Origin of the sequence: Pseudonocardia sp. Ae150A_Ps1, assembly GCF_001932315.1 — a bacterium.
Classification (GTDB): Bacteria; Actinomycetota; Actinomycetes; order Mycobacteriales; family Pseudonocardiaceae; genus Pseudonocardia.
This window is the reverse complement of record NZ_MCIJ01000001.1, coordinates 182,114-412,799: the sequence shown is the minus strand read 5'-3', so window position 1 is coordinate 412,799 and position 230,686 is coordinate 182,114. Positions and strand designations below refer to the sequence as shown.

Sequence of the window (230,686 nt, the reverse complement as noted above, 5' to 3'; positions counted from 1 at the left end):
GGCCGACGCCGTCGTGCTCGCGGTCCAGCTCCTCGTGGTGCGCCCGGCACTGACGCGGCGTTCGAACGCGCTGCTGCGCGCCGGGAGCGCGGCGCCCGGGCCCCGTTCGCCGGCCCACCTCGGCTACGTCGCGCTCGAGCTGGTCAAGGTCGGCGTGCTCGTCGCGCTCGGCGTCGCCGCCCTGTCCTGAGGCGCTGTCCCGTCGCGCTGCCCGGGGAGACGGGTCGCCCCGGGCAGCGCGCCGCGTGTCAGCGGCTCGGCGACGGGATGCCGGGCGGCGGGGCCGGCAGCGGCCCCGGGCTGTAGAGCCCGGACCGGAGGACGTCGGAGCGTTCCAGCGTCGGCCGCACCGCGTTCGGGCGGTAGGGCTGGATCGCCTGGACCTTGCCCCAGTCCCGGCCGGGGTCGCCCTCCAGGTAGGTCGGCAGCTCGTTCTGCTTTCCGATCACCGTGATCCAGCCGAGCGGGCCGCCGGCCTGCGGCGTCGACCAGCCCTCGCCGTCGACCCGCATCCGGCTGCCGTCGGCCTGCAGCCGGTAGGCGGGGACCTCCGCGATCCCGCCGGCGGTGGAGAACGGGCGCAGGCAGGGGCTCGCCAGCGACACCGGGTACTCGAGGAACATCGCCTGGTTCCCGACGACCGCCGACAGCGGCGCCAGCTGCGGGGCGCGCAGCGGGGCCACCGCGAGCCACCCGTCGGCCCCCAGCGAGTTGTCCTGCGCCACCAGCCGGACCTCGGTCGCGGCGCGGGCGGCCTCCGGCAGGTCGAACCGCAGCTCACGCCACGGCATCTCCTCGCCGCGGCCGTCGTCGAGGGTGGTCTGCTCGACCACTCGCACCCGGCCGTCGGACAGTCTCGTCGCGTACTGCACGGTCAGCTTGTTGCCGCCGCCCAGCCGGCCCGCCGCCGTCACCACCAGCGGGGTGGCGCCGGCGCGCTGCTCGGCGGTCAGCTGCGTCCACGGGGTGCGCAGCGTGCCGGTGCCGCGACCGGACGAGTCGTAGCTGCCGAAGGCCGGGGCGGCGTCGCTGCCCAGCCCGCCCGAGAGCACGTACTCGAACCCGGAGACCCCGGACCCGCCGCCCGTCGGCGGGACACCGTCGCGGCGGAAACCGGAGCCTCCGCTGGTCGGTTCGAGCAGCTGGGCCTCCGGGCTGTTCGCCGGGACGACGCCGGGCGGCAGCGGCGCGGGGGGCGCCGTCGACTCCCCCGGCGGGGGCGGCGACGCGACCGTCGGCAGCAGGTCGGGGTTGGCCGGGGTCGCCATGCCCGTCGGTTCCGGGGCGGGTGCGAGCACGCCGTCGGCCGGGCGCCGCTCGGCGAACACCTGGCTCGCCAGGCCACAGGACCCGCCGAGCGGGTTCGACAACGCGTCGGCACCCATCGACCAGGTGCCCGAGCGGGCCTGCATGGCCGCGCCCATCGACCACAGGTTGAACGTGACGAGCAGAGCGCACAGCACGGCCAGCGGGGCCGACGTCAGCCGAAGCCGCCGCGTGGCGTCCAGCGCGGCCGACGCGTCGCGGCGCCAGTCGCGGGCCCGCCACCAGCGCCCGATCAGCGGCAGCCGTCCGATCGCACGCTCGAGCCCGGCGAGCTGGTCGGGGTGCCGGTCCTCGCGGATCCCCCGCAGGTGCTCGACCCCGGCACCCGCGGCCAGCAGCAGCGCCACGACCAGCAGCACGCTCGACGCCTCGTAGCCGCCGATGAGGACCTGCTGGTCGGCCCAGGGCACACCCCAGTTGTTCGTGTACCACCACGTGTTGGGCCCGGCCGCGGACAGCGCCGCCACGAGGAACGCGGCCGCCAGGAACGCGAGCCGGTTGCGCAGCGACCGCAACGCGTCGGACCCGGTCGCGATGGCCGCCAGCGCGACCATCCCGGCGCCGAGGCCGACGAGGTCGCCGAAGTGGTGGGTCCACTTGGTCGGGGTCATCGCGAAGATCAGCAGGGCGATGACGGTGCTGCCGACGAGCCGCTGGGCCGGCCCGAGCGCCGCGCCGGGGATCCGGTTCCGCCGGATCAGGACCACGACGCACGCGAGCGTGCAGAGGATGACGAGCAGGATCGGGAACCGGCGGGCGATCGACCCGTCGGCCAGGCTGCCGAACAGCGGCGCGTACCGCTGCGCGATCTCGGAGTACCAGGGCCAGTCCGGCCCGACGTCGGACCGGATCCGGGTCGAGTCGATGACCGCGGCCCAGCTCTGGTCCGCCCAGGCGATCATCAGGATCGCGGTGCCCGAGGCGAGCAGCGGTGCCAGCACCGACACCGCGCCGAACGTCCGGACCCGGGTCGCGAGCAGCTGCCACAGCGGCCGGATCCCGGCCAGGAACGGGGCGATCGCGATCAGCCCGGCCGGGTTCGCGCCCACCGCCATCGAAGCCGCGAACAGGCCGAGCGCGACCGGCAGCGTCCGCTGCAGCGCGATCGCGCGTTCCACGCACACCAGCGCGAGCAGCGAGCAGACCACGACGACCGGCTCCGGCCGCAGGCCCGAGTTGTAGGCCATCCAGAACGCGAGGAACGTCATCGCCGCGGCCCAGGTCGCCGCCCGGGACCGGCGGGCCTGGCGCCCGAGGCGGGGCAGCAGGCCCCGGGAGACCAGCCACCACGCCGTCACACCCATCAGGACGCCGGGCAGTCGCAGCCACAGCAGCGAGTCGGAGACCTGCACCCACAGCGCGTAGAGGTCGTAGAACCAGCCGAACGGCGCCTCCGCGGCGTTGTACCAGCGGTAGTAGTTGCCGACGTAGCCGGAGGTGGGCACGTCGCGCACGATGCCGAGGGTGAAGCCGTCGTCGGAGGTCTGGCCGCCGATCGCGGCCCAGAGCCCCAGCACGCCGACGACGGTGACGTCCACCGGGCGCGGTCGCGCGCGGGTCCACCAGCGACGCAGCCGGGGCGGCCAGCGCTCGGCCATGCCGCCGGCCTCCCGGCCGGCGCGGTGCGGGCGCCGCCCGAGGTGCCGGTCCACCCCGGCGAGCGCGAGCAGCGACCCGACCAGGGCCAGGCTCGCGACGGCGGTGGCGAGCGACTTCCAGACCGACGGGCTGCTGTCGAACCGGGTGTCCGGGCTGATCCGGACGGATGTGCCGGCCAGCGGGTCGGCGGCACCGTCGAGGTCGGAGTAGACGCCGACCGACTGGGGCCGCAGGTCCCCGGGGAACGTCTGCGCGCCGGAACCGAGGTCGACCGTCGTCTCCTCGGCGTCCGAGGAGATCCTGACCTCCGACGGCCCGTCGCGCAGCGGTGCCGCGGACAGCTGCTCACCCCGGTTGACCAGGGTCAGCTGGCCGTCGCCGACCGTGAGCACCATCCCGGACCGCGCGCCCTCGGGGGACTCCGGCGGCACGGTCGACAGCACGGTCGCCGGTGTGGCGCTGCGCTCGTCGAGACTGCGGATCGCCTCCGCGGGCACGGCGACCGACATGGACTCGGGACGCAGCGCGACCAGCGGGGCGTTGACGTCCTGCGCACCGGTGGCCTGCGACGGCCAGACGATCGTGTTCTCGTGCTGCACCACGGGGAGGAACGGCACCGCGACGGCCAGGACGACGGCGAGCAGGCCGAGCCCGCCCGCCCACCGCAGGCGACGTGTGTCACGTGACGTGTCGACCTGCTCCCGTTCCGCGACCCTCGGTTCCTCGGTGAGCACCGAACGACGGTAGCGACCCGGCTCCGTCCGGCCCCCGGAGCCCCCGTCCCGTGACCGGGGCCGGTCAGCCCACCGGGCCCCGGTGCCGGTCGCGGAACCGCGCGCCGTGCAGCCACCAGCCGAGCACGCGGGTGATCCAGGGCAGCACGAGGTAGACCATGATCGGCGTCAGGACGATCGTCGTGACCGCGATCCGAGGCACCACGTGCCAGTCCGCGAGCAGCGCGCCGAGGGTGACGGTCGCGAGCAGGTTCATCGGGAAGAAGACGAGCCAGATCGTCGTCGCCTGCTTCCAGCGGGGCGGGGTCGGCTGCGGAGGCCCGGCCGTCTCGACCTTCTCGGCCTCGTCGAACCAGCCCTCGATGCCGGTGCGGCGCTCGCTGCGCGTCATCTCGGCCAGGCCCTGCGCCGACCCGAGCCACCAGCGGCGTTCCGGGGCGGCCTCCCAGCGGGCGAGCGACTCGTGCGAGTCGAAGCGGGCGAGCATGTGCCACTCGTCGGACCCGCCGCGGGTGCGGACCCAGCCGCCGCCGAGGAACCCGGGGAAGCCCTCCGCGAGGAGCAGGCCGGAGCGGATCCAGGCGGTCATCTCGGTGGCGTGCCCGGGGTCGGCGCGGCGGGTGAAGGAGACGGTGACCGGTGCGGTGGACGCGGCGGCGGGGGTGGTGCCGCCGGTCCGGGTGTCGATGTCGGTGGACATGGACGCATGGTGACGGCTGCGGGCCCCGCCGCGCACCGTGGCCGCACGACATCACTGCGGCGGACCGGGGAAGCCCGGGCCCGGGCCACGGGCCGGTCAGCGGCCGGTGACCCGGACGAGGCGTTCCTCGGCGTCGACACCGGGGCCCACCTCGGGGAACCGGGTGAGGAACCACAGGCCCACGACCCACCAGCCGCCGACGATGATCCACTCGGGCGCACCGAGCGCGGCGGGCATCCCGGGCAGGTACAGCGAGAACAGGACGAGCCCGGCGACGGCCGCGACCGTCCCGACCACCGGCCCCCCGCTCACCCGGAACGGCCGCTCCAGCGCCGGCTCGCGCCGACGCAGCACCAGGAACGTCACCGCGACCATCGTGAAGCCCATGGTGATCGTGATCCCGCCGGCGTTCACCAGCCAGGTCAGCATGCTGTCGCCGAACAGCGGCGCCAGCACCGACAGGCCGCCGATGAACAGCACGGCGTGCGACGGCGTCCGGTAGCGCGGGTGCACCACCGCGAACCAGCGCGGCAGCATCCCCGAGGCCGCCATGGCGTACACCAGGCGGCTCGCGCCGATGAGGAAGGCGTTCCAGCTGGTCAGGATGCCCGCGATGCCGCCGAGCACGAGCAGCGTGCCGAACGCCGGGTGCCCCCACAGCGTCGCCATCGCGTCGGCCGCGGCGAGCTGCGAGCCCGCGAGCTCGGCGTCGCCGAGCGCGGCACCGGTGCCGAGGACGATGACCACGTAGAACGCGATCGCCATCAGGACGGAGACGACCAGCAGCCGTCCGATGTGGCGTTCGGGGAGCCGGATCTCCTCGGCCGACTGCGGGATGACGTCGAACCCGACGAACAGGAACGGCACGGCGACGAGGACGCCGAGCATCCCGGCGACCCCGCCGGTGAACCACGGTTCGGCCGTGGCGGCGCTGCCACCCGCGGCGATGCCGGTGAGCATCACGAACGCCACGCCGACCAGGAAGGCCACCGCGACCGTCTGAGCGACGGCGGCGGGCCGGATCCCGATGTAGTTGAGCCAGGTGACGACGACGGCGCCGGCGATCCCGACCAGCGCCCAGGTGGCGTGGACGTCGTCGCCGGCGACCGTCCACAGGAGCCCGGCCTGCAGGTCGGGGAACAGATAGAGCGCGGTCTCCGGGAGCGCGACCGCCTCGAACGCCACCACCGACAGGTAGCCGAGCACCATCGCCCACGACGCGACGAACGCCCACCTCGACCCGAGCGCGCGCAGCACGTAGTGGTGCTCGCCGCCGGCCTTCGGCATCGCCGAGACGAGCTCGGCGTAGGTGAGGCCGACGACGGCCATCACCCCGCCACCCAGGACGAAGGCGAGCGCGGCGCCGGCCGTCCCCGCACCGGAGACCCAGTCCCCCGCGAGCACCACCCAGCCGAAGCCGATCATCGCTCCGAAGCCGACGGCGAGCACGTCCGCCCGGCCGAGCACCTTCACGAACCCCTGGTCGTCCTGTCGGGTCACGTGCCCTCCCCCGGTACCGGTGATCCGGGCATTCCACCCGACGGGCACCCGTCGCGTCGAGGGTCACGGCGAGCCTCCGTGGACCGGCGGCCCGGCTCCCCCGTCGTGGCGGGGTGCGGTGGTCGTCGTTTCGTTGACGACAGGCTGGCGTCAATGAAACATTGACATCATGAACATCGAGGAGGCCCAGCGGTGGCTGGAGCGTGCCGACCCGTCCATCGCCCGGAAGCGGCAGTCCCTGCCCGAACAGCTGGAGGACATGAAGACCCGGGCCGCCGAGGGCGTGCTGACCCGTGACGCCGCCGCGGCCTGGTACGCGCTCGTCCAGGAGATGCACCGCCTGGCCGACGCCTACGAACGCGATCTCATCCGGACCCTGCGGTCGGACGGCCTGACCTGGCAGCAGGTGGCCGACGCCGTGCAGGCGCAGATGTCGAGCAGGCAGGCCGCCCAGGCCAAGTGGAAGCGCCTCATCGACCCCACCCGGCGCACCACCAACGGCAACATGCGCCGCGGCGGGCGCCCGCCACAGGACTCCCCTCCCGCCTGAGCGCGGTGCGCGTCGGCGGCCACTCCCCTCACCCGGACGGCCGCATGTGGTCACGGCCCGCAACCTTCCGGGTCCGTCCTCGTTGTACCGCTCGGTAACCGGTGCGAGGAGGCGGCGAGCATGGACCGACGGCGATGGGGCGCGATCGCGGCGATCGCACTGGCGACGGTGGTCGTCGGTTCGGCGCTCGTGACGCCCGTGGCCCGGGCGGCCACACCCGGCACGGCACCCGCCGCCGGCTCCGCCCCGGCGCTGCCCGGCCAGGACCTGCTGGACCCGTCCCCGGCCGGGTCGAACGACTGGGGCTGCGAACCGGGCGCGGACCACCCGAACCCGGTCGTCCTCGTGCACGGGCTGTCGGCGAACCAGGCGAACAACTGGGCCTACATCGCGCCGCAGCTGAAGCAGCGCGGCTACTGCGTCTTCTCCCTCACCTACGGCCGCAACCCGCTCGCCCCGCCGCCGCTCACCCAGGTCGGCGGTCTCGCGCCGATGGAGGCGAGCGCCGCGGAGCTCTCCGACTTCGTGGACCGGGTCCTCGACGAGACCGGCGCGGAGAAGGTCGACATCGTCGGCCACTCCGAGGGCTCGCTGATGCCGAACCACTACGTGAAGTTCCTCGGCGGCGCCGAGCACGTCGACCGGTACGTCGGCATGATCCCGTTGTGGGACGGCACGAGCACCGCGGGGCTGGCGCTGCTGAACCGTACCGGTGAGCAGCTCGGGCTCGGCCCGGCGATCGGGCTCGCGCTCGACCTGCTGTGCGCGTCGTGCCGGCAGTTCCTGCGCGGCTCGGACTTCCTCGCCGAGATGAACTCCGGCGGCGGGCCCAGGGTCGACGGCGTCGACTACACGATGATCCTCACCCGCTACGACGAGCTGGTCGTGCCCTACACCTCGGGGCTCATGGACGGCGCCGACAACATCGTCCTGCAGGAGGGGTGCCCGACCGACCTGGCCGAGCACGTCGCCGTCGCGTTCGACCCGGTCACGTTGCAGCACATCACCAACGCGCTCGACCCGGACCACGCACAGCCGGTCCGGTGCCTCCCCGTGGGACCGGACGCACCGCCCGCCACCGCCTCGTCGTAGCGGGCACCACCGCACCGCACGGGACCGTCGGTGCCCCGTGCGAGGCTGGCACGGTGAGCGCCGACGTCAGCACGCCCGAGGACCTGATCGCCGCGGCACGGAGCGGGCAGCCGGTCCACGGGCCTGTCCTGGACGAGTGCGACCTGCGCGAGACCGACCTCGCCGGGCTCGAGCTGCACGGTGGTTCGCTCGCCGGGGCCGGCCTGCGCGGGGCGCGGCTGGACCGGGCCCGCATCACCGGCACCTCGCTCGCCGCCGTCGACCTGCGCGAGGCGGACCTGACCGACGCCGTGCTGTCCGGTGTGGACCTTTCGGGCGCACGCTTCGCCGGGGCGGTCCTCGGCGACACCCGCTTCGACGGCTGCCGGATGATCGGGGTCTCCCTGCGCGGCATGCGCGGCCTGACGGCGTCGTTCACGCTGTCGGGCTGCAACCTGCAGATCGCCGACCTCCAGGACCTGAGCCTGCGTGGACTGCGGATCTCCGAGTGCGACCTGTCCGAGGCCGACCTGTCGGGTGCCGACCTGCGCACCGTCGGCTTCGAGCGGTGCCGGCTGCGGGGGACGGTGCTGCGCGCCGCCCGGCTGGAGGAGGCGGACCTGCGCACGTGCGACCTGGGTGAGGTCACGCCCGACACCCCGGGCGCGCTGCGGGGCGCGATCATCTCGTCCGCGCAGGCGGGCGCGATCTGTGCGGCGCTCGGCCTCACCGTGCTCGAACCGGCCGGGTAGCGGTCAGCCCGGCTCGCTGTCCTGCACCTGCCCGGCCACCCACGGGTCGACCTCGCAGTCGGGATCGTCCGGGCCGGCGAGGCTGAGCGGGCCGAGCTCCAGGAGGTCGGCCGACCGGCACTGCTCACCCGGATCCGCCACGGGCTCCGTGTCCGCCGGGACCACCGCCCGCGACGACGCCGCCGCCTGCTCCTGGCGTTCGGCCTCCGCGCGGTGGTAGTCCGCCAGCTCGGAGTCGCCGGCGGCCCGGGCGCGCTCGGCGCGCTCGTCGGCCTGTGCGCGGAGCTCGTCGGCGACGGTGCTGACCCGGTCCGCCGACGCGGTATCGGCGGCCTCCCGCGCCAGCGCGGCGTCACGGGCGCCGGCGACGGCGTCGATCGCGGTCTCCCCACGCCCGGGCAGCGCGCCGGACGCCGTGGCGCCCGGGAGTTCGGGCTCCGCCGGTGGTGGCAGCGTGGTGGCCACCGCGGCCGGGCCGATCGGCTGGGGGGCCGCCCCGGCCAGCAGCCCGGTCACGAGACCGGCCCCGCCGACCAGCGGGACCGTGCCCAGCAGGGCACGGCGGGCGGGAGTACTGCCTGGACGTCGGTGCCTACCGCTCATGTGATCGCCTCCAGTCCCGCCTTCCGTATCCCGTTCGGGACGGGTCGAAACACCGGATTCCGGTCAGCCGTCCTGCATCTGCCGCAGCTGGTCGTCGATCCAGGGGTCGCGGGACCGCTCCCGCCCCTGGTCGTCAACGTAGCCGCAGTCCCTGTTGGTGATCATCTCCGGGTTCTGCGGGTCGTCGAACCTCGGCGGGCCGTCGAGGTCGCAGACGCCGGTCCCGGTGCCGCCGCCGGCCGTACCGGGGTCCGCGTCGCCCTCCGCCGTGCCGTCGTCCGTGCCGTCGTCCTCCGCCGTGTCACCCGACGCCCGGTCGGTCGCGGCCCGGGCCGCCGCGGCAGCGGCGTCGGCCGCACCACCGGCCGCCGGCAGGGTGATCGGCGGAGCCGTCCGGGGCCGGAGCGGGGCGGACAGGGCGGCCGTCCCCGGGCCGGACCGGGGTGCATCGGCACCCCGCTCGGCGAGCAGCCCTCCTGCGGTCACGACGGCGACGACGGTCGCCACCACCCCGACGGCCGCGACCAGCGGGAGCACGACGTGTGCGGTCCACGGGGACCCACGCCGCTCGGCCCGCGGCACGCGATGACGTCCGCCCATCAGGACCCTCCCCGGCACGACCGAACGGCGTAGTGGTCAGCGATGATGGCGCGAACCGGGGTGCGGCGCGAGCGGCCCGGCCGCCGCTCACCCACACGGGTCCCGGCAGCGGACGCCGGGGCAGCGCTACACGGCGCCCTCGGCCGCGGGCGACGGGCGGGGCGGTGCGCCCGGTCCGGTGCCGTCCGGGGTCCCGCCCGCTGGGGGCGGCGGAGGTCCGGCCGGGGCTGCCGGGGTGCCGGCCGGTGGCGGCGCCGACGGGGCCGGCGCCTGCCGGGCCCGCTGCTCCGCCCGTTCCCGGTCGCGCCGCTCCTGCGCGGCCCGCTCCTCGGCGGCGCGCTGCTGATCCGCACGCTGCTGGTCCGCGCGCTGCTGATCGGCCCGCTGCGCGGCCGCGCGCTGCTCCGCCCGCCGGGCCTCCTGCGCACGCTCCTGCGCCACCGCGCGTTCGTCGGCCACCCGGACAGCAGCGGCGCGTGCCGCGTCCCCGGCGGCCCCCGCAGCCGCCGTCTCGCGTGACTCCGCCATGGCGGGCGGCTGCGTCCGCAGGTCGGGCGAGACCTCCATGGCGCCCCCGTCCGTGGCGCCCTCCGACGACGCAGCGGGCGGGCCGCCCGCGAACGTCGGGACCGGCACCGACAGACCGGTGCGCTGCCCGGCCGGAGCGTTCCCGCCCAGCGGCCCCGTCCCGACCGCCGCGGCCAGGGACGCCGCCAGCAGGACCGGTACGACGCCGGCGAGCACCGTCCGCAGGCGCCGCGCGGGCCGCCCGCCCCCGGTCACGGATCGCGTGGCGTGACCGGCGGCGGGAGCCCGGTCCCCGGGCCGCGCGACGGGCTCCGGCGGAGCCTCCCGCAGCGGCTCCGCCCCGTACGGACCGCCCGGCGGTGCACCCTCCGGCGCGCCCGGGACGGAGTGCCGGCCCGGCATCAGCCACCCGTTCGGCGCAGTCATGCCCATGATCGTGACGGCTGTCCGGCGCCCCGGTCATGCGCCGATCGGGTGGGTCCGGCCGGTCCGCGCCGGTTCAGCGGGTGACGTCGACGAGCGGGGCCGGGCCGTCCGGTGACGCACGGCACGCGGTGACCGGAGGTGCAGGGCGGCGCCGGCGCCGGCAGCGGGGCTCCGACGGGCCGGGTGGCGGCGCCCGCTCAGTCGCCGATCAGCGACAGTGCGGGCCCCGGGACGCGTACCTCGACGTCCTGGGACTCCAGCACCTTCAGCCGCAGCCGGACCAGGGCGTCGTCGGAACCCCGGTCGTCGTCGCGGGCCGATCCACCGGAGCCGGAGCCGTCGGACGGGTCCTGGTCGGCCGGCTCGGAGCGGGTGCCCGGAGCGGACGACGGGGACGGCTCCGCCGAGCGCTGCTGCGGGACCGTGGTCTGCTGCGGGGCGCTGGGCTGCTGTGCGGCCGGGGTAGCGGTGGCACCGGCGGAACGCTGCCGGGGAACGGCGACGGGGTCGGCCGGCCCGGTGGCGGTGTCCCCTCCGGTGACCGTGCCCGATCCCGACGCGCGGTCGTGCCCACCGCCGGAGGAGCTGCCCCCGGACGCGGACCCGCTGCCCGACGACGAACCGCTGGAGGAAGCGCTGGAGGACGAGCCGCTGCCCGGGGCGGCACCACGGTCCGGCCGCGCGCTCCGCGCACCGGACGAGCCGTCGTGCGCCGTTCCGGCGGAGCGGTCGGATCCGGCGGCGCGCGGTACCGCTCCGGCGGCCGACCCCGCGGCCCCGGCCGGACCGGGCGCCGGTGCCGCGAGCGGCGACGACTCGCCGGTCGTGCCCGGCCGTGGTGTCCCCACCGGGTCGGGCCCACCCGCCTCCGGCTCGGCCGGACGGGCGCCGGCGCGGTCGCCGACCATGCCGCTGCCGATGACGACGGCCGCCGCCAGCGCGAGCGCGCCGATCGACGGCACGGCGACCGCCAGGATCTTCCTGACGAGCCCCGCACGAACGGTCCTCCGGTGCCTGCCGCTCATCTGCGTCCGCCGCCTCCCCGTGATCGGTGTGTGACCGAGCGTCGAGTGTGGACCAGATGATCGCGTTCGGCCACCCCGATCGGGGGAATCGAACGGGTCAATCGCCCAACGCGGCGTACATGCGGGCGATCCGGTCCTTCCGTTCGGCGCGCAACCCCAGCGCGGTCTCCAGATCGACCTCGACGAACCGGGTCCGGGTCCGGGGGGCCGACTGGGCGACGACGTCCAGGTCACCGGAGATCACCGTCGCGACCATCATGTACCCGCCGCCGGAGACGGCGTCGCGGTGCAGGACGATCGGCTCCACGCCGCCCGGCACCTGGATCGAGCCGATCGGGTAGGGCGAGTCGACGATGTTCGACGGGGCCTGCCCCGCCCCGAACGGCGGCTCGCGGTCGACGGTCTCCAGCTGCCCGCCGGCGTAGCGGAACCCCATCCGGTCGGCGACCGGCGTCAGCGTCCAGGTCGTGTCGAGGAACGTGGCCCGGCCGGTGTCGGTCAGCCGGTGGTCGTAGAGGCCCATCACGACCCGTACCTCGACGTCCTTCGCCATGACCGGGCGCAGCGCGGCCGGCAGTACGCGCCCGGGGCGGCCCGTCCCGCCGTCGCCGACGGGGAGCACGTCGCCCTCGGCGACCGGGCGGCCGTCCACGCCGCCGAGCGAGCCGATCACGTAGGTGGCGCGGCTGCCGAGGTCGACCCGGGTGTCGAGCCCGCCGGACACCGCCAGGTAGGCCCGCGCCCCGGCCTTGAGGTAGTCGAAGTCGAGCACGTCGCCCTCGGCGACGGCGAACGACTCCCAGTGCGGGCGCGCCTCGCCGTTCACCCGTGGTGCGATCTCCGCGCCGGTCACCGCGACGACGGCGGGCCCGGTGAACCGCAGCTCCGGGCCCATGTAGACGATCTCGAGCACCGCGGCGTCCGGCGTGTTGCCGACCAGCGCGTTCGCCACCTCGGGCGAGTACATGTCCAGTGCACCGGACGGCGGGATGCCCAGGTGGTAGTACCCCGATCGTCCGCGGTCCTGGACCGTCGTGGACAGACCGGGCTTGCGGACCTCGATCGCCGTCATGCGAGGACCTCCAGGAGGCGCTTGTTGTAGCCGTCCGGGTCGTCCAGGAACGGCTGCAGGTCGAACTCGACGGGCCGGACGGTGATCCGGTACTCCCCCGCCTCGGCCCGCGCCTGCGCGTCGTCGTACTCGTCGCGGTCGATGGGCCGGAACTTGACCATGTCGCCGGGCCGCATGAACACCGTGTGCTCGGTGAAGTCCGGCTTGGTCTGCCGCGGGTCGTAGATCGGCGCCGGGGTGATGCCGAACATCTGGTAGCCGCCGGCGCCGCGCACCGAGTAGATGCAGGAGAAGCAGCCGCCGTAGCCGACGGTCTGCTTCGGGGTGTCGGTGCGCGGGCGCAGGTACTTGGGCACCACGATCTGCCGTTCCCGCGGCACCATCTGGTACTTGAAGGGCAGTCCGGCGACGAACCCGACCATCGAGGTGAACCAGGGCGACCCGGAGTGCGCGCCGATGAACTCGTCGACACCGGCGAAGCCGTTGATCCGGGCCGCGTACTCGATGTCGGTGGCGTCCGGGTCCTGGTGACGGTCGCGGAACCGCATCAGCGTCTCGGTGGTCCACGGGTCCTGGTAGAGCACCGGGATCTCGACGACCCGGCAGTCCAGGGTCACGCCGAGCGCGTCGCCGACGCGGTCCTCCAGCTCCTTCAGGTGGGCCAGGAAGGCGTGCGGTTCCAGCACGTCGGGGTCGTAGCGGACCTGGTACGACGCGTTGGCCGGGCAGATCTCGAGGATCCCGTCCGGTCGCTCGTCGCGGAGCAGGTTGGTGATGGCGACGGCCTTGAAGTTCGCCTGCAGGCTCATCTCCTCGGCCAGCTCGACGAACACGAACTCGTCGCCGCCCCAGCTGTAGCGGGCGCTCATGCCTTGTCCCCTCTCAACCAGTGCTCGAGCGTTGCGGTGTGGAAGTCGGCGGACGCCATCCACGGCTCGTCGACCAGCGACCGCAGGAGCCCCGCGGTCGTGGGGATGCCGTCGACGGAGAACTCCTCCAGCGCCCGGCGCGACCGCGCGAGCGCCTCGGCCCGGTCACCGCCCCAGACCACGACCTTCGCCAGCAGCGAGTCGTAGTACGGCGGGACGGTCGCGTCGGGTTCGAGCCAGGTGTCGCAGCGGACCCACGGCCCCGACGGCAGGGTGATCCGGCCGACCGGTCCGGGCTGGGGCAGGAAGTCCCGCTCCGGGTCCTCGGCGCAGATCCGGAACTCGACGGCGTGCCCGCGCCGCTCGATGCCGTCCTGTCCGGGGCGCAGCGGCTCCCCCGCCGCGATCCGCAGCTGCTCGGCGACCAGGTCGATGCCGGTGACGAGCTCGGTCGTCGGGTGCTCGACCTGGATGCGGGTGTTCATCTCGATGAAGAAGAACTCCTGCGTGGCGTCGTCGACGAGGAACTCGACGGTGCCGGCGGAGGTGTAGCCGACCTCCCGGCAGAGCGCCACCGCCGCGGCGGTCATGCGGTCCCGGACGGCGTCGGTGATCCCCGGGGACACCGCCTCCTCGACGACCTTCTGCCTGCGCCGCTGCAGCGAGCACTCCCGCTCGAACAGGTGCACCGCGGACGAGCCGTCACCGAGGACCTGCACCTCCACGTGCCGGGCCTTCTCGACGTACCGCTCCAGGTACATGGTCCCGTCGCCGAACGCCTTCAGCGCCTCGGTGGACGCCTGCCCGAAGGCCGCCCGGAGCCCGTCCTCGTCGTCCACGACCCGGATGCCGCGCCCACCGCCGCCGGCCGCGGCCTTGAGCATCACCGGGTAGCCGACGTCGCGGGCGGCCGCCGCGGCGGCGTCCACGCCGTCGACGCCGCCGGGGGTGCCCGGCACGGTCGGCACACCGGCGGCGCGGGCGACCTCCCGGGCGGCGACCTTGTCGCCCATCCGCTCGATCGTCGCCGCCGACGGCCCCACGAACGTCAGCCCGGCGCCGGCGACGGCCGCGGCGAACGACGCCCGCTCGGACAGGAAGCCGTAGCCCGGGTGCACGGCGTCGGCACCGGTCTCCGCCGCGGCCGCCAGGACCGCGTCGGCGACCAGGTACGACTTCGACGCCGGCGACGGCCCGATCTCGACGGCGGCGTCCGCGAGCCGGGTGTGCAGCGCGCCGGCGTCGGCCTTCGAGTGCACGGCGACGGTCCGGATCCCCAGGTCGCGGGCGGCTCGGACGATCCGGACGGCGATCTCGCCGCGGTTGGCGACGAGCAGCTTCTCCACGGTGCCGTCCCTCAGCCGATCTCGATGACCGCCACCGGCTGCCCGGCGTCCACCTCGTCCTCGTCGCCGACGAGGAACTCGACGAGCGTGCCGGACGCCCCGGCTGCGATCTGGTGGAACGACTTCATGACCTCGACCAGCCCGACCGGCGAGTCGCCGGACACGGCGCTGCCGTCCTCGGCGAACGGCGGGCTGTCCGGGTCCGGCCGCCGGTAGAAGACGCCGGGGATCGGCGAGACGACCTCGTGACGGGACATGTGCGGCTCCTCAGCTCAGGTGGGGCGTCAGCGCGGTGTGGACGGCACGGGCCAGCTCGACCGCGTTCGGGGTGTCGGAGTGCACGCAGACGCAGTCGGCGCGCACCGGGATCTCGCGACCGTTCTCGGAGGTCGCGACGCCGTCGGTGACCGCGCGCATCGCGCCCGCCGCGGACGTCTCCGGGTCGAAGGCCTGGTGCTCGCGGGTGATGATCAGCGAGCCGTCGTCGCGGTAGTCCAGGTCGGCGTAGTACTCCGAGATGAACCCGGCGGGGCGGTCGCCCCAGACCTTCTCGTGCACCGAGCCCGCCATGCCCATCAGCGGCGCGCCGAACACGTCGGCCGCGTCGGCGACGGCGGCCGCGACCTCCTCGTCGCGCGACGCCATGCCGTAGAGCGAGCCGTGCGCCTTGACGTGGTGGAGCTCCATGCCCTCGGCGCGCAGGAACCCCGTCAGCGCCCCGATCTGGTAGACGACGGCCGCGGTCAGCTCGTCGCGGTCGAGCTTCATCTCGCGCCGGCCGAAGCCCTCCCGGTCCGGGAGCGACGGGTGCGCGCCCACCCGGACGCCGTGCCGCTTGGCGAGCTTCACCGTCCGGGTCATGACGCGGGGGTCCGACGCGTGGAACCCGCAGGCCACGTTGGCGACGGTCACGTAGGGCATGAGCCCCTCGTCGTCGCCGCAGTGGTAGATCGAGTACGACTCGCCCATGTCGCAGTTGATGGCCACCATGAGGTGCCTCCTCTCCCCTGGGGTCAGGCAGTCTTCCGCGCCGCGGCCGTGATCGCCCGCCAGACGGCCTGCGGGGTCGCCGGCATGTCGACGTGGGTGACGCCGAGGTGTGCGACCGCGTCGATCACCGCGTTGACCACCGCCGGGGACGAGCCGATCGCACCGGACTCGCCGATCCCCTTGACCCCCATCGGGTTCGTCGGCGACGGGGTGACGGTCTGGGTGAGCTCGAAGTTCGGCAGGTCCGACGCCGACGGCACCGTGTAGGACGCGAGGTTGCCCGCGGTCGGGTTCCCGGCCTCGTCGAACGTGGCGTGCCCGTAGAGGGCCTGGCCGATGCCCTGCGCGATGCCGCCGTGCAGCTGGCCCTCGACGATCGTCGGGTTCACGACGACACCGCAGTCGTCGACGGCGACGTAGCGGCGGATCCGGGTGAACCCGGTCTCGGTGTCGACCTCGGTGACGCAGACGTGCGTGCCGAACGGCCAGGTGAAGTTCGGCGGGTCGAACGCCGAGTCGGCGGTCAGGTTGGGCTCCATGCCCTCGGGCAGGTCCGCCGCGAGCGACGCCGCCCCGGCGACCTCCTGGATGGTCACCGACGGCCCGCCGGTACCCGCCACCCGGAACTGCCCGCCGCTGAACTCCAGGTCGGACTCGGCGGCCTCGAGCAGGTGCGCGGCGATCAGCATCGCCTTGTCCAGCACCTTTCCGGCGGCGAGGTGGACGGCGGTGCCGCCGACGGCGAGGCTGCGCGAGCCGTAGGTGTCCCGGCCGAACGGGGCGACGAGCGTGTCGCCGTGCAGGACCTTGACGTCGTCGGGGTGCACGCCGAGCCGGTCGGCGACGATCTGCGACCAGGCCGTCTCGTGCCCCTGGCCGTGCGGCGACGTGCCGGTGACGACCTCGACCTTGCCGCTCGTCGTCATCCGGACGGTGGCCTGCTCCCAGCCGCCGGACTGCAGCCGGACCCCGGCCGCGACCTTCGACGGGGAGAGCCCGCCGGACTCGGTGAAGTTGCCGAGCCCGATGCCGAGCTGCACCGGGTCGCCGGACGCGCGGCGCTCCTGCTGCTCGGCCCGCAGCGCGTCGTACCCGACCAGGTCCATGGCGGTGCGCATGCAGGTCTCGTAGTCGCCGGAGTCGTACTGGACGCCGGAGGGGACCGTGCGTGGCTCGTCGAACTTCGGGTGCAGGTTGCGCAGCCGCACCTCGGCGGGGTCCATCCCCAGCTCGCGGGCCAGGTCGTCCATGATCCGCTCGTGGCCGTACGCGGCCTCGGAGCGGCCGGCGCCGCGATAGGCGTCGGTCGGGGTGAGGTTGGTGAACACGCCCTTCGCGGTGAAGGAGTAGCTGCCGAAGTCGTAGAGCCCGCATAAGGTGAAGGCGCCGAACACGGCGATGCCCGGGGTGAGCAGCTGCAGGTAGGCGCCCATGTCGGCGAGCAGCTCCACCCGCATCGCGAGGATCTTCCCGTCCCGGGTGGCGGCGACCGAGACGTCCTGGATCTGGCCGCGGCCGTGCGTGGTGGCCTGGTGGTGCTCGGAGCGCGTCTCGGTCCACTTGACCGGGGTGCCCAGCTTCCGGGCCAGGACCAGGGCGAGGAACTCCTCGGCGTAGACGTTGAGCTTCGCCCCGAACCCGCCGCCGACGTCCGGTGCGACGACCCGGATCTTCGTGTCGGCGATGCCGGTGCACGCGGCCAGGATGTCCCGGACGAAGTGCGGCACCTGGGTGGCGGTGTAGACGGTGAGCCCGCCACCGACCGCGTCCGGGACGCAGACGACGGCGCGCGGCTCCATCGGCGAGGGCACCACCCGCTGCTGCAGGTACCGCCCCGACACGACGACGTCGGCGCCGGCGAACGCGGCGTCCACGTCCCCGGTGGCCAGCGGCCAGGTGTAGCAGTGGTTGGTGCCCAGCTCGGCGTGCACGAGCGGGGCGTCGTCGGCCAGCGCGTCGGCCATGTCGACGACCGCGGGCAGCTCGGTGTACTCGACGTCGACCAGGTCGGCCCCGTCCCGCGCGGCGGCGGCGCTGGTGGCGAGCACGACCGCGACGCCGACGCCGACGTGGTGGACCACCCCGGCGGCCAGCGGACGGTGGTCGGGGACCTTGATGTCCTCGGTGACCGGCCAGCCGCACGGGATGCCGGCGAGGAACTCGCCGTCGACGTCGTCGGCGGTCAGGACGGCCCGGACACCCGGGTGCTGCCGCGCGGCGCCGGTGTCGATGCTCGTGATCCGGGCGTGCGGCAGCGGGCTGCGGACGAACGCCATGTGCAGGGTCCCCGGCGGGACGATGTCGTCGGTCCAGGTCGCCCGGCCGGTCAGCAGGGCCGGGTCCTCCTTGCGCGGGAGGCTCGTCCTGACGTACCGGGGCGCGGTGGTGGTCACGCTGGGCTTCCCTTCGCCGACGTCCTGCGTGTGGCACAGCGTGATCCACGACACCCGGACGCGGTAGTGTCCCGATCGTCCAGTTCGAGGGTCACCACACTCCGATCTGTCAGGGGGAGCCGTGCCGGTCTCGTTGCGTGAGCTCTGCGCGGACCGCAGCCTCGGACTGCGCTCCGCGTGTCCCTCCGCGGATCTGGAACGACGCATCACCTGGGTGCATTCGAGCGAACTGTCCGATCCGACGCCGTACCTCGACGGCGGCGAGCTGCTGCTCACCACCGGGCTCGGCCCGGCGGCCGACCCCGACGGCTACGTCGCCCGGCTCGCCGCGCACGGGCTCGCCGGCCTCGGGTTCGGCACCGGTCTCGGCCACGACGACCTGCTGCCCGCCGTCACCACGGCGTGCGCCCGGGCCGGGCTCCCGCTGGTGGAGGTCCCCGAGCGCACCCCGTTCCTGGCGCTGAGCCGGGCCGTGTCCGAGGCCCGGGCCGCCGAGTGCTACGCCGAGGTCGTCCGCACCGACGAGGCCCAGCGCGCGCTCACCGCCGCCGCGCTCGGCGACGACCGCGAGTCGGGCCCCGGGCGGGTGCTCGACCGGCTCGCCGAGCGCCTCGACGCGTGGTCGCTGATCTCCGACGCCGACGAGCGCGTCCGGTACGCGGCACCGCGCCCGTCCTCGCGGCGGGCCGCCGCGCTGGCGGGCGAGATCGCCCGGGTCCGCGAGCACGCGGGCCCCTCCAGCGTCACGGTCGCCGCCGGGGGCGGGCAGGTCGTGCTCCAGCCGGTGCGGATGGTCGGGCCCTCGGTCCTCGTCGTGGGCCGGGACCGCCAGTTCTCCCCGGTCGACCGGCAGGTCATCGGCTCCGCGGTGTCGGTGCTGACCCTCGCGCACGCCCGCAGCGCCGCGGCGGGACGGGCCGAGCACCGGGTGCGCACCGCGGTGCTCCGGGCACTGGCCGTGCTGCCCGGCTCCGGCGCCGAGCAGGTCCTCGCCGACACCTGGGGGCCGCTCCCCGACGGCGACCTGGTGGCCGTCGCGCTGGGCGGACGGCCGGCGAACGGCCGGTTCGACGTGCTGCTCGACACCCTGGAGCGGGCGTCGGCCGGTTTCCACGCGGAGCTCGACGGCCGGGTGGCGGTGATCGTCGGCGCGGACGCCGTACCGCCGCTGCTCGCGGTGGCCGCCCGGGTCCGCGACGTCCGGGCAGGCATCTCCGACCCCGCCCCGGTGACCGGCCTGGCCCGGGCCCTGCGCGAGGCGGGGCGCGCGCTCGACGCCGCCGAGCGCCTGGACCGCCGCACCGTCCGCTTCGCCGATCTCGCCGCCCGCGGGCTGTCGGCACTGGTGCTGCCGGAGGACGCGGAGGCGTTCGCCGAGTCGGTGCTGGCCCCGCTGGTACGCCACGACGCCGAGCGCCGCGGCGACCTCGTCGGCTCGCTGCGCGAGTGGCTCGCCCACCACGGGCAGTGGGACCCGGCCGCGACCCGGCTCGGGGTGCACCGGCACACGCTGCGCGCCCGGATCGAGAAGGCGGGTGCGCTGCTGGACCGGGACCTCGACTCCCCCGGCGTGCGGGCCGAGCTGTGGTTCGCGCTGCACGCCGGCCGGTGATGTTCTTGACCTGAAGTCAGCTCCAGCTTCTAGCGTCGCGGCCGAGCGGGTGGGGAGGCCACCCGACGACGTGAGGAGCACCGCCATGACCGGCACGGACACACCCAGCCACACACCGGTCCGCACACCGGTCCGCGTCGCCGTGATCGTCGGCAGCGTCCGCACCGGGCGGTTCGGACCGACCGCGGCCCGCTGGTTCGCCGGCGAGATCGACGACCGCGACGACGTCACGGTCGACGTCGTCGACCTGCTCGGCGCGGACCTCTCCCCCGCACTCGACCGGGCCCCGGCCGGCCCGCTGCGCGCGCGGCTGGCCGCGGCCGACGCGTTCGTCGTCGTCACCCCGGAGTACAACCACTCCTACCCGGCCGGGCTGAAGACGGCGATCGACTCGTTCCACGCCGAGTGGGCCACGAAACCGGTCGGGTTCGTCAGCTACGGCGGGCTCTCCGGCGGCATCCGCGCGGTCGAGCACCTGCGCCCGGTGTTCGTCGAACTGCACGGCGCCCCGGTACGGGACGCGGTCAGCCTGCACTCCTTCCCGGAGCTCTTCGGCGCCGACGGCCGTCCCTCCGACGGCGGTGCCGCCGCGGCCGCCGCCGGGGTGCTCACCGACCAGCTCGTGTGGTGGGGACGGGCCCTGCGCGACGCCCGTGCCACCTACGGGACCGTCGCATGAGCGCCCCGGCCCGCCGGGGCGCCGTCACCGCACTCGGGCTGGCGATGCTCGCGGTGACCTCGGAGATCACGATCGCCGCGGTCGCGCTGCCGGGCGTCGGCGCCGACACGGGCGTCGGACCGGGCGCGACGGCCTGGGTGATGCTGGCCTACACGGTGCCGATGGCGGCACTGGGCATCCCGGCCGGGCGGTGGGGCGACCGCGCCGACCCGCGGCCGGTGTTCCTGCTGGCCCAGCTCGGGATCCTGCTCGGCACGGCGCTGACCGTGCTGGCGCCGACGTTCGCGGTGCTCGTCGCCGCCCGGGTGGTGCAGGGGGTCGCCGCGGCCCTGGTGGTCGCGGTCTACATGCCGATCGTGACGGCGTCGGTCCCGCCGGAACGCCGGGGCCGGGCGATCGGCTTCATCATCATGATCATGACGGTGGGCACGATGGCCGGTGCCCCGGCCGGCGGCCTCGTCGCCGACGCACTGGGCTGGCGCGCGGTGTTCCTGGTGAAGGTGCCCGCGGTGCTGGCCGCGGTCGTCGCCGGGATCCTGTTCCTGGACCGGCGGCGGGTGCGCGGCGTGCCCGCGCCGGAACGGTCGCTGCTCGCCGAGGCGGTGCTGCTCGGCGGTGCGGTGACCGCCGTGCTGCTCGCGCTCGACGGGAGCGGCCCCGGCTGGCGGTCGCCGGTGGCCGCCGTGGCCGCGGTCCTCCTGTTCGCCGGATGGCTGCGCCTGCCCGCGGCGGGCGCGGTGCGGGACCTGGTCCGCCGCCCGTCGTTCGGGCCGACCCTCGCCGCCCTGTTCGCGGTGTCGACGACGGCGGGGCTGGTGTCGTTCCTGGTGCCGTGGTTCGTGGCCGACGTGCTGGGCGGGACGGCCGCGTCCGGCGGCTCCGCGCTGCTGGTGTTCGTCGCCGCCGTGGCGGTGACCTCGCCGGTGGCGGGCCGGCTCACCGACCGGTTCGGGCCCCTGCGGGTCACCGTCGCCGGGGGTGCGCTGAGCGTGCTCGCGCTCGCGGCGCTGCTGCCGCTCGGCGCCGGGACGGGCTGGGCCGCGCTGGCCGGGGGGATGGCGCTCCTCGGCGTCGCCGGCGGGGTGTTCAACCCGGCGGTCAACGCCGCGGTGCTGGCCGCGGCGCCACCCGGCACCGAGGGCGCGACCGGCGGGATCGCGATGACCGCGCGGACCGTCGGCAGCGCCGTCGGGCCCGCGGTGGCGGCGCTCGGGTGGACCCTGACCGGCGGTGGGTCGGCGGGCTGGCGGCTCGGCGTCGCGGTCCTGCTGGTCGCGGCGGCGGCCGGGACCCTCGCCGTGCTGCGGCCCGCGCTGCGCACCCCGGTCCCGGCGACGTGAGCACGGCCGTCAGCGGGCGACGACCGACTCCACGGTGACCTGGGGCCGGTGGGGCTCGCCGGAGCAGACGCGGCCGGCCCGGGGCACGAACGTCCCCCCGCTGCCGCCGGGCGGGTGCACCCGGAGCCCGCGGGCCTCGGCGGGCACGCACACCGCGGCCGGGTAGCGGTCGGTGTCGCGGACCCGCAGCGCGGAGGTGGCGGCTCGGCCGGGCTCGAGCCGGACCTCGGCACGCGGCCCCTCGACGGAGGCCCGCGGGCCGACGGGGGTGCCCTCGTTCCCGGCCACGAACGACACGCCCGGGTAGCCGCGCAGCACGCAGGGAGCGGAGCCGGTGTTGCGGAACACGATCTCGGAGAGGGTGCCGCCGTCGTCGGTGCGGGGCGGGGTGGCCGAGACGTCGAGACCGTCGCCGGTGCAGGGCCGCACCGACCCGGTCGCCGGTGGCTCCGTCGGAACCGTCGTGGGGGGCTCCTCCGTGGCCGGCGCGGCGGCGGGCACGGACCGGGCCGGGGACACCGGGGGTGCGGCAGCAGGCGCACCGCACGCACTCAGGAGCACGAGCAGGCCGGCGAGCACCCCGCTCACCTGCCATCGCGCCGTGCGCCGCCCGCCCACGGCGTGATTGTGACCTGCGTGTCACCCGGTCGGACGTCCGGGGTCCGGACGGTGCGCCCTGGGTAGGGTCGTGTGCATCGCCATCGATCTCCCGCTCCCCCTCCCCGGCCGGTGACCGCACCGGAGCTCGCCCTGCTGTTCGTGGCCGGGTTCGCCGCCGGCCTGAGCGGTGCCGTGGCCGGTCTGGCCTCGCTGTTCTCCTACCCGGCGCTGCTCGCGGTCGGCCTGCCCGCGACGACCGCCAACGTCACCAACACGGTGTGCCTGCTCTTCCAGGGTGCGGGGGCGGTGGCCGGCTCGCGGCCCGAGCTGCGCGGCGCGGGCCCGCAGGTCCGCCGGTGGGTGCTCCCGGCCCTGCTCGGTGGCGCCACCGGTGCTGCCCTGCTGCTGGCGACCCCGGAGGGCGGGTTCGAACGGATCGTGCCGTTCCTCGTCGCCGGCGCCGCGGTCCTGCTCCTCGTACCCCCGCGGCCGGACTCCACCCGGACCCCCGGGCGAGGCGTCACGGTCGGCGTGTTCGCCGTCGCGGTGTACGGCGGCTACTTCGGCGCCGCCGCCGGCGTGCTCATGCTGGCGCTGCTGGCATCGCTGCCGGGAGCGACGCTGCTGCGCGCCAACGCCCTGAAGAACGTGCTGACCTGGGCGGCGAACGCGGTGGCGGCCGTCGGGTTCGCGGTGTTCGGCGACGTCGCGTGGGTCGCGGTGCCGGCGCTCGCGCTCGGCCTCGTCGTCGGTGGCCGGCTCGGCCCCGCCGTCGCCCGGCGGCTCCCGGCACGGCTGATGCGGATCGGGATCGCCGTCGCGGGGCTCGGTCTCGCCGGGACGCTCTTCGCCGACGCCTGGCTCTGACGGGTCCCCGGTCAGGCGCGGACGCCCCGCTGCCCGACGGCCCCGCGGAGACCGACACAGCCGACGCACCCGACACAGTCCACGCAGTCCACACAGGCGACGCAGGCCACGCACCGCGTGCAGTTTACGCAGGCCAGGGTCGCCACGCACCGCCGGAGCCCGACCCCGAGCAGGGTGAGGACGCTCGCCACGATCCCGGCGCTCCCGCCGGTCCCGGCGCTGCCTGCCACGCCCGTCGTCCCCCGTCATGACGGGAATGGTGCCCGAGCGCGCCCGGCCGGTCGAGACACCACCGGGCCCGGCCCGCCGGGTCACTGCCGGTCGAACACCGCCGTGACGGGCCCGTCGGCGCGGTAGCCCTGGCGCTGCAGCCAGCCGTCCAGCTTCGCCTGCACCGCCCGCAGCTCGGGACGCCGCTGCGGCTCGGTGCGCAACGCCTGCTTGAGCAGCGACAGGTGTGCCGTCCGCGACGGCAGGTGGGTCAGCTTCCCCCCGGCCGCGGCGGCACGGAGCCCGGCGACGGCGTCGCTCGACTCGCCCCGCGGGGGGTGCCCCGCTCAGCGCGAAGGAGACCGCGGCGGCCAGCTGCCAGCCGTCCGACGCCGGGGACGCGGGCTTGCCCGCCGCCGTCTCCGGGGCGAGGTAGTCGGGGGTGCCGAGCACGTAGCCGGTCTGGGTCAGCGTCGAGTCGCCCTGTTTGCGGGCGATCCCGAAGTCGATCAGGTGCGGGTGACCGTGCGGGTCGACGACGATGTTGCCGGGCTTGAGGTCGCGGTGCAGCACCCCGGACCGGTGCGCGGTGTCCAGCGCCCCCGCCACCCCGGTCCAGATCCGGGCCGCGGAGACGTCGTCGACCGTGCCCCGCTCGGCGACGAGCTGCCCGAGCGACATGCCGTCGACGTACTGCATCACGATCACGAGGCCGTCCATGCCCTGGAGGCCGGGGTCCGACGACGCGTGCAGCAGGTCGTAGATCTCCACGCAGCACGGGTGCCGCATCGACCCGAGCGCGGCGGCCTCCCGGCGGATCCGCTCCTCGGTCTCGGGGTCGGCGGCGTGCGCGGACTTCACGGCGACCGTGTGGCCGAGCTTCGCGTCGTGGGCCAGCCAGACGCCACCGAACCCCCCGGCACCGAGGCGCTTCATCAGCCGGAACCGCGGGGCGCGGCCGGGGCCTCCCGGCACCGGCGCCACGAGCGTCGGGCGCCGCGGCGGCCCCGGCGGCGGGAACGGCCCGCCCGACGGCGCCTGCGGCCGCATCGGCCCCGCGGCCGGGTGCGCGGCGGGCCCGGTCGGCGGGCGCCCCGGCCCGCCGGGGGCGTACGCACCGGGCGGCGGCGCACCCGGGGGCCCCGCGTACCCGGACGGCGGCCGGGAACCGGCCGGGGCGGGCAGCGACCCGAACCCGGCGTAGGGCGCCGCCTGCGGCAACGACGACGGCGCTCCGGGCGCGGCCGCGGCGGACCGGCCGGAGAAGTCGACGGGGTGCTCCGGCTCGCGCTGGGCGAACCGGCCGGCGAGCCGTTCGGCGACGCTCGGGGTGGCGGTCACCCCGCTGCCCTGCGCCCCCCCGGGGCCGCGCCCCGCCCGGGACGATCCGGCGGCCGCGGCCCCGCCCCGCGACGAGCCCGTCGGGGCGGCGGGGGCCGCCCGTGCGGCGGGCGCCGCGTCGCGGCCGGCCCGGACCCGCTCGATCCGGGCCCGCGACGGCGCCGGGACCATCGGCACGACCAGCACCCCGGCGAGGCTCCCGCCGAGGATGCCCACCCACAGGTGCTCGGCCGTCCCGGCGGGGACGGTCGCGGTCAGCACGACCAGCGCGAACAGCGGGAGCCAGAAGAACTTGGCGGGCCAGCGCGGCCCACGGCGCAGCGCCGTGCGGGCCTGCACCGCGACGAGCACGACGGCGAGCAGCGGCACCAGGCCGAGCAGCACGATCGCGGTCACCGAGGTGACGACGTCGCCGCCGCCGATCGACCCCGCGACGCTGCCCCGGCCGAGGTAGCTGCTCTGGGTGCCGACGAGGTCGCAGGTGGTGACCCGGATGGAGTCGGTGACCTGGGCGGACAGCCCGGGCACCGCGGGGACCCCCTGGGTCGCCTGTGCGAACACCCCGCCCGCGCCGACGAAGACGGCCAGCGGCAGCAGGCCGGCGGCGAGGACTCCGATCCCGCCGATCAGCACGGACTCGGCGCCGCTGTACCCCGACGACGACCCGGACCCGATCCGGCGGCGCAGCACGGCGACGGTCGCGGCGCCGGCGGTCGGGAGCAGCCCGGTCAGGACACCGAGTGCGGTGACCGACCACGCCCAGTCACCGGGGCAGGTGTCCGGGATCCCGAGGCCCCGGATGCCGCTCAGCAGCCCGGCGACGAGTGCCACCAGCGCGTCCACGCCCGCACCCCCCTCGTCCGCCGATCCGCCGGCCCGGCCGGGCCGGGCCGGCCGGGCTCCCCCACTATGGCATCACCCGGGTGGCGGGCCGTGGCGCGCATCGGGTCCCGCCGCCGTCGTCGCCGGGCGGGTGGACCGGGGCGGGATCAGCGCAGGAACAGGTCCAGGTCGGTGTTGAACCGGTCCAGCAGCCCGGCCAGCCCGTCCCGGTCGGCCTGCGGCCAGTGCGCGATGACCTCCCGCAGCGGCGCCAGCCGGGCCGCGCGGACCTCCTCGCGGGCGGCCTCCCCGGCCGGGGTCAGCGCGACGCTCACCGAACGCGGGTCGCGCTCGTGCGGGGACACGTCGACCAGCCCGGCCCGGGACAGCCGGGACACCTGGCGGCTCGCGGTGGGCTTGCTGACACCGAGCTTGCCGGTGAGGGCGGTCAGCGAGAGGGCACCCTCGTCGTCGAGCAGCATGAGGACGGGGTACGTGTAGCGGTCGACGGCGTCGTTCGCGCCGTAGCCGTGCGCCCACACGGACTCCATGGTGCGACGCACCAGCAGGGTGATCTGCTTCTCCAGGGACTCCAGCGACGCCTCGGCGGCACCCGTGCTCGCCGGGCGCAGCGCGCCCTCCAGGTCGTCGCGTTCGGCCGTGGCGACCCCGCCGCCGGCCACGTCACCGTCAATCGGGCCAATCGGACTTTCGGTCATGTTTCGCATGGTACACACGTTGCGGACCGCAACATTCGGCATCGCAATCACGTAAGCCGATCGAAAGGTTGGCGGCTCCGGGCACCGGCACACTGGGCCGTTCGGGTGTGACGGGGACCGCTCCACGACGTCGTCGCAGGTCATTGCACCGGGGAACGAACACCACGGGATCTTCCGTGTTACGCTGGTGTGGCGCGACGCAATGATTAGCGTTGCAATCGATGTGTTGGATCTTGTTCCGGTTTCATCAGAAGTGAGGAGCACGCCCGTGTGCGGAATCTGCGGCTGGATCGACTACCGGCACGACCTGGGTGCGGACGAGCACGTCCGCACCCTCGCCGCCATGAACGACACGATGGCCTGCCGCGGACCGGACCAGCAGGGCGTCTGGGCGCAGGGGCCGGCCGCGCTCTGTCACCGGCGCCTCGCCGTCATCGACATCGAGGGCGGCCGCCAGCCGATGAGCCTCGACGAGGGTGACACCCCCGGGCTGCACATCGTCTACTCCGGCGAGACCTACAACTTCCGGGAGCTGCGCGAGGAGCTCGCCGCCGCCGGGCACCGGTTCCGCACGTCCAGCGACACCGAGGTCGTGCTCCGCGCCCACCGCGAGTGGGGACGGCGGGACCCGTCCGCCGTCGCACGCCGGCTGAACGGGATGTTCGCCTACGCGCTCTGGGACTCCGGCACCCAGGAGCTCGTGCTGGTCCGCGACCGGCTCGGCATCAAGCCGCTCTACTACTACCCCACCCCGCACGGGGTGCTGTTCGGCTCCGAGCCGAAGGCGATCCTGGCCAACGCCGAGGCCGACCGGACCGTCGACGCCGACGGCCTGCGCCGCGCGCTGGCGTTCGTCTCCGACCCGTCGAACGCCGTGTTCCGCGGCATGCGGGAGGTGCCGCCCGGCTGCGTCGTCCGGATCGGCCGTGACGGGTACCGGGAGGAGCGCTACTGGCAGCTCACCGACACCGGTCACGCCGACGACGTCGACACCACCGTCGGGAACGTCCGGGAGCTGCTCGAGGACACCGCGCTGCGCCAGCTCTACGCCGACGTCCCGCTGTGCACGCTGCTCTCCGGCGGGCTCGACTCGTCGGCGCTGACCGCGCTGGCCGCGAAGCACGTCGACGGCACCGTCCGCTCGTTCGCCGTCGACTTCGCCGGCTACGCCGAGAACTTCGTCGCCGACGACGCACGCGGCACGCCCGACACGCCCTTCGTGCACGAGGTCGCCGAGTTCGTCGGCACCGACCACCGCGACATCGTCCTGCAGACCGAGGACATGATGGACCCGGCGGTGCGCCGGGCCGCACTGCACGCGCGCGACCTCCCGGCCGGCATCGGCGACATGGACTCCTCGCTGTACCTGCTGTTCTCCGCGATCCGGAAGGAGTCGACGGTCGCGCTCTCCGGGGAGTCCGCCGACGAGGTGTTCGGCGGGTACCGCGACTTCCACGACCCGGAGACCGTCGCCGCCGACACCTTCCCCTGGCTGGCCGGCCGGATGATGAACCAGGACCACCACGATCCCGGCCTGTTCGACCGCAGCCTGTGGAACAAGCTCGACGTGCCCGGCTACGTCGACGACCAGTACCGGACGGCGCTCTCGGAGGTCCCGGAGCTCACCGGGAAGGCGGCGGACGATCCGCACGAGCGCCGGATGCGCGAGATCTGCTACCTCTACCTCACCCGGTGGCTGCCGGTGCTGCTCGACCGCAAGGACCGGATGAGCATGGCGGTCGGGCTCGAGGTGCGGGTGCCGTTCTGCGACCACCGGCTCGTCGAGTACGTGTTCGGCACGCCGTGGTCGCAGAAGACCTTCGACGGGCGGGAGAAGTCGCTGCTGCGGCACGCGACGAAGGACCTGCTGCCCGAGTCCGTCGTGCAGCGGGTGAAGAGCCCCTACCCCTCCACCCAGGACGCCGGGTACGAGAAGTCGCTGCGCGACCAGGTCTCGTCGATCCTGGCCGAGGGTGACGACGCCCCCGTCGCGCCGCTGGTGGACCGTGCGGCGGTGCAGCGGCGGCTGGACTCCGCGGCGACCCACGAGCAGAACTCGATGGGCAGCCGGATGCAGCTGGAGCGCATCATCGACCTGAACACCTGGATCCGCGACTACGACATCGACCTGGCGGTGTAGCCCCGCGCACCTCCGCTGGCCCGGCCCGGGGAGCTCTGGTTCGGTGGAACCGGACCACCGCTCCCTGAGTCGAGCTCCGGAGGAGGGCACCCGTGGGACTCACCCGCACCGACGGCCCGCTGTCGTCGTACGCACCGGCGACGGTGAACTACGCGATCGACGGCCCGCCGCACAAACTGCTGATGCACCCGTTCCCGCGCCGGGTCCGGGCCGAGGTCGCCGGCCGGACCGTGCTCGACACCCGGCGCGGGTACCTGGTGCACGAGTCGAACCTGCTCCCGGTGCTCTACGTGCCCGAGGACGACGTCGACACCTCCGTGCTGGTCCCGAGCGACCACACCACGCACTGCCCGTTCAAGGGCGACGCGACCTACCGCTCGCTGCGGGTCGGCGACACGGTCCGGGAGAACGCGGTCTGGACCTACCCGGAACCGGTCGCCGCGGCCCCGTGGCTGCACGGGCTGGTCGCCCTGTACTGGAACGCGGCCGACGCCTGGTACGACGAGGACGAGCAGGTCTTCGCCCACCTCACCGACCCCTACACCCGGGTCGACGTGCGTCCCACGCACCGCCACGTCGTCGTCACGCACGTCGCGCCGGACGGCCTGAGGACGGTGCTCGCCGAGTCCCACGCGCCGTTCGTGCTGTCCGAGACGGGGCTGCGCAACCGCTGGTACCTGCCGGCCGGGGACGTGACGGTCGAGCTGGCGCCCTCGGAGACCCGCACGCGGTGCCCGTACAAGGGCGAGGCGGCCTACCGCGACGCCCTGCTGCCACCCGCGACGACGCTGGCCGACGCGTTCTGGGTCTATCCCGACCCGCTGCCCGAGTCGGCCCGGATCGCCGGGCTGCTCAGCGTCACCGACGGCCCCCGTGACGACGGGTCCGAGATCAGGGTGACGGTCGACGGCGAGCCGGCCTGACCCCTACTCCTCGTCGTCGCAGACGATGAGCGCCTCGAGCGCCGGCAGGGCCGCCTCCAGGGCGGCCCGCTGGTCGGCGTCGAGGCGGTCGAGCCGCCGCGCGATGAGGGCGGTGCGCTCGTTGCGGACCTCCCGCAGCTTCGCGCGGCCCTCGTCGCTCACCGAGACGAGCACGCCGCGCGCGTCGCCGGGGTCGGGTGCCCGCCGGACCATGCCCTGGTCGTCGAGGGCGGACAGGACCCGCGACATCGTCGGTGCCGTCACGCCCTCCCGGCGGGCGAGCTCGGAGAGCCGCAACGGGCCGTCCTTCTCCACCGTGACCAGTGCGGAGAGCTGCAACGGCGGCAGCGACTCGGTGCCGTCGATACGGATCCGCCGGTTCAGCCGGCCGACGGCCAGCCGCAGCCGGGACGCGACCTCGTCGTCCGGGGTCTCGAACCTGCTGCTCACCGCCGCAGCGCCGGAGTTGCCGGCGCCGGAGTTCCCACCCATCCGGACATGGTGCCAAACAATCCATGAGCAATGGCATCCGCCCCGTCACGTGTCACAGTCGGTATTCCCGCGAACGGAGGTTCCCCGTGCCCGATCCCGTCGATCTCGCCGGCCGCCTGGTGGCCCTGGACACCCGCGGCGGCGGCGAGCGCGCCGCCGCCGACCTGCTGGCCGACCTCCTCGACGACGGCGGTTTCGACGTCCGTCTGCACGAGCCGGAGCCGGGCCGCGCGAACCTCGTCGCCCGCCGCGGCGCGGGCCGACCGCCGACGACGCTCACCGGGCACCTCGACACCGTCCCCGCCGACCCGGCGGGCTGGTCGTTCGACCCGCACGCCGGCGACGTCGTCGACGGCAGGCTGCGCGGCCGCGGCAGCACCGACATGAAGACCGGCGTCGCCGCGATCACCGTCGCGGCGCTGCGCAGCGCCCCGGACGTCCCGTTGCAGCTGGTGTTCACCTTCGGCGAGGAGACCGGCTGCGACGGTGCCCGCACCCTCGACGGCCTGGAACCGTCGCCGCTGCTGGTGGTCGCGGAGCCGACGTCGAACCGGGTCCTGCACGGCCACAAGGGCGTGCTGTGGCTGCGCCTGCGGCAGGCCGGGGTGAGCGCCCACGGCTCCCGGCCGGAGCTGGGCGAGAACGCGCTGGTGGCGCTCGGCCGGGTGGCGGCGGCGGTGCACGACCACGGCGCCGGCGCGGGCTGGCCGGTCAGCGACACCCACGGGGCGGTCACCTGCAATCCCGGCGTGCTGCGCGCGGGCAGCCAGCCCAACCTCGTCCCCGACCGGGCGGAGCTGGAGCTCGACCTGCGGCTGGTCCCCGGGTTCGACGCCGGCACCGCCCACGACGCCGTCGCCGCGCTGGCCCGGGACGCGCTCGCCGCGGCCCCCGTCCGGCCGGGCACCGCGCCGGAGATCGACGTCCTGATCGACCTCCCCGCGGTCGCCACCGACCCGGCCGATCCCCGGGCGGCCGCGGTCGCGGAGCGGCTCGGGCACAGCGGCGCGCCGGAGTTCGCGTCCTACTTCACCGACGCCTCGGTGCTCGCCGGGACGCTGGGCGGGCCCGGCGGCGACTGCGCCGTGCTCGTGTACGGCCCCGGCGACCCGGCACTCGCCCACGTCACCGACGAGACCTGCTCCGCGGCGAACGTCGTCGCCTGCACCGACGCCCTGGTCAGAGCTTGCGCAGCCGGATCCGCTTGACGTCGTGCCCGGCGCCCTTGGTCAGCACGAGGCTGGCCCGCGACCGGGTCGGCAGGATGTTCTGCTCCAGGTTCGGCGCGTTGATCGAGGCCCAGATCGTCTCGGCCCGCGCCACCGCGGCGTCGTGGTCGAGCTCGGCGTAGCGCCGGAAGAACGACTGCGGGTCCCGGAAGGCGGTCTCCCGCAGCCGCAGGAACCGTTCCACGTACCAGCGCCGCACGTCGGCGGTGGCGGCGTCGACGTAGACCGAGAAGTCGATGAAGTCCGACACGGTCAGCGCACCCGCCACCGCGGGCTGCAGCACGTTCAGGCCCTCGATGATCAGGATGTCCGGGCTGCGGACGACCAGCTCCTCGTCCGGGACGATGTCGTAGGTCAGGTGCGAGTACACCGGGGCCGTGACCTCGGGCCGGCCCCCCTTGATCTCCGAGACGAACCGGAGCAGCTTGCGCCGGTCATAGGACTCCGGGAAGCCCTTGCGCTCCATCAGCCCGCGCCGGTCCAGCTCGGCGGTCGGGTACAGGAACCCGTCGGTGGTGACCAGCTGCACGTTGGGGTGCTCGGGCGAGCGGGCGAGCAGCAGGCGCAGCAGGCGGGCCGTCGTCGACTTCCCGACGGCCACCGACCCCGCGACCCCGATGACGAACGGGGTGCGGGCGCCGCCCGCCCCCAGGAACCGGCGGTAGGCCCGGTAGAGCCGGCCACCCTCCTCGACGTGCAGGTTGAGCAGCCGCGACAGCGGCAGGTAGACCTCGCGGACCTCGTCGAGGTCGACGAAGTCGCCGAAGCTGCGCAGCTGGTCCAGCTCCTCCGCCGACAGCGGCACCCGGGTCGACGACGCCAGCTGGGCCCACGACGCCCGGTCGAAGTCGACGAACGGCGACGCGCTGCCCTTGGCCAGCCCCGACGGCCTGCGGCCCCCGTAGTGTGCGGCGGCCGTCACTGCGTCACCGAGGTCAGCGCGTACTCGACGACCTGGGCGGGACTCGCGAGCACGTGCACGATCCCGTCGGCGACGACGGCCGGGTCCAGCCCGACCGTGGCCAGCCGCTCGGTGTAGCGGTCCCGCAGCGCACCGTCGGGCCACCCGTCGACGATCCCGGTGCGGGCGAACCCGGGCGAGACCGTGGTCACCCGCACCCCGCGCGGCGCCAGCTCCGCCCGCAGGCCCTCGGCGACGGCGTGCACCGCGTGCTTGGACGCCGCGTACACCGCCCCGGCGGGGTTCGGCACCCGCCGTCCCGACATCGACGAGACGCAGACGACGGCCGGCTCGGTGCCCCGCTCCAGGTGCTCCGCCGCGGCCCGGGTCACGACGAGCAGCGCGACCACGTTGAGCCCGAACATCCGCCGCCACTGGTCCGGTGTGCTCGGCTCGTCGCCGAGCACCGGGCCGCCGTGGAAGACGCCCGCGGCGTTCACCACGGCGTCGAGACCGCCCAGCGCGTCCGCGGCGGTGTGCACGGCCGCGGCCGCCGCGGCGTCGTCGGTGAGGTCGGCGGGCACGGCGACCGCGCCGGGCAGCTCCGCGGCCAGCTCGGCGAGCCGCTCCCCCCGGCGGGCCACCAGCGCGACCCGCGCCCCGCGGGCCGTCAGCGCCCGGGCGGTCGACTCACCGATCCCGGCCGAGGCACCGGTCACGAGGACCCGGCGTGCGGACAGGGGTTCGCGGGCCGGAGGCGGCATCGCCGTGGTCATGGCAGACCAACCTAGACCCCGCACGGGCCCGGCAGGCCGTGAGATCACTCGCAGTGCCCGCCGCGCGGGTACCTCCGCCCCGTCGTATCGTCGTGCACCGTTTCCCCGTGTCCGCTGCCCGTCGTCGCGATCCAGGAGCACACACCGGTGACCGTCCTGCTCTCCCTGCTGGGCCTCGTCGCGGTGGCCGCCCTGACCCTGGGCACCGCGGTCTCGGTCGCCTCGGAGTTCTCCCTCACGGCGCTCGAGCGCAGCCGGATCGACACCGCCGTCGCCGCGAGCGGTGACCGGCGGACGCGGTCCGTGCAGCGCGCCCACGGGACGCTGTCGTTCCAGCTCTCGGGCTGCCAGCTCGGCATCACCGTCACCACGCTCGCCACCGGCTACATCGCCGAGCCCGCGATCGCCGAGCTCCTCCGCCCGCCGCTGGAGCTGACCGGGCTGCCCACGTCCTGGGCGTCGGGCGTCGCGACGGTCCTCTCGCTGGTCGTCGCGACCGCGCTGTCGATGGTGTTCGGCGAGCTGGTGCCGAAGAACCTCGCGATCGCGAACCCGCTGGGCGTCGCCCGGGCCGTCGTGTGGCTGCAGGCGGGGTTCGCGTGGACCTTCCGCTGGCTGATCACCGGCCTCAACGGGGCCGCGAACGCGATCGTGCGACGGCTGGGCGTCGAGCCGGCCGAGGAGCTCCGCTCGGCCCGCTCTCCCGGCGAGCTGAGCTCCCTGGTGCGGGCCAGCGCCGAGAGCGGCAGCATCGACGCCGGCACCGCGGCGCTGCTGGACCGGTCGCTGCGGTTCACCGACCGGGTCGCCGAGGACCTGATGACGCCGCGGGTGCGGGTGGAGACGATCGACGCGACCGACACGGTGGCCGACCTCGTCACGCTGGCCCGACGCTCCGGGTTCTCCCGGTTCCCGGTGATCGACGGCGACCCGGACACACCGCTCGGGCTGGTGCACGTCAAGCAGGCGTTCGGCGTCCCGGCCGGGGAGCGCGCGGGCACCCCGGTCCGCGAGCTGGCGCGGCCGGTGGTGACGGTGCCGTCGTCGCTGGACGGCGACGAGCTGATGACCCGGCTCCGGGCGGCCGGGCTGCAGACCGCCGTCGTCGTCGACGAGTACGGCGGCACGGCGGGTCTGGTGACCATGGAGGACCTGCTCGAGGAGATCGTCGGCGACGTCCGCGACGAGCACGACCGGGACGAGCAGAACCGGGTACGGCGGCTCGGTGACGGCGTGTGGGCGCTGTCCGGGCTGATGCGGTCCGACGAGGTGGACGAGGCGACCGGGTTCCGGATGCCGCGCGGCGAGTACGAGACCCTGGCCGGACTGGTGATGGCCGAGCTGGGCCGGATCCCCGACGTGGGCGACGCCCTCGTCGTCGACGGCTGGGGGCTGACGGTGCTGCGCCGGGACCGCAACCGGGTGGCGGAGGTCCGGCTGTCCCGGACGGTGGAGCAGGGGGTGCCCGCATGAGCTCGGGAGACGTGCTGGCCCTGGTCGCGGCGGTCGCGCTGCTCGGCGCGAACGCGTTCTTCGACGCCGCCGAGTTCGCGCTGATCTCGGCCCGCAAGGACCGCCTGGAGGCGATGGCCGAGAACGGCTCCACCGGGGCCCGCACGGTGCTCGACGCCTCGCACGACCTGTCGCGGATGCTCGCCGCCTCCCAGCTGGGCATCACGATCGCCTCGCTGCTGCTGGGGCGCCTCGGCGAGCCCGCCGTGGCGCACCTGATCGACGGCCCGCTGGGCGCCGTCGGCGTCCCGCAGGCGCTGGCGTACCCGATCGCCTTCGTGGTGTCGCTGATGGTGGTCGTCGTCGCGCACATGCTGCTCGGCGAGATGGTGCCGAAGAACATCTCGATCGCCGGGCCGGAACGCGCGGCGATCATGCTGGTCCCGCCGTTCCTGGTGTGGACCTCGATCGCGCGGCCCTTCATCGACCTGTTCAACCACATGGCGAACGGGACCCTGCGGCTGCTCGGCGTGACCCCGAAGGACGAGCTGGAGACGGCCTTCACCCCCGGCGAGCTGTCCGAGATGATCGACGACTCGCGCCGCGAGGGCCTGCTCGACGACGAGGAGTCGTCCCGGATCGCCCGCACGCTGTCCTCGGCGGAGGCGACCGTCGCCGACGTCGTCGTCGCGGTGGACGACCTGGTGTGCCTGGACAGCTCCCCGACCGTCGACGCGCTCACCGCGGCGGTCGAGCGCACCGGGTTCTCCCGGTTCCCGATCCGCGGTGCCCGCGGCGGGCTGACCGGATACCTGCACGTCAAGGACGTGCTGGACCTCGCCGACGCGGGCTCGGCCGCGGTGCCGCCGCAGCGCGTCCGCAGCCTGCCGTCGGTGCCGGTCACGGCCCGCCTCGACGAGGCGCTCGCGTCCCTGCGGACGGCGCGGGCGCACCTGGCGCGGGCCGTGGACGCGCGCGGCGACACCGTCGGCGTCGTGACCATGGAGGACGTGACGGAGGCGTTCGTCGGGACCGTGCGGGACGCGACGCACACCCCCGGCGCACCGGCCTGAGCCGGGCGCGCCCCGGGCCCGTGCCGCTCGCCGCGCGGGACGTACCGTCGCAGGCGTGACCACCGACGCCGCCCGCCACGGTACGGGCGCCCCCGCCGGACGCGGGACCGGCGCGCAGCTCGACGCCGGCTCCTGGCGGGCCCGCGCGCAGGCGCACCGCGACCGGGTGTCGGCCTGGACGACGCCGCACCACGAGCGCCGTCGGCGTCGCGAGCCGCACCCGGTGTGGGACTTCCTGTTCACCTACTACTCGCACCGGCCCGCGCTGCTGGAGCGCTGGGACCCGGGTGCCGGCGTCGTCCTGGCCGACGGCGGGGAGTTCCTGGACCGGCCCGGCTACGTCCGGGTCCCGGGCGGCGGCACCGGCGTGGCGTTCGATCCCGCGGCCGCACCGGACCGGCTGCGGACCACGGCCGGGTTCGTGCACCGACTGCTCACCGCGACCCGCTCCCGGCCGCCACGCCTGGGCTGCTTCGGCCTGCACGAGTGGGCGATGGTCTACCGGACCGACCGGCCCCGGCACGGCGCCACGGTGCCGCTGCGGCTGGGCCCGCAGGGCACCGACGACGTCGTCGAGTCGATGCGGATCGGCTGCACCCACTACGACGCGTACCGGTTCTTCACCGGTCTCGCGGCGCCCCGCAACACCCTCACCCCGACCCGGGATACCCAGGTCGAGCTGGAGCAGCCGGGCTGCCTGCACGCCACGATGGATCTCTACAAGTGGGCGTACAAGCTGGCCCCCGCGGTGCCGTCGGAGCTGGTGGCGGACTGTTTCGAGCTGGCCGCGGACGTCCGTGAGCTCGACATGCGGGCGAGCCCGTACGACCTGGCGGACCACGGGTTCTCCCCCGTGCGGATCGAGACACCCGAGGGCCGCGCCGACTACGCACGCGCCCAGTCTGCCTTCGCCGGCCGCGCCGCCCCGCTCCGCGACCGCCTGATCGACGTGGCAGGGACCCTGCTCGACCCCTGATCACGGATCGGGAAGGGATCCGGCCACATCCGGCCGGATCCCTTCCGATGCCGTGATCACCCGGTCGCGCTCCCGACGAGCTCGTCCAGGACGCCGTCACGGGCCGAGGCGACCAGGTCGGAGAACTGGTCGACGCTCATCTGCACCCGCTGCCCGAAGTCGTCGGTGATCACGATCCGCTTGTCCGGCGCGGCCGCCTCGTCGACGTAGAGCTCGGGGCAGCCGCAGTTGCAGCTGCCGCAGAAGGTGGCGATGTGACGCACGCGGCGCTCCTCTTCCTCGCATCGGCGGTCGCGGGCGGATGCCCGCGCCGTCGTGGCGGTCGCCCGCCCGGCCCGGGCGGTTCCCGTGATCACCCGGACGGGTCAACCGGTCACGGCCCGTGCGATCAGGCCCGCTCGACGAAGAAGTCGAGGTCCGGCTCGTCGCCTCCGCCGTAGTGGGACAGGTCGGAGACGCCGTGCGCGGCGAGCACCTCGTCGTCGACGAAGGTCCGGCCGGTCGGCCGCGCGTCGTCGGTGAGCACGGCGACGGCCGCGGCGGCCATGATCTCGGGGCTGCGGGCCCGGTTCCCGGCCTCGTCGCCGCCCAGCAGGTTGACGACCGCCGCGGTGGCGATCGTGGTGCGCGGCCACAGGCAGTTCGCGCGGATGCCGTCGGCGGCGAACTCGTGCGCCCAGCCCAGCGTCAGCAGCGACATCCCGTACTTCGACAGCATGTAGGGCGGGAACTCGCCCAGCCACCTCGGGTCCAGGTTGATCGGCGGGGACAGGGTGAGCACCTGCGCGTCACCGGACTTCCGCAGCTGCGGCAGCGCGGCCCGGGTCAGCAGGTACGCCCCGCGCGAGTTGATCGACTGCATGAGGTCGCAGCGCTTGGGGGTGACGTCCTCGGTGCCCTGGGTGTTGAGCGCGCTCGCGTTGTTCACGACGACGTCGACGCCGCCGAAGGTGTCGACCGCGGCCTGCACGGCGCGCTCCACGTCCTCCTCCACCCGGACGTCGCCGACCACCGCGACCGCCCGGCCGCCGGCCTGCTCGATCTCGGCGACGGCCGTGTGCACGGTGCCGGGCAGCCGCGGGTCCGGCCGGTCGGTCTTGGCGAGGATCACCGCGTTCGCCCCGCGCCGCGCGGCGGCGGTGAGGATGGCGAGCCCGATGCCGCGGCTGCCTCCCGACATCACGATGGTGCGGCCCTGCAGATCGGTCATGGGGTCCTCCGGGTTGCGGTGCGGCGGTGCACGGTCCCGAGGGACATTAACAGTCAGTGCTGACCGTTTGTGCGGTGACCCGTGACACGTGCCGCCCGCAGCCGGTTCACCGCGGCCGCGACCTCGTGCCGGCGGGGCACCGCGAAGTCGGACAGCGAGCCGTGCGCGATCACCGCCGCCCCACCGCGTCCCAGGTCGGCCTCCAGCCGGTCCAGCGCCTCGGCCAGGGTGACGCCGTCGAGGTCCAGGTGGGCCAGCGCCAGCCCGACGCCGGTGGTCTGCGACGGGTCGGCCAGCTGGGAGACGGCCGAGAGGTCGATGTCGTCGCCGCCGAAGGTCAGCCGCCCGCGCCCGCGGGCGGTGATCTTGCGGCGCCCGCGCACCTCGGGATCGACACTGCGCGGGTCGAACACCCGCGCGCCGAAGCCGGGGAACTCCGGGTCGCTGCCCTCGGGGGCCAGACCCGCCACGTCGCGGGCCCGGGCGGTGATGTCGGAGACCCGGTAGTCCTGCAGCAGGACCACCGTGTCGGCGCGGTCCAGGTAGTCGCCGGACCCGCCCATGACCAGCACCGTCGACACGCCGTCGCCGCGGTGCAGCGGCCGGACCCGGTCCACGAACGGCACCAGCGGCTCGGCCTCGATCAGCTCCCGCATCCGGGCGTCGCGGATCATGACGTTCGTCGCGGAGGTGTCCTCGTCGATGAGCAGGACGTCCGCACCGGACTCCAGCGCCTCCATCGTCGACGCGGCCTGCGACGTCGAGCCGGACGCCGACTCGGTGGAGAAGTCCGCGGTCGGCTTCCCCGACGGCAGACCCGACACGAACGCACGCACGTCGACCCGCTGCACGGAGCGCTCGTCCTCGGCCCGGACCGACACCGCGTCCCGCCGGGCGACGACGAGCTCCCGGCCGTCGCCGGGGACGTGGTCGTACACCCCGGTCTCCAGCGCCCGCAGCAGGGTCGACTTCCCGTGGTAGCCGCCCCCGACGATCAGCGTGACGCCGGTGGGGACCCCCATGCCCGGCACCGCACCGCAGTTCGGCACGTCGAGGGTGACACGCAGACTCTCCGGGGAGGCGAAGGGCACGCCGTCGCGCAGCGGCCGGTCGTCCACCCCGGACGCCCGCGGCAGCACGGCGGCGTCGGCGACGAACGCGACGAGACCGGCGCCGGGCAGCGCGGCGCGCAGGGCGCAGGAGTCCTCGACTGTCTCGACGAACTCCACGGCCGCGTCACGGTCGGCGTTCGCCCAGGTCAGCGCCTGGTGAACCGCGTCGGGCAGGTCCCCGGTCAGGGTGCGGGCCGCCGCGTGCCCGGCGATCCGGCGGCCGTGCCCGGGGAACGGTGCGCCGAGCTCGACGGTCACCGATCCGTCCCCGTCCCCGTCGCCGGTCCCGCCGCGGCCGATCCGGATCGCGCTGCGGTCGAGGACCTCCTGCCCGCCGGCGTCGACGGTCACCGGGGTGCCGCGCAGCGCGCTGCGCAGCGCCCGCAGCAGGAAGCCGCCGAGCGCGCGGGCACGCTCCGGGGTGCGGTGGAGATCGCCGGGCAGGTTGGCCGTCGTGGCCGGCACGGTCACCCGCAGCCGCGACGGCGGCGCGAACGGGTCGGACTGGACCTTGCGGATCTCCAGCTCGAACCCGTCCATGCTCCAGCGGCCGGCCAGGCCCTTGTAGGCGCCGTAGCTCGCACCGTCGAGACCGTGCAGCCGCGAGGCGAGCTCGTGGCCGTCGCCCTGGATCCCCCGTGGCGCGGGGCCGGTACGGCGCGGGCCCCCGGATCGGGAGCCGGGTCGGGAACGGTGCGGGCGGGTCATGCAGATCCTCTCCGGACGGTCGCGGCGGGCGTTCCAGGGTAGGTACCCGCCGCGCCGCGACCGAACCGGATCACTGCGGCCCGAACGCCTCCACGGCCAGCTGGTCGCCGGGGGGCCGCCCGGAGCAGCCGGTCCCGTCCTGGGCGACGAACAGCGAGTCCGTCTCCCCCGGCGGGTAGACCCGGAAGCCACGGGTCAGGACCGGGGCGCAGTCGGCCGGGTCGAAATTGTGCGCGTTCACCATCCGCACCCGTGCACCCGCCGACGCTCCGGGCGCGAGCTGCACCGGATCGCCGTGCCCGCCCTGCATCGCGGCGGCCGGACCCACCTGGGCCCCGTCGTCACCGCCCACGTAGGACAGGCCGGGGAACCCGCGCACGACGCACGTCCGGCCGCCGTCGTTGCGCAGCACGAGGGTCGCGTAGGTCGACCCGGCCGCGCCGCCTGCGGGATCGGCGACCAGCGAGCCTCCCAGCTCCGAGGTGTGGCAGCGCTCGGCGCCCTCGGCGACCGGCCCCCCTGCGGGATCGGCCCCGCCGGGCACGTCGGAGCCGTTCGCGACCGGTTCCTCCGGCAGCTCCGCGGCGGCCGGTGCGGCCACCGCGGCCTCGTCCTGCCCCCGGTCCGGCCCCGCCGCGCCCGGCCGGCCCGAGCCCGCCCCGCACCCGGCGAGGAGCGCACCGCAGGCGACCACCGCTGCCGTCCAGCCCGCACGCCGGCCCACGGCACCGCTCCGGCCCCGTCCGTCACGCCTGTCGTCCATGTCAGTCCCCCCGATCGTCATGGTCCGTACACCCCTCTTGACGTTCCACCGTGCAACGGGTTGCCCCGCACGACGCACCGGACGGGTCGATCCGTACGATTCGTCTCCGTGTTGTCGCGTATGTCCGGAATGAATCTCGCTCGCGGAGCGGCGATCGGCGGCGTCGAGACCATCCCGGGCGTCAGCGGCGGGACCATGGCGCTGGTCGTCGGGATCTACGAGCGGCTGATCACGCAGGCCGGGCACCTCGTCGGTGCGGCGCGCGCCGTCGTCCGCCCCGGCACCGGCGGGCAGGGGCGCGCGGCTCGGGCCGGCACCGAGCTCCGGCGGCTCGACTGGGGTCTGCTCCTCCCGGTCGCGGCCGGCATGGTGCTCGCCGTGGTGCTGGCGTCGCAGGTGCCGCCCGGCCTGATCGAGGCGCACCCGGTCGGGTCCCGCGCGGTGTTCCTCGGGATGGTCGCGGCCTCGGTCGCCGTCCCGCTGCGGATCACCGGCATGCTGCGCGGCGTCCGGGAGTGGGCACTCGTCGTCACCGGGTTCGTCGTGACGTTCCTGGTCAGCGGGCTGCCCCCGGCGGCCGGCGACGGACGGCCGCCGTACCCGTTGATCGCGCTCGCCGCCGCGGTGGCGATCTGCGCGCTGGTGCTGCCGGGCTTCTCCGGGTCGTTCCTGCTGCTGGTGTTCGGCCTCTACGAGCCGACGCTGCGCGCGGTGCGCGACCTCGACATCGCCTACATCGCCGTGTTCGGGCTCGGCGCGGTGCTCGGCCTCGCCTCGTTCGTGTCACTGCTGCAGTGGCTACTGGAACACCACCGCCGGACCATCATGGTGGTCATGACCGGGGTGCTGCTGGGCGCGCTCCGGGCGCTGTGGCCCTGGCAGGACGACGCCCGGGGCCTGCTCGCACCCGACCCCGGCTGGTACGCGATGCTGGTCCCGGCGCTGCTCGGCGCCGCGCTCGTCGTCGGGATCATGTTCCTGGAGCGGCGGCTCGAGCCCGCGGCCGCACGCGTCGGCGAGCCGGACCCGGCGCCCGGTGCGGGGGCGGAGAGCGAGACCCGGCGCCTCGCCCCGGTCCCGCCCGCCGACTCCGACGCCGGCTCCGACGCCGATGTCACGCGCCCGCTCCCGCGGATCACCCCCGACGGGCCCGGGCGGCCCCCGGCGGGACCGCCGGACGGCCCCGGACGCGGCTGAGCACACCCGGGGCGCCCGGTCAGCGCGGCAGCCACTCCGGGCGGCCCGACCCGCGGGGCACCAGCACCGTCCGGTACTCCCCGGGAGTCGCCGACATCCGCACCTGGTCGGTGACGCCCCGGTAGAGGCCGAGCGGGGTGTCGGCGGTGAAGGTCTCCGGGTCGAGGTAGGCGTGGTCGGCGCCGGTACCGGCGACCTCGCGGGCGTAGCCCAGGTCGACCACGCCCAGTTCCAGCATCCACAGCGCGGCCCGCACCAGCGAGACCTCGACGGCCCAGGAGCCGCCCTCGACGGCGCGCCGGCGCAGGGCCGCGGTGATCCCGGCGGCGGTCAGCCAGGACACGACGTAGTCGTTGACCACCAGGATCGGGAACAGCCGGGGCGGCACGAAGCCGTCGTCGGTGGAGCCGCCCTCCAGCGTCATCATCCCGACGAGCGTCCCGGCGGTCTGGTCGAACCCGACCCGGTCGGCCCACGGCCCCACCGGGCCGTGCAGCGTGTTCGTGGCGTGCACGATGCCCGGCCGGACTGCGGCGGCCTCCTCGGCCGACAGCCCGACCGAGCCGAGGAACCCGGGCCGGCGGTTGGCGTAGAAGACGTCGGCCCCACCGAGGAGCCCGCGCAGCAGCGCGTTCCCGTCCTCCGCACGGGGGTCCACGGTCGCCGACCGGACGCCGACGTTCGCGCTCACGTACGTCGTGTCGGGTTCGTACTCCCCCGGCCGCCACACGTTCAGCACGTCCGCGCCGTGCAGGGCCAGCGCCCGCCCGGTGCCGGCTCCGGCGATCACGTGGCCCATGCCGAGCGCACGCAGCCCGTCGAGCGGGAGGTCCGGCCGCCTCCGCTCCGGGAAGGGTTCCGGCGGCGCGTCGCCGATCCGGCGCAGCGTGATCGGGGGCGTGCCCTCCAGCGCGGCGTGCTGCGCGGTGGCCAGCCACTCGCCGGGCGTCCGGGCCACCGGCATGACGATGCCCGCCTCGCCCGCCGCGTCCTCCAGGTCGGTGGCGTCCCACCGGGCGATCGCGGCGGCGACCGCCTCGGGCGTCTCGGGGACGCCGAGGAACCGCTCCCCCGCGTAGCGCAGCGCGGGGTACGGGTTCAGCGGCATCACCCAGCGGCCGTCCCGGGTGCGGTGGAAGGAGAACCCGAGCGCCTGCGACGTGGACGCCGCGTTGGCCGCCGGGAAGCCGTTCACCAGCTCCCAGCGACGGTCGTAGAACGGGCACAGCCGGTGCGGGGCGCTGCGCAGGTCGGCGGTCACGTCCTGGCCCTCGCCGCCGCGGTCGCGGTGCACCGCCGCCATCCCGACCGACTTCGCGGCGAGCGCGACCGCGGCGCCGCCGCCGAGCCGCAGCGCGCTGGGCACGACCGGGTCGGCGCCGAGGAAGCGGACCCGGCCACCGGCGTCGGCGGCGGAGAGCCCGACACAGCCGAGCAGCTCCTCCAGCGCGACCCCCGGGTCGAACGCGTCCCCGGTGGCCGGTGTGGCGACGTTCTTCCCGATCCGCTCCGCGATGCTCACCGGGGCCCTCCCACGTGCCTGGACCGCAGGTACTCACCCACGGACTTCCCGATCTGGTCCACCCGCATGTTCGCCGATCCGCCGGACCCCAGCAGCCCGGTGAACACCAGGTGCACCGCACGCAGGTGCGGGAACTCGTGCCGGACGATCGCACCCCGCGCCTCGGGCAGCAGCTCCGCCGCCTTCGCGGTGGTCAGCGTGGCGCGCAGCCACTCCCAGTGCGCGGGGTCCGGCGCCCAGACGCCGACGTTGGCGTTGCCGCCCTTGTCCCCGGCCCGGGCGTGGGTGAAGGCGCCGAGCTCCACCGGGTCACCGGCGGGCACCGGGAGGTCCGGTTCCGGGTGCACCGGCTGGGCCAGCTCGTCCGGGGTGGCGGTGCGCGACGAGCGCGGCACCTCGATCCGCGCCCCGTCCTCCCCGACGGCGTGGTGGTCGAGCAGCGCCGACTCCAGCAGCGCGGGCCAGTACTCGATCCGCGGCCACGGCTCCGACGCGCGCGGGGCGTGGCCGTCGTGGTGGAAGCCGGGGAAACCCTGCAGGTACAGCGACCCGACGGCCGGGGCGAAGCGCCGCAGCGGCTCCTTGTGCCGGGCCGTGGCCATCACCCGGATCGGGACGGTCGCCGCCCACTGGTCCGCCGGGTCCACCGCGGCGACGCCGAGCGGGGTGACGTCGAGCCGGTCGACGTGCCCCTCGAGCTGGGCGCGGAGCTGGGCCCGCAGCAGCTCGACCTTCCCCTCGACGTCGGGGGCGGTGCAGAACAGCATCGTGGAGATCTCGTAGCCGATCGGGGCGAACACCGCGACCTTCGCCGTGGGCGGCGGCGGTGACCCCGTCACGGGGCCGATCGCGACCCGGTCGGGCGCCTCCTGGGTGAGGCGGACCGTGTCCAGGTGCACGGTGACGTCCGGGTTCAGGTAACGCGGACCCTGGATCTCGTAGAGCAGCTGCGCGGTGACGGTGTCGACGGTGACGGTGCCGCCGTCGGCGGCGTGCTTGGTGATCACCGAGGAGCCGTCGGCGGCGATCTCGGCGATCGGGAAGCCCGGCTTCACCATGCCCGGCACGGCGCGGAAGCCGGAGAAGTTGCCGCCGGTGGCGTGCGCGCCGCACTCGATCACGTGCCCGGCGGTGACGGCGCCGGCCAGCGCGTCGTGGTCGTCGGGGGTCCAGCCGTGCCACCAGGCGGCCGGGCCCGCGGTCAGCGAGGCGTCGGTGACCCGCCCGGTGACGACGACGTCGGCGCCCGCGGCCAGCGCGCCGGCGATGCCGAACCCGCCGAGGTAGGCGTTGGCGGTGATCGGCTCGAACCCCCAGTCCTTGAGCGGGGCGCCGGTGTCGAGGTGCTCCATGCCGTGGCCGTCGGCGTGGAAGTCGGCCAGCCGGTCGAACACCCCGTCACCGGCGACGTGCGCGACCCGCAGGTCCAGGCCGGCGTCGGCGATCCGGCGCCGCAGCTCGGCGGCCATCCCCGCCGGGTCGAACCCGCCCGCGTTGGTGACGACCCGGATGCCGCGCCGGTCGATCTCACCGAGGTGCGGGGTGAGCTGGTCGAGGGCTTAGGCGACGTAGCCCGGCTTCCCCCGCCCGGCCGCCGCGGCGAGAGCGGCGAGGGTGATCTCGGCGAGGTAGTCGCCCATGAGGACGTCGACGGGGTCACCCGCCATCGCCTCGTCGACGGCGGTGAACCGGTCGCCCAGGTAGCCCGAGACGTTGCCGATCCGCAGTGATCGTGTGGCCATACCGGTCACGCTAGGGGTGCGGCGTGCCCGTGACCACGACCGATGCGCACACGACGGCGTGACCCCTAGGGTCATGCGGGTGGAGCTGTTCCACCTGCACTACTTCCTCGCCGTCGCCGACGAGCTGAACCTGACGCGGGCCGCGGCGCGGCTGCACCTGGCCGCGTCACCGCTGTCGCGGCGGATCCGGGACCTGGAGCGGGATCTCGGCACGCCGCTGTTCGTCCGGTCCTCGCGCGGCATGGCGCTGACCGCTGCGGGGAGGGCCCTGCTGCCCCGCGCGCGGGAGATCGTGCGACGGGTGGAGTCGCTCCCCGGCGAGCTCGCGGCCGCCGACGGCCATCCGGTCGCCGCGGTCGGGATCGCACCGGACGTGTCCGCGGCGGTCCGCGACGGCTTCATGGAGCGGGTCCGGGCCGCCCATCCCGAGCTGGCCGTGCGGATCCGGCCCGGCGCGAGCGCGGAGCTGGCGCGGTCGGTGGGCCGCGGCGACCTCGACCTGGCGTTCGTGCACGGCCGCTACGACGACGACCCGCAGCTCGCGCAGCGGCGGGTGGACAGCCGGCCCGCGGGCGTCGCCGTCGGGCACGGGCTGGGGTTCGACGACCGCACCGGGATCCGGCTCGACGAGCTGACCGATCTGCCCTACGTCTCGATCCGCTACGACGCGGCGCCGTCGGTCTACCGGGCGACCGGCGAGCTGCTGGCCCGGCACGGGGTGCACGGCCGCATCGAGCTGGACACGCACAACCCCGGGGACCTGACCCACGTCGTCGCAGCGGGGCAGGCGTTCACGCTGGTCGGGCTCGGGTCGGGGGCCACGCACAAGGCGTTCGTCGGGGAGCCGGTGCACGTGCTGCCGGTCCTCGGGGCCGACGTCCGGATCGGCACCGAGGCGGTGTGGCGGACCGACCGCGCCGCCGACGACGACGTCGTCCGGCTGCTCGTGGCCGCCGCCCCCGGTCCCGGGGACGGCGGCCCGGCCTGACACAACGGCCACCGGGCCGGCACCGTCAGAGGCGGGCGGGCTCCCGCTCGCCGCCGCCCTGGGCCGCCTCGATCTCGGTCAGGCTCAGCTGCGCGGTCTCCCGGGCCGACCAGGCCGCACCCGCGGCCAGCAGGCAGATCACCCCGCCGAAGACGGCGACGGGCACCCAGCCCGAACCCGAGTCACCGGCCAGTGCGGTGGCGATGGTCGGGGCGAACCCGCCGAGCGCGAAGCCGATCTGGGTGCCCACCGCGGTGCCGGTGAGCCGCACCTTCGCCGGGAACATCTCGCCGTAGAAGGCGGGCCAGACACCGTTCGCGGCGCTGTAGACCACACCGGAGAGCAGGATGCCGGTGACGAAGACGAGCCCCAGGTCGCCGGTCGAGACGGCCCACAGGTACGCGGCCAGCATCACCGCGCTGCCCAGCGCACCACCGATGAACACCGGGCGGCGGCCGATCCGGTCGGCGAGCGTGGCGAACAGCGGGATCGCGGCCAGCGCGACGATGTTGGCGGAGACGACCACCCACAGCATCGTGGAGCGCTCCAGGCCGACGGTGTTCACGGCGAACGACAGCGCGAACACCGTCATGAGCGTGCTGACCGACGCGACGGTCGCGGCCAGCGACACCCGCAGCAGGTTCGGCCAGTGCCCGCGCAGCAGCGCGGCGATCGGCAGCTGGTCCTTCGCCGACGGTGCCGGGGCCCCGTCCGCGGTGGTGCCCGCGCCCTCCCGGATCTCCCGCTCGAACACCGGTGTCTCGTGCAGCGTGCGCCGGATCAGGACACCGGCGACCAGCACGAGCACGCTCGCCCAGAACGGCACCCGCCAGCCCCAGCTCAGCAGGGCCTCCTCGGGCAGGAGCGCGACCGGCAGGAACACCGCGGTGGCCAGGATCTGGCCGCCCTGGGTGCCGGACAGGGTGAAGCTGGTGAAGAACGCCCGCCGGTCCTGCGGCGAGTGCTCCAGCGTCATCGAGTTCGCGCCGGCCTGCTCACCGCCCGCGGACAGGCCCTGCAGCAGCCGGCAGACGACGAGCAGGACCGGCGCGAGCGCCCCGATCTGCCCGTACGAGGGCAGCAGGCCGATCGCCAGCGTGGCGATGCCCATCATCAGCAGCGTCGCGACCAGCACCTTCTTGCGGCCGAGCCGGTCACCGATGTGGCCGAACAGCACCGCGCCGAGCGGGCGGGCGACGTAGGCGACGCCGAAGGTGGCCAGTGACAGCAGGGTGCCGGCGACCGCGCTGGTCTCCGGGAAGAACACCTTGTTGAACACCAGCGCCGCGGCCGTGCCGTAGATGAAGAAGTCGTAGTACTCGAGGGCGCTGCCGGTCCAGGCGGCGAGCGCGGCCCGCCTCGGCTGGGCGGTCGGCGCCAGGGTGGGGTCGGACGGACTGGGGCTCACGGGTCTCTCCCGGCGTGTGCGTCGTTGCAGGCACGTAGCAGGCACGGTGGCGCAGGCGGCAGGCCGCGCTTATGTACCGTCTGGTTACGTACCGGATAGTGAGTTGTCCGGCGGTGGCGTGTCAAGCCCCGGGGTCCGGCCCGTTCAGTCCCGGCCGACGTTCGCGGTCAGGTACGCGACGACGACGTCGCCCACCATCCGGCGGTAGTGCTCGCGCCGCCCGGGTTCCAGCAGGTCCCGGCCGAAGATCGCGGAGAAGGTGTGCCGGTTCGCCACCCGGAACACGCAGAACGAGCTGACCAGGACGTGCACGTCGAGGGCGTCGACGTCGTCGCGGAACAGCCCGACCGCCCGGCCCCGCTCGAGGATGCCGCCGAGCACGTCGACGGCGGGGTCGGCCAGCCCGGAGAGCACCGGGGAGGTCCGCAGGTGCTCGGCGTGGTGGATGTTCTCGATCGCGACGAGGCGGATGAAGTCCGGGTGCGCCTCGTGGTGGTCGAAGGTCAGCTCGGCGACCGCGCGCACGGCCTTCGCCGGCGGCAGGTCGTCCACCTCGAGACCCCGTTCCAGCGCCCGGATCCCGACGTAGGCCCGCTCGAGGACCGCCAGGTAGAGGCCCTGCTTCGAGCCGAAGTAGTAGTAGAGCATCCGCTTGGTGGTGCGGGTCCGGGCGGCGATCACGTCGACCCGGGCACCGGCCAGGCCGGCCCGCGCGAACTCCGCGGTCGCCTCGTCGAGGATCTCGGTGCGGGTCCGCTCGGCGTCGCGCTGCCGCACGCCCTCCTCCGGTGCCGCGGCCACCGCCCACCTCCACTCGTCCCGGCTCCGTCGTCGGGCCGGACTCTACGGACCGCGCCGGGCCGGGACTGGCCGACGCGCGCACCGTCCGGTACAACTAACCGTACGGTACATAAGTCGAGGAGGACGTGTGCAGAGCAGCCAGACCGCCACCGGGACCGTCCGGACCGGGTTGATCGGCGCCGGGATCGGACCGTCGCTGTCCCCGGCGCTGCACGAGCGGGAGGCTGCCGCACTCGGCGTGCCCCTGCGCTACCGGCGCTGGGACCTCGGCGCGCTCGGTGCCGCGCCGTCCGACGTCGGCGAGCTGCTCCACCGGGCCCGCGCCGAGGGCTACGCCGGTGTCAACATCACCCACCCCTGCAAGCAGGAGGTGATCCGGCACCTCGACACCCTGTCCCCCGACGCGGCGGCGATCGGCGCGGTGAACACCGTCGTCGTCGGCACCGACGGCTCCCTGAGCGGGCACAACACCGACTGGACCGGATTCCGCGACGGCCTGCGCGACGGGCTCCCCGGCGCCGGGGCCGGACGCGTCGTGCTGCTCGGTGCGGGCGGCGCCGGGGCGGCCGCCGGGTACGCGCTCGCCCGGGAGGGCGTCCGCGAGCTGCACGTCGTCGACGTCGACGCCGACCGGGCGGCCGGCCTCGCCCGGCTGCTCGCCCCGCACCTCCGCGACGGCGCCACCGCGACCGGGCACCCGCGGGCCGAGCTGGACGGGCTCCTCCCCGGCGCCGACGGCCTGGTGCACGCGACACCGGTCGGGATGGCCGACCACCCCGGCCTGCCGTGCGACGCCGCGCTGCTCGCCGGGCGCCCGTGGGTCGCCGAGATCGTCTACCGGCCGCTGGACACCGAGCTGCTGCGCACCGCCCGTGCGGCGGGCTGCCGCACCGTCGACGGCGGCCGGATGGCCGTGCACCAGGCGGCCGAGGCGTTCCGGCTGTTCACCGGGCACGCGCCGGACCCGGCGCGGATGCTGGAGCACCTGGCCGAGCTCGTCACCGCCGAGCAGGAGGCCGAGCGTGTCGCCTGAGGTCCCCCGGCTCGCGCTGGCCACCGTGTGCCTGTCCGGCACCCTGGAGGACAAGCTCGCCGCCGCCGCGACCGCCGGGTTCGACGGCGTGGAGATCTTCGCCCCGGACCTGGTCGCCGACCCGCTGCCGCCCGCCGCGATCGGCGAGCGCTGCCGCGACCTGGGCCTCTCGGTCGACCTCTACCAGCCGCTGCGCGACATCGACTCCACCGCCCCGGACCGGTTCGCCGCCAACCTGCGCCGGGCCGAGGCCACCTTCGACGTGATGGCCGGCCTCGGCGCCGACACGGTGCTCGTCTGCTCCTCGGTCGCTCCGGACGCCGTCGCCGGCACCGACCGGCTCGCCGGACAGCTGCACACCCTCGCCGGCCGCGCCCAGGACCGCGGCATCCGGATCGCCTACGAGGCCCTGGCGTGGGGCCGCCACGTCGACACCTGGGACGCCTCCTGGGCCGCCGTGGCCGCCGCCGACCACCCCGCACTCGGACTGTGCCTGGACTCCTTCCACGTCCTGGCCCGCGGCTCCGATCCCGCCCCGATCGCCGGCGTCCCCGGCGACAAGCTGTTCTTCCTCCAGCTCGCCGACGCCCGCGAGCTCTCGATGGACGTGCTGTCCTGGAGCCGCCACCACCGTCTGTTCCCCGGCCAGGGCGGCTTCGACCTGCCCGCCTTCCTCGCACCCGTCCTGGCCGCGGGCTACAGCGGCCCGCTGTCGCTGGAGGTGTTCAACGACGTCTTCCGCCAGGCCGACCCCGTCCGCACCGCCGTCGACGCCCGCCGCTCCCTGATCGCGCTGGCCGAGGCCACCGCCCACCACGGCACCGGCGGCACCGGCGGCACCGGCACCGACCCGGTCGCCACACCCGCACCACGGCTCGGCGGGCCGGCGTTCGTCGAGCTCGCCGCCGGACCCGAGCTGGGCCGCGTGCTGCGCGCCCTCGGGTTCAGCCGCACCGGGGTCCACCGCACCAAACAGGTCGAGCGCTACCGGCAGGGCGACGCCACACTGCTGGTCAACGCCGCCGGCCCGCACCCCGGCACCGGCAGCGCCGTCGCCGCGATCGCCCTCGACTCGGCCGACCCCACCGCCTCGGCCCGCCGCGCCGCCCGGCTCTGCGCCCCCCGCTGCCCCGGGCCACCGGCCCCGGCGAGGCCGATCTCGCCGAGATCTCCGCGCCCGACGGCACCTCGGTGTTCCTCTGCCGCACCGACTCGCCCACCAGCTGGGCCCACGACTTCGTCACCGTCGACGAGCCCCCGGTGCCCGGCACCGGCATCCACGCGATCGACCACATCGGACGGACCCAGCCCTACGACGCGTTCGACGAGGCCGTGCTGTTCCACCGCATCGTCCTCGGACTCGGCGCCGTCGCCGACGGCGAGTACGCCGCCCCGTTCGGCCTGGTCCGCAGCCGCGCCCTGGCCGACGACGCCCGCCGCGTCCGGATCGCGCTCACCGTGTCCCTGCTGCGCCGCGGCGAGTGGGGTCCCGGCGTCGCCGACCCCCAGTACGTCGCCCTCGCCTGCGACGACGTCCTCGCCACCGCGGCCGCCGCCCGCGCCGCCGGGGTCCCGCTGCTGCCCGTACCGGGCAACTACCACGACGATCTCGCTGCCCGCCTCGACCTGCCCGGACCCACGATCGCCGCCTACCGCGACCTCGGTGTCCTCCACGAACGCGACTCCGGCGGCGACTACCTGCAGGTCTGCACCGAGCTGCTCGGCGGACGCCTGTTCATCGCCCTCGTCCAGCGCACCGGCACCCACGACGGCCACGGCTGGACCGACGCCCCCGTCCGTCCGGATGGCCGCCCACCGCCGCTCCCGGCTCGCCCGGACGGCCGCCCCGTCCTGAGCCGGGGCCGGTGCGGTCACCGGCCGTCGTCGTCGAGGTGCGGGAGCACCTGCTCGGTGAACAGGCGCAGCGTCTCCCACCCGCGGTCGACCGGGATCCCGCCGCACAGCGGGTGCAGGACGACGGCCGCCCCGTCACCCTGCTCCCGGCAGTGCCGTACGAGCTGCTCCGGGGCCAGTACCTGGTAGATCCCCTCGGCGCGCAGCTCGGCGACCGTCCCCGCACCGGACGCGACCCCGGACCGGACGCCCGCCGTCTGCCAGGACCGGTAGCGCGTGGCCTCGTGCAGCAGGTGGGGACCGAGCTCGTCCCATCCCCGCTCGGGGTCCTCGGCGAGCACCACCATCGCGGTGTCCGCGGGTGGCATCACGACCGCACCGCGGGTACCGGCCTCGGCGCAGCGTGCCTCGTAGTACTCCGCCAGCCCGGGGAGCCGGTCGGGCAGCACCATCGGCAGGCCGAGTCGGGCCGCGCGGCGTGCGGCGGGCCTGCTGCTCCCCCCGACCGACACCATCTGCGCCGCGGGCGTGCGCGGGACCGGGCTGGCGACGACCCGGCGGCCGTCGTGCTCGACCGGCTCGCCCGACCACACGGCCAGCAGGGTCTCGAGGGCGCAGTCCATGGCCGCCCCGCGGGTGTCCCACCGGACACCGGCGGCGGCGTACTCCTCGGGGCGGTAGCCCAGCCCCACCGTCACCGCGAGCCGCCCGCCGCCGAGCAGGTCGAGCACGGCCAGCTGCTCGGCGATCCGCACGGGGTCGTGCAGCGGCAGCAGCAGCGCCTGCACCGACACCCGCAGCTGGCGGGTCGCACCGAGCACGGCACCGGCGACGGTCAGTGGAGCCGGCAGCCAGCCGTCGTCGCTGAGGTGGTGCTCCTCCAGCGACACCGCATCGACGCCGTGCCGGTCGGCGTACGCCGCCATCTCGACACCGGCCCGGTAACGCTCGGACAGCGCATCCGGGTCGGCACCGGGGAGGACGAAGTTGAACCGCAGGACCGATCGGGGACGCACCCGATCACCCTCCCGCGTCCGGGCCCCGGCCGCGCGGCGGCCGGGGCCCGGAGCGGATCAGGCGAACGCCTCCGGCGGCGGGCAGGAGCAGACCAGGTTGCGGTCGCCGTGCGCGCCGTCGATCCGGCGGACCGGCGGCCACACCTTCCGGTCGTGCACGCCCGGTGTCTGGCCGGCCGGGTACGCGGCGAGCTCCCGCGGGTAGGGGTGGTCCCACTTGTCGTCGGCGAGGCAGGCCGCGGTGTGCGGGGCGTTGCGCAGCGGGTTGTCGTCGGCGGGCCACTCCCCGGCCGCGACCCGGTCGATCTCGCCCTTGATCGAGATCATCGCCTGCACGAACCGCTCGATCTCCGGCAGGTCCTCGGACTCGGTGGGCTCGACCATCAGCGTCCCGGCGACCGGGAAGGACATGGTCGGGGCGTGGATGCCGTGGTCGATCAGGCGCTTGGCGACGTCGTCGACCGTCACGCCGGTGTCCTTGGTGATCGTCCGCAGGTCGAGGATGCACTCGTGGGCGACCGCGCCGTCGGTCCCCGAGTACAGCACCGGGTAGTGCTCCGCCAGCCGCTTCGCGACGTAGTTCGCGGCCGCGACGGCGGTCAGCGTGGCCCGGCGCAGCCCGTCGAGACCCATCATCCGCAGGTAGGCCCAGGAGATCGGCAGGACGCCCGGGCTGCCGTAGCGCGCCGCGGAGACCGGCCCGACCTCGCCGCGACCCGGCAGGAACGGGACCAGGTGCTCGGCCACCGCGACCGGCCCGACACCCGGACCGCCGCCGCCGTGCGGGATGCAGAACGTCTTGTGCAGGTTCAGGTGGCTGACGTCGCCGCCGAAGGCGCCCGGCCGGGCCACCCCGACCAGCGCGTTGAGGTTCGCGCCGTCGACGTAGACCTGGCCGCCTGCGTCGTGCACGGCGCCGCAGACGTCGCGCACCTGCGCCTCGTAGACCCCGTGCGTCGACGGGTAAGTGATCATCAGTGCGGCCAGCCGGTCGCCGTGCTCGGCGATCTTCGACCGCAGGTCGGCGAGGTCGACGTCGCCCTGCGCGTCGGTCCCGACGACGACCACCCGCATGCCGGCCATGATCGCCGAGGCGGCGTTGGTGCCGTGCGCGGACGCCGGGATCAGGCAGACGTCACGCTCGCCGTCCCCCCGCGACCGGTGGTAGGCGGCGATCGCGAGGAGCCCGGCGAGCTCACCCTGGCTGCCCGCGTTCGGCTGCAGGGAGACGGCGGCGTACCCGGTCAGGTCGGCCAGCCACCCCTCGAGCTGCGTGATCATCTCCCGGGACCCGGCGGTGTCGGCCTCCGGTGCGAACGGGTGCAGGTCCGAGAACTGCGGCCAGGTCACCGCCTCCATCTCGGCGGCGGCGTTGAGCTTCATCGTGCACGAGCCGAGCGGGATCATCGCGCGGTCGAGCGCCAGGTCGGCGTCGGCGAGGCGGCGCAGCCACCGCATCAGCGCGGTCTCCGACCGGAACTCGTGGAACGTCCGGTGCGTCAGGTACTCGCTGGTCCGCACCAGCTCGCCGGGCACGGCGTCGGCCGTGGCCGCGTCCAGGGCCGCGACGTCGCCGACGGTCACCCCGAACGCCTCCCACACCGCCTGCAGGTGGGCGACGGTGGTGATCTCCGAGGTGGACACACCCACCTCGTCGTCGGAGACCTGCCGGAGCGCGATGCCGGCGTCGTGCGCGGCGCCGACGACGGCCGTCGCCCGCCCGGGCACCCGGGCCAGCAGCGTGTCGAAGAAGGCGTCGTGCACGATCTCCACGCCACCCTCGCGCAGCCCGCCGGCCAGCACCGCGGCCATCCGGTGCGTGCGGGTCGCGATCGACCGGAGCCCCTCGGGGCCGTGGTACACGCCGTAGCAGGCCGCCATCACCGCCAGCAGGACCTGCGCGGTGCAGATGTTCGACGTCGCCTTCTCACGGCGGATGTGCTGCTCACGGGTCTGCAGGGCGAGGCGCAGCGCGTAGTTGCCGTCGGCGTCCCGGGACACGCCCACCAGGCGCCCCGGCAGCTGGCGCGCGTGCTTCTGCCCGACCGACAGGTACGCGGCGTGCGGCCCGCCGAACCCGAGCGGGACACCGAAGCGCTGGGTGGACCCGACCGCGGCGTCCGCCCCGAACTCGCCGGGCGGGGTGAGCAGCGTCAGCGAGAGCAGGTCCGACGCGACGGCGACCAGCGCGCCCCGCTCGTGCGCCTCGGCGACCAGCGCGGACGGGTCCGCGACCCGCCCGGACGCCCCGGGGTACGACAGCAGCGCACCGAAGAACTCACCGTCGGGCAGGCCGCCGGTCAGGTCGGTGACGACGAGCTCGATGCCCAGCGGCTCGGCACGGGTGCGGAGCACGTCGAGGGTCTGCGGGAGGGTGTCGGCGTCGACGACGAACCGCGGGCTCTTCGAGCGCCCGGCGCGCCGCAGCAGGGTCATCGCCTCGGCCGCCGCGGTCGCCTCGTCGAGCAACGACGCCCCGGCGACCGGCAGGCCGGTCAGGTCGGACACCATCGTCTGGAACGCCAGCAGCGCCTCCAGCCGGCCCTGGCTGATCTCCGGCTGGTACGGCGTGTAGGCGGTGTACCAGGCGGGATTCTCCAGCACGTTCCGGCGGATCACCGACGGCGTGCGGGTCCCGTGGTAGCCGAGCCCGATCATCGGGACGGTGACCGTGTTCCGGTCGGCCAGCTCCCGCAGCTCGGCGAGCATCCCGGCCTCGTTCTCCGGGGCCGGCAGCGAGGCGCCGACCGGCTCGGGGTCACGGATCGCGTCGGGCAGGGCCCGGCCGGCGAGAGCGTCGAGGGAGTCGACGCCGAGTGCCTCGAGCATCCGCGCCAGCTCGTCGGGGCGCGGGCCGATGTGGCGCTCGGCGAACGGCAACCCGTGCTCGAGCTCGGCGAGGGTCGGGCGGTCCTGCTGCGGGGTCGGGCTCACGGCGCCTCCGGGGTACTACTCGGTCAGGCCGGGGACAGGGCGGTCACGCCCCTCCCCCTCTGTCCGTACCCGCGGTGGCGGGCGCCTGAGAGATTCACCCGAGGCTTCGGGCTTTCCCCGTCGGCGGACGGGCCTCCCCGTGGTGGCCCGTCGCTTTCCAGAGGCGTCTCGACCGTACGGTCCGTGTGCCTGAGAGATTCCGGGAAGGGATTTGCTCCTTCGGCGCCCGGCCTCCTGCACCGGGTCTCTCCCGCACGGCGTCAACGACTACCGGCAACAGGGTACCCGTCTTCTCCGTACTTTCACGGCGCCGGCGCCCGCCGGTGCTCGTCACGCTTCCGTGCATGTCGAACACCAGCAGCGCGACCACCACGCCCGCGACCACCGCGGCCTTCCACATGCAGTCGGTCCTGTCCTTCGGCGTGTCGCTGGCCGCCGTCGTGATCGGGACCGTCTACCTGCCCGTCGACGGGTGGGTGAAGGCGTTCCTCGCGATCGCCGTCCTCTACGCGATCACGTCCGCGTTCACCCTCGCCAAGTGCGTGCGGGACCGCCAGGAGAGCCTGACCGTGGTCAACCGGGTCGACCAGGCACGGATGGAGAAGCTCCTGTCCGAGCACGACCCGTTCCGCTCGGTGGCGTGACCCGGGACCGTGCAGGACTCAGGAGATCGCGCGGCGGGACCGCCTGCGGGCGAGCTCGTCCTCCGGGGACTCGTCGACGGTGCCGCCGTCGGCGCGCTCCGCCGGGAAGTCCTTGATCACACCGGTGATCTCGCGCATCGCACCGGAGACGGCGATGCCGAAGACGCCCTGGCCACCCTGGAGGAGATCGACGACCTCCTCCGGTGAGGTGCACTCGTAGACGGTCGTGCCGTCCGAGAACAGCGTGATGCCGGCCAGGTCCCGGATGCCCCGCCGGCGCAGGTGCTCCACGGCGATCCGGATGTTCTGGAGTGACACACCCGCGTCGAGCAGGCGCTTGACGATCTTCAGGACGAGGACGTCCTTGAAGGAGTACAGCCGCTGGCTGCCCGATCCGGCCGCACCTCTTATCGACGGCACGACCAGACCCGTGCGGGCCCAGTAGTCGAGCTGCCGGTAGGTGATCCCCACGACCTGGCACGCGGTCGGGCCGCGGAAGCCGACGAGGCTGTCGGGCACCCCGTCGAGCCCGTCACCGACGAGCGGGTCCGGGAACAGCTCTCCCTGTCCCGGCCCCTCGGGTGGTGGCGTCTGCACCGCGTGGTCTCCCTCGGTCGGCCGCACCGCGCTCCCCTCCGGTACCACATCACTCTGGGTGCCCGAGGAGTTCCACGGATGTCATCAGTAGTGATGACGGTAGGCCCGGCGGACGGGGTGGTCAACGCGGCTCGCCGACACGGGCGTACCGGACGGCGCGGGACCCACGTCCCTCGGCCGGACGGAGCACGGCCGGCGGTCGCCGACCGCGCCGAACGGTCGCTCTCAGCCCGGCTGGGCGCCGCGGAAGTCCTCCGGCGAGACGGAGTCGAGGAACTCGCGGAACTTCTCGACCTCGTCCTCCTGCTCGTCCGGGATGACGAGCCCGGCCTCGGCGAGGACGCTCTCGTCGGCGTGCACCGGGACCCCGGTACGCAGCGCCAGCGCGATCGAGTCACTCGGTCGTGCGGAGACGGTCACGCCGCCGTCGAAGATCAGCTCGGCGTAGAAGGTGCCCTCCTGGAGGTCCGTCACCCGGACCTGCTCCAGCCGGCGGCCGAGCGCACCGATCACGTCCTTGAGGAGATCGTGGGTGAGCGGCCGCGCCGGCTTCACGCCCTGCTGCTCCAGGGCTATCGCCGTCGCCTCCACGGACCCGATCCAGATCGGGAGGTAACGGTCCCCGTTGGTCTCCCGCAGCAGCAGGATCGGCTGGTTCGCCGGGAGTTCGACCCGGACGCCCACGACGCGCATCTCGCTCATCAGCCCGCCTCCCCGGCCCTTGCGGGCCTGTCGGCCGGCCCGGGTGTACCCGCCACCCCGGCCGCCCGGATCGCCTTGCTCGCCCTGGTCCGTGTGGTCACTTCCGCTCCCACCACCGACACGCTCCGACGCTACACGGGCGGGGCCGTCCACGCCCGCCTCCGGACGGGGTGTGACGACGTCCTTTCGACGATCGTCACACGGCCGTCGCGCGCGGCGTGTCGGCTCGACATCCGCCCGCCCGCACGTCGTGCGGGATCAGCCCTGGCCGGGCTCGCGCGGACCGGTCAGGAAGACCAGCCGGAACTTGCCGATCTGCACCTCGTCGCCGTTCGCGAGCACGGCCGTGTCGACCGGCTCGCGGTTGACGTAGGTGCCGTTGAGGCTGCCGACGTCGACGACGACGAACTCGCCGGCGTCACGGCGGAACTCCGCGTGCCGCCGGGAGACGGTCACGTCGTCGAGGAAGATGTCGCTGTCCGGGTGCCGGCCCGCGCTCGTGGTCGGCACGTCGAGCAGGAAGCGCGAACCGGCGTTCGGGCCGCGCCGGACGACGAGCAACGCCGACCCGGCGGGCAGACCGTCGACACCGGAGACGGCCGGCTCCGCGCTCGGCTGCTCCACGTCGGCGAGGAAGTCAGCCCGGAACACCGACGTGGTCTCCGGTGCGCGCTCCGGTGGCACGTCGCGCGGGTCGTTCGTGGTCACGTCGGGGTCTCCTCCTGTAGGAAACGGGTCCCGGACGCGGTCCGGGCGATGATCAGCGGCGTTGTCAGGGGATTCGAAACTACCGGTCCGGCAGGCACGGCGGAACGGGTCAGGAACCGTCTGCCAGCTGCCGGTAGGCCTCCGCGTCGAGCAGCCCCTCGGGCAGCCCGCCGTCGGCCAGGCGCACGTCCACCAGCCACCCGTCGCCGTAGGGGCCCGAGTTGACCAGCTCCGGGGCGCCCTCGAGCGACTCGTTGACGGCCACCACCTCGCCGGCCACCGGCGCGTAGATGTCCGACACCGACTTGGTCGACTCGACCTCGCCCATGGTGTCGCCCGCGGTCACGGTCTCGCCCACCGTGGGCAGCTGGACGAACACGACGTCGCCGAGCTGGGACTGGGCATGGTCGGTGATACCGATCCGGACCACCCCGTCCCCGGTCTCACGTACCCACTCGTGGGCTTCGGTGTAGGTCAGGTCCGACGGAATCTCCGAGCTCACGCGGCGAGCCTAGCCCCCCGCGCCGTCGTGATCGAACCGGGTGCGCGCAGCGGGACCGGCCGGCGACGGGCGGCGCATCGCCAGCACGAACTGCGCGAGGTAGAGGACCCCGGTCCAGAGGTAGAGCGCGACGCCCCAGATCGCGAAAGCGTGCGCGATCACGGCCACGACGGACTCCGCGGGGGGCGGCCCGTCGCCGAGCAGCAGCAGCGGGAAGGCGTAGAGGAGCACGAACGTCGCCGCCTTGCCGAGGTAGACGACCTCGAACGGCGCCCACCCGCGGCGGCGCATCACGAGCACGCAGGCGGCGAGCACGACGTCGCGGGCCACCAGCGCGGCCACCACCCACCACGGGACGAGCCCGCGGATCGCCAGCCCCACCAGCGCGGCCAGGATGTAGAGGCGGTCGACGGCCGGGTCGAGCATCGCGCCGAGCCGGCTGTACTGGTCCAGTACGCGCGCGAGCTTGCCGTCGAGCCAGTCGGTGAAGCCGCCGATCGCCAGCACGGTGACGGCCCAGACGTCGGCCTCCGGGCCGAGCATCAGCCAGAGGAACAGCGGGACGCCGAGCAGGCGCAGCACGCTGAGCGCGTTCGGGACGGTCCACAGCCGGTCGTCGGCGGTGGGCGGGCCCGCGACCTCGTGGACCGAGTCCCGGACGGTGACGCGCACCGTGTCGCGCGCCTCCCGCACCGTCTCGCGGGCGTTCCGCCGCACGGCTGCGGCCCTGCCCGTGTCCGACTCCCCGCCCACGTGGTCAGCCTAGACGCCCCTCCGCGCTGTACCGGAGCGGACGGTGGGGTGAGGATGGAGGGCGTGACGGACTCGAACACCACATCGCTGAAGGACATCCAGGCCCCGCTGAAGCAGCAGTACCGCGACGACCCCGAGGCCGCCGTCGTCACGCTGAAGGCGGACGGCGAGCTGGGCGCCGGCGTCTCCTGCAAGGTGACGACCGGGCAGGCGCTCGCCGAGGCCGGCCTGCACCCGGCCACCGGTGGCGACGGCACGCAGCTGTGCTCCGGCGACATGCTCCTCGAGGCGCTCGTCGCCTGCTCCGGCGTCACCCTCCAGGCGATCGCGACCGCGCTGGAGCTGGACGTGACGGGCTCGGTGCGGGCCGAGGGCGACCTCGACTTCCGCGGCACGCTCGGCGTCGTCAAGGACGCGCCGGTCGGGTTCCGCGACATCCGGCTGACCTTCGACATCGACGCGCCGGGGGCCGACGACGAGAAGATCGCCACCCTGATCAAGCTCACCGAGCGGTACTGCGTGGTGCTGCAGACGATCAAGGGCAGCGCCACGACCTCGGTGGACGTCACCAGCAGGTCCTGAGCACCCGTACCCGGGACACCGCCGCTCGTCCGTCCGGAGCACCGGCGCGCGGCGAACGGACACGGGCGGCCCGCCACGATCACGGCTCACCGCCGGTGGCGGGCCGCTCGGCGCGCTTCACCGTCGGTTCGGCGCCCGGCACTCTCCGGGGTCTCCGGGCTCCTGTTCGGACGTCCGTACGGTGGACGCGTCCAGGGACGACGTGACTGGGCGTGCCCGCGTCACCCGGGCGCGCACGTCACGGCAGGTGAATCGTGATCAAGCTTGCGGACGATCTCTCGTCCGGCGATCACGTGTGTGCGGTCCCGGACAGCCTCGAGCACCTCGGCGAGATCCGGGCCGGGTTCGTGGCGCACGGCCTCGACCTCGGTGAGCGGGTCCTCTACTTCGACGACGACGGCGCCGCGGACACCCTGCTGCGCAGGCTGTCCGAGGACGGCGTCGACGTCGAGGAGCCGTTGCGCCGCGGTCAGCTCCTGATCCTGCCGGAGGAGAACACCCGGCAGACCTTCCGCACGCCGCTGCCCGACATCCACGCCGGCGTGTCCGGCCAGGTCGAGGAGTCGCTGCGCGACGGCTGGCACGGCACCCGCCTCACCGGCCAGATGCACGCGTCCATCGCGGCGGGGGCGTCGGCGACGCTGCCCGAGTACGACGGGCTGCTGGCGCGGCTGGTCCGGGAGAGCTCGGGTTCCCTCACCGCGCTGTGCACCTACGACCACGAGCACTTCCCGGACGAGCAGATCGACATCATGCGCGCCCTGCACCGGGACCACCTGGCGGTGACCGGTGCCTACGACGACGGGCTGCTGCGGATCGTGCGCCTCGGCGTCGGGCACGCCCGGCTGGCCGGCGAGATCGACCACAGCAACCGTCCGAAGATCACCGCGCTGCTGCACCAGTCGCTGGACGCCGTGCTGCGCTCCCCCGACGCCCCCACCGACATCGGGCTGGACATGGCCTCGGTCCGCTTCGTCGGCGGTGGCGTTCGTGCACGCCGCCGAGAGCTTCCCCGCCACCCACCGGCTCGTCCTGCACCGGGTCCGCCCGCGGGTCGAGCGGGTCCTGGAGCGCTGCGGGGCGGCCTTCTCCCCGCAGCTGGCGCTCGACGACGAGCCGCCGAAGGTCGTCCCCGTCCTGCCCGACCGGTGACCGGAGGCCGCCCGTGCAGATCAACGCCGCTCCCCGCTCGCCCGGTTTCGTCCACGTCCTGGTGCACGCCGACGACCCGGCGGAGCTCGTGGCCAAGGTCGCCCCGCAGGCCGCGGCCGCCGTCCACGACGTCGGGGCGCAGATCGCACTGGCCGTCTCCGAGCCGGTCGAACAGGCACTGCGCGACGAGCTGGCCGGCACCGGCGCCGCGCTCGGCCGCCTCACCACGCTCACGCGGTCGGCCCGCGACTCGGGCCAGACCGTCGCGGCGTGGCGGGCCCGGGAGCTGCGGGCACTGTCGTCGTCCGGGCGGCCGGTGGTCGTCGTCGCGGAACACGACCCCGAGCTGGACGGGGTGGACGGCGGCTTCTGGGTCGAGTTCGAGGCCGCGCTGAACATCTCGCTCGACGGCCTGCCCGTCACCCAGCTGTGCGTGTACCCGCGGATGCCGCTGCACGGCGCGGTCGGCGACGGTGCGCTCGCGAACCACCCGCTGCACCTGCGGGGCGGCGAGCGGGTGCCGAACCCGCGGCACGCCGCCCCCGCCGACGTCCTCGCGGCGCTCCCCTTCGCGCCGCCGCACCTGCTGGGGCCGCCGGACGTCCGCCTGCACTACAACACCTTCGAGCTCTCCCGCGTCCGCGACGCGGTCGAGGAGGCGGCCCGCGCCTGCCGGTTCGACCCGGTCCGCGGCGAGGACATGGTGCAGGCGGTCAACGAGGTCGCCACGAACGCGGTGGAGCACGGCTCCCCCGAGGCGGGGCTGTCGGTGTGGGCGCGGCCGGGCGAGCTCGTCTGCGAGATCCACGACACCGGCGCGCTCACGCTGCCGCTGATCGGGCTCGCGCCGCCGCACCCGTCGCAGGCGCGCGGGCGGGGCACCTGGATCGCCCGGCAGCTGTGCGACAGCCTGCACGTGTGGCGGGCCCGCGACGGCACGCACGTCCGCCTCCTCGCCAGGGCCTGACCAGCGCCTCCACCGGCGACCGGCAGCCGTGCGTGGCGATTCGCTCACCCGGATCTCACGCGCCCGCCCGACCTCGGCTATCCTGGCCCTCGAGCACACCGCACGGAGACGCCGCCCGCCGTCCGTGCTGGTGCGGTTTCGTCGTTTCCACACAGCGCCCCGCGGCCCTCCCGCCCGGGCGGCGCGCCCGGCACCGGCGCAGAACCGCGTGCGGGCCGCACGTCACGACCGACCCGGGGAAGACGGCATGTCCGACGACGATCACTGTCGATCCAGTGAGTCCACGCTGAGCGAGCCCACCGACGGTTCCGCGCTGCACGTCCGCGTCCTGGGGGCGTTCGGGCTGCGGGTCGGCGACCACTCCGTACCGCTGCCCGTCGACTCCCGGCGCCTGGTGGCCTACCTGGCCGTGCACCCGCGCCCGCAGCCGACCGCGGCGATGGCCGCCGACCTGTGGCCCGGCGTCGGGCCCGCCCCGGCGGCCCGGCTGCTGGACGAGGCCGTCGCGGGCGTCGACGTCCCCGGCCTGCTCACCGCCGACGACCGCGGCCGCCTGCACCTCGCCGACGACGTGACCGTCGATCTCGCCGAGGGTCTGCTGATGGTCCGCGGGTTCTCGTCACCGGAGATGGCGCGGACCGTCCGCGAGATCGGCTGCCCGGCGACCGACCTGCTCGAGGCCGACATCCTCCCGTCCTGGACGGCGCCGTGGATCGTGGTCGAGCGGGAGCGGTTCCGGCAGCTGCGGCTCTCCGCGCTGGAGAACCTGTCCACCACGCTGAGCGCCGCCGACCGGCACGACGACTCGGTCGCCGTCGCCCGGCGCGCCGTCCGGACGGCGCCGAGCCGCGAGCGCTCGCGGCGGGCGCTGGTCGAGGCCCTGCTCGCCGGCGGCCGCGTCGCCGACGCCCTCGCCGAGTACGAGGAGTTCCAGCGGCTGCTCCGCAACAGCGTGGGCGCCACCCCGGACTCCGAGCTGGACCGGCTCCTCGCGCCCTACGACTCGGCGTGGCCCCTGGGCCCCGGGGTGCACCGCCCGGTGCAGCGGTGGGGCGTCGGGATGCCGGGCGCACACCGGCCCGCGCAACGCGGGCGCCGGCTCGCGGCGGGCAGCCCCGCCAGCGGCCGCTGAACCCGGCACCCCGACACACCACACCCCGGCGCCGCTAGTGGAACTGCGGGCGCCGCTTCTCGCCGAACGCCGCCAGCCCCTCCGCGCCCTCCGGCCCGGCCGCGCAGGCGGCGATGGAGGCGGCCTCGGCGTCGAGCTGCTCGCCGAGGGTGGCCTCCCAGGTCCCGCCGAGCAGTCCCCGGATGCGGCCCAGCGCCGCCGTCGGCCCCTGCGCCAGCCGGTGCGCGAGGGTCGCGGCCTCGTCGTCGACCGCGTCGTCGTCGACGACCGAAGCGAGCAGTCCGAGCCCGTCGAGCGCGTCGGCGTCGAGCACCTCGTCGGTCAGCAGGATCCGGCGGGCCCGGGCCGCGCCGACCAGCCGGGGCAGCGTCCAGGTCATCCCGCCGTCCGGGGAGAAGCCGATCCCCGGGTAGGCGGGACGCATCCGGGTCGACCGCCCGCCGACGGCGAGGTCGCAGGCCAGCGCCACGCTCATCCCCGCCCCGGCGGCCCAGCCGCGCACGGCGGCGACGGTCGGGACCGGGCTCGCGACGAGCGGGCGCTGCAGCGCGTGGAAGATGTCGGCGACCTCGCGCACGTAGCCGCCCCGGTCCGGGGCCGCGGCGAAGTCACGGACGTTGCCCCCGGTGCAGAAGTTCTCCCCGTCGCCGTGGACCAGCACCGCACCGACGGCGCCCGGATCGGCCGGGTCCTGCCCGGCCAGCCCCGTCAGCGCGTCGGTGACCTCCTGCATCACCGCGCCGTCGAGCGCCCCGTGCCGGCCGGTGGAGATCCGGCAGCGCAGGACGCGCCCGTCCCTCCGGACCGCCTCCGCCGTCACCCGAGCTCCCGCAGCTTCGGCAGGACGTCCTCGGTGAACTGACCGAGGAAGCGACGCTGATCGTCCCCCGGGCCGTGCACGACGAGATGGTTCAGGCCGGCGTCGACGTAGGGCCTGATCTGCTCGACGGCCTCGTCCGGATCGGACGCCACGATCCAGCGCTTGGTCACCTGCTCGATGGGAAGCTCGTCGGCGAGCCGCTCCATCTCCCGCGACGAGTCGACCGAGTTCTTCTGGTCCGGGGTCAGCGACAGCGGGGCCCAGAACCGGCAGTTCTCCCGGGCCGCCTCCGGGTCGCGGTCGTAGGAGATCTTGATCTCGATCATCTTGTCGATCTGCGATGCGTCGCGGCGCTGCTTGTCGGCGCCCTCCTGGACACCTGGCAGCAGCTTGTCGGTGTAGAGCTCCATGCCCTTGCCGGAGGTGCAGATGAAGCCCTCGCCGTGCCGGCCCGCGTAGCGGGCGACCATCGGCCCACCGGCGGCGATGTACACCGGCACCGGCTGCTCCGGACGGTCGTAGATCATCGCGTCGACGAGGGTGTAGTAGTCGCCCTCGACGCTGACGCTGTCCTCGGTCCACAGTGCCTTCATCAGCCGGACCGCCTCGCGTAGCCGTGCGAAGCGCTCCTTGAACTCCGGCCACTCGCGGCCCGACACGGCGATCTCGTTGAGCGCCTCGCCGGTGCCGACGCCGAGCGCGACCCGGCCGCCGGTCAGCATCGCCATCGTCGCGAACTCCTGGGCGAGCACCGCGACGTTGTAGCGGAAGGTGGGGGTGAGCACCGAGGTGCCGATCTGCACCCGGTTCGTCCGCTCCCCCACGGCCGCGATCCACGGCAGCGCGGCGGGGGCGTGCCCGCCGATGTGCCGCCACGGCAGGAAGTGGTCCGAGGCCCAGACGCTGTCCAGGCCCAGCTCCTCGGCGAGTACCGCGTACTCGACGAGGTCGCGCGGGCCGAACTGCTCGGCCGACGCCTTGTACCCGATCTTGAGATTCACGGATCAGTCCTTATCGCGTGCCTGGCGCGCAGGCCGTCCGGCGCGCCGTGTCCCTCCCGTGTTGCTACACCCCGGCGCGGCCCGGCGCAGCCCCGGGTGGCTCACAGTCCCCCACCGCGGCGCCCGTTGCCGGATCCGCGGAGCCGGGCGGACGGCGCCGAGCACGGCTCGTACGATCGACCCCGTGTTCGACACCTCCGACCCGGACGAGATCCCGCTCCCGCCCGAGCCCGAGGACGTCGAGGCGGACCCGCCCCCGCCCGAGGAGGCGCCGGAACCGGCCGGTGCGGCGCCCGCCCCCGTCCGGTCGTCCGACCCGCACGAGGTGCTGCGGCGGGTGTTCGGCTACGACGCGTTCCGCGGTGACCAGGAGGCGATCGTCTCCCACGTCACCGGCGGCGGCGACGCGCTGGTGCTCATGCCCACCGGTGGCGGGAAGTCGCTCTGCTACCAGGTCCCGGCGCTCGCCCGGTCCAGCACCGGCGTCGTCGTCTCGCCGCTGATCGCGCTGATGCAGGACCAGGTGGACGCGCTGCGGGCGCTCGGCGTCCGCGCCGGGTTCCTCAACTCCACCCAGGACGCCGACGAGCGGCGCCTCACCGAGCAGGAGTTCCTCGACGGCGAGCTGGACCTGCTCTACCTCGCCCCGGAGCGGCTGCGGGTCGAGTCGACCGTGCGCCTGCTCGAGCGCGGCCGGATCGCGCTCTTCGCGATCGACGAGGCGCACTGCGTCGCGCAGTGGGGGCACGACTTCCGGCCCGACTACCTGCTGCTCTCGGAGCTGCCGAAGCGCTGGCCGGACGTGCCGCGGATCGCGCTCACCGCGACCGCCACCGACGCCACCCGCACCGAGATCGCGCAGCGGCTCCAGCTGACCGGGGCGCGGCACTTCGTCGCGAGCTTCGACCGGCCGAACATCCGGTACCGCATCGCGCCGAAGAACGAGCCGCGCAAGCAGCTGCTGGACCTGCTGCGCTCCGAGCACCCCGGTGACGCAGGCATCGTCTACTGCCTGTCCCGCAAGTCGGTCGAGCAGACCGCGGAGTTCCTCGGCTCGCAGGGGATCGCCGCGCTCCCCTACCACGCGGGTCTCGACGCCGAGGTCCGCCGCCGCAACCAGTCCCGCTTCCTGCGCGACGACGGCCTGGTGATGGTCGCGACGATCGCCTTCGGCATGGGGATCGACAAGCCCGACGTCCGGTTCGTCGCGCACCTGGACCTGCCGAAGTCGGTCGAGGGCTACTACCAGGAGACCGGTCGTGCGGGCCGGGACGGCGAGCCGTCGACGGCGTGGCTGGCCTACGGGCTGGCCGACGTCGTCCAGCAACGGAAGATGATCGACGACGGCGAGGGCGACGCCGCGCACAAGCGGCGCCTGGCCCAGCACCTCGACGCGATGCTCGCGCTGTGCGAGACCACCGAGTGCCGCCGCGCGCAGCTGCTGCGCTACTTCGGGGAGAGGCCCGCCACCGAGGCGTGCGGCAACTGCGACACCTGCCTGACGCCGGTGTCGTCGTGGGACGGCACGGTCGCCGCGCAGAAGGTCCTCTCGACGGTGTGGCGGCTCAAGAAGGAGCGCAACCAGGAGTTCGGCGCCGGGCAGGTCGTCGACATCCTGCTCGGCAAGCGCACCCCGAAGGTGGACCAGCACCGCCACCACGAGCTGTCGGTGTTCGGCGTCGGCACCGAGCTGACCGACGTCGCGTGGCGCAACGTGCTGCGACAGCTGGTCGCGCGCGGGCTGCTGACCGTCGGCGGGACCTACTCGACGCTGCGGTTCACCGACGACTCCCCCGCCGCGATGCGCGGCGAGCAGAAGGTCATGCTGCGCACCGAGCCGGAGCGGACGGCGCGGTCGTCGCGGTCGCGGGGCGGGTCGAAGCCGGCGGTCGAGATGCCGGCCGAGGTCGCGCCGGTGTTCGAGCGGCTGCGGGCCTGGCGCGCGTCGGCGGCGAAGGAGCAGGGCGTGCCCGCCTACGTGATCTTCCACGACGCGACGCTGCGCGAGATCGCGACGCGGGCACCCGCCGACCGTGCCGCGCTGGGCACGATCTCCGGGATCGGCGAGGGCAAGCTCGCCCGGTACGGCGACCAAGTCATCGACGTCCTGCGCGGGGGTGACGACGGGTGAGGCCACTGATCGGGCTGACCGCCTACACCGAGCGCGCCACCTACTGGATCGTCGACGAGGAGGAGACGGTCCTGCTCCCCCGCGGCTACCTCGACATGGTGTCCGCGGCGGGCGGGATCCCGGTGCTGCTGCCGCCGACCGCCGACGCCCCGGACGCCGCCGTGTCGTGCGACGGGCTGCTGGTCACCGGCGGGCCCGACATCGGCGCCGGCCGCTACGGCGCCGCGCCCGGCCCGCACGACGACGACCCGCGCACCGAGCGCGACGCCGCCGACCTGGCCGCCGTCCGCCGGGCGATGGAGCTGGGCATCCCCGTGCTCGGGGTGTGCCGCGGGCACCAGCTGCTCAACGTGGCGCTCGGCGGGACGCTGCACCAGCACCTGCCCGACGTCGTCGCACCGGAGGTGGCTGCCGCGCACTCGGCCGGGCCCGGGACCTACGCGCCGGTCGGGATCACCACGGAGCCGGGGTCCCGGATCGGGGAGCTGCTCGGCTCCGGCCCGGTGACCGTCCGCTGCCACCACCACCAGTCGATCGACCGGGTCGCCGACGGCCTGCGGGTCACCGCCCGCGCCGGGGACGTCGTCGAGGCGGTGGAGGCCCGGTCCGGGGCCTGGGCGATGGGGGTGCAGTCGCACCCCGAGCGCAGCCCGGACGACCTGCGTCTGGCCCGGGCGCTCGTCGACGCGGCACGGGAGCGGCGGGCGGCCGGTCCCCCGCCGGTACGCCGGGCCGGGTGAGGCGCCGGGTCGAGGACGGCGGGTGTCCGCGTCGGGCTCTACCGTGCCGGGCATGACGCCCACCACCACGGACATCGACTGGAACGCCGAGCTGAGCGCGCAGCTCACCTTCCACTGGGAGACCACGCTGCGGCCGCGGCTCGCGGGCCTCACCGACGAGGAGTACCTCTGGGAACCGGCGCCCGGTGCCTGGAGCGTCCGGCCGCGGGCGGAGTCCGTCGCGTCGCACAGCGCCGGGGCCGGTGACCTGGTCGTCGACTTCGCCTTCCCGGAGCCCGACCCGGCCCCGGTGACGACGATCGCCTGGCGGCTCGCCCACGTGATCGTCGGGGTGTTCGGCATACGGAACCACTCGCACTTTGGCGGGCCGCCGGTCGACTACGCCTCGCACACCTACGCCGGCACCGCCGACGGCGCGCTCGCCCAGCTCGACGAGGTGTACCGCCGCTGGACCGAGGGGGTGGCGGCGCTGGGGGCCGGCGGCCTGGCCCGGCCGTGCGGGCCCGCGGAGGGGCCGTACGCGGACGCGCCGCTGGCGACGCTCGTCCTGCACATCCACCGCGAGGTGATCCACCACGGCGCGGAGATCGCGCTGCTGCGCGACCTGTACCGGGCGGGGGTCACCCCCGGCTGATCCGCTTCAGCACCGGCGGCAGCTGGCCGGAGTACAGGACGCCGAGCCGCTGCGTCGCCCGGGTGATCGCGACGTAGAGGTCGTTCAGGCCGCGCGGGGACTCGTCGAGCATCTCCTGCGGCTCGACGACGAGCACCGCGTCGAACTCCAGGCCCTTCGCCGCCGTCACCGGCAGCACGACGACGGCCGTGTCCAGCTCCTCGGTGTCCGCCTCCGGATCGGTCACCCCGGCCGCGGCGAGCGCCGCCCGCACCGGCTCCAGACGCGCCGACGGCACCAGCACCGCGGTCCGGCCGTCGCCGACCGCGTCGCGCTCGGCCGTCACCCGGTCCACCAGCACCTCGTCGGCCCCGGTCTCCGGGAGCGGTGCCGCCCACGGCGGCTCCCCCGTCGAGCGGACCGACGACGGCGGTTCCAGCGAGGCGTCGATCTCGGCGAGCACGTCGTCGGCGACGTCGGCGATCTCCGACGGCGTCCGGTAGTTCACCGTCAGCTGCTCCAGCCGCCAGCGGCGGGCCACGAACGGCGACAGCACCTCGTCCCAGGACCCGGCTCCGCCCCGGTCACCGGTCTGCGCGATGTCCCCGACCAGCGTCATCGAGCGGGCGGGCGCGCGGCGCATCACCATCCGCCAGGCCATCGCGGACAGCTCCTGGGCCTCGTCGATGATCACGTGCCCGTAGGTCCACTCCCGGTCCGCCGCGGCCCGGTCGGCGGTGGAGTCGTAGCGCGACACCTGCATCCGCTCGGCGAGCCGGTCGGCGTCGATGATGTCGGTCGCGCGCAGCAGCTCCGGGTCGAGGTCCTCCTCGAGGTCGAGGACGTCGAGCACGCCCTGCGCGTACTCGACCTCCTCCCGGAGCGCGGCGGCCTCCGCCGCGGCCTGGGCGGCGCCGTCGTCGCCGAGCAGCTCGGCGGCCTCGTCGAGCAGCGCCACGTCCGCGGGCGTCCAGCGCCGGTCGTAGGGGACGTCGTCGCCCGGGGCGTCGCGCTCCAGGAGCCGCCGCTGCTCGGCCGGGATCCGCCGGGCGACCGAGTTGAGCCGCTTGCGGTCCGCGAACAGGTCGGTGAGCAGCTGCTCCGGCGACAGGGTCGGCCAGAGCTCCTCCATCTCGCGCCGGACGTCCGGCGACTCGGCGAGCTCGTCGCGGATGTCGTCGATGTCGCGCCGGTCCAGCAGCTCCGCCCCGACCCGGCGGGCGACCTGCTGGGCCAGCAGCCGCAGCAGCTCCTTGCAGAACGTGCGGCGGGCCTCGTTGTGCGGCTTGCGGGACCGCCGGGCCCGGGTGCGGGCCTGGGTGACGGTGTCGCGGTCGAGTACGACCCGCTGCTGCTCGACGACGAGCTCGATCGGCCGGCGCGGCACCTGCTGGCGGTCCCGGACGGCCGCGGCGACCACCGGTGCGAGGTCGGCCCGGCCCTTCAGCTCCGCGGTGGCGGGGTCCTCCTCGCGGCGGGCGTCCAGTCCCGGGTAGAGCTGCGCGACGGTGCCGAGGACGACCGAGGTCTCGCCCAGCGACGGCAGCACCTGCCCGATGTAGCGCAGGAACGTCGGGTTCGGCCCGACGACGAGCACGCCGCGCCGCGCCAGCCGGTCCCGGTGGGTGTAGAGTAGGTACGCCGCGCGGTGCAGCGCGACGGCCGTCTTGCCGGTACCCGGGCCGCCCTGCACGACGAGCACCCCGGACGGCTTGGAGCGGATCATCCGGTCCTGCTCGCCCTGGATCGTCGCGACGATGTCGCCCATCCGCCCGGTGCGGGCCTCCGACACGGCGGCCAGCAGCGCGGCCTCGCTCGTGAGGCCGGACCCGGCGCGGGCGCGCTCCTCGGCGTCCATGTCGGACAGGTTGAGCGGCTCGTCGTCGATCGCGACGACCTCGCGCAGCCGGGTCCGCAGGTGCCGGCGCCGCCGCATCTCCTCCGGGTTCGCCGCCGTCGCGGTGTAGAACGGCCGCGCCGCCGGCGCGCGCCAGTCCATCAGCAGCGGCTCGTACTCGTTCTGCTCGTCGAGCAGGCCGATCCGGCCGACGTAGCGGGTCTCGCCCGCGTCGGTGTCGAGCCGGCCGAACGCGAGGCCGTGCTCGGCCGCACGCAGCGCGGCCAGCTTGTCGGCGAGCAGCGCGGCCGCGGCGTCACGCTGGGTCAGCGCCTGCGGGGTGCCGACGGTCTCGTCGCGCAGGGTCGCGGCGAGCCGCGCCGCGGTGTCGCGACGCCGGTCCTCGAGCTGCTCGTAGAGCATGCCCACGTACGTCTTCTCGTGGGCCAGCTCCGGGTCGTCAGCGGGATCGCCGGCAGTGGCAGGAGTGGGTTCGGGCACGGCGCGGGGATCCTCCACCGAGAGGGCCTACACGACCGCGCTGCCCGGTGGCGGGAGATGTCCCGTCGCCCGGCGGCGCGACGAACCAAAGTACCAGTAGTGCGCGATCGGCCGCGGTGCGCGCACCGACGGCGGTCACCCCGCCTGCGGGGCGATCTCTGCGCGGATCCGGACCTGCGTGCCGTCGAGCCGCTCGATCGTCGCCTCCGGGACGGGGTCCGTCCCGGTGCAGGTCACCGCGCGACCGGCGGGAAGCTCGCCGGGGCACTCGAGGTGGACGAACTCGTCGCGGCCGCCGGCCTTCAGCGCGCTCCACACCGTCATGGTCACCGCGACCGTCGGCGAGCTCCCCGAGAAGCGCCGGAGGTCGGTCTCGGTGTCGACCCGGGTGCCGGAGGCGGCGGCGCCCGGCCCGGCAGGGCCGGTGGCGACCGGCACGGAGCCGGACACCGTGATCCGCCACTCCCCCGACGACGGCAGCCGCGCGAGCTCGTGCTGCTTCAGCGGCCGGCCGCGGTCGTCCCCACCCCATCGGCCGTCCAGGCGCACCGCGGCCCACCCGGCACGGTCGGCCGAGGTCAGCCGGCACCCGCTGCGGTAGGCGCCGTCGGGGGACTCCGCCGGTTCCTCGCAGGACGCCGTGACCTCGACCCCGTCACGGGCCAGCAGGTGGGACCGGACGGCGGCCTCGATCTCCGCGCGGTCCGGCCGGGTCCCGGGCGAGGCGACCCACACCCACAGCCCGAGGAACCCGGCCACGACCACGAAGAACAGGACCCATGCCCCAGGACGCCGCATACCGGACAGTCAACCCGGTGGGCCGCCCGTCCGGTACACGCAGGACCACGGAGGTTCAGGCGCGCTGGCGCGGAGCCCGCCCGTAGGGCTGCTCGACCGGCTCCACCCAGTCCGGGGTCGGCGTCGGCGCCGTCACCGGGGTCTCCCCGTCGAGCGCGATCGGCTCGTCGTGGTGCCGCAGACGCATCGGGGCGCCGTCGTGCAGCTGGTACTCGACCTCGTCCGGCGTGATCGTCACCCGCAGCCTGCGGCCCTGCCACTTCAGCCCGAACGAGATCCGGGACAGCGACGGCGGCAGCACCGGCGCGAACGACAGCCCGTCGGCCTCGCAGCGCATCCCGCCGAAGCCGAGCACGACCGCGGTCCAGGTGCCGGCCATCGAGGCGATGTGCATCCCGTGGTCGGTGTTGCCCGCCAGGTCCTGCATGTCCACCAGGGCGGCCTCGGCGAGGTACTGGTGGGCCAGCTCCAGGTGCCCGGTGCGGGCCGCCATCACCGACTGGGTGCACGCCGACAGCGACGAGTCCCGCACCGTGATGCCCTCGTAGTAGGCGAAGTTGCGGCGCTTCTGCTCGTCGGTGAAGGAGTCCGGGAAGATCTGCATGGCCAGGACGAGATCGGCCTGCTTGATCACCTGTTTGCGGTACAGGTCGAAGTACGGGTAGTTCAGCAGCAGCGGGTACCGCTCGGCCGGGGTGTCCTCGAAGTTCCACCGCTGGTGGTCGGTGAAGCCCTCGGACTGCGGGTGCACGCCGAGCCGCTCGTCGAACGGGATCAGCATCGCGCCCGCCGCGTCCCGCCAGGACGCGATCTCCTCGGAGTCGACGCCCAGCCGGGACGCCGAACGCGGGTGCTTGGCGGCGACCTCGGCCGCGTAGCGCAGGTTCTGCTGCGCCATGAGGTTGGTGTAGACGTTGTTGTCCGCGATCGAGGAGTACTCGTCCGGGCCGGTGACGCCGTCGATCCGGAAGTTGCCGGCCGAGTCGTGGTGGCCGAGCGAGCGCCACAGCCGGGCGGTCGCGACCAGCAGCTCCAGCCCGACCTCGAGCTCGAACGTGGTGTCGCCGGTCGCGTGCACGTGCCGCTTCACCGCGTCGGCGATGTCGGCGTTGATGTGGAACGCCGCCGTGCCCGCCGGCCAGTAGCCCGAGCACTCCTGGCCGCGGATCGTCCGCCACGGGAACGCCGCGCCCTTGAGGCCCAGGGTCTCGGCACGCTCGAACGCCAGCGGGAGGATGGACTTGCGCCAGCGCAGCGCGTCGGCCGCCGCGTCCGGCGCGACGAACGACAGCACCTGCAGGCAGAACGTCTCGGTGTCCCAGAAGGTGTGGCCGTCGTAGCCGTCGGCGGTGAGGCCCTTGGCCGGGATGCAGCGCCGCTCGGCACGGGCAGCGGCCTGCAGGATGTGGAACGTGGCGAGCCGGACCGCCTGCTGCAGCTCGGCGTCGCCGTCGATCTCGACGTCGGCGGTGGCCCAGAAGTCGTCGAGGTACTCGCGCTGCTCGCGGACGAGTCCGTCCCAGCCGGTGTAGCGGGCGGCGGCGATCGCCGCACGCACCTGGTCGTACACCGCGGGCAGGCTGCGCCGCGACGACCAGCCGTAGGACAGGTACTTGACCACCCGCAGCGTCTCGCCCGGCTTGACCCTCGCGATGATCGTCGTCCGGGCGAGGTCCTCGTTGGCGTCGGTGGTGACCTCGACGCCGTCCGGCCCGAAGACCTCGTGCTCCATCGCGGCGCCGCACCGCAGGCCGGACTGGCGGGTGCGGTGCACCACCGTCGCCCCGGCGTCACCGGCCCGGGACTGCTCGGGCTCCAGGACGTTGTCCAGGGCGCTGTCCAGCCGCGGGTCGTCGCCGTTGCGGCCGGGCAGCTGCTCGTTCGCGACCAGCTCGGACTGCAGGACCAGCAGCGCGCCCTCGCCGTTGTCGTCGTCCCCGGCGTGGACCACCTCGACCTCGTAGGAGATCGCCGCGATCGCGCGCTGGGTCAGCGACACCAGCCGGGTGGAGCGCACCCGCACCGCGCGCCCGGCCGGGGACTCCCACTCCACGTCCCGCTGCAGGGTCCCGGCCTGCATGTCGAGCACCCGCTCGTGCTTGCGGAGGGAGCCGTAGCGCAGGTCGAACGGCTCGTCGTCGACCAGCAGGCGGATCAGCTTGCCGTTGGTCGTGTTGATGATCGTCTGCCCGGACTCCGGGTAGCCGTAGCCGCCCTCGGCGTAGGGCAGCGGGCGGACCTCGTAGAACGAGTTCAGGTAGGTCCCGGGGAGGACGTGCGGCTCACCCTCGTCGAGGTTGCCGCGCAGGCCGATGTGCCCGTTGGACAGCGCGAAGACCGACTCGGTCTGGCCCATCGCGCCGAGGTCCAGGCGCGGCTCGCGGATCACCCACGGCTCGGTGGTGAACGTGGGCAGGTGGTCGGGCTTCACGAACGCTCCAGCAGGTCGGCGAGATCGGTGACGACGACGTCCGCGCCGTGCTCGCGCAGCGCGGCCGCCTGGTCGAGACGGTCGACGCCGATGACGGCGCCGAAGTCCCCGGCGCGGCCGGCCTCCACACCGGCCAGCGCGTCCTCGAACACGACCGCCGCGGAGCGCTCGACCCCGAGGTCGGCCGCGGCGGCGACGAAGGTGTCGGGTGCGGGCTTGCCGGGCAGCCCCCGCTCCCGTGCGGTGACGCCGTCGACGCGGTGGTCGATGAACGTCTCCAGGCCGGTGACCCGCAGGATCTGCTCGGCGTTCGCACTGGAGGAGACCACCGCGGCGGCGAGCCCGGCGTCCTTCACGGCCTCCAGGTACCGGCGCGAGCCGGCATAGACGTCGACCCCCTCGGTGATCTTCGTCTGGACCAGCGCGTTCTTCCGGGTCGACAGGCCCCACAGGGTCTCGGTGTCGGCGGAGTCGTCCGGGGTGCCCTCGGGGAGCTCGATGCCCCGGGACGCGAGGAAGCTGCGGGTGCCCTCCAGGCGCGGCTTCCCGTCGACGTAGGGGCCGTAGTCGGCCCCGGCGTCGAACGGGGTGAAACCGGCACCGTCGCGCGAGCACAGGTACTCGTCGAACATCTGCTTCCACGCCGCCGCGTGCACGCTCGCGGTGTCGGTCAGCACGCCGTCCAGGTCGAACAGGCACGCACGTGTGCCCTCGGGCAGCCCCAGCATGGCGCGCACGCTATCCGGATCGATGAAGTCCGTCGCGCCGGGGCGGCGACTCCGTTACCCGGTCACGCGGGCGTTACTCCGCGGGTGCGTCCAGCGGCAGGCTGAGGAGGACGAGCGGGGCGCGGGCGGCACCGCCGGGGACACCCGGCCGGTCCGCCGTCCGGACCTCCACCCGGCAGGTGCCCGTGACGAGACGCACGTGCACCGTCCCCCCGGCGGTGGCGGGCTCGATCTCCTCCTGCACACCGCGCCGGACGGCGGCGAGCACCGCCAGCGGCGGGACGGCCGCGGCCGGGTCCACGCCCGACGTCCGCGGGTCGTCGACGTCCGACTCCAGCCGGGCGCCGAACCGGGTCCGCTCGATCTGCAGGTACGCCCGGACCGCGGCGAGCTCCTCGTCGAGCCGGATCGCCGGCTCCTCGGCCCGGTCCGCCGCCCGGGACAGGTCGGCGAACCCGAGCAGCAGCTCCCGGGCGCGGGGCGGGTCAGTCCGGACGAGCGAGGCGATCGTGTTGAGGGTGTTGTAGACGAAGTGCTGTTCGAGCCGCCGCGACAGCGGTCCGTGCCAGGGACCCTCGGGCGCCGGAGCCTCCGGCGGGACGGCCTCGCGGACCCGGATCCGGACGGTCTCCTCGGTGGCCGGAGTGGTCGCCGGGGCGGGGGTCGCGGCGGGGGGCGGGGCCGCGGCCGTGCGGACCGGCACCGTCGCGCCACCGCCGCCGGGCGGCTCGCGGCGCGCCGGGGCCGGGTCGCGCAGGTCGTCGTCCTGGGCGTCCGGGGGGACCAGGCCGCGCCAGGACGGCAGCGCGAGCCGGCCCGCGGCCGTCCGGCCCCGGTGCTCGACGGCCGCGACGAGACCGGGCGCGAGCCAGCGGGCGTCCGCGGCGATCCCCTCCGGCACGTCGGCGGGCGGGCGGCCCGGACGGGCACCCAGCACCGTGCGGGCGTCGCCGTCGGCCGCGCCGATCCCGACCCGGCCGATGTAGACCGGGCCGTCCGCACCGGGCAGCGCCAGCAGCACGGCCGCGATCCGTTCCCGGCCCGCCGTGCTGCCGGCCGGGACCCAGCCCGCGACCTGCACCTGACGGCGCCGGCGCAGCGGTACCCGCAGCCAGTTCCGGGTGCGCCTGCCCGGCTGGTAGGGCACGTCGAGACGCTTGAGGTGCAGGCCGTCGAGCCCGTACTGCTCGGCGGTGCGGACGACGAGATCGGCCTCGTCCAGCCCGAACGACGGCGGCACCAGGATCGTGGGCCCGGCCAGTCCGAGCGCCTCCAGCTCGGCCCGGCGGCGCCGGTAGGGCAGCTCCAGCACCCGGCGGCCGTCCCTCCAGAGCAGGTCGGTCACGACGTAGCCGACCGGCACCTCTGCGCGCAGCCCGTCGTCCGGGGCGACGGTCGCGGTCCGGCGCAGCAGCGGCCCGCGCGAGGGGCGGCCCGCCTCGTCGAGCGCGACGACCGTGCCGTCGAGCACCATCCCACCCGGTGGCGACTGCTCGCCGAGCACGGCCAGCTCGGGGAACGACCGCGTGACGCTGCGCGCCGTCGACGAGAGCAGCCGCACCCGGCCCGGACGCACGTAGGCCACGCAGCGGTGGCCCTCCCAGCCGAACTCCACGGCCCACCGGCCCGGGTCGGTCGCGTCGCTGAGCTCGCCGGCCGCGGGCAGCATCGGCGGGACGAGATCGGGCAGGGTCGGGCCCTGCTCGCCCGTCGCAGCGCCCCCGCCCACGGACGACACGGTAGTCGGGCGGCTGCGCGGCCCTGCCGTCCGCTCCCGGGCGGCCAGGCACAATCGCCCCATCATGACACTGACCGAGCGACTCCGACGCACCGCGGGCCCCGACGGCTCCCCCGATCCCGCCGAGCTGGTGGACACCTTCGCCGACTGGGCGTTCGACGAGCGCGGCCTGTCGCTCTACCCGGCGCAGGAGGAGGCGCTGCTCGAGCTGGTCACCGGCGCGAACGTCATCCTCTCCACGCCGACCGGCTCCGGGAAGTCCCTCGTGGCGATGGGGGCGCACGCCGCGGCGCTGGCCCGCGGGGAGCGCACCTTCTACACCGCGCCGATCAAGGCGCTGGTCAGCGAGAAGTTCTTCGCGCTGTGCGAGGTGTTCGGTGCCGACCAGGTCGGCATGCTCACCGGCGACGCCGCGGTGAACGAGAAGGCCCCGATCGTCTGCTGCACCGCGGAGATCCTCGCGAACCTCGCGCTGCGCACCGGGTCCGGCGCCGACGTCGGCTCCGTCGTGATGGACGAGTTCCACTTCTACGCCGACCCGTCCCGCGGCTGGGCCTGGCAGGTCCCGATCGTGGAGCTGCCGCAGGCGCAGTTCCTGCTGATGAGCGCGACGCTGGGCGACACCTCGTTCTTCGCCGAGGACCTCCGGCGCCGCACCGGCCGGGAGACCGCGGAGATCACCTCGGTGGAGCGGCCGGTGCCGCTGCACTTCCGCTACGTCGTCGAGCCGCTGCACGAGACGATCACCGAGCTGCTGGCGACGAGGGAGGCGCCGGTCTACGTCGTCCACTTCACCCAGCAGGCCGCCGTCGAACGGGCGCAGGCGCTGATGAGCGTCAACGTCACGTCCAAGGAGGACAAGGCGGCGATCGCCGAGACGATCGGGAGCTTCCGGTTCAGCTCCGGGTTCGGCCGCACACTGTCCCGGCTCGTCCGGCACGGCATCGGCGTGCACCACGCCGGGATGCTGCCCCGCTACCGGCGGCTGGTGGAGACGCTCGCCCAGGCGGGGCTGCTCAAGGTCATCTGCGGCACCGACACCCTGGGGGTGGGGATCAACGTCCCGATCCGCACGGTGCTGTTCACCGCGCTGTCCAAGTACGACGGCCGCCGCGTCCGCCCGCTGAAGGCCCGCGAGTTCCACCAGATCGCCGGCCGCGCGGGCCGGGCCGGGTACGACACCGTCGGCACCGTCGTCGCGCAGGCGCCCGAGCACGACATCGAGAACGCGAAGGCCCTCGCCAAGGCCGGCGACGACCCGAAGAAGCGGCGCAAGGTGCAGCGCAAGCAGCCGCCGGAGGGCTTCGTCGGCTGGTCCGAGACGTCGTTCGAGAAGCTGCAGCAGGCCCGCCCCGAGCCGTTGACCAGCCACTTCGAGGTCACGCACGCGCTGCTGCTGAACGTGATCAGCCGGGGCGGCGACACCTACGCGGCGATGGAGCACCTGCTCACCGACAACCACGAGCCCCGCAAGCGGCAGCGGGCGCACATGCTCCGTGCGATCGCGATCTACCGTGCGTTGCGGACCTCGGGCGTCGTCGAGGAGTACGACGAGCCCGGCGCCACCCGGCGCCGGGTGCGCATCGTCGACGAGCTGCAGCTCGACTTCGCCCTCAACCAGCCGCTGTCGCCGTTCGCGCTCGCCGTGTTCGAGCTGCTGGACCAGGAGTCGCCGACCTACGCCCTCGACGTGCTGTCGGTCATCGAGTCCACGCTCGACGACCCGCGCCAGGTGCTCGCGGCCCAGCAGAACAAGGCCCGCGGTGAGGCCGTCGCCGCCATGAAGGCCGACGGCCTCGAGTACGAGGAGCGGATGGCCCGGCTCGACGAGGTCACCCACCCGAAGCCGCTCGACGAGATGCTCCGGGCCGCGCTGGAGACCTACCGGCGCGGTGCGCCGTGGGTCGCCGACGCCGAGCTGTCGCCGAAGTCGGTCGTCCGCGACATGAGCGAGCGGGCGATGACCTTCACCGAGTACGTCTCGCACTACCAGCTCGCCCGCTCCGAGGGCCTGGTCCTGCGCTACCTCGCCGACGCCTACCGGGCGCTGCGCCAGACCGTGCCCGAGCACGACCGCACCGAGGAGCTGACCGACCTCATCGAGTGGCTGGGCGAGCTCGTCCGCCAGACCGACTCGTCGCTGCTCGACGAGTGGGAGAAGCTCGCCGCGGGTGCCGACGCCGAGGGCGGCGAGGTCACCCCGCCCGGGGCCGAGATCGCCACCGGGCCGTCCGGGCTCACCGGCAACGCCCGCGCCTTCCGGGTCATGGTCCGCAACGCGATGTTCCGCCGGGTGGAGCTGGCCTCGCTCGGCCGGTACGCCGAGCTCGGCGACCTCGACGCCGACGCCGGCTGGACGGCCGACCGCTGGCGGGAGGCCCTGGACCCGTACTACGACCTGCACGACCGGATCGGCATCGGCCCGGACGCGCGCGGTCCCCAGCTGTTCGACCTCACCGAGGAGGCGGACCGCTGGCTCGTGCGTCAGGTCCTCGACGATCCGGCGGGCGACCGCGACTGGGCGGTCACCGCCGAGGTCGATCTCGCGGCCTCGGACGAGGCGGGGGTTCCCGTCGTGTGGGTGACGGCGGTGACGGACGGGGCCTGACGGCCCCGGACGGGCCCCGTGATGTAACCCGGTCGGCCCCACCGGACCGTGAGCATCGGTTACGGTGTCTCCCGATCACGGGGGGACACCCTCCGCCGGGGACGAACGGGGGCGGCGGATGCAGCAGGCCGACGTCGCCGCTGCACGCCCCGACCACGGGCGGGCCCTCGTCGCGGGTGGGCTGCCCGATGCCTCCGATCTGGCGGAACGCTGGTCCGACGAGCTGTCCCGGAGGGCCGTCCCGACCGCGGGCGAGCTCCGCCCGCTGCTCGACCGGCTCGCCGCGCAGATCCGGGAGTCCGCCGTCGCGGAGCCGTTCGACCCGGCCGTCCCCGCGGCCGCGGGCCGCGAGCTGATCGTCGCGCGGCTGACCGACCCGGCCTGCCTGGAGATCAGCCTGCGGCTCCTCGGCGCCCACCTCGAACCGGCCGCCGACACCGCGGCACGGGTGCGCCGGCTCGCCGCCGTCGCGGGCGCCTTCGCCCGCGGCTACACCGACGCCACCCGGCACCAGGTGCTCGGCGAGCACGAGACGATCACCCGGGCCGCGCTGGAGGCCCGGGAGACCGCGGAGCGGGCCCGCTGGGTGTCGGAGTCCCGGTTCACGGCGATGTTCGACTCGGCGGCGGTGGGCATCGTCATCTTCGATCCCGACGCCGCGTCGATCGAGGCGAACGACGCCGCCGCCACGATGCTCGGCTACACCCGCGCGCAGCTGGCGGGGATGGGCGTCGAGGAGTTCGTCTCGCGCGCCGACGCCCCCGGGATCTGGGCCGAGCGGCGACGGCTGCTCGAGGGCTCCCTGGACCGGTTGCGGCTGGTCCAGCCGGTGCGGCGCGCCGACGACGCCGAGATCTGGATCGACGCCGTCGTCACACCGCTGCGTGAGCCGGACGGCACCGCGCAGCTGCTCGTCGCCGTGCTCAGCGACGTGACCGACCAGCTCGAGCTGCAGCAGCGGCTCGAGCACCAGGCGCTGCACGACCCGCTGACCCAGCTCCCGAACCGGTCGCTGTTCTTCGAGCGGCTGTCCGCCGCGATCGACCGGGACGGCGCGGACGGCGCCCGGCCCGGGGTCTGCTACCTCGACCTCGACGGGTTCAAGGTCGTCAACGACACCCTCGGGCACCAGTCGGGCGACCAGCTCCTGCAGGTACTGGCCGACCGGCTGCGGTCGGCGCTGGAACCGGACGGGCACCTCGTGGCCCGGATGGGCGGCGACGAGTTCGTCGTGCTCGTCGAGCGCAGCACCGACCGGGCAGAGCTGGAGGAGGTCGCCGGACGGGCGCTGGGCACCGTCCGCCGCCCGGTCCGGATCGACGGCCGCGACATCGTCATCTCGGCGAGCGTCGGCGTCGTCCGGCACGACGGGGCGCTCGGCCCCGACGAGCTCATGCAGGCCGCCGACACGACGCTCTACTCCGCCAAGCACGCCGGCCGCGGCCGCTACGTGTACTACGACCGCGAGCGGCACCGCTCCGACGTGCGCCGCTTCGAGCTCTCCTCGCAGATGCCGGAGGCGTTGCGCCGCGACGACTTCGTGGTCGTCTACCAGCCGCTGGTCCGGCTCGCCGACGAGCAGACGGTCGGCGTCGAGGCGCTGGTGCGCTGGCAGCGACCGGACGGCGAGCTGCTCGGCCCCGACCGGTTCATCCCGCTCGCCGAGGAGACCGGGCTCGTCGTACCGCTCGGCAGGCGGGTGCTGGACGAGGCGTGCCGCCAGGGCCGGATCTGGGCCGACGAGCGGCCCGATCGTCCGCTGCTGGTGAGCGTGAACGTCGCGGCCCGCCAGATCGGGGAGTCCGACCTGGTCGCCGACGTCGCCGCGACCCTGGAGCGGCACGACTGGCCCGCCGGGCAGCTCCAGATCGAGCTCACCGAGTCCGACCTCATGGGCTCCCCCGGACGGCCGCTGGCCACGCTGCGCGGGCTGGACCGGATGGGTGTCCGGATCGCGATCGACGACTTCGGCACCGGCTACTCGAACCTCGCCTACCTGCGCCACCTGCCGGTGCACGTGCTGAAGCTGGCGGGGCACTTCGTCGCCGGGTCGGCCGAGCGCGACGACGTCATCCTGCGCACCCTGATCTCGCTGGCCTCCGCGCTCGACCTGGAGGTGACCGCGGAGGCCGTCGAGACCCGGGAGCAGGCGGCCCGGCTGCGGGAGTACGGGTGCGCGAATGCGCAGGGCTGGTACTACGCCCCCGCCGTCGTCCCGGGGCGGATCCCGGACCTGATCGGCGACCCGTTCCTCCGCGACCTCTGACGCCGCTCAGGCGTTGCGCTCGTCGCGCCAGGCGATCCAGTCGTTCAGCCGGGCGAGGTCGTAGCCGCCCTGCCCGTCCTGGCCGACGGTGAAGAGGCGGACGCCGGCGTCGTACAGGCCGGGGCCGCTCTCCTCGGGGGAGCCTTCCACGGCGCAGGACCGCTCGATCTCCGCGGGATCACGACCGAGGTCGCGGCAGTGCCCGTCGAGCACGGAGCACTTGTGCGCCACGGTCTCCGCGTCGCCGAATCCGCGCCAGATCGTGGCGTGCTCGGCGGTGTAGCGGAGCGTCTTCTTCTCCCCGCCGCCGCCGACCAGCACCGGGATGTCGCGGGTCGGGGCCGGGTTGAGCGCCGCCCAGCGGTCCCGGATGCGGGGCAGCGCCTGGGCCAGGTCCCGCAGGCGGCCACCGGCCGTGCCGAACTCGTAGCCGTACTCGTCGTAGTCGCGCTGGAACCAGCCGGCGCCGATGCCGAGGATCAGCCGGCCGCCGGAGATGTGGTCGACGGTGCGGGCCATGTCGGCGAGCAGCTCGGGGTTGCGGTAGCTGTTGCAGGTCACCAGGGCGCCGATCTCGATCCTCGAGGTCGCCTCGGCCCAGGCACCGAGCATGGTCCAGCACTCGAAGTGCTTGCCGTCGGGCTCGCCGCAGAGCGGGAAGAAGTGGTCCCAGTTGAACACGACGTCGGCGCCGGCCTCCTCGGCGGCGGCGACGGTGCGGCGGATCTCGGAGTAGTCGGCGTGCTGGGGCTGCAGCTGCAGCCCGATACGGACGGGACGCGGGTCGCTCATGCGCCCCATCCTGCCGCCGGGTCAGAGCTTCCGCAGTCCGGCCAGCACGCGGTCCATCAGCTTCATGCTCGGCCCGTCCTCGGCGGAGGAGACGCCGTGCACGGTCAGCCTGCCCTCGCCGGCCAGGTCGTCGATGAGCACCCGGGCCACGCCGAGCGGGACCTACGCGAGCGCCGCCACCTCCGAGACCGACCGGGTCTGCGCGCACAGGCCCAGCACGACCGCCTTCTCCCGGCTGTCGACCCGCACCGGGCCGCGGACCGGCGTCACCGACACCAGGGTCTCCAGCCGGAGCTCCATCCGGACCCGGGTGCGGCCGCCGGTGATCACGTAGGGCCGCACCGGCGCGAACGCGACCTGCTCGACCGGGCCGGGGTCGTCGACGACGGCGGGCAGCGGGGCCGTCTCCCAGCCCGTGCCGTCGTCCGGGGCGGTCGCCGCGGCGTCCTCCTGTGCGGCGGCGGTCTCGGCGGCGGCCGACTCGGCCGCACGTTCCTTGCGGGACTTCCGCTTCCGCTTCACCGAGTGGCCACCGAACCGGGCGCCGGTGACCCCGACGAGGTCCTCCTGCGGCGGCTCCGCGTCGTCCACGGGAACCGCGGCGGGCTCCGGTGCGGGTTCCGGGGCCTCCTCGACGGGGCGACCGTGCGGGTGCTCCGGATCGGGCGCGTGCCGGGACGTCGGGGCGCCGAAGCGGGCCCCCGTACGCCCGATGTCCGACCGTGCCATCCACCCTCCGATGTTCGCCGTCCGCTTCGTCCCCTGTCGCGTGGAAGCGATCACGGTGGGCGACCGGGGAGACGCACAGGGTGGACCGGGCGCACTACCGATCGGTGTCGCCCGTGTCACGCCTGTGTGACACGACGGAGGGTCGGCAGGTCGTGACAGGAAAAAATTCCTCCTGTCACCCCAGCGGGCTCCGCGGCAGCAGGCGGTCCGCGATGATCTTCTTCTGGATCTCGCTGGTGCCCTCGAAGATCGTCGTCAGCCGGGCGTCGCGCCAGTGCCGCTCCACCTGGTGCTCGGTGGTGTAACCGTTGCCCCCGTGCAGCTGGATGCCGTCCGCCGTCACCTCGGCGGCCATCTCGGTGGCCACGAGCTTCGCCATCGCCGCCTCCCGCTCGCACGACTCGCCCTGGTCGAGGCGGTGGGCGACGTGCTGGTAGAACGACCGCGCCTGCTCCACGCGGGCCGCCATCGTCGCGAGGGTGAAGCGCACCGCCTGGAAGTCGCCGATCGGGTGCTCGAACTGCCGGCGCCGCTGCAGGTAGCGGACGCAGTCCTCGACGGCCGCCCTGGCCAGGCCGACGGCGCGGGCCGCGGTGTGCACCCGGGCGATGTTGAGCCACGCCTGGGCGTCGGCGAACCCCTCGCCGCCCGCGCCGAGCTGGTTGGCGACCGGGACACGGAGCCCGTCGAACTCGAGGTCCCAGGTCACGAACCCGTGGTAGCCGATCTTGTCGATCGGGGTGCCGGTGAGCCCGTCGGGGAAGGTGTCCCGCTGCTTCTCGACGACGACGATCGCGAGCCCGGCCGAGCGCTTCTCCCCCGGCTCCGGGTCGGCGGTGCGGACGAGGACCTGGACGAAGTCGGCGGCCTTCGCGTTGCCGGTCCAGCGCTTCCGGCCGGTGACGACGTACTCGTCGCCGTCGCGGACCGCCCGGGTCTCGACGGCGGCGAGATCGGACCCGGCGTCCGGCTCGGACAGCGCGATCGCGCCGATCCACCCGCCGCGCGCGCTGCGCCGGAGCAGCTCCGCCCTGCGGGCCGGGTCCGCCACGTTCGTCCCGGCCCCCTGGGCCCTGGCGATGATCGACCCGACGCTCATCCAGGCCCGGGCCAGCTCCTCGGCGACCATGCAGTACTCGAAGGCACCGAGACCGAGCCCGCCGTGCTCGGTGCCGACCGTGATCCCGAAGTACCCCAGCTCCCCCATCTCGTCGAGCAGGTCGCGCGGGATCTCGCCCTTGCGCGGGTCGAGCTCGTCGGCCACCGGCAGCACCCGCGTCGTCGCGAACTCGCGTGCCTGCTTCTGCAGCGCCTCGCGCTCGGGGGTGTGGTGCGGCGCGGTCAGCACCGGCACCGGGGGCTCGAGGAGATCGTCGTCGGTCATCCGCGCAGTATCGCCCGGTGCCGCGGCCGGGGCCATGCACGCCACCTCTCCTCCGGTGCAGTGCCCATCGACCCATGTTCGGATCCGCATATCCGTGGCACGGTCGCATTCGGCGACGTGGCCGGCGCACGGGGGCGGGCACCCGGCGCGACGCCCGCGGGTCCGCGACCGCGGATCGCGCGCAACGCCTTCGAGGGGAGCGAGGCATCATGCCCGACAACCGTGTCGTGGTCTACAAGGGACCGGGACAGGTCGCCGTCGAGTCGATCGAGTACCCGAAGCTGGAGCTTCCGACCGACGTCGTCGACGGTCTCAAGATCAAGCGGAAGGCGCCGCACGCCGCCATCCTGAAGATCGTCACCACCAACATCTGCGGCTCCGACCAGCACATGGTCCGTGGCCGCACCACCGCACCGGTCGGGCAGTCGCTCGGCCACGAGATCACCGGCGAGATCGTCGAGGTCGGCGACGACGTGCTGTTCGTCGGGCCCGGGGACATCTGCTCGGTACCGTTCAACATCGCCTGCGGGCGGTGCCGGATGTGCAACGAGGGCAAGACCGGTGTCTGCCTGAACGTCAACCCGGCGCGGCCCGGCGCGGCCTACGGCTACGTCGACATGGGCGGCTGGGTCGGTGGCCAGGCCGAGTACGTCATGGTGCCCTACGCGGACTTCAACCTGCTGAAATTCCCGGACCGGGACCAGGCGCTGGAGAAGATCCTCGACCTCACGATGCTGTCCGACATCTTCCCGACCGGCTACCACGGCGCGCTCAGTGCCGGGGTGACGACCGGGTCGACCGTCTATGTCGCGGGCGCGGGCCCGGTCGGGCTGGCCGCCGCGCACGCCGCGCAGCTGCTCGGCGCGGCCGCGGTCGTCGTCGGGGACATGATCCCTGAGCGCCTGCAGCAGGCCCGCAGCTTCGGCTGCGAGACGATCGACCTCCGGCTGGACGGGACGCTGCCCGAGCACCTCGAACAGCTGCTCGGCGAGCCCGAGGTGGACGCCGCCGTCGACGCCGTCGGCTTCGAGGCGCGTGGCCACGGCAAGGACGCCGACGAGGCGCCGGCGACCGTGCTGAACTCGGTCATGGACATCACCCGGGTCGGCGGCGCGCTCGGCATCCCCGGGCTCTACGTCACCGGGGACCCGGGCGCGGTCGACGACAGTGCGAAGGAGGGCACCCTCGGCGTCCGGATCGGCCTGGGCTGGGCCAAGTCGCACCAGCTCACCACCGGCCAGTGCCCGGTGAAGCGCTACAACCGGCAGCTGATGAACGCGATCCTCTCCGGCCGGGCGGAGATCGCGAAGGCGGTCAACGCGACGACGATCTCCCTGGACGACGCCCCGCGCGGCTACCAGGAGTTCGACGGCGGCGTGGCCCGCAAGTTCGTCATCGACCCGCACGGCTCCGTCGCGGCCTGACCCGACGGGCACACAAGGCGCCCCGGTGCCGGTCCTCCCGGCGCCGGGGCGCTCGGCCGTCGTGCGCCACCGCACCCTCGGGTGGCGGCGGGACCCGCGTCCGTCAGCCGCCGTCCGACGCCCGCCGGTACAGCTCGGCCGCGGCGCGGGAGAACCCGTCGGGCACACCGATCGCGGCCAGCGCGTCGGCGGCCTCCTCCATCTCCCCCGCCCAGCGCCAGCCCTTCGCCGCCGCCGTCGCGCGGACGTCGGCCAGCGCGCCGGCGTAGGCGGACCCGGTCCGGTCCAGCTCGCCGTGCAGCGCCTCGGTGACCCCGAACCGGGCCGCGGCCTCCTCCAGCGCGAGCCACAGGGTCGGCAGCGCCTTGCTCTGCAACGCGAAGCAGGCCTTGAGCCCGCTCGCCGTGCCGACGTCGGCCGGCCCGGTGGCCAGCACCCGGGCGTCGAACGGGCTGCCCTCGAACAGCGCGGCCGCGGTGTCGGCGCCCGGGCCGGACAGCCACAGGACCGTCGTGCCACGGTCCCACGCGGGCGGGCCGATCACGGCGCCGTCGCACACCGTCGCCCGGTCGCCCAGCAGCGTCGCGATGCCGCGGACGCTGTCCGGGGCGATCGCGTTCGCCTCCACGTACAGCGGCCGGTCGGTCCGGTCGGCGAGCGCGGCCCCCACCAGCCCGGCGACCTCGCGGGCGGCGTGCGGCGGGCAGATCGAGACGATCACGTGCGAGCGGCGGGCGAGCTCGGCGACGTCCGGGACGGCGACCAGGTCGGCCAGCTCGGCGCGCTTCGCCGTCGCGTGGCTGCGTCCGGCGTCCGCCCAGACCACCGCCCCGGCACGGGGTTTGAGCGCCGAGCCGATCGCGGCGCCCATGGCTCCGGGGTGCAGGATCCCGATCACCGGGCGGGGCGGGAGGGACAGCGCGGGCGGGGCCATCCGGCGATGATGCCCCACGGCTGGCGCGCGGCCGCGCGGGCGGGCACGGTCGACGTCATGAGCGCAGTGATCGACGGGGATCCGATGTTCACCGGCGACGCGGTCGGCGGGTGGCTGCAGCTGCCCTCCCCCGCCGTCGCCGAGGTGATGGGCGCGGTCGGGTTCGACGTGATCTGCGTCGACACCCAGCACGGGCTGATCGGCGACGACACCGTGCTCGGCATGCTGCAGGCGCTGACCGCGTCGGGCACCCGCTCGCTGGTCCGGGTGCCCGGGCACGGCGCGGAGCCGATCGGCCGGGCGCTGGACCGCGGCGCGGACGGCGTGATCGTCCCGCTGGTGGACACCGCCGAGCAGGCCGCGGCCGCCGTCGCCGCCTGCCGCTACCCGCCGGACGGCGGGATCCGCAGCTTCGGGCCGGTCCGCCCGTCCTGGCTCGGACGGGACCCCCTGGCGCCGGGACGGTGCGTGGTGATGGTGGAGACGGTCGCCGCGGTGGCGAACCTGGAGGAGATCCTGTCCGTCGAGGGTGTCGACGCCGTCTTCGTCGGGCCGTCCGACCTGGCGCTGGCCCACGGCTTCCCGCTCGCCGCACAGGGTCCGGGCGGGCCGCGGGCGGAGGAGTACGGCGACCTCGTCCGCGGGATCACCGAGCGGTGCGCGGCGGCCGGTGTGCCGGTGGGGGCCTACTGCGACTCCCCCGCGCACGTCCGGCGGTTCCGGGAGCTGGGCGCCACGTTCGCCATGCTCGCCGCCGAGCACGTGATCCTGCGGGCGGCGGCGGCCGAGGCGCTCGGCGCGAGCCGCCCCTGAGCCGGGTCAGCGGCGCGGCAGCCCGAGCGAGCGTCCCCACAGCCGGGTCAGCACGGCGACCGACTCCTCCTCGTCGTGGTCCTGCCCGAGGACCAGCCAGTAGTAGATGTACTGGGTGACCATCGAGTTGAGGGCGTGCGACGCCAGCACGGGGTCCAGGTCGTCGTCGGCGAGGCCCCACTCCTGCAGGCGCCGGATCCCGGTCTCGGCCCGGGCCACCGAGCGTTCCCGCAGCTCCAGCCGGTAGCGGCGCATCTCGTCGTCGAAGGACGCGACCTGCTCGAACAGGGCCAGGAGCTTCCGGTCCCGCCGGAACAGGCCGAGGTAGCGGCGGTTCCCCCGCTCGATCCGGTCCCACGCCTCGGCGAGGGTCGGCGGGCGGCCGTCCCCGTGCGGGCCGGTCGGCTCCGGGGCGTAGAGCCCGGACTCCATCACCTCGTTGACGAGTGTGCGGAAGACGTCGGCCTTGGAATCGAAGTAGGTGTAGAAGCTGCCGTGGCCGGTCCCCGCCGCCGCGGCGATGTCGGCGACCCGCGCGTCGAGGAAGCCGTCCCGTTCGAAGACGGTGCGCGCCCCGTCGAGCAGCAGCGAGCGGGTGCGCCGTCCGCGCGCCGTGCTCGGCATCGTGCCGATGCTCGCCCGGCGGCGGCTGCCGATCCCGCTGCGGGCAGGGCTGGTCGCCTGCTCGGTCACCTGCAGCTCCCCTCACTTGCGTGCCGAGGATGGCACAGCACCGCGTCACCCGAAAGACTTGTAGTCGATATCGATGTCGACTTACCGTGTGGCCCAGGACACGATCTCGCGGGCCGCGGATCGGCGCCCTGACCAGCATCGACCTTCCTCACCCGTCCGAGCGACGGGTGACCGGTCGTGCCCTGCGGACGAGGAGGTCCCACCGTGACGGACACAGCCGGCGCAACCCGGCCGGGCCCGGCCGGCACCCCCGGCCCGACCGACTGGGAGCGGATGTTCCGGCCCCGGGGCGTCGCGGTACTGGGTGCCACCGGCCGGCCGGACAGCCCGATGGCACGCCCGCTGCGGTGGCTGGCCGAGCGGGGGTTCGCGGGAGCGGTCCGGCCGGTCAACCCGAAGTACGACGAGCTGGCGGGGCTGCCGTGCTTCCCGTCGCTGGCGGACGTCCCCGGCCCCGTGGACCTGGTGCTCGCCATGGTCCCGGCGCCGCACGCCGAGGCGGCCGTCCGCGAGGCGGGGGCGGCCGGAGCCGCCGCGGTCGTCGTGTTCGCGTCCGGCTTCGCCGAGACCGGCCCCGAGGGCGCGGACCTGCAGCACGCGCTGGTCCGGGCCGGCCGCGAGTCCGGCGTGCGGGTGCTGGGGCCGAACTGCCAGGGCGTGATCTACCCGCCCGCGCGGTTGTTCGCCACCTTCACCGCGGCGGCCGACCGCCCGCTGACCGGCACGTCGGGGATCGCCTACGCCGGGCAGAGCGGCGCCGTCGGCGGATCGGTCCTGGACCTCGCCGCGGAGCAGGGCCTCGACCTGACGGCGTGGGTGAGCACCGGCAACCAGGCCGACGTCGACGTCGCCGAGGTGGGCCGGTTCCTCGTCCGGCAGCCGGAGGTCTCGGTCCTCGCGGTGTACCTGGAGGCGGTGCAGGACGGCGCCGCCTACGCGCGGCTCGCCGCGGAGGCCGCCGCGAGCGGGACGGCCCTGGTCGTGCTGCGGTCGGGCCGGTCGGAGTCCGGGCGCCGGGCCGCGGTGTCGCACACCGGCGCGATGCTCGGTGACGACACCGCGTTCCGGCTGGTCTCGCACCGGCACGGGGTCGTCCTCGTGGACGACGTCGACGAGCTGCTCGCCGCCGCCACCGCGCTCCGCGGCGGGCCGAGGCCACGAGGCCGCAGGATCGCCGCCGTCACCACGTCCGGGGGTGCCGGGATCCTGGCGGCCGACCGGTGCGAGAGCACCGCCCTGGAGCTGCCCGGGCTGGCCCCGGAGACCCGGGCGAAGCTCGCCCGGGTCGTCCCGGAGTTCGGGGCACTGGCCAACCCGGTCGACGTGACCGCCCAGCTGTTCAACCGCGACGACCGGGCGTTCGGCGACGTCTGCTCGATCGTCTGCGCCGATCCCTCCGTCGACGCCCTGATGGTGCTGCTGACCATGGTCGTCGGCGACCAGGCCACCGACCTCGCCGAGGACCTGGCCGGGGCGATGGCCGGGACCGACGTGCCCTGCTCGGTGGTGTGGCTCGCCGCCGCCGACCGGACCACCGAGGCACGCGCCACGTTGCGCCGGGCCGGGATCCCGGTGTTCTCCTCGATCGCCGTCGCCGCGCGGGTCGCCGGCGCGCTCGCCCCGCCGGCGACCGCGGACACGCCCCTCCTCCCCGCCGGGGACGCGGTGCCCGGCCCGGCGCACCGTCCACCGCGGACGGACGGCTGGGCGCTGCTGCGCCGGACCGGTGTCCCGGCGCCCGCGTCGGCCGAGGTCCGCCGGCGCGACGAGGTCCTGCCCGCCGCCCGGGACCTCGCCGGCGCGGTCGGCACCGTGGTGATGAAGGCGGTCGCGCCGGGGCTGGAGCACAAGACCGACGCCGGCGGCGTCCGCCTCGGGGTCCCGGTGGCGAGCGCGGCGGACGTGTTCGACGAGCTGTCGGCCCGGGTCCCGGAGCTGGAGGCGGTCCTGGTCCAGGAGGCGGTGCCGCCGGGCCTGGAGCTGCTGGTCGGGGTCGCCGGTGCCCGCGACGGCTGGCCGCCGGTGGTGACCGTGGGCCTCGGCGGGACCGCCACCGAGGTGCACCGCGACGTCGCGACCGCCCTGGTCCCGACCACCCCGGACGAGGCCCGCGGCCTGCTGCGCGAGCTGCGGTCCTGGCCGCTGCTGGCCGGGCACCGCGGCGCGCCGCCACGCGACGTCGACGCCGTCGTCGACGTCCTGGTGCGGCTCGGCGCCGCGGTCGCCGACCGGCCCGACATCGAGGAGCTCGAGATCAACCCGCTGATCGTCGGCGCCGCCGGCGACGGCGTGGTCGCCGTCGACGTCCTCGTCACCACCCGTTCCTGACCACCCACCGACCCTGGAGGACCACACAGATGGGCTCGATCGTCCTGGACAAGACCGACGGGGTCGCGACCCTGACCGTCGACTCGCCGGAGGTGCGGAACGGGCTGACGCCGACGATGGGCCACGAGCTGGTCGCCGCCTGCGAGGAGATCGACGCCGACCCCGCGATCGGCGCCGCCGTCGTCCGCGGGGCCGGCGGCACGTTCTGCTCCGGCGCCGACCGGCGCACCTGGAACCCGGGCGCCGACCAGGCCGAGGACGCGACGTTCCGGGAGACCGGCGCCGTGTACCGGGCCTTCGTCCGGGTCGGCGCCCTCGCCGTCCCGACGGTCGCGGCGGTCCGCGGCGCGGCCGTCGGCGCGGGCATCAACCTGATGTTCGCCACCGACCTGCGGGTCGTCGCCACCGACGCCCGGCTGCTGGCCGGGTTCCTCCGGATCGGGCTGCACCCCGGCGGCGGGTTCTTCACCATCGCCGGGCGGACCGCCAGTCGCGAGGCCACGGCCGCGATGGGGCTGTTCAGCCAGGAGATCGACGGCCGGAGTGTCGCCGAGATCGGTCTGGCCTGGTCCGCCGTCCCGGACGCCGACGTCGAGGACACCGCGCACCGGCTCGCCGCCGAGCCCGCGAAGGACCCCGCCCTCGCCCGCGAGGCCGTCCGCTCGTTCCGCACCGAGCTGGGTCCGCCCGGGATCGGCTGGGACGCGGCGGTCGAGTTCGAGCGCGCCACCCAGATGTGGTCCCAGCGGCGGCGCAACTCCCGCTGACGGCGCCACGTCGCACGCCGGACAAGGAGGTCCCCCCGTGCGCCCGTCCCCCACCACCCTCGTCGCCGGCCTGCTCGGTTGCCTGCTGCTCGGACTCGCCGCGGGCTGCGGCGCGGGCAGCGGTGCGATCCCGCAGGCCGACACCGGCCCGGTCGACTGCCCGCCCGTCGCACCCGGATCGGACCGCGCCGCCGAGCTGACCTGGATCTACACGGTCGACAACACCAGCTTCGACCCGGACCGGATCACCACGAACAACAGCCAGATGTACCTCTACCCCGTCTACGACAGCCTCGTGCACGTCAACGCCGCCGGCGAGGCCGAGCCGATGCTGGCCGAGTCGTGGAGCCTGTCCCCCGACGGCCGGTCGGTGGACATGCGGCTGATCCCCGGGTGGCGCTACCACGACGGCGTCCCGTTCGACGCCGGTTCGGTGCGCGCCAACCTGCTCCGCCACCGCGACCTCGAGGGCTCGTTCAACGCGAACCGGCTCGAGTCGCTCACCGACGTCCAGGTGCTCGACGAGCGGACCGTCCGTCTCGTCACCGACTCCTCGGCGGGCCCGCTGATCACCATCCTGGGCGGCTCGGCCGGGATGATGATGAGCCCGGCGGCCTTCGACCGGCCCGGCGAGGACGTCCGGCCCACCGGTGGCTCGGGTGCCTACACGATGAGCCGCTACGTCCCCGGTGACCGGGTCGAGTACACCCGGGTGCCCGGCTACTGGGACCAGGACGGTGCGCGGGTCGAGCGGCTGACCTACCTGATCTCCGGCGACGACAACGCCCGTCTCAACGCCGTCACCACCGGCGCCGCGGACGTGACGTTCCTCCGGGCCAACATGGTGCGCCCGGCGCAGGAGTCGGGGCTGGTGATCTGCCAGCAGCCGTCGCTGTCGAGCTACACGCTCAACCTGAACACCGCCCGGTCGGAGTTCGGCGACGAGAATGTCCGGCAGGCGATGAACGTCGCCGTCGACCGGAGGTCGATCAGCCTGCTCGTCAGCGGCCTCTGCCAGCCCGCGGGCCAGATGTTCCCGGACTTCTACTACGCGTCGTCGACGAACGTGGCACCGCCGGAGCACGACCCGGAGCAGGCCCGGCGGCTGCTCGACGAGGCCGGTCTGCCGGACGGCTTCTCGTTCGACCTGGAGGTCGTCAACCTCGACGTCTACCAGCAGATCGCGCAGATCCTGCAGGCCAACTTCGCCGAGGTCGGCATCACGATGTCGATCACACCGGTCGATCTCAACAAGCTCGCGGAGGACTTCTCCGTGGCCAAGAGCGTCGACGCGATCCTGTTCGAGCAGAAGGCCGAGTCCGACCCGAGCGTGCTCACCGCCGAGTACTACCGGCCCGACGGCTTCAACAACCCGGGCGGGTACAGCGACCCGGTGGTCGTCGCCGCCGAGGACGCCGCGGCCCGCGGCGCGACGCCGGAGGACCGGGCACCGCAGTTCGAGAAGCTCTTCGACCGGGTCGCCGAGGTCCACGCGCCACACCTGCCGCTGTGCAACCTCACCACCCCGTACGTCATGAACCCGAAGGTCGGTGGTGTGGAGATCTACGCCGACGCGTCCCGCCAGTTCCGCGGCGCGGCGATCAACCCCTAGAGGCGGAGGTTCCCATGCTCGGCCTTCTCGTCCGCAGGCTGGCGTTCACCGTCCCGATGCTCGTCGTCAGCTTCTGCGTGTTCAGCCTGATCGTCCTGGTGCCCGGCGACCCCGCGGTCGCCCTCGCCGGGGAGAACCCCGATCCCGCACAGATCGCGGCCGTACGGGAACGGCTCGGTCTCGACGACCCGTTCCTCCTGCAGTTCTGGAACTGGTTCTCCGGGGTCGTGCAGGGCGACCTCGGGCAGTCGCTGTTCTCCAGCCAGCCGGTGTCCGAGGCGGTGTTCTCGCGGCTGCCCGCCACCCTGTCGCTGGCGCTGCTGAGCCTCGCCGTCGCGCTCGTGCTGGGTGTCACGGTCGGTGTCGTCGCCGCGATGCGGCCGGGCAGCCGGCTCGACCGGGTGGCGACGTTCGCGGCCAGCCTCGGCGTCGCCGTCCCGTACTTCTGGGTCGGCATGATCCTCGTGCTGCTGCTGGCGATCAACGCGACGATCTTCCCGGCCGTCGGCTACGTGCCGCTGACGGAGAACCCGCTGCAGTGGTTCCTGCACCTCGTCCTGCCCGCGACGGCGCTCGGTCTCGCCCCCGCGGCGGTGATCGCCCGCCAGACCAGGGCCGGGATGACGGGCGTGCTGCGCGAGGACTACGTCCGCACCGCGACCGCGAAGGGGCTCCCTCCGGCGCGCGTCGTCGGGAGGCACGCGCTCAAGAACGCCGCCGTCCCGGTGGTCACCGCGTTCGGCCTGGAAGCGAGCCGCCTCATCGGCGGGACCGTCGTGATCGAGCAGTTGTTCGCCCTGCCCGGGCTCGGCAGCCTGGCCTACACCTCGGTGTTCGCCCGGGACTTCCCGATGGTGCAGGGCGTGCTGCTGGTGGTCGCGGCGCTGGTGCTGCTGATCAACCTGCTCGTCGACCTGTCCTACGGCTACTTCGACCCGAGGATCCGGCAGTCATGACGACCACCGCGCCCACCGCCGCGGCCGGTACCGCCGCCGCGCCCGCCGTCCCCGTCCGTGCCGGGTTCTGGCGCCGCTTCCGGGAGAACCGGCCGGCGTCCGTCGCACTCGTCGTCCTGGGGCTGCTGGTCGTGGGGTCCCTGGCGGCCCCGCTGATCGCGCCCTACGCCCCGGAGGCGATCGACGTGCCGCGCCGCCTGTCGCTGTCCACGCCGCAGCACTGGCTGGGCACGGACGCGCTGGGCCGGGACACGTTCACCCGGCTGCTCTACGCCGGGCGGGTGTCCCTGTTCGCCGCCGCGCTCGCCGTCGCCGTCGCCACCGTGATCGGCGTGCCGCTGGGCCTGCTCGCGGGCTACGTCGGCGGCCGGGTCGACTGGCTGCTCGGCCGGGCCGGGGACGTGCTGATGACCTTCCCGGCGATCGTGCTGGCCATCGCGATCATCGCCGCCACCGGGCCGGGCCTGCAGAACGCGATGATCGCGCTCGGGATCGTGTACGCACCGCGGCTGTTCCGGGTCGCGCGGGCGTCGACGCTCCAGGTCCGCGCGCAGACCTACGTCGAGGCCTCGATCAGCATCGGTACCCCGGCCTGGCGGATCGTCGTCCGGCGGGTACTGCCGAACATCGCCTCACCGGTGCTGGTGCAGGTCTCGGTGATGCTGGCCGCGGCGCTGCTGGCCGAGGCCGCGCTGAGCCTGCTGGGGCTCGGTGTCGTCCCGCCCACGCCCAGCTGGGGCGTGATGCTCGGCAGCGGGTTCCGGGAGATCCGCTCCACTCCCCTGCTGGTGTTCTGGCCCGGCGTCGCGATCGCCGTCGCCACCCTGTCGTTCAACCTCATCGGTGACGGGCTGCGCGACGCGCTCGGCCGACGTACCAGGAAGGCCGGATCATGACCGCACCTGCCGCACCCGCCCGTGCCGGGACCCTGCTCGGCGTGGACGACCTGCACGTCGAGTTCGTCACCGATCACGGGTGGTCGACGGTCGTCGCCGGGGTCTCGTTCGACGTGCGCGAGCGCGAGATCGTCGGCCTCGTCGGGGAGTCGGGCTCGGGCAAGACCGTGACCGGCCTGTCCGTCCTCGGGCTGCTGCCGCGCGGCGTCGGCCGGATCGCCTCCGGGGCCGTCCGGTTCGGCGACCGCGACCTGTCCGCGCTCTCCGGGCGGGAGCTGCAGGCGGTGCGCGGCAACGAGGTGGCGATGGTCTTCCAGGAGCCGATGACCAGCCTCAACCCGGCGTTCCGGATCGGCGACCAGATCGCCGAGACCGTCCGGCTGCACCGCGGGGTGTCCCGCCGGGCCGCGCGCGAACGGGCCGTCGAGGTGCTCGACCTGGTCGGCATCCCGCACGCCCGGCGCCGCGTGGACGACTACCCGCACGAGTTCTCCGGCGGGATGCGGCAGCGGGCGATGATCGCGATGGCGGTCAGCTGCGAGCCGCGCCTGCTGATCGCCGACGAGCCCACCACCGCACTCGACGTCACCATCCAGGCCCAGGTGCTGGAGCTGCTGGCGACGATGCAGCGCGATCTCGGGATGAGCGTGCTGCTGGTGACCCACGATCTCGGCGTCGTCGCCGAGGTGTGCGAACGGGTCGTCGTGATGTACGCCGGGCAGGTCGTGGAGCGGGCCGGGGTCGGTGAGCTGTTCGACCATCCGCGCCACCCCTACACCGAGGGGCTGCTGGCGGCGATGCCGCAGCTGGGGTCGAGGGGGCAGCGGCTGCCGTCGATCCCGGGGCGCACCCCGGAACCGTGGGCGATGCCCCCGGGCTGCCGGTTCGCGCCGCGCTGCGGCCGTGCGACGACGGTCTGCGGGGAACCGCCACCGCTGGTCACCGCCCGTCCCGGCCACCTCTCGCGCTGCGTCCGGCACGACGAGCTGACCCTGCGCGGTGCCCGGTGACCGGCGGCGGAGCGGCCGGTCTGCTGGAGGTCGACGACCTGCGCGTCACGTTCGGGTCCCGGGGCCTGCGCGGCCGCGGGCGGACCCTGCGCGCCGTCGACGGCGTCAGCCTGCGCCTCGCGCGCGGGCAGACGCTCGGGCTGGTCGGCGAGTCCGGATCCGGCAAGTCCACGCTGGGGCGGGCCGTGCTGCGGCTCGTCCCGGTGGCCGGCGGGCGGGTCCGGCTGGACGGCACCGACCTGACCGCGCTCCGCGGGCGGGCGCTGCGCGACGCCCGCCGGACCATGCAGATGGTGTTCCAGGACCCGTACTCGTCGCTGGACCCGAGCGCGGTGATCGGGGACAGCATCGCCGAGCCGCTGCGCGAGCACGAGGGCCTGTCCCGGCGCGACGCCGCGAGCCGGGTCCGCGCGCTGCTCGACGTCGTCGGGCTGCCCGCGAGCCACGCGGACCGCTACCCGTACGAGTTCTCCGGCGGGCAGCGGCAGCGCGTCGCGATCGCCCGGGCGGTCGCGCTCCACCCGAGCCTGGTGGTGTGCGACGAGGCGGTGTCCGCACTCGACGTGTCGACCCAGAACCAGGTGATCAACCTGCTGGAGGACCTGCGGGAGCAGTTCGGGCTGTCCTACCTGTTCATCGCGCACGACCTGGCCGTGGTGCGGCACATCGCGCACACCGTCGCCGTGATGTACCTCGGTCACGTCGTCGAGACCGGCCCCACCGACCGGGTCTACGACGCGCCGGCCCACCCCTACACCCGCGCCCTGCTGTCGGCGACCCCCGCGACGCACCCGGGACGGGCGGGGACCGGGACCCGCATGCTGCTCTCCGGCGACCTGCCCGACCCGGCGGACCCGCCCGCGGGCTGCCCGTTCGTCACCCGGTGCCCGTTCGCGATGGACGTCTGCCGGGAGACCCCGCCCGCCATGACCCCCGTCGACGGCGGCGGCGAGGTCGCCTGCCACCTGGAGACCGGCGTCCCGGCCGGGACGGTCGCGCCGTGACCGGCGCGCTGGACGGGATCACGGTCGTCGAGTTCGGACAGTTCGTGTCCGTGCCGTTCTGCGGCCAGCTGATGGCCGACGCGGGAGCCCGGGTGATCAAGGTGGAACCACCCGGCGGGGACTCCTACCGGAGCTCGCACGAGCTCGCGCCCGGCGAGAGCCGCCAGTTCGCGATCAAGAACCGGGGCAAGGAGTCGGTCGCGCTGGACCTGGGCCACCCCGACGCCGGCGAGGTCGTCCGCCGGCTCGCCGCGCTCGCCGACGTCGTGCTCGTGAACATGAGCCCGGCCGCCGTCGCGCGCCGCGGTCTGGACGCCGTGACGCTGTCCGCAGTGAACCCGCGGCTCGTGCACGGGGCGGTCACCGGCTACGGCACGGTCGGCCCGGACGCGGGGCTGCCCGGGATGGACGTCGTGGTGCAGGCGCACTCCGGGCTGGTCGCGGCGCTCGGCGCCGAGGCCGACGGCGTCCCGCGGCACAGCGAGGTGCAGGTCGCCGACTACGCGTCGTCGCTGCTCCTGCTCGCCGGGGTGTCGATGGCGCTGGTCGCCCGCGACCGCACCGGTCGCGGCCAGCCGGTCGACGTCTCGCTGCTCGGTGCGGCACTGACCCTGCAGAACAACCAGTTCTCGCACATCGACGCCGTCGACGGGTGGCGCGCGGCGTTCGTCGCCGACGAGCTGCCCCGGCTGCGCCGCGCGGGCGCCGGCCGGGACCGCATCGCCGCCGCCCGGGAGGCGCACCAGCCCGACCGGCTCACCCTGACCGGGCACTACCGGGTGTTCGGCACCTCGGACGGCGCCATCGCGGTCGGGGCGGGCAGCCCGCCCACCCAGGAGCGGCTGGCCGCGATCGCCGGGATGCCGGTGGACCGGCTGCGGACCGGCACCGAGGCCGTCCGCGCCGACCTGGCGGCGCTCTTCGTCACCCGCGACAGCGCGGAGTGGGTGACGCGGCTGCGGGCGGTGGCGATCCCGTGCGCCGTGGTGCGGGCCCTCGACGAGGTGCTGACCGACCCGCACGTCGAGGCCGAGGGCCTGGTCGCCGACGTCGAGCACCCGGCGATCGGCCGTTACCGCGGCCTCGGCGCACCCATCCGGTTCGGCGGCACCCCGTCCGAGCCCACCCGTCCCTCGCCGCCGTTCGCGGCGCACACCACCGCCGTGCTCGACGAGCTCGGCTTCACCCCGGCCGAGGCCCGCCGCCTGCTGCGCTCCGGCGCGGCGGTGGCCCGCCCCCGCCGCACGGACGACCGGAGCAGGAGCAGCGCATGATCTTCACCCCGACCGTGCTGACCGAACGGGAGGAACAGCTGCGCCACGAGGTGCGCGGGTTCCTCGCCACCGAGCTGCCGCCGGACTTCCGGCCTGGGCTCGGCCTCGGCGGCGCGCACGACCCGGAGTTCTCCCGCCGTCTCGCCGCCCGCGGGTGGGTGGGCATGGCGATCCCGCGCGAGTACGGCGGTCAGGGGGCCACCCCGGTGGAGCGGTTCGTCGTCGTCGAGGAGCTGCTGGCCGCGGGCGCACCGATCGTCGCGCACTGGGTCGCCGAGCGGCAGACGGCGCCGACCCTGCTCGCGTTCGGCACCGAGGAGCAGCGCCGGTGGTTTCTGCCCCGGATCGCGGCCGGCGAGTGCTGGTTCTCCCTCGGCATGAGCGAGCCCGATGCGGGCTCCGACCTGGCGTCGGTGCGGACCGCCGCGACGAGGGTGGACGGCGGCTGGACGGTGAACGGCACCAAGATCTGGACGAGCGCGGCGCACCTCAACCACTTCTTCGTCGTGCTGTGCCGCACCTCGCCGTCCGACGACCGGCACGGCGGCCTGTCCCAGCTGATCGTCGACCTGCACGCGCCCGGGATCACGGTGTCCCCGATCCGGTTCCTCGACGGCGGGCACCACTTCAACGAGGTCGTCTTCACCGACGTGTTCGTGCCCGACGACATGGTGCTCGGCGAGATCGGCTCGGGCTGGCACCAGGTCACCTCGGAGCTGGCCTACGAGCGGTCCGGGCCGGACCGCTACCTGTCGGTGTTCGGGCTGCTCACCGCGTTCGTCTGGGAGTGCGGCGACCGGCTCGACGACGCCGGGCGGTCCGCCGTCGGCCGGGCCGCCGCGACGCTGTGGACGATCCGGCAGCTGTCGCTCGCCGTGGCCCGCTCGCTGGAGCACGGTGCCGCGCCGGCCGTGGAGGCGGCACTGGTCAAGGACATCGGGACGGTCCACGAGCAGGAGGTGATCGAGACGCTGCGCCACGTCGCGGAGCTGGAGATCGACCCGGGGTCGCCGGGGATGTTCGGCCGGCTGCTGGCCGAGGCCGTCCTCACCGGTCCGTCGTTCACCCTGCGCGGCGGGACCACGGAGGTGCTGCGCAGCATCGCCGCCCGGGGCCTGTCGGCGGAGTACGCGGGGGCACGGCGATGAGCGGGGCGCGCAGCGACGCGGACCTCGTCGGCGAGGCCGTCGCGGACGTGCTGCGGGACCGCTGCACCGCCGAGGTCGTCGACGCCGCCGAGGAGACCGGCTGGGCGGGCGGCCTGTGGGCGACGACGGCGGCCGGCGGCTTCCCGTGGGTGTCGGGTCCCCGACACGGCGGGCGGTCCGGCGGTCGGTGGCACCGTCGCCGAGGCGTGCGCGGTGCTGGAGCAGATCGGCCGGTTCGCCGCGCCGCTCCCGGTCGCGGAGACCGGGCTGCTCGGCGGGTGGCTGCTGGCCGCGTCCGGCACGGACGTCCCGCCCGGCCCGGTGACGACGGCGTCCACCGGGGTCGCGCTGCGCCGCGAGGGCGCACGCCGGGTGGTGGACGGGACCGTCGCCCGGGTGCCGTGGGCGCGGTCCGCGCAGCGGCTGGTGCTGCTCGCGCGCTCCGACGACGGCCCGCAGGTCGTCACGGTCGACCCCGCACGCGCCCGCGTCGAGCCCGGTCAGAACCTCGCCGGCGAGCCGCGCGACACCGTGCACCTGGACGGCGTCGCCGTCGACGAGGCCGCGCCGGCACCGGACGGCGTCACCCTCGCCGCGCTGCACCGCCGCGGGGCGCTGTCCCGGGTGGCGCTCGTCGCGGGTGCGGCCGGGCGGGTCCTGGAGCTGACCGTCGGCTACACGAACGACCGGCACCAGTTCGGACGGCCGGTGGCCCGGTTCCAGGCCGTCGCCGCACATCTGGTGCGCCTGGCCGAGCAGACCGAGGCGGTGCGCATGGCCGCCCGGGTCTGCGCCGCCAATGCCACGGCCGCACCGGGGGGAACCCCGGCGGAGTTCGACGTCGCCGCCGCCAAGACCGTCGCCTCCGCGGCGGCCGGGACGATCGCGGCGGCCGCCCACCAGGCCACCGGGGCGATGGGGATGACCCGCGAGTACGAGCTCGGCCGCCTCACCCGGCGCCTCTGGTCGTGGCGCGAGGAGTACGGCGCGGAACGGGAGTGGAGCACCCGGCTCGGGGCGTCCCTGGTCGCGGGCGGGCCGGACGCGCTGTGGCCGTCGATCGCGCGGGGAGCCGTGGCGTGAGCGCGCCGACCCGCACGGAGAACGGCCTCGACGTCCGCGTCGCCGGCCGCGTCGCCACCGTCACCCTGGACCGGCCGGAACGCCTCAACGCGCTGTCGGCCGGTCTGCAGGCCGACCTGGTGCAGGCCTTCGACCGCTTCGACGCCGACGACGACGTCTGGGTCGTGGTCCTCACCGGTGCCGGGTCGAGGGCGTTCAGCGCCGGTGTCGACCTCAAGGAGGTCCGCGAGCACGACGACGGGGCCGGGAACGGGCTGCGGCCGATGGGCGGGACCTCCCGCAACGTGTTCGAGACCGTCCTCGAGTGCGGCAAGCCGACCGTCGCCGCGCTCAACGGCTGGGCGCTCGGCGGGGGCTGCGAGCTGGCACTGGCCTGCGACATCCGGATCGCGGCCGACCACGCCCGCATCGGGCTGCCCGAGGCGAGACGCGGCATGGGCGCCAACTTCGGGGTGCACCTGCTGTCCCGCACCGTGCCGCGCGGCATCGCCTACGAGCTGCTCTACACCGGCGACGACATCGACGCGGCCGAGGCACACCGCTGGGGGCTGGTGAACCACGTCGTCCCGGGCGACGAGCTCGCCGCGCACTGCGCCGCGCTGGCCAGCCGGATCGCCGGGAACGCGCCGCTCACGGTGCGCCGGTACAAGGCGGCCGTCGGGCGGGGCGGCGAGCTCCCCCTCGCGTCGGCGCTGCGGCTGTCGGTGGGACCGGACCCGTACACCAGCGAGGACCGCGTCGAGGGGGTCGCGGCGTTCGTGGAGAAGCGCCGCCCGGTGTGGCGGGGCCGGTGATCACCGCGCGTCCGCCTGGCCGGCCGCCACCGCCGAGGAGCACCCGCAGCGGCCGCCGCCCGCGCAGGACGTCAGCGCAGGACGTCGAGGATGGTCTGCGCGGCGAGGGTCGGTGTGAGCCCGCCGGTGCGGACGTCGGCGGTCAGCTCCGGCAGCCGCTGCTTCAGCTCCGGGTCGTGCACCACCCGGTCCATCAGCCGGTCCCGCACCATCTGCCACATCCAGTCGACCTGCTGGTCCGCGCGCCGGGTCGCGAGCTCGCCGGCCTTGTCCAGCGCCTCGCGGTGCTCGCCGACCTTCTCCCAGACCGTGTCCAGGCCCATGCCGGTGTGCGCCGAGCAGGACAGCACCGGGGTGCGCCAGTGCGCGGACGCCGGGGTCATCATGTGCAGCGCCCCGGCCAGCTCGCGGGCCGCCGCGCGGGCGTCCTGCTCGTGCTTGCCGTCGGCCTTGTTCACCGCGACGACGTCGGCGAGCTCCAGGATGCCCTTCTTGATCCCCTGCAGGGCGTCGCCGGTCCGGGCGATCGTGAGGAACAGGAAGGTGTCGACCATGCCGGCGACCGTCGTCTCGGACTGGCCGACCCCGACCGTCTCCACCAGCACGACGTCGTAGCCGGCGGCCTCCATGACCACCATCGTCTCCCGGGTGCGCCGGGCGACGCCGCCCAGCGTGCCCGCCGACGGCGACGGCCGGACGAAGGCGTCCGGGTCGGTGGCCAGCCGCGGCATCCGGGTCTTGTCACCGAGGATCGAGCCACGGGTCCGGGTGGACGACGGGTCCACCGCCAGCACCGCGACCCGGTGCCCCTGGCCGGTCAGCCGGGTGCCCATCGCCTCGATGAACGTCGACTTCCCGACCCCCGGGACCCCGGAGATGCCGACCCGGACGGCGTCGCCGGACTTCGGCGTCAGCTCCAGCAGCAGCTCCTGGGCCGCCCGCTGGTGGTCGGGGCGGCTGGACTCCACCAGCGTGATCGCCCGGGCCAGCAGCGTGCGGTCTCCGTCGAGGACCCCGCGGGCGAGCGCGGCGGGGTCCGGGACGCGGCCGGCGGCGCGGCCGGGCCCGGTGGATCCGCCCATCAGTCCCTGCCCATCAGTCGGCGAACACGCTCCCCGCCGCGGCGGGGGCGTCACCGTCGCCTGCACCGTCACCGGCGCCGTCGCCGTCGCCGTGGCCCAGGGCCGCCGACAGCTTCCCGAGCAGGTCCACCGCCGCCTCGGCGATGACCGTGCCGGGCGGGAAGACCGAGGCGGCACCCATGTCGAGGAGCTCCGGGACGTCGGCGGGCGGGATCACGCCGCCGACCACGACCATGATGTCCTCGCGGCCCAGCGCGGCGAGCTCGCTGCGCAGCTCCGGGACCAGCGTGAGGTGCCCGGCGGCCAGCGAGCTGGCGCCGATCACGTGCACGTCGGACTCGGCGGCCTGCTTGGCGACCTCGGCCGGGGTCTGGAACAGCGGCCCGACGTCGACGTCGAAGCCGATGTCGGCGAACGCCGTCGCGATCACCTTCTGGCCGCGGTCGTGGCCGTCCTGGCCCATCTTCGCGACCAGGATCCGGGGCTGGCGGCCCTCGTGCTCGGCGAACTCGGAGACGAGCTCGCGGGCGCGGTCGATCGCCGGGTTCTGCCCGGCCTCCTCGGAGTACACACCGGAGATGATGCGGATCTGACCGGCGTGGCGCCCGAAGACCTTCTCCAGTGCGTCGGAGATCTCCCCGACGGTGGCCTTGTTGCGGGCCGCGTCGACGGCCAGGCCGAGCAGGTTGTCCTCGGCACCGCGCCGCGACCCCTCGGCGATCTTCTCGGCGACGCCCGTCAGCCTGCGGAGCGACTCGTCCAGGGCACGGTCGTCGCGCTCGGCCCGCAGCTTCTGCAGCTTCTCGAGCTGCTCGCGGCGCACGTTCGCGTTGTCGACCTTGAGGACGTCGATCTGCTCGTCGGCCTCCAGCACGTACTTGTTGACGCCGATCACCGGCTGGCGGGCGGAGTCGATCCGGGCCTGGGTGCGGGCCGCGGCCTCCTCGACGCGCATCTTCGGGATGCCGGCGTCGATCGCCTCGGCCATGCCGCCGGCCTTCTCGACCTCGTCGATGTGCGCCCACGCGCGCCGCGCGATGTCGTAGGTCAGCTTCTCGACGTAGTAGCTGCCGCCCCACGGGTCAACGACGTTCGTGGTGCCGGACTCCTGCTGCAGCAGCAGCTGGGTGTTCCGGGCGATCCGCGCCGAGAAGTCGGTGGGCAGCGCGAGCGCCTCGTCGAGGGCGTTGGTGTGCAGCGACTGCGTGTGGCCCTGGGTGGCGGCCATCGCCTCGACGCAGGTGCGGACGACGTTGTTGTAGACGTCCTGCGCGGTCAGCGACCAGCCCGAGGTCTGCGAGTGGGTCCGCAGCGACAGCGACTTCGCGTTCTTCGGGTCGAACCGGTGGACGAGCTTCGACCAGAGCAGGCGCGCGGCCCGCATCTTGGCGACCTCCATGAAGAAGTTCATGCCGATCGCCCAGAAGAAGCTCAGCCGCGGCGCGAACTTGTCGATGTCCAGCCCGGCGTCGACGCCGGCCCGCAGGTACTCCACGCCGTCGGCGAGGGTGTAGGCGAGCTCCAGGTCGTTCGTCGCCCCGGCCTCCTGGATGTGGTACCCGGAGATCGAGATCGAGTTGAACTTCGGCATCTTCGCGCTGGTGAAGCCGAAGATGTCGGAGATGATCTGCATCGACGGCTGCGGCGGGTAGATGTAGGTGTTGCGGACCATGAACTCCTTCAGAATGTCGTTCTGAATGGTTCCGGTCAGCTTGTCGGGGCTCACCCCCTGTTCCTCCGCCGCGACGATGTACAGCGCGAGCACCGGCAGCACGGCGCCGTTCATCGTCATCGAGACCGACATGCGGTCCAGCGGGATGCCGTCGAACAGCTGGCGCATGTCGAGGATCGAGTCGATCGCGACACCGGCCATGCCGACGTCGCCGGCGACCCGCGGGTGGTCGGAGTCGTAGCCGCGGTGGGTGGCCAGGTCGAACGCGATCGACAGGCCCTTCTGGCCCGCGGCGAGGTTGCGCCGGTAGAAGGCGTTCGACTCGGCCGCGGTGGAGAACCCGGCGTACTGCCGGACCGTCCACGGCTGGTTCGTGTACATCGTCGGGTACGGGCCGCGCAGGTACGGCGTGATCCCCGGGTAGGTGCCCAGGAAGTCGAGCCCGTCGAGGTCGCGGGAGGTGTACAGCGGCTTGACGCCGATGCCCTCCGGCGCCTCCCAGGTGGGGGCGGACCCCGCCCAGTCCGACGACGGCGTCGTCGCGGGGCCCAGGGGCACCGAGGTGAAGTCGGGAATCTGCGTCACTTCGATCCCTCCAGGGCGGTACCGGTGCGCGCTTCCAGCGCGGTGAACACGTCGTCGATCACGCCGAGGGCGTCACAGCCGGCGAACAGGTACCCGTCGACACCCGCCACGTCGTCCTTCGGCTTCCCCGCCAGCAGGATGCGGGTCGCGCCGGCCTCGTGCAGCGCGGCGGCCGTCGCGGCGGCGCGCTCGTCGTAGAGCGCGTCCGACGAGCAGAGCACGACGACCGTGGTCCCGGTCCCGCCGAACGCGTCGGCCACGTCCTGCACGGACTCGGTCGGGCCGGCCTCGGTGGCGTCGATCCCGCCCGCGGCGAGCAGGTTGCGGGTGAACCCGGCGCGGGCCGTGTAGGTGGCCAGCGGGCCCAGCGTCGCGAGGAACGCGGTGGGACGGCTGCCGGTCGCCTCCAGTACGGCGTCCGAGCGGTCGCGGTGGACCTCGTAGGCCTCGGCGGGCCGGTAGAGCGGGAGGCCCCCGCGCTGCACCGGCTCGGGCAGCGGTGTCCGTTCGACCGGGCGCTCGTGGAGGTCCGGGAACTCCGAGACGCCGGTCAGCGGGACCTTGCGGCGGGCGACGTCGGTCTCCCGGCGGGCCCGCACCTGCGCCACCTTCTCCTCGACGAGGCCGGAGTCCAGCGCGGCGACGGCCCCGCCGGCGGCCTCGATCTCCTGGAAGAAGGCCCAGGCGGCCGCGGCGAGGTCCTCGGTCAGGTGCTCCACGTACCAGGAGCCGCCTGCCGGGTCGATCACCCGGGCCAGGTGCGACTCCTCGATCAGCAGGCTCTGGGTGTTGCGCGCGATCCGGCGGGAGAACGGCTCGGCCGCACCGAGCGCGGCGTCGAACGGCGGCACGGTGACCGCGTCGGCGCCGCCGACACCCGCCGCGAACCCCGCGACGGTGCCGCGCAGCATGTTCACCCACGGGTCGCGGCGGGAGAACGACGCCTCCGACACCACGGCGTGCTGGCGCTGGGCGACCTCGGTGGTGCCGCTGGCCTCCAGCACCCGCGACCACAGCCGGCGCGCGGCGCGCAGCTTCGCGATCGTCGGGAACTGCTCGGGGGTGGCGGCGTAGCGGAACTCCAGCACCCGGGCCGCGGCGGCGACGTCGAGCCCGGCCGCGGTGAGGGTCCGCAGGTAGGCGACGCCGGCCGCGAGCGACCAGCCCAGCTCCTGTCCGTCGGACCCGCCCGCCTCGCGGACGACGGTCGCGTCGACGGTGACCGCGGCGACCTTCGGGAACGACTCCGCGACCTGCCGGGCCGGCTCGACGACCGTCTCCGGCTCGCCCGCCGCGCCGGCGGCGGACCCGGCGCGGGCGCGCAGCCCGATCGGGTCGACGCCGAGCGAGCCGAGCAGGTCGGCGTCCTCGACGCCGTTCCGGGCGGCCAGGTCGAGGTAGGCGTGCGCGGCGGGGACGGCGTCGGTGCCGGCGTCCAGCGCGACCGCGGCGAGGTCCAGGTAGACCCCGTCGAGGGTGCGCGCGAGGTCCGTGACCGGGACACCGCCCTCGCCGACCCGCAGCCAGATCGAGTTGACGCCGCACTCCAGGTCGGCGAGCAGGGCCTCCCGGACGGCGGCGGGGTCGGTGCCCGCGTGCCGCTGCCGGATGTCCCAGCCCTCGGGCACGTGACCGTCGGTCAGGGCGCCGCGGGTGAAGGGCCACGAGCCCGGGACCCCGGTCTCCGGCAGGCCCTCGACGTCCTCGGCGGCGTAGAGCGGCGCGACCCGGAAGCCGTCGGCCGAGGTCCGGGTGAGGGTGTCCACCCCGGCCCCGGGCTCGGCGTCGTCGGTGATGCGGCCGGACTTGCGCACCACGCCGTCCGCGGCCGCCGTCCACTGCTCGCGGGTGACCGGGTCGAAGCCCCCTGCCAGGACGAGCTCGTCCGGCTCCACCGGGGCGTCCGTGTCAGGTGCGCCGACCGCTCCGCGGTCGCTGTCCGTCATCCGCTCAGTATCTCCTCACCGGCCCGCGGGGCGGCCTCGTTGCCCGCCGGGGCGACGCCGTCGCGGCGTCACCGAAGTCGTCGGGAGTGTAGTGACGGGCCGGCACCGTGCGGTCATAGGTGTGGCGAGGCGCGCACGGGCTGTGACGCAACCGACCGCCGGCGGGAACAACCGGCCCGCCGGGTGCATTGTCGTCGTCATGCCCCGTGTGACCCGTGGCTTCGTCGGCCGCCGTCCCCGCGACTCCCGGCTGCCGCCAGGCCAGTACGACGCCGGTGACCAGTGGCCGGTGCTCACCGCCGAGCGGGCGCCGCACCTCGACACCGACCGGTGGACGTTCCGGATCGAAGGGCTCGTCGAGCGCGAGGTCGAGTGGACCTGGGACGAGATCGGCGCGCTGCCCCGGGAACGGTGGGACGGCGACATCCACTGCGTCACGACCTGGAGCAAGTTCGGCATGCGCTGGTCGGGCATCCCGGTCGACGACCTGCTCGAGGCGGCGGGCCCGCTGCCGCGGGCCCGGTTCGTCGTCGCGCACTCGCACTCCGGCTACACGACCAACCTGCCGTTGGCCGACGTCACCGGCGGGCGGGCGTGGCTGGCGTTCGACGCCCAGGGCAGGCCCCTGACCCGGGAGCACGGCGGCCCGGCCCGGCTGCTGGTCCCGCACCTGTACTTCTGGAAGAGCGTCAAGTGGGTGGCGGGGCTGCGGGTGCTCGCCGAGGACGAGCCGGGGTTCTGGGAGCGCAACGGCTACCACGACCGCGGCGACCCGTGGCGCGAGCAGCGGTTCCAGGGGGACTGAGCGGACCGATGAGCACGGACCCTGGCGCGCGCCCGACGACATCGCGCCGCACCCTGCGCTGGCAGACCGCCACCGTCCTGGGGATCCGGGACGAGGCACCGGCGGTCCGGACGTTCACCCTCGGCCTGGAGGAGCCCGCCCGCCACCTGCCGGGCCAGTACTACGTGCTGCGGCTCACCGCGGAGGACGGCTACACCGCCCAGCGGTCGTACTCGGTCGCCTCCGCCCCGGACGGGCGCCCGGAGATCGACCTGACCGTCGAGCGCCTCGACGACGGCGAGGTCTCGGAGTTCCTGCACGACGTCGTCGTCCCCGGGGACGTGCTGGAGGTGCGCGGCCCCGTCGGCGGCTGGTTCGCCTGGACCGGGGACTCCCCCGCGCTGCTGGTCGGCGGCGGGTCCGGGCAGGTCCCGCTCACCGCGATGCTCCGTCACGCCCGCGCCGCCGGACGTCCCGACCTGGTGCGGATGATCGTGTCCGTGCGGACCCCGCGCGACCTCTACTTCGGCGACGAGCTCCACGTGCCGCAGGTGACGCCGGTGTTCACCCGCACCGCGCCGGACGGCTCGGTCCGGCCGGCGGGCCGGCTCGTGCTCGACGACGTCGCACCGCACGTCCGCGGCGGGGAGACCGCCTACGTGTGCGGCTCCCCCGCGTTCGCCGACGCCGCCGCGGCGCTGTTGGCCGAGGCCGGCGTTCCCGACGACGCGATCCGGATCGAGCAGTTCGGCCCCACCGGCAGCTGATCCGCCCCGGACCGGCGCGCTCCCCCGGGTAGCCGACCAGCGGCACCCACACAGCGGGCAGACCGCTCCCCATGCTCACGCAACGTGATTGAGATAGGTCACCTCGAACGCCGTCGGCCTAACACGATCGGGTTTCCAGACCGACGTACCGGGAGCACCACGGCCTCGTGACCGGAGCGCTCCCCGGCAGCTCCCCCAAGGAGAATGACCTTGACGTTGTCCCCGCCCCGGGCGGGCACCGAGACACGCCCGGCTCCGGCCGGACCGCCCCACCCCGATCGGCTGCACCGCTTCTTCGAGGCGTCGGTGGCCCGCCACCCCGACGCCGTCGCCCTCCAGGACGGCGCCCTGGAGCTGACCTACGCCGAGCTCGACGCCCGTGCGGCGCAGCTCGCCCGGTACCTCCAGGCTCGGGGTGCCGGGCCGGGGCGCCGCGTCGGGATCCTGCTGCACCGCAGCTGGCGGACCTACGCGGTGCTCCTCGCCGTGCTGAAGACCGGTGCGGCGTTCGTGCCGATCGACCCGGCCGCGCCCGCCGACCGGGTCGTCTACATCCGTGACGACGCCGGGCTCGACCTGCTCGTCACCACCTCGGACCTCGCCGAGGAGCTGCCCCGCGACCGGGTCGTACCGCTGGACCTGTGCGCCGCCGAGGTCGCCGCGCTGCCGCGGCACCCGCTCGAGCCCGTCCGGCCCGGCGCCGACCCGCTCGCGTACATCATCTACACCTCGGGCTCCAGCGGCCGCCCCAAGGGCGTCGCCGTCGCGCACCCCAGCATCTACAACTTCGTGCACGTGATCACCCAGGTCTACGACGTCCGCCCGCACGACCGCGTCTACCAGGGCATGACGATCTCGTTCGACTTCTCCGTCGAGGAGATCTGGACGACCTTCGCCGCCGGCGCGACCCTCGTCGTGGGGCCCACCGACTCCCGCCGGATCGGCGCCGAGCTGGGCGACTTCCTCGCCGACACCGGCGTCACCGTGATGTGCTGCGTCCCCACGCTGCTCGCCACGATCCCGCGCGAGCTGCCCGCGCTGCGGACCCTGCTCGTCGGCGGCGAGGCGTGCCCGGCCGGGCTGGTCGAGCGCTGGGCGCGGCCGGGCCGCCGGATGCTCAACACCTACGGCCCGACCGAGGCGACCGTCACCGCGACCTGGGGCGAGCTGGTGCCCGGCCGCGCCGTCACCATCGGCCGACCGGTGCCCACCTACTCGGTGGTGATCCTCGACGACGCCCTGCGCGAGGTCCCCCGCGGCGAGGTCGGCGAGATCTGCATCGGCGGACCGGGCGTCGCCGTCGGGTACGTCAACCTGCCCGAGAAGACCGCCGACCGGTTCGTCCGGCACCCCGCGGCACCGCCGAACGGCGACGGCCGCCTCTACCGCACCGGCGACCTCGGCCGCATCGACGACCACGGCGAGATCGTCTACCTCGGCCGGGCCGACGACGAGGTCAAGATCCGCGGCCACCGGGTGGACCTCGGCGAGATCGAGAGCGTCGCCCTGGAGCGCCCCGACGTCGAGAGCGCCGTCGCGGCCCTGACGAAGCCCGGGGACGGCACCGGCGAGGAGCTCGTCGTCCACGTCGTGCCCGCGGCCGGGCCCGGCGGGCCGGTGGACCGAGCAGCCCTGCACGAGCTGCTCCGGACCCGGCTGCCCGACTACATGGTCCCCGGGTACCTGGAGGTGCTCGACCGGCTGCCGATGATGCCCAGCGGCAAGGTCGACCGGCCGCGGCTGCCCGCGCCGTCCGGGCCGCGGATCGTCGTGACGGACGGGCCGGTGGTCGAACCCGCGACGGAGCTGGAGACCCGCGTCCGGTCGGTGCTCGCCGAGGCGCTGTCGCTGGAACCGCACCTGGTCTCGGTCACCGCCGACTTCTTCGACGAGCTCGGCGGCCACTCGCTGCTCGCCGCCCGGGTCGTCACCCTGCTGCGGGAGCGCGGCGTCGGGCGCAGCCCGGCCGTGCGCGACCTCTACGAGAACCCGGACGCCCGCGCGCTGGCCGCCGCGCTCGACCCGGACGCCGGCCCCGGCACCGGGGGCACGCCCGGCTCGGTCCCGCCGCCGCCGCGCCCCGAGCCGCTGCGGCACTCGCGGCGCCGCTACTCCGCCGCCGGTGCCGCGCAGGCCGGGTCCCTGTTCGTGCTCATGCTGGTGATGACGCTGCCGGCCGCCGGGGTCTACGCCTGGCACGGCGGCCGCGTCGCCCCGGACGTGCTGGCCCAGCTCGCGCTCGGTGCCACCGCGGTCTTCCTGCTGCAGCGCTGGCTGCTGGCGCCGCTCGCGGTGCGGGCGCTGAGCGCGGGCGTCCGTCCCGGGCGCTACCCGATGTGGGGGCGGGTGCACCTGCGGTTGTGGGCGGCGGACCTGCTGCTGTCGATGTCCCCGCTGCCGGTGCTCTCCGGTGGCCCGCTCGCGCCCGGCTACCTGCGGATGCTCGGGGCCCGCGCGGGCCGCGACGTCCACCTGGGCAGCTCGGTGCTGTCCCTGCCGCGGATGCTGCACCTCGGCCACGGCGCCACCGTCGGACACAGCGCGGCGCTGCGCCCGTGGACGGCCGCGGACGGCTGGATCACCGTCGCCCCGATCATGATCGGCGAGGGCGCCCACGTCGGGGCCGGCTCGGTCGTCGAACCGGGCGCGGTCATCGGTGCCGACGCCGTCCTGGGCGAGCAGTCGGCGGTGGCGGCCGACCAGCTGGTCCCGCCCGGCGAGCACTGGGCCGGGTCGCCCTCGGCGCCGGACGCGGCCGACGCCGCCGTCGCCGAGCTGTCCGAGCGCGGGCCCGCACCGGCGTGGACCCGGGCGCAGCTGGCCGCCGCGGCCGCCGGTGTCGCCGCCCTCGAACTGGTCGCGCTGGCGTCGCTCGTCCCGGCGGTGCTGCTGGTGTGGACGTCGCTGCTGTTCTTCGGCGACGGCCCCGCCCTGGCCGTCGCGGTCGCCGTCGGCCCGGTGTTCGTGGTGACCGTCTGCGTGCTCGTCGCGCTCGGCCGCCGGATCGTCCGGCCCCGCACCGGGCCGGGCGTGTTCCCCGCGCGGTCCGCGCTGGGACTGCGCAAGTGGTTCGGCGACAAGCTGCTCGAGATGAGCCTGGCCTACACCAACTCGCTGTACTCCACGCTCTACACGGTCGGCTGGCTGCGGCAGCTCGGCGCCCGGATCGAGCGCAGCGCCGAGGTCTCCACGGCATCGCACATCGACCCCGAGATGCTCACGATCGCGCAGGGCTCGTTCGTCGCCGACATGGCCAGCGTCGGCAGCGCCACCTTCCACAACGGCTGGATGGTCCGCCGTCCGACGCTGGTGGGCCGGCGGGCGTTCGTCGGGAACGCCGCCGTCGTCCCGGCCGGGTCGGAGCTGGGCGACGAGTCGCTGGTCGGGGTCGCCACGGTGCCGCCGACGTCCGGTGTCCCGCGGGACACCACCTGGCTCGGGTCCCCCGCGATGCACCTGCCGGTCCGGCAGGACTCCGGCGACCACCCCGAGAGCATGACGTTCGCGCCGTCGCGGCGGCGGGTCGCGGAGCGGCTCGGGATCGAGTTCCTGCGTGCCACGCTGCCCGCGTCGGCGATCTCCGTGTCGCTCTACCTGTTCCTGCAGGGCCTGTCCGACGTCGCACGGACCGCCCCGGCATGGGCGGTGGTGCTCGCGGCGCCCGCTCTCGCGCTCGGCACCGCGCTGCTGCTGGTGCTGCTGGTCGCGGCCGTGAAGTGGCTGGTCGTCGGCACCTACCGGCCGCGCCGGGAACCGCTGTGGAGCCGGTTCGTGCGCCGCTCGGAGTTCGTCACCGGCCTCTACGAGGCGTCCGCGGTCCCCGGGCTGCTGACGATGCTGTCCGGGACCCCGCTGCTGCCCCCGATGCTGCGGCTGCTCGGCGCCCGGATCGGGCGTCGGACGTGCGTGTCGACCACCTACCTCACCGAGTTCGACCTCGTGGTGATCGGCGACGACGCCGTGGTCGGCCGGGACGTCTCCCTGCAGACCCACCTGTTCGAGGACCGGGTCATGAAGATGTCGACGGTCACCGTCGGCCCCGGAGCCTCGGTCGGCGACCGCGCGATCGTGCTCTACGACGCCGTCGTCGGCGCCGGGACCCGGCTGGACCCGCTGTCGCTGGTGATGAAGGGCGAGCACCTGCCCGACGGCACGCGCTGGCGCGGCATCACCGCGCAGGCCGTGCTCGACGCGCCGGCGGAGCCGCTCCCCTCCGCACCGGCGCCGGACCCGGAGCGGACCACCCGGATCGCCCCCGTCACCGACCACGCCGACCCGGAGCGGACGACCGCGCTCGCGCGGGTCGGCGGGGCACCCGACCCGGGCCGCACGGTGCGGCTCCGTTCGGTGCAGGCGGCCCGGTCGGCGCCGCGGCGGTCGGGTGGCGACACCGTGCGCCGGGCCCCGGCCGTCCCGGCCGCGCGCCGGCCCGAGGAGGCACCCGTGGAGGCACCCGTGGAGGCGACGGCCCGGCAGGCGCCCGTCGTCCCCGCAACGTCCGGTCCGGGGCCGCAGCGGGTCCCGGTCCCGGCTCCCCGGCACGCGAGCCGGTCCGCCCCGCCGGCCCCGGCCTCCCGGCCCGCCCCGCCGGCGGCGCCCGGTCCGCGGCGTCCCGGTGCCGGGCAGGGCCGGCACCGCCGGGGCCCCGCGCAGGAGGCCTCCCGGCCGTCGCCGGGACCGGCGGGCGACCGCCCCGGGCCGGGCCCACGGTGAGGCTGCGCGACCTGGTCGGCGGCCCACGGCGGCCCTCCGGTGACCGGCCCCTCGCGCTGGTCTACCGCGGCCGGGCGAGCATGCCCGGCTGCCCGGAGTCGGTGGCGGCCCTGCTGGCGTCGTCCCGGCACGGGTTCGACGTCCGGTTCGTCGGCCGCCGCGAGGACCTCCCCCTGACCGCGGAGACCCTGGCCGGCGCCGCCCTGTACGCCCAGCCCGGCGGCGGGACGCTCGACGCGGCCTGGCGCCGGATGCGCAGCGCCCGCGGCCCGGTCCGCGGGTTCGTCGCGGGCGGGGGCCGCTACCTGGGCTTCTGCCTCGGCGGGTACCTGGCCGGGGCGACACCGGGCTTCGGGCTGCTGCCCGGGGACACCGACCGGTGGATCGGCCGGCCCGGCGCCACCGGCGGCCACGACGGCGACGCCGTCGTCCGGGTCGACTGGCGCGGCCGCGACCGGGCGCTCTACTTCCAGGACGGGCCCCGCTTCCTGCTCGACGCGAACGCCGGCGGCACCGTGCTGGCCCGCTACCCCGACCACGAGGTCGCCGCCGCCGTGACGCCGTTCGGCGCCGGCCGGGTCGGCGTCGTCGGCCCGCACCCCGAGGCGGGGCCCGACTGGTTCGACGACGCCGGGCTCCCCCGCACCGACGCACGCGACCTCGGCCTGCAACTGATCGACGAGGTGATGGCGTGACCCGACCGACCCCCGACGCCGAACGGACCGTCCCGGCACTGCAGCCGGTCCGGCTGCCGGAGCAGCGCGCGGTCCCCGCCCCACGGCCGCGACCGGACGGGGACCGGTCCGGGAACCGGCTGATCGGCGTCGACGCCGCCCGTGGTGTCGCGCTGCTGGGGATCGTCGCGGTGCACGCCCTCGTCGAGACCACCGACGACGGCGTCCCCACCCCCAGCTACCTGATCTTCGGCGGCCGGTCCGCGGCGTTGTTCGCGCTGCTGGCGGGGGTGTCGTTCGCGTTCCTGACCGCGCGGGCCCGGGTCCGACCCGGACCGGACCTGGCGGCGGCCGCGGCGTCGCTCGCCACCCGCGCGGGGATGCTGATGCTGGTCGGGCTGGCGCTGAGCTGGACCGACCCGACGATCGCCGCGCTGATCCTGCCGTACTACGCGGTCGCGTTCCTGCTGGCGATCCCGCTGGTCGCCGTCCCGACGCGGGTGCTCGCGCCGCTCGCGGTGCTGCTCTGTACCGGGGTCCCGGTGCTGTCGCACCTGGTGCGGCCTGCGCTTCCCGATCCGTCGCTGGCGAACCCGTCGCTCGTCGAGATCGTCACCGACCCGGGCGGGGTGCTGTCCGAGCTGACGGTGACCGGCGCCTACCCCGCGGTGCTGTGGGTGTCGTACATGGCGGTGGGGATCGTCGTCGGGCGGCTGCGGCTGTCGTCGACCCGCACGGCGCTCGCGCTGCTCGGCGGGGGCACCGCCGTCGCCGTCGTCGCGACCGTGACGTCGATGTGGCTGCTCGGCCCGGGCGGCGGGTACGCCGCCATCGCCGCGGCGAGCCCGCCCGCGCTGCCGGCGTCCGCCCCGACGATCGCCGACGCCGTCGCCGGCTACCCCGACGGCGTCACCCCCACCACCACCTGGTGGTGGCTGGCGACGGTCGCCCCGCACTCCGGCACGCCGCTGGACATGCTGCAGACCGCGGGCTCCGCGCTCGCGGTACTGGGGGCGGCGCTGCTGCTCGCGGGTGCCACGCACCGGGTGGTCGCACCGGTCGCCGGCGTCCTCGTCCGCCCGCTCGCCGCGGCCGGGTCGATGACGCTGACCTTCTACGTCGCCTCGATCCTGTTCATGAACTCCCCGCTGGACGTGTTCGACCCGGTCGAGGGCTACCTGTGGCAGATCGGCGTCGCCCTGGCCGCCGGGACGGCGTGGCGCCGCGCGGTCGGCCGCGGGCCGCTGGAGACGCTGGTCTCCGCACCCGCGCACGCCGTGCGCGACCGGGTCCGGGCCCGTACCCGCGATCGGGTGGCACCCGCCGGTGCGCCGCGCGCGCCGATCGCTGCGGGCCGCGACCGCCGGTAGCCTCGCGTCCATGATCGACCTCACCCGGCGGTACCGCGGTCTCGCCGGGGTGGCGGTCGTCCTGGCGGTCGTCGGCGGCTGCGCGGCCGGTGTCCCGGACACCGACCGGGCGGCCCCGGCGCCCGACCGTCCGGTCGTCGACGCCACCCTGGACATGGCACCCGACCTGTCGTCGGCGACCGGCACCCAGACCGTCCGCTTCACCCCGGACACCCGGGTCTGCGAGCTGGTGTTCCGGCTCTGGGCGAACCGGCCGACCGCCTCCGAGGACGGCACGTCGTCGGAGGTCACCCGGGCGTCGGTCGGCGGGACGCCGGTCACCCCGCGGGTCGAGCAGGCGGGCGCCCCGGACGGTGCGCCCGGCACCCTGGTCGAGCTGCCGCTGCCGTCGTGCGCCGAGGCGGGCACCCCGGTGACGGCCGATCTCGGCTTCCGGCTCACGCTCGGCGCGGACTCCGCCGAGCGGATCGGGTACTCGCCGAGCGCCGGGACGGCCTGGCTCGGCAGCCCGTTGCCGGTGCTCGACCACGTCCGGGGCCGCGGCTGGGTGCGCGAGCCGGCACTGGACATCTCCGGCGAGACGGTCGTGTCGGAGGACGTCCGGCTGAACTCGCTGGCCGTCACCTCGGGCGACGACCAGCAGGTCGCGGGCGTCGGCACCCCCACCGGGAGCAGCCCGGCGGCTCCGGGCCGCACGACCCGCACCTTCACCGCCGACGCGATCCGCGACGTCGCGATCGCGGTGGGCGCCTACCGGATCACCGAGACGACGGTCGGCGGCACCCGGGTGCACGTCGCGCTCCCGGCGGCCGGCCGCGCCGGCGCCGGTGAGAGCGGCGGCAGCGAGCAGGGTGGCGATCTCCGCGGGTCCGCCTCGGACTGGTCGGAGAGCGTCGCCGACAACCTGACCCGGCTGGAGCAGCTCCTCGGCCCGCACCCGTATCCGGACCTGTGGGTGACGATCGTCCCCACCCAGAGCGACGGCGTCGAGTTCCCGACGCACGTCCAGTTCGGGGACGTCTCGAACGGCACCCGCCCGTCGCTGGTGGCCCACGAGCTGGCGCACATGTGGTTCTACGCACTCGTCGGCAACGACCAGGCCCGCGACCCGTGGCTCGACGAGTCGTTCGCGACCTGGGCCCAGGCGATCGTCTCCGACCAGTTCGACTACTACCGCCTCGACAAGTACTCGGCCGGGTCGGACGGGCGGATCGGCGACCCGATGCGGGTGTGGGACCGCCGCGGCGGGTTCGACGGCTACGTCACCGGCGTCTACGACCAGGGCGCCGCCGCCCTGCTGGAGGGCCGCCGCCGGGTCGGAGCGGAGCGGTTCGACGAGGCGGTGCGCGGCTACCTCGACGCGAACGCGCACCGGGTCGCCGGGCCCGCCGACGTCGAGCGCGCGTTCGCCGGTCTGCCACCGGTGCTCGACGTCCTCCGCGAGCACGGAGCCTTCACGCAGTCCTGAGTGGCGGGCCCCACCCCGGCCCCGGCCCCCGTCGATCTTCTACTTACGGTAGAACTACTACTGAACGTAGAACTTTGCGGAGAACGGGGCCTGAATGGACGCGCTCGACCTGGCACGCTGGCAGTTCGGGATCACGACGATCTACCACTTCCTGTTCGTCCCGCTGACGATCGGTCTGTCGGTGATCGTCGCCTCGCTGCAGACCGCGTGGTTCCGCACGGGCCGGACCGAGTACCTGCGCGCGACGAAGTTCTTCGGGAAGCTCTTCCTGATCAACTTCGCGATGGGTGTGGTCACCGGCATCGTGCAGGAGTTCCAGTTCGGGATGAACTGGAGCACCTACTCGACCTTCGTCGGCGACGTCTTCGGGGCGCCGCTCGCGATGGAGGCGCTGATCGCGTTCTTCCTGGAGTCGACCTTCATCGGGCTCTGGATCTTCGGCTGGGACCGGCTCCGGAAGGGCGTCCACCTGGCCTGCATCTGGGCCGCTGCGCTCGGGTCGAACCTGTCGGCGTACTTCATCCTCGCCGCGAACGCCTGGATGCGGAACCCGGTCGGCTACGAGGTCGACCCCGCCACCGGCCGCGCCCGGCTCACCGACATCGGCGCCGTCCTGGCCAACCCGCAGGCGTGGTCGACCTACTTCCACGTCGTCGCCGCGGCGTTCGTCATCGCCGGCCTGTTCGTGGCCGCCGTGAGCGCCTGGAAGCTGATGCGGGAGCGGTGGCCGCGGACCGGTGACGCGGTCCCCCACGGCTCCGAGCACGAGCTGTTCCGGAAGAGCCTGCGGGCCGGCCTGCTGGTCACCCTGATCGCCGGCGCGCTCGTCGTCGCCTCCGGGGACCACCAGGCCAAGCTCGCCGCGACCTACGAGCCGATGAAGCTCGCCTCCGCAGAGGCGCTGTGGCAGACCGAGGGCTCCGCCGGGTTCTCGCTGTTCGCGGTCGGCGACATCCAGGGCAGCCGCAACCACATCAACGTCCAGATCCCGGGTGTGCTGAGCTTCCTCGCCACCGGCGACCCCTGGGGGCCGGTGCAGGGCATCGAGAACGTCCAGGCCCAGTACGAGGCCCTCTACGGCCCCGGCGACTACCGCCCGAACATCGCGGTCCTCTACTGGTCGTTCCGCATGATGATGGGGCTCGGGCTGGCCGGCGTCGCCGTCGCGGCGGCGGGACTGTGGCTGACCCGCCGCGGGCGACTGCCCCGGCACCGCTGGATGTACCGGGTCGTCGTCGCGGCGCTGCCGGCCGCGCTGGCCGGGAACATCTTCGGCTGGATCCTCACCGAGATGGGCCGCCAGCCGTGGACCGTGCACGGCGAGCTGCTGACCGCGGCGAGCGTGTCGCCCGGGGTGAGCCTCGGGCAGGTGGCGTTCTCGCTGGCCGCGTTCACGCTGCTCTACGGCGTCCTCGCCGTCGTCGAGGTGGGGCTGCTGTTCCGCTACGTGAAGGCGGGCCCGGCCGCCGCGATGCCCTACCCCGACCCCCCGGAGCCCGACGGCCCCACCGCCGCACCCGGCGAGCGCCGCGACCCGGCGTTCGGCTACTGAGGAGAGCGTCATGGACCTGCCCACGATCTGGTTCCTGGCCGTCGCCGTCCTCTGGACCGGCTACCTCGTGCTCGAGGGGTTCGACTTCGGCGTCGGCATGCTGGTGCGCGCGTTCGGCCGCGACGAGGAGGACCGCGAGGTCGCGCTCGGCGCCATCGGCCCCGTCTGGGACGGCAACGAGGTCTGGCTGATCGCCGCCGTCGGCGCGATGTTCGCCGCGTTCCCCGCCTGGTACGCGGCCACCCTCTCCGGCCTGTACGTCCCCGTCCTGCTGGTGCTCCTGGCGCTGATCGTGCGCGGGGTCGGGCTGGAGTACCGCCACAAGCGCGACGACGCCGTCTGGAAGCTCCGCTGGGACGTCGGCATCGGCATCGGGTCGCTGGTCCCCGCCTTCGTGTGGGGGATGGTGCTCGCGAACCTGGTACGCGGACTGCCGACGACCACGACGGCGCCGGGGAACGGCGCGAACACCGTGGTCACGGCGTCGCTGCTCGGCCTCGCCAACGGCTACGCGCTGCTCGGCGGAGTCGTCACCACCGCCCTGTTCCTGCTGCACGGCGCGGTGTTCCTCGCCCTGAAGACCGACGGCCCGGTCCGCCGCCGGGCCCACCGCTTCGCGGTCCGCGCGGTGGTCCCGGTGCTGCTGGTGACCGTCGCGTTCCTGACCGCCACGCTGGCCCTGCGCGCCCCGTCCTGGACCACCCCGGTGGCCTGGGCGTCCGGGCTGGCGCTGGCGCTCGCCGGGCTCGCCCTGCTCCTGGGCCGCGAGGGCTGGGCGTTCACCGCCACCGCGACCGCGGTCGGGGCGCTGTCGGTGGTCCTCTTCGGGCAGCTCCACCCGGAGCTGCTGGTCTCGACCACCGACCCGGCGCACACCCTGACGGTGGCGAACGCGGCGTCCGCGCCGTACACGCTGACGGTGATGAGCTGGGTCGCGGTCGTGTTCCTGCCGCTGGTGCTGCTCTACCAGAGCTGGAGCTACTGGGTGTTCCGCAGGCGGCTCGGCGGCGACCGGGTGTCGCCCGCCGGGACCGACGGCTCTGGCGGCGCGGCGGTACCGGCGCCACGATGAGCGTCGTGTCCCGGCCCGCTCCCGCCTCCCCGCCGGTCGATCCCCGGCTCGTCCGGACCGCGAGCGCCGTCCGGGTGCACCTGCTGGTCGCGGCCGTCTGCGGCGTCGCGGCGACCGGCCTGATCCTGGCGCAGGCCTGGCTGGTGTCCCGGGTCGTCGCCGGGGCGACCCCGGCCTTCACCGGCGACGGGTCACCGCTGGGCCCGGGCTCCGGGCTCGACGTGCTGTGGCCGCTCGTCGTGGGGGTCGCCGGCGTGGCGCTGGCCCGCGCCCTGCTGTCCTACGGGGCGGAGTCCGCGGCGCTGCGCAGCGCCGCACGCGCCAAGTCGCAGCTGCGGATGCAGCTGGTCCGGAGGCTCGCCGCGGCCCCGCCGGACCCGTCGCGGTCCACCGGGCAGGTCGTCACACTCGCCACCCGCGGCCTCGACGCACTCGACGACTACTTCGCCCGCTACCTGCCCCAGCTCGTCCTCGCGGTGCTGGTCCCGGTGGCCGTGCTGGTCGTCGTCGGCGGCGCGGACTGGATCTCCGCGGTCGTCATCGGCGTGACGCTGCCGCTGATCCCGGTCTTCATGGCGCTGGTCGGGATGCACACCCGCGCGCGCACCGACCGGCAGTGGCGGCTGCTGTCCCGCCTGGGCGGGCACTTCCTCGACGTCGTGCAGGGCCTCCCGACGCTGGCGCTGTTCCGGCGGGCGACCGTCGTCGCCGAGAAGGTCCGCGAGACCACCGACCAGCACCGCACCGCCACCATGGGGACGCTGCGGGTGGCGTTCCTGTCCGCGTTCGTGCTGGAGCTGCTCGCGACCCTCGCCGTGGCGCTCGTCGCCGTCGAGGTCGGGCTGCGGCTGCTCTACGGCGACCTCGACTACGCGACGGCGCTGTTCGTGCTGATCCTCGCGCCGGAGGCGTACCTGCCGCTGCGCGAGGTCGGCGCCCGGTTCCACGCGAGCTTGGAGGGCGTCGCCGCCGCCCGGCAGGTGTTCGACGAGCTCGACCGCCCCTCCACCGGCCCGGCAGGCGGGACCCTCCCCCCACCGGCGCCCGCCCCCGCCGGGCGCGCGCTGGCCGTCGACGCGCTCCACGTCCGGTACCCGGGCGCCCCCGCCGACGCACTGACCAGTCTCTCACTGGAGCTGCGCCCCGGGGAGTCGGTGCTGCTCAGCGGACCGTCCGGGTCGGGGAAGTCGACCCTGCTGGGGGTGCTGCTCGGCTTCGTGGCCCCCACGGGCGGCACGGTGCGCGTGCCCGGCCCGGGTTGCGCCGACCGGGAGCTCGCCGACCTGGATCTCGACGCGTGGCGGCGCACTGTCGCCTGGGTGCCCCAGCAACCGCACCTGTTCGCCGGGTCGGTCGCCGACAACGTGCGGCTCGGCGAGCCCGGTGCGTCCGACACCGCGGTACGCGAGGCGGGCCGCCGGTCCGGTCTCGACGCCGTCGTCGCGGGCCTGCCGCAGGGCTGGGACACCCCGCTCGGCGAGGGCGGCGCGCGGCTGTCGTCCGGGGAACGGCAGCGGGTCGCGCTGGCCAGGGCGTTCCTGCGGGACGCCCCGCTGGTCCTGCTCGACGAGCCCACCGCGCACCTCGACCCGGACTCGGCCGAGGCCGTCCGCTCCGCGGCCGCGGACCTGCTCCGCGGCCGGACGGCGGTCGTCGTCGCGCACGACGCCGGCTGGGCCGAGCACACCGACCGCACCGTGCACCTGGAGCGGGGCCGGATCACCGGGCCCGTCCCGGCCCACGGCCCCGAGCGGGACGAGGCCCGCCGATGAGCACCCCGAGCGCCCCCGGGGGCCCCTGGTCGCTCGCCGGGTCCGTGCTCCGCCCGCAGGCCCGCGGTGTCCTCGGCGGCGCCCTGCTCGGCGCGCTCGCGACGGCCTGCGGGGCCGGGCTGTTGTCGCTGGCCGCGTGGCTGCTGGCCACGGCCGCGCAGCACCCGTCGGTGACGGCGCTGTCGGTCGCCGTCGTGCTCACCCGGGCGCTGGGCGTCGGGCGCGGCGTCACCCGCTACGCGGAGCGGCTGGTCGGTCACGACGCCGCCCTCCGCGCGCTGTCCGACATGCGCAACCGGGTCTACGCCCGGCTCGCCGCGACCGAGCCGGTCCGCCGGTTCCGGTCCGGCGACCTGGTGTCGCGGCTGGTCACCGACACCCACTCGGTCCAGGACCTCGTCGTGCGGGGTGTACTGCCGGTGGTGGCCGCCGCCCTCGTCGGCTCGGGGGCGGTGCTGCTCGCCACCGTGCTGCTCGTGCCCGGTGGCGCGCTGCTCGCGGCCGGGCTGCTGCTGGCGGGCGTCGCCGTCCCGGCGTTCGCCGCGGCGCTGTCCCGGGGGCCTGCCGCCCGCGCCGGCAGGGCCCGCGCCGGGCTGTCGGCGGGGCTCGTCGACCTTCTCGACGGCGCCCCCAACTTGCTCGCGTACGGCGCCACCGGCCGGGCCGTGGCCGCCGTCGAGCGGGCCGACGCGGAGCTGACCCACACCGCCCGCCGCGACGCCGTCCTGCTGGGGCTGGGCGCCGGGTCCGGTGCGCTGGTCGCCGGGCTCACCCTCGCGGGGACGCTGCTGCTCGGTGTCGCCGCCGTCGGGGACGGCACCCTCGGCGCCGTCCCGATGGCGGTCCTCGTGCTCACCGCACTCGCCGCGTTCGAGATCACGGCGCCGCTGCCGGCTGCCGCGGCCCGGCTCGCGAGCGTCCGGGCCGGCCTGGCGCGGCTCGTCCCGGTGCTGTCCGCCGAGCCGGCGGTGACCCACCGGGCCCCGGGGGCCGAGCCGCTCCCCCGGCGCGGCGGGCTGCGGATCCGCGGTCTCGTCGTCGCCCACCCGGACCCGGACGGGACACCGGGCCGCACCGTCCTCGACCGGCTCGACCTCGACGTCGCCGAGGGCGAGCACGTCGCGCTGGTCGGCGCCAGCGGCTCCGGGAAGTCGACGCTCGCCTCGGTGCTGTTCCGGTTCCTGGACCCGGTCGCCGGTTCGGTCACCCTCGGCGGGCAGGAGCTCACCACCCGTCCGCCGGACGAGGTGCGGGTCGTCGTCTCCGGCGTCCCGGCCGACCCGCACGTGTTCGACTCGACGGTGCGGGAGAACCTGCGCCTGGCCCGGCCCGCGGCGCCCGACGACGAGCTGGCCGGCGTCCTGCGCCGGGTCGGGCTCGGCGGCCTGGCGCTCGACGACGAGGTCGGCGCGCACGGCGCCCGGCTCTCCGGCGGGATGCGGCGCCGGCTCGCGCTCGCCAGGACGCTGCTCGTCGACCCGGCCGTCCTGGTGCTCGACGAGCCCACGGCCCACCTGGACCCGGACACCCGCGACGCCGTCCTCGACGACCTGCTGGTCGCGGCGGCCGGTCGCACCCTGCTGCTGATCACCCACGACCCGGCCGTCCTGCACCGGGTGCACGCCGTGCACACACTGCGCGACGGGCGGTTGCACCCCCGCAACGGGGGGTGACGAACCGGCAGCCGAACCGCGCCCCTACCCTGCTCCGAACACCGGGTGCGGCGCGTGGACGACCGGTCGCGCACCGCTCTCAGGTGGATCACAGGACCCCGCTGCCACGCTGGGAGCGACCATCGGGTGACACGGTCCCGCCCCGTGGTCGTGAACGAGCCGAGACCGTGTCAGAACGTGAGGTCCCCACCCGTGCGAGTGTTGCGCCGTCCCTCCCCGACGACGTCCCCCCGGCGGCCCCGGCCGACCGGCCGGGCGCGGAGGGTGTCCCTGCCGGCCGCCCTCCTGGCCGGGGTCCTGACCCTGGCGTCGTGCACCTCCGGCGGGACCGGTGAGGACGCGACCGGCGCCGCCCCGGCCTCCGGGCTGGAGGCCTCGGCACGCGCCGTCGACCTGAACGACGGATGGACGTGGGATCCGCAGCCCGGTCCGATGGAGCTCGGCGTCACCCACACGCAGAACAGCCTGGACGACACCGAGCCCGCCGCCGCCCGGCAGCGCGGCACGGACATCCTGTCCAGCCTCGGCCAGGAGTACCAGAACCACCACCTCATGGGCTTCGGCACGCTGAACCCGGAGCCCGCCCCCGGCCAGTTCGAGTGGGGCTCCCTGGACCGCCGGATGGCGCTCACCGAGGAGACCGGCGGCAAGGCGATGCTCACACTGTGCTGCGGGCCGGACTGGATGAAGGGCGGCCCGCCCGGGGTCACGGCGTGGGACAAGCTGGAGCGCCAGATCCTACCGGAGTTCTTCGACGACTACGCGAACCTCGCCCGCGAGGCCGTCCAGCGCTACCCGCAGGTCGACCGCGTCCTGGTCTGGAACGAGCTCAAGGGCTTCTACCACGAGGACCAGAACCGCTGGGACTACGAGGGCTACACCGAGCTCTACAACAAGGTCTACCAGGCCGTGAAGTCCGTCCGGCCGGACGTGCAGGTCGGCGGGCCCTACGTCGTCATGAGCAGCGTGCCGGCGGACTCCTCGGATGCCTCCGACATCCGCGGCCCGTGGGGCGCGCTCGACCAGCGCCCGCTCGACGTCCTCGACTACTGGCTGCGCAACAACGTGGGCGCGGACTTCATCGTCGTCGACGGCTCGACCACCAACCGCGGCCAGCAGGACGCGATCTCCCCGGTCGACGTCGGCGCCGAGAAGTTCTCCGTCATCGACCGGTGGATCCAGGAGCGGACCCAGCTGCCGATCTGGTGGGCCGAGTTCTACGCGAACGTCCCGGCCGACGCCCAGGCCGGCTACGGCACCCCGGCCAGCGCGGTCTCGACCCTGGCCGTCCTGCAGTCGATGGCCCGGTCCGGCACCCAGGGCGCGCTGCTGTGGGGCCCGGAGGGCAGCGACTCGCTGGAGTACTCGTCGCTCTGGAGCCCCGCCACCGAGGAGGACGGCGGGCAGCCGACGGCGATGACCGACGCCTGGCGCTGGCTGGTCCCGAAGCTGCGCGAGGGGACCGTCGAGCTCGGCCGCGCCCAGGGCTCCACGCTCGCCGCGTTCCGCGCCCCGGACGGCTCCGTCCTGCTGATGAACCTCGCCGGCGAACCGGTCGAGGTCCCCGGGCAGGAGGACATCCCGGGCTGGGCGATCGTCCCCATGGAGGCCGGCACCTGATCCGGACGCACCCAGGACGACGACGGGGCCGGTCCACCTGCGCGGTGGGCCGGCCCCGTCGTCGTCATGGGGTCCCGGTCAGGCCTTGGGGCCACCGGCCACGTAGATGATCTGGCCGCTGACGAACGACGACCGCTCGTCGGCGAAGAACGACACGGTGTGGGCGATGTCCTCGACCGCGCCGGGGCGCTGGACCGGGATCTCCTTGGCGCGGGCGGACTTGAACTCCTCCCAGTCCACGCCGAGCCGCTCCGCGGTCGCCTTCGTCATCTCGGAGGCGATGAACCCGGGGGCGATGCAGTTCGCGGTCACGCCGAACTTGCCCAGCTCGATGGCGAGGGTCTTGGTGAAGCCCTGCAGGCCTGCCTTGGCGGTGGAGTAGTTCGCCTGGCCGCGGTTGCCCAGCGCCGAGGTCGACGACAGGTTGACCACCCGGCCCCACTGCACGTCGACCATGTGCTTCTGGACCGCGCGGGTCATCAGGAACGAGCCGCGCAGGTGCACGCCCATCACGGCGTCCCAGTCGTCGGTGCTCATCTTGAACAGCAGGTTGTCCTTGGTGATCCCGGCGTTGTTGACCAGGATCGTCGGGGCACCGAGCTTCTCGGTGACCGTCTCGACCGCTGCCGCGACGGCGGCCTCGTCGGCCACGTTCGCCCCGACGGCGGCCGCGGTGCCCCCGGCGCCCTCGATCGCCTCGACGGTCGCCTTCGCCGCCGACTCCTCCAGGTCCAGCACGGCCACCTTGTGCCCGTCGGCCGCCAGCCGGATAGCGGTGGCCGCGCCGATCCCGCGGGCACCCCCGGTGACGATGGCGGTCCTCTGCTGCTGGGTCATGTCTCTCCTCGCGTCTCGGGTTATCGCCGGTGATCCCGGTGCGGCACACCACCGGACGCGAGAGTCCGCCCGGGTCCGGGGCGCCGCCGGAGCCGATCGTGTCACCCCGCGCACGCGAATGGGCAGGCGGCTGTGCGGGATTGCTCACCCCTTACGCGGCGGCGAGGTTCGACTAACGTCGGAGCGTCCGTTCCCGACCAGGAAGGATTTTCATGGCCGTCGAGCGTTCCCACCCCTCCTACCGGCTGGCCCTGCCGGAACCCACCGCCTCGTTCGAGCAGGACGTCGAGTACTGCGTCCTCGACGACGGGGACGGGTGGACCGAGTACCGGTTCCACGACTACGACGCGTTGTACCGGATCCCGGGCCTCTACGAGAAGCTCTTCTACGACATCCTGCAGTGCCAGTCGCCACCGGTGGTGTGCGACCTCCTCGCCGAGCAGCTGACCGGCGAGAACGTCGACCCCTCGGGCCTGCGGGTGCTCGACGTCGGAGCCGGCAACGGCATCGTCGCCGAGGAACTCCGGACCCGCGGGATCGGCAAGGTCGTCGGGGTGGACATCATCCCGGAGGCCCGCGAGGCCGCCGAGCGCGACCGTCCGGGTGTCTACGACGACTACCACGTGATCGACCTCACGGCGCTGGACGACGGCGAGGCCTCGGCCATCGCCTCCGGCGGGTTCGACGCGCTGACCTGCGTGGCCGCGCTCGGGTTCGGGGACATCCCGCCCGCGGCCTTCCGGGCGGCGCTGGACATGGTCGCGGTGGACGGATTCGTCGCCATCACGTTGCGTGACGACTTCCTCTCCGAGGCCGACACCTCCGGCTTCGCCGGGCTGATCACCTCACTGCTGGAGACCGGGGAGCTCGAACAGCTGGGCTCCACCGTCTACCGGCACCGCCTCGCGACCTCTCGCGATCCCCTGCTCTACCGGGCCGTCGTGGCCCGCAAGCGCCGCCCGCGCGCGTAGTACCGGAGCGCCCGCGTCGGCCGCACCGGCGCGATCGACGCGGGCGCGAACGCGGTACGGAAAACGGGCATCTCGCCCGTAAGGGGAGGCTCGGCTAATGTCGGCACGTGCTTCGCAAGCTGCTTCCGGTGCTGGCCCTGTTCGGCCTGCTGACCGCGTGCTCCTCCGCCCCCGCCCCGGACTCCGCCTCCGGCGCGCCCGCCCCTGCCTCCGACGGCGCCTTCCCGGCCCGGATCGAGCACGTCTACGGCAGCACCGAGATCCCCGAGCAGCCGCAGCGCGTCGTGGCACTCGGTGTCACCGACGCCGACCCGGTGCTCGCGCTCGGCGTCACGCCGGTCGCCACGGCCACGTACACGTTCTACGAGGCGGCCGGCGGCCTCGGCCCGTGGGCACGCGACCTCGTGCAGGGCGAACCGCCGGTCGTCCTGACCGGGGACCCGAACCTCGAGCAGATCGCCGCACTCGCCCCGGACGTGATCATCGCCGTCAGCGCGGGCATCGAGCAGCCGATGTACGAGCAGCTCTCCGCCATCGCCCCGGTCGTCGCCCGCCCGGCGGGGACGATCGCGTTCGGTGTGCCCCGCAGCGACCAGATGCGGACCGTCGCGACCGCGCTCGGGCAGCCCGAGCGCGGCGAGGAGCTGATCCGCCAGGCCGACGCCGCGTTCGCCGACGCCGTCGCCGCCAACCCCGCCTTCCGGGGGAAGGTCGGGGCGACCGTGCTGCCCTTCGACGGCAAGTACGGCGCCTTCACCACCGCCGACGCCCGCGGCCAGTTCATGGCCGGGCTGGGCTTCGTCCAGCCGCCGCGGATCGCCGAGCAGGACACCGGCAGCTTCTACGTCGAGGTGTCGTCCGAGCAGGCGAGCCTGCTCGACGGCGACGCACTCGTGATGCTGGCCGACGAGGGTGCCGCGAAGACCCAGGTCGACGGCGACCCGGTGCTGCAGCAGGTGCCGGTCGTCGCGCAGGGCCGCATGGTCGTCCCGGACGCCGACACCCGCCGCGCGATGACCTACAACAGCGTGCTCTCGGCTCCGTTCGCGCTGGAGCGGCTGGTGCCGCAGCTGGCGGCCACGCAGCAGCAGGGCTGAGCCGGCGCCGGTTAGGGTCTCGACCGTGAGCGTGATGGAGCGATTCCGACTGGACGGCAAGGTCGCCGTCGTCACCGGTGCGTCGTCGGGGCTGGGGGTGGCCTTCGCGAAGGGCCTCGCCGAGGCCGGCGCGGACCTGGTGCTCGGCGCCCGGCGCACCGACAAGCTGGCCGACACCGTGAAACTGGTCGAGGCCGCGGGGCGGCGCGCCGTCGCCGTCGCCACCGACGTGGCGGTACCCGACGACTGCCGGGCCCTCGCCCAGGCCGCCGTCGACGAGTTCGGCCGGCTCGACGTGCTGGTGAACAACGCCGGGGTGGGCACCGCGGTGCCCGCGCTGAAGGAGACCCCCGAGCAGTTCTCCCAGGTCGTCGACATCAACCTGAACGGCAGCTACTGGATGGCGCAGGCCTGCGCCGCCCACATGCAGCCGGGGTCGAGCATCGTCAACATCTCCAGCATCCTCGGCCTCACGACGGCCGGGCTGCCGCAGGCCGCGTACTCGGCGTCGAAGGCCGGCGTCATCGGCCTGACCCGGGACCTCGCGCAGCAGTGGTCCGGCCGCAGGGAGATCCGGGTCAACGCGATCGCGCCCGGTTTCTTCGCCTCCGAGATGACCGAGCAGTACAAGCCCGGGTACCTGGAGAAGATGGCCGAACGCATCCCGATGGGCCGCAAGGGCGACCCCGAGGAGCTGACCGCGGCCGTGCTGTTCCTCGCCTCCGACGCCGGCGGCTACCTGACCGGGCAGACCGTCGCCGTCGACGGTGGGATCACCATCACCTGAGCGCGTTCCCGGCGCGCCGGGCAGGCCGCGCGGTCCTAGGCTCGCCGTGTGCCCGACATCACGACGCTGATCCTCGACGATCACGCCTGGTTCCGGCGGCAGTTCGCGGAGCTCGACGAGCTCCAGGCGCGCGCCGGGACCGACACGCGTGAGCTGACACGGCTCTGGGAGCCCCTGGCCGCCCGGCTCGACGTGCACGCGATCGCCGAGGAGAAGATCTTCTACCCGCAACTGCTGCAGCACGGCGAGGACCCCGAGGACGAGACCCTCGACGCGATCGGCGACCACAACGAGATCCGCGACGGGGTCGCGCGCGCCGAGCGCAACCCCGTCGGCTCGGCCGAGTGGTGGGCGGGCGTCTGGGACGCCCGCCGCGCCAACGACGAGCACATGGGCGAGGAGGAGAACGAGGGCCTCGCGAACTTCCGGCTGCACGCCACCACCGGCCTGCGCGAGTCGTTCGGCCGGCAGTTCGAGGAGTTCATGGGCGCCCACCCCACCCCCGCCGGGCTCGACAACTCCGACAAGGACCCCGAGGCCTACGTCGAGGAGATCGAGAACCGCATCGACCCGCCGGACCCGTCCACCACCGGGCTCGGCATCGGCGACCTGAAGGGACGGCAGCAGTGACGGTCCAGGACCACCTCCTCCGCGACAAGGCCCCGATCCCCGTCACCGCCTGGAAGGCCATCGACGACGAGGCCCGCGAGCGCCTCACCCCGCTGCTCGCCGGACGCCGGATCGCCGACTGGGGCGGGACGGCCGGCTGGGAGGCGTCGTCGGTGGCGCTCGGGCGCTCGACGCGGCTGTCCGGGCCGCCACCGGGGGTGAAGGCCACCGACGCGACGGCGCGGCTGCGCCGGGTCCAGCCGCTCGCCGAGGTGCGGGTGCCCTTCACCGTGTCCCGCGACGAGATCGACGACCTCGCCCGAGCAGCCCGGGAGGCCTCCGAGATCGAGAACCGGGCGCTGTTCCACGGCTGGCCGGACGCCCTCATCGAGGGCATCGCCGCGTCGAGCCCGTACGACGCGCTGGGGCTCGGCGAGGAGACCGACCGGTACCCGGCCGTCGTCGCGCGGGCGGTGGACGTGCTGCGGCGGAACGGCATCGAGGGGCCGTTCGCGCTGGCCGTCGCACCGGAGGGCTTCACCCGGATCGCGGAGACCGCCGAGCACGGCGGCTACCCGCTGTTCGACCACCTGACCCGGATCCTGGGCGGGCAGATCCTGCGCGCACCCGGCCTCGACGGCGCGCTCGTCGTGTCCCAGCGCGGCGGGGACTTCGTCCTCGACGTCGGCCAGGACGTCGCGATCGGCTACTTCGACCACGACGCCCGCGAGGTGCACCTCTACCTGGAGGAGTCCTTCACCTTCCGGGTCACCGAACCGGACGCGGCGATCGTCCTGCGCTGAGCGGCCGGGCCGAGCGGCAGGTGTGGGCCGGACGGCGCGTCCGGCCGGCCCACACCGCGCCGGTGTCTCAGTCGAGCAGCACGGTCCGCAGGTCGAGGCGGCGCAGGACCCGGTCGGCGGCGTGCGGGTCCACCCCCGGCTCCCGGCGGGCCGCCAGCACCTCGGTCCGGGCCGCGGCCAGGGCCGAGGCCTGCGCGTCGGCGATCTGCCCGCGCACCGCCTTCATGGTGGCGAATTGCTTGCGCTCCTCGTCGGACGGCGTCTCCCCGGACAGCACCGCCTCCAGACGCTCGACCCGGTCGCGCATCCGCGCGCCGACCTCCTCCGGGAGGTCACGGACCTTCTGCTCGAACTCCATGGTCGCCATCGCGGCCCGCCGGGCCCGCAGGACGATCTCCCGTTCGGCGCGCTCCTCGGCCTCGGCCTCGTCGTCCACACCCAGCGCGCGGACCAGCAGCGGCAGCGTGAACCCGGGCACTAGCAGGGTCACCACCAGCACCGACACGGCGATGAGCACCAGCTCGGCGCGGTACGGGAACGGCTCGCCGGTGGCCAGCGTCGTCGGCAGGGACAGCGCGAGCGCCAGCGTCGCGAGTCCCCGCATCCCGCACCAGGCCAGCAGCACCGCCTCCCGGCCGGTGCGCGGCGCGGCGCTGACGTCGTCGGTGCGGCGCACGACCCGCCAGGCGGCGACCATCCAGACCGTCCGCACGACGACCACCACGAGACACACGAGCGCGGCGTGCCCGAGCATCCGTGGCAGCTCGTCCCCGGCGGCCGCGACGACCTGGCGCAGGTCCAGCCCGATCAGCCCGAACGCGATGCCGGTGACGAGCAGCTCCACGACGTTCCACAGCGACGACTGGGTGATCCGCTCGGCGGCCTCGTCGGCGTCCGCCCCGGCGCGCAACTGCAGGGCGAGCACGACGACGGCGATCACCCCGGACGCGTGGATCTCCTCGGCGGCCAGGTAGGTGGCGAACGGCAGCACCAGGGTCAGCGCGCTGCGGCCGGTCGAGTCGGTGAGACGGCCGAGCACGGTGCGGGCGAGCCAGGCGACCGCCAGCCCGAGGAGGACGGCGGCGACGGCTCCCGCGACGAACCGCGTGCCGAGCGCGAGCGGGCTGAGTTCGTCGCCGGAGACGGTCGCGAGCACCGCGGTCTGGAAGATGACCAGAGCGGTCGCGTCGTTGAACAGGCCCTCGCTCTGCAGCACGGAGATCATCCGGCGCGGGATCGGCGTCTGACCCGCGACGGCCTCCACCGCCACCGGGTCGGGCGGTGCCACCATCGCCCCGAGCGCGATCGCCGCGGTCACCGCGATCCCCGGGACCAGCACCCACACCGTCCCCGCGACCGCGGTGACGGTGACCAGGACCAGCGCGGCGGCGAGCAGTGCGATCGTCCGCCAGCGAGCCCGGAACACAGCCCACGACGTCCGCTGCGCGGTCGCGAACAGCAGCGGCGGCAGGAACAGCGGCAGGATCAGCTCGGGATCCACGACGAACGCGTCGGGCAGACCCGGGACCAGCGCGACGGTGGCACCGAGGACGACCATGAGGGCAGGCCAGGGCAGCCGCAGCTGCTCCCCCACCCCGACCAGGACGACCGCCGCCAGCATCAGGCCGACGACCACCAGCAGCATCTCCACCCGCACCACCCTGCCCGTTCCTCACCGTACCGCGGAGCGGCGCGCCGTGCCAGGATTCACCCGATCACATGCATCCGAGACGAGGAGGTCCACCCCGTGCCCCGCAACCCCTACGACGAGCTGCCCCCGGTCCCGTCGTTCACCCTGACCAGCACGGACGTGAACGACGGCGCTGCCCTCTCCACGCCCCAGCTGTCCGGCATCTTCGGTGCCGGCGGTGAGGACGTGTCGCCGCAGCTGTCCTGGTCCGGCGCCCCGAGGGCACCCGCTCCTATGTGGTCACCTGCTTCGACCCGGACGCCCCGACCGGCGCCGGGTTCTGGCACTGGGCCGTCCTGGACATCCCGGCGTCGGTCACGGAGCTGCCGACCGGCGCGGGCGACGACACGGGTTCCGGCCTGCCGGACGGCGCCGTGCAACTCGCGAACGACGCGAGCCTGCGCCGCCTCCTCGGCGCGGCCCCGCCGCCCGGGCACGGACCGCACCGCTACTACTTCGTCGTCCACGCGGTCGACGTCCCGTCGCTGGAGGTGCCGGCCACCGCGACGCCGTCGTTCCTCGGGTTCAACCTGTTCGGCCACACCCTCGCCCGCGCGGTGCTGGTGGGTACGCACGCGAACCTGAGCTGAGCCGGTCGTGGACGTCGGCGACGCCGCGGACCGGCTCTACCGGGTCGCGCCCGAGGACTTCGTCGCCGTCCGCGACGATCTGGTCGCGCAGGCCCGGGCCGCCGGGGAGCGCGCCGCCGCGAGGGAGATCGCGGGGTTCAAGCGTCCGACGCGGGCGGCCTGGCTGACGAACCTGCTGGTCGCCGCCGTCCCGGACGAGGTGGCGGGTCTGCTGGAGCTGGCCGGTCCGCTGGCCGAGGCCCAGCGCTCCCTGGACGGTGCGGAGCTGCGCCGGGTCTCGGCGCAGCGGTCCCGGCTGGTCGGCGGGCTGGCCCGGCGGGCGGCCGGGCTCGGCCGCGACGCCGGGCACCGGATCGACTCCGGGCTGGAGCGCGACGTCCGTGCGGTGCTGGCCGATCCGGAGCTGGCCGAGCAGGTCCGCGCCGGACGGCTGGTGCGCGCCGAGCGCCACAGCGGCTTCGGGACCTTCGGCTTCGAGACTGCCGACCCCGGAACCACCAGCTCCGCGCCGAGTGGCTCCGGGGCAGCCGGGGCAGGCGGCACCGGGACGGCCAGCACCGCGGGCAGCACCGCCGATTCCCACGCCGCGCCCCGGGACCGGGCCGACGCACCGGACACGGCCGCCGGCCGCCGCTCCGGGCGTTCCGCGGAACGCCGCAGCGGACCGTCGCGGCACGCCCCGGCGGACCCGGGCGGCTCCGACGGCTCCGGCGGCTCGGGCGGCAGCGAGGACGATCGGGAGCACCCCGGAGACCGTGCCGGGGCGGGGGCCGCGGCCGGCACCACGGCGGAGACACCTGCGGGAGCCGGTGCCGGTGCCGGCGCCCGTGCCGGCGGCGAGCTCGGCCGGAAGCGTCGCGAGATCGACGAGCGGGCGTCCGAGCAGCGTTCCGCGGAACGCCGGGAGCGCGACCGCGCCGCCGCCGAGGACCGGGAGCGCCGCCGGCGCGAGCAGGCACACGCCGAGGCCGAGGACCGGGTGGAGCGGGCCCGGCTCGCCGCCCACGACGCCTCCCGCGAACGCGACCACGCCCGCGAACGCGCCGACGCCGCCACGACCCGGCGCGACGACGCCCACCGCCGCGTCGACGAGCTGCGCGCGGACCTCGACCGGGCCCGCACCGATGTCACCGACGCCGAGCGCGCCCTGCGTTCCGCGGAACGCGACGCCGCCGACGCCGCACGCCGCTGCGGGCGTGCCGACGCCGAGGTCACGCACGCCGAGCGGGCGCTCGCGGACCTGGAGGACTGACGACCCGGACCGTCCCCGACTCGGCTCGGCCCGCTCCGCCGCCCGCTCCCCCGCCGGCCGCTCCCCCCGCCGGCCGCCCGGCCGCTCGGCTGCTCCGCCGCTCGGCCGCTCGGCCGCTCGGCCGCTCCGACGTCAGGCGACGCCATGTGCCGCCAGTGGCGCCAGTGGCGTCACGCGCTGCGCCGGACCACGGTCAGCCCGCGGTGAACCCGTCCCGCAGCTCCCGCTTGCGCACCTTCCCGGTCGCCGTCCGCGGCAGCGGTTCGACGGTCCACCGCACGTGCGCGGGCACCGCGAACCCGCCGACCCGCTCCGCGACGGCCGAGCGCACCGCGTCGTCGTCGGGGGCCGTGCCGGGCGACACCCGGACGATCGCCGCGACCTCCTCGCCGAGCCGCGGGTGCGGCACGCCGACGACGGCCGCCTCGACGACGCCCGGCACCTCGTGGATCGCCGCCTCGACCTGCGCCGAGTAGATGTTCTCGCCGCCGCGGAGCACGACGTCCTTGAGCCGGTCGACGACGTACACCCAGCCGTTGGTGACGTGCCCCAGGTCGCCGGTGCGGAACCAGCCGTCGGTGAAGGCGGCCGCGTCGGCGTCCGGGTCGTTCCAGTAGCCGCGCACGATGTTCGGTCCGCGGAACCACAGCTCGCCGACCTCGCCGTCGGGAAGCGCCTCCCCCGCCGGCCCGGCGATCCGCAGGTCCGCCCCCGGCGCAGGCCTGCCCACGCTGTCCGGGCGGGCCGCGTAGTCGGAGCCGGTGTTCGCGCAGATCGCCGACGTCGTCTCGGTGAGGCCGTACCCGTTCGCCGTACCGGCACCGAGCTCGCGGCCGATCCGGGTCACCAGCTCCGGCGGTACCGGCGCACCGCCCATCCCGAACATCCGCAACGACGCCAGGTCGGCCGGATCCGCGCCGTCGACGAGCTCGGCGGTGGTCGAGGGAACGCCGTTGGACCGGGTCAGCCGCTCTTCGCGGACGACCGACCGTGCCGCGACCGGGTCCCAGCGGTGCAGAGTGGCCAGCTTGGACCCGCCGAGCACCGCGCCGACCAGCCCGTTGATGCCCGCGATGTGGAACATCGGGTACATCAGCAGCGTGCCCTGCTGCCCGGGGGGCGGCTCTGCGCCGGTCAGGAGCGCGGTGGCCCGGGCCTGCAGCGCGACGTTGAGCAGGTTCGTCACGTGGTTGAGGTGCGTCCCCACGGCACCCTTGGGACGGCCGGTGGTGCCCGAGGTGTAGAGGATCGTGGCGTCGTCGCCGACGTCCGGGGCGGGAAGCCCGTCGAGCGTGCCGGGGCCGTCCGTGCGCAGGCCGAGCGCCTCCCAGTCGACGACGCCCGCAACGGCCGCAGCCGGCACGTCCCCGCGGACGCGGATCACCGGGACCGCGCGTGGCGGCCCCTCGTCCGCAGACCACGCCGTCGTGAGTGCCGCGGCCCGCTCCGGATCCGCCACCACGACCCGTGCTCCCGAGTCGGCGACGGCCCACGCGAGCTCGGGCGCGCTCCACCACGCGTTCAGCGGAACGGTCACGAGTCCCGCGACCTGCACGGCGAAGAACGCGACCGGCCACTCCGGGAGGTTGCGCATCGCGATCGCGACCCGGTCCCCGCGGCGCAGCCCGAGCCCGTCGATGAGATGCCGCGCCAGGTCCGCGACCAGCGACCGGTGCGCGCCGTAGGTGAGCCGTTCCCCGTGGTGCACGGTGAAGATCCGCTCCGGCCACGTGGCCGTCGTCTCCCACAGCTCGCGCAGCGTGTGCGGGCCGCGCCGGTACACCCGCACCGGGCGCCCGCCACCGGCAGCGACGGTCTCCAGCTCGAACTCCCCGCCCGGTCCGGTCAGACCCGCGATCACCGGTCCCAGCCCGATCTCGTCGGCGTGCTCCGCCATCGGCGCACCTCCTCGCCCGTGAGTCTCGCCCGTCCGTATCGCCCGTCGGCCTCGCCCGTCCTGCCGACCCGCGTCGCCCGTCCGTACTACCCCGTCCGCGCCGGGACCGAAAGTACTTGTCCCGCGCCAACGACCGTGGCCGGTTTCACCGGGACACCTCCCGTGGCCGACGCCTAGGCTGAACCGGTGATCGCACGGTGACGGCGCCCGGGCGCCTCCGGAGTTTCCCCTGGTGGCGATGGCTGCTGCTCGCCGCGCTCACCGTCGCCGCCACGGTCGCGCTCGACGCACTCGACGTCCCCTCCCCGGCGCTGTTCGCCGGGTTGTTCGTGGCGACGGTCCTCGCCCTCGCCGGGCTCGGCCCCACGCGGGTCGCGCGACCGGCCACCGCCGGTTCCCAGGCGGTGATCGGCATCGTCATCGGGCTGCTGGCCCGCCCGGAGACGCTCGCGACCGTCGCGACGCAGTGGATCCCGGTGCTCGTCATCAGCCTGTTGACGCTCCTGGTCAGCATGGGTGCGGGCCTGCTGATGGGGTTGCAGCGCGGTGTGACCCCGCTGACCGGGATGCTCGCGCAGACCGCAGGCGGGGCATCCGGCCTGGTCGCCATCAGCCGCGAGCTCGGCGGTGACGAGCGCACCGTCGCCGTCATCCAGTACCTCCGCGTCGGGCTGGTGACCGCGACGATGCCCGTCGTCGCCGCGCTGGCCTACGGCGCACAGGTCGCGGAGCCCGCCGGCAGCCCGCCCGGCGGTCCTGCCGCACCCTGGTGGATCGGCCTCGGTGTGACCGTGGCCTGCGTCGTGATCGGCGTCCCGCTCGGACGCGTCACCCGGGTGCCCGCCGGCTCGCTGCTGGGGCCGATGGTCGTCGCGCTGGTGATCAGCCTGGCCGGGTTCTCCTTCGACGCGTCCGTGCCCCTGCCGATCGTCGACGTGGCCTACGCCGTCATCGGCTGGCAGGCCGGGCTCCGGTTCACCCGCGCGGCGCTCGGGACGGTGGTCCGGGTGCTGCCGCTGGCCACCGCACTGATCCTCGCCGTCGTCGCGGTCTGCGCCGGTCTCGGGCTCCTGCTGTCGCACTTCACGGGGATGACCCCGCTCGAGGGCTACCTCGCGACCACGCCCGGGGGGATCTACGCGGTCCTGGCGACGGCGATCTCGTCCGGGGCCGACGTCACGACCGTCGTCGCGGTGCAGGTACTGCGGGTGATCCTGATGCTGATGGTCGCGCCGTGGATCGCCCGGTTCGTCGGCCGACGGCTCGGCGCGGGCGCACGCACCTAACGGACGCGCTCGGTCCGCCCCGGCGGCGGTTCCGCGACGGTCCCGGGGTGCAGCGCCGCCGCGATCGCCTCGACCCCGTCGACCAGCCGGGGCCCTGCCCGCACCACGAGCCCCGCCGAGTCGATCGCGTGCACCGGCACCCCGGCCGGGACGCGGTCGAGCACCGCACGGGCCTGGGCCACCGCGTCGTCCAGGCCGAACCCGCAGGGGGCGACGAGCACCGCGTCGACGTCGCCGGGGAGCGTCTCCCACCCGACGCCGACACTGCGCCCGCCCGGGTCCCCCGCCACCGGGACGCCGCCCGCGGCGGTGACCAGGTCGGGCACCCAGTGCCCGGGCAGGAACGGCGGGTCGGTCCACTCCAGCACCAGCACGCGCGGCGCGGGACGGTCCCGCACCGCTGCCGCCACCGCCACGGTGACGGCGTCCAACCGGTCGGTCAGCACCCCCACCAGCTCCGCGGCCACCGCCGGTACCCCGGCCGCCGCGCCGACGTCGGCGATCATCGCGAGGACGTCGGTGAGCCGGTGCGGGTTCAGCGACAGCACCTCCGCACGGGTGCCGAGCGCGGCCTGCGCCTCGGCGACGGTGGCGCCGGGCAGCGCGCAGACCGCGCACAGGTCCTGGGTCAGGATCAGCGTCGGATCCGCGGCGGCGAGCGTCGCGCCGTCGACCTCGTACATCGGGAGTCCGGCCGCGGCGCGGGACCGGACGACGGCGTCGATCTCACCCGGCGTCGCGCCGTGCGGGAGCGCGGTGTCGACGACGACCGGGACCCGGTCGCGGACACCGGGCGGGTCGTCGCACTCGAAGGTGACACCGACCAGACGATCGGCCAGCCCGAGCCGGCCTGCGATCTCGGTGCCCGCGGGCAGCAACGACGCGATCCGCACGAGGACGAGCGTAGGTGCTGCGACCACACCCGCCCATGCGGCAGTGTGTGCAGTCCGAACGATACGGACGGAAGGACGACGCATGTCCGTGCACGAGCGCGCCGGGACGCCGGCCCGCCCCGAGGACCTCATCGACGTGGACGCGCTGCTCGCCGCGTACCGGGAGACCCACCCCGACCCGAAGGTCGACGTCCAGCGGGTCGCGTTCGGCACCTCGGGGCACCGGGGCTCGGCATTCACCGCCACGTTCAACGACGACCACATCGCCGCGACCAGCCAGGCGATCGTCGAGTACCGGGCGGGGCAGGGCATCGACGGCCCGCTGTTCCTCGGCTGGGACTCGCACGCGCTGTCCGAGCCGGCGTGGCTCACCGCCGCCGAGGTCTTCGCCGCGAACGGGGTCGAGCTGATGATCGATTCGCGGGACGGTCTGACCCCGACACCCGCGATCTCGCACGCGATCCTCGTGACCAATGCCGGCCGGTCGCAGCACCTCGCCGACGGCGTCGTCGTCACCCCGTCGCACAATCCGCCCGCCGACGGTGGTTTCAAGTACAACCCGCCGGACGGCGGCCCGGCCGGCACCGAGGCGACGTCCTGGATCGCGAACCGGGCGAACGAGCTCCTGGAGGCCGGGCTCTCCGGGGTCCGGCGGACGGCGTCGTTCGAGGCCGGCCGGTACGACTACCTCGGCGAGTACGTCGCCCAGCTCGACCAGGTCCTCGACATGGACGCGATCCGCGACGCCGGCGTCACCATCGGCGCCGACCCGCTCGGCGGGGCCTCGGTCGACTACTGGGGTGTCATCGCCGAGCGCTACGGCCTCGACCTGACCGTCGTGAACCCGTCGGTCGATCCGGCGTTCGGGTTCATGACCCTCGACTGGGACGGCAAGATCCGGATGGACTGCTCGTCGCCGTACGCGATGGCGTCGCTGCGCAGTCGGATGGAGGCCGACCCGGCGCCGTTCCGGATCGCGACGGGCAACGACGCCGACGCCGACCGGCACGGCATCGTCACCGCCGACGGCGGGCTGATGAACCCGAACCACTACCTGGCCGTCGCGATCGGCTACCTGTTCGCGCACCGCCCCGGCTGGCCGGCCACGGCCAGGATCGGCAAGACCGCGGTCAGCTCGTCCATGATCGACCGGGTGGCCGCCGACCTGGGCCGGACGCTGGTCGAGGTGCCGGTCGGTTTCAAGTGGTTCGTTCCCGGCCTGCGGTCCGGGGAGATCGGGTTCGGGGGTGAGGAGAGCGCCGGGGCCTCGTTCCTGCGCCGCGACGGTTCGCCGTGGAGCACCGACAAGGACGGCCTCCTGCTCGCCCTGCTCGCCTCCGAGATCACCGCGGTGACCGGGCGCACGCCCAGTGAGCACTACCGGGACCTGACCGGCCGGTTCGGTGAGCCGGCGTACGCCCGCACCGACGTCGCGTGCTCCCGCGAGGACAAGGCCGCGCTGTCGAAGCTCGACGCGTCCGCGGTCACCGCGACCGAGCTCGCCGGCGACCCGATCACCGCGAAGCTGACGCGCGCGCCCGGCAACGACGCCCCGATCGGCGGCCTGAAGGTCGCCACCGAGGCGGGCTGGTTCGCGGCCCGGCCCTCCGGGACCGAGGACGTCTACAAGGTCTACGCCGAGAGCTTCCGCGGCGCGGACCACCTCGCGGCCGTGCAGTCCGAGGCCCGCGAGGTCGTCGCCGCCGCACTCGGTTCCTGAGCCCTGAGAGAGGATCACCTTCGTGAGCAAGAAGCACGGACTCGGTTTCGGGATCGACATCGGCGGGTCCGGCATCAAGGGCGCACCGGTCGACCTGCACAAGGGGAAGCTGGCCGACGACCGGGTCAGGATCCCGACCCCGCAGCCGTCGACACCGGAGGCGGTCGCCGAGACGGTCAAGCAGATCCTCGACGAGTTCGACTGGAAGGGGCCGTTCGGCTGCACCTTTCCCGCCGTCGTCCAGCACGGGGTGACCCGCACGGCGGCCAACGTGGATCCGTCGTGGATCGACTGCGACGCCGCCGCGGTGCTGCGCAAGGTCACCGGACGGGACGCCCTGCTGGTCAACGACGCGGACGCGGCCGGCGTCGCCGAGGTCGAGTTCGGCGCGGCGGGTGCGAAGTCCGGCGTCGTACTCCTGGCGACCCTCGGCACCGGGATCGGGAGCACGCTCATCGCGGACGGGCATCTCGTCCCGAACACCGAGTTCGGGCACCTCGAGATCGACGGGTTCGACGCCGAGAGCCGTGCCGCCGACTCCGCCCGCGAACGCGAGGACCTCGACTGGGAGCAGTGGGGCGAGCGCCTGACGCGGTACTTCACACACGTGGAGAACCTCGTCTGGCCGGACCTGATCGTCGTCGGCGGCGGCGTCAGCAAGCGGTTCGACAGGTGGTCCCCGTACGTCCGGACGCGGACCACGATCGTCCCGGCGACGCTCCTGAACGAGGCCGGCATCATCGGCGCCGCGCTGCTGGCGCACGGCTGAGGACCGGTCCCGCGGAGCCCGGTGTCGTCGCTCAGGCGGCCGTCGCTGCAGTTCGCGGGGCAGCAGGGCGTCGAGGATCGGGCCGGGATCGACCGCGTCGCCGTACCAGTCCGGGGTGAGGGAGACGCGGTCGATCTGCAGGTCGGCCCTGGTGTTGATCTCGACGATCGCGGCCGCGGCTCCGCTCAGCGGCGGACCGAGGGGGCTGACCGGGGTACCGTCCGGGCGGCGGAAGTCCCAGGCGTCCGCGCGGTAGCGGATCCGGTAACCGGCGTCGTGCACGAGCCGATGGTGGTAGCTGCAGAGCAGTACGAGATTGTCGATGTCCGTCGCTCCCCCGCTCAGCCACGACCGCACATGATGGGCGTGCAGATGACGGGTGTGGTCGCAGCCGGGGAAGCGGCAGCCACCACCATCCGCGGCGTCGCGCGCGGTGAGCGCAGCGATCTGGGCCGGTGACGCCAGGCGACGGGATCTCCCCAGGTAGAGCCGGTTCGTCGCCCGGTCACCGAGCAGGACCTGGACACGGGCGTCGCAGGCGAGGCGCTCCGCGGTCGTCGTGGGGATCTCGGGTCCGCCCGCCAGCCGTGCGGTGCCGGAGCCGACGTCCATGTGGACGACGACCTGGGCACTCCCGCGCGTGACCACCGGCCCGGCCGCACCGGGGCCGTCGCCGTGCCGGACGAGTTCGAGCAGCGCGTCCGCGCGACGCGCCGCCGTCCGGTCCACCGCCGGGCCGGGTTCCTGCTCCCGGCCCTGGTCCAGGAGATCCGCCGAACGCCCGGCCGGGGACGTCCCGGCCGGAGTGGGCGGCGGGACCAGCGCCTCGATCGCGGCGATCAGCGCCGCGCCGTCCTCGGGAGTGAAGCGGCCACGCAGGACGAGCGAGCCGTCGACGTCGTGGTGCCAGCTCAGCGAACGACGCGCCGCGGTGTCGACCGGTGGGGTGGTCCGGCGTCGCACCGCACGCACCACCGTCTCGACGTGACTCGCGGTCGACGACATGGCCAGCTCGAGCATCACACGCTCGGCCGTCTCGACATCGGCCACCGTGGGTTCCGGCCGCGGCGACGGCACGGATTCGGCACTGCCGGACCTGCATTCGCCCGCCCCGCCGTCGACAGTCTCACGCTGGGGCGGCGTGGCGCCGCAGGGCGATGCGCCGTCACCGATGGCTGTGCTCTCGACGGGCTCTGTGCTCTCGCCGCGCTCCGTCTCCTCACCGATCACCGCTGTCCCCCCGGTGATCGCTCCGCCACCGGGCTGCGCCTCCACACCGGGCTGCGCGTCCACACCGGGCTGCGCCTCCCCGCCGGCCGCCACCCCTACCGCCGCGGCAGCGCGGGTGAGGGCTGCGCCGTCCGCGCCGGTCACCCGGGTGATCGCGCGAACCTTCGAGTACGACAGGCGCCCCGCGGCGAACTCCGCCGTGACCAGCGGCAGGTTCTCCAGAGCACGGGCGACGCGCAGGTGCTCGGTCGCGGTCCGCAGGCTCATCCCCGCACGCCAGGTCAGCCAGTGGGCGCACGACCGGATGCCGACGCCGCACCATCCGCCGCGCCGGTCGAACTCGGCGAGCAGCTGCAGGAAACGGCACTCCGCCGCGGCGATGTGGCCCGCGAGCCCCAGCAGCTCGGACTCCAGGACGGGCAGGCTCAACCCGGGGAACGCATCGGACGAGGGCGTGGTGAGAGACATGCGGACGCTCCCAGCGGTATCGCACTGATGTTCGAACGAGTGTCGCAGCGGGGCCCGACAGTCTCGCCCGGTCCGTGAGATCGCGTTCCGCGGAACGCACCGCGCGGAACCCGCATGGCGGGCAGCGCACTCGCAGAGACGTGCGCGACGGACCATGCGGAACCCGTCGACCGGCACTCGCGCACCCGGCCACAGGGACGCGATTCGGCGAGGAGCGACGAGGCGGGTGGCGCCTCGGGACCGCGTTCCGCGGAACGCGGATCCCCCGCCGGACGGCGTCGGCGACGGGGTCGAGCGACCCGACGGCGACTGCGCGTCGCACCGCCGACGATGCCGTGCGGACCCGTCAGCACCCGGTGGTGGCCGACCGCGGGGAAGCGCCCGATCGGACCGTGCCGCACGATAGTTTGCTGTGCTCACGACTTTGCGCGCACACTGCAGGGACTGCACACGTGCAGCCCCCGCACGAAGGAGAGGTGACGCGATGATCGGCACGACCGTCGCGGAGCAGGAGCAGCATTGCTCGGGTCTGCGGGAACGCAAGAAGCTGCGCCTCCGCCACGCGCTGCGCGTGGCCGCGCTCGAGCGAGCCCGCAGCCAGGGGCCGGAGCACTTCACCGTGGAGGAGGTCTGCGCCGACGTCGACGTCGCCCCGCGGACGTTCTTCAACCACTTCCCGTCGAAGGACGCCGCGCTGTTCGACTGGGACGAGGTGTCGCTGGCCGAGCTGGCGGCCGAGGTCCGGACCAGGCCGGAGCCGTCCGCACTGGCCGCCGCGACCGCCGTCCTCGGTGATCTCGCCGGCACACTGACGACCAGCCCGGTCTGGCACGACCAGCTCGAGCTGCTGCGCACCCACCCCGAGCTGAACGGCCGGATGGCCCGGGTCGGCCGGACCGTCGAGGAGACCGTCGCCGGAGCGCTGGCCGAGCGGGACGACATGCCGGAGCCCGAGCTGTCGCACCGGATCGCCGCGGCGACGGCGATGGCCGTCCTGCAGGTCACCGTCGCGACCTGGCTGTCCGAGCAGGAGGCCCCGGACGCGCGCGCGGTCCACACCCGGGTCCTCGACGCGGCACGCCAGGCGGTCGCGACACTGGATCGCGACCGGACCGCACCGGCGTCCTGAGCCGGCGCGCGCTCAGGTCGCGGGCGGCCCGTAGGTCATCCTGACCACGCCGTTCTCGTAGGCCTCGGTCTCCACCAGCCGCAGCGGGATCCGCTGCCCCGCGGCGAACAGCCGCTCGCCCGCACCCAGCGCGACCGGGTAGACGAACAGGTTGAGCGTGTCGACCAGCCCGTCGGCGAGCATCGCCCGCACCAGGGTGGCGCTGCCGCTGACGTAGATGCCGCCGTCGACCGAGTCCTTCAGCGCCTGGATGCGCGTCGGGTCGTACGGGCCGAGCACGGTCGAGTTCTCCCACTCCAGCGGATCGGCCAGTGTGGACGTCACGACGTGCTTCGGCGACCCGTTGAAGAACGCCGCGCCGGACTCCTCGTCGTGCCCGCGCGCCGACCACGCCGGGTAGAACGCCTCGTACGTGGTGCGCCCCAGCAGGATCGCCTGGTCGCAGAGCTTCCCGATGGCAGCACCCATCCCGTCGGTGAAGCCGTACTCGGCCGTCCACGACGGATCCTCGATCACGCCGTCGAGACTGATGAACTCGTGCACGTCGATGGTTCCCATGGTGTCTCCCCGGATCGGGCGGATGCGTCAGTACCTGGGACCGGAGACGTGCCGGATTCTCATCGGTTCATCCGATGTCGGCGACGGTCGCGGCCGCCCCGCGCTCGTAGAGCGACTCCAGCGCCCTGCGGAACGCGCCGGCGAAGCGCTCGTCGTCGGCCAGGTCGCCGAAGACAGGCCGGTACCGCAGGAAGGTCAGCGGCTCGGAGCGCTCCCGCACCGCGAGCGGGGTCAGCTCGTCGGCGAGCCGGTCCTGCTGCTCGATCGCCTCGCCCTGCTCGTCGGAACCCTCGGCGTACCGGCACCACCCCGCGACGACGGCGGCGGCCCGGTCCACCGGTCCCCCGGCCGCGAGCTGCTCCCGCACGACCGGCAGCAGGAAGATCGAGATCCGGTCGGAGCTGCCGTAGTTGATCCGCTTCAGGGTGTCGGCGACGCCCGGGTTCGCGAACCGCGACAGGAGCGTGTCCTTGTACTCGTCGAGGTCGATGCCGGGGACCGGCCGGAGGGTCGGCGTGGCCTCGGCGTCCATGTAGCCGCGCAGGAACGTCGCGAACGTCGGGTCCTGGGCGACCTCGTGCACGTAGCGGTGCCCCGCGAGGTAGCCGAGGTAGCCCAGCGCCTGGTGGGTGGCGTTGAGCAGCCGCAGCTTCATGAACTCGTAGGGCACGACGTCGTCGACGACCTGCACACCGACCCGCTCGAACTCCGGGCGGCCCGCGGCGAAGTCGTCCTCCAGCACCCATTGGGTGAAGGGCTCGCAGACCACCGGCCAGCCGTCGCGCAGGCGGAACCGCTCCTCGAGGGCGGCGCGGTCGGAGTCCGCGGTGGCGGGGGTGATCCGGTCGACCATCGAGTTCGGGAAGGTGACCTGCCCGGCCGCCCAGGCCCCCAGTTCGGCGTCGCGCAGCTGGGCGACGCCGGTGAACACCCGCCGGGCGGTGTCGCCGTTGCCCTGCATGTTGTCGCAGCTCATGATCGTGAGCGGGCCGGTGCCGCGCTCGCGCCGGCGGGCCAGCGCCTCGACGACGAGGCCGAACGCGCCGCTCGGCGCACGCCCCGCGGCCATCGACTCCAGGTCGTCCCGGACACCGGGGAAGTCCGGGTCGAACTCACCGGTCTTCTGGTCGATCGCGTAGCCGCCCTCGGTGATCGTCAGCGACACGATCCGCGTGTCCGGGTGGGCGATCCGCTCGATCACCGCCTCCGGGTCGTCCGGGGCGAACAGGTAGTCCACCAGCGACCCGACGACGCGCGGCGACAGCGATCCGTCGGGCTCCTTGCGGACCAGGGTGTACAGCCCGTCCTGGGCTGCCATGACGCCGCGCATGCGCTCGTCGGACGACAGGACGCCGACCCCGCAGATCCCCCACTCGCGGGCCTCCCCGGCGGTGAGCAGCGAGTCCACGTACATCGCGAGATGCGCCCGGTGGAACCCGCCGACCCCGATGTGGACGATGCCGGTGCGCACCCCCGCCCGGTCGTAGCCCGGGACGTCCACCCCCTCCACGCCCTCGGTCCAGATCGCGGGTCTCGTCCAGCGAGCGCATGGTTGCCTCTCCCCCGGTCGGCTACGTCGGCAGTGGCGACCCTACCGTTCACCGCGCGACCGTGCGGACCGGTAGCGCAATCTGAGCGGCGCACCGGTCGGACATCGCAAACACGCTCTGAGCTGAACGTATGCGAATCGTTATTTGCGGCTTTCGCAAGCCCGGCCTACGGTTCCGGATCGTGCACCCCTCACGTCCGTCCGCCCGCAGCGGCTCCACCCCCGGAGACCCCGCACCGGTGGACGCGACGCAGGGGGACGCGGTGGTCGCCTCCCGGGTGCGTGAACTGCTCGAACGGGACGGCTGGACACAGCGGCGGTTCGCCGCGGCGATCGGGCTGGACGAGACGAAGCTGTCCAAGTCGCTCGCCGGGCGCCGCCGGTTCGCCGCCGGGGAGCTCGTCGCGATCGCCGACGTCACCGGGGAGACCGTCAACCGGCTCCTGCACGGCCGGGACGACACCCGCACCCACACGGCCGTCCCGGGCGGTGCGGCCGCGACCACCAGCGCCGCGTCCGCCGGCGCCCCCACGACCCGGGGCTCCCGGGAGACCCGCCGCCGGATCCTGGACGCCGCGTGGCGGCTCATCGCCGACCGCGGCTACCACCGGGTGCGGACGGCCGACGTCGCGCACGCGTGCGGCACGAGCCCGGCGGCGATCCACTACCACTTCCCCACCCGCTCCGAGCTGCTCGACGAGGCGTTGCGGCACAACGTGAAGCTCGCCTTCGACCGGCAGGTCGCCGCGCTCGGCGAGATCACCGACCCGCACCGGCGGCTGCTGCGCCTGATCGACCTGCAGCTCCCCGAGGGCGAGCTGCTGCGCCGCGAGTGGTCCATCTGGATCCAGGTCTGGGCCGAGTCGGCGATCGACCCGGCCCGGCGCGAGCTCTACTGGGACTCTACGACCGCTGGTACCGCAGCGTCGCCATGACGCTCGCCGACGGCGCCGCGACCGGCGTCTTCGTGCCCGGCGCCGACGGTCTCGCACGCCAGCTCACCGCGCTCGTCGACGGCCTGGGCATCCAGGTCCTCGCCGGTACCCCCGGCACCGGGCCGGACGGTATGCGCGCGGTGCTGCACGACTACATCGACCGGGCCGTGCTCGCGGCGCCGGGACGACCCGCACCACCCCCACGCGACTCCACACAGGACGAGCCACACAGGACGGAGAACGGATGAACCGTGACGTCATCGTCACCTGCGCGGTGACCGGGGCCGGAGACACGGTGGGCCGCAGCCCGCACGTGCCCATCACCCCGGCCGCGATCGCCGCCGACGCGATCGCCGCCGCCCGCGCCGGCGCCGCCGTCGTGCACATCCACGTGCGCGACCCCGAGACGGGCGACCCGTCGCGGGCGGTGGAGCTCTACCGCGACACCGTCACCCGGATCCGCGACTCGGGTGTCGACGTCGTGCTGAACCTGACCGCCGGCATGGGCGGCGACCTCGTGATCGACGCCGAGGACCCGCTCAAGCCGGTCGACGGCACCGACCTGGTCAACGCCCTCGATCGGCTCCCGCACGTCGAGGAGCTGCTCCCCGACATCTGCACGCTCGACTGCGGATCGCTGAACTTCGGCGAGGGCAACCAGCTCTACATCTCGACGCCGGACATGCTGCGCACCAGCGCGAAGCGGGTGCAGGAGCTCGGTGTGAAGCCGGAGCTCGAGATCTTCGACACCGGGCAGCTGTGGTTCGCCACCACCCTGGTCGAGGAGGGCCTGATCGACGCCCCGCCGCTGTTCCAGCTGTGCATGGGCATCCCCTACGGCGCTCCCGCCGACCCCGGCGTCCTGGCCGCGGAGGTGAACATGCTCCCCGAGGGCGCGAACTTCGCGTCGTTCGCGATCGGCCGCAACCAGCTGCCGTGGGTGGCGCAGTCGATCCTGGCCGGTGGCCACGCCCGGGTCGGGCTCGAGGACAACCTCTACCTGTCCCGCGGGGTCAAGGCGACGAACGAGCAGCTCACCGAGCGCGCCGTGCAGATCGTGCAGGACCTCGGCGCGACGGTGGCGACACCGGACCGCGCCCGCGAGATCCTGGGTCTGAAGGAGCGCGCCGGTGCCTGAGCAGCGTCCCGTCACGCGTCCCGTCACGGAGATCCGGACCGTCGCCTGCATCGGCGCCGGTGTCATCGGGGGCGGCTGGGCCGCCTACTTCCTGTCCCGCGGGCTGACGGTGCGGGCCTGGGACCCGGCGCCGGACGCCGGCGACAAGCTCCGCCGCCTGATCGACGCCGCGTGGCCCGCGCTCACCGAGCTGGGCCTCGCCGAGGGTGCCGACCCGTACGCGATCGAGCTGTTCGACACCGCGGCCGAGGCCGTGGCCGGTGCGGACTTCGTGCAGGAGAGCGCGCCGGAGGACCTGGCGCTCAAGCGCTCGCTGCTGGCCGAGCTGGCCGCGGCAGCGGGGCCGGGCGTCGTCGTCGCGTCGTCGACGTCGGGTTTCCCGATGTCCGACATGGCCGTCGACGCCGCCGACCCCGGTGCGCTCGTCGTCGGGCACCCGTTCAACCCGCCGTACCTGATCCCGCTGGTCGAGGTCGTCGGCGGGGAGAAGAGCGAGGCCTGGGCGTCCTCCGCCGCGGCGGAGTTCTACCGGCACATCGGCAAGTCCGTGATCGAGATGGAACGGGAGCTGCCCGGGTTCATCGCGAACCGGCTGCAGGAGGCCATCTGGCGCGAGGCGCTGCACATGGTCGCCGAGGGCGAGGCCACCCCGGAGGAGATCGACCGCTCGATCACCGACGGACCGGGGCTGCGCTGGCCGGTGCACGGGCCCTGCCTGACCTTCCACCTGGCCGGCGGCGAGGGCGGCATGGCACACATGCTCGACCACTTCGGACCGTCGCTGAAGGCGCCGTGGACCCGGCTCGACGCCCCCGAGCTGACCACCGCGCTGCGGGACGACATGGTCGCCGGGGCCGAGGTCAGCGCCGGCGGCCGCCCGATGGCCGAGCTCGTCGCCGAGCGGGACCGGGCGGTGATCGCCGTCCGGCGGGCCGTCGATACGGCCCGGGCAGCAGGCACGGCGGGAAGGGCGGGCTCGCCGTCCGGGGAGACGGGCCGACCGTGACCGAACTGGTGCACACCGACGTGGTCCGTCCGGAGTGGATCGACTACAACGGACATCTCTCCGAGCCGTACTACGTCCTGGTGTTCGGGGACGCGACGACGGCGCTGATGGACCGCGCCGGGATGGACGAGGCCTACCGGGCGGCGAGCGGCTGCTCGCTGTACACGGTGGAGGCGCACGTGCGGTACCTGAGCGAGGTCGGCCCCGACGCCGCCCTCGAGGTGCGCACGCGCGTGCTCGGACGCGACGCCAAGCGGCTGCGGCTCTGGCACGAGCTGCACGTCGACGGCCGGCTCGCGGCCACCGAGGAGCTCATGTGCCTGCACGTGGGCGCCGACGGCACGCGGCCGTTCCCGGACGACGTCGCCGTCGCCCTCGACGGGCTCACCGGCGGCGACGTGACCGAACCGGAGCACGCCGGACGGTCGATCGCGCCGGTCGGCACCGGCGGAACGGCGGTGAACCGGCCCCCGACCTGAGCCCGCGACCGCGGCCCCGGGTCCTCCCCGGGGCCCAGCCCCGAGGAGACAGTTTCATGATCAGCCCGACAGCGGCGCCGTTCACCCGGCGCCGCCTGCTCGGCGGAGCGGCCGGTCTGGCCGCAGCGGCGTTCCTCGCCGGCTGCGGCGGGCCGGCCGCGGCCCGGGACGCCGGACCGCCCCGCCGCGGCGGCGTGCTGCGGGGCGGTGTGACCGGAGGCGGCGCCTCCGACACCCTGGACCCGCACAGCCCCGCGACGAACCCGGACATCGCCCGCACCCTCAGCCTGTACGAGCCGCTCCTGCACTGGGACGACGCCTACACGCTGCAGCCCGCCGTCGCCGAGGCGGTGCGCCCCGACCCCGGGGCCCGCACCTGGACCGCGACGATCCGCTCCGGCATCACCTTCCACGACGGGCGCCCGGTCACCCCGGACGACGTCGTCGCCACCTTCCGGCGGATCACCGACCCGGACGACCCCAAGTCCGGCGCGTCGCAGCTCGGCATCCTCGACGACGTCGTCGTGGCCGGTGACCGGCAGGTCCGGTTCGTACTGAGCGAGCCGTCCCCCGTGTTCGACCAGTACCTGGCCGAGTACTCCTGCGGGATCGTGCCCACCGACTTCGATGTCGAGCGCCCGGTCGGCACCGGCGCGTTCCGGTTCGAGTCGTTCGCCGCCGGGCAGCAGAGCGCGTTCGTCCGGTACGACGGGTACTGGCGACCCGACCAGCCCTGGGTCGACCGGCTCGAGCTGATCAACTTCTCCGAGGACGACGCCCGGATCAACGCGTTGCTCTCCGGCCAGGTCGACGCGATCGACCAGGTCCCGCTCTCGCTCACCGAGGTGGTCGGGGCGTACGAGTCCGTCCGGCTGCTGACCTCGGAGACCGGGGGCTGGCTGCCCTTCACGATGCGGGTCGACGTCGCCCCGTTCGACGACGTCCGGGTCCGGCAGGCGCTGCGCCTGATCGCCGGCCGCGACGAGATGGTCAACCAGGTCCTCTCCGGCCTCGGCACCCACGCGTCCGACCTGTACGCCCGGTTCGACCCCGAGTACCTGGACCCGCGGCGCGAGCAGGACATCGAGCGGGCCCGTGACCTGCTCTCCGCGGCCGGGAAGCCGAACCTGTCGCTGGAGCTGGTGACCTCGCCGATCCAGGCGGGCGCCGTCGAGGCGGCCCAGGTGTACGCCACCCAGGCCCGCGCCGCCGGCGTCGAGATCGGGTTGCGCCGGGTGGACACCTCCACCTTCTTCTCCGACCAGTACCTGCAGTGGGAGTTCGCGCAGAGCTTCTGGAACACCCGCAACTACATCCCGCAGGCCTCGCAGTCGTCGATGCCCGACGCGCCGTTCAACGAGACGCACTGGGACGACGCCGAGTACCAGGGTGTCATCCGGCGGGCCCGGTCCGAGGTGGACACGACCCTGCGTGCGCAGCTCGTGCGCCGCGCCCAGCAGATCGAGTTCGACCGCGGCGGCTACCTCATCTGGGGGTACCCGGACCGCGTCGACGCGCACCAGGCCTATGTCGGCGGGCTCGTCCCGAACCGCACCGGGCTGTCGCTGTCCGGGTACGAGTTCCGGAAGGCGTGGGTGAACGCATGAACGTCCTGACGAAGATGATCCTGCGCCGGCTGCTCGTGAGCGTGCTGGTGCTGTTCGTCGTCTCGGTGCTGATCTTCGGGGCGACCCTGCTGCTGCCCGGTGACCCGGCGCGGGCCATCCTCGGCCAGCAGGCCACCCCGGAGCGGATCGCCGCGCTGACCGAGCAGCTCGGGCTCGACCGTCCGGCCTGGGAGCGCTACTTCTCCTGGCTCGGCGGGATCCTCACCGGTGACCTCGGCTTCTCCGCGGCCACCCAGGGCCCGGTCGGCGAGCTGCTCGGGGGCCGGATCGCGGCGTCCGCGCTGCTCCTGGTGGTCACCGCGGTGATCTCCACCCCGATCGCGCTCGCGCTCGGCGCGTGGGCGGCCGTGCGGCGCGGCACCCGGACCGACTCCGGGGTGTCGGGGTTCAGCCTGGTGCTGGCCGCGCTGCCCGAGTTCGTCATCGGTGTGCTGCTCGTGGTCGTGTTCGCGACGTCGGTGTTCCGGATCCTGCCCTCGGTCACCATCGCCCGGCCCGGCGAACCGGTGTGGGCCCGGCCCGAGCAGCTGGTGCTGCCGGTGCTGACGCTCGCGCTCGTCGTCGTGCCGTACGTGGTGCGGATGACCCGGGCGACGCTGTCGGAGACGCTCGACGCCGGGTTCGTCGAGATGGCCCGGCTCAAGGACCTGCCCGAACGCACCGTGCTGGTGCGGCACGCGGTCCCGCACACGATCGGCCCGGTGGCCCAGGTGATCGCGATGCAGCTGGCCTGGCTGGCCGGTGGCGTGGTCGTCGTCGAGTTCCTGTTCCGCTACCCCGGCATCGGCGAGGCGCTCATCGACGCCGTCGCCAACCGCGACGTCCAGGTGGTCCAGGCGATCACCCTGATCATCGCCGCGTTCTACGTGCTGGTGAACCTCGCCGCGGACGTCGCCGGGATCCTCGCCGACCCGCGGATCCGGACCGCCTCCGGAGGTGTCTCGTGAGTGCTCCCGCTGTTCCCGCAGGACTGCTGCGGCGGACCTTCCGCCGCCGCCAGGCCCGGATCGGGGCCGTGCTGACCCTGGTCGTCGTCGTGATCGCCCTGCTCGGGCCGGTGCTCGGCCCACTGCTGACCGGGTACGGCGTCGACGACTTCGCCGGGCGCCCGTTCCGGCCCGACGGTCTCGCCGGGACCGACGACCTCGGCCGCGACGTGTTCGTCCGGTTCCTCGCGGGCGGCGGCCCGGTGCTGCTCTACGCGCTGGCCGCGACCGCGATCGGCATCGTCGGCGGCGCCGTGCTGGGGATGCTCGCCGGGTACTCCGGCGGGCGGCTCGACTCGCTGATCATGCGTGGCGGCGACGTGCTGCTGTCGTTCCCGCAGCTGGTGCTGGCACTGCTGGCGGTCGCCGTGCTGGGGTCGTCGGGCTGGCTGCTCGTGCTGGTCATCGGCATCACGCACATCCCGCGCGTCGCCCGTGTCGCGCGGCAGGCGACGCTCGCGGTCGCCGGCCAGGACTACGTGCTGGCCGCGCGGATGTACGGCGTCCCGCGGCGGCGGATCCTCGCCACCGAGGTGCTGCCCAACATCACCGGCCCGCTGATGGTCGAGCTGGGCCTGCGGCTGACCTACTCGATCGGCTACGTCGCGTCGCTGTCGTTCCTCGGCCTCGGCGTGCAGCCGCCGGCCGCCGACTGGGGCCTGCAGATCAACGAGAACCGGATCGCGCTGATCGTCGCGCCGTGGGGTGTGCTGCTGCCGGTGCTCGCGATCGCGATCCTCACCGTCGGCACGAACATGATCACCGACGCGCTCGCCAAGGAGTCCGCGGACACGACCGGGGAGGCCGGAGCATGACCGGTACGGCCAGTTTCACGATCGAGTGCACCGGCCTGCGGGTCGCCACCACCGGCGGCCGCGAGGTGCTGCACGGGGTGGACTTCGCCGTCGCCCCGGGCGAGATCCTCGCCCTGGTCGGCGAGTCCGGGTCCGGGAAGACGACGGCCGCGCTCGCCGCGCTCGGCCACTTCCGGGACGGGCTCGCCTGCACCGGTGGGAGCATCGCGTTCCACGGACACTCGGAGACCCACGACGACCTGCTCGCCGCGGACCCGGTGACGATGCGCGGTGTCCGCGGGCGGCTGGTGACCTACGTCCCGCAGGACCCGGCGCTGTCGCTGAACCCGCTGCTGCGGGTCGGCACCCAGGTCGCGGAGGTGCTCCAGGCCCACGGTTTCGACGGCGACGTGGCCGCCCGGGTGCGGGAGGTGCTGTCCGACGTCGGTCTCCCGACCGACGACACGTTCCTGCGCCGCTACCCGCACCAGCTCTCGGGCGGGCAGCAGCAGCGGGTCGGGATCGCGGCGGCGTTCGCGAACCGGCCCGACGTCGTCGTGCTCGACGAGCCGACGACCGGCCTGGACGTCACCACCCAGGACCTGGTCCTCGACACCGTGCGCGATCTCGTGACGCGCTCGGGGACCGCCGCGCTCTACATCACGCACGACCTCGCCGTCGTCGCCGGGCTGGCGGACCGGGTGACGGTCATGCAGGGCGGCGAGGTGGTGGAGACCGGACCGGTCCGGCAGATCCTCACCGCACCGGAGCACCCGTACACGCGGGCGCTGATCGGCGCGGTCCCGGACCTGGACCGCGCCGTGGACCGGGACCCGTCGCCGTCGGGCGACGGGGCACCGCTGCTGCGGATGTCGGGTGCCGGGAAGCGGTACGGGCCGAAGACGGTGCTCGACGGCGTCGATCTCGAGCTGTGGCCCGGCGAGTGCCTGATGCTGCTCGGCGAGTCCGGCTCCGGGAAGACGACGCTGGCCCGTGGCCTGTCCGGGCTGCTCCCGCTCGACGCCGGGACGCTGACCCTCAAGGGCGACGAGCTCACGACGCCGCGCAGCTACGCGCAGCTGCGGAGCGTGCAGTACGTGTTCCAGAGCCCGTTCGCCTCGCTCAACCCGCGGCGGACGATCGCGAGCTCGCTGGAGGTGCCGCTGCGGCACCTCACCGATCTCGACGCCGACGCGCGCGGCGCCCGGGTGCTCGACATGCTCGGGCAGGTCCGGCTCGACGAGTCGTTCGCGCAGCGCTACCCGGGCGGGCTGTCCGGCGGGGAGCGGCAGCGCGCGGCGATCGCGCGGGCGTTGGTGACCGCCCCGGACGTGCTGGTGTGCGACGAGGTGACGTCCGCGCTGGACGTGTCGGTCCAGGCCAGCATCATCGAGCTGCTGGCGCTGGTGCGCCGGGAGCTGGGCACGGCGATGCTGTTCGTGACGCACAACATCGCGCTGGCCCGTGAGGTCGCGGACCGGATCGCGGTGCTGCAGGACGGGCGGATCGTCGAGCAGGGCACGGTCGACGAGGTGCTCGCGAACCCGCAGCACGAGTACACGCGCCAGCTGCTGGAGCACACCCCCTCGATGGCCGAGGTCCGGTGACGGCACGGTGACGGTGACGGTGCAGCATCGGGTGCACGGCACGGTCGCCCGCGGGTTCGGTCCGGTGGCGGACGCGTTCGCCGGCGTCCTCGCGGGCGCCCGGGGCGGTGCCGCGTTCTCGGTGGTCCGGGACGGTGAGCCGCTGGTGGAGCTGCACGGTGGGCTCGCCGACCCGGACACCGGACGCCCGTGGGACACCGGCACGGTCGCGGTCCTGTTCTCCGGCACCAAGGGCCTCGCGGCGACGGCGTGCGCGGCGCTGGCGGACCGGCTCGACCCGGACGCGCCGGTCGCGCGGTACTGGCCGGAGTTCGCCGCGGCGGGCAAGGGCACGGGCGAGGGCGGCAGCACGGCCGACGGCACCGTCACGGTGGCGCAGGTCCTCTCGCACACCGCGGGACTCCCCTACGTCGATCCGGAGCCGGTCCCGGCGGCGGGGCTGGACGACCGCGCCTCGGCGGCGGCGCTGGCCCGGCAGCCGACCCTGTGGGTGCCGGGCAGCCGGGTCGCGTACCACGCCCTGACCTGGGGGAACCTGGTGGCCGAGCTGCTGCGCCGGGTCACCGGGTCCGATCCGCGGACCGTCGTCGAGGACGTCGTCGCGCGGGTGCCGGGGGCCTGGGTGCACCTCGCGTCGCCGCCGACGTCCCCGGCCCGGATCGTCCGGGCGGAGGGCTACCGGATCTCGACGTTCCTGCACGACGAGGAGCGCCGCCGCACCGTCGAGCGGATGTACCGGGTGCTGCTCGACGACGCCGAGACCGTCAACACCCCGGCCTGGTACCGGTCCGGGGCGCTCGCCGGTGCGGGCGTCGCGGGTGCCCGGCGGTCGCGCGGCTCTACGGCGCGCTCGCCGACCCGGACCGCTCACCGGTGCCGGCGGCCGCCCTGGACCGGGCGACCCGCACCCACGCCGAGGGGTTCGACGCCGTCAACGACCGGCCGCTCCGGTTCGGGCTCGGCTACGAGCTGGCCGACCCGATCGGCACCTTCGGTCCCGAGCCGGTCGCGTTCGGGCACAGCGGTGCGGGCGGCGGCCGGCACGGGGCATGGCCGGAGCGCGGGATCGGCTTCTCGTTCCTCACCAACGAGATGCGCGCCGAGGACACCGACGACCGCGCGTCGGCGCTCCTCGGCGCGCTCCACGCGTGCCTGTGAGGGCTGTCAGGCGAAGGAGAGCACGTCGTCGGCGGCCAGGCGGGGCAGCCGCGGGTGCCAGGCGTCCGTGGCGGGGTGGCCGAGGTTCACGACGAGCAGCACCCGGTGCTGCCCGCCGGGGAAGAACTCGTCGGTGACGGCGTCGGCGTCGAAGCCCGCCATCGGGCCGGCGGCGAGGCCGTGCGCGCGGGCGGCGAGCAGGAAGTAGCCGGCCTGCAGGCTGGCGTTGAACCGGGCCATGCCCTCGCGCCCGGTGCGGCCCTGCTCCTCGAGGCTCTCCCGCATCCCCGGCTTCACCGGGAACGTGACCGGGGTGTGTTCGTGGAAGTCGAGGTCCGCCGCGAGCAGCGCGACGACGGGTGCGGCCTCGGACTTGGCGCGGTTCCCCTCGGCCAGCAGCGGGAGCAGCCGCTCCTTGCCGGAGCCGGAGCGCACGTACGTGACCCGCAGCGGCTGGGTGTTGGCGGCGGTCGGCGGCCACTGGGCCAGCTCCCACACCGCGCGCAGCGTCTCGTCCGGCACCGGCTCACCGGTGAAGGTGTTCGCGGTGCGGGCGTCGGTGAACAGCGCGGCGCGCCCCGTCTCGTCGAGGAGGGGCAGGTCCACGGGGGAAGCGGTCTGAGCAGTCACGAACCGTGGAACGTTCAACGACCCGGGGCGGATTCCGCGTTGCGGGGTGAAAGAGATCACCCGGTGGCCAGCACACCCCAGCGCAGCACCTGCTGCTCCCCCGGCACCAGCTCGATGAGGTCGGTACCCGAGTTCAGCGCGTCCGGCGGGCAGGTCATCGGCTCCACCGCGACCGCGCGGGAGGCGGAGACGGCGCCGTCCGGGCACTGGCGCGGGAAGTCCGGCGGAGTGAAGACCTGCACCCAGCCGAACGCCGGCTCCGCCCAGAGCTCGGTGCCGCCACCGTCGGGCGCGGCCACGCGGTGCCGGACCAGCTCGTCCCCGTCGCCCGGGGCGCAGCCGCCGAACGCGTCATCCAGCTCCAGCCCGGCCAGCGGGGTCGACGAGAACTCCCGCTCCAGCGGGCGCGCCGGGCCGGACGGGATCCCGCCGTCGAGCGGCACGGTGGTGCGGGCGGCGAGGGTGAGCTCCAGCTCGTCGGTGGGCACGTCCCCGACCCGCAGGTACGGGTGGAAGCCCAGTCCGAACGGGACGGGCGCGTCGCCGAGGTTCTCGACGTGGGTCTCGACGGTGAGGCCGCCCGCCCCGACGGTGTGGGTGACGGTCACACGCACCGGCTGCGGCCACCCCGGCTGGACGGGCGCGACGGCCGTCAGCGAGACATGGTCGCCCGCGCGGTCGGCGAGGGCCCACGGCACGTGCCGGAGCAGGCCGTGGATGGCGTTGCCGGCCGCGGGCTCGGTCAGCGGGAGGTGGTGGGCGGTGCCGCGGTGGCTCCAGCTGCCGCCCGCGACCCGGTTCGGCCACGGGGCCAGGACCGCACCCGAGCCCTTCGGGGGCCGCGCCGTCGGCGGGTGCGGCTCCACCCGCACCCGGCCGCCCTGGACGAACCCGGCCAGGCCGCCGCCGACCTCGTCGACCTCGGCCCGGGCGTCCCCGCTGACGATCACGAACCGCTCACCGCACGCGTCCATGGGAGCAGTCTGCGCGACGGTGTCCCCGGCGCGGGCCGGGGGTCGGCGGTCCGGATGTCGAGGACGGCTGTGTCAGCCCGCCAGCGGGGTGGCGCGCGCCGCGTCGGCGTCGAGGACGGCGTCGACCCGGGCGGGCGGCCCCAGCTCGGCGACGGCGAAGTCCGCCCCGGTGCTGCGGGCCAGCCCCACGAGGTGCTCGTGGTGGGTGAACAGCAGCACCTGCTGGGTGCCGGCCAGCTCGGCGAGGACCCGGATCGCGGCGTGGGCACGCTCGTCGTCGAACGTCATCAGCACGTCGTCGAGCACCACCGGGACCGGCGGGAGCCCGGCGTCGGCGCGGTCGGCCTGCAGCTGCTCGATCCCCGCCAGCCGCAGCGCGAGGTGCACCTGGTCGGCGGTGCCCTCGGACAGCTTCTCCGGGACCAGCTCCTCGCCGTCACCGCGGACCGCGACCAGCGTGCGGGCGCCGCCTCCGGGCTCGGACGGGGGCCGCAACGCCACGAACCGGCTGCTCGTCAGCTGCTCCAGCAGCGCCCCGGCACGGACCAGCAGCGGGGACGCGTGGCTGCGCTCGTAGGCCTCCAGCTCCCGGCGCAGGATCTCCCGCTGCAGGTGCAGCACCAGGTAGCGCTCGGCCGCATCGGCGACGCCGGCGAGCTCGGACTGGGCGCGGGCGTGCAGCTCCGCGGCGCCCTCGGCCTCCTCCAGCTCGCGACGCCGGGCGCGCAGCCCACCGAGCTGCTCGCGGACCTCGTCCTGCTCGGCGCCGAGCTCGGTCTCGTGCGTCTCGGCCCGGTCGAGCGCCTCCGTCAGCGCCCCCGGCTCGGTGTCGGGCGCCGACGCGACGAGCTCGCCGGCGTCGAGGTCCGGCGCCGCGGCCGCGAGCAGCCGGGACTGCTCGGCGATCCGGGCGTCGAGATCGGCGACCACGCCACCCCGCTCCGCCGCTGCCTCCAGCCCACCGGGCTCCATCGCCTCGGTCAGCGCCAGCTCGACGGCCAGCCGGTCCAGGATCGCCCCGGCCGTCGCCACCGCGCGGGCAGCGCGGGCGGCGGCGTCCTCGGCGGCGACGATGCCGTCGTCGAGGTGCCCGGCCGACACCGCGCCCTTGGTGACCTCGCGGACCCGGTCGGCCAGCTCGCCGAGGCGGTCCTCCGGGGCGGTCCCGGTCGGCGCCTTCTCCAGGTGCCGCTCGACGAGTGCGGTGACGGCGCGGCGGTGCGCGTTCACGGCGCGTTCGAGGCGGCGGGCCTCGGCGTCGTCCTGGCGGGCCAGCGCACCGGCCTGCTGGGCGTCGGCGACGGTGTCGCGGCGGGTGCCCCAGCCGGACGGCTCCAGATCGGTCGGCAGGCCCGCGCCCCGCAGGGCGAACCGCCACCGCTGGCCGGCCAGCTCCCGCTCGTGTCGTGCGGCGTCGGCGGCACCACCCGCCCGCTCGGCGTCACTGCGCAGCCGGTGGAGCAGGACCAGCCGGTCGCGGGCGTGCCCGGCCTCGGTGGCGAGGTCCTCCGCCGCGAGCAGGAGCACGTCCAGCGGGGCCCCGTCACGCGGGCGCCCGGCGGCGGCGAGGGCCGCGCCCAGGGCGCGCTGCTGCTCGTCGGCCTGGTCGCGCAGCCGGGCGAGGCGCTCGTCGGCCCGGGCCACCTCGTCCTGCGCGCGGGCCGCGTCGCCGAGCGCGGAGAGCACGGTGTCGGCGTCGTCCGGGTCGGGAACGGCGACCCCGTGCGAGCGCCACAGCGTGGACCAGGCGTTGCCCGCCGCCCCAGTCCGCTCGCGGGCCTCGGCGACGCCGGACCCGGCGGACTCGGCGCCGGCGGACGCGGACTCCAGCTCGGCCTCGCGGTGCGCGAGCTCGGCGACCCGGTCCGCGGAGGCGATCATGTCGTCGGCGACCCGGTCGGCCGCGGCGACCGCGGCCGTCACCCGGCCCGCGGCGGTCGCGGTGCCGCCGGGCCCGGCCTCCAGGAGCGCGGCGACGGCGGCGTCGCGCTCGGTCCGGGCCGCGGCGAGCGCGTCCGGCCCGACCGGTCTGCCCCGGGCGGCGACACCGTCGCGGGCCGACCGGGCCCGGTGCGCGCGGTCGTCGGCCTCGGCGGCCGCGCGCTCGGCGGCCCGCAGGTCCTGCTCGGCGGCCCGCAGCGCGGTCCGGGCGGACCGGACCTCGCGCACCGGCGGCGCCAGCACGGTGGGCCCGGCGGTACCGGCCGCGCCCCCGCCGGTGGCCGGGCCCCGGTGCCCGGCCGCGGCCAGCGCCTCGGAGCGGCGGGCGACGGCGGCGTCGCGCTCGACCACGGCGGCCCGGCACAGTGCCGCCGCCGAGCCCTCGGCCTCGATGGCCCGCCGGACCTCGGCGACACGGCCGACCTGCTCGGCGTCCAGCCCGCCCGGGACGTCCGCGGCCTCCCGCACCTCGGCCAGCGCCTCGGTGTGCAGGCGTTCGGCCCGCTCGGCCTCGACGGCGGCCTCGTGCAGGCGGGCGGCGATGGCGTCGAGGTCACGGGCCCGGTCCGCGGGCAGGTGGACGGCGGCCAGCCGCTCGTCGGCACTGCGGCCGTCCTCCGCGACGAGACCCGCCAGTGCCGACTCGGCCCGGCGGTGGGCCTCGGCGGCGTCGGACCGCAGCCGGTCGGCGCGGTCGGCGTCGGCCCGGCGGGCCTGCGCGGCCGACTCGAGCTCCCGGATGCGGGTGGCGTCGGCGAGCAGGTCCTCGTCGAGGTCGAGCTCGGCGCGGCGGGACCGCAACCCGTCGGCGCGCTCCCGGTGCTCGTCGCGTTCCTGCTCGGCCGCGGCGCGGTCCTCGGAGGCCCGGGTGTACTCGGCCAGCGAGTCGGCATCGAGCGCCGCACCGGTCGAGCACAGCGCCGTGCGTTCGGCCCACAGCGCGGCCAGCTCCCGGGCCGGGTCCTGGGCGCGGACGGCCTGGCGGGCGCGGTCGGCGGCGTCGGCCGCAGACCGGCGGGTGCGGCCCAGCTCGGCGGCCCGGCGCTCCAGCCTGCCGATCTCGTCGGCCAGTGCGGTGACCTCGCCGGCCCGCGACGTCCGGTCGGCGGCGGCCTGCTCGGTCTCGGTGAACCGTGCGAACGCGGTGCGCACGGCGACCGACCGGCTCCCGCGGTGCTCCTTGTAGAGCGCGTCGGCCTCGGCGTCGAGCGCGGCGATCAGCGCACGGGCGTCGCGGCCGCTGCGGGCGGTGAACACCAGCTCGGCGAGGTCACCGCCCCCGGCGCAGAGCTTGCGCCCGCCCGCGCGGAGCTGCTCGTGGCCGAGGCCGAAACCCTCCCGCCACCGCCTGCGGGCCTCCGCCCCGCCCTCGCCCCACGGGGCGTCGACGGCCACGTCGTCGTCGGCGTGCAGGCCGCGGGTGGTGCGGCGCAGCGTCCGCTCCCCGTCGGGGCCCTCGACGCACGCCGCGACGGCGAGCCGGGCCGGGCTGAACGCGTACGCGTGCTTCGCCGGCCGGGGCATCCCCCACAGCAGGTCGGACAGCGCGTCGAGCAGGGTGGTCTTGCCGGCCTCGTTCGGCCCGGACACGATCGTCAGGCCGGGACCGAGCTCCAGGTCCCGGCCCTCGTAGGCGCCGTAGCGCTCGAGCACCAGGCTGCGCAGGCGGGCCGTCACGACGACTCCCCCGCCATCCGGGCCAGCAGCTGCTGCTCGGCCTGGCGGGCCAGCGCGGCCAGCCGCTCGTCGTCGCGCAGGTCGAGCAGGCCCGCCTCGCGCAGCCGGCGCCCGACCTCCCGCTCCAGCGGCGCGGCCAGCTCGCGGATGCGGCCGGGCTCACCTGCCAGCTCCGCGGCGGCCGAGGAGACCGCCGCGGTCAGCTCCGGGTCGACGGTCAGCGCCTCCGGGGTCGGCCGGATCCGGTTCCGGATCTTCTCGAGCACCGCGCCCGCGCTCTCCGCGGCCAGCTCCAGCTCCGTACGGACCCGCTCGGTGTCGGTGAGCCCGGCCGCGGCCGGCCCGGCCCCGCACAGCGTGACCTGTGCGACGACGGCCCGCGGCGCCGCCTGGACGCACCGCTCCCGGATCGCCGCGCCGACGGCGTCGAACACCTCGTCGGCGTCGGCGAGGCCGGCGATGTCGACCTCCACCAGCTCCCAGCGCGCCACGTCGAGCACCAGCGGGGTGGGCGCGGCCCAGCGCCCCGGTGCGGCGTCGACGAGCAGCGCGCCCTTCGGCCCGCGCTCCTGCGGGTGCCTGCCCTGCAGGTTCCCGGAGAACCAGGCCTGGTGCGGCCCGTCGCAGACCGGCCGCTGCTCGTGCACGTGACCGAGGGCGAAGTACTCGTAGCCGCAGCCGGACAGGTCCTCCGGACGGCACGGGGCGTAGGTGTCGTGCCGGTCGTCGCCCTGCACCGAGGTGTGCAGCATCCCGACGTTGACCAGGCCGGGGATCCGGTCCGGGTAGGCGGGCACCAGGTTCTCCAGCACCGCCCGGCGGGCGAAGCCCTGACCGTGCACGGCCAGCCCGAGATCGTCGAGCACGACGCTCTCCGGGGCATCGACCGAGAGCCGGTGGGTGTTCGGCGGCAGCCGGAGCGAGCGGGTGATCTCCGACTCGGCGTCGTGGTTGCCGTTGATCAGGAAGACGGGAATGCCCTCGTCGTGCAACCGGGACAGCTGGCGGACGAAGAAGGCACCGGTCGCGTAGTCCTTCCAGTCGCCGTCGTAGACGTCGCCGGCGACGAGCAGCGCGTCGGCCTGCTCGTCGACGACGGCGTCGACCAGGTTCTCGCAGGCGCGCCGGGTCGCCGACCGCAGCGTGGCGGCCAGCTCGGAGTCGCCGAGCCGGGACAGCCCGCGCAGCGGGCTGTCCAGGTGCAGGTCGGCGGCATGCACCAGGCGCAAGGCAGGAACTCCGTGGGTCGGACGGCCGGGAAGTGCCCGAGTCTAGGAGCTGGCACCGACAGTGACCGCGAGGCGACCCGGCGCGTCGGTTGCCCGCGACGAAATCCCTGGTTAGGTGGGGTAGCCCACAGCGGCGCCGGTCACGTTCCGGTGTCCCGGGGCAGGCCCCCGGGGAGAGCATGAGGTCCCGATCCAGACACCTCGTGCGAGGTCCTCGAACGATGATCCTGCTCTGCGAACGCTGCTACGCCCCGGTCGACCCCGCGACCGAGCGCCACTACCGGCTGTCCCACATCGACCACGCCGACGCCGCGGGCGACGTCGTCTGGCGCGACGCGGTCGTCCACACCGACGCCTGCGCCGCGGCCGGAACGGTCACCGCGGCCGGACGGCAGGGCCGCGCCGCATGACCCGCGACCTGCTCTGCGAGCGCTGCTGGAACCCGATCGACCGCACCAGCGAGCCGATCCGGTTCCGCACCCACGGCGGGGTCACCGCGGCCGGGACCCCGGTCCGCTCCCACGTGCACGCGCTGCCGTGCGCGCTCCCCGACACCGGCGAGTGGGACGGCGCGCGGCGCGGGCTGTCCCCCGCCGCCGTCCACCACGCGGCGGCCCAGGCCGACCACCGCTGACCCTCCGGAGGGGACCGCGGCCTGCGGGAACCCTCGAAACTGGGTATGGACCCGCACCCCCGGGTGCGCTCTGGTCGTTCCATGAGTCCAGCGGTGGTGTCCGCGTGAGCCGGGCCCGGGCCCGGCTCGCGGCCGTCACCGGGCTGCTGTTCGCCGCCCTGTTCGTCGCCTCGCTGCTGCTGCTGCACCGCGCCCCCGGGCTCGACGACCCCGACGCCCGGTACGCCTCGTTCCAGGCGAGCGGGGGCGACGGCCTGTTCGTCGCCGTCGGGCTCTACCTCGTGCCGCTCGCGGGCATCGCGTTCCTGTGGCACATGACCGCGATGCGGGCCCTGCTCGACACCCTGACGCCCGCCCCCGCGGCCATGGCGCACGGGCTCAACCTGCTCTCCGGCGTCCTCTTCGTGGCCATGCTCTTCGCGGCCACCGCCGCCGCGTCGGCCCCGGCGCTCGCGTCCTGGCTGGGCAACGCGTCCCCGGTCGAGCCCGACGTGTCACGTGCGCTGACCGCGGTGGGCTACGCGCTGTTCTTCGTGTTCGCCGTCCGCGGCGCCGGGATGTACGCGATCACGACGACCACCCTGCTGCGCAACGGCGGGGTGCTCCCCGGGCCGGTCGCGGTCGTCGGCTACCTGCTCGCCGCGTTCCTGCTGCTCACCGCCAGCACCGATCACGTCTCGGCGCTCGTGTTGCCGGCCTGGGTGGTGCTGGTCGCGGTGAGCCTGGTCGTGCACGCGCGACGCGCCGTCACCCCACCCGCGGCCGAGCCACCCGCCACCGGACCGTCCGCCACCGAGCCACCCGCCACCGAGCAGTCCACCACCTGACCGAACCCGGACCGACCGAGGAGCCGTCATGGCCGCACCGTCCCGTCCCGCAGTGACCTCCGAGATCCCGGGCCCGCGGCCGCTCCCGCTGATCGGGAACGCGCTGAGCGTCCCGTCCGGGCGGACGATCCAGTCGCTGATGCGGCTCACCCGCCGCTACGGGCCGATCCTGCGGCTGCACTCCCCGGCCGGGGACCGCTACGTCGTCTCCGGGCTCGACATGATCGACGACATCTGCGACGACAGCCGCTTCACCAAGCTCGTCGGCGGCGGCCAGCTGGTGCTGCGCAGCCGCTTCCCCAGCGCCGGGCTGTTCACCGCGGACACCGGCGACCCGCTGTGGCGCAGCGCGCACGACATCCTGCTGCCGTCGTTCGGCACCCGCTCGATGCGCGGCTACCTCCCGCAGATGATCGACATCGCCCAGCAGCTGATGCTCAAGTGGGAACGGACCAACCCCGGCGAGCCGGTCGACGTCACCGCCGACACCACCCGGCTCACCCTGGACACGATCGCGCTCTGCGGGTTCGGCTACCGGTTCAACTCGTTCTACCGGGAGACCAACCACCCGTTCGTCGACGCGATGCTGGGCGTGCTCGCCGAGAGCCAGACCCGGTCGCGGATCCCCCCGGCGCTCGTCCGGCTGCGCCGCGGCGCCGAGCGGCGGTTCACCCGGAACCTGCGGCTGATGACCGACACCGTCGGCGCGATCCTCGACGAGCGCCGCAGCAGCGGCGACCCGGGCGACGACCTGCTCGGCCGGATGCTGACCGGCACCGACAAGCAGGGCCGGTCGCTGCCCGACGACAACATCGTGTCCCAGTGCATCACCTTCCTGGTCGCCGGGCACGAGACGACCAGCGGCCTGCTGTCCTTCACGATCTCCTACCTGATCAAGAACCCGGAGGTGGTCGCCCGCGCCCAGGAGGAGGTCGACCGGGTGCTGGGCACGGACCCGGAGGTGATGCCGACGGCGGAGCAGCTCGGCAGGCTCACCTACGTCACCCAGATCCTGGACGAGACGCTGCGGCTGTGGCCGACCGCGCCCGCCTTCACCCGCCAGCCACTCGCCGACGACACCGTCGGCGGGTACCCGACGGCCCGCGGCACCGGGATCGTCGCGCTCACCCCGATGCTGCACCGCCTGCCGGAGGTATGGGGACCCGACGCCGAGGAGTTCGACCCGGACCACTTCGCGCCCGAGCGGCGCGACGCGCTGCCGCCGAACGCGTTCAAGCCGTTCGGGTCCGGCCAGCGCGCCTGCATCGGCAGGCAGTTCGCGATGCAGGAGGCCGTGCTGGTGCTCGGCATGCTGCTGCAGCGCTTCGAGATGATCGACCACGCCGGTTACACGCTGCGGATCCGGGAGGCGCTGACCCTCAAACCGGAGGGCCTGACCGTCACCCTGCGCCCGCGGTCCGGCCGGACGCCCGGAGCGACCGCACCGCCGCCCCCCGTCCGCGCCGCCGCCCCCGCGACCGTCCCGCAGGCCGGCGGCGACCGGCACGGCACCCCGCTGCTGGTGCTGTTCGGCTCCAACCTCGGCACCGCCGAGGACCTCGCGGGCCGGATCGTCCGCGACGGCGCCGACCGTGGCTACGCGGCGCGCACCGCCCCGCTGGACTCCGCGACCCGCGCACTGCCCACGACCGGAGCCGTGGTGATCGTGTCGGCGTCGTACAACGGGACGCCGCCCGACAACGCGGCCGCGTTCTGCGCGTGGCTGCGCGACACCGGCACCCCGGACGGCGCCGCCGCGGGCGTCCGCTTCACCGTGTTCGGCTGCGGGAACCGGGACTGGGCGTCGACCTACCAGGCCGTGCCGACGCTGATCGACGACCGGCTGGCGGCACTCGGCGGCACCCGCGTGCACCCACGCGGCGAGGGGGACGCCCGCGGCGACTTCGACGGCCAGTACGCGGCCTGGACCGCCGGGCTGTGGGACGACCTCGCAGCCGCGCTCGACCTGCGGGGGCAGGCCGGTGCCGCCGGCACCACGGGCCCGCGGCTGCGGCTGGACTACGAGAACCTGCGGGCCTCCGCGCCGGTCGTGCGCTCCTACCGCAGCGTCCCCGCCACCGTGCGGGCCAACCGGGAGCTCACCTCCGGCGAGGCGGACCGGTCGGTGCGCCACCTGGAGATCGAGCTGCCGGCCGGGACGACCTACGGCACCGGTGACCACCTGGGCGTCCTGCCCCGCAACGACGCCGCGCTCGTCCGGCGCGTGCTGGCCCGGTTCGGGCTCGACCCGGCGACGTACGTGACCGTCGCCGCCACCGGTGCCGCGCCCACCCACCTGCCCACCGGGGAGTCGTACCCGGTGCTGGCGGTCCTCGCCGGCTGCGTCGAGCTGCAGGACCCGGCGAGCCGGGCGGGCCTCGCCGCGGTCGCCGCGCACCTGCCCGCCGGGCCGGACCGCGACGCGCTGGAGGCCCTCACCGGCACCGACGACGCCTCCCGGGCCCGCTACCGCGAGCAGATCGCGCTCCCCCGCCGGTCACTGCTGGACGTGCTGGAGGCGTACCCGGCGAGCACCCTGCCGTTCGCCGAGTTCCTGGACGTGCTGCCGCCGCTGCGGCCGCGCTACTACTCGATCTCCTCGGCGCCGGAGGCGAGCCCGAACCCGTCGGTGACGGTCGGGGTGCTGGAGGCGCCCGCGCGGTCCGGCGACGGGGTCCACCACGGCGTCTGCTCGACGCACCTGCGGGACAGCGAGCCCGGCGGGACCGTGTTCGTCCTGGTCCGGGAGCCGTCGATCCCGTTCCGGCCGCCGGAGAACCCGCACCGGCCGATGATCATGATCGGGGCGGGCACCGGGATGGCCCCGTTCCGCGGGTTCTGCGAGGAGCGGATGGCGCTGTACGAGCGCGGGGTGCCGGTCGCGGAGTCCCTCCTCGTGCTCGGCTGCCGGGACCCGCTGCACGACCTGCTCTACGCCGGTGAGCTGCGGGCGTTCACCGACGCGGGCGTCGCACGGCTGCTGCCCGCCTACTCCCGGATGCCCGGCCACCCGCACCGCTACGTCCAGCACGTGCTGGCCGCGGAGGCGGAGACCGTGTGGAAGGTGCTGGAACAGGACGCGGTGGTCTACGTGTGCGGGAACGCGAACACGATGGCCCCGGCGGTGCGCGAGGCCCTGGTCACGCTGTACCGGGACCGGAGCGAGGGCACCGCCGACGAGGGCGACGCCTGGCTCGCCGCGCTCCGCGCCGCGGGCCGCTACCTGGAGGACATCTGGGGCGAGTCGGCCGTTCCGGGCTGAGACGCCCGCCCGGCGGGGGTTTCAGCCGTCGTCGCGCCGGGTGCCGTCCGCCGGGCCGTCCTGGTAGGCGCCCGGGATACCGTCGTGGTCGTCGTCGCGGGTGTCGGCCTCGGCGATCCGCCGGTAGTGCCGGTTGCGGAGACGGAGCACGACGGTCGCGAGCAGCGCCGCGAGCAGCGACCCGGCCAGGACGCCGATCTTCACGTGGTCGTCCTGCGGGGTGCCGGTGCCGAACGCGAGCTCGCCGACCAGCAGGGAGACCGTGAAGCCGATCCCGGCGAGCTGGGCGAGCCCGAGCAGGTCCCACCAGCTCAGGTCGTCCGAGAGCCGGGCCCGGGTGAAGCGCTGCACCAGCCAGGTCGAGCCGAGCACACCCACGGTCTTGCCCAGCACGAGCCCGGCGACGATGCCCAGGGCGATCGGGTCGGCCAGCGCCGCACCGAGACCACCGGCGTCGACCACGGACACCCCGGCGGCGAAGAAGGCGAAGACCGGGACGGCGAACCCGGCCGAGATCGGTCGCCAGGTGTGCTCGAACTGCTCGGACAGCGAGTGGTGGTCCGGGTCGGGCTGCTGTCCCCGCCGCTGCAGGACCGGCACCGCGAAGCCGAGCAGCACCCCGGCGACGGTGGCGTGCACCCCCGACTCGTGGACGAGCACCCAGGTCACCGCCGCGAGCGGCAGCAGCACCCACCAGGCCCGGATCCCGCGCTGCACGGCCAGGGTGAACAGGGCGAGCGGCACGAGGGCGAGCAGCAGCGGGCCGAAGGAGAGCTCGTCGGTGTAGAAGACCGCGATGATCGTGATGGCCAGCAGGTCGTCGACGACGGCGAGGGTCAGCAGGAACATCCGCAGCGCCGACGGCAGACTGGAGCCGATCACCGCGAGCACCGCCACGGCGAACGCGATGTCGGTGGCGGTCGGGATCGCCCAGCCGGCGAGGCCATCGGGGTTGCCGGCGTTGATCGCGACGTAGATCAGCGCCGGGGCGACCATCCCGCCGACCGCCGCCGCGACCGGCAGCAGCGCGCGCTTCGGGTCCCGCAGGTCACCGGCGAGGAACTCACGCTTGAGCTCCAGCCCGACGACGAAGAAGAAGATCGCGAGGAGTCCGTCCGCCGCCCAGGTGGCGAGCGACAGGTCCAGGTGCAGCGCGGCCGGACCGACCGTGGTGCCCGCGAGATCGAAGTACGTCTCGCGCCACGGTGAGTTCGCGAACAGCAGGGCCAGCACGGCGGCGCCGACGAGGAGAGCCCCGCCGACGGTCGCGGTGCGCAGGACGTCGGCGATGCGCTTCGCCTCGGGCCAGGAACCGCGGGAGAAGAGGGACTTCGGGGTGGTGCTCACAACGCTCCGGAGGTCGGTGGGCAGGGGTCGTCGCTCGCCGACCAGACTTCCCGGCACACCGGTGGAGACCCTACCGTCCGCCTCCCAGCGCCGCCGCCTCGGCGGCCAGGTCCCGGATCCGGCCGAAGTCCCCCGCCGCCACCAGGTCGGCGGGGGTCAGCCAGGACCCGCCCACGCAGGACACGTTCGGCAGCGCCAGGTAGTCCGGCGCCGACGCGGGGGTGATCCCGCCGGTCGGGCAGAACCGCAGGTCGGGCAGCGGGCCGCCGACCGACTTCAGGAACGGGCGGCCGCCGGCGGCCTCGGCCGGGAAGAACTTCATCGCGGTGTGCCCGCGCTCGGCGACCGCGAGCATCTCCGAGATCGACGACGTCCCGGGCAGCAGGTCCAGGCCGGAGTCCTCCATCGCGTCGAGCAGCCGCGGGGTCGCCCCCGGGCTGACCAGGAACCGGGCGCCCGCCGCGACCGACGCCGTGACGTCGGCCGGGGTGCGGACAGTCCCGGTCCCGACGACCGCGCCGGGCACCTCGGCCGCGATCCGCCGGACGGCCTCGGTGGCGGCCGGGGTCCGCAGGGTGACCTCGATCACCGGCAGCCCGCCGTCGACCAGCGCGCGGGCCAGCGGGACGGCGGCGCCGGCGTCGTCGAGCACGACGACGGGGACGACGGGGGCCAGCTCCAGCAGCTTCTCGCTCACGGTGTGTTCCTCACGGTGTGGTCGGTTCCTACAGGGCGACGGTCGCACCCTCGTCGGCCGGCCCGACGACGGCCCGGAACGCGGCGAACAGCTCCCGGCCGGTCCCGAACGTCGGCCCGGACGGCTCGTCACGCCGCGCGGGCTCACGGGCGTCGAACTCGTCGGCGTCGACCAGCAGCGACAGGGTGCCGACCAGGGTGTCGAGCCGGATCGGGTCGCCGTCGCGCACCTTCTGCAGCGGCCCGCCGCGGGCGGCCTCGGGGGTGACGTGCAGCGCCGCGGGGACCTTGCCCGACGCACCGGACATCCGCCCGTCGGTCACGACGGCGACCCGCTGCCCGCGGTCCTGCAGCACCCCGAGCGCCGGGGTGAGCTTGTGCAGCTCGGGCATCCCGTTGGACCGCGGCCCCTGGTAGCGGACGACGGCGACGAAGTCCCGCCCGTCGAGCTCACCCGCGTGGTAGGCGGCCAGCAGCTCGTCCTGGTCCTCGACGACGACGGCGGGAGCCTCGACGACGCGGTGGTCCGGCTCCACGGCGGAGGTCTTGACCACCGACCGGCCGAGGTTGCCGTGCAGCACGCGCAGGCCGCCGTCCGGGGCGAAGGGGTCCGCGACGCCCCGCAGGACGGACTTGTCCGGGCTCTCCTCCGGACCCTCGCGCCAGACCAGCCCGCCGTCGGCGAGGAACGGCTCGCGGGTGTAGCGGGACAGTCCCGGCCCGTCGACGGTGGCGACGTCGTCGTGCAGCAGCCCGGCCCGGACGAGCTCACGGACCAGCAGCTGGACGCCGCCCGCGGCCCGGAAGTGGTTCACGTCGGCCTCGCCGTTCGGGTAGATCCGGGCGAGGAGCGGCACCACCGACGAGAGGTCGGAGAAGTCGTCCCAGGTGATCTGCACGCCCGCGGCGGCGGCCATCGCGACCAGGTGCATCGTGTGGTTGGTCGAGCCGCCGGTCGCCAGCAGCGCCACGATCCCGTTGACGACGGCCTTCTCGTCGACGATCTCGCCCATGGCGAGGGACCGGTCCCCGGCCGCCGCGAGTGCCCGGCGGGCGGTCTCGGCGGTCAGCGCGTCGCGCAGCGGGGTGCCCGGGTTGACGAACGTCGAGCCCGGCAGGTGCAGGCCCATGATCTCCATGAGCAGCTGGTTGGAGTTCGCGGTGCCGAAGAACGTGCAGGTCCCGGGCCCGTGGTAGCTCTGCGACTCGGCCTCGAGCAGCTCGGCGCGGTCGATCTCGCCCGCGGCGAACGCCTGCCGCACGCGGGCCTTCTCCTTGTTCGGCAGGCCCGACGGCATCGGGCCGGCCGGGGCGAGCAGCACCGGGAGGTGGCCGAACGACAGCGCCCCCATCACGAGCCCGGGGACGATCTTGTCGCAGACGCCGAGCAGCACCGCGGCGTCGAACATGTCGTGCGAGAGCGCGACCGCGGTGGACATCGCGATCACGTCGCGGGAGAACAGCGACAGCTCCATGCCGGCGCGGCCCTGGGTGATGCCGTCGCACATCGCCGGCACACCGCCGGCGACCTGGGCGACGCCGCCGGCGGCGCGGGCGGCCTCCTTGATCAGGGCCGGGTAGGTCTCGAACGGCTGGTGCGCCGAGAGCATGTCGTTGTAGGCGGTGACGATCGCGAGGTTGCGGGCGGGCGTCGCGGTGAGCGTCAGCTTGTCCGGGCCGCAGGCGGCGGCGCCGTGGGCGAGGTTCGCGCAGCCCAGGCCCTCGCGGGTGGGGCCGGCGGCGGGCCCGGCGGCCGAGCGGATGCGCTCCAGATAGGCGGCCCGGGTGGTGGCGGAACGGGCGGTCACCCGCCGGGTGACCTCGTCGAGGACGGGGTGGGTCTCCGGGGTGCGGTTCTCGGAGGGAGGGGTCACGGCGCGTCGATCTCCTGTGGTGGGCGGATGGCGGGCCGAACGTGTGCGGCACCACGGGCGCCACGCTTAAGAACTCTAGCGATCCACTTACGTACTCACAAGACAATAGTGTGACCGGATCAGCGTCTTGCCAGCTCAAAGCCCTGTGGTTCACTGGACGAATGCGAGGACGCACCCCGACCAGCGCGCCCGCGACCGCGGGCGAGATCTTCCGGCTGGTCCGGGACGGCGTGGCGGCCACCCGGACCGAGATCGGTCGCGAGACCGGCCTGTCCCGGACCGCCGTGGCCGCACGCGTGGACCGGCTGCTCTCCGACGGCCTCGTGACCGAGGTCGTCGGTGCCGCCGCCACCGGCGGCCGCCCGGCCGCGCGCCTGGAGTTCAACGCCGCGGGCGGCACGGTGCTCGCGCTGTCCGTCGGCGTCAGCCGCTCCAAGGCCGCCGTGTGCGACCTGGCCGGCACCATCCTGGCCGAGGGCGTGATCGACCAGCCGGCCGCCGTCGGGCCCGAGAGGCTGCTCGGCGACGCGGTGACGGTGATGGAGAAGCTGCTGCTCGACGCGGGTGTCGAGGACACCGGCATCCGCGGCATCGGGCTGTCGATCCCGGGCGCGGTGGACCGGGTACGGGGCTGGTCGGTGGGCGTGCCGTCGCTGCCCGGCTGGGAGCACGTGCCGCTCGCACCGCTGCTCACCGAGCGCTTCCCGGCACCGGTGCGGGTGGACAACGACGTGAACGCCATGGCCCTGGCCGAGCACGACGCGCACCCCGACGTCGACGACCTGCTGATGGTCAAGATCGGGTCCGGGGTCGGGGCCGGGCTGGTGTCCGGCGGGTTCCTGCAGCGCGGTGCGTGGGGTGCCGCGGGCGAGATCGGGCACACCCCGGTCCAGGACGGGCCGGGGATCGGCTGTGGCTGCGGCAACGTCGACTGCCTGGAGGTGCTCGCCTCCGGCCGGGCGCTCGTGCGGGACCTGTCCGACGGGCGGCCCGAGGGCGCGGTCACCTCGATCGCCGACGTCGTCGAGCTGGTGAAGCGGGGCGACCCGGACGCCGTGCGGCTGGTCCGGATCGTCGGGCGCCGGCTCGGCGAGGTGCTGGCCGCGGCGGTCAACCTGGTCAACCCGGCGCTCGTCGCGATCGGCGGCGACCTGGTGGGCGCGTTCGACCCGCTGGTCGCCGGCGTCCGCGAGGCGATCTACCGCCGGTCGATGGCGACGGCGACGCAGAACCTGCGGATCGAGCCCGGGCTGCTCGCCGGGCGGAGCGGCGTCACGGGCTGCGCCATCCTCGTGCTCGACGACGTGCTCTCGGCCGGTTCGGTCGACGCGACCCTCTCGGCCTGAGCCCCGCCCTCTCAGGGCGCCGGCGGTGTCCGCACCAGGTCGAACCGCATCGGGCGCGCCACCTCGAAGCCCATCGCACGGTAGAGCCGGATAGCCCCCTCGTTGGACGCCGAGGCGTGCAGCACCGGCCGCTCGCCGCGGGCGACGATCCCGGCCGCGACCGCGTCCACCAGGCGCCGGGCCAGCCCGCGCCCGCGGTGCTCCGGGTCGGTGCACACCGCGCTGATCTCGGTCGCGCCGCCGGGACCGGCGGGGCCGAGACGCATCCGCTCACCGGCCATCGCGACCAGCCGCCCGCCGGCGCGGATCCCGAGGTAGGTGCCCAGCTCGGCGGTGCGCGCCAGCCACGGTCCGGGCCGGGTGCGGGCGGTCAGCGCCGCCATCTCGGCGCGGTCGCCCGGGCCGAGCTCGACCGCCTCGCCGTCCGGCTCGCCGGGGACGGCGGCGCCGTCCATCTGGACCCCCGGGAACGCCACCGACAGCGCCCAGCCCGCGGGGAGCGCCGGCGGGCCGTCCCCGGCCCGGACGACGACGACCTCCTGCCCCGGCCCGCACAACGCGGCGAGGTCCGCCCAGTCCGCGCCGGACGGGTCCAGCGGCAGCCCGCCGAACGGCGAGACGTCCGGGTCGAAGCGCGCCGCACCGCCGCGCACCGTCCCGAACCGGCGGAGCCGCCCCCCGAGGGCGCCGGGGACCGGGTTGAGCAGCACTTCCGGCAGGGTCGCGCTGCCGGGGCCGGATGCGGTCGCGGGATCGGGCACGGTCCGATCGTGCCTCCGCGGCCGCCGGCACACGTCAGGGGGTCCGCTACGGTTCCCGCGTGAGTTGCACGTCGGAGAAGACACGGCGGGACGGCCGGGCGGACCTCGACGCGAGCCCGCGGGCCGTCGCCGGCACCGGGAGCACCGCATGACCGCCGCCGACGCCTTCGCCGCCGACCGGGGCACCGCCCCGTCCGGGGTCTGGTTCGCGCCGGGCCGCGTCAACCTGATCGGCGAGCACACCGACTACAACGACGGCTTCGTCCTGCCCTTCGCCCTGCCGCACCGGGCGGTCGTCGCGGCCGGCCCGGCGGGCGGGCGTAGCCGGGTCCGGTCGGCGCAGGAGCCGTCCGGCGCCGTCGAGTTCGACGCGTCGACCGTGGCGCCCGGCGACGTCGAGGGCTGGGCCGCCTACGTCGCCGGGACCTGCTGGGCGTTCCGCGAGGCCGGCCACCCGGTCGCCGACCTGGAGATCGAGCTGGACTCGGACGTCCCGGTCGGGGCCGGGCTGTCGTCGTCGGCGGCGGTGGAGTGCGCGGTCGGGGTCGCGCTGGCCGGGCTCGCCGGGGTGGAGATCGGTCCGACCGAGCTGGCCCGCATCGCCCGGCGCGCGGAGAACGAGTTCGTCGGTGCCCCCACCGGTGGGATGGACCAGATGGCGTCGATGCACGGCCGGGCCGGCCGGCTGGTCTTCCTCGACACCCGCGACGACACGGTCGAGCTGGTGCCGTTCGAGCTCGGCCCGCACGGGCTGGAGCTGCTGGTGATCGACACCCGGGCCCCGCACGCGCACGCCGGCGGCGAGTACGGGCAGCGGCGCGCGGACTGCGAGGAGGCCGCCGCCGCACTGGGCGTGGGTGCGCTGCGCGACGCGACCGCCGACGCCGTCGAGCGGCTGACCGACGACCGGGTCCGCCGCCGGGCGCGGCACGTCGTCACCGAGAACGACCGGGTCCGCGCGGTGGTGGAGCTCCTCGGCTCCGGCGCCGACCCGCGGGAGATCGGCCCTCTGCTCGACGCCTCGCACACCTCGATGCGCGACGACTTCGAGATCACCGTCCCGCACGTCGACGTCGCCGTGGAGGCGGCCAGGGCCGGTGGCGCGGCCGGCGCGCGGATGACCGGCGGTGGGTTCGGTGGGTGCGTGATCGCGCTCGTCCCGGCGGCGGCGGCCGCGGCCGTCACCGGCTCGGTGGAGCGGGCCTACGCCGAGCGCGGCTGGACGGCGCCGGTGGTGTTCCCCGGGACGCCGAGCGAGGGCGCGGGCCGCCTCTCCTGATCCCGGGACCCCCGCGCTCCGGCCCGGATACCGGGCCATCGGGCACGCCGGGACCACTTCGGCTTTCGAGAGACCGATCAGAGTCGGTACAGTACTGAATCGGCCCGTCGCCCACGGGCCGAAGGCACTCAGAACTCGTTCGACCGAGGAGACGGCTCGTGCCGCACCCCCTGCCCGTCATGGACCCCGCCGACGTCCTCGTCTTCGGCGGCACCGGCGACCTCGCCATGCGCAAGCTGCTGCCGGCCCTCTACCTGCGCGACCGCGACGGCCAGCTCGCGGGCGACACCCGGATCGTCGCGGTGTCCCGCTCCGGCCTCGACGACGCCGACTACCGCGACAAGGTCGACTCCGAACTGCGCCGCACCGCGCCCCGCTGGGCCGGGCCGGACGCCTGCTCCGACGACGCCCTGCACGACCGGTTCCTCCAGCGGCTGCACCACGTGACCCTCGACGTCGCCGACGACGACTGGTCCCACCTCACCGACCTCGTCGGCCCGGCCGACGACCGCATCCGGGTGCTCTACCTGGCGTCCACGCCGCAGCTGTTCGGCCGGATCTGCGTCGGGAGCGCGCAGGCGGGCATCGTCGACGACCGCACCCGCGTCGTGCTGGAGAAGCCGCTCGGGCACGACCTCGCCTCCGCCAAGGCGATCAATGACGAGGTCGGGTCGGTCTTCGCGGAGGAGCAGATCTACCGGATCGACCACTACCTCGGTAAGGAGACCGTCCAGAACCTGCTGGTCCTGCGCTTCGGCAACTCCCTGTTCGAGCCGATGTGGAACGCCGGCCAGATCGACCACGTGCAGATCACCGTGTCGGAGTCGATCGGCGTCGGGAACCGCGCCGACTACTACGACGGCTCCGGCGCGCTGCGGGACATGGTCCAGAACCACCTGCTGCAGCTGCTCTGCCTGGTCGCGATGGAGCCGCCCGCCCGGATCGACGGCGAGGGCGTCCGCGACGAGAAGCTGAAGGTCCTGCAGTCGCTCAAGCCCCTCGACGGGCCGGACGTCGTCCGCGACACCGTCCGCGGGCAGTACGTCGAGGGCCTGGTCGAGGGGCAGGCCGTGCCGGGCTACCCGACGGAGCTCGCCGAGTCCCGCGCCGGCACCCCGCGCGAGCGGGAGCGGTCTACCACCGAGACCTTCGTCGCGCTGCGCGCCGAGGTCGGCAACTGGCGCTGGGCGGGGGTGCCGTTCTACCTGCGCACCGGCAAGCGGCTGACCACGCACGCATCGGAGATCGTCGTGCAGTTCAAGCCGGTCCCGCACTCGATCTTCCCCGCGTTCGGCGGGGAGATCCCGGCGAACCGCCTGGTGCTGCGGCTGCAGCCCGACGAGGGCGTCCGCCTGCACATGACCGCCAAGGAGCCCGGCCCCGGCGGGATCCGCCCGATCCCGGCGCCGCTGGACCTGTCGTTCGCCCGCACCTTCGGCGACCGGCTGCCCGACGCCTACGAGCGGCTCCTGATGGACGTGCTCCGCGGCAACCCGACGCTGTTCATGCGGCGCGACGAGATCGAGGCCGCCTGGACCTGGGCCGAGCCCATCCTGCGCACCTGGGAGAGCACCGGCCAGCAGCCGCGGCCCTATGCGGCGGGCAGTGCCGGACCGGCGTCGGCGACCGCGCTGATCGAGCGCGACGGCCGGGCCTGGCACGAGGACTACTGATCCCGGCAGCGGGCGTTCGAGTAGAGGTGCGAGTCCGGGAAGTGCCGGGCCGCGAGCGCGTCACCCACGATGATCACGGCGGTGCGCTCGATCCCGGCCTCCCGGACGGCCTTGGGCATCCCGTCGAGGGTGCCCCGCAGCACGATCTCGTGCGCCCGTGACGCGTGCGCGACGACGGCGGCCGGGCAGTCGCCGCCGTACGCCGGGGCGAGCGCGTCGATGACCTCGTCGATCCGGTGCACCGCCAGGTGCAGGACGACCGTCCCGCCCGCCCGGCCGAGCCCGGCGAGGTTCTCCGCGTCGGGCATCGGCGTGGCGCGGGCCGCGATCCGGGTGAGGGTGACGGTCTGCGCGACCGTCGGGACGGTCAGCTCCCGGCCCAGTGCGGCGGCCGCCGCCGCGTAGGCGGGGACGCCGGGGCACACGTCGTACGGGACGCCCTCGGCCTCGAGCCTGCGCATCTGCTCGGCCATCGCCGAGAACACCGACGGGTCGCCGGAGGCGAGCCGCGCGACGTCGAGCCCGTGCCGGTGCGCCCGGACCATCTCGTCGAGGATCTCGTCGAGGGTCATGAGCGCCGTGTCCACGGTCCGCGCGCCCGGCGGGCAGATCTCCAGCATCTCCGGCGGCACCAGGCTGCCCGCGTACAGGCAGACCGGCGACGCCGCGATGAGGTCACGGGCCCGCAGCGTCAGCAGGTCGACCGCGCCCGGCCCCGCCCCGATGAAGTGCACGGTCACGGTGCGTCCCCCTTCTCGTACGTCCAGATCGTCACCGGCATGCCCGGCCGCCAGCCGTGGAAGCCGCCGACGGGTTCGGCACGGGCCACCTGGACCCGCACCAGGTCGCCGCCGTGCTCGGCGTGCGCCGCCGCGAGCAACGCCTCGGTCGCCGTGGTGACGGCGTTCGCGACCAGCCGTCCGCCCGGCCGCAACGCGGCCAGGCACGCGTCGAGCACGCCGTCGCGGGTCAGCCCGCCGCCGACGAACACGACGTCCGGTCCCGGGAGGCCCGCCAGCGCGTCCGGCGCGCTGCCGGTCACCACCCGCAGGCCCGGCACGCCGAGCGCGGCGGCGTTGGCGGCGACCCGGTCCGCCCGCTCCGGGCGGGACTCGACGGCGACCGCCCGGCACGACGGGTGGGCCCGCATCCACTCGATCCCGATCGACCCGGACCCGGCACCGACGTCCCACAGCAGCTCACCGGGCCGCGGTGCGAGGTGCGCCAGGGTCACGGCACGTACCTCGCGCTTGGTGAGCTGGCCGTCGTGGTCGTAGAGGGCGTCGGGCAGGCCGGGGGTCTCGCCGGGCGGGCGGAGGCCGTCGTCGGGGACGCACTCGACGGCGACGACGTTGAGCGGGTCGGCCTCGCCGCGCCAGCCGGCGGCGGTGCCGGTGACGACGCGCTCGTCGCCGGCACCGAGGCGTTCCAGCACCGTCAGGCGCGACCGGCCCCAGCCGGCGCCGGTGAGCAACCCGGCGATCTCCGACGGCGATCCGGCGCCGGCCGAGAGCACGACCAGCCGGGCGCCCGGCGCGAGCGCGCGGCGCAGCGCGTCGAGCGGGCGACCGACGACCGACAGCACCCGCACGTGCTCCGACCCCCAGCCCAGCCGGGCACACGCCAGCGCCACCGACGACGGGTGGGCCAGCACCCGCAGCCGGTCCGGCCCGGCGACCCGGGCCAGGGTCGCACCGATCCCGAAGAACATCGGGTCCCCGGACGCGAGCACCGCGACCCGGCGCCCGTCGAGCTCGTCGAGGATGCCGGGCAGGGCCGGGACCAGCGGCGACGGCCAGGACCGCCGCTCCCCCGCCACGCCGTCGTCGGCCGGGCCGGGCAGCAGGCCGAGCTGGCGCGGCCCGCCGAGCAGCACGTCGGCCTCGCGCAGCGCCTGCCGCGCGGGCTCCGGCAGACCGGCCCAGCCGTCCGCCCCGATCCCGACGACCGTCACGGCCGGGTGGTCATCCATCGGTCTTGTCCGTGACCCCGGCGCTGTCGAAGGTGGCAACGTCGGCCATGGCGCGTGCCGCGCCCTGCAGGACCGGCAGCGACAGCAGCGCTCCGGTGCCCTCCCCCAGCCGCATGTCGAGCTTCAGCAGCGGCACCAGGCCCAGCCGGTCCAGTGCGATCGCCCCGCCGGGCTCGGCGGAGCGGTGGCCCGCCAGGCAGTACCCGGCCGCGTCCGGCGCGAACGCCGCGGCGACCAGCGCGGCGGACCCGGCGATGACGCCGTCGAGCAGCACGGGGGTGCGCAGCGCGGCGGCGCCGAGGACGAACCCGGCGAGCCCGGCGTGCTCGAACCCGCCGACGGCGGCGAGCACCCCGAGCGGGTCCGCCGGATCGGGGCGGTGCAGGTCCAGGGCGCGGCGGACGACGTCGGTCTTGCGGACCAGGGTCTCGTCGTCGATCCCGGTGCCCCGGCCCGTCACCTCCGCGGGATCGGCGCCGGTGAAGGCGCACACCAGCGCGGCCGCGGCGGTGGTGTTGGCGATGCCCATGTCACCGGTGAGCAGGCAGCGGTTCCCGGCGGCGACGAGGTCGCGGGCCACCTCGATCCCGTGCTCGACGGCCGCGCGCGCCTGCTCCCGGGTCATGGCGGGGCCGGTGGTCATGTCGGCGGTGCCGTGCGCGACCTTGCGGGGCAGCAGGCCGGGCACCGGCTCCAGGTCCGTGGCGACCCCGATGTCGACGACCTGCACCTCCGCCCCGAGCTGGCGGGCGAACGCGTTGACGACGGCGCCGCCGTCGAGGAAGTTCGCCACCATCTGCACGGTGACCTCCTGCGGCCACGGCGTGACGCCCTGCGCGTGCACCCCGTGGTCGGCCGCGAACACGGCGACGGCGGCGGGCGACGGCACCGGCGGCGGGCACGCTCCGGCGATCCCGGAGAGGGCGACGGCGACGTCCTCGACCCGGCCCAGCGCCCCGCGCGGCTTGGTCATCCGGTCCAGCCGGTCCTGTGCCGCGGCGCGGGCCTCCCCGTCGACCGGGCCCACGGCGTCCACGGTGGACTCCAGGAGGGTGGTGGGCTCGGCGCCGGGCAGCGCCCGGGCACCCCAGGTCTCCTGGTGCACCGCCCAGTCCAGCGGGCGGCGGCGGGCCCAGCCGTGCCCCTCCAGCTCGGGGCGGTCCGGGAAGCCGTCGACGTGCCCGACGCACAGGTAGGCGACGACCTCGACGTGCGCGGGGAGGCCGAGCAGCTCGTGCAGCGCGTCGATGCCGTCGTCGCCGAAGAAGCTGACCCAGCCGACGCCGAGGCCCTCCGCACGCGCGGCCAGCCACAGGTTCTGCACGGCGAGCGCGGCCGAGTACGGCCCCATCTCCGGCCGGTCGTGCCTGCCGAGGGTGTGCCGGCCGCCGCGGGTCGGGTCGGCGGTGACGACGACGTTCAGCGGCGTCTCCCGGACCGCCTCGATCCGGATCGACCGCAGCGCCTCCGCCCGTGCCGCGGGCAGCTCGGCCGCGTACCGGTCCCGCTGCTCGGCGACGAGGGCGTACACCCGCTCACGGGTCGCCGGGTCGCGGACCAGGACGAAGTCCCAGGGCTGGGAGAACCCGACGCTCGGGGCGGCGTGCGCGGCCTCCAGCACCCGGGTGAGCACGGCGTCGTCGACCGGGTCCGGGCGGAATCCGGTGCGGACGTCCCGCCGGGAGTGCAGCACGTCGTAGAACCCCTGCACCCCTGACCTCCCGGTGATCGCGTCGCGGCAGCGAACGAGACGACCACACGTCTGTGCGGGCGGTCAACCGACGCCCCGCGGCCGGTCGGGCACCTCACACAGCGACGGGACCGCGGCGCGATACTGGGCCGCGTGAACTGCCCCTGCGGCACCGGCCGCCCCACCGACGCCTGCTGCGGCCCGGTGCTCGCCGGGCGTCCCGCGCCCACCGCCGAGGCACTGATGCGCAGCCGCTACACCGCTTTCGTGCTCGGCGACACCGCGCACCTGACGGCGTCGTGGCACTCCTCCACCCGGCCCCGGCGGCTGCGCCTGGAACCGGGCTCGGTGTGGACCGGGCTGGAGATCCTCGACCTGTCCGGCGGGTCGATGTCCGACACCGAGGGGACCGTCGAGTTCCGGGCGCACCGGACCGACGGCGCGCTCCACGAGCGGAGCCGGTTCGTCCGGGAGGACGGGCGCTGGGTCTACGTCGACGGGGACCTCTCCCCCGGCAGGTGACTGCCGTAGAGCCGCCACCCGCCCGCGGTCGGCTCCCAGTGCAGCTCCTCCCACGGGTTCGGGTCGATCCGCTCGAGCCGGGCCCACAGCTCCTCGTGGGCGCGGCCGACGTCGCGCAGGGCACGGCCGAGCCGGACGAGTACCTGGACGACGGCGCTGGTCGCGGTGCTGTTCTCGCTGTTCATGGCGACGATCGTGGCGGGATCGCGACCCGCGGGGAACCGGCAGGAACGCCAGCGTCCGGCAAGATGCCGCCACGGTTGTCGGTGCCGCGCGCGCACGGCTAGCGTGCCCGGACGTGGATCATCCCCCGCTCGGTGACGAGCCCACCGGAGGACCGCTGGACGGCGTGCTCGTCGCCGACTTCTCCCGCGTCCTGGCCGAGCCGTACGCGACCATGATGCTGGCCGACCTCGGCGCCACGGTGGTCAAGGTCGAGGGACCGGGCGGCGACGACACCCGCACCTGGAAGCCACCGGTCGTCACCGACGCGGAGCACGGCGACATCGCCACCTACTACCTGTCGATCAACCGGAACAAGCGGTCGATCGTGCTCGACCTGTCCGACCCGGGCGACCGGGACCTGGCGCAGCGGCTGGCACGCCGGGCCGACGTCCTGGTGGAGAACATGAAGCCGGGCGGGATGGCGCGCTTCGGGCTGGACCATGCCGCCGTCGCCCGGGACAATCCGTCGGTCGTCTACTGCTCGATCTCCGGGTTCGGCACCCGGGGCGGCGCCCACCTGCCGGGCTACGACCTGCTCGTCCAGGCGGTCTCGGGCCTGATGAGCCTGACCGGCGCCGCCGACGGTCCGCCGTACCGCGCGGGCACCGCCGTGTTCGACGTGCTCACCGGCCTGCACGCGGCCCTCGCGGTCAGCGCCGCCCTGCGGCACCGCGAGCTGACCGGCGAGGGCCAGCTGCTGGAGACGAACCTGCTGTCGGTCGCGATGTCGACGCTGGTCAACCAGACCGAGGCCTACGTCGCCGCCGGCGCCGTGCCGCACCGGATGGGCAACGAGCACCCGAGCGTCTTCCCGTACCAGCCGATGCCGACCGCGGACGGCGAGCTGATCGTCATCGCCGCGAACGACGGCCAGTTCCGCAAGCTCGCCACCGTCCTCGGCGACCCGGCGATGGCGGAGGACCCGCGGTTCGCCACGATGTCGGACCGGATCGACCACCGCGCCGAGATCGAGCAGCGGCTGCGCGCCCGGCTCGCGACCCGCTCCGCGCAGGAGTGGTACACCGCGATCGCCGAGGTCGGCGTGCCCTGCGGGCCGATCAACTCGGTCGACGGCGGCGTCGCGCTCGCCGAGGAGCTCGGCCTGGAACCGGTCGTCCGCGCCGGCGACGACGCCGCGGTGCCCACCCTCCGCAACCCGGTCACCTGGTCGGGCACCCCGCCGTCCTACCGGCGCTCGCCACCACCCCTCGGCGCGGACTCCGACGAGGTCCGGGCCTGGCTGGCGACGTAGACTGGCCCGGCCGGGACGCCCGCCGCCCAGCCGCAGCCCAGCCGCTGTCCGGCCGCTGTCCGGCCGCTGTCCGGCCGCTGTCCGGCCGCTGTCCGGCGAGCCGGACTCCGGGCCAGCCGGCACCTCCTGCGGAATCGCTGCCTCGGGCAGCGATCTCCGAGAACCCTTCCCCGGTGCTCGACGTCGCCACGCCCGGGAACACCCTCCCGTTACGGATAGCGCCACTATCCGATCGGCGGTAGCCTGCGACCACGGCGACCACGAAGGGACCGGACGATGGCGCAGTACACCCGGACGACGAACGAGGCCACCGACGACGAGATCATCGTCTTCCTGATCGGCATGCGGTTCAGCAAGCCCTGGCGCCCGGACGCCTGGCTCCCGACGTTCACCGCGATGCCGAAGATGCTCGCCGAGCTCTCGGCCGACCCGGGATCGGGACTTCTCGGCTACCGCCTGACGATCGGCGCCGGTGGGCCGATGGTCGTCCAGTACTGGCGGGACCACGAGTCGCTCTACGCCTACGCGAACGACACCTCCGCCCTGCACCGGCCGGCCTGGGCGGCGTTCAACCGCCGCGCCCGCCGAGTCCCCGGGGCGGTCGGGATCTGGCACGAGACCTTCGTCGTGAAGGAGTTCGAGACGATCTACGGCGACATGCCATCGACCGGCCTGGCCAAGGCACTCGGCGTGCGGACGGTCGACGCGCGTACCGAGGGCGGGCGCCGCCGGCTGGCCGCGGCCCGCCGGACCGCCGCCTGACAGCCACCCGCGACGCGACGACGCGCGTTCCGCGGAACGCAGCGGCACGTCCCGCGACGGACAGCATCGCGTTCCGCGGAACGCGACCTCGCGCTTCGACGCTCACCGGATCGGCCGGTGCTCACCGGATCGCATGAGCGGGGCCGGATCCGGTGAGCGCCGAGGGGGCGTACGCGTCGCGTGGTGGCCGCACCCGAAGCGCGTGCTGCACCCGGGCGGGCTGCTCGCGGTGGACAACGCCCTCTCGCACGCCGCCGAGGTCGCCCCGCTGGCCGGACGGCTGGACGCCGAGCCGGGCATGCACACGGTCACGGTGCCCGTCGGCACGGGCGTGCTGCTCGCGTTCCGTTCCTGAGACCGGCACGGACCGCCGCCGCCACCGGCCCCGGTTCCGGTTCCGGTTACGACCCGCAACCCGGCGTCGGACGATCATCGGGTGACTTCGGGGGCGGAGGCGGCACGACGGCCGTCGCAGTGGGCGATCTGGTTCTTCGGCGCGCTCGGCGGGATCCTGTGGGGCTTCGACACCGGGGTGATCTCCGGCGCGATCCTCTTCATCCCGGACGACGTCCCGCTCACGTCGCTGCAGGAGGGCCTCGTCGTGTCCGGCCTGCTGGTCGGGGCGATGCTGGGCTCCGGGGTCTCGGGCCGGCTGGCCGACACCCTCGGCAGGCGGCTGCTGATCCTCGCCGGCGGGATCGTCTTCGTGGTCGGCACCCTGGGCACGGCGCTCGGGGTCACCGTCGCGATGCTGGTCGGGTTCCGGTTCGTGATGGGGATCGGTGTCGGCATCGTCTCGGTGGTCGTCCCGATGTACCTCTCCGAGCTCGCGCCCGCCCACATCCGCGGACGTCTCACCTCGCTGATGCAGCTGCTCGTGACCGTCGGGATCTTCCTCGCCTACGTCACCGCGTACGCGTTCGCCGAGGCGCGGGACTGGCGCTGGATGATCGGGCTCGGCGTGATCCCGGCCGTCGTGCTGGCGATCGGCATCTACACCCAGCCGGAGAGCCCGCGGTGGCTCGTCGCGCACAAGGCCGACGGCGGCGAGGCCGACGCGCGACGGCTGCTGCGCCGGCTGCGCAGCACCACGGAGATCGCCGACGCGGAGCTCGACGAGATCAAGGAGAGCGTGCGCCTCGAGCGCGAGCACACCGAGCGGGTCTCGATCCGCAGCCTGTTCGCACCGCGGCTGCGGCGCCTGATGGTGATCGGGCTGCTGCTGGTGTTCTGCCAGAACTTCGTCGGGATCAACACGATCATCTACTACGCGCCGACGCTGCTCACCGAGGTCGGGTTCGGGGCGACCGGGGCGATCGGTGCCAACGTCGCGATCGGTGCGGTGAACATGCTGATGACGCTGCCCGGCATGTGGCTGATCGACCGGGCCGGGCGGCGCCCGCTGCTGCGCTGGGGTGCGCTGGGCATGTGCGTCGCGATGATCGTGCTGGCGGTGACGAACCTGTCCGGGCTGGAGCAGGGCCCGCTGCTGCTCGGGCTGACCCTGGCCGGGATCGTCGTCTACATCGCGTCGTTCTCGATCTCGTGGGGACCGGTGCAGTGGGTCCTGCTGCCGGAGCTGTTCCCGCTGCGGGTCCGGGCCGGGGCCGTCGCGTTCTGCGTGACGTTCAACTGGCTGTTCAACATGACCGTCGCGCTGCTGTTCCCGAGCCTGCTGGAGGCGTTCGGCGCGGGCTGGAACTTCCTGTTCTTCGCGGTGACGACGGCGCTGGGCTACGTCTACGCGACCCGGCTGCTGCCCGAGACCAAGGGCCGCACGCTGGAGCAGATCGAGCGTGACCTCGCGGGCCCCGCCGCCGCACGTTCCTGACCGGCGGGGCCGGGACCGGCCGCCGGACGGCTCGTGCCGTCCGCGGCGCTCACGGCACTCCCGGCGCCCGGTGCACCTCCACCGCGGGCAGCGGATGGTCGAACCGGCTCACCGCGACCGCGCAGAGCTGTCCGGTGCAGCCCTGGGCGAACCGCGACGAGCCGCGGTCGCGGGTGACCGCGTTCGGGTTGCCGTGCGCGCACAACCCGTCGTCCCCGAGCTCGGGGCGCTCCGGATCGGCCGTCGGCGCCCACCACGCGCCGGTCGGGAGCTGCAGCACCCCGGGCCGGATGTCGCCGGTGAGGCGGGCGGCGGCGAGGGTCGCGCCGCGGTCGTTGTGCAGCCGGACGACGTCGCCGTCGGCGATCCCGAGCGGGCCGGCGTCGTCCGGGTGGATCCGGACGACCTCGCGTCCGGACCGCTTCGACCCGGAGCTGTGCGCGCCGAAGTCGAGCTGCGAGTGCAGCCGGGTCGCCGGCTGGTTGGAGACCAGCCAGAACGGGTGCCGCTCGTCCGGGGCCTCGGTCGGTTCCCGCCACGCCGGGTGGCCGGGGCAGTCGTCGTAGCCGTGCCCGGCGATCGTCGCCGACCCGACCTGGACCCGGCCGGACGGCGTCGGCAGCGGGTGGCCCTCGGGGTCGGCGCGGAACCGGGCGAGCACACCGCCGTCGTCGGGCCGTCGCGGCAGCTCCAGCTCCCCGCGCTCCCAGAACTCATCGAAGTCCGGCGCGGGCTCGCCCCGGTCGGCGAGCGCCTTGCGGGTGCGGTCGTACATGTGCACCAGCCACTCGTGCGCGGTGCGGCCCTCGGTGAAGGCCTCACCGTGGCCGAGCCGGTGCGCGAGCGCGGAGAGCACGTCGTAGTCGTCACGGGCCTCGCCGTGCACGGGGACGAGCTGCTTCATCGCGACGAGCAGCGCGTCGGAGCTGGTGGCGCCGATGTCGTCGCGCTCGATCGTCATGGTCGAGGGCAGGACGACGTCGGCGTGCCGGGCCGTCGCCGTCCAGACGGGGTCGTGCACGACGAAGGTGTCCAGCTCGGCGACCGCCCGCCGCAGCCGGCGCAGGTCCTGGTGGTGGTGGAACGGGTTGCCGCCCGCCCACCAGGCCATCCGCACGTGCGGGTAGGTGCGCTCGGCGCCGTCGTAGTCGTAGGTCCCGCCCGGGTGCAGCAGCATGTCCGCGACCCGGGCGACCGGGATGAACGAGTTCACCGGGTTCGGGGCCCGGGAGAAGCTCGGGACCGGCACCGCGTTGCGCGGCCGGCCGTAGTGCCCGAGGGAGCCGAGGCCGTAGTTGAACCCGCCGCCGGGCAGCCCGATCTGACCGAGGACGGCCGCGAGCGCCGTCCCGCCCCAGACCGGCTGCTCCCCGTGCTCGGCGCGCTGCAGCGACTGCGCGACGGTGACCAGGGTGCGGCCGTAGGCGATCCGCCAGGCCAGCTCCCGGATCGCGGACGCGTCGATGCCGGTGATCGCCGACGCCCAGGCGGCGTCCTTGGCGGGGGCGGCGAACAGGTACTCGCGCAGCGTCTCCCAGCCGTCGCAGTGCGAGGCGAGGAAGTCGGTGTCGTGCCGGCCCTCGGCGACGACGGTGTGCATCAGCGCGAGCATCAGCGCCACGTCGGTGCCGGGGCGGATCGGCAGCCAGGTCGCGTCGACCTCCTCGGGCAGATCCGGACGCAGCGGGCTGACCAGCACGAACATCGCGCCCCGGTCCCGGGCGGCGCGCATCGCACCGCGCTCCACGTGCCGCGACACCCCGCCCGCCGCGATGCCCGAGTTCTTCAGCGCCATCCCGCCGAACGCGAGGACGGTGTCGGTGTGCGCAGCGACCTGGTCCCAGGTGACGGCGTAGCGGGTGACGGCGTCGAACCCGCCCAGGATCTGCGGCAGCAGCACCTCCGCGGCGCCACCGGAGTAGGAGTTGACCGAGCGGGTGTAGCCGCCGGTCACCGCCAGGAAACGGTGCAGCTGGCCCTGCGCGTGGTGGAAGCGCCCAGCCGACGCCCAGCCGTACGACCCGCCGTAGACGGCCTCGTCGCCGTGGATCGAGCGGACCCGGTGGGTCTCCTCGGCGAGCCGGTCCAGGACGGCCTCCCAGGAGACGGTGCGGTACCCGTCGCGTCCGCGGCCGGGGTCGCGCCCCGGCCCGCGCTCCCACCAGCCGCGCCGCACCGCGGGCGCGGCGACCCGTGCCGGGCGTCCGACGGCGGACGGGATGTTGTCCAGCACCGGCGACGGGTCCGGGTCGCCGGGGTGCGGGCGGACCCGCAACCGACGGCCGTCGTAGCGGGCGGTGAACACGCCCCAGTGCGCGCTGTGGGTCTTCTCGGCGTCGATGATCACTCCGCGGGATTCGGTCCGGTCCGGCTCACCGCGTTCCACGCTAGGCCGCACCGGCCCGCATGCGGAAGGGAGCATACGGATCGCCCCGGGTGGGAAGCCTCGCAGCATGACGACCTCCGCGGAGCTGCTCATCGACCACTTCGGCCGCGTCGACGAGCTGGTGCACGACGTGCTCGACGGGCTGACCGAGGCCGATCTCGCCCGCCGTCCGGAGGTCGCCGGGTCCGGCGGTCCCGGGAACCCGATCGGCTGGCTGGTCTGGCATCTCCTGCGGGTGCAGGACGACCACGTCGCCGAGGCGTTCGGCACCGGCCAGGTCTGGACCGGCGACAGCTGGGCCGACCGCTTCGGCCTGGACCTCGATCCCGCCGACACCGGGTTCGGCCACACCCCGGAGCAGGTCGGGCGGGTCCGCACGACCGCGGGGCTCCTCACCGGGTACGGCGAGGCTGTGCACGCCCGCACGGTGGCGCACCTGGGCGGCCTGGGAGACGACGACCTGTCCCGGATCCTGCCCTCGACCTGGGGCGAGGGTGTGAGCCTGGGCGTGCGGCTGGTCAGCGTGCTCGGCGACGACCTGCAGCACGCCGGCCAGGCCGCCTACCTGCGGGGCCTGTTCGGGGTGTGACTCCGGCGGCCGTGCCGGTCCGCGGCGGCATCGGCGCCTAGGCTGGACCGGATGTCCACCGCACCCGTACGCGTCCCCGACCTGACCGCGCTCGCCCTGGTCGTCACCGTGGCCCGCACCGGCGGGCTCGCCGCCGCCGCGCAGGAGCAGGGGCTGTCGGTGCAGGCCGCGTCGTCGCGGCTCCGGACACTGGAGCAGCAGGTCGGCGGGCCCGTCCTCGAGCGGACGCGGCGCGGCCGGTCGGGGCGGCTCACCGCCCGCGGGGTGCTGCTGGCGGAGTGGGCCGGTCCGCTGCTGGACACGGCCCGCGATCTCGACGCGGCGCTGGCGGTGCTGCGCCCGGCGCCGGACGGGACCGACCCGGTCGTCCTGGCGGCCGGGTCGGGGGTGGCGGACTGCCTGCTCCCCCGCTGGCTGGTGGAGCTGCGGGACGGCCCGGGCGGGCGGATCTCGCTGCTCGACACCGACGACCCCGCGACCGCGGTGCGTGACGGCGACGCGGCCGTCGGCGTCGTCGAGACGCCCGGCCCGCTGGACAAGCTGCACGCGGCGACCGTCGCGACGGACGCGCTCGTCCTCGTCGTCGCTCCCGGGCACCACTGGGCCGGCGGGCCGGGGGTCGGCGCCACGGAGCTGCTCGCCACTCCCCTGCTCACCCGCCGTCCGGGGACGGGGTCGCGGCCCGCCGCCGAGGCCGCGCTCACCGCGGCCGCCCCCGGGGTCACGGCCGCCGAGCCGCTGGCCGAGCTCGCCGCCGACGCGGCCGTCCGCGCGGCCGTGCGGGCCGGCGACGGCCCGGCGCTCCTCGGGCGGACGTCGGTGGCCGCCGACCTGGCCGCGGGCTCCGCGATCGAGGTGCCGGTGCACGACGCGGATCTCGGCCGCGAGTTCCGCGCGGTCTGGCAGGAGGGCACGTCACCGCAGGGGACGGCGCGCGACCTCCTCCGCATCGCCACCGGCGGCCGGATCCGTTGACCGCCCGTCCCGCTCCGCCCGCGCAGCACGCCGGGCGGCGGGCAGGCCGATGAGGGCGGCGACCAGGCAGGCGACGGCGCCGAGCGCGAGGCCGCCCCGGCCGCCGAGGTGCTCGCTCACCCAGCCCGCGACCGGGCCGCCGATCGGGGTCGAGCCGAGGAAGGCGACCGACCACAACGCCATCACCCGGCCCCGCATGTGTGGCTCCGAGGCCAGCTGCATCGTGCTGTTCCCGCCCGCCATGAACGCCACGCTGGCCATCCCGACCATCGCCATCGCGACGAGCGCGACCCACAACGACGGGGCAGCCGCCGCGAGGCCGAGCACCACGCCGAACACGAGCGCCGTGCGCACCAGGGACGGCAGCCCGGTCCGGCCCCGCCCGGCGACGACCAGCCCGCCGATCACGGCGCCGACGCCCATCGCCCCGGTGAGGTAGCCGTAGGTGCTCGCGCTCCCGCCGAACGTCTCCGACGCGACGACCGGCAGCACCACCGGGAACTCGTAGGCCAGGCAGCCGATCAGCGCCATCATGACCAGCGGGACGAGCAGGTCGGGGTTGCCGCGGACGTAGGCCAGTCCCTCACGGAGCTGCCCGGGCGCCCGCGGGGCGGGCTCGGTCGGGGTGAGCGCGGAGACGTCGAGCCGCAGCAACGACGTCACGACGGCGACGAAGCTGGCCGCGTTCACCGCGAAGCACACCCCGGTGCCCCCGGCGACGATCACCAGGCCGGCGACGGCGGGGCCGACCGCGCGGGCGGCGTTGGTCAGGACCGAGTTGAGGGTGACGGCGTTGCGCAGGTCGTCGCGGCCCACCAGCTCCTGCACGAACGCCTGGCGGGCCGGGTTCTCGAACGCCTTGTTCAGCCCGAGCACCGCGGCCAGGACGTAGACGTGCCAGAGCGCGACCGTCCCGGTCAGGGTCAGCACGGCCAGCGCGAGCGCCTGCAGGCCCATGACCGACTGCAGCCCGACCATGAGCCGTCGCTTGTCGACCCGGTCCACCCACACGCCCGCGTACGGCCCGAGCAGCAGGGTGGGCAGGGTCTGCATCGCGACGACAGTGCCGAGCACGGCCGCGGACCCGGTCAGCTCGTAGACGAGCCAGGACTGGGCGACCGACTGCATCCAGGTGCCGACCAGCGAGATCGACTGGCCACCGAACCAGAGCCGGTAGTTGCGCCCGGACAGCGCGGCGAAGGTGCGGCCCGCGGCGGACCGGGCCGACGAACGGAGCGCCGAGCCGGTGATCACCGGGCGTCCCGCAGCGACGACGCGAGGGCCTCCAGCGCGGGGAGCGCGGCACGCAGGCCGTCGGCCTGGACGTCGGGCAGGGCATCGACGTGCTCGGCGAGCAGCCTGGCCCGCTCCGCGCGCTGCCGCTCGTGCTCGGCCCGGCCGGTCCCGGTCGCGGTCACCCGGACAGCGCGACCGTCGTCGGGGTCGGTGTCGCGGGCCAGCAGCCCGGCCGCCTCCAGCTTGCCCGCCATCCGGGACAGCATCGTCGGGTTGAGCCCCTCGAGGGTCGCGAGCTCGCCCATCCCGATCGGCCCGCGCACGACGACCGTGCCGAGCACCGAGACCTGGGTGCGGGTGAGCTCGGACCCGCGGGAGTGCCGGTCCAGGCCGCGCCCGATCCGGGCGAGGACGACGCGCAGCCGGGCCAGCTCGTCGGGGTTGAGACTCATCGTGCTCCGGTCTCCCGCCTGTCGTTCTGTTGCCTGTCGGCAAGCATATACCCGGGGACAGGAGGGTGCCGGTGGACGTGAGCGGGAGAACTCAGCCGGCCGGCTCGTCGTGGTCGTCGTGCTCGTCGCGTCCGTCACGCAGCCGTGCCGCGAGCCGCTGGAGGTCGTCGCGCAGGCGGAAGAGCTCGTCGAGATCCATCCCGGTCGCCCGGATGACCTGCTCCTGCGCGACCGCGGCCCGGCTGCGCAGGGCCCGGCCCTCCTCGGTCAGCGAGACCTGCACGGTGCGCTCGTCGTCGGGACGGCGGGCCCGCACGACGAGCCCGCGCTTCTCGAGCCGGGTCAGCATCGGCGACAGCGTGCCGCTGTCCAGGACCATCCGCTCGCCGAGCTCGCGCTGCGGCACGGACTCCTCGGCCCACAGCACCAGCAGCACCGCGTACTGGCTGTAGGTGAGGCCGATCGCGTCGAGGATCGGTCGGTAACAGCCGGTCATCGCCCGCGAGGCCGAGTGCAGCGCGAAACAGAGCTGCTCGTCGAGCGCCAGCGGCGCAACGGTTCCGGTCCGGTCCATCCCCACAGGGTAGGCCGTCACCGCGCGGAGTCCACCGGGCGTCCGTGTCCGGCGCGCCGCGGACGGGCCCGGAACGGCCCTACGATCGACGGGACCGGAAGGGGTGATCGGGCGATGGACGAGCAGGACCGCGTGAATCTGCGCCGGTGCGTCGAACTCGCCGAACAGGCCCTCGGGGCCGGGGACGAGCCGTTCGGGTCGGTGCTGGTCGACGCCTCGGGCGTCGTGCGGGCCGAGGACCGGAACCGGGTCGCCGGCGGGGACCCCACCCGTCATCCGGAGTTCGAGCTGGCCCGGCGCGCGACGGAGCTGCTCACTCCCGGTGAGCGGGCCGGGGCGACCGTCTACACCTCCGGTGAGCACTGCCCCATGTGCGCGGCCGCGCACGCCTGGGTCGGGCTGGGACGCATCGTCTACGCGAGCTCGACGGCCCAGCTCACCACGTGGCTGCAGGAGATCGGGACACCGTCGCCCCCGGTCCGGCCGCTGCCGGTGTCGGAGGTGGCGCCGGGAATCCGGGTGGAGGGCCCCGATCCCGATCTCGCGCCCCGGGTCCGCGCGCTGCATGAGCGGTTCCACCAGTGGCACCGAGGCCGGTGACCCGGTGGCACCGAGGCCGGTGGCACTGAGACCGGTGGCGACGGGAGAGGGTCCGGGGCGCGGCCGCCCCCGAGCGGTCGCGCCCCGGACCCCGGGGCGACGGACCGGAAGGCTCCCCAGCATCCGGCCCGGTTCCGAGGTCGTCAGGTCTTCGGGATACCCGCACACGACCGCGGTAACCCACACGGGCCGGAAAAGTTCGGGATCCGGCCCCCGCAACCGGAAGGACCGACCGATGCTCCGCACCACCGCCCGCCTGCTGCTCGGCGCCTTCCTGGTGACCGCCGGCGTCGCCCACCTGCTGGTTCCCGCCGAGTTCGGCGCGCAGGTCCCACCGTTCCTGCCCGCCCCGGGCGTGATCGTGCTGGTCTCCGGGCTCGTCGAGATCGCCCTGGGCGCGGCGGTCCTCGTGGCTCCGGCGCGGGTCCGCCCGGCCACCGGCCTGACCGTGGCCGCGCTGTTCGTGCTGGTGTTCCCGGGGAACGTGTCGCAGTACCTGACCGGCACCGCCGCGTTCGGGCTCGACACCGACGGCGCCCGCGCGCTGCGCCTGGTGTTCCAGCCGATACTGGTGGCGTGGGCGCTGTGGGCCTGCGCGTCGTGGCCGGTGCTGCGCGGGTGGTGGCTCGGACGTCGGCGGGGCGGGGCCCGTCAGCGGTCCTGAACGGTGCGCGCCAGGATGCCCAGGGTCGCCCTGAGCGCCTCCCCGGAGATCAGCGGGAACCCGAGCCCGCGATAGTCCGGGTGGATGTCCGACCAGTCGCAGTACGACACGACCCGGGTGGCGCCCTCCCCGGCGGGCTCCAGCCGGTAGCCGTAGACGTGCCCGACCGGAGGCCGCATGGTGCCGTCGATGGTCCATGCGATCTCACGGTCCGGCTCGTAGGCGGTGATCACGACGTGCACGTCGTAGCGCCCCATCGGCCGGTCACCGAGAGCCTCGCGGTCCATGTGGACGAGGAACCTGTCCCCCGTCGCCGTGACCGGCTCGCCCTCTGCCGACATCAGCATCCCGGAGCTGTCGATCGCCACGTGACCGCGCGGGTCACGCAGCACCGCGAAGATCGCCGACGGCGACGCGTCGACCACCCGTGCCGCCTCGATCCGCTCGCCGGTCGCCGCACTGCGCTCGTCGCTCATGACTCCCGATCATGCCGGACGGAGCGTCAGGCGGCCGGGCCGACCGGGAAGCGCAGGATCGCGCCCATGCCGTCGGAGAGGGTGACGTCGTCGCCCGGGCGGGCCTGCACCACGTCACCGTCCGCGGAGACGACCGCCCGCACCAGCACGTCCGCGGCGGGCCCGGAGGTCTCCGGCCCGCCGGCGAGCAGCTCGTCGGCCCGCTCGGCGACGGCGGTCGGGTCCGTTCCGACGAGGAGTTCGGTCCCCGGCACCGCCGACGGATCGACCAGCAGCGTCTCCACGGCGTGCGCGCGGGCGGCCGCGGCGACGCCGGACAGCCCGGTCACGGCGAGGCCGTCGGTGCGGCCCGACGCGGTCGCGTAGCTGGTCACCGCGGTCACCCGGCGCTGCTCGCGGACGTCGTCGGCGGCGGCGCGCACGGTGTCGTCGACCTGCTCGGGGACCGTGCCGCCGGTGTTCTCGATCTCCGCCATGATCTCGGCCGAGGCCGGGGCGAGCTCGTCGCGCAGCCGGGCGCGGGCCGGTGCGTCCCCGGCGACCACGAGCAGTCCCGCGTTGCCGCCGCGGACGAGCTTGTCGACCCGCTCGGCGACGGCCTGGGCGTTGCGCTTCCAGGTCTCCTCCACGCGGGCGTCGGCGCCACCCTCGCCGGGGCCTGCGGTGTTCGCCTTGTGCACCGGTCCGGTCGCGTCCGAGCTCACCGTCTCCACCGAACCGTCGACGGCGCGGATCTCACCGCCGGTCCGGTCGACCGCGACCACGACCGTCGGCACCTCGTCACCGCCCGAGGAGAGCACGGCGAGCAGGTCGGGGACCGGCCCCCAGCTCGCGGTGCCACGCTCCGGCGGCACCTCGCAGTGCCGGTCGAGCAGGACGCGGGCGGAGTCGGCGACGAGCAGCCGGCCCGCCGTGCCGTCGGGAGCGCCGGCGCCGGTCACGGCCTCGTCGAGCACCGCGAGCGTCGCGTCGTCGGCACCGGCGTCGACGAGCCGCTCGCGCAGGTCGCGCCACCGCAGCCGGTACTGCTCGGTCGCGTCGGCCGTGTCGTGCGTGGCGTCCATGACCACGGTCGCGAACGGGCCGGCGCTGTCGTTCAGGTCTCGGATCCAGATGTTTCGCATCACCATCCGCCTTCCCGCTGAGACCCCGGACAAACACCCCGGAGGTGCCTCAGCCCGACCACGCGTCGGCGGCGTCGGCCAGCGCTTGCGCGACGCCCGCCGGGACCTCGCCGGCGTGCGGGGCGGCCGCGGACAGCGCACCCGTCACCCGGCCCTCGCGGCGCAGCGGGACCGCGACCGCCGCGGCCCCGGGCAGCAACGTCCCGCTGGCGCCGCGCTCCCCGCCTGCCTCCCGGATCCGGGCACAGGTCTCCAGCAGCGCGGCGGCCGCCGCCGGGTCGCCCTCGTGCGCGTGCAGCGCGATCCGCTTGCGTTCCTCCGGCGGCAGGTGCGCGAGCAGGACCCGCCCGGCCGCGGTGTCCGGGAGCGGCGCCCGCACCCGCGCCGACAGCGCCACGTCGAACGACTCGTCGGCACCGGCCCAGTCCAGGTAGACGGCGTCGTCGCCGATCCGGGCGGCCAGCAGCACCGGGAGGCCCGTCACCCGGGCGAGGTGGTCCAGCGCGTCGTGCGGGACCGCGGGGACCGGCGGGACGCCGGCGCGGGCGGCGAGCATCCACGGCGCGGGCCCGAGCGTGTAGCGACGGTCCCGCTCGTCGAGGTATCCGGTGGCCACGAGGCCGTCGACGAGCTTCTGCACGGACGACACCGGTGCCCCGACCCGGCGGGCCAGCGACGACAGCGTGCTCCCGCCCGGGCGGCGCGCCGCGGCCTCCAGCAGCGCGGCCACCCGGTCCACGGTCCGGTGATGATTACGCATTTAGGTAAGCGTAACTCGCATCAGGGAACGTCGGTAGCCATGCTGATGTTGTGCGGAGCGAGAACCCCGACGGAAGGACGTGAGGGACGTGAGCACAGCGGGAGCACTCGAAGGGCTGCGCGTGATCGATCTGGCCTCGGTCGTGATGGGCCCGTACGCCTGCCAGATCCTCGGTGACATGGGCGCCGAGGTGATCAAGGTCGAGCCGCCGACGGGCGACATGACGCGCCGCACGATGCCGCAGCGCCACCCCGGGATGGGGGCGCTGGCGCTGAACGTGAACCGCAACAAGCGCTCGCTCGCCCTCGACCTCAAGACCGACGGGGGCCGCGCCGTCCTGGACGACCTGCTCGGCACCGCCGACGTGCTCGTCACCAACATGCGCCCCGGGGCGCTGGCCCGGCTGGGGCTCGCCCCCGACGCGGTGTCGCAGCGGTTCCCGCGCCTGGTCCACGTGCGTGCGCAGGGTTTCCGCAGCGACTCGGAGCTCGCCGACCGCGCCGCCTACGACGAGATCGTGCAGGCGTCCTCCGGGATGGTGGACCTGATGCGCCGGGCGACCGGCACGCCGTCGTACGCGCCGACGATCCTCGCCGACAAGGTCTGCGCCCTGACGATCGCCTACTCCACGCTGGCCGCGGTGATCCACCAGCGGGCCACCGGCGAGGGGCAGCTCGTCGAGGTGCCGATGACCGACACCCTGCTGGCGTTCAACCTGGTCGAGCACCTGTCCGGGCACACGTTCGTCCCCGCGGAGGGGCCGACCGGGTTCAACCGGTCGATGGCGGAGAAGCACGAGGCCGTCGCCACCGCCGACGGCTGGGCCTGCATCCTGCCCTACACCCCGGCGAACATCGCCGACTTCTTCCGCGCCGCCGGCCGCGAGGACCTCGCCACCGACGAGCGGTTCGCCGGCTCCGAGGCGCTCTCGCGGCACCAGCCCGAGCTGTACGCGCTGATCGGCGAGCTCGCCCCGTCGCGCACCACCGCCGAGTGGGGAGAGCTGTGCGCCGACCACTCGATCCCGTTCGCGCCGGTGCTGTCCGGCGACGACGCGGAGGACGACCCGTACGTGACCGGCGGCGGGATCCTCGCCGAGGCCGACCACCCCACGGAGGGCCGCTACCGCTCCATCGGCTTCCCGGTCCGCTTCGCCGGCACCCCCGCCGGGCTCCGCCGCCCGGCCCCGCAGCTGGGTGCCGACGGCGCCGACGTCCTGCGCGAGCTGGGCCGCACCGACGCCCAGATCGAGGAGCTCGTCGAGGCGGGGGTGCTGGCCCGATGAGGGCCGCCGACGTCCTCGCCGCCGGGACGGCCCCGGCCGCGCACCCCACCGCCACCACACAGGAGGACCCGTCATGACCGTGCTGGACCCGCTTCCCGCCGACGTCTACGGCTACGCCGGCCTGCTCGACGACACCGACACGGAGATCCTGGCCCGGGTGCGCCGGTTCGCCGAGCAGCGGATCGCCCCGATCGCCGACGACTACTGGGACCGCGCGGAGTTCCCGCACGAGCTGATCCCCGGCTTCGCCGAGCTCGACGTCGTCGGCCTCGCCCGGGACTGGCCGGACCGCCCCGCGCGCTCCCGGCTGCTCACCAGCTTCGTGTCGATGGAGCTGTCCCGCATCGACCCGTCGATGGCGACGTTCTTCGGCGTGCACGCGGGACTCGCGCTGACCTCGATCGACCTGTGCGGTTCCGAGGAGCAGAAGGAGCGCTGGCTCCCGGCGATGCGCCGGATGGAGAGGATCGGCGCGTTCGCGCTGTCCGAGCCGCACGGCGGCTCCGACGTCGCCGGCGGGCTGGAGACGACCGCCGAGCGCGACGGCGACGCCTGGGTCCTGAACGGCGCGAAGCGCTGGATCGGCAACGGCACGTTCGCCGACCTCGTCGTCGTCTGGGCCCGGGACGTCGCCGACGACGCCGTGAAGGGCTTCGTCGTCGAGAAGGACATGCCCGGGTTCGCCGCCACCAAGATGGAGGGCAAGCTGGCCCTGCGCTCGGTGCAGAACGCCGACCTGACCTTCACCGGCGTGCGGGTCCCCGAGGCGAACCGGCTGCCCGGCGCGCAGAGCTTCGCCGACACCAACCGGGTGCTGCGGGTGACCCGCGGCGGGGTCGCCTGGAACGCCGTCGGTGCCATGGCCGGGGTGTACGAGCTCGCCCGCGACTACGCCGTCGACCGCGTCCAGTTCGGGCAGCCGATCGCCGCGTTCCAGCTGGTGCAGGACCACCTCGTGTCGATCCTCGGCAACGTCACGGCCTCGCTGGGCATGGCCGTGCGGATCGCGCAGATGCAGGACGACGGGACGTTCCGCGACGAGCAGGCCGCGCTGGCGAAGCGGCAGGCCACGCTGATGCTGCGCGACTCGGTCGCCCGTGCCCGCGAGGTGTTCGGCGGCAACGGGATCCTGCTGGAGAACAAGGTCGGCCGGTTCTTCAACGACGCCGAGGCCCTGTACTCCTACGAGGGCACCAAGGAGATCAACACACTCGTCGTCGGGCGGTCGGTCACCGGCATCGGGGCCTTCGTCGGGCGGTCGCGGTCCCGCTGACCGCCGCGGCGGGACGGCCCCGCGGTCACACCCCGCCGGGCCCGGTCGCGGGCCCGCCGAGCGCCGTCCGCAGCGACCGGAGCCCGGCGGCCGACGGGTCGGCGGCGGGGAGCGCGGCCAGGTAGGCGTCGACGCACTCCCGGTACAGCGGGGCCAGGTGCGCGGTGAGCAGGCCGAGCGCGACGTCCGCGTCGGGCAGGCCGCCGTCCCGCCAGTGCAGCGCCGCCGTCGCCAACGCGGTGTGCGGCCCGTCGTAGGACGCGACGGCGGCGTCGTTGCGGCCGATGTCGCCGGTCCGGAGGGTGTGCAGGAACCGCACCGGGAAGAGCACCGCCTTCGTGACGGCGCGCGCCCCGCCGTCCAGCAGCCCGGCCGGGTCGGCGATCCCGGCGAGCCACGCGTCGTCGGCCCGGCCGGCGAGGAACTCCGCGGACGCGGCGACGAGCTCGGCGTGACCGGGTGCGACGGCGCCGTCGCGGACGTCGGTGCCGTGCCGCAGCACCCCGTGCTCGAGCAGGTCGAGCCGGTCCACCGCGGGCAGTCGCGCGGGGGTCGCCGCACCGCCGCGGCGCACGGTCGCGGGATCGGCCCAGAAGACCGAGAGCCGGTCCGCGAGCGCCCCGGGGGCCCGGCCGCGGGTCCGGGCGGTGACGTCACGGACCCGGTCCGCGGTCCCGTCGCCGGTGCTGCGCAGGACCAGCGCGAGATCGACGGCGCTCACCTCCGGCGCGAACCCGCCGTGCGCGAGGCTGCCGAGCGTGTACGCGGCCACCAGGTCGTCCCCGAACTCCGCGGCCGCCTCGGCGGTGGCCGCGGCGAGCACCGTCTCGCCGTCCACCCCGACAGCGTGACAGGTCGTCCGTCGCCCGGGAGGGTGTACCGCCGGGCGCGTCGTCGACCGCCGGGCGCGTGGCGGGCTCCACCGGGCCCGGGCAGGGTTGCCCGCAATCGATCATCGCGGACCATCGTCGACGTGCTCTACATCGGACCGGTCGACATCCCGGGGTCGGACGACCACGAGGGCTTCGTCAGCGCCCGCACCTCCGACGGCCGGGACACCGGGATCTGGACCGACGTCCGGGCGGCGGACGCCGGGTACACCGGGTTCCGGGCCGGCTGCGAGTGCGGCTGGCTCGACGACGCCTTCACCACCCCCGACGACGGCGGTCACCAGGCCGCGCTGCACGACTTCGTGCACCACCACTTCGAGGTCGTCGCCGGCCGGACGCTCGACCCGGCGCAGGACTTCCTCACCCCGTGGGCGGTTCGTGTCCGATCGGGCTCCGCCGTCTGATCCGTCCGTCGCGGGCACCCCGTCCTCGGGCACACTCGGTGATCACCGAACCGCACCCACCACCACCCGGGGAGCCCCGTATGTCCACGCCGAACCGGCACGTCGCGCCGGCCTCGTCGCCGACGGCGCCCGTCGTCGCCCTCCGCGCACTGACCGTCGCCTCGCTCGTCGTGCTCGCCTGGCAGTTCGTCACGGCCGCGGGCCTGTTCACGGGCGGGGGTGTCGGCCCGCACGGCACCGGGGCGATCGTGCTGCACGTGGTGACCGGTCTGGCCGCGGCCGCTGCGCTCTGGGTGCTGCTCGCCCGGGGCGGGCCCTGGTGGCCGTCGGCGCTGGCGGTCGTCCTGTTCGCGTTCACCTTCGTCCAGGCATGGTTCGGCGACTTCCCGGGCCTGGTCGTGCACGTGCCGGGCGCGATGGCGCTCACCGCAGGCACGGCCTGGCTGACGGCCTGGTCGTTCCTGCGGCTGCCCTGAGCCCCACGGGGTACGGATGTCCGATTCGGCGGGCACGAACGGGGCCGCGGCCATAGTCTCGGCCGGACCCGGCGCGGAGCCGGCCGTCACCGTCGATGCCGCCCGCCCGGTCCGGACACACCGTCCGGAACACCCACACGGGCCCCTGGGGGCCCCGGTCACGGCGGGAGCAGGTCGCGATGGTCGTCGATGCGGAACGGGCGGGGCAGCGCGGGCGGGCACGGCCCGAGGAGGGCCCACCGTCCCCGCCGGTCGCGCCGGCTCCCTCGTGGACCGACGAGGTCCGCGGCCGCGTCCGGGACCGGGTCGAGGAGACCGTGCGGCGCCGGTGCGCCGAGCACGTGCACTCGATGGAGGGCGCGGAGTTCCTCGCCGGGGTGCTCACCGACTTCGTCGGCCGCGGCAAGTACCTGCGCTCGATGTTCGGCTACCTCGGCTGGCGGGCGGCCGCACCGGACTGCCCTGCGGCCCTCGACGCCGTCACCGGGCTGGAGCTGCTGCACGCCTTCGCCCTGCTCCAGGACGACGTCATGGACGGCTCGCTGCTGCGGCGCGGCCGCCCGACCGTGCACGTCCAGCTCGCCGCCTGGCACCGCGGACAGGGCATGTCGGGCTGCCCCGACCGGTTCGGCGAGTCCGGTGCCGTGCTGCTCGGTGACCTCTGCCTGGTGTGGGCCGAGCAGGCCATGCGGGAGAGCGGGCTGCCCCGTGACGCCCTGGACCGGGGCTGGCCGCGCTACGACGCGATGCGCTCCGAGCTCGCCGTGGGCCAGTTCGCCGACCTGCTCAACGAGGCCCGCCGCGTCCCCACCCTGGACGAGGTGATGGACGTCCTGCGCCGCAAGTCGGGCAACTACACGGTGCGCCGCCCGCTCGAACTGGGTGCCGCGATGGCGGGCGGCGGGGACGACCTGGTCGCCCTGCTCGGTGACTACGGCACGATGGTCGGCGAGGCCTTCCAGATGCGCGACGACGTGCTGGGCGTGTTCGGCACCGACGCCACCGGGAAGCCCACCGGCGACGACCTCGCGGAGCGCAAGGCGACCAGCGTCGTCGTCCTCGCCCGGGAGCTCGCCGGACCGGCCACCCGGCCCCGTCTCGACGCCCTGCTGCACGGCTCCGACACCGACGACGGCCCCGTCGACGTCGCCGCCGCCCGTGAGCTGATCGACGCGACCGGGGCCCGCCGCCGCGTCGAGGAGCTGATCTCCACCCGGGTGGCGGGCGCGCTGCGCCTGGTCGAGGCCGCCGTCGACGACGGCCACCTGGGTGACGACGTCGCCGGGGTGCTGCGGGCGATGGCGGTCCGCTGTGCCGACCGGATCTCTTGAGGGACAGGGTGATAGTGCGATGAGCACCGGAGCTCCCGGCAGGCAGGCCGGCGGGACGTCCCCGCGCTCCCCCGGCCGGCGGCACGGTCCTACGCTCCGGTCCATGGCCGACCATCACGTCCCCGCCCCGTCCCGCACCGGAACCGTCGGCCGGGCCGGCCTGCCCCGGGCCGAGGTGCCCACCCACTTCGACGACGGCGCGGGTGACTACGACCGGCTCGTCGGCATGAACCCCGGCTACCACGACCACCTGCGCGCCTCGGCCGCCCGGATGCGCCTGCCCCGCGACGGCGCCGGCCTGCGGCTGCTCGACGCCGGCTGCGGCACCGGTGCCTCGACCGCCGCGCTGCTGGGCGTCGCGCCGCGCGCGGAGATCGTCGCGGTCGACGCGTCGGCCGGGATGCTGGAGCGGGCCCGGACCAAGCCGTGGCCCGGTTCGGTGACCTTCGTGCACAGCACCGCCGAGACCATGGCCGAGCACGGCGTCGAGGGGCCGTTCGACGGCATCCTCGCCGCCTACCTGCTGCGCAACCTCGACGACCCGGACGCCCAGCTGCGCCGCTTCCACGACCTGCTCCGCCCGGGCGGCACCCTCGCCCTGCACGAGTACTCGGTCGCCGACTCCCCGCGCGCCCGCGCGGTCTGGCACGCGGTCTGCTGGGGCGTGATCGTCCCGCTGGGCCGGGTGACGACCGGTGAGACCGCGCTGTACCGGCACCTGTGGCGCAGCGTGAACACCTTCGACGGCGTCGGGCGGCTGCGCGACCGGATGCGCGCGGCCGGGTTCGACGCCGTGCACTCCGAGACGATGACCGGCTGGCAGAACGGCGTCGTCCACACCGTGCTCGGGTCCCGGACGTGAGCGTGCGGCCGGTCGACCCGCGGCGGGTGGTGCACCCCGCGGCGGGCGGTCTGGGCGACGCGGGGCTGCTCGGGCGCCGGCCGCGGGTGGCCGTCGTCGGCGCCGGCATCGCCGGGCTCGCCGCGGCGACCGGGCTGGCCGAACGCGGCGTCGCCGTCGAGGTCCTGGAGCGGGAGCCCTACCTGGGCGGGCGGGTCGGCGGCTGGTCGGACACCCTGCCGGACGGCTCGCCGGTCGCGATGAGCCGCGGGTTCCACGCGTTCTTCCGGCAGTACTACAACCTGCGCAACCTGCTCCGGCGCGGTGACCCGGGCCTCGAGCACCTCGTCCCGCTGGCCGACTACCCGCTGGTCGACGCCGAGGGGCGTCGCGACACGTTCCGCGGCCTCCCCCGCACCCCGCCCTGGAACGCGGTGCTGTTCGCGCTGCGCAGCCCGACGTTCCGGCCGTCGGACCTGCTGCGGCTCGATCCCCGCGCCGCGGCGCCGCTCGCGGCGGTCTCGGTGCCGGGGATCTACGAGGCCATCGACGACGTCGACGCGCAGAGCTTCCTCGAGTCGATCAACTTCCCGCCCGCCGCCCGGCACCTGGCGTTCGAGGTGTTCTCGCGCAGCTTCTTCGCCCCGCCGTCGACGATGTCGGCCGCCGAGCTGGCGACGATGTTTCACATCTACTTCCTCGGCTCCTCCGAAGGGCTGATGTTCGACGTCCCCGACGACGGGTTCGACGCCGCCCTCTGGGAGCCGTTGCGGCACTACCTCTCCACCCGAGGTGTCTCGTTCCGGACGGGCGTCGCGGTCTCGTCGGTGCAGCGCGACGTCGCGAGTGGACGGTTCCACGTGAATCATTCGTCCGGCGGTACCTCCACCGGTTCGTCCACCGTGGACGCCGTGGTCCTCGCGACGGACGTGCGCGGCCTGCGGGAGATCGTCGCCGCGTCGCCGGACCTGGGGCCCGCGGACTCGGGCCTCGGTGACCCGGAGGCGGTGCAGCACTGGCGCGACGACGTCGCCGCGCTCGGCAGCGCGCCGCCGTTCCTGGTCCAGCGCCTCTGGCTGGACCGCCCGGTGCGCGAGGACCGGCCGCCGTTCCTGGGCACCGGCGGGCTCGACCCCCTCGACAACGTCTCGGTGCTCGACCGCTACGAGCGCGACGCCGCGTCCTGGGCGTCCCGGCACGGCGGGTCGGTCGTGGAGCTGCACGCCTACTCCGCGGCGGTACCCGACGGCGTGGACGAGGCCGCCTGGACCGCGGACCTGCGTGCGCGGTGCCTGGCCCGGCTGCACGAGCTGTACCCGGAGACCGCCGACGCCCGGATCACCGGGGAGCTCGTGCAGTGGCGCGCGGACTGCCCGATGTTCGGCGTGGGCGACTTCGCCCGCCGCCCGACCGTCGCGACCCCGCTGGACGGGCTGGTGCTCGCCGGCGACGGCATCCGGATCGACCTGCCCGTCGCCCTCATGGAGCGGGCGGCCGCCACCGGGTGGCAGGCGGCGAACCGCCTGCTCGCCGGCTGGGGGCTCGCCGGGCATCCCCTCGAGACCGTCCCGACCGGCGGGCGGCTCGGCCCGCTCCGGCGCGCCGCCGAGTACGCGATGCGGTCCCGCTGACCCTGCCGACCTGCGAAGGAGCCGCCATGACCCTCCTGTCCCGCCTCACCGACCGGTGGCCGGGCACCTGGCCGCTGCAGCCGCTGCCGTCGTCGCAGTGGGCCCGCCAGGAGCCGACCTACGCCGGCGCCGACCCGAAGCTGATCGCCGCGGCGCTGGAGCGGGCCCAGGCCCGCCGGTCCGGGAACTGGTTCGTCCTCGCGGCGAGCCGCGAGATCCGGGCCGACCGCCCGTTCGGCACCCGGGTCGGCGGCGCCGAGCTGGTGGCCTGGCGCGACGAGGACGGTGACGTGCGGATCGGGCCCGGCGCCTGCCCGCACCTCGGCGCGCCGATGGCGCTCGCCGCCGTCGACTGCGGCGAGCTGGTCTGCCGCTGGCACGGGCTGCGGCTCGGGGCCCGCACCGGCCCCGGCTGGGCCCTGCACCCCGCGCACGACGACGGCGTGCTCGTCTGGATCCGGCTCGACGAGCTCGGCGGCGAGGAGCCGAGCGACGCGCCGGTCGTCCCGGCCCGCCCCGCCGGCCGGACGCTGGACGCGGTCACCACGCTCACCGGTGTCTGCGAGCCGGAGGACATCGTCGCGAACCGGCTCGACCCCTGGCACGGGGCGTGGTTCCACCCGTACTCGTTCCAGCGGCTCGACGTCGAGTCCGCGCCGGCCGTCACCGACGTGACCGAGTCCGACGACCGGTTCCTCGTCACCGTCACCTTCAAGGTCGGGCCGGGCCTCGGCGTGCCGGTGCGGGCCGAGTTCGTGTGCCCGGAGCCGCGCACCGTCGTCATGCGGATCGTCGAGGGCGAGGGTGTCGGCAGCGTCGTCGAGACGCACGCGACGCCGCGCGGGCCCGGCCGCGACGGGCGGCCCCGGACGTCGGTGATCGAGGCCGTCGTCGCCGGGTCGGAGCGTCCCGGGTTCGCCGTCGCCTCCCGGATCGCCCCGGCGCTGCGGCCGGCGATGGCGAAGGCCGCGACGAGGCTGTGGCGCGACGACCTCGACTACGCCGAGCGCCGCTACGAGATGCGGACCCGCTAGTCCCCGACGCCGGCGCGGTCCCGCGGGCCGGGCCCGCTCGCCGCCGCGGGGTACCGGCGGCCGGGGCACCGGGCACGACCGTCGTGCGCTCGGGACCGGTCCGGTGCCCGACGGGCTCACCGCGGCGGACGGCGAACCAGGTCCGCCTGCCGGTCTCGTACCAGCGCCGGGTCTTGCGGACCGGCAGGTACTGGATGGCGCGATGGCTGCGGTAACGCCACGGCGGCATCGGCCCCAGCCGGGCACACATCGCGGCCGCGAAGTCGGCCACGTCCCGGTCGGTGTAGCGGTCCATCTGCTCGAACCAGGCCATGCTGCTGCGCGCCGACGCCTGGGTCTGCTGCAGCGGACGCCGGCGCTGCCGCTCGTAGGTGTTCAGGGCACCGGTCAGGTCGTCCGGCCGCCCGAGGAGGCTGTGCGCGAGCGACACCGCGTCGAGGATCGCCAGCCGGGTGCCGGAGCCGATCGTGAAGTGGGTGGTGTGGGCGGCGTCGCCGACCAGGACGACGCCGTCGTGGTGCCAGCGCTCGTTGACCACCTCGGGGAAGTGCCGCCACTGCGCCGGCTCACCGCGGGACGAGCCGATCAGGCGGTGCCCCCTCAGCGTCCCGGCGAAGATCTGTTCCATCAACGCGGTGCTCTCCGCGGGGGTCGTCGTGGCGAGCCCGAGGCCGTCCCAGGTCTCCTGCCGGCACTCGACGATGAAGGTGCTGGTCCCGGAGCTCGTCGGGTAGGCGTAGCACCAGACCCACCCCGACGGGGTCTCGACGAAGTCGAACACGAACGTGCTGAACACCCGGTCGGTGCCCAGCCAGATGTAGGGGTTCCCGCCGGTCCGGACCGTGGTGCCGAACGCGCCGCCGTAGAGGGTGCGCACCCGGCTGTTCGCGCCGTCCGCGGCGACCACGAGATCGGCGGACGGAAGGTCGGCCGGCTCGGCGACCTCCTGCTCGTGGAGGACCTCGACGCCCAGGTCGGTGGCCCGCTCGGTGAGGATCCGCTGCATGGCCGCCCGGCCCACGCTGTAGCCGTAACCGCCGAGGTAGGCGGTCCGCCCGCGCATCCGGATCTCCTGCTCCTGCCACAGCGCGGACACCGCCCGCAGCCTGCGGCCGCTCTCGGCGTCGTTGCGGTAGAGGGTGTCGAGCAGGTTGTCCTTGTAGACGACACCCCAGCCGTAGGTCGCGCCGGGCGGATCGCGGTCGAGGACAGTGATCTCGTGTCCGGCGTCGCGCAGCTTGGCGGAGAGGGCGAAGTACAGGCCGGCGGGTCCCCCGCCGACGCACACGATCTTCATGAGGTGGTCCCTTCGACCGGATGGGAAACGGGGTGTGGGGCGGGCTCGGGGCCGGGCGGCACCTCGGCGCGCCGGTGACGGCCGTTGCGGGGGGCGCCGCCCGGGACGTCGGAGGTGCCGGGCACCCGCACGACCCGCTGCGGTCGCTCGGACGGGCGGTGGTGCAGCCGGTACAGGTCGGCGTAGCGCCCGTCGGCCCGCATCAGCTCGTCGTGGGTGCCGGCCTCGGTGATGCGGCCGTGGTCGACGTGCACGATCCGGTCGGCGTCGGCCACGGTCAGCAGGTTGTGCGAGATGACGACCGTCGTGCGGCCCGCCATGAGCCGCCGCAGCGGGGCGAGGATCCGCTCCCCCGCCTCCGCGTCGAGGCTCGCGGTGGGCTCGTCGAGCAGCAGGACGGGGGCGTCGCGGACCATCGCGCGGGCGATCGCGATCCGCTGGCGCTGGCCCCCCGAGAGCAGGCGGCCACGCTGCCCGACCCTGGTCTCGTAGCCGTCGGGCAGGGCGCTGACGAACTCGTGGGCGTCGGCGGCCCGGGCCGCCGCGACGACCGCGGCGTGGTCGGCGTCCGGGCGCCCGGCGAGGATGTTCTCCTCGATGGTGCCGTCGAGCAGCAGGGTCTCCTGCAGGACGATCGCGACCGCCCCCCGCAGCGCGTGCGGGTCCAGGTCCCGCAGGTCGTGACCGTCCAGGGTGATCCGGCCCTCGGTCGGGTCGTAGAAGCGGAGCAGCAGCTTCATCAGTGTCGTCTTGCCGGCCCCGCTGGCGCCGACGATCGCGGTGGTCTCCCCCGGTGCGGCGGTGAACCCGATGTCGTGCAGCACCTCGGTGCGGGACTCCGGGTAGCGGAACCCGACACCGTCGAGCCGGAGCAGGCCGCGCGGCCGGGCCAGGTGTACCGGGTGCTCCGGGACGGCGACGTCCGGCTCCTGGTCGAGCAGCTCGACGATCCGCTCGGCACCGGCGGCGGCGGCGAAGACCGTGTTCGAGAGCTGTCCCAGGCCCCGGACCGGGCCGTAGAGCTGCGACAGGTAGATGAGGAACGCCAGCAGGCCGCCGAGGCTGATCTGCTCGAGCGACAGCTGCCAGATCCCGACGCCGACGACCGTCATCACCCCGACGACCTGGAACAGGTCGATCGTCGGTCCGAAAATCGCCGCGATCCGGGCCGCGGCGAGCTGGGCCCGCACGGTGCCCCGTGCCTGCTCGTCGAACCGGTCGACCTCGGCGCCCTCCCGGCCGTAGGCCTGCACCAGGATCGCGTTGCCGAGGCTCTCCTCGGCCACCACGTTGACCGAACCGCTGCGCCGGCGCACCTCGCGCGACGCCAGCTTGATCCGGCGGGAGAACGAGCGGGCGATCAGCCAGAAGAACGGGACGGCGATCATCGAGATCACCGCGAGCTGCCAGTTCAGGTAGAACATCACGCCGCCGAAGATCCCTATCTTGATCAGGGCGGAGAGCGCCTGTGCGATTCCGGCGAGCAGCAGCGCCTCGATCGTCGCGACGTCACCGGACAGGCGAGTCAGGATGTCGCCGAGACGGCGACGGTCGAAGAATCCGACCGACAGCGTGTGCAGGTGCGCGAACACCCGGGTCCGCATCCGCCGGAGAAAGTTCTGTCCGATCCAGACCGCGAGGTACTGATCGAAGAATCCGACGACCCCGCCGAGCAGGGTCAGTCCGACATATCCGGCGACGACGAGGGGAAAGGCGCCGAAATCACGGGGAGTGAGCACGTCGTCGACGAGGACCTTGAACATCCAGATGACGGCGGCCTCGAGCGCCGGGGTCACCACGATGAAGAACAACGTCAGGCACAGCCACCCGCGGAACGGACGGACGTCCGGTGCGAACCTGCGGAAGATCTCGACGACGGTCTTCGCCGGGACCGGCTCCACCAGCCCCTCGGCCGTCTCGCCGGGCCGCAGCATCTCCCGGAGCCGCTCCCGCACCGCACCCGCCCGTCGTCGCACGCCCACCTCCGCTCGTCCCTGCACGTCATGTCCCGTACGTCACGCTCCGGGCAGGCGGTGGCCCGTAGACCGAGGTCCAGGGACATCGGGGCCACCGCCCACGTCATCGACCTAGCACCGGTGCGGGCTCAGCAGTCGGAGTTGCTGCCCCAGCCGCCCCACCCCTTTCCCCAGCTGTCGTCATCGTCGTCGTCGTGCTTGCGGTGCCAGTCGCCCCAGCCACCCCAGCCGCCCCAGCTTCCCCAGTCGTCGTCCTTGTCGTCGTGGCCGTTCCACCAGCCACCCCAGTGATCACCCATCGTGATCCACCTTCTTCTCGGTGCGGAAGGACCGCCGTCGACGGCCCCCGGAGTCCGCTCCGGCCCGGATCCGCCCAACGCGTGGGCGGAGGGGTGCCGATCGCCGCCTCCGATCGCCGGACTCGGCGGCCGGAGCGGGGCCGTTTCGCGGCGCCGGAACAACTCACTCGATTGCAGGACCGAAACCATTCATCGGTGTCGCGACGATTCGTCGACAGCAGACACCGTTCATTCGAACCCTATTCCGGCGTAGCCGGTGAAATGCGACGGAAGCGCCGGGAGTGGCGTCGGGGCCGAAAGGGAACACCGGTCGACCGGGGACCGTACGGCATTCTGCGGAGACCCGTCACGACGTCCCGCGGTTCTCAACCACCGGATTGACGACATCCGGGCGACTCAGCGCCCCGGGAGCACCGGTCCCGCCTTGCGCAGCGTCCGGGGCGGGACGCCGAACCAGCGCCGAGACGCCCGGGTCAGCGCGGACTGCTCGGCCAGCCCCACCATCGCGGCGATCTGGGTGAAGGGCAGGTCGGAGCGGGTGACGAGGCGCTCGGCGGTGTCCCGCCGTGCGTCGTCGACGATCTGCTCGAACGTGGTGTCCTCGGCGGCGAGGTGGCGCTGCAGGGTGCGCGGGTGCACCCGCAGCAGCCGTGCGACCGCGCCGATCCGGACCGGGCCCGTCCCGAGCGACCGGTCGACCGCCGTCCGGACCCGGTCGGTGACCCGGCGGTCCGGGCGGTCGAAGTGCGTCTCCAGGTACTCGATCGCGATGTCGCGGACGGCCTGGTCACCGTCGAGCGGCCGGCGCGGCAGGTCGGCGGGCACCCGGAGGACCGCGGTCGGCCGGTCGAACCGGACCTCTGCGCCGAAGAACTCGCGGTAACGCCGTTCGGAAGCGAGTGCCGGGTGCGGCAGGTGTACCGAGCGGAGCCCGTACCCGCCCCCCGACAGCAGCCCGATGATCCGGTGCAGCACGCCGACGCCGAGGTCGGCCACGTGCGGCGGGAGGCGCTCGGTGCTGCCGTACTCGACGCCGGTGACCCCCGCGACGTGCTCCGGGTCCGGCACGGCGGCGATGCGGAGCGCGGGACTGTGCACGTAGAGGTACTTCGAGGCGCAGTCGAGCGCGGCGCCCAGGGTCGGCGAGTTCTGGACGGCGACGGCGAGCGGCCCGAGGATCTCCGGCCCCTGCCGCTCGGCAAGGCGCAGGCCCAGGTCGCTGCAGTCCAGCTCCGCGGCCGCGGTCTCGAGGACGAGTGCGACCGCGCGGGTCGGGACGAGGGCGTCCGGGTCGGCACCGTCCACGGCCTCGGCCGGGATGTGGAACCGGTCGAGCATCGCGGCCCCGTCCCCGCCCAGCTCGTCGACCAGCCCGGGCAGGCCGCGCAGCGCTCTCGCCCGGGTGAGCGATCCCGTCCCCATGTCGTCCGAGGGTAAGTTGTTGTCGCGCACAGTCAAGTTACCCGCAGTAGGTTACGGGCAGAATCGACCGCAGCGAACACCATCACCGCAGACGGTGCACGAACAGCGCAGACAGGAGGCCGCTGGAATGACGCAGCCCACCGCGACGCCCGGGCCGGGCGCCACCGCCGGGCCCGAGCACCACGACGTGATCATCGTCGGTGCCGGTCTGTCCGGGATCGGTGCCGCCTGCCGGCTCCAGCAGGAGCTCCCCGGCAAGGACTACGCGATCCTCGAGGGCCGGGAGAACGTCGGCGGGACCTGGGACCTCTTCCGGTACCCGGGCATCCGCTCCGACTCGGACATGTTCACACTCGCCTACCCGTTCCGGCCCTGGCGCGAGCGCAAGTCCATCGCCGACGGCGCCGACATCCGGCGCTACATCGTCGACACCGCCCGCGAGTACGGCGCGCTGGACCGGATCCGGTTCGGCAACCGCGTCGTCGGCGCCTCCTGGGACTCCGCGGCCGCGCTCTGGACCGTGCGCACCGAGACCGCCGACGGCCCGCGCACCTACACCTGCGCGTTCCTGTTCATGTGCTCCGGCTACTACGACTACGACGCCGGCTACCAGCCCGAGTTCCCGGGCCGCGAGGACTTCGCCGGCACCTGGGTGCACCCGCAGTTCTGGCCCGAGGACCTCGACCACGCCGGGAAGAAGATCGTCGTCATCGGCTCCGGCGCCACCGCGGTGACGCTGATCCCGTCGCTGGCCGACCAGGCCGAGCACGTGACGATGCTGCAGCGCTCGCCGTCCTACCTGACGGTGCTGCCGAGCACCGACCCGATCGCCGACCGCCTGCGGAAGTACCTGCCCGCGAAGGTCGCGCACCACATCCTGCGGCTGCAGTACGTGACGCTGACCCAGGCGTTCTACCAGCTCGCCCGCCGCCGCCCGGAGCGCGTGAAGAAGGTCCTGCGCGGTCTCGCCCTGAAGTTCCTCAAGGACGAGTCCTACGTCGACCGGCACTTCACCCCCAGCTACGAACCGTGGGACCAGCGGCTGTGCGTGATCCCGGAGGGCGACTTCTTCAGATCCATCAACGCAGGGCGCGCCTCGGTCGTGACCGACCACATCGACCGGATCACCGAGAAGGGGATCCGGCTGCGCTCCGGTGAGGAGCTGCCCGCCGACGTCGTCGTCTCGGCGACCGGGCTGTCCCTGAAGCCGCTGGGCGGCATGACCATCCACGTCGACGGCGAGCAGGTCGACATCGGCAAGACGGTCACCTACCGCGGCCTGATGCTCTCCGGCGTGCCGAACCTGGCGTTCTGCATCGGCTACGTCAACGCGTCCTGGACGCTGCGGGCCGACCTCGTCGCCCGCTACGTGCCGCGCCTGCTCGGGATGATGGACCGCGAGCGCGTCGCCGTCGCGACCCCCGCGCCCACGGTCTCGCCGGACCGCCCCCTGCTGGACCTCGCGTCCGGCTACGTCAAGCGCTCCGAGCACCTCTTCCCGCGGCAGGGCCGCACGGACCCGTGGCGGCTGCGGCAGAACTTCTTCCTCGACGCCGTCGGGCTCGGCCGCGCCGACCTGAAGAAGGACATGCTGCTCACCCCGGCGTCCGCGGTCGGCGCCCGGTCCGCCGCGGTGCCCCGCCCGTCGGTCGCCGGCATCGCGGCCGACGCCCCCACCGAGACGCAGGAGGTGGCCTCGTGAGCCGCACCCCGTTCCGCTTCGCCGAGGGCACCGCCGTCGTCACCGGTGCCGCCGGTGGCATGGGCGAGCACGTGGCCCGGCTCCTCGCCGAACGCGGCAGCGACCTCGTCCTGGCCGACCGCGACGGCGACCGGCTCGAGACCGTCGCCACCGCGATCCGGGAGAGGCACCCCGGCCTGTCTGTGACGACCGAGACCGTCGACCTCGCCGACCGCGACGCCGTCGACGCGCTCGCCGGCCGGATCCGCGCCGGGCACCCGGAGGTCCGGCTGCTCGTCAACAACGCCGGCGTCGCGCTCGGCGGCGACTTCGCCCGGCTGACCCTCGACGAGTTCGACTGGGTCATGGACGTCAACTTCCGGGCACCGGTCCGGCTCACGCACGCCCTCCTCCCGGCGCTCACCGCACGCCCCGGCGCGCACGTCGTCAACGTGTCCAGCCTATTCGGCCTCATCGGGCCGCCCGGGCAGTCGGCCTACTCGTCGTCGAAGTACGCGCTGCGCGGCTTCTCCGAGGTCCTCCGTGCCGAGCTCGCGCAGGTCGGTGCCGGTGTCACCACGGTGCACCCCGGCGGCATCCGGACGAACATCGCGCGCTCGGCGCGGGTCGGGGTCAACATCCCCGCCGCGGAGGCGGAGAAGGGCCAGCGGGACTTCGACAAGCTGCTCACCTTCCCGGCCGACCGGGCCGCCGAGCTGATCGTCGAGGCGGTCGCGAAGCGCAGGCCCCGGCTGCTGATCGGTGCCAGCGCACGGATCCCGGACGCGCTGGCCCGGATCGCACCGGCGCACGGCATGACGCTCCTCTCCCGGCTGCTCGGCGCCTCCGCGCGACGGCCGGCGACGGCGGGTGCCCGGTGAGCGGGGACGCGCTGCCCGCCACCCGGCTCGTCGACGTCGGCGGCACCCGCATCCGGGTCCGTGAGTCCGGCGACCCCGCGGGCGAGCCGGTGCTGCTGCTGCACGGCATCGGGCGCAGCCTGGAGGACTGGGACGCCCAGCACGACCTGCTGTCCGGGTACCGGGTGCTCGCGGCCGACCTCGCCGGGTTCGGGCGCTCCGACCGGGTCCCGGGCCCGGCCACGATGGAGAAGCTCGCCGACACCGCCGTGGCGACCCTCGACGCGCTCGGCGAGACCCGCCCGGCGCACGTCATGGGCAACTCGCTGGGCGGCGCGGTCGCCCTGCTGATCTCGGTGCGGCGTCCCGAGCGGGTCGCGTCGCTGGTGCTCGCCGACCCGGCCGGGTTCGGATCCGAGGTGACACCGGCGCTGCGCATCCTCGGGGTGCCGGTGCTCGGCCGGTTCCTGATGGGCCGGTTCGACGAGCGCGCCGCCCGGCAGACCGAACGCTCGCTGTTCGTGGACCGGTCCCTGGTCACCGAGGATCGGGTGCGGCGCGGCCTGGAGATCGGGCGGCGGCCGGAGTTCGCGCAGACCTTCCTGGAGATCGCCACCGAGCTGGGCACGATCCGCGGTGTGCGGGCGGGCTGGCGCACGGCGCTGCTCGCGGCGGCCGCGCGGGCGCCCCGGCCGACCCTCGTCGTCTGGGGCGAGCGGGACGTCATCCTCCCGGTCGCGCATCTGCGGGCGGCGGCGCGGGCGCTGCCGCACGTCACGACGCACGTCTTCGGCCGGGTGGGGCACATGCCGCAGATCGAGGTGCCGGAGCGGTTCGCCGCGCTGGCCCGCGACCACCTCGCTCAGGCCGGGCGGCGGACCAGCATCTCCAGCGAGACGCGGGCCGGCACCGCGTAGGGCAGGACGACGGCGGCCGGCCCGTCCACCGTCAGCCAGGTGCGCGTCCCCCGCCCGGACGCCCGCACCCCGTGGCCGAGGGAGAGGCGCAGCGGGCCGGCCGCCACGTCCCACGCCCAGGTGCGGGCGTCCTCGTCGGCCGTGGTCACCGCGAACGCGACCCGGGTGCCCAGCGGGCCGCGGACGTGGCCGGTGGAGCCCGCCCGGATCCGCGGGTCCGAGCAGTCGACGCCGACGATGTAGGGCGCCCACTCCGGCCAGCGGGCCGGGACGGCGTAGCGCTCCCACACGTCGTCGGCGGGCTGCGGTCCGCGGGCGTGCAGCGTCAGGCGCATGCCCCGATCCTGACCCGGCGGGCGGTGCGGCGCAGCGGGAGCGGGCCCGGATGCCGGGCCCGCCGCGCGGCCCGGCCGTCCCGCCCGTAACGTCCGTATCATGCGGATCACGGCGCACGACCGGGCTCGGCGGCCCGGGCCCCCGACCCGTCCCTCCCGGCCGCTCCGGCACACCCGCCGCCGGCTCGCCGCACTCGCCTGCCTCCCCGTCGTCGCTGTCGTCGCTGCCTGCGGCACCGGCCCGAACCCGGTCACCAACGCCGTGTCGGGCAGCGAGGCACCGGTCGGCGCGGCCGCGGCGGATCTGGTCCCGGCGCAGGTCGCGGTGCCGGACGGGATGGCGACCGGGCCGTTCGACCAGCCCCGCGAGGCACTGGTCCCGCAGGGCTGGACCATGTCGGTGTTCGCCCGCGTCCCGAACGCCCGGCTCGCCGCGTGGACGCCCGACGGGAACCTGCTGGTGTCGGTCCCGGACGAGGGCCGGGTCCTGCTCCTCGACCCCTCGGGTGGGCAGCGCCCCCTGCTGGAGGGCCTCACCCAGCCGCACGGGCTGGCGTTCTCCCCGGACGGCGCGACGCTCTACGTCGCCGAGTCGGACCGGGTCGCGTCCTGGTCCTACGCCGGCGGCGCGGCGACCGGCGAGCAGGTCGTCGCCGACGGCCTGCCCGACGCCAACAGCCCCGACCTGCGCGGTGCCTACGGCCACGAGCTGAAGTCCGTCGCGGCCGGTCCGGACGGCGCGGTCTACGTGTCGATCGGCTCGACCGGGAACATCTCGGTGGAGGACCTCGACGCCACTCCGCCGCGGGCGTCGATCCTGCGGGTGCCGCCGGGTGGCGGGCCTGCCGAGCCGTTCGCCGTCGGCGTGCGGAACGGGACCGGGCTCGCGGTCGCTCCGGACGGCGCGGTGTGGTCGGCGGTCAACGCCCGCGACAACGTGCCCTACCCCTACGACCGGCCCTACGGCGACGCCACCGGTTCGTCGTTCGGCGAGGTGATCGACGAGTACGTGACCGCGCACCCGGCCGAGTCGCTCGCGAAGCTGACGCCGGGCCGGAACCTCGGCTGGCCGTACTGCAACCCGGAACCCGACACCGATCCCGGGGTGCAGGGCAGCGCGCAGGACTTCACCGACGTCCCGCAGGTCGCCGACGCCGAGATGAACCCGGGCGGCCGCGAGCTGGACTGCGCGTCGCTCGCACCGGTGGAGCAGGCGTTCCCGGCGCACTCGGCCCCGCTGGGCCTGGCCTTCACCTCCACGGCGCTCCCCGCCCCGTTCGGCGGCGGCGCGCTGGCCGGCGTGCACGGGTCGTGGAACGCCGACCCGCCGCGGGCGCCCGAGGTCGCGTTCTTCCCCTACGCCGAGGGCCGCATGGGACCGCAGCAGACGCTGGTCGGCGGGTTCCAGGACCCGTCGGGCGCGCGCTGGGGCCGCCCCGTCGCGGCCGTCACCGGCCCGGACGGCGCCGTCTACGTCACCGACGACGACGCCGGTGCCGTCTACCGCGTCGCCCCGCCCAGGCGCTGAGGCCGGGTACCGTCGCGAGGGGCGTCGGCACCGGCCCGGGGCCGGGAGGGGTACCGATGCGGATCGTGGACTGGGCGGACGAGAGCGACGGCGGACCGGCCGTCGTCCTGCTCGACCAGCGGGCGCTGCCGCACCACACCACCCACCTGCACCTGACCACCGTCGACGGCGTGATCGACGCCGTCCGCTCGCTCGCAGTGCGGGGAGCCCCGAGCCTGGGGCTGGCCGGTGCGTTCGGCGTCGCGCTGGCCGCCCACGTGCACGGGACCGCCACCCCGGTCGCCGTCGCCGCCGTACGGGCGGCGGCCGAGCGGATCGCGACGGCCCGGCCGACCGCGGTGCCGCTCTCGCTCGGGGTCCGGCGGGCACTGGGCGCGCTCGACGGCGGCGCCACGGCGGTGCTGGCCGAGGCGCGCGCGGCCGCCGGCGACAACGCCCGCACCAACGCGGCCGCGGCCGGCCGCGCCGCCGACCTGCTGCAGGAGCGGTGCCCGGACCGGCCGCTCCGTGCCCTGACCGTCTGCAACACCGGACCGCTCGCCACCGGCGCCGTCGGCACCGCCCTCGGCGCGATCCTGCGGCTGCACGAGCGCGGTGCGCTCGCCGAGGTGCTGGCCTGCGAGACGCGGCCGCTGCTGCAGGGCGCCCGGCTGACGGTCTGGGAGCTCGCGCGGGCCGGGGTGCCGCACCGGCTGTGCGTCGACTCCGCCGGGCCCGCCGCGATCGCAGGCGGCCTCGTCGACGTCGTGCTCGCCGGGGCCGACCGGATCGCCGCGAACGGCGACGTCGCGAACAAGATCGGCACCTACATGCTGGCCTGCGCCGCGGCCCGCGCCGGTGTCCCGTTCGTGGTCGTGGCACCGGAGGAGACCGTCGACCCGGGGACCCCGACCGGTGACGGGATCGTCGTCGAGGAGCGCGACGCGGCCGAGGTCCGCGGGCACGGCGGGGCGCTGGTCACGCTGCCCGGCACCCCCGTCTACAACCCGGCGTTCGACGTGACCCCGCACGACCTCGTGACGGCGGTGGTCACCGAGTCCCGGGTGTGGTCGCCCGCACCCGCCGCTTCTGCGCTGCGAACCGCCGTACCGCCTCGCTGATCTCCGCGGCGGACAGCAGCCGGGGCTCGCCGACGGCGCGGGCGCGCAGCCACACCTCGCAGAGCCATTCGAGCTGGCGCGCGCCGTCGTAGGCGGCGCCGAGCGTGTCGCCGAGGAGGAGCGTGCCGTGGTTGCCGAGCACGACCGCGGTGGAGTCCCCCAGCGCGGCGACGGCGTTCGCGACGAGCTCGTCGCTCCCGAACGGCGCGTACCCGGCGACCCGCACCGACCCGCCGAACATGGCGAGCTGGTAGTGCACCGGGGGGACCTCGTCCACGAGCAGCGACGTCGCGACCGCCGCCGGCGAGTGGGTGTGCACGACCGCGGTGGTGCCGGGGCGGGCGTGCGCGGCCAGGTGCAGCGCGAGCTCGCTGGTCGGCTCGCGGTCCCCGGCGGCGACCGTGCCGGCGTCGTCGACCAGCACGACGTCGGCCGGGGCCATCGTCTCGTAGTCCACCCCGGACGGTGTGACGGCGATCAGGTCGCCGGTGCGTAGCGACAGGTTGCCCGACGTGCCGACGACCAGGCCGTCGCGCACCATCCGGCGCGACCAGGTGCAGAGGGACTCGCGGGCGGCGGTGTGATCGGCCGGGGAGGGATGCGGGGTCACGGCGTCCAGCATGCCCGGCGGATCCGCCCTACCCGTGGGTAGCTCCGATCGTGCAGGATCGCGCCATGGACGCCGATGTCATCGTGGTCGGGGCCGGGCTGGTCGCCGACGCCGAGATCGCCGACGCCGGGCGCTCGGTGATCGTGCTGGACCAGGAGCCGGAGCAGAACCTGGGAGGCCAGGCGTTCTGGTCGCTCGGCGGGCTGTTCCTGGTGGACACCCCCGAGCAGCGGCGCACCGGGATCCGGGACTCGGCCGACCTGGCGCTGTCGGACTGGCTGGGGTCGGCCGCGTTCGACCGGGGCGTCGACGACCCGTCCGGCGAGGACTTCTGGGCCCGCCAGTGGGCCACGGCCTACGTGCACTTCGCGGCCGGTGAGAAGCGGGCGTGGCTGCACGAGCAGGGGGTGCGGTGGCTGCCGGTCGTCGGCTGGGCCGAGCGCGGCGGGCACCTCGCCGACGGGCACGGCAACTCCGTCCCCCGCTTCCACCTGACCTGGGGCACCGGGCCGGGTGTGCTGGAGCCGTTCGTCCGGCGGGTCCGCGCGCCCGCCGACGCCGGCCGCGTCACGCTGCGGTTCCGGCACCGGGTGGACGAGCTCGCCCTCACCGACGGGGTCGTCGAGGGGGTGCACGGCGCCGTGCTCGCCCCGGACGGTGCCGAGCGGGGCGCCGCGACCAACCGGGACGTGATCGGCGAGTTCACCGTCCGCGCGGGGGCGGTGCTCGTCACCTCCGGCGGGATCGGCGGGGACCACGACCTCGTGCGGGCGAGCTGGCCCGACCGGCTGGGGACGCCGCCGTCGCACATGGTGTCCGGGGTGCCCGCGCACGTCGACGGCCGCATGCTCGCGATCACCGGGCGGAGCGGCGGGCGGATCGTGAACTCCGACCGGATGTGGCACTACACCGAGGGCGTGCAGAACCACTCCCCGGTCTGGGAGAACCACGGCATCCGGATCATCCCCGGTCCGTCGTCGCTGTGGCTCGACGCCACCGGACGGCGGCTGCCGGCGCCGAACTTCCCCGGCTTCGACACCCGCGGCACCCTCGGGGCGCTGCGCGCGACGGGGTACGAGCACTCCTGGTTCGTCCTGACCCGGAAGATCATCGAGAAGGAGTTCGCGCTCTCCGGGTCCGAGCAGAACCCCGACGTCACCGGCAAGGACGTGCGCGCCACGCTCGGCCGGGTCCGGCCCGGCGCGGCCGCGCCGGTCGAGGCCTTCATGGAACGTGGGGCGGACTTCGTCGTCGCCAGCACCCTCGACGAGCTCGTCGCCGGGATGAACCGCCTCACCGGCGGCACCCCCGAGCTCGACGTCGACGCGATCCGCCGTCAGGTGGTGGCCCGCGACCGGCAGATGGACCACGCCTTCACCAAGGACCTGCAGGTCATGGCGATCCACAACGCGCGCCGCACGCTCGGTGAGAAGCTCGCCCGCACGGCGCCGCCGCACCGGCTGCTCGACCCGGCCGCCGGGCCGCTGATCGCCGTCCGGATGCACGTGCTCACCCGCAAGACCCTCGGCGGGCTGCAGACCGACCTCTCCGGCCGGGTCCTCGACGGCGGCGGCTCGCCGGTACCGGGGCTGTGGGCGGCAGGCGAGGTCGCCGGGTTCGGCGGGGGCGGGGTACACGGCTACCGGTCGCTGGAGGGGACGTTCCTCGGCGGCTGCCTGTTCTCCGGGCGCGAGGCGGGGCGGGCGATCGCGCTCGGGTAGGCGGCTCGACCCCTCCGGGTGTCACCCGACCAGGTCGGCCGCGACACGCGGGGGCGGGCCGCGGGTCAGACTCGACGGACCGGCCGCGGCCGGAGGCGGGCGGCGGTCGCTCCCCGCGGTGCAGCCGATGCCACCGATCGCGCCCCTCCGGGCGCAGGAAGCAGGACCGCCGTGCAGAGTCTCGTCCGCGCCGTGACCGTCACCGTGCTCGTCCTCGGCCTCGGGGCCGCGGGTGCCGGGATCGCCGCCGCCCAGCCGGCCCCGCCCGACCCGCCGCTCACCCCGGCCGACGAGCGTGCGCAGCTCGCGTGCGTACAGCAGTACCTCGACCTGACGGCCCTGCCGCAGCAGGCGCTGCAGGACCCGGCCGCGTTCTCGCTGACCGTCGCCGACGCCGCGGAGAAGTGCCACGACGTCCGCGCCCCCGCGGCGCCCACGGTGCCCACGGCGCCGCTCCCGGCCGGCTGAGCGGTCAGAGCAGGTCGCTGCGGCTGATCACACCGACCAGGACGCCGTCGTCGTCGACGACCGGGATCACCCGGAAGCCGCGCTCGGCGAGCAGCTGCTCGGCGTCCGCCAGCGGGTCGCCGGGGTGCACGGTCTCGACGTCGTAGGTCATCACCCCGGCGACCGTGCTGGCCCGGGTGCGGCGCCCGCCGTAGGTGGAGCCCGCCATCAGATCGGCCTCGGAGACGACGCCGAGCAACCGGTCGTCGTCGTCCACGACCGGGACGGCGGTGTACCGGTAGGACAGCAGCACCTCGGCGGCCTCGTCGAGCGCGAGGCCGGGCGGGACGGCGACCAGCCCGCCGTCGGTCATGACGTCGGAGACCCGCAGCGAGGAGACCGGCCGCCCGCCGACCCGGCCCGCGCCCCGGGGTGCCATCGCCTCGGGCAGCGGGCCGCTGATCCCGGCGCCGCCGAACAGGCGGGCCGCCTTCCGGAACATCCCGCCCTCGCGGCGGGCCCGCAGCAGGTCGCTGCGGGTGATCACCCCGAGCAGCCCGCCCCGCTGGACGACGGGGACCAGGCGCAGCTCGCCGTAGACCCGCATCCGGTGCGCCACGATGGACACCGAGGTGGTGGCCTGCACGGTCACGACCTGCTCGGTCATGGCGTCACCGACCGTCGCGTTCGGATCGTCCCGGTGCCGCAGGACGTCGACGAGGCTGATCACGCCGACCAGCGAGAACCGCCGGTCGACCACGGGCAGGGCGGAGAAGCGGGCCTCCGCCATCCGCTCCTGGGCGCGGGACAGGGGTGCGTCGGCCCACACGGTGACGACACGTTCGGTCATGACGTCCCGCGCTCGCAGCACCATGCAACGACCGTAACCCCGGTGCGGGCCCGCAGGGAGCGCCCGGCCCGGATCAGCGGCGTTCGATGTGGCCGAACCGGTGCCGGGTGCGGCTGATCGCCTGCTCACGCAGGACGGTGAGCAGCTCGCGGCGCCCGTCGGTGAGCACCGGGGCGTCCACGATCGACGCCCCGGCCCCTGCCGCAGCGCCGCGCAGCGCGGCGGGCACCTCGCCGAGCGCGCGGATCCGCTCGCCGGGAACGGGTTCCAGGTGCTGCCCGTCGTGGACGCCGCCGGGCAGCGGACCGCCCGGGACGGCGGGCCCGTGCAGCCGTACCGGGACACCCGCCGTCGCCGCGGCGAGCAGCACCCGCAGGACGTCGGCGCGGGTGGTGCCGGCGCCCGCCCAGACGGTGAGCGCGGGCAGCGGCCGGTAGCGGAACACGTTCGACTCGGCGGCCAGACCGGTCGGGTCGTGCTCCACGGCGAACTCGTCCCGCCAGGCGACGGCGTCCGACGCGGCCGCACGACGCAGCCGGTCCCGCTCCGCCGGGTCCAGGCCGGACGCCGCGGCGAGCACCCGCCGGGCCGCCCGCCCGGGCGTCGCGTCCCCGGCATGCGCCTCGGCCGGGGCCGGCGCGGGGCCGTCGTGCCAGGTCCCGAACTGGGCGACGTAGTTCGGCCCGCCCGGCTTCGCACCCGGGCCGAGCACCGACCCCTTCCACCCGCCGAACGACTGCCGCTGCACGACCGCGCCCGTGATGTGCCGGTTCACGTAGGCGTTGCCGACCTCGGCGCGGGCACACCAGTGCGCGATCTCGTCCTCGTCCAGGGAGTGGATGCCGCCGGTGAGACCGAAGCCGGTGCCGTTCTGGAACGCGATGGCCTCGTCGAGGTCACGGGCCGCCATGAGGCCGAGCACCGGGCCGAAGCACTCGGTGCGGTGGAACCAGCTGCCCGGCGCCACCCAGGCCCGGACACCCGGGGACCACAGGCGCTCGCCGAGCCGCCGCGGCGCGACCAGCCACCGCTCCCCCGGCTCCAGCGTCGTCAGCGCACGGTGCAGCTTCTCCGACGGCTCGTCGACGAGCGGCCCCGTCGTCGAGCCGAGGTCGGTCCCGGGGCCGACGTGCAGGCTCCGGACGGCGTCGACGAGCTGGCGGCGCAGCCGTCGCCCCGTCGCCGAGCCGGTCGCGGCCGGGCCCACCAGGATCCCCAGCGAGGCCGCCGAGCACTTCTGCCCGGCGTGCCCGAACGCGGAGCGGACGAGATCGGCGACGGCCAGGTCGGGGTCGGCCGCCGGGGTGATCACCAGCGCGTTCTTGCCGCTGGTCTCGGCGACCAGGTTCAGGTCCGGCCGCCACGACCGGAAGAGGGCGGCCGTCTCGGACGCGCCGGTCAGGACCACCCGGTCGACCCCGGGGTGGGTGACCAGCCGCCGTCCCGCGTCGCCCTCGTCGGCCGGGAGCAGCTGCAGTGCGTCGGCCGGGACACCGCCGCGGTGCAGCGCGGCGACCCCGGCCTCGGCGCACGCCCGCACCTGCGGGGCGGGCTTGAGCAGGACGGGCGCGCCCGCCGCCAGCGCCGCCAGGCAACCACCGAGCGGGATCGCGACCGGGAAGTTCCACGGCGGGGTCACCGCGACGACCCGGTCCGGGGTGAAGGGGGCACCGGCGAGCTCGGCGGCGCGCTCGGCGTAGTACGCGGCGAAGTCGACGGCCTCGGAGATCTCGGGGGCGGCCTCGGCGACGGTCTTGCCGCCCTCGGCGATCATGACGGCGAGCAGCGTCCCGCGGGCGGCGGCCAGTGCCCGTGCGGCGCGGCGCAGGACCGCGGCCCGCTCCGCGGCGGGCACGTCGCGCCAGCCGGAGGCCGCGGCCCGGCGCACGGCGGCGTCGACCTCGCCGGGGTCGGTGACGACCGGGACCCGCGGCACCGCGACGGCACCGCCGGCCGCGGTCGTGGCGGCCTGCCGGGCCCACACCCGGTTCGCGGGCAGGGACGGGTCGGTGTCGGGCTCGTTCCGGAAGCCCGGTGGGACGGGTGCGTCGCCCACCGGCCCGTCCTTCCCGACGGGGGCCTCCACCGTCCGGTCCTGGGTGCGGCGCGGGGTGTCGGCGACCGTGTCGCGGTCGCGGACCGAGGCGAGGAACCGGTCCCGGTACGACGCCGGGCCGGCGTCCGGGGAGAACAGCGCGTAGAGGTAGCCCTCCGGTGACGCGTTCTCCTCGAGCCTCCGGACCAGGTACGACACCGCGGTGTCGAAGTCGCCGCGGTGCACGACGGGTGTGTAGAGCACCAGCTTCGACCCCGGCCCGGACTCCGGCAGGTCCCCCGCGACGGCGCGGGCGAACGCCGGGGCCATGCCCTGCAGCATCTCCAGGTCGAGCTGGGCGCGGGCGCCGCGGGCGTCGGCCAGCTCGAGCGCGAGGGCCACGTGGTGCAGGTGGTGCGACGCGACGCCCAGGCGCAGCGGGTGCCGTCCCCCGGCCGCGGCGCCGCCCGGGACCCGGTGCCCGCCGATCGCGCGGTCGAGCAGCCGGACGTAGTTGGCGTCGACCTCGGCCTTCGTCCCGTACGGCGCCTGCGCCCAGTCGTGGACGCCGGCGTCGACCCGCTCCATGGCGAGGTTCGCGCCCTTCACGAGGCGCACCTTGACCGGTGCCCCGCCACCGGCGGCGCGGCGGGCCGCGAACTCCCCCAGCTCGTCGAGCGCGGCGACCGAGTCGGGCAGGTAGGCCTGCAGCACGATCCCGGCGGGCAGGTCGCGGAACTCCGGGCGGGACAGCAGCGTCGTGAACAGCGCGACGGTCAGGTGGAGGTCCTTGTACTCCTCCATGTCGAGGTTCACGAAGACGCCGTGGTCGCGGGCCGCGCGGTAGAGCGGCAGCAGCCGCTGCACGAGCCGGTCCCGGCTCCCCGCCAGGTCCCAGGGGACCAGCTGGGACGCGACCGACGACGCCTTCACCGACACGTGGTCGACCCCCGGGCGGCGCAGCAGGGCGATGGTCCGCTCGAGGCGCCGGTCGGCCTCGGCCTCGCCGAGCACCGCCTCGCCGAGCAGGTTCAGGTTGAGCCGGTGCCCGTCCGCCTCGGCGGCCGCGAGCCGTCCCGCCAGGGACCGCCCGCCCGCGTCGACGACGAGGTGCCCGACCAGACTGCGCAGCCGCACCCGCGCGGCGGGGACGACGACGTGCGGCAGCGCCGTCGCCAGCCGGCCGCCGGCGCGCAGCAGCAGCCGGTCGAGCCCTCCGACGAACGACGGCAGGTCCGCCCCGGCTCCGGCGAGCCGGGCCAGCTCGCGGGCGGCGACCCGGTCGTCGGCCGGGCGGGCGACCCGGTCCACGAAGCGCAGCGTGAAGTCGACCCCGGCGGGGTCGTGCATCAGGGCGGCCAGCCGCGCCGTCGGGTCCGGGGACGCCGACCGGCCGTGGCCCACGGGATCGGTGCCGGTGCGCTCGGTCCAGCGGCGCACGCGCTCGACGGCGCGCCCGGTCAGCGCGTCGTCGAGCGCGGGGACGGGGTGGGTGGGGTGCACGCTCACACCGCACAGTCTGGACCCCGTGTCAGGATCGTGTCACGTCACGGTCCTGACACGCCCCTCCGTGTCGCGTTCCGCGGAACGCAGGATCTCGCCGAGATGCAGCTCAGCGTCGTCGGATGATCGACAATTCGCGCTGAGCTGCATCTCGGCGAGGGGCGGACGCGTGGCGCGGGGCGCGCGCGGCGCGGCGTGGCACGAGCGGCACGGCGCGGCGCGGCACGAGCGGCACGAGCGGCGCGGAGCCGGCGGGGCGGGGTGGCGCGGGTCAGGGTTCGGTCAGGACTCGGTCAGGTCCCGGTCCGGGAGCGACCCGAGCAGGGCGAACGCGCCGAGGTACGGCTCGACGTCGCCGCGCTCGGTCCAGGAGCGCAGCTGCGCCGCGGACCGGTGGGTGACCAGGGCCCTCGCCAGCTCGAAGTCGGTCGTGCGGATCGCGACCGCCGCATCCGTCTCGTCGCCGCGGGAGACCCAGCACCAGCCGTCACCGATCAGCGCGATCGGCGGGAGGTCACCGACCCCGCCCCCGAAGCGGCCGGCGAACTTCTCGCGCAGCGCGTGCAGACCGGGGGTGTGCTGGGCGCCCGGCTCCCCGAGCGCGCCGCGCAGGTCCTGCTCGTGGATGATCACGTCGCCGAGCGGGCGGGTCGTGTGCGCCGCCATCCACTCCCGCACCGGCCCGGTCAGCGACTCCCACTCGGCGACCAGCGTCGCGACGTCGTGGTCACGGCGCTGCGCCACCTGGCGGGCCGTCCACGCCTCGTTGTGGTCGTCGGGCTCGTCGCCGCGCACGACGTCCGCCCCCAGGCCGACCATGTGCGAGAGCAGGTCCCGCACCGTCCAGTCCGGGCACGCCGGGACCCGCTGCTCCGACCGGGACGGGGGCAGGTCCCGCACCAGGTCGATCACCCGGCGCTGCGCCCGGGTCCACTCCTCGATCTCGTCGATTCCGCTCACGAGGGGCATCCCACCACCGTCCGGTGCAGGGCGCAGGCGCGCCGGAGGGCGTTTGTCCTGGACCCGGCCCCCGGCTGCCGGGATCATCGCCCGCAACACCGTCAGCAGCACGGCCCGGGCAGGGTGCCTCCCGCCCGGGGCCGGTCGGGAAGGACCTCCGTGAGCAGCCCACCGCCGTACCCGGGTCAGCCGGGCGACCCGCAGGACCCGCAGCAGCAGGGAGCGTCCGAGCAACCCACCGAGCAGTACGGCCGGCAGCAGTACGGGCAGGGGTACGCCGAGCACGGCGCGTACCCGGACCGGACGGCCTACGGACCGGGGCCCGGCTACGGCCCGGGCGGACCGGCCGCCCCTCCGCGCAACGGCGTCGGGATCGCCGCGCTGGTGCTCGGCATCCTCGCCGTGCTCAGCGGCATCTTCCTGATCGGCGGGCTGCTCGGCCTCGTGGCGATCGGGCTGGGCATCCTCGGCATCGTCCGCGCGTCGAAGGGCGTCGCGAACAACCGCGGGGTCGCGATCACCGGGCTCGTGCTCGGCATCGTCGGGCTGCTGCTCGCGATCGTCGTGGCCGTGCTGCTCGTGTTCTCGTTCAACGTGTTCAACAGCGTGGACCAGGGCCAGCTGATGCAGTGCGTGCAGCAGTCCGGTGGGGACCAGTCCGCGGTCGACCAGTGTGTGCGGGAGCTCGAGGACCGGTTCCAGAACCAGGTCGACCAGATCAACTAGACCGGGGCGAACGCGCCGCCCGGGCCGAACACGGCCCGGGCGAACCGCTCCCCCATCCGTTCGTGCGTCGCGGCGTCGGGGTGCAGGCGGTCGGGCAGCGGCAGCTCGGTGGCGTCGGCCTCGCCGTACAGCTCGCGGCCGTCGAGGTGGCCGAGGTTCGGGTCCTCGGGCACCCGGGCCGCGACCAGACCGGCCAGCTGCTCCCGGACCACCTGCAGGGTCAGCCGGCCCGCGGCGACGTCGGCCGGGTCGCCGGTGGCACGGAACCGCAGCGTGCCGTCGGTGACGTCCGGTGCCAGCGGGCCCGGGGTCTCCTCGTGGATCGGGCACAGCACCGGCGAGACGACCAGCAGCGGAGTGTCCGGGTGGCCGTCGCGGATCGTGTCGAGGAACCCGTGCACCGCGGGGCCGAACGCACGCACCCGCATCAGGTCCGCGCCGACCACGTTGATGCCGATCTTGACGCTGATCAGGTCGGCCGGGGTGTCGCGGATCGCCCTGGCGACGAACGGGTCGAGCAGGCACGCCCCGGAGAACCCTAGGTTCAGCAGCTCGACGCCCGCGGAGCGCGCCGCCAGCGCCGGCCAGGTCGTGCTCGCCCCGGCGGCGTTCGAGCCCTGGCTGATGGAGCTGCCGTGATGCAGCCACACCGGCCGGTCCCCCGCGGGCACCGCCGTGACCGGGGCGTCGGTGCGCAGCGCGACGACCTCGGTCATCTCGTTGTGCGGCAGCCAGATCTCGACCAGCGCCGGCCGGCCGGGCAGCGGGAACCGGACGGTGCCGGGCGGGCCGTCGGTCGTTTCCGCCGCACCCGTCGCGGGGTCGATCATGTGCAGCCGCCCGCCGGTGGTCGGCGCGGAGCCGGCGGGGACCCCGTCGACCAGCAGGTCGTAGGCCCCATCCGGACGCAACGGCGCACCGGCCAGCCCCACCCGGGTGCGCACCGTCTCCAGCTCGACGACGGTCGCGGCGGTCCGGAACACCACCCGGACCCCGGACGGCTGGGACTCGGCACCGGCCAGCTGCGGATCGGTGTTCCGGGCCCGCGCGGCCGGGGGCAGGCGGTGCGGGACCAGCCCGGCCGGGCCGGGCGTGGAGTCGAGGGCGCCGTGGAGTAGGCCGGCGTCGACCGGCGTGGTGATCGAGGGGAGCACGACCCCACCCTGCCGCGCCGGCGCCCGGTCCGCCGCCCGTTTCTCCGGCGCGCCGCACCCGCGGCAGGGATCCGCGGTGCCGCCCGGCGCCGTGTGCCCGATCATGTCGGGGTGACCGACGACGAGCAGCGCACCGCCACCGACGACCGCAGCCACACCCGGATCGAACGCGCCCTGGTGATCGCCGCCCATCCCGACGACATCGACTTCTCGTGCAGCGGCACGGTCGCCGTCTGGACCGACGCCGGTGTCGCGGTGACCTACTGCCTGGTCACCGACGGCGACGCAGGCGGGTTCGACCCCGACGTCGCCCGCTCCGACATCGCCGGGATCCGGCAGGCCGAGCAGCGCAAGGCGGCGGCCGCCGTCGGCGTCACCGACCTGGTGTTCCTCGGCTACCCCGACGGACGGCTCACCGTCACCCTGGAGCTGCGCCGCGACCTGGCGCGGGTGATCCGGCGGACCCGCCCGGACCGCGTCGTCGTGCAGCCGCCGGTCCGTGACCTCGGGAACATGTACGGCAGCCACCCCGACCACACCGCGACCGGTGAGGCGTCGATGTGCGCGGTGTACCCGGACGCGCGGAACCCCTACGCGTTCCCGGAGCTGGCCGCCGACGGGTTCGAGGCGCACACGGTGCCGGAGGTGTGGGTGCTGGGCGGCGGGTCGGACGACGCGGCGTCGGCGCGGCGCGTCGACGTCCATGTCGACATCACCGCCACGGTCGATCGCAAGATCGCGGCGCTGCGCGCGCACGAGAGCCAGACCGCGCACATGACCGAGCTGGACGACATGATCGCCCGGTGGGCCGGGTCGCAGGCCAGGGCCGCCGGGTTCCCGCACGGCGCGCTGGTCGAGTCGTTCCGGGTGCTCGACACCCGCTGACCGGGGTGCGGCTTAGGCCGCGGCGCGGACCCGGACGTGCGTGCCGCCGTCGTCGCTCCAGACGTGCAGCAGGTCGCAGAGCTGGCGGGCGATCCAGATCCCGCGGCCGTGCGGCGCGCGCGGGTCGGGCGGTGCGAGGCCGGGGAGCGGGTCGTCGAGCCGGCCCGTGTCGTGCACCTCGCAGACGACCTCGCCGGGCGGCGTCCAGATCATCAGCCGGGCGGTGCCGGGCCCGTGGTGCACCGCGTTGGTGGCGATCTCGTTGACGGCGACGGTCACGTCCTCCGAGCGTGCCTGCGGGAACCCCTGCCCGCGCAGGGCCCCGTCGACGGCGGACCGGACCTCGCGCAGCCGGACCGCGTCGAACGGCAGGTCCGTCACCGGCGGTCCCATCTCGGCCGGGACGGGGGCGGGACGGTCGGTGAGCAGGCTCCGCGGGTCCCGGTGCGCGGACGACCCGACGACGGCGCCGTCGCGGTCCTCGAGCGGGTGCGCGGCCCTGGCCGCCGCGGCGACCGGCGCCGCGACCTCCTGCGGGAACCAGCAGAGCAGCTGCACCGGCAGGTCGGCCAGCGCGACCTCGGCGGCGGCCTCGACCTCGGTCCAGTAGGCGCCGCCGGGGCCGGCGTGACCGGCAGCGTGCTCGGACACCACGGTGACCGGGCCGGTCTCGACCACCCGCTCGCGCAGGACCCGCGCCGCCCGGGCCACCTGGGTCTGACCGGACGGGCCGTCCGGACCGGTGTCGCGGGGCAACCGGAGGAGCCCGGCGACGGCGTCGGCGCCCAGCTCGGCGGCGACCCGCCCGCGCAACGCCACCTCGGTCGACGGCCGCAGCTCCACGGCCACCGAGCCGCCGCCGCGCAGGGTGGCCAGCACCGTGTCACCGAGCCGCGCGTGCAGGTCCTCCTCACCGGAGTACCAGCACAGGACGTGCCGCAGACCGCTCATCCCGGCGCCCCGCCCGCCAGTTCGAGGGCGTCGGCGGTGCGGAGCGGGCTACGCTCCCCGATCCCGACGTCGAGCCGGCTCGCGAAGCCCGCACCGCACCGGTCGAGCAGCCGCGCCACCCCGGGCCGGACGTTCTCCAGGCGCAGCCGCAGCGTCGCCGGGAGTTCCTCGGCCGCGTGCACCACGCTGACCGCGGCGGCGACGTCGCAGAAGCGCAGCGACCCGAGATCGGCGACGACGGTGTCGGCCTCGATCTCGCCGCGCACCATCCGGTCCAGGACCCGGCCCAGCACCCGGCGAACCTGCGGCCGGTTGCCGTGGTCGACCTCGCCGGCGAGGCGCAGGTGCGCCGGGCCGAGCTCGGTGATCCGCAGCAGCGTGTCGTCCAGCAGCGGGGTCCCGCCGATCTCGGCGTCGTGCACCGAGCGCATGTGGGCGATCAGGTCGTCGGGGTAGCGGAGGTGGTCGTAGACGCACAGCGCGTGCACCGGACGGCCCCGGACCGCGTCGGCGAGGACGCGGTCGTACTCGTCGAGCGCCTGCCCGCCCGGGCGGCGCAGGCCGTGGTCCATCTGGCCGGTGAACCGCAGGCCCGCCCAGCCGTCGTCGACGGCGGCCTGCATGTTGTGCTCCAGCACGCCGCCGAGCTCGTCGAGCGGGGCGAGCAGTGCGGCCCGGGTGAACTCGCCGGGCACGAGCTGGAACTGCCCGCTGCGCAGCGGCCCGCGGACGTCGACGCCGTCCTCGTCCATCCGGGCGAGCACGCCGTCGGCGGTGTCGTCGTCGAAGTAGGCGACGCGCTCGCCCCGGGCCAGCCCGGTCGTGAGGAACTCCGACACCGACTCGCAGAGCTGCTCGTCGCTCACCGGAACGGTGAGCACGTGTGACGACGGGTCGTCCACGACCGGTCCAGCCGTCACTCGCCACCCCCCGTTGCGGTACTCGTCACACGACCAGGTGTGACGTGCCGGGCACGATAGGTGACGCCGGTGATCGTCGCGAGCCGGAGCCGCCCGCCCCTTGCGACAGGCACGACGAGGCGTAGAGTTAGCCGGACCGAACTTCGCTGTTCGGGACGTGCACACCGCGTCGATCAGGCGCGTCGATCAGGAGGTGGTCAGCATGTTCCGTGCCGCCCCGTCGCCCGACCGGACGGCAGGCCGGGTCGCACTGCGCCCGGTCCTCCTGGCCGGGCTGCTGATGGTGCTGCTCGCCGCCGCCACGATCGTCTCGGTGACCACCGCCCCCGCCCCGGTGACGCTGCTGCTCGCCGCGGCCGCGCTCTCCGTCCGCCCGCTGGTCGTGCTGCACCACCGCCGCGCCGCCGGTCGGCCCGCGCTCATCCGCCGCTGAGGCGCCCCGCCAGCTCCGCCCTGGACCGCACGCCGACCTTGGCGTAGATGCGGGTCAGGTGGTACTGGACGGTCTTGACCGACACCTGCAGCTCGGCCGCCGCCTCCCGGTTCGTGCGTCCCCCGGTGACGAGGTCGGCGACCGCCCGCTCCTGCGGCGTCAGGTCGGCGGGTCCCCGCTCGGCGCGGGCGCCCGCGTGCACCCCGCCCGCCTTGAGCTCCCGGTCGCAGCGCCGCACGTAGACCGTCGCGCCGAGGCCCGCCCACATCTCCCGGGACGCCGACAGCATCGCGTCGGCGTCCCGGCGCTTGCCGGCCCGCCGCAGCGTCTGGCCGTAGGCGAACCGGACGCGGGCGCGGTCGTAGCGGTGCGGCAGCCAGTCCGCCACGCGCAACGCCTCCTCGAACGCCGGCCACGCCGCGTCGTGCTCGCCGCGGGCACCGAGCAGCCGGCCCCGCGCGTACCCGAGCCGGGCGAGCGTCGAACGGTGGCCCCGGACCGCGGCGCGGCGCTCGTGCGGCCGCAGGAACTCCTCGGCCGCGTCGAGGTCGCCGGTGACGACCAGGGCGTTCGCGTACATGTCGGTCCACGGCCACCAACCCGGCTCGTCGGTGCTGCCGGTGCCGGCGGACCGGTGCAGCGGCTCCAGCGCCCGCAGCACGGCGGCGTAGTCGGCGCGGACCTCGGCCAGCTGGGCGCGTGCCAGCAGGGCCGGGACCCGGGCGACCTCGTACTCCGAGCTGCCCGCCTCCGCGGCCAGTGCGGCCCGCTCCGCACGCTCCGGCTCGTCGCGCAGCGCGTGCACCTGGGCGGCCGTCCACTCGATCAGCGGCGTGACCAGGGCGATGCCGGTCCGTCCGGCGAGCTCGCGGCCCTGCCCGGCGGCCCGGAGCGCCCCGTCCCAGTCACCGGCGAGGAACCGGGTCCGGGCGAGCCAGGCCAGCGCCCACAGCGAGATCCGGGACGAGCCGCCGAGCACCGTCGTCGGGACGGCGCTCTCCAGGTCGGCCCGGGCCCGGCCCAGGTCGTCCTGCAGCAGGTGCAGCCAGCCCCGGCCCATCGTGACGCGCTGGGCCTGCGCGCCGTGCCGGACCCGGTCCGACACCGCCTCGTACGCGGCGCGGGCCTCGTCGGGGCGGCCCGCGGCGGACAGTCCGAGCCCGCGGATCGCCGCCGCCTCCACCGCGTGCGGGGTGTCGGGGCCGGCCAGCGCGATCGTGCGGTCCGCCCAGGTCACCAGCTCCTCGCCCCGGCCACGGGCCAGCGCGTACAGCACGTAGCGCTGCGCGACGAGCGCCGCGACGGCGCGGTCGGTCCCTCCGGTCCCGGCCTGCTCCCAGGCCCGTCCGAGCCCGGCCGACGCGGTGTCGGCCTGCCCGCGCAGCACCGCCAGGTAGCCGAGCACCGCGCCCCGCAGCGGCGTCTCCCGGGTGGCCTCCACGACCGGGACGAGTGCCTCCGCCGACCGGCACTCCCCCGCCCCGACCAGCGCGTCCACCGCCCGGACCAGGCGTTCCTCGCGCAATCGGCGCTCGGTCGTCAGTCGCGACGCCTCGGTGAGCAGCGCAGCGACCGTGCTCCATGCACCGGCCCCGGCCTCCTCGCCGGCCCGGGTGTCGAGCTCGGCCGCCAGGCCGTCGTCGCGGCCGGGGACGCTGCCGGCCAGCAGGGTCAGCCGCCGGGTCGGGTCGTCGACGAACTCGCCGGCCCGGCGGCGCAGCGCGGCGACGACGTCGGGCCCGAGCAGGTCGAGCACGGCGGCGCGCACCATCGGATCGGCCGGCGCCGCCGCCGGGCCCCACCGGCTCCCCGCCCGGGCGACGAGCCCGGCCCGCGCGCTCTCCGCCAACGCCGCGAGGACGGCGCCGGGGTCCCCGGTGACCGCCCCGATCTCGTCGGGCTCGGCGGGCCGGTCCAGGACGGCGACCACGTCGAGGAGCGCCCGCGCGGGCCCGGACAGCGCGGCCCGGCGCTGCGCCACGGACGTGGCGACCTCCGGTGGGGCGGGCAGCCGGGCGTGCGGGTCGGACCAGGCGTGCGGGGGCAGCTCCGCCAGCAGGGCGAGCACGTGGCGGGGGCGGCCCCCGGTGTGCCGGGCCAGCCGGTCGGCTCCGGCGACGTCGAGCGGGACGCCGTGGGCGGTGGCGATCGCGCCGACCGCGGTCGCGTCCAGCGGGCGCAACGCGATCTCGGTGGTGGCGACCCGCCGGAGGAGGTCGGCGACGCCGGGGCCCGCGTCGGCCGGGCGTGCGGCCAGCACGACCGTCACGTCGAGCCCGGGGTGGTGCCCGGTCAGGGTGGACAGCACCTGCAGCGACCACGGGTCGGCCTCGTGCGCGTCGTCGACGAGCAGCAGCGTCCGGGCCCCGGCACCGCACGCGCCGGCGACCGCCTCCGCCGCGGCGAACGCGTCCGTCCCCGGCACCGCGACGCCAGGCACGAGCTGGGCCAGGACGCCGCCGGCCCGGCCCGCCTCCCAGGACGCGCCGCGGGCCCGGTGGACCGGTCCGTCGTGCCCGTCGGCGACGGCACGGACGAGCGCCGACGTGCCGGCGCCCGCCGGGCCCGTGACCAGCACGGCGCACGGGCCGGCCCCGGTGAGCAGGCCGCGCAGCCGCGCGATCTCGTCCGCCCGCCCGGCGAGGCCGGCGGCGTCACCGGGGCCGGCGGGGTCCGCACCGGCGCCGGGGTCACCCACGGCGCGCACCGTACCCGGCACCGCCCGGCGGGCGGGCCGCTGCGCTCACCCCTGGTCGCCCCCGGCGACCGGGAGCACCGTCCCGGTGATGTAGGACGCCTCCGGCGAGGCCAGGAACGTGATGGCCGCGGCCTGCTCGTCGAGCGTGCCGTACCGCTTGAGCAGCGACGACTCAATGGTCTGCTCGACGATCGTGGCGTACCAGTCCTGCTCCTGCGCGGACTGCGGCGCCGGTCCCCGGGGGATCCGCCGGGGCGGCGCGTCCGTCCCGCCGGGTGCGGTGGCGAGCACCCGGACGCCGTGCGGGGCCAGCTCCGCCGCGAGCGCGGAGGTGATCGCGTTGACCCCGCCCTTGGCCGCCGCGTACGGCACCCGGTTGAGCCCGCGGGTGGCGACCGAGGAGACGTTGACGATCGTGCCCGCGCCCTGTTCCACCATCTGCGGGGCGACCGCGCGGCAGCACCACAGGGTGGGCATGAGCGAGCGGTCGATCTCCGCGCGGATCTGTTCCGGCGGGTAGTGGTGGTAGGGCTTGGCCCAGATCGTCCCGCCGACGGTGTGGACGGCGACGTCGATCCGGCCGTACCGGCGCAGCGCGGCGGCGACGACGGCGTCGGCACCCTCCCACTGCTCCAGGTCCGCGGTCACCGCCTCGGCGCCGAGCTCGTCGGCGACCGTCGTGACCTGCTCGGACCGGTCGGCGAGGACGAGCGCCCCGCCCTCGGCGCCGATCCGCCGGGCGACGGCCTCCCCGATACCCTGCGCCGCCCCGGTGACCAGCACGACGAGGCCGTCGAACCGGCCCGGCGCGACGAACCGCGGCCGGCGGGCCCGGGCGGCGTCGTGCATGGCGCGCCGCATGGTGGCCTGCGAGTTCCGGGCGTGCGCCGACACCAGCCGGCGCGCCTCCGACCGGTCACCGGCCTCGATCGCGGAGACGATGTCGAGGTGGTCCTGCGCGCAGTCCGGGTGGCACCAGACCGCCGACCGCAGCGTCTCCGCCATCGCCCCCTTCACGCCCAGCGCCTGGTAGGCGCGGAGCAGGTGGTCGTTGCCGGTGCGGGTGAACAGGTAGTCGTGGAACGCGGCGTTGCTCTCGGTGTAGGCGTGCGCGTCGGTGAACCGCTGCGCCTCGCGGTCGACGTAGGGCACGGTCGCCTCGGCCAGCAGCCGGTACCCGGCGATCTCCCGGCCGGACAGCCTGCCGAGCACCAGCTCCAGGGCGCCGAGCTCGAGGGCCCGGCGGGCGTCGAAGATCGCGTCCGACGAGTGGATGTCCGGGTGTTCCTCGCCGATCTCGTAGCCGTCGCCCGCGACGGTGCCGGTCGGGGCCGGGTCCGGCGCCGGGACGGGGGCGGCGAGGGGTGCGGCGAGGGGGGCGAGGTCGTGCGGCGGGAGCACCGGCATCGACTGGATCCCGCGGGCGCCCTCGGGGGCGACGAGCAGGGCGGCGGCGTCGTCCAGCCCGTCCTGCGGGGTGGCGGTGGCGGCCAGGGGCGGGGTGTGCAGCGGCTCCGGCTCGACGAACCGGGTCAGTGGCCGGCCGAGGACCGCGCGGCCCTCTCGCCCGTCGAGGGTCAGGAGGTCGTCGGCCGCCGAGGGAACCGGCTGCGGCGGGGCCGCGGCCTCGGTGCCGGGTGCGGTGGCGGACTCGGTGGCGGACTCGGTGGCGGGTGAACGGTCCGTGGTCGTGGCGACCGCGTCGGCGGCGGGGTCCGGCCCGGTGACCGCCGCCCCTGCGGCCGGGGCCCCGTCCGGCACCGCGGCCAGCGCGAACTTCTCGTAGTAGAAGCCGGTCGGTGCCAGCTCCCGCTCGCGCAGGTCCCCGCGGACCGCCTCGACCATCGCGGGCGGACCGCACAGGTACACCGCGCCGCTGCCGTCGTGCAGGTGGTCGCGGCCGAACAGCGCGGTCACGTACCCCTGGTTCGGCGCCGACGTCGCGGGATCGGCCACACAGTAGTCCCAGGTCAGACCGGTCTTCCCGGCCAGCTCGCGCACGGTCTCCAGCTCGACGACGTCGTCGTCGGTGGTCACCCCGTACACGAGGTGCACCGGGCGGGTGCTCCCCCGGTCGCGCAGCGTCCGCAGGATGGACAGGATCGGCGCCAGGCCGGTGCCCCCGGCGAGCAGGAGCAGCGGCGCGTCGGACTCGCGCAGGAAGAAGCTGCCGTGCGGCCCGGTGAAGGACACCGCGTCCCCGACGGCGGCGCGGTGCTCCAGCCAGTCCGACATCACCCCGCCCGGGGTGAGCTTCACCAGGAAGGTGAGCGCCTCGTCGTCCGGCCCGGAGGAGAACGAGTACGAGCGGTGGACGTCCGTGCCGGGCACGGCGATGTTGACGTACTGGCCGGGCAGGAACGCGAGCCTCGCCCGGTCGCGGACCTCGACGGTGAGCCGCACCGTCGTCGGCGAGAGCCAGTCGAGGGCGGTGATCCGGCCGTCGTGGGTGGCGGCGGAGGTCCTCGCGACCGCCGAGGTCGTCGGGATCTGCACGACCAGGTCGGACCGTGGCCGCGCCTGGCAGGCCAGCAGGTAGCCCTCGTCGGCCTCGTCGCCGGACAGCGCGTCCTCGATGTAGGACCCGCGGTCGTACGCGCCGGACTCGCAGAACGCCTTGCAGGTCCCGCAGGCGCCGTCGGAGCAGTCGACCGGGATGTTGATCCGGGACCGGTAGGACGCGTCGGCGACCGACTGGTCCTCCCGGCAGTTCACGAAGCGGGTCACACCGTCCTCGAAGGCCAGTGCCACCCGGTGCGTCCGAGTTTCCGTCGTGGTCATGTCCTCCCCCTCAGAAGTGGTAGACGTCGACCACGTGGTGGATGTAGTCGTTCTTCAGCACCACGGTCTTGCGGCGGATGAGCGGGGTCTCCCCGGAGAAGTCGATCGTGTAGAACGACGTGCCGTAGTACGGGTCGACCGTCTTGTACCGGAAGTACATGGTGTGCCAGTTGAACCGGACGTCGACCAGGTCGCCGCGGCGCTCGATGACCTCGACGTTGGAGATGTTGTGGCTGGTCCGCGGCTCGGGCAGCGACGTGGCCGACGACCGCTCGGTGCGGATCCGGAAGACCCGGTCCTCCAGTCCGCCCTTGTTGCCGTAGTAGATCAGCGAGATCTCGCGCTGCGGGTCCTCGGTGAGCCGGTCGGTGTCGTCCCAGGCGGGCATCCAGTAGACGACGTCGTCGGCGTAGCACTCGAGCCACTTCTCGAACTCGCGGTCGTCGAGGTGGCGCGCCTC

194 protein-coding genes, 6 pseudogenes and 1 riboswitch (2 of these 201 cut by a window edge) are annotated in these 230,686 nt (G+C 74.9%); of the genes and pseudogenes, 109 read left to right on the top strand and 91 right to left on the bottom strand.

All coding sequences use genetic code 11. The features are described 5' to 3' along the window. Window positions 1-190, top strand: partial view of a hypothetical protein gene (locus Ae150APs1_RS01760; protein ID WP_075295310.1) — the 3' portion only. The gene continues 230 nt to the left of window position 1, outside the view; the window shows 190 of its 420 coding nt (coding positions 231-420); its start codon lies beyond the left edge, outside the window; its stop codon occupies window positions 188-190. Window positions 191-248: 58 nt separating this feature from the next. Here Ae150APs1_RS01760 and Ae150APs1_RS01755 read toward each other — a convergent pair whose 3' ends face one another. The 3 genes from Ae150APs1_RS01755 to Ae150APs1_RS01745 form a co-directional block, all read right to left on the bottom strand. Beyond that, window positions 249-3,659, bottom strand: a complete 3,411-nt coding sequence (locus Ae150APs1_RS01755) for an arabinosyltransferase domain-containing protein (protein WP_075295308.1) — start codon at window positions 3,657-3,659, stop codon at window positions 249-251. 64 nt (window positions 3,660-3,723) lie between these two features. Continuing rightward, entirely contained in the window at window positions 3,724-4,359 is a 636-nt protein-coding gene (locus tag Ae150APs1_RS01750; protein ID WP_075295305.1) for an antibiotic biosynthesis monooxygenase, read from the bottom strand. 96 nt (window positions 4,360-4,455) lie between these two features. Next, complete coding sequence (locus Ae150APs1_RS01745) at window positions 4,456-5,859, bottom strand: APC family permease (protein WP_075295303.1); 1,404 nt, start codon at window positions 5,857-5,859, stop codon at window positions 4,456-4,458. A gap of 169 nt (window positions 5,860-6,028) precedes the next feature. Here Ae150APs1_RS01745 and Ae150APs1_RS01740 point away from each other — a divergent pair, with 169 nt between their 5' ends. From Ae150APs1_RS01740 to Ae150APs1_RS01730, 3 genes are all read left to right on the top strand, one after another. After that, entirely contained in the window at window positions 6,029-6,409 is a 381-nt protein-coding gene (locus tag Ae150APs1_RS01740) for a hypothetical protein (protein WP_010237011.1), read from the top strand. A 120-nt stretch (window positions 6,410-6,529) separates the two neighbouring features. Continuing rightward, window positions 6,530-7,501, top strand: a complete 972-nt coding sequence (locus tag Ae150APs1_RS01735) for an alpha/beta fold hydrolase (RefSeq protein ID WP_075295301.1) — start codon at window positions 6,530-6,532, stop codon at window positions 7,499-7,501. A gap of 53 nt (window positions 7,502-7,554) precedes the next feature. Further along, entirely contained in the window at window positions 7,555-8,232 is a 678-nt protein-coding gene (locus Ae150APs1_RS01730; RefSeq protein ID WP_075301567.1) for a pentapeptide repeat-containing protein, read from the top strand. Window positions 8,233-8,235: 3 nt separating this feature from the next. On the opposite strand, the gene Ae150APs1_RS01725 is transcribed toward Ae150APs1_RS01730, so the two are convergent. The 10 genes from Ae150APs1_RS01725 to Ae150APs1_RS01680 form a co-directional block, all read right to left on the bottom strand. Next, window positions 8,236-8,835, bottom strand: a complete 600-nt coding sequence (locus Ae150APs1_RS01725; protein WP_139316776.1) for a hypothetical protein — start codon at window positions 8,833-8,835, stop codon at window positions 8,236-8,238. A 63-nt stretch (window positions 8,836-8,898) separates the two neighbouring features. Next, window positions 8,899-9,435 carry a hypothetical protein gene (locus Ae150APs1_RS31835; protein WP_170918027.1) on the bottom strand — a complete coding sequence of 179 codons (537 nt, stop codon included), beginning with the start codon at window positions 9,433-9,435 and terminating at the stop codon, window positions 8,899-8,901. Between the two features lie 126 nt (window positions 9,436-9,561). Further along, window positions 9,562-10,389, bottom strand: a complete 828-nt coding sequence (locus Ae150APs1_RS01715) for a hypothetical protein (protein WP_075295297.1) — start codon at window positions 10,387-10,389, stop codon at window positions 9,562-9,564. A 197-nt stretch (window positions 10,390-10,586) separates the two neighbouring features. Continuing rightward, complete coding sequence (locus Ae150APs1_RS01710) at window positions 10,587-11,414, bottom strand: hypothetical protein (protein ID WP_075295295.1); 828 nt, start codon at window positions 11,412-11,414, stop codon at window positions 10,587-10,589. A 97-nt stretch (window positions 11,415-11,511) separates the two neighbouring features. Further along, the gene (locus tag Ae150APs1_RS01705; RefSeq protein ID WP_075295293.1) at window positions 11,512-12,486 is read right to left on the bottom strand and encodes a biotin-dependent carboxyltransferase family protein; all 975 of its coding nucleotides are present in this window, start codon (window positions 12,484-12,486) and stop codon (window positions 11,512-11,514) included. After that, entirely contained in the window at window positions 12,483-13,355 is an 873-nt protein-coding gene (locus tag Ae150APs1_RS01700) for an allophanate hydrolase subunit 1 (protein WP_060576070.1), read from the bottom strand. Before Ae150APs1_RS01700 ends, Ae150APs1_RS01705 begins: the two co-directional genes overlap by 4 nt. Continuing rightward, entirely contained in the window at window positions 13,352-14,701 is a 1,350-nt protein-coding gene (locus tag Ae150APs1_RS01695) for an acetyl-CoA carboxylase biotin carboxylase subunit (RefSeq protein WP_075295291.1), read from the bottom strand. The genes Ae150APs1_RS01700 and Ae150APs1_RS01695 overlap by 4 nt, the downstream gene beginning before the upstream one ends. Window positions 14,702-14,712: 11 nt before the next feature. Further along, window positions 14,713-14,958, bottom strand: coding sequence for an acetyl-CoA carboxylase (locus Ae150APs1_RS01690; RefSeq protein ID WP_010232661.1), 246 nt, complete (start codon window positions 14,956-14,958; stop codon window positions 14,713-14,715). A 10-nt stretch (window positions 14,959-14,968) separates the two neighbouring features. Then, window positions 14,969-15,691, bottom strand: coding sequence for a 5-oxoprolinase subunit PxpA (gene pxpA, locus Ae150APs1_RS01685; protein WP_075295289.1), 723 nt, complete (start codon window positions 15,689-15,691; stop codon window positions 14,969-14,971). Between the two features lie 23 nt (window positions 15,692-15,714). After that, the gene (locus Ae150APs1_RS01680; protein ID WP_075301565.1) at window positions 15,715-18,084 is read right to left on the bottom strand and encodes a molybdopterin cofactor-binding domain-containing protein; all 2,370 of its coding nucleotides are present in this window, start codon (window positions 18,082-18,084) and stop codon (window positions 15,715-15,717) included. 121 nt (window positions 18,085-18,205) lie between these two features. On the opposite strand from Ae150APs1_RS01680, the gene Ae150APs1_RS01675 reads away from it, so the two are divergent. The 3 genes from Ae150APs1_RS01675 (at window position 18,206) to Ae150APs1_RS01665 (ending at window position 21,715) form a co-directional block, all read left to right on the top strand. Then, a complete protein-coding gene (locus Ae150APs1_RS01675) occupies window positions 18,206-19,696 on the top strand; it encodes a PucR family transcriptional regulator (RefSeq protein ID WP_075295287.1) in 1,491 nt (496 codons plus the stop codon). Between the two features lie 85 nt (window positions 19,697-19,781). Then, a complete protein-coding gene (locus Ae150APs1_RS01670; protein ID WP_075295285.1) occupies window positions 19,782-20,375 on the top strand; it encodes an NAD(P)H-dependent oxidoreductase in 594 nt (197 codons plus the stop codon). Further along, complete coding sequence (locus tag Ae150APs1_RS01665) at window positions 20,372-21,715, top strand: MFS transporter (RefSeq protein ID WP_075295283.1); 1,344 nt, start codon at window positions 20,372-20,374, stop codon at window positions 21,713-21,715. The genes Ae150APs1_RS01670 and Ae150APs1_RS01665 overlap by 4 nt, the downstream gene beginning before the upstream one ends. A gap of 9 nt (window positions 21,716-21,724) precedes the next feature. On the opposite strand, the gene Ae150APs1_RS01660 is transcribed toward Ae150APs1_RS01665, so the two are convergent. Continuing rightward, entirely contained in the window at window positions 21,725-22,144 is a 420-nt protein-coding gene (locus Ae150APs1_RS01660) for a DUF4232 domain-containing protein (protein ID WP_170918026.1), read from the bottom strand. 261 nt (window positions 22,145-22,405) lie between these two features. On the opposite strand from Ae150APs1_RS01660, the gene Ae150APs1_RS01655 reads away from it, so the two are divergent. After that, window positions 22,406-23,182, top strand: coding sequence for a sulfite exporter TauE/SafE family protein (locus tag Ae150APs1_RS01655; RefSeq protein WP_349289901.1), 777 nt, complete (start codon window positions 22,406-22,408; stop codon window positions 23,180-23,182). A 549-nt stretch (window positions 23,183-23,731) separates the two neighbouring features. Here the strand turns inward: Ae150APs1_RS01655 and Ae150APs1_RS33180 are convergent. Together Ae150APs1_RS33180 and Ae150APs1_RS31830 are read right to left on the bottom strand one after the other, a co-directional pair. Further along, window positions 23,732-24,328: pseudogene (locus Ae150APs1_RS33180) on the bottom strand (serine/threonine-protein kinase); the annotation flags it as partial. A gap of 1,394 nt (window positions 24,329-25,722) precedes the next feature. After that, complete coding sequence (locus Ae150APs1_RS31830) at window positions 25,723-26,238, bottom strand: MarR family transcriptional regulator (protein WP_010240712.1); 516 nt, start codon at window positions 26,236-26,238, stop codon at window positions 25,723-25,725. 304 nt (window positions 26,239-26,542) lie between these two features. On the opposite strand from Ae150APs1_RS31830, the gene asnB reads away from it, so the two are divergent. Both asnB and Ae150APs1_RS01620 read left to right on the top strand, forming a co-directional pair. Next, entirely contained in the window at window positions 26,543-28,414 is a 1,872-nt protein-coding gene (asnB, locus tag Ae150APs1_RS01625; protein WP_075295271.1) for an asparagine synthase (glutamine-hydrolyzing), read from the top strand. Between the two features lie 92 nt (window positions 28,415-28,506). Continuing rightward, window positions 28,507-29,337 carry a DUF427 domain-containing protein gene (locus Ae150APs1_RS01620; protein ID WP_075295269.1) on the top strand — a complete coding sequence of 277 codons (831 nt, stop codon included), beginning with the start codon at window positions 28,507-28,509 and terminating at the stop codon, window positions 29,335-29,337. Between the two features lie 3 nt (window positions 29,338-29,340). Here the strand turns inward: Ae150APs1_RS01620 and Ae150APs1_RS01615 are convergent, their stop codons facing one another. Then, window positions 29,341-29,829 (bottom strand): MarR family transcriptional regulator, encoded by a 489-nt coding sequence (locus Ae150APs1_RS01615; RefSeq protein WP_010240708.1) that lies wholly within the window; start codon window positions 29,827-29,829, stop codon window positions 29,341-29,343. Window positions 29,830-29,915: 86 nt separating this feature from the next. On the opposite strand from Ae150APs1_RS01615, the gene Ae150APs1_RS01610 reads away from it, so the two are divergent. Next, window positions 29,916-31,037 (top strand): M20/M25/M40 family metallo-hydrolase, encoded by a 1,122-nt coding sequence (locus Ae150APs1_RS01610; RefSeq protein ID WP_075295267.1) that lies wholly within the window; start codon window positions 29,916-29,918, stop codon window positions 31,035-31,037. On the opposite strand, the gene coaA is transcribed toward Ae150APs1_RS01610, so the two are convergent. Further along, the gene (gene coaA / locus Ae150APs1_RS01605; protein WP_010240706.1) at window positions 31,009-31,980 is read right to left on the bottom strand and encodes a type I pantothenate kinase; all 972 of its coding nucleotides are present in this window, start codon (window positions 31,978-31,980) and stop codon (window positions 31,009-31,011) included. The genes Ae150APs1_RS01610 and coaA overlap by 29 nt on opposite strands. Beyond that, window positions 31,977-32,735, bottom strand: coding sequence for an SDR family NAD(P)-dependent oxidoreductase (locus Ae150APs1_RS01600; protein ID WP_083679871.1), 759 nt, complete (start codon window positions 32,733-32,735; stop codon window positions 31,977-31,979). Before Ae150APs1_RS01600 ends, coaA begins: the two co-directional genes overlap by 4 nt. A 147-nt stretch (window positions 32,736-32,882) precedes the next feature. Here Ae150APs1_RS01600 and Ae150APs1_RS01595 point away from each other — a divergent pair, with 147 nt between their 5' ends. From Ae150APs1_RS01595 to Ae150APs1_RS01585, 3 genes are all read left to right on the top strand, one after another. Beyond that, window positions 32,883-34,208 (top strand): hemolysin family protein, encoded by a 1,326-nt coding sequence (locus tag Ae150APs1_RS01595; RefSeq protein ID WP_075295265.1) that lies wholly within the window; start codon window positions 32,883-32,885, stop codon window positions 34,206-34,208. Continuing rightward, a complete protein-coding gene (locus Ae150APs1_RS01590; protein ID WP_075295263.1) occupies window positions 34,205-35,260 on the top strand; it encodes a hemolysin family protein in 1,056 nt (351 codons plus the stop codon). The genes Ae150APs1_RS01595 and Ae150APs1_RS01590 overlap by 4 nt, the downstream gene beginning before the upstream one ends. Window positions 35,261-35,426: 166 nt before the next feature. Further along, the gene (locus tag Ae150APs1_RS01585; RefSeq protein ID WP_139317071.1) at window positions 35,427-36,236 is read left to right on the top strand and encodes a 3-methyladenine DNA glycosylase; all 810 of its coding nucleotides are present in this window, start codon (window positions 35,427-35,429) and stop codon (window positions 36,234-36,236) included. Between the two features lie 56 nt (window positions 36,237-36,292). Here Ae150APs1_RS01585 and Ae150APs1_RS01580 read toward each other — a convergent pair whose 3' ends face one another. The 4 genes from Ae150APs1_RS01580 to Ae150APs1_RS01565 form a co-directional block, all read right to left on the bottom strand. Next, on the bottom strand, window positions 36,293-36,499 hold the full coding sequence (locus Ae150APs1_RS01580; protein WP_010232679.1) for a hypothetical protein: 207 nt from the start codon (window positions 36,497-36,499) through the stop codon (window positions 36,293-36,295). 125 nt (window positions 36,500-36,624) lie between these two features. Then, window positions 36,625-37,446: an NAD(P)-dependent oxidoreductase gene (locus Ae150APs1_RS01575; protein ID WP_075295259.1), complete on the bottom strand. Its 822-nt coding sequence runs from the start codon at window positions 37,444-37,446 to the stop codon at window positions 36,625-36,627. Window positions 37,447-37,499: 53 nt separating this feature from the next. Then, window positions 37,500-39,266 carry an ABC-ATPase domain-containing protein gene (locus Ae150APs1_RS01570; protein ID WP_075295257.1) on the bottom strand — a complete coding sequence of 589 codons (1,767 nt, stop codon included), beginning with the start codon at window positions 39,264-39,266 and terminating at the stop codon, window positions 37,500-37,502. Window positions 39,267-39,336: 70 nt separating this feature from the next. Continuing rightward, window positions 39,337-39,990 carry a DUF4232 domain-containing protein gene (locus Ae150APs1_RS01565; protein ID WP_075301561.1) on the bottom strand — a complete coding sequence of 218 codons (654 nt, stop codon included), beginning with the start codon at window positions 39,988-39,990 and terminating at the stop codon, window positions 39,337-39,339. A gap of 168 nt (window positions 39,991-40,158) precedes the next feature. On the opposite strand from Ae150APs1_RS01565, the gene Ae150APs1_RS01560 reads away from it, so the two are divergent. Further along, a complete protein-coding gene (locus Ae150APs1_RS01560; RefSeq protein WP_075295255.1) occupies window positions 40,159-41,226 on the top strand; it encodes a DUF368 domain-containing protein in 1,068 nt (355 codons plus the stop codon). Between the two features lie 19 nt (window positions 41,227-41,245). On the opposite strand, the gene Ae150APs1_RS01555 is transcribed toward Ae150APs1_RS01560, so the two are convergent. Both Ae150APs1_RS01555 and Ae150APs1_RS01550 read right to left on the bottom strand, forming a co-directional pair. After that, entirely contained in the window at window positions 41,246-42,748 is a 1,503-nt protein-coding gene (locus Ae150APs1_RS01555; RefSeq protein ID WP_075295253.1) for a CoA transferase, read from the bottom strand. Next, window positions 42,745-44,490 (bottom strand): annotated as a pseudogene (locus Ae150APs1_RS01550) (acyclic terpene utilization AtuA family protein). The gene Ae150APs1_RS01555 and the pseudogene Ae150APs1_RS01550 overlap by 4 nt, the downstream one beginning before the upstream one ends. Before the next feature lie 79 nt (window positions 44,491-44,569). Here Ae150APs1_RS01550 and Ae150APs1_RS01545 point away from each other — a divergent pair. Then, window positions 44,570-45,478 (top strand): LysR family transcriptional regulator, encoded by a 909-nt coding sequence (locus tag Ae150APs1_RS01545; RefSeq protein WP_212567142.1) that lies wholly within the window; start codon window positions 44,570-44,572, stop codon window positions 45,476-45,478. 25 nt (window positions 45,479-45,503) lie between these two features. Here the strand turns inward: Ae150APs1_RS01545 and Ae150APs1_RS01540 are convergent, their stop codons facing one another. Then, window positions 45,504-46,886, bottom strand: a complete 1,383-nt coding sequence (locus Ae150APs1_RS01540) for an MFS transporter (protein WP_075295249.1) — start codon at window positions 46,884-46,886, stop codon at window positions 45,504-45,506. A 144-nt stretch (window positions 46,887-47,030) separates the two neighbouring features. After that, complete coding sequence (locus tag Ae150APs1_RS01535) at window positions 47,031-47,687, bottom strand: TetR family transcriptional regulator (protein WP_075295247.1); 657 nt, start codon at window positions 47,685-47,687, stop codon at window positions 47,031-47,033. 127 nt (window positions 47,688-47,814) lie between these two features. Between Ae150APs1_RS01535 and Ae150APs1_RS01530 the strand changes: the two genes are divergently transcribed. After that, complete coding sequence (locus Ae150APs1_RS01530) at window positions 47,815-48,720, top strand: shikimate dehydrogenase (RefSeq protein WP_075295245.1); 906 nt, start codon at window positions 47,815-47,817, stop codon at window positions 48,718-48,720. Beyond that, window positions 48,710-50,575, top strand: coding sequence for a TIM barrel protein (locus tag Ae150APs1_RS01525; protein WP_349289864.1), 1,866 nt, complete (start codon window positions 48,710-48,712; stop codon window positions 50,573-50,575). The genes Ae150APs1_RS01530 and Ae150APs1_RS01525 overlap by 11 nt, the downstream gene beginning before the upstream one ends. 16 nt (window positions 50,576-50,591) lie before the next feature. On the opposite strand, the gene Ae150APs1_RS01520 is transcribed toward Ae150APs1_RS01525, so the two are convergent. Both Ae150APs1_RS01520 and gcvP read right to left on the bottom strand, forming a co-directional pair. After that, complete coding sequence (locus Ae150APs1_RS01520) at window positions 50,592-51,590, bottom strand: LLM class flavin-dependent oxidoreductase (RefSeq protein WP_075295243.1); 999 nt, start codon at window positions 51,588-51,590, stop codon at window positions 50,592-50,594. Window positions 51,591-51,647: 57 nt separating this feature from the next. After that, window positions 51,648-54,524, bottom strand: coding sequence for an aminomethyl-transferring glycine dehydrogenase (gene gcvP, locus Ae150APs1_RS01515; RefSeq protein WP_075295241.1), 2,877 nt, complete (start codon window positions 54,522-54,524; stop codon window positions 51,648-51,650). 167 nt (window positions 54,525-54,691) lie between these two features. Continuing rightward, window positions 54,692-54,787: riboswitch (glycine riboswitch) on the bottom strand. An 81-nt stretch (window positions 54,788-54,868) separates the two neighbouring features. Between gcvP and Ae150APs1_RS01510 the strand changes: the two genes are divergently transcribed. Beyond that, window positions 54,869-55,168 (top strand): YiaA/YiaB family inner membrane protein, encoded by a 300-nt coding sequence (locus Ae150APs1_RS01510; RefSeq protein ID WP_010224698.1) that lies wholly within the window; start codon window positions 54,869-54,871, stop codon window positions 55,166-55,168. Window positions 55,169-55,186: 18 nt separating this feature from the next. Here the strand turns inward: Ae150APs1_RS01510 and Ae150APs1_RS01505 are convergent, their stop codons facing one another. The 5 genes from Ae150APs1_RS01505 to Ae150APs1_RS01485 all read right to left on the bottom strand — a co-directional run bounded on the left by Ae150APs1_RS01505 (window position 55,187) and on the right by Ae150APs1_RS01485 (window position 58,430). Continuing rightward, complete coding sequence (locus Ae150APs1_RS01505) at window positions 55,187-55,726, bottom strand: MerR family transcriptional regulator (RefSeq protein ID WP_227012878.1); 540 nt, start codon at window positions 55,724-55,726, stop codon at window positions 55,187-55,189. A gap of 264 nt (window positions 55,727-55,990) precedes the next feature. Further along, entirely contained in the window at window positions 55,991-56,467 is a 477-nt protein-coding gene (locus Ae150APs1_RS01500; RefSeq protein ID WP_010224693.1) for a bifunctional nuclease family protein, read from the bottom strand. A 258-nt stretch (window positions 56,468-56,725) separates the two neighbouring features. After that, a complete protein-coding gene (gene garA / locus Ae150APs1_RS01495) occupies window positions 56,726-57,175 on the bottom strand; it encodes a glycogen accumulation regulator GarA (protein WP_010224691.1) in 450 nt (149 codons plus the stop codon). 109 nt (window positions 57,176-57,284) lie between these two features. After that, complete coding sequence (gcvH, locus tag Ae150APs1_RS01490) at window positions 57,285-57,677, bottom strand: glycine cleavage system protein GcvH (protein ID WP_010224689.1); 393 nt, start codon at window positions 57,675-57,677, stop codon at window positions 57,285-57,287. 9 nt (window positions 57,678-57,686) lie between these two features. Next, window positions 57,687-58,430 carry a CDP-alcohol phosphatidyltransferase family protein gene (locus Ae150APs1_RS01485; protein ID WP_170918025.1) on the bottom strand — a complete coding sequence of 248 codons (744 nt, stop codon included), beginning with the start codon at window positions 58,428-58,430 and terminating at the stop codon, window positions 57,687-57,689. 54 nt (window positions 58,431-58,484) lie between these two features. Between Ae150APs1_RS01485 and Ae150APs1_RS01480 the strand changes: the two genes are divergently transcribed. Continuing rightward, window positions 58,485-59,012 carry an OsmC family protein gene (locus Ae150APs1_RS01480; protein WP_075295239.1) on the top strand — a complete coding sequence of 176 codons (528 nt, stop codon included), beginning with the start codon at window positions 58,485-58,487 and terminating at the stop codon, window positions 59,010-59,012. A gap of 221 nt (window positions 59,013-59,233) precedes the next feature. Here Ae150APs1_RS01480 and Ae150APs1_RS33175 read toward each other — a convergent pair whose 3' ends face one another. Continuing rightward, window positions 59,234-60,031 (bottom strand): hypothetical protein, encoded by a 798-nt coding sequence (locus Ae150APs1_RS33175; protein WP_249266167.1) that lies wholly within the window; start codon window positions 60,029-60,031, stop codon window positions 59,234-59,236. On the opposite strand from Ae150APs1_RS33175, the gene Ae150APs1_RS31825 reads away from it, so the two are divergent. From Ae150APs1_RS31825 to Ae150APs1_RS01465, 3 genes are all read left to right on the top strand, one after another. Beyond that, on the top strand, window positions 60,003-60,164 hold the full coding sequence (locus tag Ae150APs1_RS31825; protein WP_170918024.1) for a hypothetical protein: 162 nt from the start codon (window positions 60,003-60,005) through the stop codon (window positions 60,162-60,164). The two genes, Ae150APs1_RS33175 and Ae150APs1_RS31825, sit on opposite strands and share 29 nt — an antisense overlap. A gap of 13 nt (window positions 60,165-60,177) precedes the next feature. Next, window positions 60,178-61,131 carry an ATP-binding protein gene (locus Ae150APs1_RS01470; RefSeq protein WP_010224682.1) on the top strand — a complete coding sequence of 318 codons (954 nt, stop codon included), beginning with the start codon at window positions 60,178-60,180 and terminating at the stop codon, window positions 61,129-61,131. Between the two features lie 247 nt (window positions 61,132-61,378). Continuing rightward, window positions 61,379-62,263, top strand: coding sequence for a BTAD domain-containing putative transcriptional regulator (locus Ae150APs1_RS01465; RefSeq protein WP_060576095.1), 885 nt, complete (start codon window positions 61,379-61,381; stop codon window positions 62,261-62,263). Window positions 62,264-62,297: 34 nt separating this feature from the next. Here the strand turns inward: Ae150APs1_RS01465 and Ae150APs1_RS01460 are convergent, their stop codons facing one another. Beyond that, a complete protein-coding gene (locus Ae150APs1_RS01460) occupies window positions 62,298-63,083 on the bottom strand; it encodes an enoyl-CoA hydratase-related protein (RefSeq protein ID WP_060576096.1) in 786 nt (261 codons plus the stop codon). Continuing rightward, entirely contained in the window at window positions 63,080-64,084 is a 1,005-nt protein-coding gene (fgd, locus tag Ae150APs1_RS01455; protein WP_075295237.1) for a glucose-6-phosphate dehydrogenase (coenzyme-F420), read from the bottom strand. Before fgd ends, Ae150APs1_RS01460 begins: the two co-directional genes overlap by 4 nt. 325 nt (window positions 64,085-64,409) lie before the next feature. Here fgd and recQ point away from each other — a divergent pair, with 325 nt between their 5' ends. The 3 genes from recQ to Ae150APs1_RS01440 are packed head-to-tail and all read left to right on the top strand — an operon-like array spanning window position 64,410 to window position 67,589. Continuing rightward, a complete protein-coding gene (gene recQ, locus Ae150APs1_RS01450; RefSeq protein ID WP_075301557.1) occupies window positions 64,410-66,215 on the top strand; it encodes a DNA helicase RecQ in 1,806 nt (601 codons plus the stop codon). Further along, entirely contained in the window at window positions 66,212-66,955 is a 744-nt protein-coding gene (locus Ae150APs1_RS01445; RefSeq protein WP_060576097.1) for a gamma-glutamyl-gamma-aminobutyrate hydrolase family protein, read from the top strand. Before recQ ends, Ae150APs1_RS01445 begins: the two co-directional genes overlap by 4 nt. A gap of 52 nt (window positions 66,956-67,007) precedes the next feature. Next, a complete protein-coding gene (locus tag Ae150APs1_RS01440; protein WP_212567141.1) occupies window positions 67,008-67,589 on the top strand; it encodes a DinB family protein in 582 nt (193 codons plus the stop codon). Here Ae150APs1_RS01440 and Ae150APs1_RS01435 read toward each other — a convergent pair. The 5 genes from Ae150APs1_RS01435 to Ae150APs1_RS01415 form a co-directional block, all read right to left on the bottom strand. Beyond that, window positions 67,576-69,828 (bottom strand): ATP-binding domain-containing protein, encoded by a 2,253-nt coding sequence (locus Ae150APs1_RS01435; RefSeq protein WP_083679868.1) that lies wholly within the window; start codon window positions 69,826-69,828, stop codon window positions 67,576-67,578. The two genes, Ae150APs1_RS01440 and Ae150APs1_RS01435, sit on opposite strands and share 14 nt — an antisense overlap. Before the next feature lie 213 nt (window positions 69,829-70,041). Beyond that, window positions 70,042-70,704 carry a hypothetical protein gene (locus Ae150APs1_RS01430; protein ID WP_060576098.1) on the bottom strand — a complete coding sequence of 221 codons (663 nt, stop codon included), beginning with the start codon at window positions 70,702-70,704 and terminating at the stop codon, window positions 70,042-70,044. A gap of 55 nt (window positions 70,705-70,759) precedes the next feature. Then, the gene (locus tag Ae150APs1_RS01425; protein ID WP_075295233.1) at window positions 70,760-73,135 is read right to left on the bottom strand and encodes a glycosyl hydrolase family 65 protein; all 2,376 of its coding nucleotides are present in this window, start codon (window positions 73,133-73,135) and stop codon (window positions 70,760-70,762) included. Further along, entirely contained in the window at window positions 73,132-73,863 is a 732-nt protein-coding gene (locus tag Ae150APs1_RS01420; RefSeq protein ID WP_075295231.1) for a beta-phosphoglucomutase family hydrolase, read from the bottom strand. Before Ae150APs1_RS01420 ends, Ae150APs1_RS01425 begins: the two co-directional genes overlap by 4 nt. A gap of 73 nt (window positions 73,864-73,936) precedes the next feature. Further along, window positions 73,937-75,592 carry a histidine kinase gene (locus Ae150APs1_RS01415; RefSeq protein ID WP_170918023.1) on the bottom strand — a complete coding sequence of 552 codons (1,656 nt, stop codon included), beginning with the start codon at window positions 75,590-75,592 and terminating at the stop codon, window positions 73,937-73,939. Between the two features lie 73 nt (window positions 75,593-75,665). On the opposite strand from Ae150APs1_RS01415, the gene Ae150APs1_RS01410 reads away from it, so the two are divergent. Both Ae150APs1_RS01410 and Ae150APs1_RS01405 read left to right on the top strand, forming a co-directional pair. Then, complete coding sequence (locus tag Ae150APs1_RS01410) at window positions 75,666-78,209, top strand: DEAD/DEAH box helicase (RefSeq protein ID WP_075295227.1); 2,544 nt, start codon at window positions 75,666-75,668, stop codon at window positions 78,207-78,209. 118 nt (window positions 78,210-78,327) lie between these two features. Then, a complete protein-coding gene (locus Ae150APs1_RS01405) occupies window positions 78,328-80,475 on the top strand; it encodes an EAL domain-containing protein (RefSeq protein ID WP_083679867.1) in 2,148 nt (715 codons plus the stop codon). Window positions 80,476-80,481: 6 nt separating this feature from the next. Here Ae150APs1_RS01405 and Ae150APs1_RS01400 read toward each other — a convergent pair whose 3' ends face one another. The 3 genes and pseudogenes from Ae150APs1_RS01400 to Ae150APs1_RS01390 all read right to left on the bottom strand — a co-directional run bounded on the left by Ae150APs1_RS01400 (window position 80,482) and on the right by Ae150APs1_RS01390 (window position 83,380). After that, window positions 80,482-81,267 (bottom strand): LLM class F420-dependent oxidoreductase, encoded by a 786-nt coding sequence (locus tag Ae150APs1_RS01400; RefSeq protein ID WP_139316770.1) that lies wholly within the window; start codon window positions 81,265-81,267, stop codon window positions 80,482-80,484. A 21-nt stretch (window positions 81,268-81,288) separates the two neighbouring features. Further along, a pseudogene (locus Ae150APs1_RS34145) lies at window positions 81,289-81,996 on the bottom strand (DUF742 domain-containing protein). A 175-nt stretch (window positions 81,997-82,171) separates the two neighbouring features. Continuing rightward, the gene (locus Ae150APs1_RS01390; RefSeq protein ID WP_075295223.1) at window positions 82,172-83,380 is read right to left on the bottom strand and encodes an acyl-CoA dehydrogenase family protein; all 1,209 of its coding nucleotides are present in this window, start codon (window positions 83,378-83,380) and stop codon (window positions 82,172-82,174) included. A gap of 209 nt (window positions 83,381-83,589) precedes the next feature. Between Ae150APs1_RS01390 and fdhA the strand changes: the two genes are divergently transcribed. Beyond that, window positions 83,590-84,804, top strand: coding sequence for a formaldehyde dehydrogenase, glutathione-independent (gene fdhA, locus Ae150APs1_RS01385; protein ID WP_010230347.1), 1,215 nt, complete (start codon window positions 83,590-83,592; stop codon window positions 84,802-84,804). A 103-nt stretch (window positions 84,805-84,907) separates the two neighbouring features. Here the strand turns inward: fdhA and Ae150APs1_RS01380 are convergent, their stop codons facing one another. Beyond that, a complete protein-coding gene (locus Ae150APs1_RS01380; protein WP_010230350.1) occupies window positions 84,908-85,738 on the bottom strand; it encodes an NAD(P)-dependent oxidoreductase in 831 nt (276 codons plus the stop codon). Window positions 85,739-85,795: 57 nt separating this feature from the next. Here Ae150APs1_RS01380 and Ae150APs1_RS01375 point away from each other — a divergent pair, with 57 nt between their 5' ends. Continuing rightward, a complete protein-coding gene (locus tag Ae150APs1_RS01375; protein WP_075301552.1) occupies window positions 85,796-86,551 on the top strand; it encodes an aldolase/citrate lyase family protein in 756 nt (251 codons plus the stop codon). A 6-nt stretch (window positions 86,552-86,557) separates the two neighbouring features. On the opposite strand, the gene Ae150APs1_RS01370 is transcribed toward Ae150APs1_RS01375, so the two are convergent. Beyond that, window positions 86,558-87,244 (bottom strand): TetR/AcrR family transcriptional regulator, encoded by a 687-nt coding sequence (locus Ae150APs1_RS01370; protein WP_010230356.1) that lies wholly within the window; start codon window positions 87,242-87,244, stop codon window positions 86,558-86,560. Window positions 87,245-87,448: 204 nt separating this feature from the next. On the opposite strand from Ae150APs1_RS01370, the gene Ae150APs1_RS01365 reads away from it, so the two are divergent. From Ae150APs1_RS01365 to Ae150APs1_RS01315, 11 genes are all read left to right on the top strand, one after another. After that, entirely contained in the window at window positions 87,449-89,572 is a 2,124-nt protein-coding gene (locus Ae150APs1_RS01365) for an acetate--CoA ligase family protein (RefSeq protein WP_212567138.1), read from the top strand. A 29-nt stretch (window positions 89,573-89,601) separates the two neighbouring features. After that, the gene (locus Ae150APs1_RS01360; RefSeq protein ID WP_075295221.1) at window positions 89,602-90,339 is read left to right on the top strand and encodes an enoyl-CoA hydratase-related protein; all 738 of its coding nucleotides are present in this window, start codon (window positions 89,602-89,604) and stop codon (window positions 90,337-90,339) included. A gap of 37 nt (window positions 90,340-90,376) precedes the next feature. Continuing rightward, window positions 90,377-91,951 (top strand): ABC transporter substrate-binding protein, encoded by a 1,575-nt coding sequence (locus Ae150APs1_RS01355; RefSeq protein ID WP_075295219.1) that lies wholly within the window; start codon window positions 90,377-90,379, stop codon window positions 91,949-91,951. A 14-nt stretch (window positions 91,952-91,965) separates the two neighbouring features. After that, window positions 91,966-92,907: an ABC transporter permease gene (locus Ae150APs1_RS01350; RefSeq protein ID WP_075295217.1), complete on the top strand. Its 942-nt coding sequence runs from the start codon at window positions 91,966-91,968 to the stop codon at window positions 92,905-92,907. Continuing rightward, a complete protein-coding gene (locus Ae150APs1_RS01345; protein WP_060576109.1) occupies window positions 92,904-93,803 on the top strand; it encodes an ABC transporter permease in 900 nt (299 codons plus the stop codon). The genes Ae150APs1_RS01350 and Ae150APs1_RS01345 overlap by 4 nt, the downstream gene beginning before the upstream one ends. Continuing rightward, entirely contained in the window at window positions 93,800-94,813 is a 1,014-nt protein-coding gene (locus Ae150APs1_RS01340; protein ID WP_075295215.1) for an ABC transporter ATP-binding protein, read from the top strand. Before Ae150APs1_RS01345 ends, Ae150APs1_RS01340 begins: the two co-directional genes overlap by 4 nt. After that, a complete protein-coding gene (locus Ae150APs1_RS01335) occupies window positions 94,810-95,817 on the top strand; it encodes an oligopeptide/dipeptide ABC transporter ATP-binding protein (protein ID WP_075295213.1) in 1,008 nt (335 codons plus the stop codon). Before Ae150APs1_RS01340 ends, Ae150APs1_RS01335 begins: the two co-directional genes overlap by 4 nt. Next, window positions 95,814-97,091: a CoA transferase gene (locus Ae150APs1_RS01330; protein WP_075295211.1), complete on the top strand. Its 1,278-nt coding sequence runs from the start codon at window positions 95,814-95,816 to the stop codon at window positions 97,089-97,091. Before Ae150APs1_RS01335 ends, Ae150APs1_RS01330 begins: the two co-directional genes overlap by 4 nt. Then, window positions 97,088-98,239, top strand: coding sequence for an acyl-CoA dehydrogenase family protein (locus Ae150APs1_RS01325; protein WP_075295209.1), 1,152 nt, complete (start codon window positions 97,088-97,090; stop codon window positions 98,237-98,239). Before Ae150APs1_RS01330 ends, Ae150APs1_RS01325 begins: the two co-directional genes overlap by 4 nt. 213 nt (window positions 98,240-98,452) lie before the next feature. After that, complete coding sequence (locus Ae150APs1_RS01320; RefSeq protein WP_212567137.1) at window positions 98,453-99,322, top strand: acyl-CoA dehydrogenase family protein; 870 nt, start codon at window positions 98,453-98,455, stop codon at window positions 99,320-99,322. Beyond that, window positions 99,319-100,116: an enoyl-CoA hydratase-related protein gene (locus tag Ae150APs1_RS01315; RefSeq protein ID WP_075301548.1), complete on the top strand. Its 798-nt coding sequence runs from the start codon at window positions 99,319-99,321 to the stop codon at window positions 100,114-100,116. Before Ae150APs1_RS01320 ends, Ae150APs1_RS01315 begins: the two co-directional genes overlap by 4 nt. A gap of 71 nt (window positions 100,117-100,187) precedes the next feature. Here Ae150APs1_RS01315 and meaB read toward each other — a convergent pair whose 3' ends face one another. From meaB to Ae150APs1_RS01300, 3 genes are read right to left on the bottom strand one after another with little or no spacing between them, the layout of a single operon-like run. Then, a complete protein-coding gene (gene meaB / locus Ae150APs1_RS01310) occupies window positions 100,188-101,198 on the bottom strand; it encodes a methylmalonyl Co-A mutase-associated GTPase MeaB (protein ID WP_010225525.1) in 1,011 nt (336 codons plus the stop codon). A gap of 13 nt (window positions 101,199-101,211) precedes the next feature. Next, window positions 101,212-103,428 (bottom strand): methylmalonyl-CoA mutase, encoded by a 2,217-nt coding sequence (gene scpA / locus Ae150APs1_RS01305; RefSeq protein WP_249266524.1) that lies wholly within the window; start codon window positions 103,426-103,428, stop codon window positions 101,212-101,214. Between the two features lie 23 nt (window positions 103,429-103,451). After that, on the bottom strand, window positions 103,452-105,401 hold the full coding sequence (locus Ae150APs1_RS01300; protein WP_083679863.1) for a methylmalonyl-CoA mutase family protein: 1,950 nt from the start codon (window positions 105,399-105,401) through the stop codon (window positions 103,452-103,454). A gap of 199 nt (window positions 105,402-105,600) precedes the next feature. Here Ae150APs1_RS01300 and Ae150APs1_RS01295 point away from each other — a divergent pair, with 199 nt between their 5' ends. The 11 genes from Ae150APs1_RS01295 (at window position 105,601) to Ae150APs1_RS01245 (ending at window position 122,866) form a co-directional block, all read left to right on the top strand. After that, complete coding sequence (locus Ae150APs1_RS01295) at window positions 105,601-106,206, top strand: sulfite oxidase-like oxidoreductase (RefSeq protein ID WP_075301544.1); 606 nt, start codon at window positions 105,601-105,603, stop codon at window positions 106,204-106,206. An 8-nt stretch (window positions 106,207-106,214) separates the two neighbouring features. Further along, window positions 106,215-106,952: an FAD-binding oxidoreductase gene (locus Ae150APs1_RS01290; protein ID WP_075295205.1), complete on the top strand. Its 738-nt coding sequence runs from the start codon at window positions 106,215-106,217 to the stop codon at window positions 106,950-106,952. Window positions 106,953-107,162: 210 nt separating this feature from the next. Continuing rightward, the gene (locus Ae150APs1_RS01285; protein ID WP_212567136.1) at window positions 107,163-111,665 is read left to right on the top strand and encodes a Pls/PosA family non-ribosomal peptide synthetase; all 4,503 of its coding nucleotides are present in this window, start codon (window positions 107,163-107,165) and stop codon (window positions 111,663-111,665) included. Next, complete coding sequence (locus tag Ae150APs1_RS01280; RefSeq protein WP_249266166.1) at window positions 111,662-112,360, top strand: BPL-N domain-containing protein; 699 nt, start codon at window positions 111,662-111,664, stop codon at window positions 112,358-112,360. The genes Ae150APs1_RS01285 and Ae150APs1_RS01280 overlap by 4 nt, the downstream gene beginning before the upstream one ends. Continuing rightward, a complete protein-coding gene (locus Ae150APs1_RS01275; RefSeq protein ID WP_075295201.1) occupies window positions 112,357-113,709 on the top strand; it encodes a heparan-alpha-glucosaminide N-acetyltransferase domain-containing protein in 1,353 nt (450 codons plus the stop codon). The genes Ae150APs1_RS01280 and Ae150APs1_RS01275 overlap by 4 nt, the downstream gene beginning before the upstream one ends. 10 nt (window positions 113,710-113,719) lie before the next feature. After that, the gene (locus Ae150APs1_RS01270; RefSeq protein WP_139316768.1) at window positions 113,720-115,177 is read left to right on the top strand and encodes a M1 family aminopeptidase; all 1,458 of its coding nucleotides are present in this window, start codon (window positions 113,720-113,722) and stop codon (window positions 115,175-115,177) included. A gap of 94 nt (window positions 115,178-115,271) precedes the next feature. Beyond that, on the top strand, window positions 115,272-116,729 hold the full coding sequence (locus Ae150APs1_RS01265; RefSeq protein WP_075295197.1) for a cytochrome ubiquinol oxidase subunit I: 1,458 nt from the start codon (window positions 115,272-115,274) through the stop codon (window positions 116,727-116,729). A gap of 10 nt (window positions 116,730-116,739) precedes the next feature. Next, window positions 116,740-117,801 carry a cytochrome d ubiquinol oxidase subunit II gene (cydB, locus tag Ae150APs1_RS01260; protein WP_075295195.1) on the top strand — a complete coding sequence of 354 codons (1,062 nt, stop codon included), beginning with the start codon at window positions 116,740-116,742 and terminating at the stop codon, window positions 117,799-117,801. Further along, on the top strand, window positions 117,798-119,573 hold the full coding sequence (cydD, locus tag Ae150APs1_RS01255; protein WP_075295193.1) for a thiol reductant ABC exporter subunit CydD: 1,776 nt from the start codon (window positions 117,798-117,800) through the stop codon (window positions 119,571-119,573). Before cydB ends, cydD begins: the two co-directional genes overlap by 4 nt. Further along, a complete protein-coding gene (gene cydC, locus Ae150APs1_RS01250) occupies window positions 119,570-121,246 on the top strand; it encodes a thiol reductant ABC exporter subunit CydC (protein ID WP_075295191.1) in 1,677 nt (558 codons plus the stop codon). The genes cydD and cydC overlap by 4 nt, the downstream gene beginning before the upstream one ends. A gap of 264 nt (window positions 121,247-121,510) precedes the next feature. Next, complete coding sequence (locus Ae150APs1_RS01245) at window positions 121,511-122,866, top strand: hypothetical protein (protein WP_010240695.1); 1,356 nt, start codon at window positions 121,511-121,513, stop codon at window positions 122,864-122,866. Window positions 122,867-122,944: 78 nt separating this feature from the next. Here Ae150APs1_RS01245 and fabG read toward each other — a convergent pair whose 3' ends face one another. Then, window positions 122,945-123,703 (bottom strand): 3-oxoacyl-ACP reductase FabG, encoded by a 759-nt coding sequence (gene fabG / locus Ae150APs1_RS01240; protein WP_075295189.1) that lies wholly within the window; start codon window positions 123,701-123,703, stop codon window positions 122,945-122,947. A 212-nt stretch (window positions 123,704-123,915) separates the two neighbouring features. Here fabG and Ae150APs1_RS01235 point away from each other — a divergent pair, with 212 nt between their 5' ends. From Ae150APs1_RS01235 to Ae150APs1_RS01215, 5 genes are all read left to right on the top strand, one after another. Continuing rightward, window positions 123,916-124,674, top strand: coding sequence for a methyltransferase domain-containing protein (locus tag Ae150APs1_RS01235; RefSeq protein WP_060576122.1), 759 nt, complete (start codon window positions 123,916-123,918; stop codon window positions 124,672-124,674). A 107-nt stretch (window positions 124,675-124,781) separates the two neighbouring features. After that, complete coding sequence (locus Ae150APs1_RS01230; RefSeq protein ID WP_075295187.1) at window positions 124,782-125,771, top strand: iron-siderophore ABC transporter substrate-binding protein; 990 nt, start codon at window positions 124,782-124,784, stop codon at window positions 125,769-125,771. Between the two features lie 25 nt (window positions 125,772-125,796). After that, window positions 125,797-126,558, top strand: coding sequence for a glucose 1-dehydrogenase (locus Ae150APs1_RS01225; RefSeq protein WP_010240687.1), 762 nt, complete (start codon window positions 125,797-125,799; stop codon window positions 126,556-126,558). A gap of 48 nt (window positions 126,559-126,606) precedes the next feature. Further along, window positions 126,607-127,188 carry a hemerythrin domain-containing protein gene (locus tag Ae150APs1_RS01220; RefSeq protein ID WP_075295185.1) on the top strand — a complete coding sequence of 194 codons (582 nt, stop codon included), beginning with the start codon at window positions 126,607-126,609 and terminating at the stop codon, window positions 127,186-127,188. Continuing rightward, entirely contained in the window at window positions 127,185-127,970 is a 786-nt protein-coding gene (locus Ae150APs1_RS01215) for a family 1 encapsulin nanocompartment shell protein (protein WP_075295183.1), read from the top strand. The genes Ae150APs1_RS01220 and Ae150APs1_RS01215 overlap by 4 nt, the downstream gene beginning before the upstream one ends. Window positions 127,971-128,037: 67 nt before the next feature. Here the strand turns inward: Ae150APs1_RS01215 and Ae150APs1_RS01210 are convergent, their stop codons facing one another. Then, window positions 128,038-129,615, bottom strand: a complete 1,578-nt coding sequence (locus tag Ae150APs1_RS01210; protein WP_249266523.1) for a Na+/H+ antiporter — start codon at window positions 129,613-129,615, stop codon at window positions 128,038-128,040. A 102-nt stretch (window positions 129,616-129,717) separates the two neighbouring features. Between Ae150APs1_RS01210 and Ae150APs1_RS01205 the strand changes: the two are divergent. Next, window positions 129,718-130,250: pseudogene (locus tag Ae150APs1_RS01205) on the top strand (YbhB/YbcL family Raf kinase inhibitor-like protein). Window positions 130,251-130,257: 7 nt separating this feature from the next. Beyond that, a complete protein-coding gene (locus Ae150APs1_RS01200) occupies window positions 130,258-131,502 on the top strand; it encodes a hypothetical protein (protein WP_075295181.1) in 1,245 nt (414 codons plus the stop codon). A gap of 193 nt (window positions 131,503-131,695) precedes the next feature. Here the strand turns inward: Ae150APs1_RS01200 and Ae150APs1_RS01195 are convergent, their stop codons facing one another. Then, a complete protein-coding gene (locus Ae150APs1_RS01195; protein ID WP_075295179.1) occupies window positions 131,696-133,399 on the bottom strand; it encodes a class I adenylate-forming enzyme family protein in 1,704 nt (567 codons plus the stop codon). A 197-nt stretch (window positions 133,400-133,596) separates the two neighbouring features. Here Ae150APs1_RS01195 and Ae150APs1_RS01190 point away from each other — a divergent pair, with 197 nt between their 5' ends. After that, on the top strand, window positions 133,597-134,685 hold the full coding sequence (locus tag Ae150APs1_RS01190) for an AbrB family transcriptional regulator (RefSeq protein ID WP_075295177.1): 1,089 nt from the start codon (window positions 133,597-133,599) through the stop codon (window positions 134,683-134,685). Here the strand turns inward: Ae150APs1_RS01190 and Ae150APs1_RS01185 are convergent. After that, window positions 134,682-135,578 (bottom strand): ABC transporter substrate-binding protein, encoded by an 897-nt coding sequence (locus tag Ae150APs1_RS01185; RefSeq protein WP_075295175.1) that lies wholly within the window; start codon window positions 135,576-135,578, stop codon window positions 134,682-134,684. The two genes, Ae150APs1_RS01190 and Ae150APs1_RS01185, sit on opposite strands and share 4 nt — an antisense overlap. An 82-nt stretch (window positions 135,579-135,660) precedes the next feature. Here Ae150APs1_RS01185 and pgm point away from each other — a divergent pair, with 82 nt between their 5' ends. The 4 genes from pgm (at window position 135,661) to Ae150APs1_RS01155 (ending at window position 140,894) form a co-directional block, all read left to right on the top strand. After that, window positions 135,661-137,298, top strand: coding sequence for a phosphoglucomutase (alpha-D-glucose-1,6-bisphosphate-dependent) (pgm, locus tag Ae150APs1_RS01180; protein ID WP_075295172.1), 1,638 nt, complete (start codon window positions 135,661-135,663; stop codon window positions 137,296-137,298). A gap of 22 nt (window positions 137,299-137,320) precedes the next feature. Beyond that, complete coding sequence (gene ppgK / locus Ae150APs1_RS01175) at window positions 137,321-138,067, top strand: polyphosphate--glucose phosphotransferase (protein ID WP_075295170.1); 747 nt, start codon at window positions 137,321-137,323, stop codon at window positions 138,065-138,067. A gap of 21 nt (window positions 138,068-138,088) precedes the next feature. Beyond that, window positions 138,089-138,526: a hypothetical protein gene (locus Ae150APs1_RS32510; protein WP_083679860.1), complete on the top strand. Its 438-nt coding sequence runs from the start codon at window positions 138,089-138,091 to the stop codon at window positions 138,524-138,526. 1,723 nt (window positions 138,527-140,249) lie between these two features. Next, window positions 140,250-140,894 carry a TetR/AcrR family transcriptional regulator gene (locus Ae150APs1_RS01155; protein WP_075295168.1) on the top strand — a complete coding sequence of 215 codons (645 nt, stop codon included), beginning with the start codon at window positions 140,250-140,252 and terminating at the stop codon, window positions 140,892-140,894. Window positions 140,895-140,906: 12 nt separating this feature from the next. Here the strand turns inward: Ae150APs1_RS01155 and Ae150APs1_RS01150 are convergent, their stop codons facing one another. Together Ae150APs1_RS01150 and Ae150APs1_RS01145 are read right to left on the bottom strand one after the other, a co-directional pair. Next, a complete protein-coding gene (locus Ae150APs1_RS01150; RefSeq protein ID WP_075295166.1) occupies window positions 140,907-141,452 on the bottom strand; it encodes a dihydrofolate reductase family protein in 546 nt (181 codons plus the stop codon). Between the two features lie 67 nt (window positions 141,453-141,519). Further along, on the bottom strand, window positions 141,520-142,962 hold the full coding sequence (locus Ae150APs1_RS01145) for a mannitol dehydrogenase family protein (protein WP_249266165.1): 1,443 nt from the start codon (window positions 142,960-142,962) through the stop codon (window positions 141,520-141,522). A 278-nt stretch (window positions 142,963-143,240) separates the two neighbouring features. Here Ae150APs1_RS01145 and Ae150APs1_RS01140 point away from each other — a divergent pair, with 278 nt between their 5' ends. The 11 genes and pseudogenes from Ae150APs1_RS01140 (at window position 143,241) to Ae150APs1_RS33160 (ending at window position 152,732) form a co-directional block, all read left to right on the top strand. Next, window positions 143,241-143,936, top strand: a complete 696-nt coding sequence (locus Ae150APs1_RS01140; protein WP_349289863.1) for a TetR family transcriptional regulator — start codon at window positions 143,241-143,243, stop codon at window positions 143,934-143,936. Continuing rightward, entirely contained in the window at window positions 143,933-144,184 is a 252-nt protein-coding gene (locus Ae150APs1_RS34485) for a TetR family transcriptional regulator C-terminal domain-containing protein (RefSeq protein ID WP_349289862.1), read from the top strand. The genes Ae150APs1_RS01140 and Ae150APs1_RS34485 overlap by 4 nt, the downstream gene beginning before the upstream one ends. Next, window positions 144,181-145,074 (top strand): 3-keto-5-aminohexanoate cleavage protein, encoded by an 894-nt coding sequence (locus tag Ae150APs1_RS01135; RefSeq protein WP_075295162.1) that lies wholly within the window; start codon window positions 144,181-144,183, stop codon window positions 145,072-145,074. Before Ae150APs1_RS34485 ends, Ae150APs1_RS01135 begins: the two co-directional genes overlap by 4 nt. Then, window positions 145,067-146,080 carry a 3-hydroxyacyl-CoA dehydrogenase NAD-binding domain-containing protein gene (locus tag Ae150APs1_RS01130; protein ID WP_075295160.1) on the top strand — a complete coding sequence of 338 codons (1,014 nt, stop codon included), beginning with the start codon at window positions 145,067-145,069 and terminating at the stop codon, window positions 146,078-146,080. Before Ae150APs1_RS01135 ends, Ae150APs1_RS01130 begins: the two co-directional genes overlap by 8 nt. After that, window positions 146,077-146,559, top strand: coding sequence for a thioesterase family protein (locus Ae150APs1_RS01125; protein WP_075295158.1), 483 nt, complete (start codon window positions 146,077-146,079; stop codon window positions 146,557-146,559). The genes Ae150APs1_RS01130 and Ae150APs1_RS01125 overlap by 4 nt, the downstream gene beginning before the upstream one ends. 56 nt (window positions 146,560-146,615) lie before the next feature. Then, window positions 146,616-148,166 carry an ABC transporter substrate-binding protein gene (locus Ae150APs1_RS01120; RefSeq protein WP_075295156.1) on the top strand — a complete coding sequence of 517 codons (1,551 nt, stop codon included), beginning with the start codon at window positions 146,616-146,618 and terminating at the stop codon, window positions 148,164-148,166. Window positions 148,167-148,171: 5 nt separating this feature from the next. Beyond that, window positions 148,172-149,134 carry an ABC transporter permease gene (locus Ae150APs1_RS01115; RefSeq protein WP_075301538.1) on the top strand — a complete coding sequence of 321 codons (963 nt, stop codon included), beginning with the start codon at window positions 148,172-148,174 and terminating at the stop codon, window positions 149,132-149,134. Beyond that, window positions 149,131-149,988 (top strand): ABC transporter permease, encoded by an 858-nt coding sequence (locus tag Ae150APs1_RS01110; RefSeq protein WP_029239908.1) that lies wholly within the window; start codon window positions 149,131-149,133, stop codon window positions 149,986-149,988. Before Ae150APs1_RS01115 ends, Ae150APs1_RS01110 begins: the two co-directional genes overlap by 4 nt. Beyond that, the gene (locus tag Ae150APs1_RS01105; RefSeq protein ID WP_075295154.1) at window positions 149,985-151,574 is read left to right on the top strand and encodes an ABC transporter ATP-binding protein; all 1,590 of its coding nucleotides are present in this window, start codon (window positions 149,985-149,987) and stop codon (window positions 151,572-151,574) included. Before Ae150APs1_RS01110 ends, Ae150APs1_RS01105 begins: the two co-directional genes overlap by 4 nt. A gap of 7 nt (window positions 151,575-151,581) precedes the next feature. Continuing rightward, window positions 151,582-152,187: pseudogene (locus Ae150APs1_RS33165) on the top strand (serine hydrolase domain-containing protein); the annotation flags it as partial. Between the two features lie 260 nt (window positions 152,188-152,447). Then, window positions 152,448-152,732 carry a beta-lactamase family protein gene (locus tag Ae150APs1_RS33160; protein ID WP_249266608.1) on the top strand — a complete coding sequence of 95 codons (285 nt, stop codon included), beginning with the start codon at window positions 152,448-152,450 and terminating at the stop codon, window positions 152,730-152,732. A gap of 6 nt (window positions 152,733-152,738) precedes the next feature. On the opposite strand, the gene Ae150APs1_RS01095 is transcribed toward Ae150APs1_RS33160, so the two are convergent. From Ae150APs1_RS01095 to Ae150APs1_RS01080, 4 genes are all read right to left on the bottom strand, one after another. Continuing rightward, window positions 152,739-153,338: a malonic semialdehyde reductase gene (locus tag Ae150APs1_RS01095; protein WP_010240500.1), complete on the bottom strand. Its 600-nt coding sequence runs from the start codon at window positions 153,336-153,338 to the stop codon at window positions 152,739-152,741. A gap of 80 nt (window positions 153,339-153,418) precedes the next feature. Beyond that, window positions 153,419-154,336, bottom strand: coding sequence for an aldose 1-epimerase family protein (locus Ae150APs1_RS01090; protein WP_075295152.1), 918 nt, complete (start codon window positions 154,334-154,336; stop codon window positions 153,419-153,421). A gap of 72 nt (window positions 154,337-154,408) precedes the next feature. After that, window positions 154,409-157,954, bottom strand: coding sequence for an AAA family ATPase (locus Ae150APs1_RS01085; RefSeq protein ID WP_075295150.1), 3,546 nt, complete (start codon window positions 157,952-157,954; stop codon window positions 154,409-154,411). Continuing rightward, the gene (locus Ae150APs1_RS01080; protein WP_249266522.1) at window positions 157,951-159,174 is read right to left on the bottom strand and encodes a DNA repair exonuclease; all 1,224 of its coding nucleotides are present in this window, start codon (window positions 159,172-159,174) and stop codon (window positions 157,951-157,953) included. The genes Ae150APs1_RS01085 and Ae150APs1_RS01080 overlap by 4 nt, the downstream gene beginning before the upstream one ends. Before the next feature lie 230 nt (window positions 159,175-159,404). Here Ae150APs1_RS01080 and Ae150APs1_RS01075 point away from each other — a divergent pair, with 230 nt between their 5' ends. From Ae150APs1_RS01075 to Ae150APs1_RS01060, 4 genes are all read left to right on the top strand, one after another. Beyond that, entirely contained in the window at window positions 159,405-159,593 is a 189-nt protein-coding gene (locus tag Ae150APs1_RS01075) for a hypothetical protein (RefSeq protein ID WP_075295146.1), read from the top strand. Next, the gene (locus Ae150APs1_RS01070; protein WP_010236279.1) at window positions 159,590-159,817 is read left to right on the top strand and encodes a hypothetical protein; all 228 of its coding nucleotides are present in this window, start codon (window positions 159,590-159,592) and stop codon (window positions 159,815-159,817) included. Before Ae150APs1_RS01075 ends, Ae150APs1_RS01070 begins: the two co-directional genes overlap by 4 nt. Before the next feature lie 104 nt (window positions 159,818-159,921). Beyond that, the gene (locus tag Ae150APs1_RS01065) at window positions 159,922-160,644 is read left to right on the top strand and encodes a hypothetical protein (protein WP_075295144.1); all 723 of its coding nucleotides are present in this window, start codon (window positions 159,922-159,924) and stop codon (window positions 160,642-160,644) included. A gap of 28 nt (window positions 160,645-160,672) precedes the next feature. Continuing rightward, complete coding sequence (locus Ae150APs1_RS01060; protein WP_075295142.1) at window positions 160,673-163,906, top strand: cytochrome P450; 3,234 nt, start codon at window positions 160,673-160,675, stop codon at window positions 163,904-163,906. Between the two features lie 21 nt (window positions 163,907-163,927). On the opposite strand, the gene nhaA is transcribed toward Ae150APs1_RS01060, so the two are convergent. The 3 genes from nhaA to edd all read right to left on the bottom strand — a co-directional run bounded on the left by nhaA (window position 163,928) and on the right by edd (window position 167,823). Beyond that, a complete protein-coding gene (nhaA, locus tag Ae150APs1_RS01055; protein ID WP_075295140.1) occupies window positions 163,928-165,253 on the bottom strand; it encodes a Na+/H+ antiporter NhaA in 1,326 nt (441 codons plus the stop codon). Between the two features lie 70 nt (window positions 165,254-165,323). Further along, window positions 165,324-165,950, bottom strand: a complete 627-nt coding sequence (eda, locus tag Ae150APs1_RS01050; protein WP_075295138.1) for a bifunctional 4-hydroxy-2-oxoglutarate aldolase/2-dehydro-3-deoxy-phosphogluconate aldolase — start codon at window positions 165,948-165,950, stop codon at window positions 165,324-165,326. A gap of 28 nt (window positions 165,951-165,978) precedes the next feature. After that, window positions 165,979-167,823: a phosphogluconate dehydratase gene (gene edd, locus Ae150APs1_RS01045; RefSeq protein WP_075295136.1), complete on the bottom strand. Its 1,845-nt coding sequence runs from the start codon at window positions 167,821-167,823 to the stop codon at window positions 165,979-165,981. Between the two features lie 161 nt (window positions 167,824-167,984). Between edd and Ae150APs1_RS01040 the strand changes: the two genes are divergently transcribed. Continuing rightward, complete coding sequence (locus tag Ae150APs1_RS01040) at window positions 167,985-169,169, top strand: ROK family transcriptional regulator (protein ID WP_075295134.1); 1,185 nt, start codon at window positions 167,985-167,987, stop codon at window positions 169,167-169,169. An 11-nt stretch (window positions 169,170-169,180) separates the two neighbouring features. Here Ae150APs1_RS01040 and Ae150APs1_RS01035 read toward each other — a convergent pair whose 3' ends face one another. Further along, on the bottom strand, window positions 169,181-169,930 hold the full coding sequence (locus Ae150APs1_RS01035) for a GNAT family N-acetyltransferase (RefSeq protein WP_075295133.1): 750 nt from the start codon (window positions 169,928-169,930) through the stop codon (window positions 169,181-169,183). A 148-nt stretch (window positions 169,931-170,078) separates the two neighbouring features. Between Ae150APs1_RS01035 and galK the strand changes: the two genes are divergently transcribed. Further along, entirely contained in the window at window positions 170,079-171,209 is a 1,131-nt protein-coding gene (gene galK, locus Ae150APs1_RS01030) for a galactokinase (RefSeq protein ID WP_075295132.1), read from the top strand. Window positions 171,210-171,367: 158 nt separating this feature from the next. Beyond that, window positions 171,368-172,882: a glucose-6-phosphate dehydrogenase gene (gene zwf / locus Ae150APs1_RS01025; RefSeq protein ID WP_212567134.1), complete on the top strand. Its 1,515-nt coding sequence runs from the start codon at window positions 171,368-171,370 to the stop codon at window positions 172,880-172,882. On the opposite strand, the gene cobM is transcribed toward zwf, so the two are convergent. The 3 genes from cobM to cobT are packed head-to-tail and all read right to left on the bottom strand — an operon-like array spanning window position 172,876 to window position 176,565. Continuing rightward, on the bottom strand, window positions 172,876-173,622 hold the full coding sequence (gene cobM, locus Ae150APs1_RS01020; protein WP_075295131.1) for a precorrin-4 C(11)-methyltransferase: 747 nt from the start codon (window positions 173,620-173,622) through the stop codon (window positions 172,876-172,878). The genes zwf and cobM overlap by 7 nt on opposite strands. Continuing rightward, on the bottom strand, window positions 173,619-174,854 hold the full coding sequence (gene cbiE / locus Ae150APs1_RS01015) for a precorrin-6y C5,15-methyltransferase (decarboxylating) subunit CbiE (protein WP_075295130.1): 1,236 nt from the start codon (window positions 174,852-174,854) through the stop codon (window positions 173,619-173,621). The genes cobM and cbiE overlap by 4 nt, the downstream gene beginning before the upstream one ends. Continuing rightward, on the bottom strand, window positions 174,847-176,565 hold the full coding sequence (cobT, locus tag Ae150APs1_RS34480; protein WP_212567133.1) for a nicotinate-nucleotide--dimethylbenzimidazole phosphoribosyltransferase: 1,719 nt from the start codon (window positions 176,563-176,565) through the stop codon (window positions 174,847-174,849). Before cobT ends, cbiE begins: the two co-directional genes overlap by 8 nt. 132 nt (window positions 176,566-176,697) lie before the next feature. On the opposite strand from cobT, the gene Ae150APs1_RS01005 reads away from it, so the two are divergent. Continuing rightward, a complete protein-coding gene (locus Ae150APs1_RS01005; RefSeq protein WP_075295128.1) occupies window positions 176,698-177,066 on the top strand; it encodes a YchJ family metal-binding protein in 369 nt (122 codons plus the stop codon). On the opposite strand, the gene Ae150APs1_RS01000 is transcribed toward Ae150APs1_RS01005, so the two are convergent. After that, window positions 177,033-177,251 carry a hypothetical protein gene (locus Ae150APs1_RS01000; RefSeq protein ID WP_010230187.1) on the bottom strand — a complete coding sequence of 73 codons (219 nt, stop codon included), beginning with the start codon at window positions 177,249-177,251 and terminating at the stop codon, window positions 177,033-177,035. The two genes, Ae150APs1_RS01005 and Ae150APs1_RS01000, sit on opposite strands and share 34 nt — an antisense overlap. A 113-nt stretch (window positions 177,252-177,364) precedes the next feature. On the opposite strand from Ae150APs1_RS01000, the gene Ae150APs1_RS00995 reads away from it, so the two are divergent. The 4 genes from Ae150APs1_RS00995 (at window position 177,365) to Ae150APs1_RS00980 (ending at window position 181,136) form a co-directional block, all read left to right on the top strand. After that, complete coding sequence (locus Ae150APs1_RS00995) at window positions 177,365-178,543, top strand: CoA transferase (protein ID WP_075295127.1); 1,179 nt, start codon at window positions 177,365-177,367, stop codon at window positions 178,541-178,543. Between the two features lie 276 nt (window positions 178,544-178,819). Next, window positions 178,820-179,305 (top strand): DUF4188 domain-containing protein, encoded by a 486-nt coding sequence (locus tag Ae150APs1_RS00990; protein ID WP_075295126.1) that lies wholly within the window; start codon window positions 178,820-178,822, stop codon window positions 179,303-179,305. A 133-nt stretch (window positions 179,306-179,438) separates the two neighbouring features. Beyond that, the gene (locus Ae150APs1_RS32500; RefSeq protein ID WP_060572093.1) at window positions 179,439-179,660 is read left to right on the top strand and encodes a hypothetical protein; all 222 of its coding nucleotides are present in this window, start codon (window positions 179,439-179,441) and stop codon (window positions 179,658-179,660) included. An 81-nt stretch (window positions 179,661-179,741) separates the two neighbouring features. After that, window positions 179,742-181,136: a sugar porter family MFS transporter gene (locus Ae150APs1_RS00980; RefSeq protein WP_075295125.1), complete on the top strand. Its 1,395-nt coding sequence runs from the start codon at window positions 179,742-179,744 to the stop codon at window positions 181,134-181,136. Window positions 181,137-181,185: 49 nt separating this feature from the next. On the opposite strand, the gene Ae150APs1_RS00975 is transcribed toward Ae150APs1_RS00980, so the two are convergent. Further along, on the bottom strand, window positions 181,186-183,483 hold the full coding sequence (locus tag Ae150APs1_RS00975; RefSeq protein ID WP_075295123.1) for a molybdopterin-dependent oxidoreductase: 2,298 nt from the start codon (window positions 183,481-183,483) through the stop codon (window positions 181,186-181,188). Window positions 183,484-183,589: 106 nt separating this feature from the next. On the opposite strand from Ae150APs1_RS00975, the gene Ae150APs1_RS00970 reads away from it, so the two are divergent. After that, window positions 183,590-184,111: a DinB family protein gene (locus tag Ae150APs1_RS00970; protein ID WP_075295121.1), complete on the top strand. Its 522-nt coding sequence runs from the start codon at window positions 183,590-183,592 to the stop codon at window positions 184,109-184,111. Window positions 184,112-184,162: 51 nt separating this feature from the next. After that, entirely contained in the window at window positions 184,163-185,086 is a 924-nt protein-coding gene (locus Ae150APs1_RS00965; protein ID WP_075295119.1) for a LysR family transcriptional regulator, read from the top strand. On the opposite strand, the gene Ae150APs1_RS00960 is transcribed toward Ae150APs1_RS00965, so the two are convergent. From Ae150APs1_RS00960 to Ae150APs1_RS00950, 3 genes are all read right to left on the bottom strand, one after another. Beyond that, complete coding sequence (locus Ae150APs1_RS00960; protein WP_212567132.1) at window positions 185,027-186,340, bottom strand: MFS transporter; 1,314 nt, start codon at window positions 186,338-186,340, stop codon at window positions 185,027-185,029. The genes Ae150APs1_RS00965 and Ae150APs1_RS00960 overlap by 60 nt on opposite strands. Beyond that, on the bottom strand, window positions 186,337-186,774 hold the full coding sequence (locus Ae150APs1_RS00955; protein ID WP_075295117.1) for a MarR family transcriptional regulator: 438 nt from the start codon (window positions 186,772-186,774) through the stop codon (window positions 186,337-186,339). Before Ae150APs1_RS00955 ends, Ae150APs1_RS00960 begins: the two co-directional genes overlap by 4 nt. A 91-nt stretch (window positions 186,775-186,865) precedes the next feature. Further along, window positions 186,866-187,348: a MarR family transcriptional regulator gene (locus Ae150APs1_RS00950; protein WP_060572105.1), complete on the bottom strand. Its 483-nt coding sequence runs from the start codon at window positions 187,346-187,348 to the stop codon at window positions 186,866-186,868. A gap of 114 nt (window positions 187,349-187,462) precedes the next feature. Here Ae150APs1_RS00950 and Ae150APs1_RS00945 point away from each other — a divergent pair, with 114 nt between their 5' ends. Further along, on the top strand, window positions 187,463-187,948 hold the full coding sequence (locus Ae150APs1_RS00945; protein ID WP_075295116.1) for a nucleoside deaminase: 486 nt from the start codon (window positions 187,463-187,465) through the stop codon (window positions 187,946-187,948). A gap of 235 nt (window positions 187,949-188,183) precedes the next feature. After that, the gene (locus tag Ae150APs1_RS00940; RefSeq protein WP_075295114.1) at window positions 188,184-188,612 is read left to right on the top strand and encodes a hypothetical protein; all 429 of its coding nucleotides are present in this window, start codon (window positions 188,184-188,186) and stop codon (window positions 188,610-188,612) included. Here Ae150APs1_RS00940 and Ae150APs1_RS00935 read toward each other — a convergent pair. The 3 genes from Ae150APs1_RS00935 to Ae150APs1_RS00925 are packed head-to-tail and all read right to left on the bottom strand — an operon-like array spanning window position 188,600 to window position 190,972. Further along, the gene (locus Ae150APs1_RS00935) at window positions 188,600-189,088 is read right to left on the bottom strand and encodes an SRPBCC family protein (RefSeq protein ID WP_075295113.1); all 489 of its coding nucleotides are present in this window, start codon (window positions 189,086-189,088) and stop codon (window positions 188,600-188,602) included. The two genes, Ae150APs1_RS00940 and Ae150APs1_RS00935, sit on opposite strands and share 13 nt — an antisense overlap. Before the next feature lie 26 nt (window positions 189,089-189,114). Then, window positions 189,115-190,218, bottom strand: a complete 1,104-nt coding sequence (locus tag Ae150APs1_RS00930; protein WP_139320370.1) for a Vms1/Ankzf1 family peptidyl-tRNA hydrolase — start codon at window positions 190,216-190,218, stop codon at window positions 189,115-189,117. Window positions 190,219-190,261: 43 nt separating this feature from the next. Continuing rightward, window positions 190,262-190,972 (bottom strand): helix-turn-helix domain-containing protein, encoded by a 711-nt coding sequence (locus tag Ae150APs1_RS00925; protein WP_083679859.1) that lies wholly within the window; start codon window positions 190,970-190,972, stop codon window positions 190,262-190,264. Window positions 190,973-191,060: 88 nt separating this feature from the next. On the opposite strand from Ae150APs1_RS00925, the gene Ae150APs1_RS00920 reads away from it, so the two are divergent. Next, a complete protein-coding gene (locus Ae150APs1_RS00920; RefSeq protein ID WP_256385564.1) occupies window positions 191,061-192,257 on the top strand; it encodes a CoA transferase in 1,197 nt (398 codons plus the stop codon). Window positions 192,258-192,330: 73 nt separating this feature from the next. Next, window positions 192,331-193,530 carry an acyl-CoA dehydrogenase family protein gene (locus tag Ae150APs1_RS00915; protein WP_060572114.1) on the top strand — a complete coding sequence of 400 codons (1,200 nt, stop codon included), beginning with the start codon at window positions 192,331-192,333 and terminating at the stop codon, window positions 193,528-193,530. Between the two features lie 25 nt (window positions 193,531-193,555). Here Ae150APs1_RS00915 and Ae150APs1_RS31815 read toward each other — a convergent pair whose 3' ends face one another. Then, on the bottom strand, window positions 193,556-194,368 hold the full coding sequence (locus tag Ae150APs1_RS31815; RefSeq protein WP_075295110.1) for a hypothetical protein: 813 nt from the start codon (window positions 194,366-194,368) through the stop codon (window positions 193,556-193,558). Window positions 194,369-194,503: 135 nt separating this feature from the next. Here Ae150APs1_RS31815 and Ae150APs1_RS00905 point away from each other — a divergent pair, with 135 nt between their 5' ends. From Ae150APs1_RS00905 to Ae150APs1_RS00880, 6 genes are all read left to right on the top strand, one after another. Beyond that, window positions 194,504-194,824: a hypothetical protein gene (locus Ae150APs1_RS00905; protein ID WP_075295109.1), complete on the top strand. Its 321-nt coding sequence runs from the start codon at window positions 194,504-194,506 to the stop codon at window positions 194,822-194,824. Between the two features lie 80 nt (window positions 194,825-194,904). Then, the gene (locus Ae150APs1_RS00900) at window positions 194,905-195,300 is read left to right on the top strand and encodes a hypothetical protein (RefSeq protein WP_010235763.1); all 396 of its coding nucleotides are present in this window, start codon (window positions 194,905-194,907) and stop codon (window positions 195,298-195,300) included. A 179-nt stretch (window positions 195,301-195,479) separates the two neighbouring features. Continuing rightward, window positions 195,480-196,631 carry a polyprenyl synthetase family protein gene (locus tag Ae150APs1_RS00895; RefSeq protein WP_075301534.1) on the top strand — a complete coding sequence of 384 codons (1,152 nt, stop codon included), beginning with the start codon at window positions 195,480-195,482 and terminating at the stop codon, window positions 196,629-196,631. A gap of 103 nt (window positions 196,632-196,734) precedes the next feature. Then, window positions 196,735-197,493: a class I SAM-dependent methyltransferase gene (locus tag Ae150APs1_RS00890; protein ID WP_075295108.1), complete on the top strand. Its 759-nt coding sequence runs from the start codon at window positions 196,735-196,737 to the stop codon at window positions 197,491-197,493. Between the two features lie 26 nt (window positions 197,494-197,519). Then, a complete protein-coding gene (locus Ae150APs1_RS00885) occupies window positions 197,520-199,103 on the top strand; it encodes an FAD-dependent oxidoreductase (RefSeq protein ID WP_249266519.1) in 1,584 nt (527 codons plus the stop codon). A 26-nt stretch (window positions 199,104-199,129) separates the two neighbouring features. Then, on the top strand, window positions 199,130-200,137 hold the full coding sequence (locus Ae150APs1_RS00880; RefSeq protein ID WP_075295106.1) for a DUF5914 domain-containing protein: 1,008 nt from the start codon (window positions 199,130-199,132) through the stop codon (window positions 200,135-200,137). A 397-nt stretch (window positions 200,138-200,534) separates the two neighbouring features. Here Ae150APs1_RS00880 and Ae150APs1_RS00875 read toward each other — a convergent pair. The 4 genes and pseudogenes from Ae150APs1_RS00875 to Ae150APs1_RS00865 form a co-directional block, all read right to left on the bottom strand. Continuing rightward, window positions 200,535-201,434: pseudogene (locus Ae150APs1_RS00875) on the bottom strand (FAD-dependent monooxygenase); the annotation flags it as partial. Further along, entirely contained in the window at window positions 201,431-203,410 is a 1,980-nt protein-coding gene (locus tag Ae150APs1_RS00870) for an ABC transporter ATP-binding protein (protein ID WP_349289861.1), read from the bottom strand. The pseudogene Ae150APs1_RS00875 and the gene Ae150APs1_RS00870, both read right to left, overlap by 4 nt. Window positions 203,411-203,538: 128 nt before the next feature. Further along, entirely contained in the window at window positions 203,539-203,709 is a 171-nt protein-coding gene (locus Ae150APs1_RS31810; RefSeq protein WP_168170477.1) for a hypothetical protein, read from the bottom strand. Between the two features lie 396 nt (window positions 203,710-204,105). Next, complete coding sequence (locus Ae150APs1_RS00865; protein WP_010231405.1) at window positions 204,106-205,131, bottom strand: AraC family transcriptional regulator; 1,026 nt, start codon at window positions 205,129-205,131, stop codon at window positions 204,106-204,108. Window positions 205,132-205,258: 127 nt separating this feature from the next. Between Ae150APs1_RS00865 and Ae150APs1_RS00860 the strand changes: the two genes are divergently transcribed. Genes Ae150APs1_RS00860 through Ae150APs1_RS00850 form a run of 3 tightly spaced genes read left to right on the top strand, consistent with a single transcriptional unit; the run spans window position 205,259 to window position 208,589 of the window. Further along, window positions 205,259-206,833 (top strand): NAD(P)/FAD-dependent oxidoreductase, encoded by a 1,575-nt coding sequence (locus Ae150APs1_RS00860; RefSeq protein WP_010231407.1) that lies wholly within the window; start codon window positions 205,259-205,261, stop codon window positions 206,831-206,833. Beyond that, window positions 206,830-207,693, top strand: a complete 864-nt coding sequence (locus Ae150APs1_RS00855; RefSeq protein WP_075295100.1) for an SDR family NAD(P)-dependent oxidoreductase — start codon at window positions 206,830-206,832, stop codon at window positions 207,691-207,693. Before Ae150APs1_RS00860 ends, Ae150APs1_RS00855 begins: the two co-directional genes overlap by 4 nt. Beyond that, window positions 207,690-208,589, top strand: a complete 900-nt coding sequence (locus Ae150APs1_RS00850; RefSeq protein ID WP_075295098.1) for an alpha/beta fold hydrolase — start codon at window positions 207,690-207,692, stop codon at window positions 208,587-208,589. Before Ae150APs1_RS00855 ends, Ae150APs1_RS00850 begins: the two co-directional genes overlap by 4 nt. Here Ae150APs1_RS00850 and Ae150APs1_RS00845 read toward each other — a convergent pair. Continuing rightward, window positions 208,535-208,924, bottom strand: coding sequence for a polyketide cyclase (locus Ae150APs1_RS00845; protein ID WP_075295096.1), 390 nt, complete (start codon window positions 208,922-208,924; stop codon window positions 208,535-208,537). The two genes, Ae150APs1_RS00850 and Ae150APs1_RS00845, sit on opposite strands and share 55 nt — an antisense overlap. A gap of 100 nt (window positions 208,925-209,024) precedes the next feature. On the opposite strand from Ae150APs1_RS00845, the gene Ae150APs1_RS00840 reads away from it, so the two are divergent. Both Ae150APs1_RS00840 and mtnA read left to right on the top strand, forming a co-directional pair. Beyond that, on the top strand, window positions 209,025-210,452 hold the full coding sequence (locus tag Ae150APs1_RS00840; protein WP_075295094.1) for an SMP-30/gluconolactonase/LRE family protein: 1,428 nt from the start codon (window positions 209,025-209,027) through the stop codon (window positions 210,450-210,452). A gap of 56 nt (window positions 210,453-210,508) precedes the next feature. Further along, entirely contained in the window at window positions 210,509-211,552 is a 1,044-nt protein-coding gene (mtnA, locus tag Ae150APs1_RS00835) for an S-methyl-5-thioribose-1-phosphate isomerase (protein ID WP_075295092.1), read from the top strand. Here mtnA and Ae150APs1_RS00830 read toward each other — a convergent pair. Continuing rightward, window positions 211,482-212,174: a class II aldolase/adducin family protein gene (locus tag Ae150APs1_RS00830; RefSeq protein ID WP_075295090.1), complete on the bottom strand. Its 693-nt coding sequence runs from the start codon at window positions 212,172-212,174 to the stop codon at window positions 211,482-211,484. The two genes, mtnA and Ae150APs1_RS00830, sit on opposite strands and share 71 nt — an antisense overlap. Before the next feature lie 53 nt (window positions 212,175-212,227). Between Ae150APs1_RS00830 and Ae150APs1_RS00825 the strand changes: the two genes are divergently transcribed. Continuing rightward, a complete protein-coding gene (locus Ae150APs1_RS00825) occupies window positions 212,228-213,883 on the top strand; it encodes an FAD-binding dehydrogenase (protein WP_075295088.1) in 1,656 nt (551 codons plus the stop codon). Window positions 213,884-214,054: 171 nt separating this feature from the next. Continuing rightward, window positions 214,055-214,351: a hypothetical protein gene (locus Ae150APs1_RS00820; RefSeq protein WP_075295086.1), complete on the top strand. Its 297-nt coding sequence runs from the start codon at window positions 214,055-214,057 to the stop codon at window positions 214,349-214,351. A 4-nt stretch (window positions 214,352-214,355) separates the two neighbouring features. On the opposite strand, the gene Ae150APs1_RS00815 is transcribed toward Ae150APs1_RS00820, so the two are convergent. The 3 genes from Ae150APs1_RS00815 to Ae150APs1_RS00805 form a co-directional block, all read right to left on the bottom strand. Then, complete coding sequence (locus Ae150APs1_RS00815) at window positions 214,356-215,204, bottom strand: CBS domain-containing protein (protein WP_010236938.1); 849 nt, start codon at window positions 215,202-215,204, stop codon at window positions 214,356-214,358. A 49-nt stretch (window positions 215,205-215,253) separates the two neighbouring features. Beyond that, window positions 215,254-218,724 carry a bifunctional proline dehydrogenase/L-glutamate gamma-semialdehyde dehydrogenase gene (locus tag Ae150APs1_RS00810; RefSeq protein WP_075295084.1) on the bottom strand — a complete coding sequence of 1,157 codons (3,471 nt, stop codon included), beginning with the start codon at window positions 218,722-218,724 and terminating at the stop codon, window positions 215,254-215,256. 276 nt (window positions 218,725-219,000) lie between these two features. Continuing rightward, on the bottom strand, window positions 219,001-219,687 hold the full coding sequence (locus Ae150APs1_RS00805; protein ID WP_075295083.1) for a maleylpyruvate isomerase N-terminal domain-containing protein: 687 nt from the start codon (window positions 219,685-219,687) through the stop codon (window positions 219,001-219,003). A 150-nt stretch (window positions 219,688-219,837) separates the two neighbouring features. Between Ae150APs1_RS00805 and Ae150APs1_RS00800 the strand changes: the two genes are divergently transcribed. Continuing rightward, window positions 219,838-220,404 carry a DUF4190 domain-containing protein gene (locus tag Ae150APs1_RS00800; protein ID WP_075295082.1) on the top strand — a complete coding sequence of 189 codons (567 nt, stop codon included), beginning with the start codon at window positions 219,838-219,840 and terminating at the stop codon, window positions 220,402-220,404. Here Ae150APs1_RS00800 and Ae150APs1_RS00795 read toward each other — a convergent pair. Then, on the bottom strand, window positions 220,401-221,558 hold the full coding sequence (locus tag Ae150APs1_RS00795; protein WP_075301532.1) for an SGNH/GDSL hydrolase family protein: 1,158 nt from the start codon (window positions 221,556-221,558) through the stop codon (window positions 220,401-220,403). The two genes, Ae150APs1_RS00800 and Ae150APs1_RS00795, sit on opposite strands and share 4 nt — an antisense overlap. A 111-nt stretch (window positions 221,559-221,669) precedes the next feature. On the opposite strand from Ae150APs1_RS00795, the gene Ae150APs1_RS00790 reads away from it, so the two are divergent. Further along, window positions 221,670-222,443 carry a PIG-L deacetylase family protein gene (locus Ae150APs1_RS00790; protein ID WP_249266164.1) on the top strand — a complete coding sequence of 258 codons (774 nt, stop codon included), beginning with the start codon at window positions 221,670-221,672 and terminating at the stop codon, window positions 222,441-222,443. Between the two features lie 12 nt (window positions 222,444-222,455). Here Ae150APs1_RS00790 and Ae150APs1_RS00785 read toward each other — a convergent pair whose 3' ends face one another. Next, window positions 222,456-223,394 carry an ATP-binding protein gene (locus tag Ae150APs1_RS00785; protein ID WP_075295081.1) on the bottom strand — a complete coding sequence of 313 codons (939 nt, stop codon included), beginning with the start codon at window positions 223,392-223,394 and terminating at the stop codon, window positions 222,456-222,458. Then, the gene (locus tag Ae150APs1_RS00780; RefSeq protein ID WP_256385604.1) at window positions 223,391-224,275 is read right to left on the bottom strand and encodes an MEDS domain-containing protein; all 885 of its coding nucleotides are present in this window, start codon (window positions 224,273-224,275) and stop codon (window positions 223,391-223,393) included. The genes Ae150APs1_RS00785 and Ae150APs1_RS00780 overlap by 4 nt, the downstream gene beginning before the upstream one ends. A gap of 241 nt (window positions 224,276-224,516) precedes the next feature. On the opposite strand from Ae150APs1_RS00780, the gene Ae150APs1_RS00775 reads away from it, so the two are divergent. After that, window positions 224,517-224,747: a hypothetical protein gene (locus tag Ae150APs1_RS00775; protein ID WP_083703806.1), complete on the top strand. Its 231-nt coding sequence runs from the start codon at window positions 224,517-224,519 to the stop codon at window positions 224,745-224,747. On the opposite strand, the gene Ae150APs1_RS34140 is transcribed toward Ae150APs1_RS00775, so the two are convergent. The 3 genes in view from Ae150APs1_RS34140 to benB are tightly spaced (at most 45 nt apart) and all read right to left on the bottom strand, a layout consistent with a single transcriptional unit that may run on beyond the window. Beyond that, window positions 224,734-227,445, bottom strand: a complete 2,712-nt coding sequence (locus Ae150APs1_RS34140; protein WP_139316766.1) for a LuxR C-terminal-related transcriptional regulator — start codon at window positions 227,443-227,445, stop codon at window positions 224,734-224,736. The two genes, Ae150APs1_RS00775 and Ae150APs1_RS34140, sit on opposite strands and share 14 nt — an antisense overlap. A 45-nt stretch (window positions 227,446-227,490) precedes the next feature. Next, window positions 227,491-230,226, bottom strand: a complete 2,736-nt coding sequence (gene benC, locus Ae150APs1_RS00765) for a benzoate 1,2-dioxygenase electron transfer component BenC (RefSeq protein ID WP_075295078.1) — start codon at window positions 230,224-230,226, stop codon at window positions 227,491-227,493. A gap of 10 nt (window positions 230,227-230,236) precedes the next feature. Continuing rightward, window positions 230,237-230,686, bottom strand: partial view of a benzoate 1,2-dioxygenase small subunit gene (gene benB, locus Ae150APs1_RS00760; RefSeq protein ID WP_060572157.1) — the 3' portion only. Its footprint extends 72 nt past the window's final position; 450 of the gene's 522 nt are visible here — the last part of the coding sequence; the start codon falls outside the window, past its right edge; it ends in the stop codon at window positions 230,237-230,239.

Excerpts from the sequence above, each read along its gene's own strand:
- Ae150APs1_RS01750 (WP_075295305.1), bottom strand. The coding sequence starts at position 4,359 with ATGTCCACCGACATCGACACCCGGACCGGCGGCACCACCCCCGCCGCC.
- Ae150APs1_RS00825 (WP_075295088.1), top strand. The coding sequence starts at position 212,228 with ATGGACGCCGATGTCATCGTGGTCGGGGCCGGGCTGGTCGCCGACGCC.
- Ae150APs1_RS00955 (WP_075295117.1), bottom strand. The coding sequence starts at position 186,774 with ATGAGTCTCAACCCCGACGAGCTGGCCCGGCTGCGCGTCGTCCTCGCC.
- cydB (WP_075295195.1), top strand. The coding sequence starts at position 116,740 with ATGGACCTGCCCACGATCTGGTTCCTGGCCGTCGCCGTCCTCTGGACC.
- Ae150APs1_RS01700 (WP_060576070.1), bottom strand. The coding sequence starts at position 13,355 with ATGAGCGCCCGCTACAGCTGGGGCGGCGACGAGTTCGTGTTCGTCGAG.
- Ae150APs1_RS00785 (WP_075295081.1), bottom strand. The coding sequence starts at position 223,394 with ATGAGCGGTCTGCGGCACGTCCTGTGCTGGTACTCCGGTGAGGAGGAC.
- Ae150APs1_RS01375 (WP_075301552.1), top strand. The coding sequence starts at position 85,796 with ATGAGCGCAGTGATCGACGGGGATCCGATGTTCACCGGCGACGCGGTC.
- cydD (WP_075295193.1), top strand. The coding sequence starts at position 117,798 with ATGAGCGTCGTGTCCCGGCCCGCTCCCGCCTCCCCGCCGGTCGATCCC.
- Ae150APs1_RS00840 (WP_075295094.1), top strand. The coding sequence starts at position 209,025 with ATGCGGATCACGGCGCACGACCGGGCTCGGCGGCCCGGGCCCCCGACC.
- Ae150APs1_RS01615 (WP_010240708.1), bottom strand. The coding sequence starts at position 29,829 with ATGGGTGGGAACTCCGGCGCCGGCAACTCCGGCGCTGCGGCGGTGAGC.
- Ae150APs1_RS01430 (WP_060576098.1), bottom strand. The coding sequence starts at position 70,704 with ATGCGGCGTCCTGGGGCATGGGTCCTGTTCTTCGTGGTCGTGGCCGGG.
- pxpA (WP_075295289.1), bottom strand. The coding sequence starts at position 15,691 with ATGGTGGCCATCAACTGCGACATGGGCGAGTCGTACTCGATCTACCAC.
- Ae150APs1_RS01725 (WP_139316776.1), bottom strand. The coding sequence starts at position 8,835 with ATGAGCGGTAGGCACCGACGTCCAGGCAGTACTCCCGCCCGCCGTGCC.
- Ae150APs1_RS01105 (WP_075295154.1), top strand. The coding sequence starts at position 149,985 with ATGACCGGTACGGCCAGTTTCACGATCGAGTGCACCGGCCTGCGGGTC.
- Ae150APs1_RS01390 (WP_075295223.1), bottom strand. The coding sequence starts at position 83,380 with ATGACCGACGACGATCTCCTCGAGCCCCCGGTGCCGGTGCTGACCGCG.
- Ae150APs1_RS01590 (WP_075295263.1), top strand. The coding sequence starts at position 34,205 with ATGAGCTCGGGAGACGTGCTGGCCCTGGTCGCGGCGGTCGCGCTGCTC.
- Ae150APs1_RS01265 (WP_075295197.1), top strand. The coding sequence starts at position 115,272 with ATGGACGCGCTCGACCTGGCACGCTGGCAGTTCGGGATCACGACGATC.
- Ae150APs1_RS01575 (WP_075295259.1), bottom strand. The coding sequence starts at position 37,446 with ATGACCGATCTGCAGGGCCGCACCATCGTGATGTCGGGAGGCAGCCGC.
- Ae150APs1_RS00845 (WP_075295096.1), bottom strand. The coding sequence starts at position 208,924 with ATGCGCCTGACGCTGCACGCCCGCGGACCGCAGCCCGCCGACGACGTG.
- Ae150APs1_RS00965 (WP_075295119.1), top strand. The coding sequence starts at position 184,163 with ATGTCCACCGCACCCGTACGCGTCCCCGACCTGACCGCGCTCGCCCTG.
- Ae150APs1_RS01120 (WP_075295156.1), top strand. The coding sequence starts at position 146,616 with ATGATCAGCCCGACAGCGGCGCCGTTCACCCGGCGCCGCCTGCTCGGC.
- Ae150APs1_RS01360 (WP_075295221.1), top strand. The coding sequence starts at position 89,602 with ATGGGCTCGATCGTCCTGGACAAGACCGACGGGGTCGCGACCCTGACC.
- galK (WP_075295132.1), top strand. The coding sequence starts at position 170,079 with ATGACCGCCGCCGACGCCTTCGCCGCCGACCGGGGCACCGCCCCGTCC.
- Ae150APs1_RS01155 (WP_075295168.1), top strand. The coding sequence starts at position 140,250 with ATGATCGGCACGACCGTCGCGGAGCAGGAGCAGCATTGCTCGGGTCTG.
- Ae150APs1_RS00925 (WP_083679859.1), bottom strand. The coding sequence starts at position 190,972 with ATGCGTAATCATCACCGGACCGTGGACCGGGTGGCCGCGCTGCTGGAG.
- Ae150APs1_RS01090 (WP_075295152.1), bottom strand. The coding sequence starts at position 154,336 with ATGGACGCGTGCGGTGAGCGGTTCGTGATCGTCAGCGGGGACGCCCGG.
- pgm (WP_075295172.1), top strand. The coding sequence starts at position 135,661 with ATGTCCGTGCACGAGCGCGCCGGGACGCCGGCCCGCCCCGAGGACCTC.
- Ae150APs1_RS00815 (WP_010236938.1), bottom strand. The coding sequence starts at position 215,204 with ATGGTGCTGCGAGCGCGGGACGTCATGACCGAACGTGTCGTCACCGTG.
- Ae150APs1_RS01410 (WP_075295227.1), top strand. The coding sequence starts at position 75,666 with ATGACACTGACCGAGCGACTCCGACGCACCGCGGGCCCCGACGGCTCC.
- Ae150APs1_RS01570 (WP_075295257.1), bottom strand. The coding sequence starts at position 39,266 with ATGACCCGCCCGCACCGTTCCCGACCCGGCTCCCGATCCGGGGGCCCG.
- Ae150APs1_RS01270 (WP_139316768.1), top strand. The coding sequence starts at position 113,720 with ATGATCGACCTCACCCGGCGGTACCGCGGTCTCGCCGGGGTGGCGGTC.
- Ae150APs1_RS00935 (WP_075295113.1), bottom strand. The coding sequence starts at position 189,088 with ATGAGCGACGAGCGCAGTGCGGCGACCGGCGAGCGGATCGAGGCGGCA.
- Ae150APs1_RS01560 (WP_075295255.1), top strand. The coding sequence starts at position 40,159 with ATGAATCTCGCTCGCGGAGCGGCGATCGGCGGCGTCGAGACCATCCCG.
- Ae150APs1_RS32500 (WP_060572093.1), top strand. The coding sequence starts at position 179,439 with ATGAGCGGGGCCGGATCCGGTGAGCGCCGAGGGGGCGTACGCGTCGCG.
- Ae150APs1_RS00775 (WP_083703806.1), top strand. The coding sequence starts at position 224,517 with ATGTTCCGTGCCGCCCCGTCGCCCGACCGGACGGCAGGCCGGGTCGCA.
- Ae150APs1_RS01670 (WP_075295285.1), top strand. The coding sequence starts at position 19,782 with ATGACCGGCACGGACACACCCAGCCACACACCGGTCCGCACACCGGTC.
- Ae150APs1_RS01480 (WP_075295239.1), top strand. The coding sequence starts at position 58,485 with ATGGAGGGCGTGACGGACTCGAACACCACATCGCTGAAGGACATCCAG.
- Ae150APs1_RS00805 (WP_075295083.1), bottom strand. The coding sequence starts at position 219,687 with ATGCCCCTCGTGAGCGGAATCGACGAGATCGAGGAGTGGACCCGGGCG.
- Ae150APs1_RS00880 (WP_075295106.1), top strand. The coding sequence starts at position 199,130 with ATGACCCTCCTGTCCCGCCTCACCGACCGGTGGCCGGGCACCTGGCCG.
- Ae150APs1_RS00930 (WP_139320370.1), bottom strand. The coding sequence starts at position 190,218 with ATGGTGATGCGAAACATCTGGATCCGAGACCTGAACGACAGCGCCGGC.
- Ae150APs1_RS01000 (WP_010230187.1), bottom strand. The coding sequence starts at position 177,251 with ATGAACAGCGAGAACAGCACCGCGACCAGCGCCGTCGTCCAGGTACTC.
- Ae150APs1_RS01060 (WP_075295142.1), top strand. The coding sequence starts at position 160,673 with ATGGCCGCACCGTCCCGTCCCGCAGTGACCTCCGAGATCCCGGGCCCG.
- benC (WP_075295078.1), bottom strand. The coding sequence starts at position 230,226 with ATGACCACGACGGAAACTCGGACGCACCGGGTGGCACTGGCCTTCGAG.
- Ae150APs1_RS01510 (WP_010224698.1), top strand. The coding sequence starts at position 54,869 with ATGTCGAACACCAGCAGCGCGACCACCACGCCCGCGACCACCGCGGCC.
- Ae150APs1_RS01195 (WP_075295179.1), bottom strand. The coding sequence starts at position 133,399 with ATGGCGGAGCACGCCGACGAGATCGGGCTGGGACCGGTGATCGCGGGT.
- Ae150APs1_RS01325 (WP_075295209.1), top strand. The coding sequence starts at position 97,088 with ATGATCTTCACCCCGACCGTGCTGACCGAACGGGAGGAACAGCTGCGC.
- Ae150APs1_RS01295 (WP_075301544.1), top strand. The coding sequence starts at position 105,601 with ATGCCCCGTGTGACCCGTGGCTTCGTCGGCCGCCGTCCCCGCGACTCC.
- Ae150APs1_RS01300 (WP_083679863.1), bottom strand. The coding sequence starts at position 105,401 with ATGACGGACAGCGACCGCGGAGCGGTCGGCGCACCTGACACGGACGCC.
- Ae150APs1_RS00950 (WP_060572105.1), bottom strand. The coding sequence starts at position 187,348 with ATGGACCGGACCGGAACCGTTGCGCCGCTGGCGCTCGACGAGCAGCTC.
- cbiE (WP_075295130.1), bottom strand. The coding sequence starts at position 174,854 with ATGGATGACCACCCGGCCGTGACGGTCGTCGGGATCGGGGCGGACGGC.
- Ae150APs1_RS01350 (WP_075295217.1), top strand. The coding sequence starts at position 91,966 with ATGCTCGGCCTTCTCGTCCGCAGGCTGGCGTTCACCGTCCCGATGCTC.
- Ae150APs1_RS01235 (WP_060576122.1), top strand. The coding sequence starts at position 123,916 with ATGGCCGTCGAGCGTTCCCACCCCTCCTACCGGCTGGCCCTGCCGGAA.
- Ae150APs1_RS01715 (WP_075295297.1), bottom strand. The coding sequence starts at position 10,389 with ATGACTGCGCCGAACGGGTGGCTGATGCCGGGCCGGCACTCCGTCCCG.
- Ae150APs1_RS00865 (WP_010231405.1), bottom strand. The coding sequence starts at position 205,131 with ATGGGGACGGGATCGCTCACCCGGGCGAGAGCGCTGCGCGGCCTGCCC.
- Ae150APs1_RS01290 (WP_075295205.1), top strand. The coding sequence starts at position 106,215 with ATGAGCACGGACCCTGGCGCGCGCCCGACGACATCGCGCCGCACCCTG.
- Ae150APs1_RS00970 (WP_075295121.1), top strand. The coding sequence starts at position 183,590 with ATGACGACCTCCGCGGAGCTGCTCATCGACCACTTCGGCCGCGTCGAC.
- Ae150APs1_RS01070 (WP_010236279.1), top strand. The coding sequence starts at position 159,590 with ATGACCCGCGACCTGCTCTGCGAGCGCTGCTGGAACCCGATCGACCGC.
- Ae150APs1_RS01420 (WP_075295231.1), bottom strand. The coding sequence starts at position 73,863 with ATGCTGGGGCTGCCCGAGGGCACACGTGCGTGCCTGTTCGACCTGGAC.
- Ae150APs1_RS00940 (WP_075295114.1), top strand. The coding sequence starts at position 188,184 with ATGCTCCGCACCACCGCCCGCCTGCTGCTCGGCGCCTTCCTGGTGACC.
- Ae150APs1_RS00830 (WP_075295090.1), bottom strand. The coding sequence starts at position 212,174 with ATGCTGGACGCCGTGACCCCGCATCCCTCCCCGGCCGATCACACCGCC.
- Ae150APs1_RS01690 (WP_010232661.1), bottom strand. The coding sequence starts at position 14,958 with ATGTCCCGTCACGAGGTCGTCTCGCCGATCCCCGGCGTCTTCTACCGG.
- Ae150APs1_RS01135 (WP_075295162.1), top strand. The coding sequence starts at position 144,181 with ATGAACCGTGACGTCATCGTCACCTGCGCGGTGACCGGGGCCGGAGAC.
- Ae150APs1_RS01405 (WP_083679867.1), top strand. The coding sequence starts at position 78,328 with ATGCAGCAGGCCGACGTCGCCGCTGCACGCCCCGACCACGGGCGGGCC.
- Ae150APs1_RS01705 (WP_075295293.1), bottom strand. The coding sequence starts at position 12,486 with ATGACGGCGATCGAGGTCCGCAAGCCCGGTCTGTCCACGACGGTCCAG.
- Ae150APs1_RS00890 (WP_075295108.1), top strand. The coding sequence starts at position 196,735 with ATGGCCGACCATCACGTCCCCGCCCCGTCCCGCACCGGAACCGTCGGC.
- Ae150APs1_RS01075 (WP_075295146.1), top strand. The coding sequence starts at position 159,405 with ATGATCCTGCTCTGCGAACGCTGCTACGCCCCGGTCGACCCCGCGACC.
- meaB (WP_010225525.1), bottom strand. The coding sequence starts at position 101,198 with ATGGGCGGATCCACCGGGCCCGGCCGCGCCGCCGGCCGCGTCCCGGAC.
- Ae150APs1_RS01600 (WP_083679871.1), bottom strand. The coding sequence starts at position 32,735 with ATGACCACGGCGATGCCGCCTCCGGCCCGCGAACCCCTGTCCGCACGC.
- Ae150APs1_RS01400 (WP_139316770.1), bottom strand. The coding sequence starts at position 81,267 with ATGAGCGACCCGCGTCCCGTCCGTATCGGGCTGCAGCTGCAGCCCCAG.
- Ae150APs1_RS01740 (WP_010237011.1), top strand. The coding sequence starts at position 6,029 with ATGAACATCGAGGAGGCCCAGCGGTGGCTGGAGCGTGCCGACCCGTCC.
- Ae150APs1_RS01435 (WP_083679868.1), bottom strand. The coding sequence starts at position 69,828 with ATGCTCTACGAGCAGCTCGAGGACCGGCGTCGCGACACCGCGGCGCGG.
- Ae150APs1_RS01710 (WP_075295295.1), bottom strand. The coding sequence starts at position 11,414 with ATGAGCGGCAGGCACCGGAGGACCGTTCGTGCGGGGCTCGTCAGGAAG.
- Ae150APs1_RS00990 (WP_075295126.1), top strand. The coding sequence starts at position 178,820 with ATGGCGCAGTACACCCGGACGACGAACGAGGCCACCGACGACGAGATC.
- Ae150APs1_RS00915 (WP_060572114.1), top strand. The coding sequence starts at position 192,331 with ATGACCGTGCTGGACCCGCTTCCCGCCGACGTCTACGGCTACGCCGGC.
- Ae150APs1_RS31810 (WP_168170477.1), bottom strand. The coding sequence starts at position 203,709 with ATGGGTGATCACTGGGGTGGCTGGTGGAACGGCCACGACGACAAGGAC.
- Ae150APs1_RS01380 (WP_010230350.1), bottom strand. The coding sequence starts at position 85,738 with ATGGCCCCGCCCGCGCTGTCCCTCCCGCCCCGCCCGGTGATCGGGATC.
- Ae150APs1_RS00860 (WP_010231407.1), top strand. The coding sequence starts at position 205,259 with ATGACGCAGCCCACCGCGACGCCCGGGCCGGGCGCCACCGCCGGGCCC.
- Ae150APs1_RS00945 (WP_075295116.1), top strand. The coding sequence starts at position 187,463 with ATGGACGAGCAGGACCGCGTGAATCTGCGCCGGTGCGTCGAACTCGCC.
- Ae150APs1_RS01500 (WP_010224693.1), bottom strand. The coding sequence starts at position 56,467 with ATGAGCGAGATGCGCGTCGTGGGCGTCCGGGTCGAACTCCCGGCGAAC.
- Ae150APs1_RS01465 (WP_060576095.1), top strand. The coding sequence starts at position 61,379 with ATGTCCGACGACGATCACTGTCGATCCAGTGAGTCCACGCTGAGCGAG.
- fabG (WP_075295189.1), bottom strand. The coding sequence starts at position 123,703 with ATGACCCAGCAGCAGAGGACCGCCATCGTCACCGGGGGTGCCCGCGGG.
- Ae150APs1_RS01665 (WP_075295283.1), top strand. The coding sequence starts at position 20,372 with ATGAGCGCCCCGGCCCGCCGGGGCGCCGTCACCGCACTCGGGCTGGCG.
- Ae150APs1_RS01340 (WP_075295215.1), top strand. The coding sequence starts at position 93,800 with ATGACCGCACCTGCCGCACCCGCCCGTGCCGGGACCCTGCTCGGCGTG.
- Ae150APs1_RS01150 (WP_075295166.1), bottom strand. The coding sequence starts at position 141,452 with ATGGGAACCATCGACGTGCACGAGTTCATCAGTCTCGACGGCGTGATC.
- fdhA (WP_010230347.1), top strand. The coding sequence starts at position 83,590 with ATGCCCGACAACCGTGTCGTGGTCTACAAGGGACCGGGACAGGTCGCC.
- Ae150APs1_RS00900 (WP_010235763.1), top strand. The coding sequence starts at position 194,905 with ATGTCCACGCCGAACCGGCACGTCGCGCCGGCCTCGTCGCCGACGGCG.
- mtnA (WP_075295092.1), top strand. The coding sequence starts at position 210,509 with ATGCGGATCGTGGACTGGGCGGACGAGAGCGACGGCGGACCGGCCGTC.
- Ae150APs1_RS34485 (WP_349289862.1), top strand. The coding sequence starts at position 143,933 with ATGACGCTCGCCGACGGCGCCGCGACCGGCGTCTTCGTGCCCGGCGCC.
- Ae150APs1_RS31835 (WP_170918027.1), bottom strand. The coding sequence starts at position 9,435 with ATGGGCGGACGTCATCGCGTGCCGCGGGCCGAGCGGCGTGGGTCCCCG.
- Ae150APs1_RS00895 (WP_075301534.1), top strand. The coding sequence starts at position 195,480 with ATGGTCGTCGATGCGGAACGGGCGGGGCAGCGCGGGCGGGCACGGCCC.
- Ae150APs1_RS01735 (WP_075295301.1), top strand. The coding sequence starts at position 6,530 with ATGGACCGACGGCGATGGGGCGCGATCGCGGCGATCGCACTGGCGACG.
- Ae150APs1_RS01040 (WP_075295134.1), top strand. The coding sequence starts at position 167,985 with ATGCGAGGACGCACCCCGACCAGCGCGCCCGCGACCGCGGGCGAGATC.
- Ae150APs1_RS01345 (WP_060576109.1), top strand. The coding sequence starts at position 92,904 with ATGACGACCACCGCGCCCACCGCCGCGGCCGGTACCGCCGCCGCGCCC.
- Ae150APs1_RS01440 (WP_212567141.1), top strand. The coding sequence starts at position 67,008 with ATGACGCCCACCACCACGGACATCGACTGGAACGCCGAGCTGAGCGCG.
- Ae150APs1_RS01210 (WP_249266523.1), bottom strand. The coding sequence starts at position 129,615 with ATGCTGCTGGTGGTCGTCGGCCTGATGCTGGCGGCGGTCGTCCTGGTC.
- cydC (WP_075295191.1), top strand. The coding sequence starts at position 119,570 with ATGAGCACCCCGAGCGCCCCCGGGGGCCCCTGGTCGCTCGCCGGGTCC.